Source organism: Actinopolymorpha cephalotaxi (assembly GCF_013408535.1).
Lineage (GTDB): Bacteria > Actinomycetota > Actinomycetes > Propionibacteriales > Actinopolymorphaceae > Actinopolymorpha > Actinopolymorpha cephalotaxi.
This window is the reverse complement of record NZ_JACBZA010000001.1, coordinates 1201052-1431737: the sequence shown is the minus strand read 5'-3', so window position 1 is coordinate 1431737 and position 230686 is coordinate 1201052. Positions and strand designations below refer to the sequence as shown.

The 230686-nt window shown below is 72.2% G+C and carries 192 protein-coding genes and 1 pseudogene (2 of these 193 cut by a window edge); 74 read left to right on the top strand and 119 right to left on the bottom strand.

Features of this window, described 5'->3' with window-relative positions; all coding sequences use genetic code 11:
* Both FHR37_RS06440 and nadA read right to left on the bottom strand, forming a co-directional pair.
* A protein-coding gene (locus tag FHR37_RS06440) for an L-aspartate oxidase (protein WP_092883022.1) crosses the window boundary here: on the bottom strand, window positions 1-832 show its 5' portion. Its footprint begins 827 nt before the window's first position; the window shows 832 of its 1659 coding nt (coding positions 1-832); the start codon lies at window positions 830-832; its stop codon lies off the left edge, out of view.
* The gene (gene nadA, locus FHR37_RS06435) at window positions 829-1845 is read right to left on the bottom strand and encodes a quinolinate synthase NadA (RefSeq protein ID WP_092883023.1); all 1017 of its coding nucleotides are present in this window, start codon (window positions 1843-1845) and stop codon (window positions 829-831) included. Before nadA ends, FHR37_RS06440 begins: the two co-directional genes overlap by 4 nt.
* Window positions 1846-1961: 116 nt before the next feature.
* On the opposite strand from nadA, the gene FHR37_RS06430 reads away from it, so the two are divergent.
* The 3 genes from FHR37_RS06430 to pepE all read left to right on the top strand — a co-directional run bounded on the left by FHR37_RS06430 (window position 1962) and on the right by pepE (window position 4378).
* A complete protein-coding gene (locus FHR37_RS06430; RefSeq protein ID WP_092883024.1) occupies window positions 1962-2642 on the top strand; it encodes an NUDIX hydrolase in 681 nt (226 codons plus the stop codon).
* A gap of 16 nt (window positions 2643-2658) precedes the next feature.
* A complete protein-coding gene (locus FHR37_RS06425) occupies window positions 2659-3525 on the top strand; it encodes an SDR family oxidoreductase (RefSeq protein WP_092883025.1) in 867 nt (288 codons plus the stop codon).
* 124 nt (window positions 3526-3649) lie between these two features.
* On the top strand, window positions 3650-4378 hold the full coding sequence (gene pepE / locus FHR37_RS06420; protein ID WP_092883026.1) for a dipeptidase PepE: 729 nt from the start codon (window positions 3650-3652) through the stop codon (window positions 4376-4378).
* Window positions 4379-4475: 97 nt separating this feature from the next.
* On the opposite strand, the gene FHR37_RS06415 is transcribed toward pepE, so the two are convergent.
* A complete protein-coding gene (locus FHR37_RS06415; protein WP_179770984.1) occupies window positions 4476-6926 on the bottom strand; it encodes a DUF222 domain-containing protein in 2451 nt (816 codons plus the stop codon).
* Between the two features lie 95 nt (window positions 6927-7021).
* The gene (locus tag FHR37_RS06410) at window positions 7022-8305 is read right to left on the bottom strand and encodes an alpha/beta fold hydrolase (protein WP_092883027.1); all 1284 of its coding nucleotides are present in this window, start codon (window positions 8303-8305) and stop codon (window positions 7022-7024) included.
* Between the two features lie 216 nt (window positions 8306-8521).
* On the opposite strand from FHR37_RS06410, the gene FHR37_RS06405 reads away from it, so the two are divergent.
* Window positions 8522-9313, top strand: a complete 792-nt coding sequence (locus tag FHR37_RS06405; protein WP_092883028.1) for an alpha/beta fold hydrolase — start codon at window positions 8522-8524, stop codon at window positions 9311-9313.
* A gap of 69 nt (window positions 9314-9382) precedes the next feature.
* On the opposite strand, the gene FHR37_RS06400 is transcribed toward FHR37_RS06405, so the two are convergent.
* The gene (locus tag FHR37_RS06400) at window positions 9383-10900 is read right to left on the bottom strand and encodes a hypothetical protein (protein WP_092883029.1); all 1518 of its coding nucleotides are present in this window, start codon (window positions 10898-10900) and stop codon (window positions 9383-9385) included.
* A gap of 115 nt (window positions 10901-11015) precedes the next feature.
* Here FHR37_RS06400 and FHR37_RS06395 point away from each other — a divergent pair, with 115 nt between their 5' ends.
* The 4 genes from FHR37_RS06395 to FHR37_RS06380 all read left to right on the top strand — a co-directional run bounded on the left by FHR37_RS06395 (window position 11016) and on the right by FHR37_RS06380 (window position 14157).
* The gene (locus FHR37_RS06395) at window positions 11016-11867 is read left to right on the top strand and encodes a GntR family transcriptional regulator (RefSeq protein ID WP_092883030.1); all 852 of its coding nucleotides are present in this window, start codon (window positions 11016-11018) and stop codon (window positions 11865-11867) included.
* A 58-nt stretch (window positions 11868-11925) separates the two neighbouring features.
* Complete coding sequence (locus FHR37_RS06390; protein ID WP_092883031.1) at window positions 11926-12372, top strand: hypothetical protein; 447 nt, start codon at window positions 11926-11928, stop codon at window positions 12370-12372.
* 109 nt (window positions 12373-12481) lie between these two features.
* On the top strand, window positions 12482-13336 hold the full coding sequence (locus tag FHR37_RS06385) for a hypothetical protein (protein ID WP_139238908.1): 855 nt from the start codon (window positions 12482-12484) through the stop codon (window positions 13334-13336).
* Window positions 13333-14157 carry a GNAT family N-acetyltransferase gene (locus FHR37_RS06380; protein WP_092883033.1) on the top strand — a complete coding sequence of 275 codons (825 nt, stop codon included), beginning with the start codon at window positions 13333-13335 and terminating at the stop codon, window positions 14155-14157. Before FHR37_RS06385 ends, FHR37_RS06380 begins: the two co-directional genes overlap by 4 nt.
* Before the next feature lie 30 nt (window positions 14158-14187).
* Here FHR37_RS06380 and FHR37_RS06375 read toward each other — a convergent pair whose 3' ends face one another.
* From FHR37_RS06375 to FHR37_RS06345, 7 genes are all read right to left on the bottom strand, one after another.
* Window positions 14188-15255 (bottom strand): DNA polymerase IV, encoded by a 1068-nt coding sequence (locus FHR37_RS06375; RefSeq protein WP_092883034.1) that lies wholly within the window; start codon window positions 15253-15255, stop codon window positions 14188-14190.
* A 29-nt stretch (window positions 15256-15284) separates the two neighbouring features.
* Window positions 15285-16556, bottom strand: a complete 1272-nt coding sequence (locus tag FHR37_RS06370) for a multidrug effflux MFS transporter (protein ID WP_202884720.1) — start codon at window positions 16554-16556, stop codon at window positions 15285-15287.
* A 386-nt stretch (window positions 16557-16942) separates the two neighbouring features.
* Window positions 16943-17617: an SDR family oxidoreductase gene (locus tag FHR37_RS06365; RefSeq protein WP_092883036.1), complete on the bottom strand. Its 675-nt coding sequence runs from the start codon at window positions 17615-17617 to the stop codon at window positions 16943-16945.
* A gap of 125 nt (window positions 17618-17742) precedes the next feature.
* Window positions 17743-18138, bottom strand: coding sequence for an SRPBCC family protein (locus FHR37_RS06360; RefSeq protein WP_139238909.1), 396 nt, complete (start codon window positions 18136-18138; stop codon window positions 17743-17745).
* Between the two features lie 101 nt (window positions 18139-18239).
* Complete coding sequence (locus tag FHR37_RS06355) at window positions 18240-21086, bottom strand: vitamin B12-dependent ribonucleotide reductase (protein ID WP_092883038.1); 2847 nt, start codon at window positions 21084-21086, stop codon at window positions 18240-18242.
* Window positions 21087-21305: 219 nt separating this feature from the next.
* Window positions 21306-21800, bottom strand: a complete 495-nt coding sequence (nrdR, locus tag FHR37_RS06350; protein WP_092883219.1) for a transcriptional regulator NrdR — start codon at window positions 21798-21800, stop codon at window positions 21306-21308.
* A gap of 497 nt (window positions 21801-22297) precedes the next feature.
* Window positions 22298-22993, bottom strand: coding sequence for a LysM peptidoglycan-binding domain-containing protein (locus tag FHR37_RS06345; RefSeq protein WP_092883039.1), 696 nt, complete (start codon window positions 22991-22993; stop codon window positions 22298-22300).
* A gap of 359 nt (window positions 22994-23352) precedes the next feature.
* Here FHR37_RS06345 and lexA point away from each other — a divergent pair, with 359 nt between their 5' ends.
* Window positions 23353-24090 (top strand): transcriptional repressor LexA, encoded by a 738-nt coding sequence (gene lexA / locus FHR37_RS06340; RefSeq protein WP_092883040.1) that lies wholly within the window; start codon window positions 23353-23355, stop codon window positions 24088-24090.
* Between the two features lie 43 nt (window positions 24091-24133).
* Window positions 24134-25000: a hypothetical protein gene (locus FHR37_RS06335; RefSeq protein WP_092883041.1), complete on the top strand. Its 867-nt coding sequence runs from the start codon at window positions 24134-24136 to the stop codon at window positions 24998-25000.
* A 54-nt stretch (window positions 25001-25054) separates the two neighbouring features.
* Here FHR37_RS06335 and FHR37_RS06330 read toward each other — a convergent pair whose 3' ends face one another.
* On the bottom strand, window positions 25055-27172 hold the full coding sequence (locus FHR37_RS06330; protein WP_092883042.1) for an ATP-dependent DNA helicase: 2118 nt from the start codon (window positions 27170-27172) through the stop codon (window positions 25055-25057).
* Window positions 27173-27346: 174 nt separating this feature from the next.
* On the opposite strand from FHR37_RS06330, the gene FHR37_RS06325 reads away from it, so the two are divergent.
* Window positions 27347-29275: a S9 family peptidase gene (locus FHR37_RS06325; protein WP_092883043.1), complete on the top strand. Its 1929-nt coding sequence runs from the start codon at window positions 27347-27349 to the stop codon at window positions 29273-29275.
* Between the two features lie 77 nt (window positions 29276-29352).
* On the opposite strand, the gene FHR37_RS06320 is transcribed toward FHR37_RS06325, so the two are convergent.
* Window positions 29353-30132, bottom strand: a complete 780-nt coding sequence (locus FHR37_RS06320; RefSeq protein ID WP_092883044.1) for a GIDE domain-containing protein — start codon at window positions 30130-30132, stop codon at window positions 29353-29355.
* A gap of 167 nt (window positions 30133-30299) precedes the next feature.
* Here FHR37_RS06320 and FHR37_RS06315 point away from each other — a divergent pair, with 167 nt between their 5' ends.
* A complete protein-coding gene (locus tag FHR37_RS06315; protein ID WP_092883045.1) occupies window positions 30300-30932 on the top strand; it encodes a rhomboid family intramembrane serine protease in 633 nt (210 codons plus the stop codon).
* Window positions 30933-30938: 6 nt separating this feature from the next.
* Here FHR37_RS06315 and hflX read toward each other — a convergent pair whose 3' ends face one another.
* The gene (gene hflX, locus FHR37_RS06310; RefSeq protein ID WP_092883046.1) at window positions 30939-32408 is read right to left on the bottom strand and encodes a GTPase HflX; all 1470 of its coding nucleotides are present in this window, start codon (window positions 32406-32408) and stop codon (window positions 30939-30941) included.
* A gap of 374 nt (window positions 32409-32782) precedes the next feature.
* Between hflX and FHR37_RS06305 the strand changes: the two genes are divergently transcribed.
* Window positions 32783-34099, top strand: coding sequence for an enolase C-terminal domain-like protein (locus FHR37_RS06305; protein ID WP_092883047.1), 1317 nt, complete (start codon window positions 32783-32785; stop codon window positions 34097-34099).
* Window positions 34100-34174: 75 nt separating this feature from the next.
* Here the strand turns inward: FHR37_RS06305 and FHR37_RS06300 are convergent, their stop codons facing one another.
* The 11 genes from FHR37_RS06300 to FHR37_RS06250 all read right to left on the bottom strand — a co-directional run bounded on the left by FHR37_RS06300 (window position 34175) and on the right by FHR37_RS06250 (window position 48334).
* Window positions 34175-34339 (bottom strand): hypothetical protein, encoded by a 165-nt coding sequence (locus FHR37_RS06300; RefSeq protein ID WP_175542466.1) that lies wholly within the window; start codon window positions 34337-34339, stop codon window positions 34175-34177.
* A 218-nt stretch (window positions 34340-34557) separates the two neighbouring features.
* Window positions 34558-35412: a diaminopimelate epimerase gene (dapF, locus tag FHR37_RS06295; protein ID WP_092883048.1), complete on the bottom strand. Its 855-nt coding sequence runs from the start codon at window positions 35410-35412 to the stop codon at window positions 34558-34560.
* A gap of 136 nt (window positions 35413-35548) precedes the next feature.
* Window positions 35549-37399, bottom strand: a complete 1851-nt coding sequence (gene ggt, locus FHR37_RS06290) for a gamma-glutamyltransferase (RefSeq protein ID WP_092883049.1) — start codon at window positions 37397-37399, stop codon at window positions 35549-35551.
* A gap of 171 nt (window positions 37400-37570) precedes the next feature.
* Window positions 37571-38533 (bottom strand): tRNA (adenosine(37)-N6)-dimethylallyltransferase MiaA, encoded by a 963-nt coding sequence (gene miaA, locus FHR37_RS06285; protein WP_092883050.1) that lies wholly within the window; start codon window positions 38531-38533, stop codon window positions 37571-37573.
* A gap of 235 nt (window positions 38534-38768) precedes the next feature.
* Window positions 38769-39647, bottom strand: a complete 879-nt coding sequence (locus FHR37_RS06280; RefSeq protein ID WP_237768725.1) for a class III extradiol ring-cleavage dioxygenase family protein — start codon at window positions 39645-39647, stop codon at window positions 38769-38771.
* Window position 39648: 1 nt separating this feature from the next.
* A complete protein-coding gene (locus tag FHR37_RS06275) occupies window positions 39649-40221 on the bottom strand; it encodes a hypothetical protein (protein WP_092883051.1) in 573 nt (190 codons plus the stop codon).
* 240 nt (window positions 40222-40461) lie between these two features.
* A complete protein-coding gene (locus FHR37_RS06270; protein ID WP_092883052.1) occupies window positions 40462-41688 on the bottom strand; it encodes an alpha-hydroxy acid oxidase in 1227 nt (408 codons plus the stop codon).
* Window positions 41685-42506: a GntR family transcriptional regulator gene (locus FHR37_RS06265; protein WP_092883053.1), complete on the bottom strand. Its 822-nt coding sequence runs from the start codon at window positions 42504-42506 to the stop codon at window positions 41685-41687. Before FHR37_RS06265 ends, FHR37_RS06270 begins: the two co-directional genes overlap by 4 nt.
* 144 nt (window positions 42507-42650) lie before the next feature.
* Window positions 42651-45701, bottom strand: a complete 3051-nt coding sequence (locus tag FHR37_RS06260; protein WP_092883054.1) for a glycoside hydrolase family 38 N-terminal domain-containing protein — start codon at window positions 45699-45701, stop codon at window positions 42651-42653.
* A gap of 198 nt (window positions 45702-45899) precedes the next feature.
* Window positions 45900-47030, bottom strand: coding sequence for a LacI family DNA-binding transcriptional regulator (locus tag FHR37_RS06255; RefSeq protein ID WP_092883055.1), 1131 nt, complete (start codon window positions 47028-47030; stop codon window positions 45900-45902).
* 86 nt (window positions 47031-47116) lie between these two features.
* Window positions 47117-48334: a glycosyltransferase family 4 protein gene (locus FHR37_RS06250; RefSeq protein WP_237768726.1), complete on the bottom strand. Its 1218-nt coding sequence runs from the start codon at window positions 48332-48334 to the stop codon at window positions 47117-47119.
* 268 nt (window positions 48335-48602) lie between these two features.
* On the opposite strand from FHR37_RS06250, the gene FHR37_RS06245 reads away from it, so the two are divergent.
* The 4 genes from FHR37_RS06245 (at window position 48603) to FHR37_RS06230 (ending at window position 54367) form a co-directional block, all read left to right on the top strand.
* Window positions 48603-49541, top strand: coding sequence for a PIG-L family deacetylase (locus FHR37_RS06245; RefSeq protein ID WP_237768727.1), 939 nt, complete (start codon window positions 48603-48605; stop codon window positions 49539-49541).
* Window positions 49538-50770, top strand: a complete 1233-nt coding sequence (locus tag FHR37_RS06240) for a lysylphosphatidylglycerol synthase transmembrane domain-containing protein (protein ID WP_237768728.1) — start codon at window positions 49538-49540, stop codon at window positions 50768-50770. Before FHR37_RS06245 ends, FHR37_RS06240 begins: the two co-directional genes overlap by 4 nt.
* Before the next feature lie 133 nt (window positions 50771-50903).
* Window positions 50904-52307, top strand: a complete 1404-nt coding sequence (locus tag FHR37_RS06235) for a Gfo/Idh/MocA family protein (protein WP_175542467.1) — start codon at window positions 50904-50906, stop codon at window positions 52305-52307.
* Window positions 52301-54367: a hypothetical protein gene (locus FHR37_RS06230; RefSeq protein ID WP_092883059.1), complete on the top strand. Its 2067-nt coding sequence runs from the start codon at window positions 52301-52303 to the stop codon at window positions 54365-54367. Before FHR37_RS06235 ends, FHR37_RS06230 begins: the two co-directional genes overlap by 7 nt.
* A 21-nt stretch (window positions 54368-54388) precedes the next feature.
* On the opposite strand, the gene miaB is transcribed toward FHR37_RS06230, so the two are convergent.
* Window positions 54389-55912, bottom strand: a complete 1524-nt coding sequence (miaB, locus tag FHR37_RS06225; RefSeq protein ID WP_092883060.1) for a tRNA (N6-isopentenyl adenosine(37)-C2)-methylthiotransferase MiaB — start codon at window positions 55910-55912, stop codon at window positions 54389-54391.
* 294 nt (window positions 55913-56206) lie between these two features.
* Between miaB and FHR37_RS06220 the strand changes: the two genes are divergently transcribed.
* The 4 genes from FHR37_RS06220 (at window position 56207) to FHR37_RS06205 (ending at window position 59591) form a co-directional block, all read left to right on the top strand.
* The gene (locus FHR37_RS06220; RefSeq protein WP_092883223.1) at window positions 56207-56989 is read left to right on the top strand and encodes an amino acid ABC transporter ATP-binding protein; all 783 of its coding nucleotides are present in this window, start codon (window positions 56207-56209) and stop codon (window positions 56987-56989) included.
* A 94-nt stretch (window positions 56990-57083) separates the two neighbouring features.
* The gene (locus tag FHR37_RS06215) at window positions 57084-57962 is read left to right on the top strand and encodes a glutamate ABC transporter substrate-binding protein (protein ID WP_092883061.1); all 879 of its coding nucleotides are present in this window, start codon (window positions 57084-57086) and stop codon (window positions 57960-57962) included.
* Between the two features lie 103 nt (window positions 57963-58065).
* The gene (locus tag FHR37_RS06210; RefSeq protein WP_092883062.1) at window positions 58066-58713 is read left to right on the top strand and encodes an amino acid ABC transporter permease; all 648 of its coding nucleotides are present in this window, start codon (window positions 58066-58068) and stop codon (window positions 58711-58713) included.
* The gene (locus FHR37_RS06205) at window positions 58710-59591 is read left to right on the top strand and encodes an amino acid ABC transporter permease (protein ID WP_092883063.1); all 882 of its coding nucleotides are present in this window, start codon (window positions 58710-58712) and stop codon (window positions 59589-59591) included. The genes FHR37_RS06210 and FHR37_RS06205 overlap by 4 nt, the downstream gene beginning before the upstream one ends.
* A 72-nt stretch (window positions 59592-59663) precedes the next feature.
* On the opposite strand, the gene rny is transcribed toward FHR37_RS06205, so the two are convergent.
* The 10 genes from rny to ispD form a co-directional block, all read right to left on the bottom strand.
* Complete coding sequence (gene rny / locus FHR37_RS06200; protein ID WP_092883064.1) at window positions 59664-61181, bottom strand: ribonuclease Y; 1518 nt, start codon at window positions 61179-61181, stop codon at window positions 59664-59666.
* Between the two features lie 476 nt (window positions 61182-61657).
* Entirely contained in the window at window positions 61658-62854 is a 1197-nt protein-coding gene (locus FHR37_RS06195; RefSeq protein ID WP_092883065.1) for a GNAT family N-acetyltransferase, read from the bottom strand.
* 89 nt (window positions 62855-62943) lie between these two features.
* Window positions 62944-63555, bottom strand: a complete 612-nt coding sequence (locus tag FHR37_RS06190; RefSeq protein ID WP_092883066.1) for a regulatory protein RecX — start codon at window positions 63553-63555, stop codon at window positions 62944-62946.
* Window positions 63556-63575: 20 nt separating this feature from the next.
* Complete coding sequence (gene recA / locus FHR37_RS06185) at window positions 63576-64619, bottom strand: recombinase RecA (protein ID WP_092883224.1); 1044 nt, start codon at window positions 64617-64619, stop codon at window positions 63576-63578.
* 297 nt (window positions 64620-64916) lie between these two features.
* Window positions 64917-65111: a DUF3046 domain-containing protein gene (locus FHR37_RS31310; protein ID WP_092883067.1), complete on the bottom strand. Its 195-nt coding sequence runs from the start codon at window positions 65109-65111 to the stop codon at window positions 64917-64919.
* Between the two features lie 130 nt (window positions 65112-65241).
* Complete coding sequence (locus FHR37_RS06175; protein WP_202818033.1) at window positions 65242-66207, bottom strand: rubrerythrin family protein; 966 nt, start codon at window positions 66205-66207, stop codon at window positions 65242-65244.
* A 306-nt stretch (window positions 66208-66513) separates the two neighbouring features.
* On the bottom strand, window positions 66514-68547 hold the full coding sequence (locus FHR37_RS06170; RefSeq protein WP_092883069.1) for a glycosyltransferase family A protein: 2034 nt from the start codon (window positions 68545-68547) through the stop codon (window positions 66514-66516).
* 152 nt (window positions 68548-68699) lie between these two features.
* Window positions 68700-70700 carry a hypothetical protein gene (locus FHR37_RS06165; RefSeq protein WP_092883070.1) on the bottom strand — a complete coding sequence of 667 codons (2001 nt, stop codon included), beginning with the start codon at window positions 70698-70700 and terminating at the stop codon, window positions 68700-68702.
* A gap of 53 nt (window positions 70701-70753) precedes the next feature.
* On the bottom strand, window positions 70754-72703 hold the full coding sequence (locus FHR37_RS06160) for a hypothetical protein (RefSeq protein WP_092883071.1): 1950 nt from the start codon (window positions 72701-72703) through the stop codon (window positions 70754-70756).
* On the bottom strand, window positions 72700-74340 hold the full coding sequence (ispD, locus tag FHR37_RS06155; protein ID WP_092883072.1) for a 2-C-methyl-D-erythritol 4-phosphate cytidylyltransferase: 1641 nt from the start codon (window positions 74338-74340) through the stop codon (window positions 72700-72702). The genes FHR37_RS06160 and ispD overlap by 4 nt, the downstream gene beginning before the upstream one ends.
* 373 nt (window positions 74341-74713) lie before the next feature.
* Here ispD and FHR37_RS06150 point away from each other — a divergent pair, with 373 nt between their 5' ends.
* Window positions 74714-76825 (top strand): glycosyltransferase family 2 protein, encoded by a 2112-nt coding sequence (locus FHR37_RS06150; protein WP_092883073.1) that lies wholly within the window; start codon window positions 74714-74716, stop codon window positions 76823-76825.
* Between the two features lie 67 nt (window positions 76826-76892).
* Window positions 76893-77495 (top strand): dTDP-4-dehydrorhamnose 3,5-epimerase family protein, encoded by a 603-nt coding sequence (locus tag FHR37_RS06145; RefSeq protein ID WP_092883225.1) that lies wholly within the window; start codon window positions 76893-76895, stop codon window positions 77493-77495.
* A gap of 67 nt (window positions 77496-77562) precedes the next feature.
* Here the strand turns inward: FHR37_RS06145 and FHR37_RS06140 are convergent, their stop codons facing one another.
* Window positions 77563-78051: a nuclear transport factor 2 family protein gene (locus tag FHR37_RS06140; protein ID WP_202818034.1), complete on the bottom strand. Its 489-nt coding sequence runs from the start codon at window positions 78049-78051 to the stop codon at window positions 77563-77565.
* 175 nt (window positions 78052-78226) lie between these two features.
* Between FHR37_RS06140 and FHR37_RS06135 the strand changes: the two genes are divergently transcribed.
* Window positions 78227-79102 carry a helix-turn-helix domain-containing protein gene (locus FHR37_RS06135; protein WP_092883227.1) on the top strand — a complete coding sequence of 292 codons (876 nt, stop codon included), beginning with the start codon at window positions 78227-78229 and terminating at the stop codon, window positions 79100-79102.
* A gap of 75 nt (window positions 79103-79177) precedes the next feature.
* Here the strand turns inward: FHR37_RS06135 and FHR37_RS30830 are convergent, their stop codons facing one another.
* The 4 genes from FHR37_RS30830 to FHR37_RS06115 form a co-directional block, all read right to left on the bottom strand.
* Window positions 79178-80194 (bottom strand): class I SAM-dependent methyltransferase, encoded by a 1017-nt coding sequence (locus tag FHR37_RS30830; RefSeq protein ID WP_139238912.1) that lies wholly within the window; start codon window positions 80192-80194, stop codon window positions 79178-79180.
* Between the two features lie 157 nt (window positions 80195-80351).
* Window positions 80352-81221 (bottom strand): dTDP-4-dehydrorhamnose reductase, encoded by an 870-nt coding sequence (rfbD, locus tag FHR37_RS06125; RefSeq protein WP_092883074.1) that lies wholly within the window; start codon window positions 81219-81221, stop codon window positions 80352-80354.
* Window positions 81218-82225: a dTDP-glucose 4,6-dehydratase gene (gene rfbB / locus FHR37_RS06120; RefSeq protein WP_092883075.1), complete on the bottom strand. Its 1008-nt coding sequence runs from the start codon at window positions 82223-82225 to the stop codon at window positions 81218-81220. The genes rfbD and rfbB overlap by 4 nt, the downstream gene beginning before the upstream one ends.
* 61 nt (window positions 82226-82286) lie before the next feature.
* Complete coding sequence (locus FHR37_RS06115) at window positions 82287-83354, bottom strand: glucose-1-phosphate thymidylyltransferase (protein ID WP_092883076.1); 1068 nt, start codon at window positions 83352-83354, stop codon at window positions 82287-82289.
* A 167-nt stretch (window positions 83355-83521) separates the two neighbouring features.
* On the opposite strand from FHR37_RS06115, the gene FHR37_RS06110 reads away from it, so the two are divergent.
* From FHR37_RS06110 to FHR37_RS06100, 3 genes are all read left to right on the top strand, one after another.
* Window positions 83522-84169 (top strand): SigE family RNA polymerase sigma factor, encoded by a 648-nt coding sequence (locus FHR37_RS06110; RefSeq protein WP_092883077.1) that lies wholly within the window; start codon window positions 83522-83524, stop codon window positions 84167-84169.
* Window positions 84157-85506: a sialidase family protein gene (locus FHR37_RS06105; protein WP_092883078.1), complete on the top strand. Its 1350-nt coding sequence runs from the start codon at window positions 84157-84159 to the stop codon at window positions 85504-85506. The genes FHR37_RS06110 and FHR37_RS06105 overlap by 13 nt, the downstream gene beginning before the upstream one ends.
* Window positions 85507-85700: 194 nt before the next feature.
* Window positions 85701-90680, top strand: a complete 4980-nt coding sequence (locus tag FHR37_RS06100; RefSeq protein WP_092883079.1) for an Lhr family helicase — start codon at window positions 85701-85703, stop codon at window positions 90678-90680.
* Between the two features lie 115 nt (window positions 90681-90795).
* Here FHR37_RS06100 and FHR37_RS06095 read toward each other — a convergent pair whose 3' ends face one another.
* Window positions 90796-92514 (bottom strand): glycerol-3-phosphate dehydrogenase/oxidase, encoded by a 1719-nt coding sequence (locus tag FHR37_RS06095; RefSeq protein ID WP_092883080.1) that lies wholly within the window; start codon window positions 92512-92514, stop codon window positions 90796-90798.
* Between the two features lie 215 nt (window positions 92515-92729).
* On the opposite strand from FHR37_RS06095, the gene FHR37_RS06090 reads away from it, so the two are divergent.
* Both FHR37_RS06090 and glpK read left to right on the top strand, forming a co-directional pair.
* On the top strand, window positions 92730-93452 hold the full coding sequence (locus FHR37_RS06090) for an MIP/aquaporin family protein (RefSeq protein WP_092883081.1): 723 nt from the start codon (window positions 92730-92732) through the stop codon (window positions 93450-93452).
* A gap of 103 nt (window positions 93453-93555) precedes the next feature.
* Window positions 93556-95070, top strand: a complete 1515-nt coding sequence (gene glpK / locus FHR37_RS06085) for a glycerol kinase GlpK (protein ID WP_092883082.1) — start codon at window positions 93556-93558, stop codon at window positions 95068-95070.
* A gap of 89 nt (window positions 95071-95159) precedes the next feature.
* On the opposite strand, the gene FHR37_RS06080 is transcribed toward glpK, so the two are convergent.
* Window positions 95160-95756: a nitroreductase family protein gene (locus FHR37_RS06080; protein ID WP_092883228.1), complete on the bottom strand. Its 597-nt coding sequence runs from the start codon at window positions 95754-95756 to the stop codon at window positions 95160-95162.
* Between the two features lie 114 nt (window positions 95757-95870).
* Between FHR37_RS06080 and FHR37_RS06075 the strand changes: the two genes are divergently transcribed.
* Together FHR37_RS06075 and FHR37_RS06070 are read left to right on the top strand one after the other, a co-directional pair.
* Complete coding sequence (locus FHR37_RS06075) at window positions 95871-96569, top strand: DUF459 domain-containing protein (RefSeq protein WP_175542468.1); 699 nt, start codon at window positions 95871-95873, stop codon at window positions 96567-96569.
* The gene (locus FHR37_RS06070; protein WP_092883084.1) at window positions 96562-97365 is read left to right on the top strand and encodes a DNA-formamidopyrimidine glycosylase family protein; all 804 of its coding nucleotides are present in this window, start codon (window positions 96562-96564) and stop codon (window positions 97363-97365) included. The genes FHR37_RS06075 and FHR37_RS06070 overlap by 8 nt, the downstream gene beginning before the upstream one ends.
* Window positions 97366-97446: 81 nt before the next feature.
* Here the strand turns inward: FHR37_RS06070 and FHR37_RS06065 are convergent, their stop codons facing one another.
* The 5 genes and pseudogenes from FHR37_RS06065 to rimO all read right to left on the bottom strand — a co-directional run bounded on the left by FHR37_RS06065 (window position 97447) and on the right by rimO (window position 101352).
* Window positions 97447-97989 (bottom strand): DinB family protein, encoded by a 543-nt coding sequence (locus tag FHR37_RS06065; RefSeq protein ID WP_092883085.1) that lies wholly within the window; start codon window positions 97987-97989, stop codon window positions 97447-97449.
* Window positions 97990-98138: 149 nt separating this feature from the next.
* Window positions 98139-98372 (bottom strand): annotated as a pseudogene (locus tag FHR37_RS33585) (helix-turn-helix domain-containing protein); the annotation flags it as partial.
* A gap of 144 nt (window positions 98373-98516) precedes the next feature.
* Window positions 98517-99116, bottom strand: coding sequence for a CinA family protein (locus FHR37_RS06055; protein ID WP_092883087.1), 600 nt, complete (start codon window positions 99114-99116; stop codon window positions 98517-98519).
* A 24-nt stretch (window positions 99117-99140) separates the two neighbouring features.
* Window positions 99141-99716 carry a CDP-diacylglycerol--glycerol-3-phosphate 3-phosphatidyltransferase gene (gene pgsA / locus FHR37_RS06050; RefSeq protein ID WP_092883229.1) on the bottom strand — a complete coding sequence of 192 codons (576 nt, stop codon included), beginning with the start codon at window positions 99714-99716 and terminating at the stop codon, window positions 99141-99143.
* Between the two features lie 19 nt (window positions 99717-99735).
* Window positions 99736-101352 carry a 30S ribosomal protein S12 methylthiotransferase RimO gene (gene rimO / locus FHR37_RS06045; protein WP_092883088.1) on the bottom strand — a complete coding sequence of 539 codons (1617 nt, stop codon included), beginning with the start codon at window positions 101350-101352 and terminating at the stop codon, window positions 99736-99738.
* Between the two features lie 143 nt (window positions 101353-101495).
* On the opposite strand from rimO, the gene FHR37_RS06040 reads away from it, so the two are divergent.
* Entirely contained in the window at window positions 101496-102164 is a 669-nt protein-coding gene (locus FHR37_RS06040) for a DUF2975 domain-containing protein (RefSeq protein ID WP_092883089.1), read from the top strand.
* Entirely contained in the window at window positions 102161-102484 is a 324-nt protein-coding gene (locus FHR37_RS06035; protein WP_378079725.1) for a helix-turn-helix domain-containing protein, read from the top strand. The genes FHR37_RS06040 and FHR37_RS06035 overlap by 4 nt, the downstream gene beginning before the upstream one ends.
* Here the strand turns inward: FHR37_RS06035 and FHR37_RS06030 are convergent.
* The 4 genes from FHR37_RS06030 to FHR37_RS06015 all read right to left on the bottom strand — a co-directional run bounded on the left by FHR37_RS06030 (window position 102451) and on the right by FHR37_RS06015 (window position 108952).
* Window positions 102451-103455 (bottom strand): mannonate dehydratase, encoded by a 1005-nt coding sequence (locus tag FHR37_RS06030; protein WP_092883090.1) that lies wholly within the window; start codon window positions 103453-103455, stop codon window positions 102451-102453. The two genes, FHR37_RS06035 and FHR37_RS06030, sit on opposite strands and share 34 nt — an antisense overlap.
* Window positions 103456-103535: 80 nt before the next feature.
* Window positions 103536-104393: an NAD-dependent epimerase/dehydratase family protein gene (locus tag FHR37_RS06025; RefSeq protein WP_175542469.1), complete on the bottom strand. Its 858-nt coding sequence runs from the start codon at window positions 104391-104393 to the stop codon at window positions 103536-103538.
* Between the two features lie 549 nt (window positions 104394-104942).
* A complete protein-coding gene (locus FHR37_RS06020) occupies window positions 104943-107666 on the bottom strand; it encodes an FtsK/SpoIIIE family DNA translocase (RefSeq protein ID WP_175542470.1) in 2724 nt (907 codons plus the stop codon).
* An 11-nt stretch (window positions 107667-107677) separates the two neighbouring features.
* Window positions 107678-108952, bottom strand: a complete 1275-nt coding sequence (locus tag FHR37_RS06015) for an MFS transporter (RefSeq protein WP_092883092.1) — start codon at window positions 108950-108952, stop codon at window positions 107678-107680.
* A 555-nt stretch (window positions 108953-109507) separates the two neighbouring features.
* Here FHR37_RS06015 and FHR37_RS06010 point away from each other — a divergent pair.
* The 3 genes from FHR37_RS06010 to FHR37_RS06000 all read left to right on the top strand — a co-directional run bounded on the left by FHR37_RS06010 (window position 109508) and on the right by FHR37_RS06000 (window position 113175).
* On the top strand, window positions 109508-110782 hold the full coding sequence (locus tag FHR37_RS06010; RefSeq protein WP_092883093.1) for a cytochrome P450 family protein: 1275 nt from the start codon (window positions 109508-109510) through the stop codon (window positions 110780-110782).
* A gap of 109 nt (window positions 110783-110891) precedes the next feature.
* Complete coding sequence (locus FHR37_RS06005; RefSeq protein WP_092883094.1) at window positions 110892-112022, top strand: mandelate racemase/muconate lactonizing enzyme family protein; 1131 nt, start codon at window positions 110892-110894, stop codon at window positions 112020-112022.
* Between the two features lie 76 nt (window positions 112023-112098).
* Window positions 112099-113175, top strand: a complete 1077-nt coding sequence (locus FHR37_RS06000) for a serine hydrolase domain-containing protein (protein ID WP_237768729.1) — start codon at window positions 112099-112101, stop codon at window positions 113173-113175.
* 4 nt (window positions 113176-113179) lie between these two features.
* On the opposite strand, the gene FHR37_RS05995 is transcribed toward FHR37_RS06000, so the two are convergent.
* From FHR37_RS05995 to FHR37_RS05985, 3 genes are read right to left on the bottom strand one after another with little or no spacing between them, the layout of a single operon-like run.
* Window positions 113180-113893, bottom strand: a complete 714-nt coding sequence (locus tag FHR37_RS05995; RefSeq protein ID WP_175542471.1) for a permease prefix domain 1-containing protein — start codon at window positions 113891-113893, stop codon at window positions 113180-113182.
* Window positions 113890-114564, bottom strand: a complete 675-nt coding sequence (locus tag FHR37_RS05990) for a hypothetical protein (protein ID WP_092883095.1) — start codon at window positions 114562-114564, stop codon at window positions 113890-113892. Before FHR37_RS05990 ends, FHR37_RS05995 begins: the two co-directional genes overlap by 4 nt.
* Complete coding sequence (locus FHR37_RS05985) at window positions 114561-114884, bottom strand: helix-turn-helix transcriptional regulator (protein WP_092883096.1); 324 nt, start codon at window positions 114882-114884, stop codon at window positions 114561-114563. Before FHR37_RS05985 ends, FHR37_RS05990 begins: the two co-directional genes overlap by 4 nt.
* Window positions 114885-115076: 192 nt before the next feature.
* On the opposite strand from FHR37_RS05985, the gene FHR37_RS05980 reads away from it, so the two are divergent.
* The 3 genes from FHR37_RS05980 to FHR37_RS05970 are packed head-to-tail and all read left to right on the top strand — an operon-like array spanning window position 115077 to window position 117588.
* On the top strand, window positions 115077-115553 hold the full coding sequence (locus tag FHR37_RS05980) for a hypothetical protein (RefSeq protein WP_092883097.1): 477 nt from the start codon (window positions 115077-115079) through the stop codon (window positions 115551-115553).
* Window positions 115550-115990 (top strand): hypothetical protein, encoded by a 441-nt coding sequence (locus FHR37_RS05975; RefSeq protein WP_092883098.1) that lies wholly within the window; start codon window positions 115550-115552, stop codon window positions 115988-115990. The genes FHR37_RS05980 and FHR37_RS05975 overlap by 4 nt, the downstream gene beginning before the upstream one ends.
* Complete coding sequence (locus FHR37_RS05970; RefSeq protein ID WP_092883099.1) at window positions 115987-117588, top strand: multicopper oxidase family protein; 1602 nt, start codon at window positions 115987-115989, stop codon at window positions 117586-117588. The genes FHR37_RS05975 and FHR37_RS05970 overlap by 4 nt, the downstream gene beginning before the upstream one ends.
* Window positions 117589-117613: 25 nt before the next feature.
* Here FHR37_RS05970 and FHR37_RS05965 read toward each other — a convergent pair whose 3' ends face one another.
* Window positions 117614-118876: a DegT/DnrJ/EryC1/StrS family aminotransferase gene (locus FHR37_RS05965; protein WP_092883100.1), complete on the bottom strand. Its 1263-nt coding sequence runs from the start codon at window positions 118874-118876 to the stop codon at window positions 117614-117616.
* Window positions 118877-119072: 196 nt separating this feature from the next.
* Here FHR37_RS05965 and FHR37_RS05960 point away from each other — a divergent pair, with 196 nt between their 5' ends.
* From FHR37_RS05960 to FHR37_RS05950, 3 genes are all read left to right on the top strand, one after another.
* Window positions 119073-122333: a heparinase II/III domain-containing protein gene (locus tag FHR37_RS05960; RefSeq protein WP_092883101.1), complete on the top strand. Its 3261-nt coding sequence runs from the start codon at window positions 119073-119075 to the stop codon at window positions 122331-122333.
* Window positions 122334-122430: 97 nt separating this feature from the next.
* Window positions 122431-123642 (top strand): DegT/DnrJ/EryC1/StrS family aminotransferase, encoded by a 1212-nt coding sequence (locus FHR37_RS05955; RefSeq protein ID WP_092883233.1) that lies wholly within the window; start codon window positions 122431-122433, stop codon window positions 123640-123642.
* Between the two features lie 437 nt (window positions 123643-124079).
* Window positions 124080-124586 carry a nuclear transport factor 2 family protein gene (locus FHR37_RS05950; protein WP_092883102.1) on the top strand — a complete coding sequence of 169 codons (507 nt, stop codon included), beginning with the start codon at window positions 124080-124082 and terminating at the stop codon, window positions 124584-124586.
* A 9-nt stretch (window positions 124587-124595) separates the two neighbouring features.
* Here the strand turns inward: FHR37_RS05950 and FHR37_RS05945 are convergent, their stop codons facing one another.
* From FHR37_RS05945 to FHR37_RS05910, 8 genes are read right to left on the bottom strand one after another with little or no spacing between them, the layout of a single operon-like run.
* Window positions 124596-126200 (bottom strand): hypothetical protein, encoded by a 1605-nt coding sequence (locus FHR37_RS05945; protein WP_092883103.1) that lies wholly within the window; start codon window positions 126198-126200, stop codon window positions 124596-124598.
* A gap of 38 nt (window positions 126201-126238) precedes the next feature.
* Window positions 126239-127783, bottom strand: a complete 1545-nt coding sequence (locus FHR37_RS05940; protein WP_139238914.1) for a polysaccharide deacetylase family protein — start codon at window positions 127781-127783, stop codon at window positions 126239-126241.
* A 57-nt stretch (window positions 127784-127840) separates the two neighbouring features.
* A complete protein-coding gene (locus FHR37_RS05935) occupies window positions 127841-128617 on the bottom strand; it encodes an ATP-binding cassette domain-containing protein (RefSeq protein ID WP_092883105.1) in 777 nt (258 codons plus the stop codon).
* The gene (locus tag FHR37_RS05930; RefSeq protein ID WP_092883106.1) at window positions 128610-129776 is read right to left on the bottom strand and encodes an ABC transporter ATP-binding protein; all 1167 of its coding nucleotides are present in this window, start codon (window positions 129774-129776) and stop codon (window positions 128610-128612) included. Before FHR37_RS05930 ends, FHR37_RS05935 begins: the two co-directional genes overlap by 8 nt.
* Window positions 129773-130639: an ABC transporter permease gene (locus tag FHR37_RS32935; protein WP_237768730.1), complete on the bottom strand. Its 867-nt coding sequence runs from the start codon at window positions 130637-130639 to the stop codon at window positions 129773-129775. The genes FHR37_RS05930 and FHR37_RS32935 overlap by 4 nt, the downstream gene beginning before the upstream one ends.
* Window positions 130636-131655, bottom strand: coding sequence for an ABC transporter permease (locus FHR37_RS05920; protein ID WP_092883108.1), 1020 nt, complete (start codon window positions 131653-131655; stop codon window positions 130636-130638). The genes FHR37_RS32935 and FHR37_RS05920 overlap by 4 nt, the downstream gene beginning before the upstream one ends.
* Window positions 131656-131657: 2 nt before the next feature.
* Complete coding sequence (locus FHR37_RS05915; protein ID WP_092883109.1) at window positions 131658-132545, bottom strand: Gfo/Idh/MocA family protein; 888 nt, start codon at window positions 132543-132545, stop codon at window positions 131658-131660.
* On the bottom strand, window positions 132542-134383 hold the full coding sequence (locus FHR37_RS05910; protein WP_092883110.1) for a peptide ABC transporter substrate-binding protein: 1842 nt from the start codon (window positions 134381-134383) through the stop codon (window positions 132542-132544). Before FHR37_RS05910 ends, FHR37_RS05915 begins: the two co-directional genes overlap by 4 nt.
* Before the next feature lie 333 nt (window positions 134384-134716).
* On the opposite strand from FHR37_RS05910, the gene FHR37_RS05905 reads away from it, so the two are divergent.
* Together FHR37_RS05905 and FHR37_RS05900 are read left to right on the top strand one after the other, a co-directional pair.
* The gene (locus tag FHR37_RS05905) at window positions 134717-135757 is read left to right on the top strand and encodes an NAD-dependent epimerase/dehydratase family protein (RefSeq protein ID WP_092883111.1); all 1041 of its coding nucleotides are present in this window, start codon (window positions 134717-134719) and stop codon (window positions 135755-135757) included.
* A complete protein-coding gene (locus FHR37_RS05900) occupies window positions 135757-136812 on the top strand; it encodes a dihydrodipicolinate synthase family protein (protein WP_092883112.1) in 1056 nt (351 codons plus the stop codon). The genes FHR37_RS05905 and FHR37_RS05900 overlap by 1 nt, the downstream gene beginning before the upstream one ends.
* A 70-nt stretch (window positions 136813-136882) precedes the next feature.
* On the opposite strand, the gene FHR37_RS05895 is transcribed toward FHR37_RS05900, so the two are convergent.
* Window positions 136883-138187 carry a hypothetical protein gene (locus tag FHR37_RS05895; protein WP_202818035.1) on the bottom strand — a complete coding sequence of 435 codons (1305 nt, stop codon included), beginning with the start codon at window positions 138185-138187 and terminating at the stop codon, window positions 136883-136885.
* Between the two features lie 122 nt (window positions 138188-138309).
* Here FHR37_RS05895 and FHR37_RS05890 point away from each other — a divergent pair, with 122 nt between their 5' ends.
* Window positions 138310-139356, top strand: coding sequence for a dihydrodipicolinate synthase family protein (locus tag FHR37_RS05890; protein ID WP_092883113.1), 1047 nt, complete (start codon window positions 138310-138312; stop codon window positions 139354-139356).
* Window positions 139357-139369: 13 nt separating this feature from the next.
* Here the strand turns inward: FHR37_RS05890 and FHR37_RS05885 are convergent, their stop codons facing one another.
* Both FHR37_RS05885 and dapA read right to left on the bottom strand, forming a co-directional pair.
* Window positions 139370-141061, bottom strand: a complete 1692-nt coding sequence (locus FHR37_RS05885; protein ID WP_092883114.1) for a ribonuclease J — start codon at window positions 141059-141061, stop codon at window positions 139370-139372.
* Entirely contained in the window at window positions 141058-141975 is a 918-nt protein-coding gene (gene dapA / locus FHR37_RS05880) for a 4-hydroxy-tetrahydrodipicolinate synthase (RefSeq protein ID WP_092883115.1), read from the bottom strand. Before dapA ends, FHR37_RS05885 begins: the two co-directional genes overlap by 4 nt.
* 293 nt (window positions 141976-142268) lie before the next feature.
* On the opposite strand from dapA, the gene thrS reads away from it, so the two are divergent.
* The gene (thrS, locus tag FHR37_RS05875) at window positions 142269-143621 is read left to right on the top strand and encodes a threonine--tRNA ligase (protein WP_092883116.1); all 1353 of its coding nucleotides are present in this window, start codon (window positions 142269-142271) and stop codon (window positions 143619-143621) included.
* Window positions 143622-143634: 13 nt separating this feature from the next.
* Here thrS and thyX read toward each other — a convergent pair whose 3' ends face one another.
* On the bottom strand, window positions 143635-144480 hold the full coding sequence (gene thyX / locus FHR37_RS05870; RefSeq protein WP_237768731.1) for an FAD-dependent thymidylate synthase: 846 nt from the start codon (window positions 144478-144480) through the stop codon (window positions 143635-143637).
* 502 nt (window positions 144481-144982) lie between these two features.
* Here thyX and FHR37_RS05865 point away from each other — a divergent pair.
* Both FHR37_RS05865 and FHR37_RS05860 read left to right on the top strand, forming a co-directional pair.
* Complete coding sequence (locus FHR37_RS05865) at window positions 144983-146164, top strand: C1 family peptidase (RefSeq protein WP_092883117.1); 1182 nt, start codon at window positions 144983-144985, stop codon at window positions 146162-146164.
* A gap of 11 nt (window positions 146165-146175) precedes the next feature.
* Window positions 146176-146601, top strand: coding sequence for a hypothetical protein (locus tag FHR37_RS05860; RefSeq protein WP_139238915.1), 426 nt, complete (start codon window positions 146176-146178; stop codon window positions 146599-146601).
* Window positions 146602-146715: 114 nt separating this feature from the next.
* Here FHR37_RS05860 and FHR37_RS05855 read toward each other — a convergent pair whose 3' ends face one another.
* The 7 genes from FHR37_RS05855 to paaA form a co-directional block, all read right to left on the bottom strand.
* Window positions 146716-147060 (bottom strand): protease inhibitor I42 family protein, encoded by a 345-nt coding sequence (locus tag FHR37_RS05855; protein ID WP_175542472.1) that lies wholly within the window; start codon window positions 147058-147060, stop codon window positions 146716-146718.
* 244 nt (window positions 147061-147304) lie between these two features.
* Window positions 147305-148576: a cysteine desulfurase-like protein gene (locus tag FHR37_RS05850; RefSeq protein WP_202818036.1), complete on the bottom strand. Its 1272-nt coding sequence runs from the start codon at window positions 148574-148576 to the stop codon at window positions 147305-147307.
* A 69-nt stretch (window positions 148577-148645) separates the two neighbouring features.
* Window positions 148646-149779, bottom strand: a complete 1134-nt coding sequence (gene paaE / locus FHR37_RS05845; RefSeq protein WP_092883119.1) for a 1,2-phenylacetyl-CoA epoxidase subunit PaaE — start codon at window positions 149777-149779, stop codon at window positions 148646-148648.
* Window positions 149780-149802: 23 nt separating this feature from the next.
* Window positions 149803-150360 (bottom strand): 1,2-phenylacetyl-CoA epoxidase subunit PaaD, encoded by a 558-nt coding sequence (gene paaD / locus FHR37_RS05840; protein ID WP_092883120.1) that lies wholly within the window; start codon window positions 150358-150360, stop codon window positions 149803-149805.
* A complete protein-coding gene (paaC, locus tag FHR37_RS05835; protein WP_092883121.1) occupies window positions 150354-151160 on the bottom strand; it encodes a 1,2-phenylacetyl-CoA epoxidase subunit PaaC in 807 nt (268 codons plus the stop codon). Before paaC ends, paaD begins: the two co-directional genes overlap by 7 nt.
* Window positions 151157-151495 (bottom strand): 1,2-phenylacetyl-CoA epoxidase subunit PaaB, encoded by a 339-nt coding sequence (paaB, locus tag FHR37_RS05830; RefSeq protein WP_092883122.1) that lies wholly within the window; start codon window positions 151493-151495, stop codon window positions 151157-151159. The genes paaC and paaB overlap by 4 nt, the downstream gene beginning before the upstream one ends.
* The gene (paaA, locus tag FHR37_RS05825; RefSeq protein WP_092883123.1) at window positions 151492-152541 is read right to left on the bottom strand and encodes a 1,2-phenylacetyl-CoA epoxidase subunit PaaA; all 1050 of its coding nucleotides are present in this window, start codon (window positions 152539-152541) and stop codon (window positions 151492-151494) included. The genes paaB and paaA overlap by 4 nt, the downstream gene beginning before the upstream one ends.
* Before the next feature lie 201 nt (window positions 152542-152742).
* Between paaA and FHR37_RS05820 the strand changes: the two genes are divergently transcribed.
* The 5 genes from FHR37_RS05820 to FHR37_RS05800 all read left to right on the top strand — a co-directional run bounded on the left by FHR37_RS05820 (window position 152743) and on the right by FHR37_RS05800 (window position 156023).
* A complete protein-coding gene (locus FHR37_RS05820; protein ID WP_092883124.1) occupies window positions 152743-153357 on the top strand; it encodes a CGNR zinc finger domain-containing protein in 615 nt (204 codons plus the stop codon).
* Window positions 153354-153908: a GNAT family N-acetyltransferase gene (locus FHR37_RS05815; RefSeq protein ID WP_092883125.1), complete on the top strand. Its 555-nt coding sequence runs from the start codon at window positions 153354-153356 to the stop codon at window positions 153906-153908. The genes FHR37_RS05820 and FHR37_RS05815 overlap by 4 nt, the downstream gene beginning before the upstream one ends.
* Before the next feature lie 2 nt (window positions 153909-153910).
* Entirely contained in the window at window positions 153911-154672 is a 762-nt protein-coding gene (locus FHR37_RS05810; protein WP_092883126.1) for an AzlC family ABC transporter permease, read from the top strand.
* Window positions 154669-154974: an AzlD domain-containing protein gene (locus FHR37_RS05805; protein WP_092883127.1), complete on the top strand. Its 306-nt coding sequence runs from the start codon at window positions 154669-154671 to the stop codon at window positions 154972-154974. Before FHR37_RS05810 ends, FHR37_RS05805 begins: the two co-directional genes overlap by 4 nt.
* 155 nt (window positions 154975-155129) lie before the next feature.
* The gene (locus FHR37_RS05800) at window positions 155130-156023 is read left to right on the top strand and encodes a phytanoyl-CoA dioxygenase family protein (protein ID WP_092883128.1); all 894 of its coding nucleotides are present in this window, start codon (window positions 155130-155132) and stop codon (window positions 156021-156023) included.
* Window positions 156024-156079: 56 nt separating this feature from the next.
* On the opposite strand, the gene dapB is transcribed toward FHR37_RS05800, so the two are convergent.
* From dapB to rimP, 12 genes are all read right to left on the bottom strand, one after another.
* Window positions 156080-156826, bottom strand: a complete 747-nt coding sequence (dapB, locus tag FHR37_RS05795) for a 4-hydroxy-tetrahydrodipicolinate reductase (RefSeq protein ID WP_202818037.1) — start codon at window positions 156824-156826, stop codon at window positions 156080-156082.
* Between the two features lie 55 nt (window positions 156827-156881).
* Window positions 156882-158186, bottom strand: coding sequence for a M16 family metallopeptidase (locus tag FHR37_RS05790; protein ID WP_237768732.1), 1305 nt, complete (start codon window positions 158184-158186; stop codon window positions 156882-156884).
* A gap of 80 nt (window positions 158187-158266) precedes the next feature.
* Complete coding sequence (locus FHR37_RS05785) at window positions 158267-160474, bottom strand: polyribonucleotide nucleotidyltransferase (RefSeq protein WP_175542473.1); 2208 nt, start codon at window positions 160472-160474, stop codon at window positions 158267-158269.
* Window positions 160475-160727: 253 nt separating this feature from the next.
* Window positions 160728-160997 (bottom strand): 30S ribosomal protein S15, encoded by a 270-nt coding sequence (gene rpsO, locus FHR37_RS05780; RefSeq protein WP_092883130.1) that lies wholly within the window; start codon window positions 160995-160997, stop codon window positions 160728-160730.
* Window positions 160998-161113: 116 nt separating this feature from the next.
* Entirely contained in the window at window positions 161114-162160 is a 1047-nt protein-coding gene (locus tag FHR37_RS05775) for a bifunctional riboflavin kinase/FAD synthetase (RefSeq protein WP_092883131.1), read from the bottom strand.
* Between the two features lie 125 nt (window positions 162161-162285).
* Window positions 162286-163203, bottom strand: coding sequence for a tRNA pseudouridine(55) synthase TruB (gene truB / locus FHR37_RS05770; RefSeq protein ID WP_237768733.1), 918 nt, complete (start codon window positions 163201-163203; stop codon window positions 162286-162288).
* Window position 163204: 1 nt separating this feature from the next.
* On the bottom strand, window positions 163205-163744 hold the full coding sequence (gene rbfA, locus FHR37_RS05765) for a 30S ribosome-binding factor RbfA (RefSeq protein ID WP_092883240.1): 540 nt from the start codon (window positions 163742-163744) through the stop codon (window positions 163205-163207).
* Between the two features lie 151 nt (window positions 163745-163895).
* A complete protein-coding gene (locus FHR37_RS05760) occupies window positions 163896-164192 on the bottom strand; it encodes a DUF503 domain-containing protein (protein WP_092883133.1) in 297 nt (98 codons plus the stop codon).
* A 284-nt stretch (window positions 164193-164476) separates the two neighbouring features.
* Window positions 164477-167629 (bottom strand): translation initiation factor IF-2, encoded by a 3153-nt coding sequence (gene infB, locus FHR37_RS05755; RefSeq protein ID WP_092883134.1) that lies wholly within the window; start codon window positions 167627-167629, stop codon window positions 164477-164479.
* An 84-nt stretch (window positions 167630-167713) separates the two neighbouring features.
* Window positions 167714-168073, bottom strand: coding sequence for a YlxR family protein (locus FHR37_RS05750; protein WP_092883135.1), 360 nt, complete (start codon window positions 168071-168073; stop codon window positions 167714-167716).
* Between the two features lie 255 nt (window positions 168074-168328).
* Entirely contained in the window at window positions 168329-169399 is a 1071-nt protein-coding gene (gene nusA, locus FHR37_RS05745) for a transcription termination factor NusA (RefSeq protein WP_092883136.1), read from the bottom strand.
* A 4-nt stretch (window positions 169400-169403) separates the two neighbouring features.
* Window positions 169404-169970: a ribosome maturation factor RimP gene (gene rimP, locus FHR37_RS05740; protein ID WP_092883137.1), complete on the bottom strand. Its 567-nt coding sequence runs from the start codon at window positions 169968-169970 to the stop codon at window positions 169404-169406.
* Window positions 169971-170334: 364 nt separating this feature from the next.
* Here rimP and FHR37_RS05735 point away from each other — a divergent pair, with 364 nt between their 5' ends.
* A complete protein-coding gene (locus FHR37_RS05735; protein ID WP_092883138.1) occupies window positions 170335-170952 on the top strand; it encodes a ferritin-like domain-containing protein in 618 nt (205 codons plus the stop codon).
* Between the two features lie 57 nt (window positions 170953-171009).
* Entirely contained in the window at window positions 171010-171510 is a 501-nt protein-coding gene (locus FHR37_RS05730; RefSeq protein WP_092883139.1) for a ferritin-like domain-containing protein, read from the top strand.
* A 105-nt stretch (window positions 171511-171615) separates the two neighbouring features.
* On the opposite strand, the gene FHR37_RS05725 is transcribed toward FHR37_RS05730, so the two are convergent.
* Window positions 171616-172380, bottom strand: a complete 765-nt coding sequence (locus FHR37_RS05725; RefSeq protein ID WP_237768734.1) for an HAD family hydrolase — start codon at window positions 172378-172380, stop codon at window positions 171616-171618.
* Between the two features lie 223 nt (window positions 172381-172603).
* Here FHR37_RS05725 and FHR37_RS05720 point away from each other — a divergent pair, with 223 nt between their 5' ends.
* The 3 genes from FHR37_RS05720 (at window position 172604) to FHR37_RS05710 (ending at window position 176621) form a co-directional block, all read left to right on the top strand.
* Window positions 172604-174424 (top strand): gamma-glutamyltransferase family protein, encoded by a 1821-nt coding sequence (locus FHR37_RS05720; RefSeq protein WP_092883141.1) that lies wholly within the window; start codon window positions 172604-172606, stop codon window positions 174422-174424.
* Window positions 174425-174616: 192 nt separating this feature from the next.
* Window positions 174617-175744 carry a hypothetical protein gene (locus FHR37_RS05715; protein ID WP_202818038.1) on the top strand — a complete coding sequence of 376 codons (1128 nt, stop codon included), beginning with the start codon at window positions 174617-174619 and terminating at the stop codon, window positions 175742-175744.
* Between the two features lie 64 nt (window positions 175745-175808).
* Window positions 175809-176621 (top strand): helix-turn-helix transcriptional regulator, encoded by an 813-nt coding sequence (locus FHR37_RS05710; RefSeq protein ID WP_092883142.1) that lies wholly within the window; start codon window positions 175809-175811, stop codon window positions 176619-176621.
* Between the two features lie 70 nt (window positions 176622-176691).
* Here FHR37_RS05710 and FHR37_RS05705 read toward each other — a convergent pair whose 3' ends face one another.
* A complete protein-coding gene (locus tag FHR37_RS05705) occupies window positions 176692-178461 on the bottom strand; it encodes a proline--tRNA ligase (RefSeq protein ID WP_092883143.1) in 1770 nt (589 codons plus the stop codon).
* A gap of 154 nt (window positions 178462-178615) precedes the next feature.
* On the opposite strand from FHR37_RS05705, the gene FHR37_RS05700 reads away from it, so the two are divergent.
* Entirely contained in the window at window positions 178616-179248 is a 633-nt protein-coding gene (locus FHR37_RS05700; RefSeq protein ID WP_175542475.1) for a TetR/AcrR family transcriptional regulator C-terminal domain-containing protein, read from the top strand.
* A gap of 43 nt (window positions 179249-179291) precedes the next feature.
* On the opposite strand, the gene FHR37_RS05695 is transcribed toward FHR37_RS05700, so the two are convergent.
* From FHR37_RS05695 to dxr, 6 genes are all read right to left on the bottom strand, one after another.
* On the bottom strand, window positions 179292-180269 hold the full coding sequence (locus FHR37_RS05695) for a DUF389 domain-containing protein (protein WP_202884487.1): 978 nt from the start codon (window positions 180267-180269) through the stop codon (window positions 179292-179294).
* Between the two features lie 101 nt (window positions 180270-180370).
* The gene (locus FHR37_RS05690; RefSeq protein WP_202884486.1) at window positions 180371-184012 is read right to left on the bottom strand and encodes a hydantoinase B/oxoprolinase family protein; all 3642 of its coding nucleotides are present in this window, start codon (window positions 184010-184012) and stop codon (window positions 180371-180373) included.
* Window positions 184013-184030: 18 nt separating this feature from the next.
* Window positions 184031-184876: a GNAT family N-acetyltransferase gene (locus FHR37_RS05685; protein WP_092883145.1), complete on the bottom strand. Its 846-nt coding sequence runs from the start codon at window positions 184874-184876 to the stop codon at window positions 184031-184033.
* Between the two features lie 76 nt (window positions 184877-184952).
* Window positions 184953-186089, bottom strand: coding sequence for a flavodoxin-dependent (E)-4-hydroxy-3-methylbut-2-enyl-diphosphate synthase (ispG, locus tag FHR37_RS05680; protein WP_092883244.1), 1137 nt, complete (start codon window positions 186087-186089; stop codon window positions 184953-184955).
* A gap of 99 nt (window positions 186090-186188) precedes the next feature.
* Window positions 186189-187478, bottom strand: a complete 1290-nt coding sequence (locus tag FHR37_RS05675) for a M50 family metallopeptidase (protein WP_092883146.1) — start codon at window positions 187476-187478, stop codon at window positions 186189-186191.
* A gap of 40 nt (window positions 187479-187518) precedes the next feature.
* On the bottom strand, window positions 187519-188757 hold the full coding sequence (dxr, locus tag FHR37_RS05670) for a 1-deoxy-D-xylulose-5-phosphate reductoisomerase (RefSeq protein WP_202818039.1): 1239 nt from the start codon (window positions 188755-188757) through the stop codon (window positions 187519-187521).
* An 88-nt stretch (window positions 188758-188845) separates the two neighbouring features.
* Here dxr and FHR37_RS05665 point away from each other — a divergent pair, with 88 nt between their 5' ends.
* Window positions 188846-189571 carry a TetR/AcrR family transcriptional regulator gene (locus tag FHR37_RS05665; protein ID WP_092883147.1) on the top strand — a complete coding sequence of 242 codons (726 nt, stop codon included), beginning with the start codon at window positions 188846-188848 and terminating at the stop codon, window positions 189569-189571.
* Between the two features lie 37 nt (window positions 189572-189608).
* Window positions 189609-190535: a TIGR03620 family F420-dependent LLM class oxidoreductase gene (locus FHR37_RS05660; RefSeq protein WP_092883148.1), complete on the top strand. Its 927-nt coding sequence runs from the start codon at window positions 189609-189611 to the stop codon at window positions 190533-190535.
* 25 nt (window positions 190536-190560) lie between these two features.
* Here the strand turns inward: FHR37_RS05660 and FHR37_RS05655 are convergent, their stop codons facing one another.
* Both FHR37_RS05655 and purU read right to left on the bottom strand, forming a co-directional pair.
* Complete coding sequence (locus FHR37_RS05655; RefSeq protein ID WP_092883149.1) at window positions 190561-191418, bottom strand: bifunctional methylenetetrahydrofolate dehydrogenase/methenyltetrahydrofolate cyclohydrolase; 858 nt, start codon at window positions 191416-191418, stop codon at window positions 190561-190563.
* A 114-nt stretch (window positions 191419-191532) separates the two neighbouring features.
* Window positions 191533-192402 carry a formyltetrahydrofolate deformylase gene (gene purU / locus FHR37_RS05650; RefSeq protein ID WP_092883150.1) on the bottom strand — a complete coding sequence of 290 codons (870 nt, stop codon included), beginning with the start codon at window positions 192400-192402 and terminating at the stop codon, window positions 191533-191535.
* A gap of 153 nt (window positions 192403-192555) precedes the next feature.
* On the opposite strand from purU, the gene FHR37_RS05645 reads away from it, so the two are divergent.
* Window positions 192556-193890 (top strand): MFS transporter, encoded by a 1335-nt coding sequence (locus FHR37_RS05645; protein WP_202818040.1) that lies wholly within the window; start codon window positions 192556-192558, stop codon window positions 193888-193890.
* A gap of 40 nt (window positions 193891-193930) precedes the next feature.
* Here FHR37_RS05645 and FHR37_RS05640 read toward each other — a convergent pair whose 3' ends face one another.
* Complete coding sequence (locus FHR37_RS05640) at window positions 193931-194863, bottom strand: C1 family peptidase (protein WP_092883151.1); 933 nt, start codon at window positions 194861-194863, stop codon at window positions 193931-193933.
* 173 nt (window positions 194864-195036) lie between these two features.
* Between FHR37_RS05640 and FHR37_RS05635 the strand changes: the two genes are divergently transcribed.
* The 4 genes from FHR37_RS05635 to FHR37_RS05620 all read left to right on the top strand — a co-directional run bounded on the left by FHR37_RS05635 (window position 195037) and on the right by FHR37_RS05620 (window position 200412).
* On the top strand, window positions 195037-195609 hold the full coding sequence (locus FHR37_RS05635) for a DUF6328 family protein (protein WP_237768735.1): 573 nt from the start codon (window positions 195037-195039) through the stop codon (window positions 195607-195609).
* Entirely contained in the window at window positions 195599-196984 is a 1386-nt protein-coding gene (locus FHR37_RS32930; protein WP_175542476.1) for a four-carbon acid sugar kinase family protein, read from the top strand. The genes FHR37_RS05635 and FHR37_RS32930 overlap by 11 nt, the downstream gene beginning before the upstream one ends.
* Window positions 196981-197982, top strand: a complete 1002-nt coding sequence (pdxA, locus tag FHR37_RS05625; RefSeq protein ID WP_092883153.1) for a 4-hydroxythreonine-4-phosphate dehydrogenase PdxA — start codon at window positions 196981-196983, stop codon at window positions 197980-197982. Before FHR37_RS32930 ends, pdxA begins: the two co-directional genes overlap by 4 nt.
* Before the next feature lie 171 nt (window positions 197983-198153).
* Window positions 198154-200412: an outer membrane protein assembly factor BamB family protein gene (locus FHR37_RS05620; RefSeq protein ID WP_175542477.1), complete on the top strand. Its 2259-nt coding sequence runs from the start codon at window positions 198154-198156 to the stop codon at window positions 200410-200412.
* A gap of 158 nt (window positions 200413-200570) precedes the next feature.
* On the opposite strand, the gene FHR37_RS05615 is transcribed toward FHR37_RS05620, so the two are convergent.
* Together FHR37_RS05615 and FHR37_RS05610 are read right to left on the bottom strand one after the other, a co-directional pair.
* Window positions 200571-201143, bottom strand: coding sequence for a YdeI/OmpD-associated family protein (locus FHR37_RS05615; protein WP_092883155.1), 573 nt, complete (start codon window positions 201141-201143; stop codon window positions 200571-200573).
* 9 nt (window positions 201144-201152) lie between these two features.
* Window positions 201153-201542 carry a VOC family protein gene (locus FHR37_RS05610; protein WP_092883156.1) on the bottom strand — a complete coding sequence of 130 codons (390 nt, stop codon included), beginning with the start codon at window positions 201540-201542 and terminating at the stop codon, window positions 201153-201155.
* A gap of 35 nt (window positions 201543-201577) precedes the next feature.
* On the opposite strand from FHR37_RS05610, the gene FHR37_RS05605 reads away from it, so the two are divergent.
* Window positions 201578-202153 (top strand): MarR family winged helix-turn-helix transcriptional regulator, encoded by a 576-nt coding sequence (locus FHR37_RS05605; RefSeq protein ID WP_092883157.1) that lies wholly within the window; start codon window positions 201578-201580, stop codon window positions 202151-202153.
* Between the two features lie 139 nt (window positions 202154-202292).
* Here the strand turns inward: FHR37_RS05605 and FHR37_RS05600 are convergent, their stop codons facing one another.
* The 4 genes from FHR37_RS05600 to FHR37_RS05585 form a co-directional block, all read right to left on the bottom strand.
* Window positions 202293-203177, bottom strand: coding sequence for an aminoglycoside phosphotransferase family protein (locus FHR37_RS05600; protein ID WP_092883158.1), 885 nt, complete (start codon window positions 203175-203177; stop codon window positions 202293-202295).
* Window positions 203178-203188: 11 nt separating this feature from the next.
* Window positions 203189-203830, bottom strand: a complete 642-nt coding sequence (locus FHR37_RS05595) for a TetR/AcrR family transcriptional regulator (RefSeq protein WP_092883159.1) — start codon at window positions 203828-203830, stop codon at window positions 203189-203191.
* Window positions 203831-203906: 76 nt separating this feature from the next.
* Window positions 203907-205010, bottom strand: a complete 1104-nt coding sequence (rlmN, locus tag FHR37_RS05590; protein WP_092883160.1) for a 23S rRNA (adenine(2503)-C(2))-methyltransferase RlmN — start codon at window positions 205008-205010, stop codon at window positions 203907-203909.
* Window positions 205011-205055: 45 nt separating this feature from the next.
* Window positions 205056-205658: a MarR family winged helix-turn-helix transcriptional regulator gene (locus FHR37_RS05585; RefSeq protein ID WP_092883161.1), complete on the bottom strand. Its 603-nt coding sequence runs from the start codon at window positions 205656-205658 to the stop codon at window positions 205056-205058.
* Window positions 205659-205762: 104 nt separating this feature from the next.
* Between FHR37_RS05585 and FHR37_RS05580 the strand changes: the two genes are divergently transcribed.
* The 4 genes from FHR37_RS05580 (at window position 205763) to FHR37_RS05565 (ending at window position 212803) form a co-directional block, all read left to right on the top strand.
* Window positions 205763-207973 carry an MMPL family transporter gene (locus FHR37_RS05580; protein ID WP_202818041.1) on the top strand — a complete coding sequence of 737 codons (2211 nt, stop codon included), beginning with the start codon at window positions 205763-205765 and terminating at the stop codon, window positions 207971-207973.
* 351 nt (window positions 207974-208324) lie between these two features.
* Entirely contained in the window at window positions 208325-208747 is a 423-nt protein-coding gene (locus FHR37_RS05575) for a TIGR03668 family PPOX class F420-dependent oxidoreductase (protein ID WP_092883162.1), read from the top strand.
* A gap of 318 nt (window positions 208748-209065) precedes the next feature.
* The gene (locus FHR37_RS05570; RefSeq protein ID WP_092883163.1) at window positions 209066-210982 is read left to right on the top strand and encodes an ABC transporter ATP-binding protein; all 1917 of its coding nucleotides are present in this window, start codon (window positions 209066-209068) and stop codon (window positions 210980-210982) included.
* Window positions 210983-212803, top strand: coding sequence for an ABC transporter ATP-binding protein (locus FHR37_RS05565; protein ID WP_092883164.1), 1821 nt, complete (start codon window positions 210983-210985; stop codon window positions 212801-212803). It abuts the gene before it with no gap.
* A gap of 15 nt (window positions 212804-212818) precedes the next feature.
* Here FHR37_RS05565 and FHR37_RS05560 read toward each other — a convergent pair whose 3' ends face one another.
* The 7 genes from FHR37_RS05560 to FHR37_RS32925 all read right to left on the bottom strand — a co-directional run bounded on the left by FHR37_RS05560 (window position 212819) and on the right by FHR37_RS32925 (window position 218569).
* On the bottom strand, window positions 212819-213409 hold the full coding sequence (locus tag FHR37_RS05560; RefSeq protein WP_175542478.1) for a histidine phosphatase family protein: 591 nt from the start codon (window positions 213407-213409) through the stop codon (window positions 212819-212821).
* Window positions 213410-213411: 2 nt separating this feature from the next.
* A complete protein-coding gene (locus tag FHR37_RS05555; protein WP_237768736.1) occupies window positions 213412-214311 on the bottom strand; it encodes a phosphatidate cytidylyltransferase in 900 nt (299 codons plus the stop codon).
* Window positions 214312-214351: 40 nt separating this feature from the next.
* Window positions 214352-214906, bottom strand: coding sequence for a ribosome recycling factor (frr, locus tag FHR37_RS05550; RefSeq protein WP_202818061.1), 555 nt, complete (start codon window positions 214904-214906; stop codon window positions 214352-214354).
* A gap of 191 nt (window positions 214907-215097) precedes the next feature.
* Window positions 215098-215847, bottom strand: a complete 750-nt coding sequence (gene pyrH / locus FHR37_RS05545) for a UMP kinase (RefSeq protein ID WP_092883166.1) — start codon at window positions 215845-215847, stop codon at window positions 215098-215100.
* A 115-nt stretch (window positions 215848-215962) separates the two neighbouring features.
* A complete protein-coding gene (gene tsf / locus FHR37_RS05540; protein ID WP_092883167.1) occupies window positions 215963-216784 on the bottom strand; it encodes a translation elongation factor Ts in 822 nt (273 codons plus the stop codon).
* Window positions 216785-216859: 75 nt separating this feature from the next.
* Window positions 216860-217873 carry a 30S ribosomal protein S2 gene (gene rpsB, locus FHR37_RS05535; RefSeq protein ID WP_092883168.1) on the bottom strand — a complete coding sequence of 338 codons (1014 nt, stop codon included), beginning with the start codon at window positions 217871-217873 and terminating at the stop codon, window positions 216860-216862.
* A gap of 468 nt (window positions 217874-218341) precedes the next feature.
* Entirely contained in the window at window positions 218342-218569 is a 228-nt protein-coding gene (locus tag FHR37_RS32925) for a hypothetical protein (protein WP_237768737.1), read from the bottom strand.
* 10 nt (window positions 218570-218579) lie between these two features.
* On the opposite strand from FHR37_RS32925, the gene FHR37_RS05530 reads away from it, so the two are divergent.
* Window positions 218580-219671: a murein hydrolase activator EnvC family protein gene (locus FHR37_RS05530; protein ID WP_237768738.1), complete on the top strand. Its 1092-nt coding sequence runs from the start codon at window positions 218580-218582 to the stop codon at window positions 219669-219671.
* Between the two features lie 21 nt (window positions 219672-219692).
* Here the strand turns inward: FHR37_RS05530 and FHR37_RS05525 are convergent, their stop codons facing one another.
* The 5 genes from FHR37_RS05525 to FHR37_RS05505 form a co-directional block, all read right to left on the bottom strand.
* Entirely contained in the window at window positions 219693-220904 is a 1212-nt protein-coding gene (locus FHR37_RS05525; RefSeq protein WP_202818042.1) for an aminotransferase class V-fold PLP-dependent enzyme, read from the bottom strand.
* 102 nt (window positions 220905-221006) lie between these two features.
* Window positions 221007-222143 (bottom strand): tyrosine-type recombinase/integrase, encoded by a 1137-nt coding sequence (locus FHR37_RS32920; protein ID WP_092883169.1) that lies wholly within the window; start codon window positions 222141-222143, stop codon window positions 221007-221009.
* A 215-nt stretch (window positions 222144-222358) separates the two neighbouring features.
* Window positions 222359-223672: a DNA-processing protein DprA gene (gene dprA, locus FHR37_RS05515; RefSeq protein ID WP_092883170.1), complete on the bottom strand. Its 1314-nt coding sequence runs from the start codon at window positions 223670-223672 to the stop codon at window positions 222359-222361.
* Between the two features lies 1 nt (window position 223673).
* Window positions 223674-225329: a YifB family Mg chelatase-like AAA ATPase gene (locus FHR37_RS05510; protein WP_092883171.1), complete on the bottom strand. Its 1656-nt coding sequence runs from the start codon at window positions 225327-225329 to the stop codon at window positions 223674-223676.
* Window positions 225326-225685, bottom strand: coding sequence for a YraN family protein (locus tag FHR37_RS05505; protein WP_092883172.1), 360 nt, complete (start codon window positions 225683-225685; stop codon window positions 225326-225328). Before FHR37_RS05505 ends, FHR37_RS05510 begins: the two co-directional genes overlap by 4 nt.
* A gap of 182 nt (window positions 225686-225867) precedes the next feature.
* Between FHR37_RS05505 and FHR37_RS05500 the strand changes: the two genes are divergently transcribed.
* Both FHR37_RS05500 and araD read left to right on the top strand, forming a co-directional pair.
* The gene (locus FHR37_RS05500) at window positions 225868-227637 is read left to right on the top strand and encodes a thiamine pyrophosphate-dependent enzyme (RefSeq protein WP_202818043.1); all 1770 of its coding nucleotides are present in this window, start codon (window positions 225868-225870) and stop codon (window positions 227635-227637) included.
* Window positions 227634-229358, top strand: a complete 1725-nt coding sequence (gene araD / locus FHR37_RS05495; RefSeq protein ID WP_092883174.1) for an L-arabinonate dehydratase — start codon at window positions 227634-227636, stop codon at window positions 229356-229358. Before FHR37_RS05500 ends, araD begins: the two co-directional genes overlap by 4 nt.
* Before the next feature lie 38 nt (window positions 229359-229396).
* On the opposite strand, the gene FHR37_RS05490 is transcribed toward araD, so the two are convergent.
* Window positions 229397-230152: a ribonuclease activity regulator RraA gene (locus FHR37_RS05490; RefSeq protein ID WP_092883175.1), complete on the bottom strand. Its 756-nt coding sequence runs from the start codon at window positions 230150-230152 to the stop codon at window positions 229397-229399.
* 3 nt (window positions 230153-230155) lie between these two features.
* On the bottom strand, window positions 230156-230686 hold the 3' portion of the coding sequence (locus FHR37_RS05485; protein ID WP_092883176.1) for an LURP-one-related/scramblase family protein. It continues 45 nt past the right edge of the window; the window shows 531 of its 576 coding nt (coding positions 46-576); the start codon falls outside the window, past its right edge — the gene reads right to left on this strand; its stop codon occupies window positions 230156-230158.

Here is a 230686-nt window from a genome sequence, read left to right as displayed (position 1 = left end):
CGCCCGCCGCGTCGACCAGCACCGCACCCTCGCCACGCACAGCCTCGGTGACCAACGGCCGCGAACCGGTGGCACCGCGCCCGGGGTAGAGCACGGTCGGGTGGAACTGCACGAACTCCAGGTCTGCCACGGACGCGCCCGCACGCAGGGCCAGCGCGATCCCGTCGGCGGTGGCGACGTCGGGGTTGGTGGTGGTCTCGTAGAGCTGGCCGAGCCCGCCGGTGGCGAGCAGCACGGCGGGTGCCCGGAGGACCCCCGCCACGCCGTCGTCGGCGAGCACCAGCAACCCGGCCACCGTGCCGGCCTCGGTCCGCAGCACCCGGGCGGCGACGTGGCGTTCGAGCAGTGTCAACCGCTGGTTGCGTACGCCGGCCAGCAGGGCGCGTTCGACCTCGGCGCCGGTGGCGTCACCGCCGGCGTGCACCACCCGGAACGCGGTGTGCCCGCCTTCCCTGGCCAGCGCCAGCAGGCCGTGGCGACCGGGCTGGTCGTCACCTGCGGGGTCGAACACGGCCCCGTCGGTGCGCAGCCCCGCCACCGCCTCCGGACCGTCGGCCAGAATCGTCGCCACCGCGGCCGGGTCACACAGACCGGCGCCGGCCACCAGGGTGTCGTCGACATGCCTGCGCACACTGTCGCCGGGCTCGTGCTGGCCGGGGAGCACGACCGCAACCCCGCCTTGCGCCCAGCGGGTGTTGCCGGCGTCGGCCTCGGCCTTGGTCACGACGACGACCCGCAGCCCGGCGCGCGTCGCCTCCAGCGCGGCACTGAGCCCGGCCACGCCCGTACCCACCACGACCAGATCGGCGGTCGCCTCCCAGCGGCTGCTCATTCGCCGCCTCCGGGGTTGCCGACCTCGATCATCCGCTGCACCGCTCCGCGCGCCCGTGCGGCGATCTCCGGCGCCACGTGCACCTCGTCGGTGCCCTCGCGGAGACTGCGCAGCAACGCGCCCGGCGTGATCATCTTCATGTAGCGGCAGGACGCACGGTCGTTCACCGCACGGAAGTCCACGCCCGGCGCGGCCTTGCGGAGCTGGTGCAGCATGCCGATCTCGGTGGCGACGAGCACCGACTTCGCCTTGGTCTCCTTCGCCTGGTCGAGCATCCCGCCGGTGGACAGGATCTTCACCCGGTCCGCGGCCACCGCGCCCTCACCGGCGAGGTAGAGCGCGGACGTCGCGCAGCCGCACTCGGGGTGGATGAACAGCTCCGCGTCGGGCTGGGCGGCGGCGCGGTCGGCCAGCTCGGCACCGTTGATGCCGGCGTGGACGTGGCACTCCCCCGCCCAGATGTGCAGGTTCTCCCGGCCGGTCTCCCGCTTGACGTGGGCGCCGAGGAACATGTCCGGCAGGAACAGCACCTCCCGGTCGGCCGGGACCGAGGCCACCACCTCGACCGCGTTCGCGGAGGTGCAGCAGATGTCGGTCTCGGCCTTCACCTCGGCGGTGGTGTTGACGTACGACACGACCACCGCTCCCGGGTGCTCGGCCTTCCAGGCCCGCAGCTGGTCGGCGGTGATCGAGTCGGCCAGGGAGCAGCCGGCCCGGGCGTCGGGGATGAGGACGGTCTTGTCCGGGCTGAGGATCTTCGCCGACTCCGCCATGAAGTGCACGCCGCAGAAGACGATGGTGGAAGCCTCGCTGGCCGCGGCGATGCGGCTGAGCGCGAGGGAGTCGCCGGTGTGGTCGGCGATGTCCTGGATCTCGGGGATCTGGTAGTTGTGTGCGAGCAGCACCGCACCGCGCTCGGCGGCGAGCCGGCGTACCTCTTCTCGCCACGCGTCGTCCGGCACCACCTCGTCGTAGGCCGTGTTCGCGCGGACAGCTTCAGTGACAGGGGTCATGTGACCCTCCCGGCAGGGTTCCTCACCCGGAGTGGATTCCCCGGGTCTTCGTCCAGGCTTCCGGCGCCTGGGGTTTTCGACTTACGAGCGAAAACTCCCCGAGATAGTATCACCGCGTGAGTCGACTGGGGCATGAGGTGCTGGCAGCAGTTCTCCAGGTCCGGTCCCGGTCACTGCAGGTCCTGCTCTGGCAGCGCGCCCGCGAACCCCAGGTAGGCAGGTGGGCACTCCCCGGTGGCCGGCTCGGTGCCGTCGAGGACGTCGAGAGTTCCGTACGACGACAGCTCGCCGAGAAGGTCGACGTACGCCAGCTGTCCCACGTCGAGCAGCTCGCGGTGTTCAGCGCACCCGACCGGATGCCCGGGCCGCGGGTGCTCGCCACCGCGTTCCTCGGCCTGGTGCCGAGCGACAACGACCCGGAGCTCCCCGAGGACACCCGGTGGTTCCCGATCGACGACCTGCCGAAGACCGCGTTCGACCACGAGGCCATCGTGCTGCGTGCCCGCGACCGGCTGCGGTCCAAGCTGTCGTACACCAATCTCGGGTTCGCCCTCGCTCCCCCGACCTTCACCGTCTCCGAGCTCCGCGGGGTCTACTCCGCGGCACTCGGGCACCGGGTGTCGGCGACCAACCTGCAGCGGGTGCTCACCCGGCGCGGGCAGCTGGAGGCGACCGGCCAGACCGCGGGCTCCGGGCCGACCGGCGGCCGCCCCGCCGCGTTGTTCCGGTTCACCTGCCGGGACATGTTCATCACCGACCCGTTCGCGGTGCTCCGTCCGCCGACCGTGCGCAGCTGAAGCGCGAGGACTCCTGATGCCGAACCCCCGTACCGCACACCCGATCGGCGTCACCGGCGCCACCGGCCGGCTCGGTGGACGGGTCGCGCGGCGGCTGGCCGCCGCGGGCGCCGGTCAGCGACTCGTCGTCCGGGACCCGGCGCGGGCACCGCACCTGCCGGGTGCGTCGGTCGTGAGTGCGGCGTTCGGTGACCGTTCGGCTGTCCACACCGCTCTGGAGGGAGTGCCAGCCGTCCTCATGGTGTCGGCGTCGGAAACCCCGGACCGGGTGACACAGCACCAGGCGTTCGTCGACGCGTCCGCGGCCGCGGGCGTCGAACACCTGGTGTACATCTCCTTCCACGGAGCCGCACCGGACTGCACGTTCACCCTCGGCCGCGACCACTGGGCGACCGAGCAGCACATCCGCGCCTCCGGTCTCCGGTTCACCTTCCTGCGCGACAACCTCTACGCCGACTTCCTGCCGGCCATGGTCGGTGACGACGACGTGATCCGGGGCCCGGCCGGTGAGGGACGCGTCGCGGCGGTGGCCCAGGACGACATCGCCGACGCCGCCTCCGCCGTCCTGCTCGACCCGGGAGCACACGTCGGAGCGACCTACTCCCTGACCGGGCCGCGGGCCCTGTCCATGGACGATGTCGCGCGCACGATGACCGCCGAGCTGGGACGCCCGGTGCGCTACCGGAACGAGACGATCGAGGAGGCGTACGCGTCCCGCGCGGGCTACGGAGCACCGCGGTGGCAGGTCGACGCCTGGGTGTCGACGTACACCGCCATCGCCAACGGCGAGGTCGCCGGCGTGACCGGCGACATCCCCCAGCTGACCGGGCATCCCGCGACCGAGTTCTCCGCACTCCTTCGCCGTGGCGGGTCCGCCTACTAGGACAGGGCCGGTCACCCCGCCTCATCGCGCAGTGTCCCCCTCCGGACAGCCTCTGTACGCCTGCTCGCGCCTGCCACGGGGCTCCGCACTCATGCCCCTCGGGCCGGCCTGGGACTCTGTGCCCATGGACCTGCTGCTGCTCTCCAACTCCCGCGCCCCCGGCCAGGAGTTTCTCGCCCACGCGCTGGACGAGATCGACGACTTCCTCGGCGCCAACCGCCGGTTGACGTTCGTGCCGTACGCGTCGTCGGACCATGACGGTTACACGGCGGTCATGGCCGCGGCCCTCGCGGCCCGCGGGATCACCGTCGTCGGGGTGCACACCGTGGCCGACCCGAGACAGGAGGCGGCCCGAGCCGAGGCCGTCTTCGTCGGCGGCGGCAACTCCTTCCGGCTGTTGAAGGCGTTGTACGCGACCGGGCTGCTGGAGACGATCGGTGACCGGGTGCGTGCCGGCGAACTGCGGTACCTGGGTGCGAGTGCGGGCAGCAACATGGCCGCTCCGACGCTTCGTACGACCAACGACATGCCGATCGTCTCGCCGCCGTCCTTCGAGACGTTCGGGTTCGTTCCGTTCCAGATCAACCCCCACTACCTCGACCCAGCTCCGGCGAGCACCCACATGGGCGAGACGCGGGAGGAGCGGATCCTGGAGTTCCTGGAGGAGAACGACGTGCCGGTGCTGGGACTCCGGGAAGGCGCCTGGCTGCGGGTCGACGGGGCGGTGGCCCGCCTCGGCGGCGTCAACGGCGCGCGGTTGTTCGGCCGCGGCTCCGAGCCGGCCGAACTCGTCCCCGGCGAGGATGCGTCCCACCTGTTGTCCACCACGCCGCGGTACGACCTGACCGGCTGAGCCAGCGACGGGACCCGTGGTTGTACTGGCCGTCCACGACAGCCGACCCACAGATCCGCTTACACCGCAGGGGTTCGGGTCACCGCTGACTCTCCTGTCATGGCCGGAGTACGTTCTGGTGCAGGTCCACCCACTCGGGCGGGATGTACTCAGGGTGGCCGTGGGCACCCATCCGCACGGTCCAGCCTTTGTGGTGAACGAAGGTGTGGTGCGTCCGGCACAACAGCACCCCGTTCGCGAGATCGGTGGGTCCGAGGTCGTCCCAGGCGGTCATGTGATGAGCGATGCAGCGGCGTTCGGGGACCTGGCATTCGGGGAAGTGGCAGTGGGATCCGTCGCGGACGGCGATGGCTCGGCGTTGGGCTTCGGTGAAGAACCTGTCAGCCATGCCGACGTCGAGGACCTCTCCGTTGCCGCCGAGTACGACGGGGATGATGTTCGCGTCGCACGCCAGCCTCCGGATCGTGGCGACGGAGAGCGGCTCCCCACGTAGGCCGGCGATGCGGGCCGACCCGCCACCACCACACTTCTGACACCCGTCGCGGGAGTCGATGTAGCCGTCGGGGTCGTCGCGGTCGTAGGGGTTGTCGCGGTCGTAGGGGTTGTCGCGGTCGTAGGGGTTGTCGCGGTCGTAGGGGTTGTCGCGGTCGTAGGGGTTGTCGCGGTCGTAGGGGTTGTCGCGGTCGTAGGGGTTGTCGCGGTCGTAGGGGTTGTCGCGGTCGTAGGGGTTGTCGCGGTCGTAGGGGTTGTCGCGGTCGTGTGGGGCGCTCGTGTCGTCGGGGCCGAGGGCAGCCTCGGGCTCCGCCGCGCCCTCTTCGGGTTCGGCGTCCTCGTCTTCGGTCCCGAGGTTGTCGTCCTCGGGTCCGGTATATGTTTCCGTATCCCCGGTGGCTGGTTCGGGTTGCGGATCCCATCGGGGTCCCGGCTCAGTTTCGGGGCCGGTACCGGTGGCGGTGTTCGGTTGTGGGGGCTGGCCGGGTTCTCGCGGTGCGGGTATTCGCTCCGCGACCCCGGCCGGCGGGTCCGGCTGACCGGGTGGTGGTTTCTCATTGCCTGGTTGACCTTTCGAGGCGGTCGCTGTGGTCTCCGCGCCGACCGGAGCCGCCACCGGGTCGCCGGTACCGGCCTGGCTGTTGGGCTGGACGGGGTCGCTGTTCACGTCCGGGTCGTCGAGGTCGGCAGGCTCGGCGGTTTCGCCGGGGCCGCTCGTCGCGTCCAGGTCACCGGCATCGGCCGGGTCGCCGGACTGGACGGGGTCACTTGTCATATCCGGCTCACCGGCGTCGCCGAGGTCACCGGTCTCGCCGGCGTCAGCAAGCTCGGCGGTGGGGCCGCTCGTGTCGTCGGGTTCGGTGACTCCTTGGCCCGGACGGGGTTCCAGCCTGAGGTCATTGGCGTTCTCGCCGGGCTCGGCGTTCCTGGGTTCGCCGGTGCTGGGTTCGCCGGTGCTGGGCGCAGCGTTCTTGGGCTTGCCGGCCGCGCCGGTGCTGGGCGCGGCTTTCGCGGGCTTGCTGTCCTCGGTGCCGTCGGCGTTCTTGCTGGGCTTGCGGGCCTTGCGCTTGGTGGCCTGGCGCTGGGCTTGGCGTTTGGCGTCGGGGGTTTGGCATCCGCAGGGCATGGGGCGGACGGGGTTGAGGTCGTCGATGGTGCCGAACCCGATGCCGTTCACGAGTTGCTGCAGGTGGATCAGCACGGTGACGCAGTCTCTGCCACGTCCGCGGTTGGGGGAGGCTTCCCACTCGGCCATCGCGGCGACGAGTTCGGCGAACGCGTCCCCACGCCGCTGGTCCAGCGGCCGGTCATCGGGTGCTTGGGCGTTGTCGCGGGCGATGAGCATCTCGATGATCTTGCGGAGTTGTTCCATCTCCAGCACCGGTAACTTGATCACCACTGTCTCCGACCCGGGGATGCCGTTCGGGATGTATTTCAGGGACCGTGCACACTGCGCGGCCTGTTCCTCGTCGCCGAGTTCCTTACCGAGCCGTCTCTCCCACTCCTCGGGTGCGAGGTACTGCAGCAGCGCCCGCCCCAACACCCGCACGTCGTCGGGATTACGCCGCCTGGCTTCGTCGATCAGATACTCCTCAGCCTTCACCCGTTGTTCGAGACTGATCCACTTGGGCAGGTCGGTGATCGCGGCGGCGATCACCTGGGCGTGCCGAAAGGAGACCTCCCCGCGTGCCATGGCGCGGGCCGTCAGGGTGATGGTGCGGTCCAGGTCGCGGGCCAGGTTGACGGTGGCGTAGGAGTCCTTCGTGCCCATCCGCTGCGTGGTGCGCAGCCACGCCGCCGTGGTCGCCGCACCGGTGGTCTTGCCGATGTCGCAGGCCTCGGCCTGACGTACCCACCCGAGCTTCAGCGCGTCGAACCGGGACTCCTCCACGGTCAGTTCGCCGATCAGGTCACCGAGGGCGCGGGCGTCGACGTAGGTGGTGGGGGTGGACAGGGCGTCGTCGAGTCCGGCGCGGAACATACCGACCGCAGCCTTCAACCGGGCGACGGTGCCATGGCCGCCGCTGCCGGGAAGGTCCTGCGTCGTCGAATGCATGTTCGAACTCTACCGGCTGCCACCGACCTCTAACTCGTCGTCCACAAGGGAAAGCCGATCCGCCACCTGTGGACAAGAACCTGGCACGCAGTCGGTCAGGGCGTCTCGCGCGCGAGGTCGAGCAGCCGCCCGAATACACCCCCCAGCCGCAGACCGTCGTGCTCGTGCTCGTTGGTGATCCACGGGGTGAGTCGGGCGACGGCGTTCGCGGTCGCCAGCGAGTGTTCGCGAGCGACGTACATGTCCTCGTAGTAGACCGCGGCGTACGTCGGAACCTCGTTGCGGGCAAGGCGATCCGGGTCGTACAGCGCAGTCCAGTCGTCCTTGGCCGCCAGCAGGTCCGCGGCCTCCCGCAGCGGCATCAGCGCGGGGTCGACGTCGAAGACGAACGGGTAGATCATCTCGCCGGTGAACAGGAACGGCGTGTCCGGCCCGAGGGCGAACTCCGGGCGCTGCGCGTACAGGCGTTCGGCCGACCAGTCCGAGGCCTCGCCCTGGCAGTAGATGGACTCGTGCACCACCGCGTACAACGGGTTGGTCGCGAAACTCACCCCGCCCGCGACGCCGGCCAGGAACGTGTCGGACAACTCCGGCCCGTCCACCCCGTCGACGAACGCCTCCTCCAGCAGGTAGTGCAGGCCGTCGAAGTTGCCCCGCATGCCCAGCCCCATGCCCGCCGTCTGGAACCGCCGGGCGGTGAGGCGTTCACCCGTCGGCAGGTGAACCTCGTTGTGGCGCAGGTGTTCCACGATCCGTGCACACAGGTCGCGATCACCGGGATGGCGGCCGAAGTACCGTGCGTTCTTCTCCGCCGTGCGCTCGTAGGTGAGCGCGTACACCTCGTCCGCGCCGGCGCGCAGGGGCGGCAGCCCACCGGTGACGAACACCTCCCTGAGTCCCTCCGGCGCGAAGGAGAGGTAGGTGAGGGCGCAGAAGCCGCCGTAACTCTGGCCGAGCGCGCTCCACGGCTGGTCTGCCTGGAGCTCGCGGCGCAGGAGTTCGGCGTCGGCGACGATCGAGTCGGCGCGGAAGTGGGTGAGGTAGTCCGCCTGGGCCCGGGCGTCGCCGCGTCGCGGCAGGGTCTGCCGGTTGGCCGGGGTGGACAGGCCGGTCCCGCGCTGGTCGAGGAGGACCACGCGGTAGTCACGCAGGGCCCGGTCGAGCCAACCGCTCCGGCTGGTCGGGCGGTGACCCTTGCCACCGGGCCCACCCTGCAGGTAGACCAGCCGCGGCAGGTCGGCGTCGGCCTTGGCCGCGTCCACCACCTCGCGCGCGTAGACCTCGATCCGCTCGCCGCCGGGTCGGGCGTGGTCGAGGGGTACGTCGAGGAAGTACTCGGTGCACGCAAGGTCTCGTTGACGGTAGGTCCGCGACCGCACGGACGCCTCCTTCGCTCGGTGGCCGGCGGCACCCGGCCGCCGGCGGTCCTCGACCGGGCCGGACCGGGCGCTGGCCCGCCGACGTCGATCGCTCCCCCGTCAAGATAGGGGGATGCCGCGTCTCCGCGTCCCGGCGCCGTTCCTGCCAGTGGCCAAAAGCGGTGGTCGGGTGGGGAAGACGTGGCGAAAGATCGCCGGTCCGCTTACATATGCGGCATGACCATTCGGTGGGAGCGCCCCGGACCTGTGCGCGGCCGGATTCTGTTGGTACACGGCGAGCTGTCCCAGTCCTCCACGTGGTGGTGGGCGGGCCCCGCGCTGGCCGACCAGGGATGGCAGGTGAGTACGGTCGACCTGCCCGGCCACGGCGACAGACCGCACGACGGGCACCCGCTGGACCTGCCGACCCTCGTGCAGGGCGTCGCCGAACGCCTGCCCGGCCGGGTCGACGTCATCGCGGGCCACGGCCTGGGCGCGGTCGTCGCCCTGGCCTTGGCGAACCGGTTCGTCGACCTCGCCCAGGCCGTCGTTCTGGAGGAGCCGCTCAGCTCCCGGGAGGAGGACCGCAGCGCCCTGGTCGAGGCGGTCGTCGCGGCGACCACGGTCGCGCGTTCGGACCTCGAACACCTCGAACTCCAACTCCGCGGCAACCATCCGCAGTGGCGTCCGGAGGACATCTCACACGCGACCGAGGCGATCGCCGCCACCGACGCCGAGCAGCTCCTGGCCGGTCTGCGCCTGCCGCGCCCGTGGGACCTGCCCGCCCTGGTCGGCACTCTGCGCGTCCCCGCGTTGTTCCTCGTCGCTCCCGACGAACCCCACCCGTCCGGAACCGGCCGGCTGAGCACGTTGCGCGGGCTGGACCGGCTGGCCGCGGAGCGGTGCGTTCCCGCCGATCGGTTCGTCGTGCTGCCCGGCGGCCACCACCTGCACCGCGACGTTCCCGAGCAGTGGCTGCGGGCGGTGACGAGCTTCGCCGACGAGGTGTGCCCGCCCCGGGAGGACTGACGTCGCCCAGCCGTACGGACCGGTCGGTCGTACGGGCTGGTCAGTCGTACGGTCCGTCGTGCGGGTCGGTCAGTCGTGCGGGTCGTTGGCGCGCAGCCGGAGCGCCGTCACCGCCGCCGACCGCCCGGTGTCGCTCAACAGGTGAACGCCCTTGTACGCGGCGACCACGAGGGGCAGCCGGCCCGCGGCGATCTCCGCCGCGTCGCCGGCCCCGACGGGGCGTGCGGTCACCTCGAAGCCGCCGGCGTCACCAGCACCGGCGTGATCGCGGTCATCGGCGTCACAGGCGTCGGCGCCATCGGCGTCATCGGCCTCGGATCCGCTCTGGACGGTCCCCCCGCAGTCCGGGCAGATCTCGTCCTCGGTGACGTCCTCGTCCAGCTCGCCTCCCCAGCCCTCCGGGTCGTACGTCACGAAACCGAACATCGCCCCGCGCCGCAGCCAGATCCAGATCGCCGCCTGGGTCAGCCGCCAGTGGACCGGCTCGCCCTCGGGCGTGCGGAACATCGGCGACACCATCTCGTGGGCGGCCGCCGCCATCTGCACCCAGTACGTCGGCTTGGTCAGCAGCATCGCCGCCGCGACCTCGTTCACCGCCTGGTCGTACGGCGAGTCGCCGAGCCAGGCCCGTGCCGCGAGCTCCCACAGCTTGACCGGCTCCTCCAGTGCGGCCCGCCCCCGCGCCGACAGGCGGAGCATCCCCTGCCGCTTCGCGACCAGCTTGTGATGGCGGACCAGAACGTGCAGGTCCCGCAGCTGCGGGAGGTCCAGCTCACGGGTCACCCGGCCGGGCGCCGGCTTCCAGCCGAACAGCTCGTCGGCCTCGCGGGCGATCTCCGGCGGTAGGTAGCCGCGCTGGGTGAGCCGCACGCCGTCGCCGATCCGGGCGAGCAGCCACACCAGCGGCTCGGGCTCGGCGGAGGGCACCGTCACCGGGCGGTGGATCAGCGGCTCGACCAGGCCGAGGACGCGGCCGCGGATCTGCGGACCCGCGTCGATCCAGGTCTCCCGGCGGTCCTTGTGGATGACGTCGAGGGGGCGCTCGTTGTGGAAGTACCGCGACGGCGTGGTGAGCCAGCGTTCGGTCAGCGCCTGCTGCTTGCGCCGCCAGCCAGGCCGGCCGGGTTCGTACTCCCCGGCGATGATCGCCGTCTCCAGCACCCGCTGCAGTTCGTCGTAGGCGCTTGCCTCGGCGCTGCTGACGCTCCGGCGCCAGGTGAGCAGTTCGGTGTCGGGTGGGTTGGTGCCGGTGCGTTCGATCGCGGCGTTGGCCGCCTCGATTCCCTCCTCGCGCGAGCGGGCGTACGCACCGAACACCTCCGCGGTCTCCGGCGAGCGGGCGAGCCCGGCGAGGGTGGGCCGGCTGGCGAGCTCCAGCAGTTGGGCGGACGCCTCCGCGACCCGCGGCCACTCCTGCGACGGCATCCCCCAGGTGACCGGCAGCAGGATCCAGAGGAAGCGCTGGATCTCGATCTGGCCGACCTCGCTGAAGTCCCGGAGGTCGCCCACCAGGAGGTCGACGACGTTGCGGGCGTCGTCGACGAGTTCCTCGGGCATCCGCGCCAGCAGCATGTCGTGGCGACCCATCCGGCAACATCCTCTCCAGCTGGTGATCACTGGCGTCTCCAGGATCACACAAGGCGCCGATCGAGGACGAGACGATCTCGGGCGAGTTCCAGGTCGACGCAGTCGATACTGGACCATGTCGCGGACCCGTCACGAGATCGACCCGAGCACGCTGACGACCGGCGCCCTGTCGGCCGGCCGACCCAAGGGCCACCAGTTGCGCAAGATACTGGAGGACCTGGCCGGACGCTTGCCGCCAGGCGCGCTGCTGCCGTCCGAACGCGTCCTCGCCGACCACTTCGAGATCTCCCGAACGACCGTACGCCAGGAAATCCAACGACTGGTCACCGACGGTGTCCTCTTCCGGCGACATGGGCACGGGACCGTCGTCGCCGAACCCCGTCCCGCGCACACCGACCTGCTCACGTCGTTCAGCAGGGACATGCGGGCCCGCGGCCTGTCCCCCGGCTCCCGGGTGCTGTCCTCGTCGGTGGAGCCTGCCGGCCCCCGGCTGGCGACGCGGCTGGAGGTCGAGCCGGGCTCACCCGTGCTGCACCTCGTACGCCTGCGCACCGCCGACGGGGATCCGATGGCGCGGGAGAGTACGGACGTGTCCCTGGCCAGGTTTCCGGGCCTGGACGAGCTCGCGTGGGAGCGGCACTCGTTGTTCGACACGCTGGAGGAACGCTTCGGTGTACGACCCGCGACCAGCGAGGCCCGCATCCTCGCGGTGCTGCCGGAGGCGCACGACGCCGAACTCCTGGAGGTCGCCCTCGACCAGCCCTGCCTGCTGATCGAGGCGGTGACCCGGGACGGCGGCGGCCGGGTGCTGGAGGCCGAACGCTCTCTCTACCGCGGCGACAGGTACGACGTCCTGGCCCGGGCGAGGCGCGGCGCCGGCCACCACGGAGACCCGGCGGACGGGAACGGCAGCGGGAACGGCGGCGGGAACGGCAACGGCCGAGACGTACGACAGAAAGCAACATGAGGGGATCCACCTGTGGAAAACAACTCACTCAGGTGGCGAAAATGGCGCACTATCAGGTATGGCCACTTCCAGGTCGGACCTTCGCGATCCGGCCGCGGCTCTCGCCGGGATCGCCCGGCGTCACCAGCTGCGGCCCGGCATGGTCATCATCGGGCTCCTCGAGCACCCCAGCACCATCCAGCACCTGCTCGACACGACCGTTCTCTACGACGCCGCCCAGGCGCCGGAGCAGGCCCGCCACTGCGGCGTCCTGATCCAGCGGGCGGCGGAGCGGTTGTTCGGGCCGCGGCTGATCCTCGGCCAGCCGCGACATACCTTCCTGACCGTCGTCGTACGCCGGGGTCCGCTGGTCGTCACCAGCGAGGACCAGCGGTGGTTCGACGGCTGGCGGGAGGCCGAACACCGGCTGCCGGTGCTGGACGGGACGCTGGTCCTGTTGACCGACCAGGGCTGGATGTGCGCCGGTAACAAGCGGATCGGGTTCCTGCCCGCGTTGGTGGCGTGAGCTCCGTACGCCGGGAGATCCGAGCCGGGTATCCATCATGTGACCGATGACCTGCGGCCGACCGCGCGAGGCCTTATGCTCGCGATCGGTTTGGTCGGAGGAGTACGTCATGCCCGCACGGTTCAACGCGCCGCCCAACTGGCCGGTCCCGTCAGGCTGGACTCCGCCTCCCCACTGGAAGCCGGACCCCGCGTGGGGCCCACCGCCCTACGGCTGGCAGGTGTGGGTAGAGGAGTCGCCGTCGCGCTCGGCCTGCCGACGCCGCCAGATGCTCGTCGCGGTCGGGGTCGTCGCCGGTCTGGGCAGCGTGGTCGGCTACGTCCAGGCCTTCTCCGCGCCCGAGCCCGAGCCCGCGACGACGTTCACCACCAACACCGAGGACGCGGGTGACCCGGCCGCCGAGCGCCCGGCGCGGGCACGTCGGGAAGGTGTCGGTCCCGCCGCTCCCAGCGCCGAGGTCGACGTCTCCCGGCGAGACCCCGCGCCCTACACCGTCTCACCGCCGGACGTGGAGTCGCCGCCGCCGACCTCGAAACCGCGGTCGCCGGCCTCGCAGGGAGGGCGTCCCGGCGGAGCGGACGAGCGGCCGGCGTCCCCGAACGCGACGCCTCCGCCCGACGCGCTGGACGGCCCGGGCACGGACGCACCCGGAGAGCGGCCGCCCCACGCGCCCGGCCCGCGCACCCGGCCCGGCCACGATGCCGACGGGCGCCCGGACCGCCTTGGCGACGGCCGGGATCCGGGCCGGGACCGCCCGCACCGGCGTCCCCGCTTCGAGCACCCCGTGGAAACCCTCCGCACCACCCGGCCGGCGACCCCGGCCACCCCGGCACCCACCACGCCGGCACCCACCACGCCTGCTCCCGCCACCCCCACACCGGAGCCCACCCCGTCCGCGACGCCCACCCCGCCGTCGGTTCCGGGCTCCGCCGCCGGCGGCCGCGGCCGGGGCCACGCCTCATGAAGGCCGGCGCCGGCGCACCGGCGTCCGCGAGCGACCTCGCGGGTGAGTGGACCCGGGACCGGATCCTGGCCGCCGCGGCGGACTGGGTCTGGGTGCCCGACGGCGCCTCGGAGGTACGTACCGACGACTACCACCTGATCGCCTACCCGGAATGGTTCTCCTCCGGCACCCAGGTCGCCTGGTGCCGGTCCGAGCGTCCCGCGGACGCGCTCGTCCAGGAGGTCGCCGGTCAGGTACGCCGGTGGGGCCGGGACCAGGTGAGCTGGTGGCTGTCCGCCGCGAGCCGCCCCGCGGACCTCGAACCCTGGTTGCGCACCGCGGGTGCGGCGCTCAGTGAAACCGTGGACGTCCTCGCGTACGACCTGACCGGCCCGCTCCCCGACGTCGGCGCGGTCGACGTCCGGTGCGTGCCCGTGGACGACGCCCAGACCCTGGCCGACGCGCACCTGGTGTCGCGGGAGGTGTGGGGGGGAGAGCCGCCCCCGGCGGAGCAACTGGACCGCGAACTCGCCGAGTGCGCGCGGCCGATCGGTGAGCGCGAGGAGTTCCGGGTGGTGGCGTACGCCGGAAACGAGCCCGCCTCCATGGGCGGCTGCACCCTCGCCGGCGGGGTGGCCAGGTTGTGGGGTGCCGCGACCCGTCCCGCGTTGCGCGGCGGCGGCGCCTACCGCGCCGTTCTGCTGACCAGGCTGGCCATCGCCCGCGACCACGGCGCGACCCTGGGCCTGGTGAAGGGCCGGGTGGCGACGTCGGGTCCCATCCTGCGCCGGGCCGGCTTCTCGGCGTACGGTCGCGAACGCAGGTATCTCCTGCCGGTGTGACCCGGGGACCACCGCCCCGTCGCCGCCCCGTCAGGTCTCCGCCTGCTCGGCGAACTCCGCGCGCACCCCCAGCAGCCGGACCGCCCGGTCGCCGCCGTGCCGGTCCGTTCGCTCCTGTGCGGAGAACTTCTCCAGCGCCGCCAGCGCGCCCGCCTCGATCGCGGCCGGGTCACTGGTCGGTGCGGGCAGCCGCACGCTGCGGGTCAGCGTCACGAACGGCGCGAAGCGCACCTTGATCCCCACCCGCGCCGCCGGCCGGCCCTCCGCCCGTACGTCCTCGGCCACCCGGGCGGCGAGCAGGACGACCTGCGCCCGAACGGCGGTCCAGTCGGTGAGGTTCTCCTGGAACGTCGTCTCCCGGCTGCGTGAGCGCGGGACGTACGGCGTGCCGACCACCGGGGAGGTGTCCGCGCCACGGGCGAGCCGGCGGTACCACGGGCCCATCGTCGGGCCCAGCCGGTCCGCGAGCAGGTGCGGGTCCGCGGCCGCGAGCCCGCGCACGCTGTCGATCCCGAGGTCGGCGAGCTTGCGGGCGGTCTTCGTCCCGATCCCCCACAGCGCGTCGGTGCGCAGGTCGCCCATCACCGTCCACCAGTTGTCCTCGGTGAGCCGGAACACCCCGGCGGGCTTGCCGAAACCGGTGGCCAGCTTCGCGCGGAGCTTGTTGTCCCCGATGCCGACCGAGCAGTTCAGCCGGGTCCGTTCCCGCACCGCGTGCCGGATGTCGTGGGCCAGCGACTCGGGGTCGTCGGTGTGCACCTCCAGGAACGCCTCGTCCCAGCCCATCACCTCGACCACGGCGGGGAACTCCCGCAGGGTGTCCATCACCCGCGCCGACGCCTCTTCGTAGACCGGATGATCGGCGGCCAGGAACACCGCGTCCGGGCACCGCTTGGCGGCGGTCCACAGCGGCATCCCCGACCGCACCCCGAACTCGCGGGCCTCGTACGACGCGGTGGCCACCACCCCACGCTGGGTCGGGTCGCCGGAACCCCCGACCACCACCGGCCGGCCGGCGAGCTCGGGGCGGCGGAGCACCTCGACGGCGGCGATGAACTGGTCGAGGTCGACGTGCAGGACCCAGCGCCGGATGACCACGTACCCAGTCTGCCCGCAGGCGGGGCCTGTCAGTGCGGGAGCGGCGCCGCCTGCTCGCGCTCCACCGTCGTGGCGATCCCCTCGTCCACGACCGTCGCACCGTCGGTGCGTGCCCCGCCGGACCCGCGGGTGCGGGGCTCCGACGGCGCGAGAACGAGCGCGATCGCGAGGACGCCGAGCACTCCGGCCGCGATCACCCCGGCCATCGGGACGGCCGTGTGCGAGCCGAGCGAGCCGATGAACGGGCCGGCGGCTGCGCCCACCATGAACTGCGTCATCCCGACCATGGCCGCGGCCGTGCCCGCCGACTCCGGGTGCCGGTTCAGCGCCAGCGCGCCGGCGTTCGGCAGCACCAGGCCGATGCTCGTCATCAGCGCGAACAGCGGCACCGCCAGCCCCGCCAGCCCGAACGCGCCGGTCGTGGCGGTGAACACCAGGGCCACCGCCGCGGTGACGCTGAGCCACAGCGCCCGCCGCAGGATCTGGAACGGCGGGACCCGCAGCACGAGGCGCGCGTTCCACTGGCTGGCGGCGACCAGGCCGACGGAGTTCATGCCGAACAGCAGGCCGTACGTCTGCGGGGACACCCCGTGCACCACCTGGTAGGCGAACGGCGAGCCGGAGACGTAGCCGAAGATGGCGAGGAAGCCGAACGCCGACATCCCGGCGTACCCCACGTAGCGCCGGTCGCGCACCAGCATGCGGTAGGTGCGCAGCGTGCCCACGACCCCACCCGTCCGGCGGCGTTCGGCGGTCAGCGTCTCCCGGACGAAGACCGCGACGACACCGGTCATCACCAGCCCGAACGCCGCGAGCAGCCAGAACAGCCCGCGCCAGCCGGTGAGGCCGAGCAGCTGGCCGCCCAGGGTCGGCGCGATCACGGGCGCCACCCCCATCACCAGCAGCAGCCGGCTCAGGATGCTGGCGACCATCGGGCCGTCCACGAGGTCGCGTACCAGGGCCTGGGCGAGTACCGCTCCGGCGGAGCCGGCCAGCCCCTGCAGGAAGCGGCCGGCGGCCAGCGCCTCCACCGTGGGCGCGAGCGCGCAGAGCACCGAGGCGACGGCGTACCCCGCCATGCCGACCAGCAACGGGCGGCGGCGGCCGATCGCGTCGGACAGCGGGCCGATCAGCGCCTGGCCGACCGCCAGGCCCACCAGGCACGCGGTGAGAGTGAGCTGCACCAGCGGCTCGGTGGTGTGTAGCGAGCGGGCGAGCTCTGGGAACGCGGGGAGGTACAGGTCGATCGACATCGGGCCGATCGCGGTGATCGAGCCGAGGAGCAGGACCAGCAGAGGCATCCGGGGCACGCCGGCATTGCCGGCGGAGGTACGCACAGTGGACTCCGAAGCAGTTCGTTGGTGGTACGGGCGAGCGGGTGTACGCAGGCCGAGCGCCGGGTCACGGCACGCCATCCGAAAGGAGCGCGGGGCGTGGTCGACGACGGGACGATCAGCGCAGGTGTTGGAAGGCGAGGCGGATCGGCCGGGCGACGCTGCCCACATCGTGCCTCAGCGACATCGATACCCCGAGCATTCCACGGCGCCGAAGTGACTCACATCACAACCGGGCCGGTCAGGCGTGGAGGGCCGGAACATTTCACACAGCGTTTACCGGGCCGGACATCGGACATCCGGAGCGACCTTCCGGGGACGGCGTCGGCTTTCCCGGGTCCAGCCTCTCGGGTTCAGCCTTCCCGGGCCACCCTGGCCACCGCGGCCTCGATCGATTCCTCGCCACCGACGAGTTCGAGGACCATCCCGGCGGTCGCCGGAGTGTCCAGCAACGCGGCGAGGACGGTGGCCACGTCGTCGCGGCTGACCGACCCGCGGTCGACCCGAGGCGCGAGCCGGACCCGGCCGGTGCCCGGGTCGTCGGTGAGGCCGCCGGGACGCAGGATCGTCCAGTCCAGGTCGCGCTGGCGCAGGTCCTCCTCGGCGGCGAGTTTGGCCCGCAGATAGGCGACGAACACCTCGTCCACGCCCTCGGGGGTGACCCCGCCACGGACGGACTCCACTCCCATGGACGAGACCTGGAGGAGCCGCCGCACCCTGGCCTGCTCGGCCGCGGCGGCGAGCAGGACCGCCGCGCCCCGGTCGACGGTGTCCTTGCGGGCGACCCCGCTGCCGGGCCCGGCGCCCGCGCTGAAGATCGCGGCGTCGGAGTCGGCCAGGAGGTCCGACACCTCGTCGGCGTCGGCGTGCTCGAGGTCGAGGACGGCCGGCTGAATGCCCGCGGCCTCCAGCTCGGTGGCGTGGTCGGGGTTGCGGATGATCCCCACCACCTCGTCCCGGCGCCGCGCCAGCAGGGTCCCGAGCCGAATCCCGATCTTTCCGTGGGCACCAGCCAGTACGACGCGCATCGTCGCCGCCTCCTCGTGTGTCGCCGTACCTGCGGGTCGCGGTACTCGTCGGTCGCCGTGCTCTGGGTCGCCGCGCTCTGGGGCACCGTGCGTCAGTGCCGCGGTGAACCTGGTTGCCGTACTCGTCACTTCTCCTGCGCGCGCACCTCGGTGGCGATGTTGCTCAACGTCTCGGCCAGCCCGGCGTCGATCGCCGGGTCGTCGGTGCGCTCGGTGTGCAGGGTGACAGTGACGACGCTGGTCCGGTTGTCGGCCTCGGCGACGCTGAGCTCGCCGTGGTAGTCGCTGGGGCCGGGGCTTCCCCAGCGCAGCGTGCGCTGGTCGCGGTCGGCCTCCAGCCAGGCCTCACCGGTCACTTCCTTGCCGTCGAGGTCCGCCTCCACCTCGACCTTGTTGCCGCCCTCGGCCTGCGCGCGGGTCATCGAGTGGAAGTACCGCGGCAGGTGCGAGACGTCGGAGAGATAGTCGAACACCACGTCGGGGTCGGCGTAGACGGTGGTGCTGGCCTGGCGGGTTCCCATGTCGACCACCTGACCACGGCCCGGATGTACCCGCAACCGGCTGTCCCCCGAAACCGGAGTTTCGGGGGACAGCCGGTGCTACCGACGGGTGGTACGCGGACTCAGCTGCAGCCGCTGGTGCTGCCGCAGCCCTCGCAGACGAAGCAGCTCCCGGCCGGGCGCATCTTCGTACCGCAGGTGAAGCACAGCGGCGCGTCGGCGGTCGTGCCCTGGATCGCCTCCAGCAGCTCCGTCGAGGTGTGTGCCTCGACCGGTGCCGGCTTGGCGGCAGGGGCGGACACCGCGGCCTCAGCTGCCTCCTCCACCTGGCGGAGCGAGGATGCGTCACCGGTGTCGGAGGGCACCTCGGCCGGCTCGTAGGACCCCGTCTCGAGCTGGCGCTGGCGCTCGTCCGCGGAGTAGATCCCGAGTGCCGAGCGGTTCTCGAACGGCAGGTAGTCCAGGGCCAGCCGCCGGAAGATGTAGTCCATCATCGACTGCGCCATCCGGACGTCGGGGTCGTCGGTCATCCCGGCCGGCTCGAACCGCAGGTTGGTGAACTTCTGGACGAACGTCTCCAGCGGAACGCCGTACTGCAGTGCGATCGAGATCGCGATCGAGAACGCGTCCATCACCCCGGCCAGGGTCGACCCCTGCTTGCCGAGCTTCAGGAACACCTCGCCCAGCCCGTCGTCGGGGTAGGAGCCGGCGGTCATGTAGCCCTCGGCACCGCCCACGGTGAACGACGTGGTGCGCGACGGCCGCGACTTCGGCAGCCGCCTGCGGGTGGGCCGGTACTCCACCACCACCTGGGGAGAGGTCTCCTCCTTCTTCGCCTCGGCCTTCTTGGCCCGGGCGTCGGACAGCGGCTGGCCGACCTTGCAGTTGTCGCGGTAGATCGCGAGGGCCTTCAGACCCAGCTTCCAGCCCTGGAAGTAGATCTCCTCGACTTCCTCGACGCTCGCCGTCTCCGGCATGTTGACCGTCTTGGAGATCGCCCCGGACACGAACGGCTGCACCGCGGCCATCATGTTGACGTGGCCCATCGGGCGGATCGCCCTGGTGCCCATCGCGCAGTCGAACACCTCGTAGTGCTCGGGCTTCAGGCCCGGTGCGTCGATGACGTGGCCGTGCTCGGCGATGTACTCGACGATCGCCTCGACCTGCTCCTGCTGGTAGCCGAGGCTCGCCAGCGCGCGCGGAACGGTGTTGTTGACGATCTGCATCGACCCGCCGCCGACCAGCTTCTTGAACTTGACCAGCGCGAGGTCGGGCTCGATGCCGGTGGTGTCGCAGTCCATCGCCAGGCCGATGGTGCCGGTGGGCGCGATCACCGAGGCCTGGGCGTTGCGGTAGCCGTGCTTGCCGCCGGCCTCCAGCGCGCCCTGCCAGGCCTGCCCGGCAGCGGACAGGACCGACCGGTCGAGCTCGCCGACCGAGCGCACGGCGTCGTTGGCCGCGGCATGCTTGCGGATCACCCGCTGGTGCGGCACCGCGTTGCGGGCGTAACCGGCGTACGGGCCGACGATGCCGGCCAGCTCGGCCGAACGCTTGTAGGCGGTGCCGGTCATCAGCGAGGAGATCGCGGCCGCCATCGCCCGGCCGCCGTCGGAGTCGTAGCCGTGGCCGGTGGCCATCAGCAGCGCGCCGAGGTTGGCGTAGCCGATGCCGAGCTGGCGGTAGTCGCGGGTCGTCTGCCCGATCGCCTCGGTGGGGAAGTCGGCGAAGCAGATCGAGATGTCCATCGCGGTGATGACCAGCTCGACGGCCTTGGCGAAGTTCTGCACGTCGAACTGCCCGTCGTCCCGCAGGAACTTCAGCAGGTTGAGCGAGGCGAGGTTGCACGAGGAGTTGTCCAGGTGCATGTACTCCGAGCACGGGTTGGACGCGGTGATCCGCCCCGTCTCGGGGCAGGTGTGCCAGTCGTTGATGGTGTCGTCGTACTGCAGACCGGGGTCGGCGCAGCCCCACGCGGCCTCGGAGATCCGGCGGAACAGCTTCTTCGCGTCGACCTCGTCGATCACCTCGCCGTCCTGCCGGCCGCGCAGGCCGAACGACGTGCCGCCCTCCACCGCGCGCATGAACTCGTCGGAGACCCGCACCGAGTTGTTGGCGTTCTGGTACTGCACGGAGTGGATGTCGGCGCCGCCGAGGTCCATGTCGAACCCGGCGTCGCGCAGCGCGCGGATCTTGTTCTCCTCGCGCGCCTTTGTCTCGATGAACTCCTCGACGTCGGGGTGGTCCACGTCGAGGATGACCATCTTCGCCGCCCGGCGGGTGGCACCACCGGACTTGATCGTGCCGGCGGACGCGTCGGCGCCACGCATGAACGACACCGGACCGGAGGCGGTGCCACCGGAGGAGAGCAGCTCCCGGCTGGCCCGGATGCGGGAGAGGTTGACGCCCGCGCCGGAGCCGCCCTTGAAGATCAGCCCCTCCTCCTTGTACCAGTTCAGGATGGAGTCCATCGAATCGTCGACGGCGAGGATGAAGCACGCCGAGACCTGCTGGGGCGAGGGCGTGCCGACGTTGAACCACACCGGGCTGTTGAAGCTGAAGTACTGGTGCAGCAGCATCCAGACCAGCTCGTGCTCGAACACCTCGGCGTCGCCCGGAGTGGCGAAGTAGCCGTGCTCCTCACCGGCCGCGCGGTAGGTCTTCACCACCCGGTCGATGAGCTGCTTCAGGCTCCACTCGCGCTCGGGGGTGCCGACGGCCCCACGGAAGTACTTCGTGGTGACGATGGTGGACGCGTTGACCGACCAGAAGTCGGGGTACTCCACACCGCGCTGTTCGAAGACGGTCTCGCCGGTCTTCCAGTTCTGCTGAACGACGTCCCGGCGCTCCCAGGTCACCTCGTCGTACGGATGGGTGCCGGGGGTGGTGAAGATCCGGTTGACCTTCAGTCCCTTCGCCGCGCGACCCTTCGCGCCCCCGCGAGTGCTGGGACTGCTGACCGTCTCCGTCATGCTGGTTCTCCTTGTCCTGCTGGTCGTCTGCGCCGACCAGCTTCGTGGCCCGGGTGGGCGGCTTCCCCTCGTCCGCCCGGGCAGGTCGTGGACTTCTTTCGGGTCCTGCTTCGTGTTGGCTACGTCGTGGGCGACCACGGGGCCCGGGTGCGTCCGGGGCCCGCGGCCGGTGTCCGGCCGCTCGTCAAGAGCGGCTTGTCGTTGTCAAGGGCCGCTTGTCTAGGGCCTGGTGGGTTGCCCGCCCGGGCGTGGCTCGGGCACCGTCTCGTCGTGCTCGGCGCGTAGCACCGCGATCTCGGTCTCGAAGTCGGCCAGGGTGTCGAAGCTGCGGTAGACGCTGGCGAAGCGCATGTAGGCCACCTCGTCCAACTCCCGGAGCGGACCGAGAATGGCGAGCCCCACCTCGTGGGAGGGGATCTCCGCCGAACCGGTGGACCGGATCGCCTCCTCCACCCGCTGCGCCAACTGCGCGAGGGAGTCCTCGGTGACGGGCCGACCCTTGCACGCCTTGCGTACCCCGGTGATGACCTTCTCGCGGCTGAACGGCTCGGTGACGGCGCTGCGCTTGACCACGGCGAGCGTGACCTGCTCGACGGTGGTGAACCGGCGCTCGCAGTCCAGGCACTGGCGCCGGCGCCGGATGGCGGCGCCGTCGTCGGCGGTGCGGCTGTCGACCACCCGACTGTCAGGATGCCGGCAGAACGGGCAGTGCATCGCCTCGTGACTCCCCTCGCCGCCGGCGGGCACGACGCCCGGCCGATCTTCGTCCGACCCTCGCCGGCACCGTCTCCCCTGGGGACGAACCTGTGGATGACCTGGGGAGAACCTGTGCCTTGCGAATCACAACCTGTGGATGACTTACAGGTCTGTAACTACCACATCTAGGGGTACGCTACGTCGCTCCCGCCGGGCATGCAAGGCGCTCCGCGTGTCGCCGCACACACGTCTCGGCGTCCTTGCAGGTCAGGCTCCCGGCGCGATTCGAATACAAGCTCCCGGCTCGGCGTGTCGGCCCGGAGATGTCGCGAATGCGAGGCATGGCGGCCGGCCGCCGGAGGGCGCACGACGTACGTACCGGCGGGACGCATGGACGTACCGACGCGCGCGGGGATACCGACGCACACGGCATAACAGGCGCACACGGGGATCCAGGCGCGCATGCGGGTCCCGCCGCACACAGAGTTCGCGCGGTGGGGTTGGGGCAGGCAGGTTCAGCGCGCCTGGACGGGGACGACCAGCCGCTGGCCGACGCGCAGGTCACCTGCGCGGGACACGTCGTTGAGCCGGGCGATCTCGTCCACCGTCGCCCGCGGGTCGGCACCGGGGGTGAGCTGGGTGGCGATCCCCCACATCGTCTCCCCCGGCTCCACCGTGATCGTGGTCGTGGCCGTCGAGTCAGCGGCACCACGGGCCGCGGCGCCGAACGCACCCTGCGCCAGAAGCCCGAGAACGCCGACGAGCGCCAGCGTCGCCATGGCCGTCAGCGTGGTCAGCACCAGCCGGCCACGCCTGGTCAGGCGGAGAGTCGACGGGTCGGACCGCCCGCGGGCGGCCGGAAGCACGCACGACCGCACGCCCCGCGGTCGCGGGGGGCGTCGACGAGCCCCCGGTGCGGGGCGCACCCGCCCGGGCGCCACCTCGCTCGCACCGCCCCGAGCCGTGCACGGCGCCTCCACTCGGGCGGCCGCCTCCGTCTCCTCGTGCGGCACCCGCAGGAACGGACGGACGCCGCGCGGTCGGAGCTCTCGCGGCCGAAACTCTCGCGGCCGGGCGTCGCGGGACCGGACGTCGCCCGGGCCCACCGGCGGCGCGACCGGGCTGAGGTGCCTTTGGCCGCGGTCCGGAGCACCGCCGGCCCGACGGGACACGAAGTCCTCGAGATAGACCACCGACGCGCTGTTGCTCATCGTCCGACCTCCCACGAACACCGATTCACTTCTGTCACGCCTTCGCCGTCCACCACGCCGCCGGCGGCGGCTTCCGCTGCACACATCCGCGCCACCACTTCCGCTTCGGCGCTCGAACGACTGTTCGACCTTCTTACTGATGGATTTCTACACCAGCCCACCGACAAGCACCAGAGTTCGCTCGAAAACACGTTCGACGCAGACGCCCGGAAGCTCCGTTACCCGGCATTTCGGGACTCCGGTAAATCAATCGCGACACGCGTCGAACAGATGTTTGAAAGTGCTCTGACCAGGCTCTAGGCTCACTTCCGAGGGCCGGCAGAGTCGCGGCCCGACATCTGTGGAAGGAGACAGCCGCTATGCCCAAGCGGAAAAACACGGCGACGGAGTCCCCTACGGCGAACGTCCGGGAGCTGCCCGACGGGCCGCCCGACGCGACCGGACTCACTCCACGCCAGCGACGCATCCTCGAAGTCATCCGAGATTCGGTGGAGACCCGCGGATATCCCCCGGCGATGCGTGAGATCGGTGAGCTGGTGGGCCTCACGTCCTCCTCGTCGGTGGCACACCAGCTCAGAGTCCTGGAGAGCAAGGGCTTCATCCGCCGCGACCCCAACCGGCCCCGGGCGCTCGAGGTGCTCGCACCGTCCGCGTCCACCCGGCGGGCGTCCCTGTCGGGGGTGCCGGCCTACGACGAGACCGACAGCGGTGAGGACCGCCCGGCGCCGGCATTCGTGCCCGTGGTGGGCCGGATCGCGGCCGGTGGCCCGATCCTGGCCGAGCAGTCGGTCGAGGAGATCATGCCGCTGCCGCGCCAGCTCGTCGGCGAGGGTGAGCTCTTCCTGCTTCGCGTCCGGGGTGACTCCATGGTGGAGGCGGCCATCTGCGACGGCGACTGGGTGGTCGTCCGTCAGCAGCCCGAGGCGGAGTCGGGCGAGATCGTCTCGGCGATGATCGACGGCGAGGCGACCGTCAAGACGTATCGGCCCCGTGACGGAAAGGTGTGGCTGGTGCCGCACAATCCCGCGTACGAGCCCATCCCTGGAGACGACGCCGTCATCCTCGGTAAGGTCGTCGCGGTCCTACGTCGGGTCTGAGCAGGCTGCGACGCTCGTCACAGGAGTTATCACCGGGAGCGACATGTCCGACCCAGCGGCGGAGACCGGCACCACGACCGGATCCAATCAGGCACCCGTCAACGCGAGTGTCGCGGAATCCGGACGGCCCGGACCCCCGCCGAAGGAGCCGCTGGACCCCAATGCCGGGAAGAGTCTCACCATCGAGGTGGACGGGACGCGATGGGCACGCGTCCCGATCCAGACCGCTCTGTTCGGTCGAGGTGACCCGGTGGCGGACAAGCTCAGCGACTACGTCGTCAAGACGGTCCGGCTGGCCGAGGACGACAGCAGGTTCGAGGGCGCCTTCGACGAGCCGTGGTACGTCGTGGTGAGCGAGAAGATCGTGGCGATCTCCCAGGGCCGGTCCTACTTCACCTGGGAGATCAACCCGACCCCGGCGGCCCGGGTGCTGTCGAAGTGGGTGCAGCGCACACCGCACGGCATCGGACTCGGCAGCCCGTGGACCATGCAGCTGGCCATCAAGGAGGCCGGCCTGCCACGCATCGTGGTCGCGGCCGGGGCGAGCGTCGTGGGCAAGGCGCTGGGCCGGCGAGGCTGGTTCTACCGGGTCGCCGGTCACCGGGTCAACGCGATCGACGGGCCCACGCCCTACTCCGCGTTCCCGTCGAACGTCTCCGCGAAGCTGCCGCCGAAGGCCCCCGACAAGATGGCCGCCGAGATCACCGCGACGCTTCGCAAGGTGCTCCCGTCCGGTCCGGCCGGCACGCTCGGCGGCACCGTGGTGATCGACTCCAACGACCTGGGGCGGGACGTCCTGGGACACGACACCAGCCGGCCGATCGAGTTCTTCGCCGAACTCTTCCGCGACAACCCGTTCGGCCAGGGCCGGCAGCAGACACCTGTCGCGGTGTGCGTCCACCGTCCCTGACCGGGCCGTGACTCGGCGACACCAGGTCGACACCCATCCGGCCCGGCCGCTGTCTCACTCCTCGCGGGCCGACCGCAGTCGGCGCAGCGCACCGAGCGCGACGTCGCGGTCTCCGGTGAACCACATCGGCGGCAGCGACGCGCGCAGGTAGTTGCCGTATCGCGCGGTGACCAGCCGCGGGTCGAGCACCGCCACCACGCCACGGTCGGTCGACCTGCGGATGAGCCGGCCGACCCCCTGCGCGAGCAGGAGTGCGGCGTGAGTGGCGGCCACGGACATGAAGCCGTTTCCTCCCGCCTCGTCGACCGCGCGCTGACGCGCCGAGGTCAGCGGGTCGTCCGGGCGCGGGAACGGAATCCTGTCGATGATCACGAGCTGACAGGCGTCACCCGGCACATCGAGGCCCTGCCACAGCGACAGCGTCCCGAACAACGACGTGTCCGGCTCGGCCGCGAACCTCCGGTGCAGCTCACTCAGCTGCCCCTCGCCCTGACAGAGCACCTCGACTCCCAGCCGGTCCCGCACCGCCGCGGCCGCCTCCTCCGCCGCCCGGCGGGACGAGAACAACCCCAACGTCGCGCCGCCGGCCGCCTCGACCAGCTCGCTCACCTCGTCCAGGACCCGCGGGGAGATCCCGCCCCGGCCGGGTGGAGCCAACCTGCGGGCGACGTAGAGGATCGCCTGCCGCTCGTAGTCGAACGGCGAACCGACATCCAGACCCCGCCATGGCAGCGGCTCAACGATGTCCTTGCCGCCCTCGCTCGCCGATCCGCCGTCCTGGTCGCCGGTCCGATCGGTCGCCGGCTCCCCGCCCGTCTCACTCCCGCCACGTCCCTTCCGGCCGGCCCCGTCCTCACCGTCCGGGATCCGGTCGACCGGACGCAGACCCACCGACCGGGCGGCGGAGTCGAAGTCCCCGCCCAGCTTCAGCGTCGCCGAGGTGAGGACGCAGGTCCGCTCGGAGAGCAACTTCTCCCGCAGCAGCCCCGCCACCGACAGCGGCGCGACCCGTAGCTCCGGACCACCCCGCTCACGTTCGGCCACCCACACCACGTCGTACGGCGACAACCCGCTGACGCGCTCGGCGACGTCGCGGATCTGCTCGACGTAGGAACGCGCCTGCCGGCGACCCGACTCGGCGTCGGAGTCCTTCTTCTCGCTGGGAAAGGCCGACCAGGCCGCGCGCGCGGAGTCACGGACCAGCGCGACCGCGGCGGTGAGCTCGGAGCTGGGGGTCTCCACCCTGCCCAGCGGGGCGGACGCCAGCGCCGAGCGCAGCGCCTCCCCCGCGTCCTCCAGCGGATCGGCCTCACCGCCCTCACAGAACGGCGTCGCCCGCCGGGCAGCGCGTTCGATCATGCCCGGGGAGAGCTCGGCCGAGGCGGTCCCGGTCACCCGGGCCGCGAGTTCGTGCGCCTCGTCGATGATCACCACGTCGTAGTCCGGCAGCACCGAGATGTTCTCCAGCGCGTCGATCGCGAGGAGCGCGTGGTTGGTGACGATGACGTCGGCCCCGTGAGCGCGCTCACGGGCGCGCTCGGCGAAGCACTCGGCGCCGTACGGGCACCGCTGCGCGCCCAGGCACTCCCGGGAGGACACCGCGACCTGTGCCCAGGCGCGGTCCTGGTGGGTGGGCGCGGCGTCCCGGTCCCCGTCGCCGCCGGTCTGCGCCTGCTTCGCCGCCCACGACCGAAGCTCCAGCACCTGCCGGCCGAGCGGACCGCTCGGCACGCGTTCCAGCAGTGCGCCCTGCTCGTCGGGCACACCGTCGCGGACGCGGTGCAGGCAGGCGTAGTTGTGACGTCCCTTGAGGATGGCGTACGACGGATGGCGTTCGAGCCGCTTCTCGATCGCCTCCGCGAGCTGCGGAAGGTCGCGCCCGACCAGCTGGGACTGCAATGCGAGAGTGGCGGTGGCCACCACGACGGGACGCCTGCCGCCCCCGGGGTTCAGGAACGCCGGTATGAGGTAGGCGAGGGACTTCCCGGTGCCGGTACCCGCCTGAACCACCAGGTGCTCGCCGGTGGAGATCGCCCGGGCGACCGCATCGGCCATCACCAGCTGGCCGGGACGCTCCATGCCGGCGAGCGCGTCGACGGCGTCGTGGAGCAACTCTCGCACGCGGTGGTCGGGACGTTGCTGGTCGGCGGAACCCCGCGCTGCGTCGGCCATCCCGCGAGGCTATACCGGCATGGTCCGGACCGAACCGACGGCACCGCACGGCCGGGACCAGGCCCGACATGCCACCGTCCGGCCCAACATGTCGCCGCCCGGCCCACAATGCCACGGCCCGGGCACGCGCCTACCGGTCTGCCGGATGTCCCCAGGATGTGGTGGGATCGCAGCATGACCTACGACGCCGTACCGCTCATCCCCCGCGCGGTCCTGTTCGGGAACCCGACCTACGCGAGCCCCACGGTCTCCCCCGACGGCACGCTGCTCGGCTTCCTCGCTCCCGAGGACGGCGTACTGAACGTCTGGGTCGGCCCGGTCGACCGTCCGCAGGAGGCGACGCCGCTCACCCACGACCGCGGCCAGGGCATCCGGGTCTTCGGCTTCTGCCACGACGACCGGACCTTGTTCTACCTCCAGGACGCCGACGGCGACGAGAACTGGCGGCTGCACCTGCTCGACCTCACCGACGGCCGCGAGCGGTGCGTCACGCCGTACGACAACGTCCAGGTCCGGGTGCTCGGCCACAACCGCTGGCATCCGACGACGATGCTGCTCGGCATCAACAAGGACCGGCCCGAACTGCACGACGTCTACGAGCTCGACCTGGAAAGCGGCGAGCTGCACAAGCGGATCGAGAACCCCGGCTTCGTGGGCTGGCTGGCCGACACCGATCTGGAGGTACGTGGCGCGGCCTCGGTCACCGAGGACGGCGGCGCGATCTACTACCTCACGGACGAGGCCAGCGACTTCCACCCCTGGCTGGAAGTGTCCGCCGAGGACAGCAACACCACCAGCCCGCTGGGCTTCTCCCGCGACGGCCGCACTCTCTACCTCGTGTCGTCGGTGGGGGTCAACGCCGCCCGGCTGGTCGAGGTCGACCTGGCCGCGGCCGAGCGGGAGGCTGTGCAGGGCGACGGACAGGGCGACGGACAGGGCGACGGGCAAGGGAACGGACAGTCGGCGGGGGGCAGCACGCAGAAGGTGCTCGCCGGCGACGACGCCTACGACGTCGGCGGGGTCGAGTTCGACCCGCGGACCAGGGCGCCGCAGGCGGTGATCTTCGACAAGGACCGCGAGGTCTGGGAGTACATCGACAAGGACTTCGGCCAGGCGGTGGAAGAGGTGCGCTCCGCGCTGGGGCTGGACGGCGAGCTCGGGATCACCCGCTCCGAACGCACCGAACGCACCTGGCTGGTGTCGTTGATGCCCTCCGACGGCCCGGTGCGCTACTACCTGTACGACCGGCCGACGAAGAGCCTGAAGTTCCTGTTCTCCCACAAGCCGGACCTCGCCGGCTACCCGCTGGCCCCGATGGAGCCGTTCGCGTTCACCGCCCGGGACGGGCTGGAGATCCACGGCTACCTGACGTTCCCACCCGAGGTCCCCCACCGCGACCTTCCGGCGCTGCTCAACGTCCACGGCGGGCCGTGGGCCCGCGACAGCTGGGGCTACAACGCCGAGGCGCAGTGGCTGGCCAACCGCGGCTACGTCAGCGTGGAGATCAACTACCGGGGCTCCACCGGCTACGGCAAGGCGTTCGGCAACGCCGGTGACAAGCAGTGGGGCCGGTCGATGCACACCGACCTGCTGGACGCCGTCGAGCACCTCGTGGGCCAGGGCCTCGTCGACCGCGACCGGGTGGGCATCATGGGCGGCTCCTACGGCGGCTACGCCGCACTTGCCGGCGCGGCGTTCACCCCGGAGGCGTTCCGCTGCGCGGTCGACCTGTGCGGGCCGTCCAACCTGCTCACCCTACTCAGCTCCATCCCGCCGTACTGGAAACCGCTGGTGGCGATGATGTACGCCAAGGTGGGTGACCCGGAGACCGAGAAGGACATGCTCTGGGAACGCTCCCCGCTGTCCCGCGTCGACGACATCGCCATCCCGGTCCTGGTCGCGCAGGGCGCCAACGACCCGCGGGTGAAGCAGGCCGAGGCCGAGCAGATCGTGGAGGCGCTGAAGGCGAAGGGGCTTCCGCACGAGTACCTCCTGTTCCCCGACGAGGGGCATGGCCTCGCCCGGCCGGAGAACCGCGAGATCTACTACGCCACGGCCGAGCGCTTCCTGGCCGAGCACCTCGGCGGGCGCACGGAGTCCTGACAGGGGCCGCGGCACACGCAACCCGGCAGCCGGGGTCGGCCGGTTACCCGACCGGCAACCTGGGCCTGGGACAGGCCCTAGCCGAGCGTCTGGACCAGGCCGACCACGATCGACACGACCCCGCCTGCCGCCGCGACCAGCGCCGCGATCGTGAACGCCCGTTGCCGGGAGTGCGACCTGGCGAGCAGCTCGGCCTCGGTCCGCGTACTGACGATCGAGGGGTCGGTGACCGCGAGCTCGCCGCTCTCGTCGTTGGCCTCGCCGAGAACGTAGACCAGGCGGCCCGGGCGCAGGACCCACTCCTCGTACTGATATCCGTCGGTGCCCGAGTCACCGGTCGGGATGCTCATGCGGAACTTCCCGAGTTGGAGGGTGGCCGTCTCGTTCCCGCCGGTGTCCCGCTCGAAGCGGTCGAGCACCTTCTGTGCTCCGTCGACCAGGACGTCGGCCGGGTACACGGTGACCACCCCGCTCGGGTCCCGCACGAGGAAGGACTGGCCGGAGGAGTGCTTGGACATGACCTCGGTACGGGTGACCCGCCGGGTGCCCCCCTTGCTGTCCCGCCGGGTCTCCCAGTACTTCCTGGTCACCACGTGCCGGTGCCACACGCAGTCGACGTTCGCGAGCTCGGACTTCAGCGGCCCGGCCTCACCGGCGCACAGCTGCCCGGTCACCTCGACCCGGTGGCGGAAGACGCCCGGACCGGCGGCCTGCACGGCGGCCTGCTGCAGGGCACCCAGCTCCTGTGCGCTCAGCGTCTCGGTGGTGATCATGGCGTGCTGCCTGGCCCGCGCGGCTCGCGCGAAGTACGCGCACACGATCCCGACGACCAGGACGACGACGCCCACGACGATCATTCGACTCCCCCGTGCGTTCCGCGAAACCCGGCTGATCCTAGTGTCCGACCGGATCACAGGGATACCGCTGGACGCGCGGGCATGCAGGCGGGGCGCGGGGATGAGAAGCTGCTGAGAATCAGGGACGTCCACCTGGCGCCCTTGCGGCGATCAGGCATGGTGGGGATATGGCCTTCGAGACCTCCCGGTGGTCCGACCGGCGCGGATCCGGTCGGACGCCCGACCCTGGTGTCACGGGTCTGAAGGCGCTCATCGGGCTGATCGCCCTGATGTGGGTGAGCGAGATCGCCGACCTGCTGCTCGGCCATCACCTGGACGCCTACGGCATCCAGGCGCGCGAGTCGGAGGGGCTGCTCGGCATCGCGTTCGCACCGTTCCTGCACGCGGGCTTCGGCCACCTGATCTCCAACACCATCCCGCTGCTGATGCTGGGAGCGATCATCGCGGTCGCCGGCGCCGCCCGGCTCCTTCTGGTCACCGGCCTGATCGCGCTGGTCAGCGGCTTGGGGACCTGGCTGACGTCGCCGCCGGGCTCGGTGACGATCGGCGCGAGCGGGGTGGTGTTCGGCTACGCGTCCTACCTCATCGCCCGCGGCGTGTTCAGCCGCAGCCTCGGGCAGCTGCTGATCGGCCTCGTGGTCATCCTGGTGTGGGGCGGTGCGTTGCTGGGCGGCCTGCTGCCCCAGGCCGGCATCTCCTGGCAGGGGCATCTCTTCGGCGCCATCGGCGGTGTGCTCACCGCCGGCCTGCTCAGCGACGGCCGGCGTGGGCCGCCGACCGTCGCGAGCTACCGCGGCTGAGGAGAGTCAGGCGGTGGCGAAGCCGTCCAGAGACGCCGCCAGTCCCGGGTCGACCCGGGCGCGCAACCGGGTGCCGTCGGCGGTGTGCTCGACCTCGATCACCTCGCCGTGCTCGTGCACCTTCGCCACCAGGTCACCTCGGGCGTAGGGGACGAGCGCACTCACCTCGACCTCCGGATGGGGCAGCGCGGCACCGATCATGTCCAGCAGCTCGGGCACGCCCGCCCCGGTACGGGCGGAGACCACCACGGACCGAGGCACCAGCGTCTGCAACCTGGCCAGCTCGATCGGGTCGGCCAGGTCGGCCTTGTTGATCGCCACGATCTCCGGCAGATCACCCGCCCCGGCCTCCGCCAGCACCTCGCGTACGGCGCTGATCTGGCCCTCGGGGTCGGCGTGCGCCCCGTCCACGACGTGCACGACGAGGTCGGACTCGGCGACCTCCTCCAGCGTCGACCGGAACGCCTCCACCAGCTGGTGCGGCAGGTGCCGGACGAAGCCGACCGTGTCGGTCAGGGTGAACAACCGCCCGTCGGGCGAGGTGGCCCGCCGGGTCGTCGGGTCCAGCGTGGCGAACAACGCGTCCTCGACCAGTACGCCAGCACCGGTGAGCCGGTTGAGCAGCGAGGACTTGCCGGCGTTGGTGTAACCGGCGATCGCGACGGAGGGTACGGCGTTGCGGCGCCGCTGCTGCCGCTTGGTGCTGCGGCCGGTCTTCATGCCCTCGATGTCGCGCCGGAGCTTGGCCATCCGGGTGCGGATACGGCGCCGGTCGAGCTCGATCTTCGTCTCACCGGGACCGCGTACACCGACACCGCCGCTGGCGCCGCCGGCACGACCACCGGCCTGGCGGGAGAGGTTGCCACCCCAGCCACGCAGGCGGGGAAGGAAGTAGGACAGCTGGGCCAGCTCGACCTGCGCCTTGCCCTCACGGCTCTTCGCGTGCTGGGCGAAGATGTCGAGGATCAGCGCGGTGCGGTCGATGACCTTGACCTTGACCCGCTCCTCCAGGTTGCGCAGCTGGGCGGGGCTCAGCTCACCGTCGCAGATCACGGTGTCCGCGCCGGTGGCGATCACCTCCTCGCGCAGCTCCTCGACCTTTCCGCGCCCGATGTAGGTCGCCTGGTCGGGTCGGCTGCGCCGCTGGATCAGCCCTTCCAGCACCTCCGCGCCCGCCGTCTCCGACAGGAGCTTCAGCTCGAGCAGGGAGTTTTCCGCGTCGGCGATGCTGCCACCGGTCCACACCCCGACGAGGACCACGCGCTCCAGCTGGAGGCGGCGGTACTCGACCTCGGTGATGTCGGTGAGCTGGGTGGAGAATCCGGCCACCCGCCGGAGGGCCTGCCGGTCTGCCAGGTCCATGTCGCCTGTCGCGGGGTCGTCCACCGGGAACTCCCGGTCGACCACGGTGAGGCGCAGTTCGGCGTCGTCTGCCGAGTCGTCCGCCGGTGCCGTCTGTGCCGTCGATGACGTCATGGCCGGACGGTCGGCGTCGGTGTGATCTTCGCGTCGTAGTGTCATACAACTCCAGTCAACGCCACGGGTCGGCCGTAGCTTCCCCAATCGTGGCACCTCGTAGGCCGTCGTGCATCCGGATATGTCGCGGCTGTGTCGATTCCGGTCTCACGGATCCGCCCGGATCGAGAAGTCCACGCCCAGCTGCTCCAGCGCGAGGTGACCGAAACCAGCCCAACCGGGCCGACCCGGGCCGCTTCGGTGGCACCGACGCGGACGTGCTCCCTAGAGTCCGGACGAGACACCGCCGGACAGGTCGCGGACATCGCAGACACTACCGGCAGTTCGCCGACCGTCGCCGACAGTGCGAACGGAACGAACCGGAAGGAAGCCTGGTGACCTCGCCCGAGCACAGCCCCGAACCCCTCGCCGCCCCGCCCTGGCAGGCCCCCGGAAGCGGGGGAACTCGGATCACCAGGGTTCGGACCATTCTCACCGCCCCGGAGAACATCACCCTCGTCGTGGTGAAGATCGAGACCTCCGACCCCGGGCTCTACGGCCTGGGCTGCGCGACGTTCACCCAGCGTGCCCGCGCGGTCGCCGAAGCGGTCGACTCCTACCTCGCTCCCCAGCTGGTCGGCCGCGATCCCGCCGACGTCACCGACATCGCCAACTCGCTGTTCCTGAGTTCGTACTGGCGGTCGGGCCCGGTCCTCAACAACGCGCTGTCCGGCGTCGACATGGCGCTGTGGGACCTGAAGGGCAAGCAGGCCGGGCTGCCCGTCTGGCAGCTGCTGGGCGGCCGGTGCCGCAGCGCCGTTCCCGTCTACGGGCACGCCTCGGGCCGGGACGCGGAGGAGGTGGAGGACGGCGTACATGCGTTCGCGGAGGACGGCTACAGGTACGTCCGCTGCCAGGTCGCGGTGCCCGGCGCGCTCACCTACGGCGTGTCCGGGGCGCCCGGCGCTCCCGACCGCGGACCGGTCGGCTCGGGCACCGGATCGACCAGGGCCGCACTGGTGCCGGACGCCTGGGATCCGGACTCCTACCTGCGGGTCGTACCGGAGCTGTTCGCCCACCTGCGCGACAAGCTGGGCGAGAGCGTCCACCTGCTGCACGACGTGCACGAACGGCTGAACCCGACGCAGGCGGTCCGGCTCGCCAAGGCGCTGGAGCCGTACGGGTTGTTCTTCCTGGAGGACCTGCTGGCGCCGGAGGACCTCGGCTGGCTGCCGACGGTGCGCGCCCAGGCCGCCACGCCCCTGGCGATCGGTGAGTTGTTCACCAATCCGGCGGAGTACGTGCCGTTGGTACGGGACCGGCTGATCGACTTCGTGCGCTGCCACATCTCCGCGATCGGCGGGCTGACGCCGGCCTGGCGCCTCGCCAACGCCGCGGAGCTGTTCGGGATCCGGACGGCCTGGCACGGACCGGGCGACGTCTCCCCCGTGGGGCACGCGGCCAACCTCGCCCTCGACCTCGCCGCGCCGAACTTCGGCATCCAGGAACAGCACGTGTTCAGTGAGACCGCGGCGGAGGTGTTCCCCGGTTGCCCGCAGGTGCGGGACGGTCACCTGTGGCCGAGCGACACACCGGGGCTCGGCGTCGACCTGGACGAGGAGCTCGCGGCGAAGTTCCCGCCGGTGGAGCCGCTGGTCAGGGACGCCTGGACGCGGACCCGGCTGCCCGACGGCACCGTGCAGCGTCCGTGACGGCCGAACTCACGGCCGAAACCGTGACCGGCCACTGACGACCGAACGCTGGGGAAGAAGCCGCGGAGCTCTTCCTCAGCGTTCGTGGTAGCTGGCGGAGCGGAGGAGGACGGCCGTCCGGGCGATCGCGGACCTCCGGGCGAAGGCAGACGCCTGGCGGGCCCGCACCTGCCGCAGGACGGCCCGACGCCGCTGCGCACGCAGCAGGTCCTCGCCGTCTGGGGGGCTGGTGGTGTCCATGCCCCGACCGTATCCCGGACCACCGACACACCGCCTGAGTCACAGGTCGGGCGTCGACTCCGTCTTCGGGAGGAGAAGAAGCCCGCGGATACTCAGGGGATGACCCAGGCCGACCCTGGCGCCGGCACTCAGGGCCGCTGCCGAAACCCTGCACTCGGGCAGGAACTCGGGCGGCCGTTCCGGCATCGATCGGGGGCGGGCCACTCCGGTGGCACCGCTCAGCCGAGCGCGAGGTCCAGCTCGCCGCGGGCAGTGAGAACGGCCGGGCCGGTCATCTCCACCGAGCCGTCGGGAAGCAGAGCGATCGAGAGAGTACCGCCGGGAACGTCCACGCGGTACGAGGCGGGGGCGGTCACGCCGTCAGCACGGGCCATGCTTGCCGCCACCGCACACGCACCGGTGCCGCAGGATCGGGTCTCGCCCACGCCGCGTTCGTGCACGCGCATCGCCGCGTGCCGGTCGCCCAGGCGTACGGCGAACTCCGCGTTCACTCCCTTGGGGAACACCTCGGCCGGGGTCCACACCGGCGGGTCCAGCAGGGCGCCCGGGTCGGCGAGGTCGTCGACCATCGCCACCGCGTGCGGGTTGCCCATGTCGACCGCCACCGCGTCCCACGTACGCCCGCCGGCCGACATCACCAGGCCGGTGGACTCGGGGAAGCCGGGCACACCCATCCCGACCGTGAGCTGTCCGTCGGCCTCGAACCGGACCGGCCGCAGGCCGGCCCTGGTCGCGACCGGCACCTCGCCGGCGCCGTCGACCAGGCCGCGGGTGCGCAGGAAGTGGGCGAACACGCGGACGCCGTTCCCGCACATCTCGCCCACCGAGCCGTCGGCGTTGCGGAAGTCCATGAACCAGTCGGCCGTGCCGGCGAAGGCCCGGCCGTCCTCGATCGCGTCGGTGCGCACGACCCGCAGGACACCGTCGGCGCCGACCCCGCGCCGCCGGTCACACAGCTGACGGATCGCCGCGGCGTCCAGGTCGGGGTGGAGGGTGCCGTCGGGGTCGAGGACGAGCAGGAAGTCGTTCTCCGTGCCGTGCCCCTTGACCCAGGCCACCGTGGACGTGCTCACCCGCGGACGTTCCTTCCTCTGCACCTGTGACTGTGCGCCTGTGACGGCGTACCGACTGCGCCTGCCGTCTGCCCGGCCCAACCCCTCGGCGGGCCGGGCAGACGTACGTCGGTCCCAGGCTACGGGGTCGTCCGGGTCACCGTGGCGCCGGAACGTGTCCGTGGTGGTGTCCGCCCGTGGGCAGGACGACCATCGCCGAGCCGCCGCCGCGGCGGGTGGGCTCGGCCACAGCCTCGACCGCGCCCCGCTGCCCGAACTGCAGGGCCGTCTCGGCGCCGATCTCCGGCACGGACTTGAACGTGTGCCCCTTGGCGGTCAGGGCCTTCCCCTCCGCGGAGGCGAGGAATGCCGGTTCGGCCTCGAGTGCGGTGTTTCGTGACGACGCGCGCGGTGCGGCCACCGCGTCCGGCAGGCTCATCCCCAGCTCGTAGCGGTTGACCAGGGTCTGCAGGACGGTGGTGATGATCGTCGCGCCGCCCGGGCTGCCCAGCGCGAGTACCGGCTGCCCGTTCTCGATCACGATGGTGGGCGACATCGACGAGCGGGGGCGCTTGCCCGGGCCGGGCAGGTTGGGGTCGGGCGCGTCGCCCTGGGTGGGCTCGAAGTTGAAGTCGGTCAGCTCGTTGTTCAGCAGGAAGCCGCGACCGGGCACGACCATGCCCGAGCCGCCGGTCTGCTCGATGGTGAGCGTGTACGACACGACGTTGCCCCACCGGTCGGACGCGGTGAGGTGGGTTGTGGACGGCCCCTCGTGCTGGTCGGCCGGCGCCACCGCGGCCTTCGCGCCGCAGCCCGCGGCGTATTCGCCGTCGGGCACGCCCGGTGCGACCGGCTTCTTCAGTACGGCGTCGGGCCTGATCTCGCAGGCGCGCTCGTCGGCGAAGCCCTGGGACAGCAGCGCCGGCAGCGGCACGTCGACCTGGTCGCGGTCGCCGACGTAGCGGTTGCGGTCGGCGAAGGCGAGCGCGGACGCCTCGAGGTAGGTGTGCAGCACTCCCACCTTGTCCTGGTGGCCGGGGTTCGCGGCCTCGATGATGTTCAGCGCCTCACCGACGGTCGAGCCGCCCGAGGACGGCGGGCCCATGCCGAACACGTCCATGCCGCGGTAGCCGACCTTGGTCGGTGCGCGCAGGGGCGCGTCGTAGGCGGCCAGGTCGCCGGTGGTCATGGCGCCGGGACGCACGACCCGGTCGGCGTCGGCGGTGACCGGCGGGTGCTGCACGGTCCGCGCGATGTCGGCGCCGAGCTCACCGTCGTACAACGGCTTCATGCCCTCGTGGGCCAGCATGCGGTAGGTGTGCGCGAGGTCGCGGTTGCGGAACACCGAGCCGACCACGGGCGGCGCGCCGTCGGGGAGGTAGAGCTTCCGGGTGGAGGTGAAGTCGTCGAAGACGTCGGCGTTCTCCTGGATCTGGGAGCGGAACGTGCCGTCGACCACGAACCCCCGCGAGGCCACCCTCGTGGCCGGCGCCAGCGCCTGCCGCAGCGACCAGGTGCCCCACTTGTCCAGGGCGCGGTCCCACGTCGCGGGCGTGCCCGGCACCCCGACCGACAGGCCGCTCACCCGGGCGTCCTGGAACGACAACGGCTTGCCCGTCTCCGGGTCGACGAACAGCTTGTCGGTGGCACTTGCCGGCGCGGTCTCGCGGCCGTCGATGGTGTGCACCTTGCCCGACTTCGCGTCGTAGAAGACGAAGAATCCACCGCCGCCGAGACCCGCGGAGAAGGGTTCGGTGACGCCGAGGGTGGCGGCCGCGGCGACAGCGGCGTCGACCGCGTTGCCGCCCCGGCGGAGGACGTCGATGCCCGCCCGCGTCGCGTCCGGGTCGACGGTCGCGACACCACCGCCGTAACCACGGGCAACCGGCGTCTTGGCCGGTTCGTTCCTCGGCTGGTGACCACGCGGCGGATCGGCGGCCGCGACCGGCCCCAGCGCCGCGGTGGCGACGAGCGCCCCCACCGCGGTGACGACGACGGATCGACGCATCGACTGCTCCCTTCTCGGCGACTCGGCGCCCCGGACCGTCCATGCGAACGGTCGGCACCGAACCACGGTGGCGAAGGTGGTTGATCATGCCAAAGATCGCGAGACTCGCACATCCGCCGCCGTGACGGCCGCCTCGTCCGAGGCTGTCACACCAGCCGTGCCGGCAGGGCGTCAGCCCAGGTCGGAGCAGTCGTCGGCAGCGCTGCCGGCAGCGGGGCCACCGGCCCGGCCGACGGCATGATCGGCAGCACGATTGACCAGATCCGGCGCGTCGTACGGCAGCCAGTGGATCCGCGGGTCGCGACGGAACCACGAGTCCTGCCGGCGCGCGAACCGCCGGGTCGCGCGTACTGTCGACTCCTTCGCCTCCTCTTCGGTGCACTCACCGGCGAGGTACGCCAGCACCTGGGAGTAGCCGAGCGCCCGGGCGGCGGTCAGGCCGGTACGCAACCCGGCCGCGTCCAGCCGGCGTACCTCCGCGACGAAACCGGCGGCCCACATCCGGTCCACCCGCTCGCGGATGCGTTCGTCCAGCACGTCCCGGTGCACGTCAAGGCCAACTTGACACACGTGCGGGAAGGCGTACTCGTAGGCGGGCAGGCTGGCGGTGAACGGCCGCCCGGTGAGCTCGACCACCTCCAGCGCGCGCACGATCCGCCGGGTGTTCGTGGGCAGGATCCCCGCGGCCGCGGCCGGGTCGACTTCGGCCAGCCGGGCATGCAGGTGTTCGGCGCCGACCCGCGCGAGCTCGTCCTCCAGCCGGGCCCGGATCGCCGGATCGGTGCCGGGGAACTCGAACCTGTCCAGGATGGCCCGGATGTACAACGCCGATCCGCCCACCACGACGGGCAGCACACCGCGGTCGTGGCAGTCGGCGATGGCCGACCGGGCCCGCCGCTGGAACTCCGCCACGGTCGCGGTCTCACCGATGTCGAGGACGTCCACCACGTGGTGGGGTACGCCGGCCCGCTCGGCGAGCGGCAGCTTGGCGGTGCCGATGTCCATCCCGCGGTAGACCTGCATCGAGTCGGCGTTGACCACCTCACCGTGCAGCCGCTGCGCGAGCGCGACGGCGAGGTCGGACTTGCCGGCCGCGGTCGGTCCGACGACGGCGAGCACCGAGGGCCTGGTCACGCGTTCGCTCTCCTTCTCCGGACGGCACGGCTTCTCCGGACAGCACGGCTTCTCCGGCGGGCTTCTCCGGTGGGCACGGCACGCTGACGGCGTGGTGTGCGGCCGGTTCGCCTCGGGTAGAACTCGCACCAGCGAGCACCACCCCGGACCACCACCGGACCCACCGGCCGGGGAACCCAAGTCCACCACTTCGGGGACCGCTCGCGAGCACCCGGGCCACCGGCGTCCCGGGCCGTCAGTCCAGCAGTCGCCAGTACGCGACGAAGTAGCCGACCCCACAGGGAGCCTCGTCCGCCAGAAGTCGGGGTTCGAGCCGGCGGCCGGCCGTCACCGCGGCGTCCGCCGCACCCGCCAGCACCTGCCAGGCCGCCCGGCCGGCAACCAGCAGCTCACGCGCCAGGTCGGGTCGAAGCCCCCGGAGTCCGTCGAGGTCACCTGTTCCCAGCGAGGTGGCCACCAGCGCGTCCAGCTTCGGTGCGCGCGGGTCGGCGGCTCCGGGGGCGTGCTGGTCGCGGCGCGCGGAGCCGTCGCCCATCACCAGCAGGCCGACGCGGCCCGTCCGCCCGGTGCCGGTGGTGGTGCTGCGGGTGGCGGTGCGGGTGGTGCTTGTCGAGGTGCTTGTACGGGTGGTGGTGGCGGCGAGGGTGGCGCCGAGGTCCGCGGCTCCGGCCGAGTCGTAGCAGTCGGGTACGCCGACGTAGCGGCGCTCCCCCGTGTATCCGCAGCTGTCCAGCAACCAGGCGCCGACGGTGTGCGCGAGCGGCAGCTCCGGCTTCGCCTCCTCACCGGGCCGTTCCGCGCCGCCGGCGGCGCTGGAAGCGCCTACCCGTACGTCGACGCCGTACGGGGCGAGCGATCCGGTCGCGGTGGTTCCCCAGGTGAGCACGGTGTCCGCGGCCGGCGCGGCACCCACACAGACCACCAGGTCCGGGCCGGCGGCGAGCAGTTGGCGTACCGCGGATCGGGCGGCCGACCGCACGCCGGCAAGCTCGTCGGCGTTCGCGCCGGCGAGTTCCGGGACCAGCAGCGGCGGGTGGGGGCACACGGCGGCGCCGACCACCTCAGGCAGATCGGGCACGGCGTTGGCCGGGATGTGGTGGACCGGGCGCCCCACGTCAGCTGATGCCGCGGCGCTTGAGGATCTCGTCGATGTCCTCGAACTCCGCGAGCGGGTCCTCTTCCTTCCCCTTGCCCCCCTTGGTGCCCTGCCGCTTGGCCGGCCCCTTGCCCTGCTCCACCTGCTTGGGCTTGCCGGCATCCTTCGCTGTGCCCGTCCGGCCGCTCCCGGCAGTACCGGCGGTACCGGCGGCGCTCGAACCGACGGCGCCCGAACCCGCGCGCGTGCCCGTCGAGGCACGGCCGGTCTCGACCTCGCCCGCTCGGGCGGCCTGGCGCCGGCGCATGGCCGCGGCCACCGGCAGGCAGATCGCCGCGACACCGAACAACGCGAGCCCGGACCAGACGTACGGACTGAACACGAACCCGCTCACCCACTTGACCAGCGCCGCGCCGACGGTCCAGAGCAGCCGGACCATGCCGGTGAGGTAGATCGCCATCGGCAGCACGGCCCAGCCGAACAGCCGGATGCCGGCGGCCGCGCCCCGGCGGCGGAACGCGAAGAACGCCGCGACCACACCCAAGGCGCTCAGTCCGGCGCAGACCGGGAACCAGGTCGCGTCGTCGTACATCGCATCCACCTTCCGTCGGGTCGGCCCACAGAGCAGATCACAGGGCGGACCGCAGGTCGGCCATGGTCGCAGACCGTGGGCCGCGGCACGAGTGCGGACGGGGAGAGTGGTCCCCGCCGGCCCTCCGTCCATCCTGCACCGAAGCCCCCCGGGAAGCACGGGGGATATCCCCAGGCTGACCCGGAAAGTCCGCCGACGGTGCGGAACTCCCCCGGCCGGCCTGGGGCGAACGTCACCGGGTCAGAACGGGACCGCGGGCAGGGTGACGTGCTCGGGCCGCAGCTCACCGACGTCGGCGGCGCCGAGCAGTTGCATGGTGCGGGTGATCTCGCTGCCGAGGATCTCCACGGCCCGCTGCACGCCGCGTTCGCCGCCGGCCATCAGGCCGTAGAGGTACGCCCGTCCGACCAGCACCGCGCGGGCGCCGAGCGCGCAGGCGGCCACGATGTCGGCGCCGGTCATCACGCCGGTGTCGATGTAGACCTCGGCCCGGTCGCCCACCACGTCCACCACCTGGGGCAGCAGCTGCAGCGGCACCGGTGCGCGGTCCAGCTGACGGCCGCCGTGGTTGGAGATCACCAGGCCGTCGACGCCGAGGTCGACCACCTTGCGGGCGTCGTCGACGTTCTGGATGCCCTTGACGACCAGCGATCCGGGCCACGCCTCCCGCATCCAGGCCAGGTCGTCGAAGGTCACCGTGGGGTCGAACATGTGGTTGATCAGCTCGGCCACCGTGCCCGGCCAGTCCGACAGGGAGGCGAACGTCAGCGGCTCGGTGGTGAGCAGGTTCAGCCACCACGCCGGGTGCATGCCCATGTCGAGGATGGTCTTCGGCGTGAGGCTGGGCGGGATCGTCATGCCGTTGCGTACGTCGCGCAGCCGGGCGCCCGCGACCGGCACGTCGACGGTGAGCACGAGCGTGGTGTAGCCGGCGGCCAGCGAGCGGTCCATCAGGTCCTTGCCGGCGGCGCGGTCGGTCCAGACGTACAGCTGGAACCACTTGTCGGCCTCGGGCGCGGCCGCGGCGACGTCCTCGATCGAGGTGGTGCCCATGGTCGACAGCGCGTACGGGATGCCGGCGCGCTGGGCGACGCGGGCCACGGCGGGCTCGCCCTCGTGCTGCATCATCCGGGTGAAGCCGGTGGGCGCGAACGCGAAGGGGTACGCCGACGGCCGGCCCAGGATGGTCGTACTCGGGTCGACCCTGGACACGTCCCGCAGGATGCTCGGGTTGAACTGCAGCCGGTGGAACAACGACCGTGCGCGGTTGAGCGTGACCTCGCCCTCGGCCGCACCGTCGGTGTAGTCGAACGGCGCCTTCGGCGTGCGCCGCCTGGCAGCCGTCCGCAGGTCGGCGATGGTCAGAGCGCGGTCCAGGCGCCGCTTGGTGGCGTCCAGCTCCGGCCGGCGGGTACGCACCAGCGGACGGAGCTCGGACCAGCGGGGCAGTCGGCGTTGCGTGGTCATCGGGGGGTTCTCCCTTGTCCGGCGGGACTCTTCGGTCGGGGCGGGTCAGCAGGTGAGGCAGCAGGTGGACCGGCTGGTGAGTCGGCTGCTGGGGCTGCCCGCGAGTCGGTGGGCAGGGCGAGCGCGCGGACCAGGCCCTGCCGGCCGACCTCCAGGTCGTCGGCGAGAGCACGCTGGGCCTTCTCGACGCCCCGGCCGAAGTTGGTCAGCAGCTCCTGGTGCAGCCGGGCGAGGCGGCCGGGGGTGAACTCCGGCCGGGCGAAGGCGAGCAGGAACTGCAGCTCGTCCTCGCAGGCGGAGTACGCGGTGAGCAGGCGGGGGTTGCCGGCCGCGGCGACCAGCGCGTGGTGCACGGCGCGGTGGGCGGCGGTGACGTCGTGCCAGGCGGCGGGCGGGCCGCCACGCCGATCACGAGGCTGATCACTGGGCTGATCACGGGGCTGATCACTGGGCTGATCACTGGGCCGGTCGACGGCTTCCAGGTCGGCGACGGCGGACTCCACCGGCGCCAGGTCGCGGCCGCCGGCGAGGGCGAGCCGGAGCGCCCCGAGCTCGATGACGGCGCGGTAGCCGAACAGCTCGTCCACCCGGTCGATGGTGAGGTCGGGTACGAACGCGCCGCGATGGCGTACGTGGGTGAGCAGGCCGGCGGTCGCGAGGGTTCGCAGCGCCGCCCGCACGGTGTAGCGGCCGGCGCCGAACTCCGCGGCCAGCTGCTCCTCCGACAGGTGCGCGCCCGGGGGCAGCGCTCCGTCGAGCAGCCGGGCACGCAGCACCTCCGCCACCTGCTCGGCGGCCGCCCGGCCGGCCTCGTTCATGGGCGGGATTGTGTCACAACGCGGAAGGGTCCGGAAACGCGAGATGGCCGGCCCCGGGCGAACCCGGGCCGGCCACCTACCGGCTCTGCTGTCGTACCGCCCTTTCGCCGCGACCGGCGACCAGGCGATCACGCGACCACCCGATCAGGCGCGGGCGAACCTCAGGGTGAGGATCTGGAACGGCCGCAGCGCCACCTCGACCGCACCGTCGGCGACCTCGCGGTCGGCCAGCGGACGCTCGAGCAGGTCGGTCTCGGTGACCGACGCGACACCGAACGACGTGGACACCCGAGCGGCCGCGCGGCCACCGTGCGCCTCGTACAGCCGGACGACCACGTCGCCGGACTGGTCCTCGGCCAGCTTGACCGCCTCGACCACCACGGCCGGGTTGTCCACCCGCACCAGCGGGGCGACACCCTCGGCACCGGTCACCGTGCGCGCCGGGAGGTTGATGCGGTAGCCCTCCTCGACCGCCTCGGCGATGCCGGCGCCGGGAACCAGCGCGTACGACAGGTTGTGCACGCCCTGGTCGGTCACCGGGTCGGGCACCCGCGGGGCCCGCAGCAGCGACAGCCGCACCGTGGTGGTGGTGCCGCCGTCCTCCTCGCGGACGTCACGGGTCACGTCGTGGCCGTACGTGGAGTTGTTGACCACCGCGTGGCCGTACCCCGGCTCACCCACCTGGATCCACCGGTGCGCGCAGATCTCGAACTTCGCGTTCTCCCACGAGGTGTTGGTGTGGGTGGCCCGGAACACGTGCCCGAACTGCGTCTCCGACGCGGACTGGTCGGCCCGCACGTCCAGCGGGAACGCGACCTTGAGGAACTTCTCCTTCTCGTGCCAGTCGATCTCGTTGTCGACGTTGACCTGGCACTCACCGACCCCGATCCGGATCGTCTGGCGGATCGTGGAGCCGCCGAACGAACGGGTCACGGCCACCGCGGCCTCGGTCCCCGACTCCGACACGACCTCGATCGAGTCGACGTCGGTGAGGTCGCGCACCTTGTTGCGGTAGAAGGGGTCGACGTCCCAGGCGTCCCAGAGGTTCGGGGTGTCGACGTGCAGCTGCAGCAGGTTGCCCGCCGCACCCGGCGCGATCGCCTCCCGGCCGGACTCCAGCTCCACGACGGAGCTGAGCAGGCCGCGCTCGTCGACGGTCACCCGGACCAGGCCGTTGTCCAGGACGACGGTGCCGCCCTCACGGCGTACGGACACCTCCGGCGCGTGCGAGGGGGCCCGCACGTCCGCGCCCATGGCGGGCACGCCGAGCCGGTCGTGCGGTGCGGCGTTGAAGACGACGGTGGCGTCGCCCTCGCCGGCCAGCGCCCGCTGGGCGCGCTCGATGATCGCCTCCAGCTCGACCCCCAGCCGGGCGTAGGTCTCCTCCGCCTCGCGGTGCACCCAGTGGATCGAGCTGCCCGGCAGGATGTCGTGGAACTGGTTGAGCAGGACGCCCTTCCAGATCCGGTCCAGGTCCTCGTACGGGTAGTCCGCCCGGCCGGCCACCGCCGCCGCCGCCGACCACAGCTCGGCCTCGCGCAGCAGGTGCTCGCTGCGGCGGTTGCCCTGCTTGGTTTTGGCCTGGGAGGTGAACGTGGCCCGGTGCAGCTCGAGGTAGAGCTCACCGACCCACACCGGCGCGTTGGAGTACTCGTCGTGGGCGCGCTGGAAGAACTCCGCCGGGTGCTCGATGGTCACCTTCGGCGAGGCCTCCAGGTCGGCCAGCCGCTCGGCCCGGCCGAGCATCTCCCGGGTGGGGCCGCCGCCGCCGTCGCCGTGGCCGAACGGCAGCAGCGACCAGGTGCCGCCGCCCTGGTCCTGGTAGTTGCGCTGGGCGCGGGCGAGCTCCTCGCCGGTGAGCTGGCCGTTGTAGGTGTCGGCCGGCGGGAAGTGGGTGAACACCCGCGTGCCGTCGATGCCCTCCCACCAGAACGTGTGGTGCGGGAACTTGTTGGTCTGGTTCCAGGAGATCTTCTGGGTCAGGAACCACTTGTTGCCGGCGAGCTTCACCAGCTGCGGCATCGCCGCGGAGTAGCCGAAGGAGTCCGGCAGCCAGACCGTGTCGGTCTCGATGCCGTACTCGTCCATGAAGAACTTCTTGCCGTGCACGAACTGGCGGGCCATCGCCTCGCCACCGGGCATGTTGGAGTCGGACTCGACCCACATCCCGCCGATGGGGATGATCTGGCCGGCCTCGACCGCGGCCTTCAGCCGGTCCCAGACCTTCGGGTGGTGCTCCTTCATCCAGGCGTGCTGCTGGGACTGGGAGAACGCGAACCTGAAGTCGGGGTGGTCGGCGGCCAGCGTGGTGACGTTGGAGACCGTACGGGCGACCTTGCGCACCGTCTCACGCAGCGGCCACAGCCAGGCCGAGTCGATGTGCGCGTGGCCGACGGCGGAGATCTGGTGTGCGCTGGCGTACGCCGGCTTGGCCAGCACCGGGGCGAGCTGCTCGCGGGCGAGCGCGGCCGAACCCGCGATGTCGTCGTAGTCGAGGGCGTCCAGCGCGCGTTCGAGGGCGCGCAGGATCTCCGGGCGGCGCGGCAGGTCGGTGGGCAGCTCGTGCATCAGCTGCGCCAGCACCTCGATGTCGCGCAGCAGGTGGTAGACGTCGGCGTTGAACACCGCGAGCTCGGCCCGGCGGATCTCGTACATCGGCTCGGTGCCGGCGGTGGACTTGTCGCCCAGGTCGGTCGGCAGGAAGCCGGACTGGATCACCGCGGGGTTGGCGGCCGCCTCGAGGTAGACCTGGAACGCCGCACCGCCCTTGGCCTTGGCATGCTCCGACGGCGAGACGCCACCGGCCGCGAGCCCGCTGATCGGGAGGTAGATGTTGTCGGGGTTGAGACCCTTGATCGGTTCGCCGTCGGGGGTGTAGGCGAGCCCCTCGGCGGAGAAGCCGGGACCGCCGCCGAAGCCGAGGTCGACGACCGCCTCCACCCGGAGGCCGTCCCACTCCTGCGGAACCTGCGCGGTCAGCCGGAACCAGCTGGTGCCCCACGGCGGGCCCCACTTGTCGCCGAGGGTGGCCGGCTTGAAGTCGGCCGCGAACGCTTCGGTGACCGGGACCGGCTCACCGGGGGCGTGCCACACCTCGATGTCGAGCGGAACGGTGTCGCCGTACAGAGCGGGGCGGAGCCGTTGCTGGAGAGCGCGTTCCAGCCGGGCTTCCACCAGCTTCTGGTCATCGTGCATGGGTCCTCCGAAGGAACCGGGAACGGTCACCCGGGGCCGACATATGGGAGCGTTCCCACATTCGGGCCGCCGGGCCAGGAATGTCTGGGGAGAGACGCTAGCCCAGCCGGGCCGAGCGGCCGCGCGGCGTCCACCGGCGGCAACCTCGGCGAACTTTCAGCGACCCGACGGCCACGGAGCGTGTCGGACCGGCGGGGTTCAGGGCGCGGTCGGCGGGACCGGTGAGACCGACGACACCGACGGCGCTGACGACACCGACACCGACGCCGAGAACCCGGCCGGGAGCGACGGAACCGGCGGGACGGACGCGCCGGTGCTCTCCCGCGCGATCAGGCGGTAGTCGGCGTACACCTCCTGCGGGCCGCCGTCGGCGTCGGCGTGCCCGGCCGCGCCGGTCAGCAGCTGCCGGTGCAGCAGGTCGACCGCGCACCCGGCGATCCGGCGCTTGTCCGGGGAGATGGTGGACAGCGTCGGCACACTGAACCGGCCGTCCTCGATGTCGTCGAACCCGATCACCGCTACGTCGTCGGGCACCCGCAGGCCGCGCTCGGCGAGCGTACGCAGGGCACCGAGGGCGAGCAGGTCGCTGAAGCAGAACACCGCGTCCGGCCGGGCGCCGGAATCCAGCAGCTCGGCCATCGCGGCGGCACCGTCCGCGCGGTGGAAGTGCGGCGTCGAGGCGACCAGCCGCTCGTCGTAGCCGACCCCGCCGGCGGCCAGCGCCGCGCGGTAGCCGCGCAGCCGCATCCGGGCCGTCACCCCGGCGGCGCTGCGCTGGGCGCCGATCGCCGCGACGCGGGTACGGCCCAGCTCGAGCAGGTGAGCGGTGGCCTCCCGGGCGGCGGCCACGTTGTCGATGAGTACGTGGTCGGCCGGCCCGTGGTGGATCCGCTCTCCCAGCAGCACCATCGGTGTGGCGTCGGTCCGCTCGGCCAGGTCGGCCGCGGTGAGGGCCAGCGGGCTGAGCACCAGACCGTCGATGAGCTGGTCGCGAATGCCGCCGATCACCTGGCGTTCGCGTTCGCGTACGCCGTCGGTCTGGTCCACCAGCACCGTCCAGCCGTGCGCGTCGGCGGCGGCGACCAGGTGGCGGGCCAGCTCGGCGAAGTACGGCACGTCCAGCTCGGGGACGGCCAGCGCGATCACCCCGGTGCGGCCGCGGCGGAGGTTGCGGGCGGACAGGTTGGGCCGGTAGTTGAGGGTGACGATCGCCTCCTCCACCCGGACGCGGGTCTCCGCCCGGACGTGGAGGTAGCCGTTGACGACGTTGGAGACCGTCTTCGGCGACACCCCGGCCAGCCGGGCGACGTCGCGCAACGTCGTACGCATCGCGTTCCTCCCGCCTGCTCCGCCTGCTGGTCCGCCGTTCGTGGGGACCCCATTGTGCGGGAACGCGAGCGTGTGGGGAACCCGGCCTAAGGGCCTGAGCGTCCTGCCCGGTCCCGGGCGAGGGCGTACAGCTCGTCGAAGTCGGCCAGCACCACCGGCCAGGTGCAGCGCACCGGCTCCGTCGACCGGTTGTACGTCGCGATGGCGCCGCGCAGGGTGTCGTCACCGGCCAGCCGGGCCACCGCGGCGGCGAGCTCGGCCGGCGAACCGCCGAGCAGGCCCTCCTTCTCCGAGACGACGAAGTCGGCCACGCCGCCGCGGTCGTACGCCACGACGGGTACGCCGGCCAGCCGCGCCTCCAGCGCGGCGATGCCGAACGACTCCCGGATCGCGGGGGCGAGGAACACGTCCGCCGACCCCAGCACCGCTCGCACCCGGTCGCGGTCCAGCCGGCCGGCGAGCTCCACCCAGTCCGTCATCGCGTGCCGGCGGAGGTAGCGGTCCATCAGCGGACGTGCCGGCCCGTCGCCGACGACGGTGGCGTACAGCGGCACCCGCCCGCCCAGCCCATCCAACTCCGCCCGGGCGGCGCGCAGGATCGCCAGCAACGTCAACGGCTGCTTGCGGGGGGCCAGCCGGCCGACGGCGACCACGTGCACGCCGGGCCGCCGCCCCGAGTCTCCCGAGTCCGCCGAGTCCCCCGGGTCCCCTCGGTCTCCCGGATCCGGCGGGGTACCCGGGCCGGCCGGCCGCCACTGCGCGGTGTCGATGCCGTTCGCGACCACCCGCACCGGCACCCGGTCGCCGACGACCCGGCGGATCGGGGCCGCCGCCGCCTCGCTCACCGTGGACGCCACCGCGGGCCAGCCCGTCCAGCCGGCGCCGGCGTCCAGGGCGCGGTACATGGCGCAGGTCGCGGGATCCCACATGCTGTGCACGGTCACCACGGTGGGCAGCCGGCGGCGGGCCGCCGCGCGTACGGCCGCCCAGCCGAAGGGCGAGACCGCGCCGACGTGCACGTGCACGACGTCCGGGCGCAGGTCGGCGTACAACCGGCCGACGTGCCGCCCGGTGCGCGGATGGACCGGCAGCTCCCACGGCAACGGCGCCACCACGCGGTGGACCGGCACGCCCGGGCTGCCGGACCGGTCCCCCGCGGCCGCCGCCCAGGCCGCGTCCCCGCCGGCGCCGCCGGGCGTGGCGGTGACCACCTCGACCCGGTGGCCGGCGCGGTGCTGCATCCGGGCCAGCTCGGCGAGCTGGATCTCGATCCCCCCGAGCCGAGGCAGGAAGCAGTCACTCACGTGTACGACTTTCACCACACGTCCCCCGTGTCGACGTTCGTCAGGGCGATCCTGGCCACCCTCGTTCCGGCTCGGACATGGACCCGGGCCGGCGGGTGTACCGTGACGGGCCCCGCACCGGCGTGCGCCGTTTCCGCCCCGCGTTTCCCGTCGGCCATGTCGTCTGCGTCATCCACTTCGTCCACGTCGTCCAGCCCTGTGCGCCGATCCGACCCGTCCATGAGTATCAGCACTGGCCCGCTCCGTCGCCACTGGAGGATTCCCGGAGATGTCCCTGAGGACACGGCGGTTCCGTACCCGCTCGTGCGAGGGTGGAGGGATGGGCCGCACCTGCGTGTTCTTCCACGCTCATCCCGACGACGAGGCGCTGTTCACCTCGGGCACCATGGCCCGGCTCGCGGCGGAGGGGCACCGGGTCGTCCTGGTGGTCGCCACGGCCGGTGACCAGGGGCTGGCCGCGCCGGAGTCGATCACCGCGGGTACGCCCGACGGCGGGAGCGTCGGCACGGAAAGCAGCAGCGTCGCCGCTCCGCGCCTCGGCGACGTGCGCCTCGCCGAACTCCGCGCGTCCGCGGCCGCACTCGGCGTCGCGCGGGTGGAGCACCTCGGCTACGCCGACTCGGGTTTGGACGGGCTGGCCGAACCCACGTGGGCACCGCCCTTCGTCCGCGCCGACGCCGACGAGGCGGCCGGGCGGCTGGCCGCGGTGCTGGCCGAGGAACACGCCGACCTGGTGACGACCTATGACCCGGCCGGCGGCTACGGCCACCCCGACCACGTGCGCGTGCACCAGGTGGGCGCCCGGGCCGCCGAACTCGCCGGCACGCCGACGGTGCTGGAGGCGACCGTCGACCGGGAACTGCTGCTGCGCGCGCTGCGCCTGGTCGGGCGGGTCTACCGCTTCCCGCCGGAGTTCGACGTGAGCGCCTTCGAGCGCGCGTTCGCGCCGCGGGCGGAGATCACCCACCGGATCGACGTACGCCGGTACGCCCGGGCCAAGCGGGCGAGCCTGGCCGCGCACGCGACCCAGGCCACCGGCGGCGACTCCGTGCGTACCGTCGCGGCGCTGCGCCGGCTGCCCGGGCCGTTGTTCCGGCTGGTGCTCGGCACCGAGTGGTACGTCCGGCGTGACCTCGCGCCGGGCACCCGGCTGACGCATCCGCTCGCCGACCTCCCCACGTTCCGCATCCCCGGTGGCGCGCGATGAAGGTGACCGGGTCGGCGTTCCACCGCCCGTGGGTACGCACCACGCTGTCGGTGGTCTCGATCCTGATCGCCGTCGGACTGGTGGCTGCCCTGCCCTACCTCGTGGGCATCGACTGGGGTGTCATCTGGGCGCAGTTCGCCCGGCTGAACGGCTGGGTCGTGGCCGGCCTGTTCGCGTTGTGGGGCCTCGGCCTGTGGGCGTACACCTGGGTGCTCACCGCCTCGCTGCCCGGGCTCAACCACCGCCAGGCGCTGACCCTGAACGCCGTCGGCAGCGCGGTGAGCAACCTGATGCCGTTCGGCGGGGCCGCCGGGGTCGCGGTCAACTTCGCGATGGCCCGGTCGTGGGGGTTCCGCAGCCACGCGATCGCGGTGTCCACGGTGGCCTCCGGCATCTGCAACGTGCTGGCCCGGTTCCTCCTGCCGGCGGTGGGGCTGCTCGCGCTGCTGGCGGCCGGGCACGTCCCCGACTCCTGGCTCGCCGTCCCCGTCGGAACCGCCTCGCTCGGGCTGTTCGGGCTGGTCGCCGCGCTGGTGGTCGCGCTGCGCTGGGACCGCGCCGCCGAGGTCGTGGGCCGGGCGGCCGACCGGGTGCTGCGCGTGCTCCCCCGCCGGATCCGGCCCGCCGACCACCAGGCCAGCGCCGCACTCGCCCGGCTGCGGGTGACGACCTCGGGGCTGCTGCGGACCTCGTGGCTGCCGATGACCCTCGGGATGAGCACCTACCTCGCGCTGCAGGCCGCGTTGTTCTGCGCCTGTCTGCTGGCCACCGGCGCCTACCTCGGCGTCGGCGAGGCCATCGCCGCGTTCGCGCTCGGGCGACTGCTCACCACCGTGGTGGTCACGCCCGGCGGGTTCGGGATCGCCGAGGCCGGCACAGCGGCGGTGATGATCCACCTGGGCGGGCCGGCCGGGCCGGTCACCGCCGCGGTGCTGTTGTTCTCGATGTTCACGTTCGTACTGGAGGTGCCGCTCGGGGCGGTGTTCTGGCTGCTGCGGTCGGTGTCCGGATCCCCCGCGAGGGGCGGGCGGCTGCGGCTGGTGCCGGCGCTCACGGTGCCCTCGACCGGTGCCGGCCGCCGTACCGAGAACGCCGAGAGCGTCGAGGGCGTGGAGGGAGCCGAGAACGCCGAGGATGTGGACGGTTCCGGCCACCCGGACGACACCGACCACGCCGACCACGCCGACCACGCGGGCCGGGCTCCGCGACGATCCGCCGCCGAACACTGACCGGCGCGCCGTCATCCGGCTGCTGCCTTCCTGCCCAGGGACGGCTCGGCTGCGAACGCGGGCGGGAAAGCGCTTTCGTACGATGGCTTCCGAACCTGTGCGCACACCTCGAACGCCGGTACGAGGAGGCAACGTGACCACCACCCCGCCGAGCACATCACCGGGCACATCCCCGGGGACGTCGCCGGCCGGCCACCGGCCGGTCCCACGCGTCGGACTGGTCGGCGTCAACGGCTACGGCCGCACCCACCTGCGCAACGCCGTCCGGCTGCAGGAGCAGGGGCTGCTGCGGCTGACGGGGTACGCCGACGTCGCACCGGACGCCGCCACCGTGGTCGCCGAGCACCTCCCCGCCCGGGGGTACGCCGGCCCGCCCCCGCGCGGCCATCGCACCCTCACCGACCTGCTGGCCGCCGGCCGTCCCGACATCGTGGTGCTCGGCACGCCGATCCCGCTGCACGCGCAGATGATCGAGGAGGCGTTCGCCGCCGGCGCGTCGGTCCTGGTGGAGAAGCCGCCGGTGGTGACCGTGCAGGACATCGACCGGTTGCTGGCCCGGCAGGGCTCCGGCGACGCTACCGACTCTGCCGACCCCGGCGACTCCGGCGACCCACAGGACTCCGCCGGTCCGCTGTGCCAGGTGGGCTTCCAGAACGCCCGGGCACCGGTCGTCCGCGCCCTGGCCCGGCTCGCCCGCGACGGCGCGCTCGGCGAGGTGGAGCACGTGGGCCTGGTCGGCCGCTGGTCGCGGGCCGACTCCTACTACGCGCGCACCGACTGGGCCGGCCGGCTCGTCCACCACGGCAGGTACGTCCTGGACGGCACGCTCACCAACCCGTTCGCGCACGGCCTGATGAACGCCCTGATCGTGGCCGGCGACCACGACGACGCCCCGGCCACACCGACCACGGTGCGGGCGGAGCTGTACCGCTGCCGGGACAGCATCGACGGCGACGACACCGCGAGTGTCCGCATCGACACCGCCGAGGGGCGCACCGTCGTCGCGGCGGTCACGCTGTGCGCACCGGCGCAGGTTCCGCCGTACGTGTTCGTGAAAGGCAGCCGGGCCACCGCCCGGGCGTACTACACGACCGGAGAACTCACCCTGGACTCCGCGCGGACCGTACGGCCGCCGGCGGCGGCTGTACGGGCGGTCGAGGCGCTGGCCGCCGACACCGCACGCGCCGGCCGTGCGCCGGGTGACGCCGGGTCGCCCGATCTGCTCGCGAATCTGGTCAATGTCGTCCGCGGTTACGAGGATCGGCTGCTGTGCCCCCTTAGGATGACCCGAGGCTTCGTCCTCGCCCTCAACGGCATGTACGAGTCCGCAGGCAGACCCGGCCCCGTCTCGCCACGCTGCACCACCGTCCATGACGAGAACGGCGAGCGCTGGGTTCACCTGGTGGGCGTCGACGACCTCATCGAGCGCTGCGCCCGCGACGGGCTGCTGTTCTCCGAGGCCGGCGCCGGCTGGGCCTCGCCCACCCGCGCGTTCTCTCTCGCGAACTACCGGGACTTCACTTCCTTCTCATGCTGATGGACCGCTATCGCATCGTCGCGCGCCACACCGTCCGGCGGACCTCCGCCGACCCGCTGGAGCCGCTCACCGTCGGCAACGGCGAGTTCGCCTTCACCGCCGACGTGACCGGGCTGCAGACGTTCCCCTCGTTCCACACCGACGGCATGCGCCTCGGCACCCAGGCGCAGTGGGCCTGGCACACCGCGCCCAACCCGGAAAGCTACGCGCTGGAGGAGTCCTTCGAGGACTACTCCACCGCGGCCGGCCGGTCGGTGCCGTACTCCACCACCGGCCCGGACTTCGGCGACCCGTCGGCGCACTCCCGCGCCAAGCTGGCCCGCCAGTGGCTGCGGGAGAACCCGCACCGGATCGACCTCGGCCGGATCGGGTTCGTGCGCCCGGACGGGCAACCGCTGCGGCTGTCGGAGCTGGGCGCGATCAGCCAGCGGCTGGACCTGTGGCGTGGCCGGATCGAGAGCCGGTTCGAACTGGACGGCACACCGGTGGAGGTGACGACGGTCTGCGACCCCGAGCTCGACCTGCTCGCCGTACGCGTCGAGTCGCCGTTGCTGGCCCGCGGCGAGCTCGCGGTGGGCACCCGCTTCCCGTACGCCGTGGGCGACTGGAGCGAGCCGTGCGACTGGGACTCGCCCACCAGCCATCTGTCCGAGGTGCAGGTGCGCGGCAACCGCGCCGACATCCGCCGGGTGCTCGACGACGACGTGCACCACGTGGCGCTCGCCTGGTCGGCCGGCGCGGCGCTGAAACAGCTGGGCCCGCACGAGTTCGTCGTGCACGCCGACGGCGTGGGCGTCCTCGAGCTCACCGTCGGCTTCTCCCCCGCGCCGGTCGAGCAGGCCCCGACGGTGGCCGCCGTACTCGCCGCGGCCGAGGTGTCCTGGACGGAGTTCTGGTCGACCGGCGGGATCGTCGACCTGTCCGGCTCCACCGACCCGCGGGCGGAGGAGCTCGAACGCCGGGTCGTTCTGTCGCAGTACCTCACCGCCGTCAACTGCGCGGGCTCCACCCCGCCGCAGGAGACCGGCCTGGTCACCAACAGCTGGCGGGGAAAGTTCCACCTGGAGATGCACTGGTGGCACTCGGCCCACTTCGCGCTCTGGAACCATCCGGCGCTGCTCGAACGCAGCCTCGGGTGGTACGACAGGGCCCTCGCCGCCGCCCAGGAGACCGCCCGGTTGCAGGGCTACTCCGGCGCCCGCTGGCCCAAGCAGGTCGGGCCGGAGGCGAGGGAGAGCCCGAGCGACATCGGCGCCCTGCTGGTGTGGCAGCAGCCGCACCCGATCTACTTCGCCGAGCTGGTCTGGCGGCGCCGGCCGTCCCGGCGTACGGCCGAGCGGTTCGCCCGGCTGGTGTTCGAGTCGGCGGCGTTCATGGCGTCGTACGCCACCTGGGATCCGCGGCGGGAACGCTTCGACCTCGGGCCGCCGGTGGCGTCGGCGCAGGAGAAGGCATACCCGCTGCGCCGGGAGGCCCGCAACCCCGCGTTCGAGCTGGCGTACTGGCGATGGGGACTGCAGACCGCACAGGTGTGGCGCGAACGCCTCGGCCTGGCCCGCGTACCCGCGTGGGACGCGGTGGCCAAGCACCTCGGGCCGCTGCCCGAACGCGACGGCCGCTACGTCGAGCTCGAACACCCGGTGACCGAACGCGAGGGGCACCCGACGATGGTGGGTGCGCTGGGATTCGTGCCCGACGTGGGCCTGGCCGACGCCGACCGGATGCGGGCCACGCTGCGCGACGTGCTCGACCGCTGGGAGTGGTCGGACACATGGGGCTGGGACTACCCCCTGCTGGCGATGACCGCCTGCCGGGTCGGCGAACCCGACCTCGCCGTGGAGGCGCTGCTGCTGGACACGCCGAAGAACCACTACCTCGGCAACGGCCACAACTTCCAGCGTCCCGGGACGCTGCCGCTGTACCTCCCCGGCAACGGCGGTCTGCTGTACGCCGTGGCGATGATGGCGGCCGGCTGGGACGGCGGCCCCGAGGGCCCGGCACCCGGATTCCCCGGCACCGGCTGGCAGGTGCGCTCGGACAACCTCGCGCCCGCGCCCTGAGGTGGTGGCGGGAAGCCCGCGTCAGCGACGGACGCTCGGCATCCCCAGCAACACTCCGGACGGAGTAACCGACGGGTCCGCGGCGCCGGTGGCGCCCGACTGCCGCGCCGACCACAGGTCACCGGCCCGGGTGGGCCGGACGTCCAGCAACGGGCCGTCGGCGACCAGGTGGTGCGGCGCGGCGTAGGTCACCTCGACCTTCACCAGGTCACCGGGGCGTACGCCGGTCAGGGCGGCGCCACCGGGACGGCCGCCGGAGAAGTGCACCAGCCGGTTGTCCCGCGCGCGCCCGCTCATCCGGTCCGTGGCGGCGTCCTTGCGGCCCTCGCCCTCGGAGACGAGCACCTCGACCTGGCGTCCGACGAGCGCGCGGTTCTCCGCCCAGGCGATCTCCTCGACCACCTCGACCAGGCGTTCGTACCGCGCCTGGACGACCTTCTTCGGCACCTGGTCGGGCAGCGTCGCCGCGGGCGTGCCCGGCCGCTTGGAGTACTGGAACGTGAACGCCGCCGAGAACCTCGCCTCCCGCACGACGTGCAGCGTCTCCTCGAAGTCCTCCTCGGTCTCGCCCGGGAAGCCGACGATGATGTCGGTGGTGATCGCGGCGTCCGGCATCGCCTGCCGCACCTTCGCCACGATGTCGAGGTAGCGCGCCTGACGGTAGGAACGCCGCATCGCCTTCAGCACCCGGTCCGAACCCGACTGCAGGGGCATGTGCAACTGGTGCATGACGTTGGGTGTCTGCGCCATCGCGGCGATCACGTCGTCGGTGAAGTCGCGCGGGTGCGGGGAGGTGAACCGCACCCGCTCCAGGCCGTCGATGTCCCCGCACGAGCGCAGCAGCTTGCCGAACGCGAACCGGTCGCCGAACTCCACGCCGTAGGCGTTGACGTTCTGGCCGAGCAGGGTGACCTCGAGGACACCCTCGGCGACCAGCGCCTGAACCTCGGCGAGGATGTCGCCGGGCCGCCGGTCCTTCTCCCGGCCGCGCAGGGCCGGCACGATGCAGAACGTGCACGTGTTGTTGCAGCCGACGCTCACCGCGACCCAGGCGGCGTGCTGGGACTCCCGGCGCGAGGGCAGGGTGGACGGGAACGTCTCCAGGTAGTCCCTGATCTCCACCTGCGCCTCGCCGAGCACCCGCGACCGCTCCAGCAGGGCCGGCAGCGAGCCGATGTTGTGGGTGCCGAACACGACGTCGACCCACGGCGCCCGGCGGACGATCTCGCCCTTGTCCTTCTGTGCCAGGCAGCCGCCGACGGCGATCTGCATGCCGGGGCGTTCGGCCTTCGACGGCGCGAGGTGGCCGAGGTTGCCGTACAGCTTGTTGTCGGCGTTCTCGCGTACGGCACAGGTGTTGAGGACGACGACGTCGGCCGGGTCGCCGGTGGCCGCGCGGACGTACCCCGCGTCCTCCAGCAGTCCGGACAACCGCTCGGAGTCGTGGACGTTCATCTGGCACCCGAAGGTGCGCAGCTCGTACGTGCGCGTGCCGGAGGCGTCGACGGCAGCGTCGGGTGCCGGGGATTCGATACGGTGCGTCATGACCGTCCAAGGGTACGGCGCACCGTGCGCGCGGGCGCGGGGGCAGGCGTCCCCCGCCGGCGGTACTGCTCCGGACCCGCGGCGATCGGCTGTCGAATTGCCCGGGTTCGACGGCCGAACAGCCGTTAGGCCCACTACGTCCGGTGCGTCGGGGCCCGGCCGGAGCCACCGGAGGACACCGGCGGCGGGCCCGCGGACGATCATGGGCGGCCACTGATGATCGTCATGTTCCAGTCGGGCTACAGACCGGCGGGCGGTCTCGCGCCAGAACTCGAAGGAAGGTACCTTCCCCGCATGACAGACACGAGCGAGCGACCGCCCTCGCCCGGCGCGGCCTCCGCACGCCCGCTGGTCACCATCGAGCACGTCGACAAGCACTTCGGTGACCTGCACGTGCTCCAGGACATCAACCTCACCGTGCACGCCGGTGAGGTCGTGGTGATCATCGGGCCGTCGGGGTCGGGCAAGTCGACGCTGTGCCGGACGATCAACCGCCTGGAGCCGATCGACTCCGGAGAGATCCGGCTCGACGGCCAGCCGCTGCCGGAGGAGGGCAAGAAGCTCGCCCAGCTTCGCGCCGACGTCGGCATGGTGTTCCAGTCGTTCAACCTCTTCCAGCACAAGACCGTGCTGGACAACGTCACCCTCGGCCCGATCCGGGTCCGCAAGGTCGCGAAGGCGGAGGCCGAGACCAGGGCCCGGGCGCTCCTGGACCGGGTGGGCGTCGGCAACCAGGCCGAGAAGTACCCCGCACAACTGTCCGGCGGACAGCAGCAGCGGGTGGCGATCGCCCGCGCCCTGGCGATGGAGCCGAAGGTCATCCTCTTCGACGAGCCCACGTCCGCGCTCGACCCGGAGATGATCAAGGAAGTCCTCGACGTGATGGTCGACCTCGCCAAGGGCGGCATGACGATGGTCGTCGTCACCCACGAGATGGGTTTCGCCCGCAGCGCGGCCGACCGGGTCGCGTTCATGGCCGACGGGCGGATCGTCGAGGAGCGCACACCCGAGGAGTTCTTCAACAACCCCCAGTCGGCACGGGCGAAGGACTTCCTCTCCAAGATCCTCCAGCACTGAATGCCCAACCCGCACACGCAGAACGCCGCGCCCACCGGACCTGCCGGGACCATACGCAAGCTGGGGTTGCGGGCCACCATCAGAAAGGGACGTCATGCGTAAGAGCAGTCTGCGGTTGCTCGGAGCCGGCCTGGTAGCCGCGCTGGCCCTCACCGCCTGTGGAAGCAGTGGCGGCGGCCAGACGGACGTCAAGGTCGCCGAGAACCCGAAGTTCCCCGCCGGTTCGTCGATGGAGAAGTTCGCCAAGGCGAAGAAGATCAAGATCGGCATCAAGTTCGACCAGCCGGGCATCGGCTACAAGAAGCCGGGCACCGACACTCCCACCGGCTTCGACGTGGCGATGGCCGAGATCATCGCCGGCGGCATGGGCATCGAGCCCAAGAACATCGAGTGGGTCGAGACCGTCTCGAAGAACCGCGAACCCTTCCTGCAGAAGGGCACCGTCGACCTCGTGCTCGCGTCGTACTCCATCACGCCCGAGCGTCGCCAGGTCGTCGGCCAGGCCGGCCCGTACTTCGTCACCGGCCAGGGCCTGCTGATCCGCAAGGACGACAAGTCGATCAAGTCCGGCGCCGACCTGAAGGGCAAGAAGGTCTGCTCGGTCACCGGCTCGACGTCGCTGAAGCAGGTCGAGGAGAAGTACGGCGCCAACCCGGCTCCGTTCGGCTCCTACTCCGAGTGCGTGACCCAGCTGAAGAACAAGTCCGTGGACGCGGTCACCACCGACGAGGCGATCCTGCAGGGCTACGCCGCCGAGGACAAGGACCTGGTAACGGTTGGCAAGCCGTTCACCGAGGAGCGTTACGGGATCGGCTTCAAGAAGGGCGACACCGGAATGTGCAAGTACCTCACCGACAGCATCAACAAGTCGGTGTCGGACGGCGACTGGAAGAAGGCGTTCGACGCCACGCTCGGCAAGGCCACCGACGTGAAGGCGCCGGCCGCGCCCAAGCCGGACCCCTCCTGCCAGTGAGCATCGGTCTGCCCGGCGCGCGGCCCGAGTGCCCGCGCCGGGCAGACCTGTGTCGCCCACCCGTCCGCTTCTCCGGGCGCCAACCAAGGGAGACCAGCCCGACGTGAACGTGCTGATCGACAACCTGCCGAAGATCATCTCCGGCTTCTGGCTCACGGTCCAGCTGCTCGTCGTCTCCGGGATCGTCGCGACCCTGCTCGGCACTTTGCTGGCAGGGATGCGGGTCTCCCCGGTGCCGGTGCTGCAGCGCGCGGGCACGGCGTACGTCACGGTCTTCCGCAACACCCCGCTGCTGATCGTCTTCCTGATCATCGTGACCGGGCTGCCGGCGGTCGGGCTGCAGTACAGCTTCTTCGTCCGGGCGATCATCTCGCTCTCGCTCTACACCTCGGCGTTCGTATGTGAGGCGCTGCGTTCGGGCATCAACGCCATCCAGGCCGGGCAGGCCGAAGCGGCCCGGGCCATCGGCATGACGTTCGGGCAGAGCCTGCGGCTGATCGTGTTGCCGCAGGCGTTCCGTGCCGTCGTGCCGCCGCTGGCGAGCATCCTCATCGCCCTGACCAAGAACACCGCGATCGCCGAGGTGTTCGGCGTCACCGAGGCGAGCTACCAGCTCGACTCGCTGGTACGCGACTTCCCGACCGCCCTGTGGTGGCTGTTCGCCGGCATCGCGTTCGGCTACATGATCATCGTCTTCCTGATCGCCGGCGGCGCCTCCCTGCTCGAACGACGTTGGACGGTGACCCGATGAGTACAGTCCTCTTCGACGTACCCGGCCCGGTCGCCCGGCGCCGGCACCGCATCGGCGGGGTGATCGGTTCGATCGTCCTGCTCGCCCTGCTCGGGCTGGTGCTGTGGAAGCTGTGGGCGGCCGACCAGATCACCCCCAAGGCGTTCGAGCCGTTCACCGACCCCGACATCCTGCGCGGGCTCGGCGAGGCGATCCTCACCACGCTGACCGCGGCCGCGGTCGCCATCGTGCTGGCCCTGGTCTTCGGTGCGGTCTTCGCGGCCGGGCGGCTGTCCGACCACGCGATCCTGCGCTGGCCGTCGATCGCGGTGATCGAGTTCTTCCGCGCCATCCCGCTGGTGCTGCTGATCCTGGCCATGTTCCTCGGCTTCGGCGACGTGACGGGCCGCTTCTGGGCGCTGGTGCTGGCCCTGATGCTCTACAACGGGTCGGTGCTCGCGGAGGTGTTCCGCGCCGGGATCAAGGCGGTGCCGCGCGGGCAGTCGGAGGCGGCGTACGCGCTCGGCCTGCGCAAGAGCAGCGTGATGCTGCTGATCCTCGTACCCCAGGCGATCACCACGATGCTCCCGGCCATCATCAGCCAGTGCGTGGTGGCGCTGAAGGACACCGCGCTCGGCTACATCATCAGCTCCCAGGAGCTGGCGTCGTTCACCAAGCAGGTCATCTCCGGCTACAACAACCCGATCGCGGCCGGCGCCATCGCGGCCGCGGTCTACATCGTCATCAACTACACGCTGTCCCGGATCGCGCAGTGGCTGGAGGCGCGGCAGCGCCGGAGGGGACGCGCCGTCGTCCCGCTGGCCAGCACCCCGGCCGGCGATCCCAGCGGCGGCGTGTCCGGCGGTGTGTCCGGCGACGGCTCCGGCCCCACGCGCTGACCCTGGTCGTCGCTGAACCCGGTCGTCGCTGAACCCGGTCCGGCCCGCTGAGCCTGGCGGGCCGGTCGCCGGTCAGAGCGCGGTCTCGGTGGCCCGGGTCTCCCGGATCACGGTGACCCGGATCTGCCCGGGGTAGGTCAGCTCGGTCTCCACCCGCTTGGCGATGTCCCGGGCGAGCACCTGCGCCTGCAGGTCGTCGATCTCGGTCGGGACCACCATGACGCGGACGTCCCGCCCGGACCGCATGGCGTGCACGGAGGCCACGCCGGGGTAGGACCGGGCGATCTCCTCCAGCCGCTCCAGTCGCTGGACGTACGCCGCGAGCGACTCCCGGCGGGCACCGGGCCGGCCGCCGGAGATCGCGTCCGCGGCCTGGGTCAGCACCGCCTCGACCGTACGCGGCTCCACCTCGTCGTGGTGGGCCTCGATCGCGTGCACCACCTCCGGGTTCTCCCCGTGGGTTCGGGCGAGCTCGGCGCCCACGATGGCGTGACTGCCCTCGACCTGGTGGGTGAGCGCCTTGCCGATGTCGTGCAGCAACCCGCAGCGCCTGGCCAGGGCCGGGTCCAGCCCGAGCTCGGCAGCCAGCATGGCCGCGATGGACGCCGACTCGACCAGGTGCCGCAGCACGTTCTGGCCGTACGAGGTACGGAAGCGCAACGTGCCGAGCAGCCGGACCAGCTCGGGGTGCAGGTCGGTCAGCCCGGTCTGCGCCACCGCGTCCTCCCCCGCCCGCAGGCAGGTCTGCTCGACCTCGCCGAGGCTTCGGACGTACAGCTCCTCGATCCGGCGGGGATGAATCCGCCCGTCGAGCACGAGGTGCTCCAGCGTCATCCGCCCGACCTCGCGGCGGACCGGGTCGAAGCAGGACAGCATGACCGATGCCGGGGTCTCGTCCACGATCACGTTCACGCCGGTGATCTGCTCGAAGGCGCGGATGTTGCGCCCGTCCCGGCCGATGATGCGGCCCTTCAGCTCGTCGCTGGGCAGCTGCAGCGTCGTCACCACCGCCTCGGTGGTCTGTTCGGTCGCCAGCCGCTGCACGACCGTGGTGATGATGGCCCGGGCACGCCGGTCGCCCTCGTCGCGCGCCCGGCGCTCCAGGTCGCGGACCGTCAGCGCCGCCTCGCGCTTGGCCTCGTTCTCGATGGAGCTCACCAGCTGGGCCCTGGCCTGGACGGCGGTCAGCCCGGCGGTGCGTTCCAGTACCAGCCGGCGCTCGGTCTCCAGGTCGGTGAGCGCGGCCCGGCGAGCGGTCAGGGACTCCTCGGCAGCGGACACCGTACGGGCTCGGGCCTCCAGCTCGCGTTCGGCCAGGTCGAGCCTGGACTCGCGTTCGGTGAGCCGGCGGTCGCGGCGGTCGAGGTCGTCGGAGCGGGCCCGTAGTTCCTCCGGCGGTGGAGTCGCCGCCGGACCGGCGGCGACGGCGGACGGCGTTCCCGGCTGCGTTCCGGGCCGGATTCCCGGCTGCGTTCCCGATTGGGCACGGGTGGTGGCCCACCAGGACCACGCGGGACGGAGGAGGGCACCGAGGAGCACGAGGACGGCGAGCCCGACGAGCAGCAGGGCGACCTGGACGAGGGACCACATCAGGGCAGCTCTCCCTTCCCCGACCGCCACCTCGGGCGGAACCCGCCGGTGGAGGTCTGGCGTGGAAGGGATCGGTCCGCGCGGCCGGGCCGGCGGCCGGGCGGCGACCTTGCCGCGGGCCCCGGAGCCGACGGGTCAGGTCGTCATCCCCGGCCGACCTCACCTGACACGAGAATCGGTGACGCGGAGTTGTCACTGGTCCGGCTTTCGAGCCGGTCGACGGTGATGGTCTCGGTGGTCTCGAGGAAGTTGCAGGTGAGGCTCGGTCCGGCGGATGCGAGTGGCGGCGACGACGACTGACGCAGAGTGATCTCTTCCTGCTCTGGAGGCTAAGTCGCCGTACCGGGCCGGTCAAGGACGGTGGACAAGGGCGGCCGTCCGGCCCGTGCAGGGGCGGGCGAGAACCGGTCGTCCCGAAGTCGTCCCAGGGTGTGTCGCGAAGTGACCGCCTGACTCGTGGCCCACTTCGCAACACCCTAGAAGAAGTCGCGGGACCAGGGCAGGCGGCCGGCGAACACCCGGTCGAGCGCGGCGAGGTCGGCTGCCTCCCCACCGGCGACCAGTCCGAGCCGGGCGAGCCGGTGTGCGGACGCCCAGCCGGTGTAGAGCGAGGCCAGCCGGCCGATGCCGAGGCGTACGTCACCTCGTCCGCCGGGCTCGAGGCGGCCGGCGCCGTCCTTGACCCGCAGCACGTGCGGGCCGGTGTTCCACCTGGCGATCGGGTCGTCGAGGTGGAGATGAACCTCGGCGGTGACGTCCGGGGCGTAGCCGCGGGCAGCGACCGCGCCGGCGGCGTCCACCAGCCGGGTCATCCAGCACCAGCCGCGGTCGACCGGGCGCAGATCGCGTTCGCCGACCAGCATCGGCAGCGCGGACTGGGGCGGCGTCACCAACGTCACCGTGCCGGCCACGGGGTACTGCGCGGCGAGAACGCGCAGCAGTGCGAGCTCACTGGCCAGGTCGGCGGCCAGCGACTGGAGCACGGTGATGGTGTAGAAGCCGCGGTTGTCGTCCGGGTCCGTACGACTGGTGACGAGCAGGCCGGTGATCCGGCCATCGGTCTCCGCGACGTATCCCTCCTGGATTCCGGGATGGCCGAGGAGCCTGCGGAAGCCGAACTCCGGGCCGTGGGACAGGTTGCCCGGCTCCTCCCGCGACACCTCCTCGTGGAGTTCGCGGATCGCGGGCAGGTCCGCCCCGGTGGTGGGCCGCACCTCGACCTCGCGGTCGGGTCTGGGGAGGGAGGTGAGTGCCCGCAGGTCGATCCGCTGCTCGGGATAGCTGCCGGCGACCTCCCAGCCGTTGCGGCGGTAGAGGGTGTGGTTCATCGGATAGAGCGAGGACACCACTTCGCCGCAGTCGCGCATCGACCGGATCGCCTCGTGGACGAGGGTGCTCGCGACTCCCCTGCCGCGGGCGTCGGGCGCGACGGCCACGCCGGACACTCCACCCATCGGCACCCGGCGTCCGCCGAACCACTGGCCGAGCTCCCACACCGCCAGCCGTCCCACGATCCGCTCGCCCTCGGTGGCCAGCAGCCGGCGGTCGAGAGGATTCGCGGCCCGGTCGTTCGTGTCGTCGTAGGGAGCCGGACGTGCCGCGAACGCCAGTTGACTGAGGTCGTGAAGGGCCTGCCGGTCGTCGTCGCGGGCGGTCCGCACCTGAAGCGCCATGGCTCGCACGCTAGCGCCGACCTCGCGGCGGCGGTGACCCGGGCGGATCACCGGCCGGTTCAGGCCGTGGGTACGCCTAGGGACGAGTCCTACGGACCCGCGGTCTCCATCGAGTCGGCGGCACCGCTGAACTCGGCGACGGCAGCGCGGTGTTCCTCGTCGGACTCCCCCTCCAGTGCCTCCCGGACGACCCGCGCGGCGAGCCCCGGCGAGTAGCCCTTGCGGGCCAGCATCGCGGCCAGCCGGCGGACTCTGGTGCGCCCGTCGAGCCCCCGGGTCGCGGCGAGCTTGCGGGTCACCAGAGACCGGGCGGTTTCCAGCTCCGTCTCCGGGGACAGCTGGTCGAGCGCTTCGCCGACCTCGGAGTCACCGACCCCCCGGCGGCGCAGTTCGTGGGCAAGCGCCCGCCGGGCCAGCCCACGCCCGGTGTGCCGGGAGTCGACCCACGCCCGAGCGAAGGCCCCGTCGTCGATCAGACCGACGTCGGTGAACCGCCCGAGGACGGACTCGATGACGTCCTCGGGCACTTCCTTACGTCGCAGCGCCTGTTCCAGCTCGGCGCGCGAGCGGGGTTGGCCGGTGAGCTGGCGAAGGACGATGGCGCGGGCTGTCTGCTCGGGATCGGTCGCGGCGGGTTCCTGGTCGTCGTCCGACCGCGACCTCGATCTCGACTTCGAGGACCTCGATGACTTCTGCCTCACCTGTCGTCTGCTCCTCGGTGCTAGAAGTCCTCGGGCTCAGGCTCGGACTCGTCCGCGGGCTGGTCCACCCGCGGGCCGATGCCGACCTTCTCCTTGATCTTCTTCTCCAGCTCCTCGGCGAGGTCCGGGTTGTCACGGAGGAACTTCCGCGCGTTTTCCTTGCCCTGGCCGAGCTGGTCGCCCTCGTAGGTGTACCAGGCGCCGGCCTTGCGGACGATGCCGTGCTCGACCCCGAGGTCGATCAGGCTGCCCTCGCGGCTGACCCCTTCACCGAAGAGCATGTCGAACTCGGCCTGCCGGAACGGCGGTGCCATCTTGTTCTTCACGACCTTCACCCGGACCCGGCTGCCCACGGGGTCCTGGCCGTCCTTCAACGTCTCGATCCGCCGCACGTCGAGGCGGACGGACGCGTAGAACTTCAGCGCCTTGCCACCGGTCGTGGTCTCCGGCGACCCGAACATCACGCCGACCTTCTCGCGGAGCTGGTTGATGAAGATGGCGGTGGTCTTGGAGGAACTGATGACGCCGGTCAGCTTGCGCAGCGCCTGGCTCATCAGCCGGGCCTGCAGGCCGACGTGGCTGTCGCCCATCTCGCCCTCGATCTCGGCCCGGGGGACCAGGGCCGCCACCGAGTCGATCACCACGACGTCGAGCGCACCGGAACGGATCAGCATGTCGGCGATCTCCAGCGCCTGCTCACCGTTGTCCGGCTGGGACACCAGCAGCGCGTCGGTGTCGACGCCCAGCTTCTTGGCGTATTCGGGGTCGAGGGCGTGCTCGGCGTCGATGAAGCCGGCGACCCCGCCGGACTTCTGCGCGTTGGCCACCGCATGCAGCGCAAGGGTGGACTTACCCGAACTCTCCGGCCCGTAGATCTCCACGACCCGCCCGCGGGGCAGGCCGCCGATCCCGAGCGCCACGTCGAGGGCGATCGCTCCGGTCGGGATCACCTCGGTCGGAGCGCGGCCCTCCTGGCCCAGACGCATCACTGCGCCCTTGCCGAACTGCCGCTCGATCTGCGCTATCGCGGTGTCCAGCGACTTGTCGCGGTCTTGAGCTGCCATGCTCGCCATCCCGGTCAGGTCGGGGGCTCGGCGTGAGCCCCGGGACTTCTTCTGCGTGGTCTTTTCGTTCATCACACCCGAGACGTTAGAGGTGACCACCGACATACCTGGATCCGGGCGGTGAAACCTGTGGACGCCACGGCCGTGAGCCGCATTGTGGACAAAACCCGCCGGCGGCGAGTGCGGCCCACCAGTGACACTCTACGACGATATGACGAACACGCGTTCGAAGAGGTGCGCCACGCCGAGTCGGCTCGCCCGAACCCCGGGCTCGCTCTGCGACCGGCCGGGCAGCGGTCAGCGTTCCGAGGCGGGAAGCTCCAGCGCCTGCCACACCGCGCGCCAGACGGTCTTCGCGTCGACGCCGGAGTCCAGCGCCTGCTGGGGAGTGCGACCGTCCAGCTCCGCGAGGACCTGGTCGCGCGCCCACGAGCGCGCGTAGCCCGAGCCGAGGTGGTGTTCCATTCGTTGCCAGAATTCCGTCAGTCGCACCGGCCCAGTATGACCGTCACCCGGCGCCGTACCCGCGGGCGGTCGCCGGCCCCGCGGCGGCGAAGGGCCCGGCCGCGCCAGGCGACCGGGCCCTTCCAGCATGGCGCCCACGAGCGCCGACGAGCAACGGCTAGCTGCGCATGCCGGCGTGGTCGGAAGGCGTCGACGGGACGACGATCTCCAGCGACGCCAGCAGGAAGTCGCACGCGTGGTGGGCCTCGTCGACGGCGATCTCGAAGAACAGGTCCGCCGCCTCGTCGTCACCGGCCTGCTCCGCACGCTGCGCGTACGTCGGGTACATGACCGTCGCCTCGTGCAGCTCACCCTTCATCGACTTCAGGAGGTTGGCCTTGTTGTCGCGCACCAGCCCGTACAGCTCGGCCGCCTCGGCGAAGTGCTCCCCCAGCTCCTGGCTCGCGGTGTTCTCCCACAGCCGGGCGAGCCGCGGCTGGCCTGTCTGCCGGGCCTTCTCGGCGTAGGAGGTGTAGGAGGCGTTGGCGAAGGCCTCGCCGCGGATCGTGGCCAGGAGGTTCTCCCGGGTCCGGCCCCTGCACGCGGGCAGGCTGGCGAAGATCGGCTTGGGCCGGAAGTACTCACCCACCGGGACCACGACACCCGAGTGCGGGTGGGTGATGGCGTACAGCGCCCTGCGGAACCGCTTGGCGTGCACCGCCTCGTCGGCCGCCAGCTCCCGGAACAGCTTTGCCGCCGGCTCGCATCGGTCCTGCTCGGCCTGGTAGGCGAAGTACGGATAGATGACGGTGGCCTCGCGGGTCTCACCCGCGATCGACGTCCGCAGGTTGTCGGCATTGCCGCGGACGAAGTGGATCAGGCGCGCCTCGGCGGCGAAGTGGTCGTACCGCTCGGTGTGTGCGGTCTTCCGGAACAACTTGGCGAGGGCGTCGATGCCGGTCCGGGCCGCCTCCTGCGCGTACGCGTTGTAGGAGGCGTACGCGAACGCCTCCCCGTGCATCGCGGACAGGGTGTCCTCCCTCGTCTGCGGGGAGACGCTGGTCGACGCCTGCGCGGTCCCGACCAGGCCGAGCCCGAGCAGTGCCCCCATCGCCACGATGGAGAGCCTCCTGGCTGTGCGCATTGGGTTCCCCTCCTCGAAGTGCCCGCCCGGCGAGCTCGTTCTCACCGAACGTGGCCGGTCATGAGGGGAGCGTAACCAGCGCCCGCTGCCTGTCCTCGGCTTCGGCCGACCGGCCCGACCGGGGTGCGCGAGTCGCTACCAAGGACCCGGACCCACGCCGACGTTCGCCGGAGCGGACGTGCCCGTGCAGGACGTTCGCGTCCGGGTCCGACCGCGCACTCCGGTCGTGCGAAAGGTCGCGGCACAAGGTCCCCGGGAGGTCGCACAGAAGGGTCGTACGAGAAGGTCGTACAAAGGTTCCCGGCGTCAGCCGGTGCGGGACCAGCGGGCCACCCGCCGGATCACCTTCTTCGCCAGCTCCGCCTGCTCGTCGGGCAGTTTCCCCACCAGCTGGTACACCGGGCGGCGCAACCGCCGGTCCCCGGCCACCCGGGCCAGCAGCCGCCGCGGCAGGGCGCGGTGGCCGACGCCGTGCACGGCCACGATCCGGCCCTCGCGCACGACCGCCACACCGATCGGGACGGCCGGCCGCCGGCCGGAGGATTCGGTCCGCAGGGCGATCGGGTGCCGTCCCGCCGGCAGCGCGGGCACGTCCTCCAGCGCCAGCACCGCCGCCCCCGCGGGCTCGATCCGGCCCGGCAGGGTGCGCGCCCTGCCGGCCCGGCCGACCACCACCTCGACCTCGTGCGCGCCCGCGCCCGGGCCGGTGCGTATCGGCAGCGACAGCCGCAGGTGCGACCCACCGAGGTGCGATGGACCCACGCCCAGTGCGGCGACGGCGACGGCGAGCGCCTGGTCACGGTCACCCACCTCGATGGTCAGCCGGCCGGTGGGAATCGTCCGCCTGGGTACGACGATCCTGGCGGGTTGACCGACCAGTGCGGGCACCAGCGACTGCTCCCAGTGCGGGCTACCGTCAAGGGCGACCGGCACCGAGCGCCCGAGGCCGAGGATCTGGACCGAGACCGACAGCTCGCACCGACCGGCGGAAAGCGGCCCACCGCCGGCCAGCCGGTCCGGATCGAAGGAGAACTCACCGGAGGCGACCACCTGGTAGCGCGGCTGCGGACCGTCGTGCTCGACGCGCTCCAGCGAGCCGCGCAGGGGCTCGGGTGCGAACCACCACGTGCCGGTGTCCCGGTGGAGGACCCGGAGTTCGCCCTGCACGTCCCGGCACGGGTCACCGACGTCCCACCCGTCGGGCAGGGTGGGCAGGCCGGCGGTCAGCACGTCGTCGAGGTGGTACCTGCCGGCGCGTTCGGTGACCACGACCGGACGACCGTCGGAGTGGACGAGGACGGCACGCACGCGGATCCGGAGCGCACCCTCACGCCAGCCCACCTCCTCGACCGAGAGCTCGGCGCGCACCTTCTCGCACCGACTGGCGATCTCGCGCAGACCGTCCAGCCGGTCGCGCAGGAGCAACGTCGCGCGCAGCCGCATGAGCGGCGCCAGGCCCCCGACCACCCCGTCGTCCTCGCGGAAGCGTTCCAGGGCGAGCTTGCGTACCTCCTGGTAGCCCGCGTCGCGGTAGCCGTCGGAGTAGCGGTTGAGTTTCGGCTCCCGCAGCCGGCCCATCATCTCCACCCGGAGGAAGCGGCGGAGCAGCAGGTCGCGTACCTCGCCCGGCTCGGTGCCCTCCACGACGGCATCCATCACCTGCCGGAGGTTCTGGTAGTAGGCCCTCAGGTTGAGGGCGTTGCCACTGTTGTTCCCGCCGTCGTCGCGGCGGATCCAGCGGTAGCAGACGTAGTCGCCGACGATGGAGACCGACTTCGCGCGGGTGTACGCGCGGGCCATGAACAGCTGGTCCTCCAGGCGGACCCGGCCCTCGGGGAACCGGATGCCGTTGTCCAGCAGGAAGGAGCGCCGGAACATCTTGTGCGGCGTGACGCTCTCGATCAGCGGTGCGTCCGCGACTGTGCACGAGGCCACCGTCCGCGCGAACACGTTGCTGGGAGCGGTCATCGTGCCGCCGACCTTGCCGAGGACGATGTCGGCGTCGTTGTCCGATCCCAGGGTGTACATGCGTTCCAGCGCTTCCGGTGCGAGCTCGTCGTCCTGGTCGACGAACTGGACGTACTCACCGCGCGCGAGCTCGACACCGACGTTGCGGGGCCTGCCGGGCCAGCCGGAGTTCTCCTGGTGGTGCACCCGCACCTGCGGGTGGGCGGCCGCGAGCGCGTCGAGCCGCTCGGGAGAGTCGTCGGTGGACCCGTCGTCCACGAAGACGATTTCGTACTCGTCGGGAGGGAGACTCTGGCCCAGCAGTGACTCGGCGCAGTGCCGGAGATACCGTCCGGGGTTGTAGACGGGTACGACGACACTGGCCTTGATCATTGATTCCCCCGCGCTGGTTCGTCCCCGTGGCTGCAGCAGAGCAGCCGTTCCGATGAGGTTCCCGGTTACTCATCTGGACAAACCGTCGGAAACAGCGACGGGTTGCGCGCGAAGTTGATCTTTGACTCTGGTTTTACGGTCGACTGCTCCGGTCAGCCGGGGCGGGACTCCCCCATCGCCTCCGGCGTCGTGCTGGGCTCGACGAACGCGGTGACCTGTTCCAGCTGTGGCCCGGCGCCGTGCTGGCCGTCCCACTCCAGGTCGGCCGCCGCCATCAGCGCGTCCGCGGCGGCGTTCCAGCGTTCCTGCGCGGGCGGCTCGTCGGGCCCGAGGAGGTAGGCGCGGGCCTGCACGCGGGCGTCCGCCTGCGGGTCGGTGCGCACGATCGTGTCCACGAGCTCGGTGATGTCCGCGCCGGGGTTCAGCAGGTAGGAGGAGTACGCGCTCGGGAACGCCGCGCGGAAGTCGTCCTCGGACAGGCCCTTGGGGTTGGCGACCACGCAGGGTTTGCCGGTGGCCAGGAAGTCCGACACGACGCTGGAGATGTCGGCGACCAGGACGTCGGCCTGGTTGTACGCGTCGAACAGGTTGGGCAGCGCGCCCTCGACCAGGACGTGCCGTGCGCCCTGGGCGGCCCAGAACACCTCGTGCCAGCGCGCCTGCAGGCGTTCGGCCTCCGCGACGGGCACGTCGTCGGCGGCCAGCCCGGCCTCCAGCTCGGCCAGCTCGGCGGCGGCGCGCTCGGGCAGCGGCGGCATGTCCCTGGTGGCCGCGGTGATCGCCGCCTGGATCCGCCGGTCGGCCTCGGCCGCGCGGGGGTCGCGGGTGCCGGTCAGCGGGTGCGGCTTGTAGATGATGCGGACGGGCAACGGCGAGGCCAGCAGCCGGTTGACGACCTCCAGCCCCATCACCGTCAGCGAGGTCTGGAAGTCGTCGTCGGTCCAGCCCTCCCAGGTGGGGAGGTAGAGAACGGTCAGCGGCCGCTCCGCGGTGATCGGCGGCAGCGCGCCGGTCCGGCGTTCGATCACGTCCAGCTGGGGACGCCCGACCTCGACGATCTCGTCGTCGCGGACGCCGACCTGGGCACGGGCGTAGCGTTCCCGTCCGGCCGGGCCGGCCACCCAGATCTCGTCGTAGACCTTGCTGAACGGGTTGAAGCTCGCCACCTTGTCGCTGTCGCCGTGGCCGATGAAGACGTGCTTGACCCGGGGCTCGCGCAGCAGGTGGATGTTGTTGCCGACGTTGGCGACGAACAACGCGATCCGGGCGTCGGCCAGGGTGAAGTTCATCAGGTCGACCTGGTTCGGGATGCACACGATCGGCAGCGTGGTGCGCCCGAGGTTGCGGATCGCGTGCCGCTGGCGTACGACGACGACACCCTGGTGCGGCATGCGTTCGACCGTCCGCAGCCACATCTCGGCCTGGTACAGCGAGGTGGCCGAGCCGCTGAAGTACAGCACGACCTCGGGGTGGTGCTGATCACGGACCGCGGCGCTCACTCCGTCCAGGAGGGTCTGGCGGCCCAGCCTGGCACCGAGCGCGAACAGCTGCCGCAGCAGCAGCAGGCTGGCCACCCCGACGACCAGCACGTAGAGGACCATCATGACGCCGAACGGCCGGAAGTCGCTGAGCCGGACGCTGACCGCGCCGGCGAGCACCGGCAACAGCCCCAGGCTGAGCAGCCGGAACGTGAGGTTGTCCACCAGGATCCCCGGCGGCGAGGTCGGCCGCAGCTCCGGCGGCAGGTCGACGTTGCGCACCTCGACCGGCGGCTGGGTCCGCCGGCGCACCAGGGTGAGCAGGCCGAGGTAGCCGATCCGGCCCACCGGCACCAGCATCGCCACCAGGCTGACCACCAGGAGCTCCGTACGGCTCATGTCCCGGTTGGCGTCGGTGATCGCCATCAGCAGCAGCAGCAGGAAGATCTGCACGAACGCGCGGTGGGAGATGCCGAACTGCGCCCGGCGCAGCAGGATCACCACCGGCCGGAACCTGCGTTCGACCACGATGTCCATCCCCGCGGCGACCAGCAGGAAGAACGCGAAGATCAGCGGGGTGGCCAGGACCGCGGTCACGACCAGCGCGGCGTAGCTCGCGACGAGCGCGAAGAGGACGCCGATCAGCGGTCCTCGGCGGACGAGCGTCTGCAGCACGGGTGGTTCTCCCAGGTGGTCGTGGACGGGCGGCGGTCAACGGCGGACGGTGGTCAGGACCCGGCCACCGCCTTTCGCATGCGTTCCAGAGCCGGGGGCTCCGCCGGGCCGAGGAGCTCCGCCCGCAGCGTCGCTCGTTCGGCCGCGGCCGGGTCGGCCTGCCCACGTCCGGCTGCCAGCAACCGGTCCAGGCCGGCACCACCGGCACCACCGGCACCGTCGGCACCGTCGGCACCGTCGGCACCGTCGGCACCGAGCACGTAGCCGCCGCGGCAGGAAGGGTACCGAACGCCGAACTCCTCCTCGGGGAGACCGGCCGGGTTGGTGACGGCGTACGGCCGCCCGCCGGCCAGGAAGTCGGTGATCACGCTGGACACGTCGCTGACCAGGACGTCGGCCGCGGCGAAGCAGGCGTACAGGTTGAAGTCCGGGCCCGGGACCACGAGGTGGACCGGCGGACCCGGCCGGTCGGCGAGCCGGGCACCGGCCCAGGCCGCCTGGGCGGTGACCTCCTCCACCCGCGAGGTGGTGGCCGGCGCCGTCACGACGTCCAGGTCGTCACGCGGGACGGCCAGCCGCGCGGGGGACGCGGGCCGGCGTACCCGGCGGTCGCCCAGCAGCGTGACGATCTCCCGGTGCGCCCGGGCGACGGCCGGATCACGGGTGCCGGCCAGCGGGTGTGGGCGGTACAGAACGCGGACGTCACCCTCGGCCAGCAGGCGTTCGAGGAGTTCCCGGCCGCCGGCGCCGAGCGAGGTCTGGCCGGGCTCGTCGCCGTACCCCTCCCAGGTCGGGGTGTACAGCACGGTCAGCCGGCCGGGCACCCGGTGCCCCGCCGCGCTCACGTCGCGGCGGCCGGCCACCTCGTCGAGCTGGGGCCGGCCGATCTCCACCACCCGGGCGGGGTCGACGCCGATCCCGGCGGCCGCGAACCGCTCCCGCGCGGCCGGGCCGGAGACCCACACCTCGTCGTACGCCTTGAGAAAGGGATTGGTGGTCACCGGCTTGTCGCTGTCGCCGTGCCCGACGAACACGTGCCGGACACCGCGACGGCGGAGCAGGTGGAGGTTGCTCACCGCGTGCGAGACGTACATCGCCACCCGAAGATGCGGCAGCGGAAGCTCCATCAGCACGGTGCTGTGCTCCACGCACAGCACCGGGAGGGTGGTCGGGCCGAGGTGGCGGAAGGTCTCCCGGTCCCGCAGGATCAGCAGGACCGACACGTCCAGGCGTTCGAGCGTCTCGACCCACATCTCCAGCTGGTAGAGCGTGTCCGGGCCGGAGCCGAAGTGCACCGCGACCTCCGGCGCGGCGGTGGCCAGCGCCTTGCCGATCGCCGCGCGCAGCCTCGCCCGGCTCAGCCGGCGCATCGCCACCGCGGCGTAGGCGAGCGCACCGACGCCGGCCAGCACCAGCGCCGCGGCGACCACCGCACCTGCCACCAGCGGACCCGGCGAGCCGGCCAGCACGGCGACCGCCGCACCTGCCGACAGGGCGACGTCCGGGCACCCCAGCGTGGTGTCGGTGTGCCTGCCCAGCGCCGGCGGCAGCGCCCTGGGCACCCGGAGCCTGCCCAGGTCGAGCCCGCGGCTGAGCACCGGCATCTTCCGTGCCCGGTGCACCACCTCGGCGAGCGCGGCGCCGGCCGCCCGCAGCGCGGCCAGGGCGAGCAGCCCGGCCACGGCGATCACGAACCAGCTCCGTGGCGCGTCGGTACGGACGAGGAACGTCAGGACGGCCACCGCGCGCAGCAGCCCGCGCCACTGGGCGCCCAGACCGATCCGGCCCGCGGCCCAGCCGACGAACGGCGCCCGCAGGGTGCCGGCCACCTCCAGGGCGGCCACCGCCACCGCCGCGACGAGCAGGCCGGCCGCGGTAGGGACCAGCGCGGCCGCCAGCAGGCCGGCGTAGGCGAGGAGCAGACCGCCGGCCAGGCCGAGCGCGAGGCGCCCGGTGTCCGGCGCGGGCGCCCGCTCGGTGACCTGGACCAGACGGGTGGTCATCCGCGGTGCCGGTCGTTCCCGTCGCCCGTGCGGGTGCTCCGCCCGCCGTCCGCCGGGTTCACGTCCAGAGCATCCACGGCGTCCACGGAGTCCACGGCGTCCACCTCGTCGTCGGCCGCGTGCTCCTCCACCTGTTCGAGCGCGGTCGAGATGTCCCGGGCGTGGTCGTGGTCACCGGGCGGCGTGGTCACCGGCGCCGGGGCGGGGTCCCGCCTGACGTCGACGACGTTGCCCGTCTGCTCCGACAGCAGGACGTCGAGCGAGGCCAGGCCGACGTCGCGCGCGGGCAGCAGCGTGCCCGGCGGCTCCTCGCCGAACGCACGGGTGCGCATCGGCGTCTGGGTGCGTTCGGGATTGACGCAGTTGACCTGGATCCCGTCGGCGGCCCACTCGTCGGCCAGTGCCTGGGTGAGGTTGACCACGGCCGCCTTGGTCGAGGAGTAGAGGCTGTAGCCCGCCCGGCCCCGGGTGTAGGAGCTGGACGTGAACAACAACAGGTGCCCGCCGGTCTCGGCGAGGTAGCGGTGCGCCGCCCGCGCGACGTAGACCGGGCCGAGCAGGTTGACCTGCAGGCTCTGGGCGATGAGGTCGTCGGGGGCCTCGGCCAGCGGCACGGTGTGCAGCACCCCGGCCGTCACCGCGACGTAGTCGATCCGGCCGGACTCGTCGTACGCCTGCTTCAGCGCCGCGGCCACGTGCTCGGGGTCCTCCACGTGCGTGCCCGTCGCGGATCGGCTGAAGCTGAAGACCCTGGCCCCGAACTCCCGCGCGGCGTCGCCGATCTCCGCCCCGATGCCGTAACTGCCGCCGAAGACGACCAGCGTCCTGCCCGCCAGGAGCTCACCGGCCTGGTCCGTCGACACCGGGCTTGGCGGGGTGTGCGAGCCGAGCCGGAAGAGCTGGTCGGCGAGGAAGACGTCGATCGGGTACGTCACCTTCATGTTGCGCTCGGAGCCCTCCACCACCGTGATCGGCACCTCGGGGAGGTAGCGCAGCACCACCGCGCAGTCGTCGGTGGCGGCGAAGTTCGGGTCGTCCGCGGCCACCTCGTAGGCGCGGCGGATCGTCGACAGCCGGAACGCCTGCGGGGTCTGCCCGCGCCGCAGTCGCGCCCGGCTGGGAATGTCGGTGATGAGCCCGTCGTCGACGACCACGATCGTGTCCGCGGAGGGGATCGCCACGTCGACCGCCTCGAACGTGTCCAGCGCCTTCACACAGTCGGCGATGATGCGGTGGTCCAGCAGCGGGCGTACGGCGTCGTGGAACAACACCTTGGCCTCCCCCGGCCCGACCGCCTCCAGCGCCCGCCGGGTGGTGTCGTTGCGGGTCTCGCCGCCCTCCAGGACGCGGGTGACCTTCCGGAAGCCGGCGTTCTGGATGATCTTCTCGGCGTCCTCGGTCCAGCCCGGCGCCATCAGGACGACGATCTCGTCGATCTCCGGCGAGGTCTCGAACACCTCGAGGGTGTGCTCGAGGAGCGGCTTGCCGGCCACCTTGAGTAGCTGCTTGGGGAGGCGAAGGCCCACCCGGGTGCCCTGGCCACCGGCCAGCACCACCCCCACCGAGCGCAGTGGTTCGCCTGCCGCCGGCGTCGTGGGCGCCGCCGCTGGCGTGGTCTCGGGCCTCGTGTCGGCCACGGTCGGGTCACATCCCCTCTGGTCGTCACTTTTCGTACCCGTCGACACACGCAGTGCGTCCTGGTGTCCGGGTCTGCCAGAGCCGGGCGGGGTCTCCGCCCGCTTCCGGCGCCCGGGAACCGTCGGTGGAGGCTCCCAGGTCCGGTAGGTACGGTTCCAGGGATGGTAGACGGCCGGTGCGCCAGGCGTCCGGTCGCCCGCCGTCCACCTGTCGTCTGCCCTTCACCGGGCTGACGGCCACCCGGTCGGTCGTGACCCCCACGGCGCGGCCCGGACGCCGTGGCGAGCGCACTCGGCTACCCTCTCACTGCGCATCGACAGGCGACGACCAACGCATTCGAGGCCCCTGGAAAAGGGGCGGAGGACGGGGCTGATGGCGGAGCAACTCAAGGTCAGCGTGGTCGTTCCGGTCTACAACCCCGGGCGCTACGTCGAGGACTGCATCGCGTCCCTGCTGCGGCAGAGCCTGCCGGCGGAGGAGTTCGAGGCGATCTTCGTCGACGACGGGTCGACCGACGAGACACCGGCCCGGCTGGACGCGCTGGCCGCCGAGCACCCGCACATGCGGGTGATCCACCAGGAGAACTCCGGCTGGCCCGGCAAGCCGCGCAACGTCGGTGTCGACGCGGCTCGGGGCGAGTACGTCTACTTCGTCGACAACGACGACTGGCTCGGCGACCAGGCCCTGGAGCGGATGTACGCCTTCGCCCGGGAGAACGACTCCGACGTCGTGATCGGCAAGATGGCCGGCAAGGGCCGCGGGGTCCCCCGCGAGCTGTTCCGGCGTACGTACCCCAAGGCGACCCTGGCCACCGCGCCGCTGATCGACAGCCTGACCCCGCACAAGATGTTCCGGAAGGCGTTCCTCGACAAGAACGGCCTGCGTTTCCCCGAGGGCCGGCGGCGGCTGGAGGACCACGTCTTCGTCACCGCGGCGTTCTTCGCCGCCGAGACGATCTCGGTGCTCAGCGACTACGTCTGCTACTACCACGTACGCCGGGACGACTCCTCCAACGCGGGCTTCCAGCGGATGGACCCGGTGGGCTACTTCGCCAACCTCAACGAGGCCCTGGACGTCGTCGAGGCCAACACCGAGCCCGGTCGGCTGCGGGACAGCCTGTACCGCCGCTGGCTGCGGGTGGAGATGGTGGAGCGTCTGCGCGGCAACAAGCTCCTGGCGGCTCCGGACGACTACCGCCGTGAACTCTTCGACCAGATCGCGAACACCTGCGAACGCTTCGGGCCCGGGGTGGCGGCCGGCCTGCCCCCCAGCCAGCGGGTGGTCGCGGCCCTGATCCGCGCGCGAGGGCTCGACGACCTGGTGCGGCTGGCCAACTGGGAGGCCGGCATCAGCCACCACGCCGAGCTGGAGGACCTCGCCTGGCACGGCGGTTCGCTGCGGATGTCGCTGACCTCGCAGCTGTGGGCCGGCCGGGAGCCGATGACCTTCCGGCACACCGGCGGCCGCGACGTCCTCGACCCGCCCCTGTCGGCCGAGGCCGCCGAGCGGGTTTCCGCGGCCGACCTGGACGCCACCGACAGGCTGACACAGAGCAAGGTGGACATCATCCTCCGCTCCCGCGACAACGGCGCGGAGCACTACCTCCCGGTGACCTTCGCCGCCGACCGGCACACGGTCGGCGCGAGCAACTCCACGTTCAGGCTGGAGCTGCGCGCGGAGGCCACCCTGGACGCCGACACGGCGGCCGGCGGAGCACCGCTGGAGCGGGGCATCTGGGACGTCGTCGCCCGGATCGGCTCCTGCGGCTGGCGAAAGGACACCCGGCTGGGATCGGTCCGCACCGCACGGGCCGGCGCGCACCGGGTCGCCGCGGTGGCGGGCACACCGCCCCGGGTGATCACGCCGTACTGGACCGACAAGGGCAACCTGTCCGTCGACGTCGCCCAGCGGACCTCCAGCGTCGGCAACGATCTGCTGATTCCCGACGCGTCCGCGCTGGGCCCCGCCACCGACGACCCTTCGGGGGGGTCCGAACTCCTGCTGGCGCTCCCGCTGCGCACCGTCGTGGCGACCGAGATCGACGTGGCCGCCGTCCAGCTGCTGCACGAGGGCAGCGGCGTGGCGGTGCAGGTGCCCGGCCGGCTCACCCCCTACGTCCACGACGGCATCGGCTGCTCGCGGCTGTCGGCGCAGTTCTCCCCGGACGCCCTCAGCGCCGGCCGCTGGTCGGTGCGGGTGCGGCTCGTCGCCCCCGAACAGGGCACGTTCGTCCCGCTGCCGGTGACCCTGACGGTCCCGGCCGGCGCCGGCCTGCCCGCGTTGAACCAGTTCGGCCGGCGGTCCGGGGACAACACTCCCTTCCGGGACGCCGACGACGGCGCGGCCCAGGGCCTGCGACCGGAAGTGCTCGCCTGGCTGCGCACCGGAGGGCGGCTCGGCCGCCGCGCCGGAAAGGGCCTCGGACGCCGGGCCGGCAGGTTGGTCGCCACCCGGCTCAGGCGTGCCCGGTCCGGCGGCCGGTGAACCCGAACCCCCACAGTCCGACGACGATCCGTTGCGCGGACGGCCACACGGAACGAGGAGTGGAACGTTGCAGCCCCTGAGCATCGACGGCGCCTGGCTCGCCCAGCCCCCGGTCTTCCCCGACAGCCGGGGCCTGTTCTCGCCGTGGTTCTCCGGTGAGGATTTCCGCAAGGCCACCGGACACGACCTGGACCTTCGCCAGGCCAACCTCTCGGTGTCCGCCCGGGGGGTGCTGCGCGGTGTCCACTTCGCCGACGTGCCGCCGAGCCAGGCGAAGTACGTCACCTGCGTCCGCGGCGCCCTCCTGGACGTGGTCGTGGACATCCGGGTCGGCTCGCCGACCTACCGCCAGTGGGAGGCGGTACGCCTGGACGACCAGACCCGGCACGCGGTCTACCTCAGCGAGGGGCTCGGGCACGCGGTGATGGCGCTCACCGACGACGCGACCCTGCTGTACCTCTGCTCGGAAGGTTTCGCGCCCAGCCGCGAACACGGCGTCCACCCGCTCGACCCGGCGCTCGGGATCGACTGGCCGGCCGACCTCGAACCGCTGCTGTCGGACAAGGACGCCGCCGCGCCCACGCTGGCCGAGGCGGAGAACCAGGGTCTGTTGCCGTCGTACGCGGACTGCCAGGCCTACCGCGAGCAGCTGCGCTCCCGGGCCGGCTGACACCCGCGCCGGCTCACCGGTGGCCGGGTGGATTCCTCTGCGGGGGAATCCACCCGGCCAGGGTCGGTCAGTCGTGCTCGTGGTGGCCGAACCCCTCCGGCGGCCGGTCGAGGAAGCCGGTGATCTCGGTGATCAGGCCCGCGTCGTCGAGCCGGAGTACGTCCGTCCCGGTGGCGAACGACGTGCCGCCGACGACGAGCTCCCACCGCAGGCGAGCCCGTTCGTGGTGGGCCTCCGGCTCCGCACGCGCCCGGAACCGGTAGTCCGGGAAGTTCTGCGCGAACTGGTTCCGGAACGCGACCAGCTCCTCGACGCTCCGCATGAACGCGATGGGCGTACGTGAGCTCACCCCGTCGGCGAACGTCCGCGCGGCCAGCCGCTGCTGGTCCTCCGGCGCCGCCGCGTTCCAGAACTCGACGTACCGGTCGACCGCCGGTACGCCGGACACGGTGGGGCCGGGCTCGGTGGACGGCGGCCGGTCGGCACGGGTGGTGTCGGTGGCGCCAGTGGTTTCGGTGGCGCCAGTGGTTTCGGTGGTTCCAGTGGTGTCGGTCATCTGCAGGGTCCTCCGCTTCGCGACGACGTGGCGACGTGGCGACGTGTGGGTCGCCGCCCGCGGCTCGGGCGGCGACGGTTGCGCAACGCCCACACGGTGACGCGGCCGGCGGCGGCCGGGCAATAACCTCAGACGTCATTGCCCGGCCGGACGGAAGGACGTCATCGTGGCGAACATGACTGCCACAGCCGCGCCGGAGGAGACCATCGGGATGCTGGTGAAACGGTGGCGTGAACGCCGGCGCCGTTCCCAGCTGGAGCTCTCCCTGGCCGCGGAGATGTCGGCCCGGCACCTGAGCTACATCGAGACCGGGAGGTCCAACCCCAGCCCGGCGATGATCGAGCGGATCTGCGGCGAGCTGGACGTGCCGCTGCGCGAACGCAACCGCTTCCACCTCGCCGCGGGCTTCGCGCCGGCGTACCGCGAGCGGCCGCTCACCGACCTCGGCGCCGCCCAGGACGCGGTACGCGCGGTGCTCGCGGGCATGGAACCCAACCCGGCGGTCGCCGTGAACGTGCACTGGGACCTGCTGGCGGCCAACGAGGCGATGGGGGCGTTCCTTCGCGACCTGCCCGGTGAGCTCGGCCGCGCCCCGGTCAACATGATGCGGGCGACCCTGCACCCGGACGGCCTGGCGGCGCAGATCGTGAACCTCCGCCAGTGGCGGGCGCATGTCGTGCGGAGGGTACGCCGGCAGCTCGAACGCACCGCCGCCGACGGGCTCGCGGCGCTCCTCGCCGACCTCGAGAGCTACGGCCCACCATCCCCACCGAGCCCTCCTGTCGCACCGGCCGCACCGAGCGCACCAAGCGCACCAAGCGCACCGGCAGACCGGACCACCGCCGACGACCTGGTGGTCCCGTTGCGGATGACCACGCCGTACGGCGAGCTCGCGCTGCTCTACACGGCCACGGTGTTCGGGTCGCCGCGTGACGTCACCCTGGACGAGATCGCGATCGAGACGTTCTTCCCCGCCGACCGGGCCACCGCAATGCTGCTCCGCTCGCTGGCGGACCTGCGGAACGACACGGGAGGCGGAACCCCCACCTGACCCCGCCCGACGCGAAACAGCGAGAAGCCCTCACCCGCGCGGGTGAGGGCCTCTCGATGCTTCGGGCGTCGCCGGTCAGCGACCGGCGCGCAGGCTGCGGCGGACGCGGTTGCGGACGAGCTGGCGTACGTCGTCCGGCAGCCGGTCGACGACCTTCTTGCCCGCCGCGCGGACCGCCGGCTGCCCTGCGGCGCCGCGGATCAGCCGCTGGGAGACGGTGGCCTTGCCGTTCGCACCGGCCGGAGCCGCCGAGGCGGCCGGGGCGGACTTGGGCGCCGCTTTGGGCTTGGGCGTCGGCTTCGGCGCGGCCGGGCGCGGCTCGGGCTGCCAGCCGGCGAGGGAGAGCGGGACGTCCGGCGCCTCGCCGAGCACCTTCTCGATCTCGGTGCGTACGGCGGTCAGGTCCGCGGCGGCACCGTTGTCGCGGGCGGCGATGAAGCGGGGCCAGAAGTCCGCCTTGAGCACGGTCTCCGGGGGCATCGCGACGCGCCGGTCGATCAGCACGTCGGGGACCTGCTGCGGGTCGGGCTGGATGTAGGCCTCGACGATCTCGTCGTACTTGTCGGCGAGCACGGTGTTGGCCGGGTCGAGCCCGAGGACGACGAGCACTCCGGTCGGCCCGGTGTCCATCAGCGCGAGGATCAGGTCCGGACGGTAGCGCTGCAGAACCGGGACGATCTTGTAGACGTCCCCGGTCCAGCCGCCGGTGTGCCGGTCGCGGGCCGCCTCGTCGATGTTGCGCGGCAGCATGTCGTCGAACACCACCACGGTGCCCGCGTGGGCGTGCCGCTCGGTGTTGATGAAGTCGCGGAGCGCGAACTCGAACAGGTGCATCCCGTCGATGAACGCCAGGTCGATGTCAGCGCCGTTCAGGTGCTCGAACGGCTGCTCGCGGGCGAAGAAGTCGTCGCTGGTGGCCCGCACCATGTGCAGGTCGCAGCGGACCTCCTTCACGACCTTGAACGCCGGGTCGACGGCGACGGTGGGTACGCGGGACAGGGCGAGGCTTCGGCCGTCGTTGATGCCCACCTCGAAATAGGCACGCGGCCGGGAGACCTCGTGCAGCGTGCGGAGGAACTCGTGGCGAAGCACAGGAACACACTCCTCTTACGGACGGACGGTCGAACTGCGGGCCGGTCTCTGTCTCAAGCGAGCGACCGTAGCCTGAAACCGACAGTGACGTACAGGGCCATGGCTGTGACCGCGTACTCGTCCTGCCGCTACTTTCCGGCGTCGCACCCAGGTGGCCTCACCTTAGCGACGAAAACGCCGCTCGCAAGGCATCCCGCCACTCTCGTAGCGGCGGAATTCCCACCTGGGCCCAGCGGTCGTGGCCGAGCACGCTGTAGGCCGGCCGCGGCGCGGGCCGCGGAAACTTGTCGGTGGTCGTCGGCCGGACCCGCTCCGGGTCGGCGCCGAGCAGCCGGAACACCTCCCGGGCGAGGTCGCACCAGGTCGCCTCCCCCGCGCTGGTGGCGTGGAACACCCCGTGCGCGTCCGGGCGCCTACCGAGCGCGACCAGTGCCCCCGCGACGTCGGCCGTCCAGGTCGGCTGGCCGCGCTGGTCGTCCACGACGTCGAGGGTGTCCCGTTCGCCTTCCAGCCGGATCATCGTCCGGACGAAGTTGGCGCCGTGCTCGCCGTACAGCCAGGCGGTGCGGACCACGGTCCCGGTCTCGGGCAGCGCGGTGAGGACCGCCTGCTCGCCGGCGAGCTTGGTACGGCCGTACGCCGTCCGCGGCGCGGTCGGGTCGTCCTCGGCGTAGGGCCGGGTGCCGTCACCGGCGAACACGTAGTCGGTGGACACGTGCAGCAGCCGGCCACCGCGCTCGGCGCAGGCCTGGGCCAGCACCCGCGGCCCGTCGGCGTTGATCGCGTGGGCCGCGTCCTCGTGCTCCTCGGCGTCGTCGACCGCGGTGTAGGCGGCGCAGTTGACCACGACGTCAGGGGCGTGCTCGGCCATCGCCTTGGCCACCGCGGCGGCGTCGGTGACGTCGAGGTCGGTTCGGGTCAGCCCGAGCACAGCGTCGCCGTCGGCGTCGTCAACGCCGTCGGCGCGCAGCCGGGCAACGACGTCGTGGCCGAGCATCCCGCCCGCGCCGGTGACCAGCCACCTCACGCGAGACCGGCCCGCTGCTTCAGCGGCTCCCACCAGGCACGGTTGTCGCGGTACCACGCGACCGTCTCGGCCAGCCCGGACCCGAAGTCGTGCCGCGGCTCGTAGCCCAGCTCGGCGTTGATCTTGCGCCAGTCGACGGAGTAGCGGCGGTCGTGGCCCTTGCGGTCCTCGACGTAGTCGACGCTGTCCCAGGTGGCGCCGCACGCGGACAGCAGCCGGTCGGTGAGCTCCTTGTTGGTGATCTCCGTACCGCCGCCGATGTTGTAGACCTCGCCGGCCCGGCCCTTCTCCAGGACCAGCGCGATGCCCTGGCAGTGGTCGTCGACGTGCAGCCAGTCGCGGATGTTCAGGCCGTCGCCGTACAGCGGCACCTTCCCGCCGTCGAGCAGGTTGGTGATGAACAGCGGGATGACCTTCTCCGGGAACTGGTACGGCCCGTAGTTGTTGGAGCAGCGGGTGACGCGTACGTCCAGGCCGTGGGTGCGGTGATAGGCCAGCGCGATCAGGTCGCTGGACGCCTTCGACGCGGAGTACGGCGAGTTGGGCGCGAGCGGGTCGGTCTCCGGCCAGGAGCCCTCGGGGATCGAGCCGTACACCTCGTCGGTCGACACGTGCACGAACGGCCCGATGTCGCGGCGGTGCGCGGCGTCCAGCAGGGTCTGGGTGCCCACGACGTTGGTGACCACGAAGTCGGCGGCGCCGGTGATGGACCGGTCGACGTGCGACTCGGCGGCGAAGTGCACCACCGCGTCGTGGTCGGCCAGCAGGCTGTCGACCAGCCCGGCGTCGGTGATGTCACCCTCGACGAACGCGAAGCCCGGCTGGTCCCGCACCGGGTCGAGGTTGGCCGGGTTGCCGGCGTACGTCAGCTTGTCGAGCACCGTGACGCGCGAGCCGGTCAGGCCCGGGTAGGCGCCCGAGAACAGTGCGCGGACGAAGTGGGAGCCGATGAATCCGGCGCCGCCGGTGACGAGGATGCGCGAGGTCGCGCCGGGTTGAGGCACGGTGTAACACTCCCTGATGCTCGCTCGGCCATGACGTCGGTCACGCCGTCATGGGATGCGGTCATGAACTGATCTGGATCCGGCTGTGGTCGCCGAGGACCAGCCGGTGGGCCTTGGGTACGCGTGGCGCCGGGGTGACCTCCACGTGGTGGCCGACCAGCGACGCCTCGATCCGGCGTACGCCCTCGATCGAGGAGTCGTGCAGCACGATCGAGAACTCGATCTCGGAGTCGACCACGCGGCAGTCGTGCTGGACGGACGTGAACGGCCCGACGTAGGAGTCGACGACCTTCGTGCCCGCACCGATGATGACAGGCCCGACGATGCGCGATCCGGAGATCTCCGCGCCTTCCTCGATCACCACCCGGCCGATGATCTCCGACGCCTCGTCCACGGTCCCCTCGACGCGGGGCTCCAGCGTCTCCAGCACCGAGCGGTTGACCTCGAGCATGTCGTCGACGTTCCCGGTGTCCTTCCAGTACCCCGAGATCACCGTGGAACGTACGTCGTGGTCGTTGTCGATCAGCCACTGGATGGCGTGGGTGATCTCCAGCTCGCCCCGCCAGGACGGCTCGATCCCGTCGACCGCCTCGTGGATGGCCTTGGTGAAGAGGTAGACGCCGACGAGGGCGAGGTCGCTCTTGGGGTGCTGCGGCTTCTCCTCCAGTGCCACCACGGCGCCGGAGGCGTCCAGATCGGCGACCCCGAACGCGGTCGGGTTGGGCACCTTGGTGAGCAGGATCTGCGCCTCGGGCCGGTCGGCGCGGAACGCCTCCACCAGGGAGGAGATGCCGCCGACGATGAAGTTGTCCCCGAGGTACATCACGAAGTCCTCGTCGCCGAGGAAGTCCCGGGCGATCAGGACCGCGTGCGCCAGCCCGAGCGGCGCCTCCTGCGGGATGTAGGTGACCGAGATCCCGAACTGCGCCCCGTCGCCCACCGCCTCCTTGATCTCCTGGGCGGTGTCCCCCACCACGATGCCGACCTCGGTGATGCCGGCCTCGGCGATCGCCTCCAGCCCGTAGAAGAGGACAGGCTTGTTGGCGACCGGCACCAACTGCTTGGCGGACGTGTGGGTGATAGGTCGAAGGCGTGTTCCTGCTCCACCCGAGAGCACCAGTGCTCGCATGGGTCGACACCATAGCCGTCCGGACTGGGCAGTGCGCCGCTCGCCTCGGCGAGGATGGGTAGCAACGTGAGTATCGAGACGGATGCGAAGATTTCGGGAAGCCGGGCAACCTACGGTGAACGGTCCTGCGTCAGAAGCACGGACCGCCAGAGGCGAAGGGGAGCCGAGTGCGGCGCGAAGAGGAGGATGCGTTCGATGCGTTCGTTCGTGGGCGTATGTCCGACTTGTTGCGGTTCGGCCACATGCTGACCGGCAACGCCGACGCGGCCGCCGACCTCGTCCAGGACGCACTGGAGCGCACTCTGGCGGCCTGGCCGCGGGTGCGCAACCGCGACGACCCCGAGGGCTACGTACGCCGGACGATGGTCAACCGCAACGTCAGCGTCTGGCGCCGGCGTCGCCGTGAATACCTCACCGACGAGGTTCCCGAGAGCGGCCAGCACCTCGACCCCCCGCTTCCCGACCAGGAGCTCCAGGCCGCGATGGACTCCCTTCCCCGCCGCCAGCGGGCCGTCCTCGTGCTGAGGTTCGCCGAGGACCTCTCCGAACGCCAGACCGCCGACATGCTGGGCTGCTCCGTCGGCACGGTGAAGAGCCAGACCTCCAAGGCGCTTGCGAAGCTTCGGCTCCGGTTGCCCGAGGCCGCCGGCACCCTCACCCGCGCCAGTACGCCGCCCCCGGTTCGGCCCGTCGCCGAACCCTCGCTCGATTCGACCGTCGTCATGGAAACTCCGGCCCAACACCCCGCCGCCGTGGACCATCCGGCCAAGCGTCCCGCCGCCGGCGAGGGAGAGAACACACGATGGACCCGTTAGAGGGCCGGCTGCGCGAGGCGCTGCGCGACGACGCGTGGCGGTTGCCGGCCGATTCGGACCTGCTCGCCCGTGTGCGCGTCAACGCCGCCGCCCGGCGCAGGCGCCACCGCACTGCCGCGGTGACCGCGGTCGCGGTGTTCCTGCTCGTGGCCGGCATGGGCGGGGTGGGGTACATCTTCCGCCAGCCCGTCCTGACGGTGGCCGGCAAGAGCGCGTCCACCACCGTCGAACGCGCGCGGGGCACCGCCCCGGACCCGACCCAGGACGACACCGCCGGCGTGCCGGCGCCCACCCGGCGCCCGAGTTCGACGCGGGCCCCGAGCCCCACCGCCGCCTCCCGCACCCCGTCACCGACGCCGCCGGGTAAGTCCGCGACGCCCGACGTCGCGGTGGGCGTGGTGCCGGCGAAGTTCTCGCCGGTGTCCCTCACCGCCGCGAGTGACCAGAACTTCTGGGTCCTCGGGGAGTCCGCCGCCGGGCCCGGCCGCGCCACGGTCGTGGTCACCCGGGACGGCGGGGAACGCTTCACCGCCCTGCCGGAGTTCGCCGCTCCGGTCGTACGCGCCACCAACAAGGTCACCGCCGACACCGTCCACGACGTGCGGTTCGCCGCTGACACCAAGGACGGCTGGGCGTACGGCGGTGCGTTGTGGAGCACCCACGACGGCGGCCAGGGCTGGCAGCAGGTGCGGACCGTGCCCGGCCTGGTGCAGCAGTTGGAGACCGCGAACGGCACGGCGTACGCGCTGGTGCGCGACGGCTCCACCTGGACGCTGTGGCGCTCACCCCGTGGCGAGGACACCTGGAGCCGGGCCGGCGTCGAGCTGCACTCGCCCGCGAGCCTCGCCGTGACCAGCCAGGTGGTGGCCGTCACCGACCGGTCCGGCAACGACGCCTACGTGCTCACCTCCGCCGACGGCGGCGACACCTTCGACCAGCATCCGACGCCGTGCAAGGCCGACCTCGATGCCGGCCGGCTGTCCGCGACCACCGACTCGATGTGGCTGACCTGCCCCACGGGAACCGCCGCGGAGGTGCACGTCTCCCGCGACGAGGGCGCCTCCTGGACGGCGGTGTCCTCGGGCACCCCCGCGATCTCGGGCACCGCGGCCGCGCTCGGCGCCCGGAGTGGCCGGCAGGCGGTGGTGGCCGTTCCCGGGAAGGCGCTCGTGGTGAGCGAGTCCGGCCAGCCTGCGCAGGCGAAGGTGGAGGGCCTCGGCACCCCGACGTACGCCGGGTTCACCAGCGACCGGGTGGGCTACATCCTCGACGTGGACGGCGGGTTGTTCCGCACCGCCGACGGCGGCGGCACCTGGCAGCCGGTCACGGTCAGATGATCCTGGAGGCCCGGCTGGTCCCGAACCGGAGCTGACCTCGACCTCGACCCGACCGGACCTGTCCGCAGCACGGCCCCGCAGCCGGCGACTGCGCGATGTCCGCGTGATCGCGATCCGTCCGGTTCGTACCCCGCTGACCTGGGCCGGCCGCGCCCGAGGGCGGGGTTGTCGGTGGGCAGGGGCACGATGGAGCGGTGCCCGACGTTCTCGACCGTTTCTCCCCGGCCACCCAGGAGTGGTTCCGGTCCTCCTTCGCCGCGCCCACCGCGGCCCAGGAGGGCGCCTGGGACGCCATCAGCCGCGGCCACCACAGCCTGGTGGTCGCACCGACCGGTTCGGGCAAGACGCTCGCGGCCTTCCTGTGGGCGCTGGACCGGCTGGCCCGCGAGCCGGTCCCGGCCGAGCGCACCCGCCGGTGCCGGGTTCTCTACGTCTCCCCGCTGAAGGCGCTCGCGGTCGACATCGAGCGCAACCTCCGCGCACCGCTGACCGGTCTGCGGCACACCGCCGCCAGGCTCGGCCTGCCCGAGCCGCACATCGACGTGGCCGTCCGGTCCGGTGACACCCCGGCCGACGAGCGGCGGCGGTTCGCCCGTACCCCCGCCGACGTGCTGATCACCACGCCGGAGTCGCTGTTCCTGCTGCTCACCTCCCAGGCCCGGGAGTCGCTGCGCGGTGTGGAGACGGTGATCGTGGACGAGGTGCACGCGGTCGCGGGCACCAAGCGGGGCGCACACCTGGCGCTGTCGCTGGAGCGGCTGGACGCGTTGCTCACCGAGCCCGGGACGGCCCCCGAGGAGACCGAAGAGACCGGGGCGAACGCCGACAAGGGCGCGGAGGCGGCCGGCGCCGTGACCGCGACCGCGCCGACGTCGTCCGGTCGCCGGGCGCAGCGGATCGGGCTGTCCGCGACCGTGCGCCCGCCCGAGGAGGTGGCGCGGTTCCTGGGCGGGGCCGACCCGGTGACGGTGGTCAACCCGCCGTACGCCAAGGAGTTCGACCTGCGGGTGGTCGTCCCGGTGGAGGACATGAGCGAGCTCGGGCGGCCGCTGCCGGCGGAGGAGCAGCTGGGCGCGGCCGCGGGCGCCGACCGCCGGGTGTCCATCTGGCCGCACGTGGAGGAGCGGGTCACCGACCTGGTGGCGGCGCAGCGGTCCACGCTGGTGTTCGCCAACTCCCGGCGGCTGGCCGAGCGGCTCACCGCGCGGCTGAACGAGATCGCCGAGGAGCGCGCCGCGGAGAGCGCGGAGCAGGAGGCGGAGGAACGCTCGACCGTCGACTTCCCCGGCGACCTCGTGCGCCCGCGGGTGGTCGGGCGGCCCGCGGAGCTGATGGGCCAGGCGGGTGCGAGCGGAGGTGCCGCTCCCGTTCTGGCCCGGGCTCACCACGGCTCGGTGAGCAAGGAGCAGCGGGCCCTGATCGAGGACGACCTGAAGTCGGGCCGGCTGCCCTGCGTGGTCGCCACCAGCAGCCTGGAGCTGGGCATCGACATGGGCGCGGTCGACCTGGTGGTGCAGGTGGAGGCGCCGCCCTCGGTGGCCAGTGGCCTGCAGCGGGTCGGTCGCGCCGGCCACCAGGTCGGCGCGGTGTCCCGGGGCGTGATCTTCCCGAAGTACCGCGGCGACCTCATCGCCACCGCGGTGGTGACCGAGCGGATGCGCACCGGCTCGATCGAGGCCACGAAGGTGCCCGCCAACCCGCTCGACGTGCTCGCCCAGCAGGTCGTCTCCGCCGTGTGTGTGGACGCCTGGCCGGTGGACGAGCTGTACGACCTCGTTCGCCGGGCCGCGCCCTTCCACACCCTGCCCCGGTCGGCGTTCGACGCGGTGCTGGACATGCTGGCCGGCCGTTACCCCTCCGACGAGTTCGCCGAGCTGCGCCCCCGGCTGGTGTGGGACCGCGTGGCGGGCACCCTCACCGCCCGGCCGGGTGCCCAGCGGCTCGCGGTGACCAGTGGCGGCACCATCCCCGACCGGGGCATGTTCGGCGTGTTCCTGGTCGGTGAGAAGGCCAGCCGGGTGGGCGAGCTGGACGAGGAGATGGTGTACGAGTCGCGCACCGGCGACGTGTTCACCCTGGGCGCCTCGTCCTGGCGGATCGAGGACATCACCCACGACCGGGTGCTGGTGTCGCCGGCGCCCGGGCAGCCCGGGCGGCTGCCGTTCTGGAAGGGCGACGCACTGGGCCGCCCGGCCGAGCTGGGCCAGGCGATCGGCGCGTTCGTCCGCAAGCTCGGCCGCCAGGCACCCGACGACGCGCGGGCACAGGTACGCGCATCGGGTCTGGACGAGTGGGCGGCCGACAACCTCGTCTCCTACCTCGAGGAGCAGAAACAGGCCACCCGGCACGTGCCCGACGACCGGACCATCGTGGTCGAGCGTTTCCGGGACGAGCTCGGCGACTGGCGGGTCTGTGTGCACACGCCGTTCGGCGGCGGGCTGCACGCGCCGTGGGCGCTGGCCATCGGGGCCCGGCTGCGCGAACGCTACGGCGTCGACGTCCAGGCCGCGCACGCCGACGACGGCATCGTGCTCCGCATCCCCGACACCGACGAGGACCCGCCCGGCGCCGACGTGGTGCTGTTCGAGCCGGAGGAGATCGAGCGGATCGTCACCGACGAGCTCGGCGGGTCGGCGCTCTTCGCGTCCCGGTTCCGCGAGTGCGCCGCCCGTGCCCTGCTGCTCCCCCGCCGCGACCCGCGCCGCCGCACCCCGCTGTGGCAGCAGCGGCAGCGCTCCGCGCAACTGCTCGCCGTCGCCGGCAAGTACGCCTCGTTCCCGATCGTGCTGGAGACCGTGCGCGAGTGCCTTCAGGACGTCTACGACCTGCCCGGGCTGGTCGAGCTGCTGCGCGGAGTGGCCGCTCGCCGGATCCGGGTGGTCGAGGTGGAGACGCAGGAGCCGTCGCCGTTCGCGAAGTCGCTGACCTTCGGCTACATCGCCGCGTTCATGTACGAAGGGGACGCCCCGCTGGCCGAACGCAAGGCCGCGGCGCTGGCCCTGGACAAGTCGCTGCTGGCGGAGCTGCTCGGCACCACCGAGCTGCGCGACCTGCTCGACGCGGAGGTGATCGAGCGGACCGAGGCCGAGCTGCAACGGCTCGTGCCCGACCGCCGGTGCCGGGACGCCGAGGGAGTCGCCGACCTGCTGCGCCTGCTGGGCCCGATGTCCGCGGCGGAGGTCGGGCGACGCTGCACCGAACCCGCCCAGGCGGCCGGCTGGCTCGCCGAGCTGGCCCAGGCCCGCCGGGTGATCGCGTTCCGCGGACCGGGCCTTGCCGGTGACGAACGCTGGGCCGCGGTCGAGGACGCCGCACGGCTGCGGGACGCGCTCGGCATCCCGCTTCCGGTGGGCGTGCCGGAGGCGTTCACCGAGCCGGTCGCGGACCCGATGGGTGACCTGGTGGCCCGGTACGCCCGCACCCATGGCCCGTTCCACGCCGGGGAGGTGGCGGCCCGGTTCGGGCTCGGTGTCGTCGTGGTCGCCGACACCCTGCGCCGGCTGGCCGGTGAGGGGCGCGTGGTCGAGGGCGCCTTCCGCCCGGCCGGTGACGCGTCGGCGCCCGGTGGAGGAACGCCTGGGGCCGGGGATGCGGACGACGCGGCACGTGCGGACGGCGCGGCAGGGACCGACGGCGCGGACGGCGCGGCGGGTCCGGTCGTCCCAGCTGCCCGGTCGGTGGGCGCCGGGCACGGCACCGAATGGTGCGACGCCGGGGTGCTGCGCACCCTGCGCCGCCGTTCGCTCGCCGTCCTGCGCAGCGAGGTCGAGCCGGTCGAGCCCGCCGTCCTCGCCAGGTTCCTGCCCACCTGGCAACAGGTCGGCGGCCGGCAGCGCGGCCCGGACGGAGTGCTGTCGGTGGTCGAGCAGTTGGCCGGCTGCGCGGTGCCGGCGTCCGCACTCGAACGCCTGGTGCTGGCCACCCGGGTGCCCGACTACTCCCCCGCGATGCTGGACGAGCTGACCGCCTCCGGTGACGTCGTCTGGTCCGGCCACGGCACGCTGCCGGGCACCGACGGCTGGGTGTCGCTGCACCTCGCCGACACCGCCGACCTGACGTTGCCCGACCCCGATCCGGAGTTCGAGCCGAGTCCGGTGCACACGGCGATCCTGGAGGTGCTCGGGTCCGGCGGAGGGTTCTTCTTCCGGCCGCTGGCCGGGGCGGTCCAGTCCCGGATCGGCGAGAGTCCGGTGCTCGACGACCAGACGTTGGTGACCGCGCTGTGGGACCTGGTGTGGGCGGGGCACGTCACCGGCGACACGCTGGCCCCGCTGCGGACGCTGGTGGGCAGCGGCTCCTCGGCGCACCGGAGCCGGCGCAGCACGCCCCGGGCGCGGTTCGCCGCCGGACGCTCGGGTCTACGCGGGCGCGGGCGACCGGCGATGCCGTCGAGGACCGGTCCGCCCACCGCCGCCGGCCGCTGGTCGCTGTTACCCGAACGCGATCCCGACGCCACCCGGCGCGCGCACGCCGCCGCCGAGGCGCTGCTGGACCGGCACGGCGTGGTGACCCGCGGCGCCGTGGTCGCCGAACGCATCCCCGGCGGATTCGCAGCCGTCTACCAGGTGCTGTCGGCGTTCGAGGAGTCCGGCCGCTGCCGGCGGGGCTACTTCGTCGCCGGCCTGGGCGCCGCGCAGTTCGGCGCGCCCGGCGCCGTCGACCGGTTACGCGGCATGGGCGACCCGAACGCCGACTCCACCACGGATCCTGGTGGGCAGTACGGGCAGGGTGGCCGGGGATCGGGCCGCCGGTCCGCGGACACCTCCGGCAGGACGTTGGTGCTCGCCGCCACCGACCCGGGCAACCCCTACGGCGCCGCGCTGGCCTGGCCCCCCCGGCCCGACCGGGCACCGGAGGACCAGCACGGCCACCGCCCCGGCCGCAAGGCAGGCGCGCTCGTCGTGCTGGTCGGCGGGGAGCTGGTGCTGTACGTCGAACGCGGCGGCCGCACCCTCCTCACCTGGTCGGAGGACCTCCAGGTGCTGCAGCCCGCGGTCGACGCGCTAGCCCTCGCCGTCCGCGACGGGGTGCTCGGCAAGCTGACCGTCGAACGCGTCGACGGCGAGGCGATCCTGCGACCGGCCAACCATCCCGGCGGCACCACGCCACTGGCCACCGCGCTGGCCGCGGCCGGGTTCCACGTCACACCGCGCGGGCTGCGGATGCGCGGCTGACTGCTGGCCCGGACCCGCAGTGTCGAACGAGGCACTCCGCTGGTCGGCAGTCCGCCAGCAGACCCCCACAAGCAGGCCGTCAACCAGCCCCGACCGCCAACCAGGAGGCCGTCGGTCAGCCCAGGGCGCGGCCGACCGCGAGCTTGCGGGTGTCCGGCGCGAGCAGCCGCTCCGCGTCGGCGCCCAGGTCGTCGGGCTTGCGCTGCGACTCGCGCTCGGCGGCCACCCGGGCCTGGTAGACCTCCACCTCGTTGCGGGTGCGTGCCTCGTCCCAGCCGAGCACGTCCGCGACGAGTTCGGCCGCGGGCCGCGCCGAGTCGGTGCCCCGGTGCGGCGTCTCGATGGAGATCCGCGTCCGCCGGGCGAGGACGTCGTCCAGGTGCACCGCCGCCTCGTGCGTGGCGGCGTACCTCCCCTCCACCCGGAGGTACTCCCCCGCACCCGGCATCGGCTCCAGCAGCGTCGGGTCGTCCTGGGCCAGCGCCATCAGTTCGTCGACCATCGAGCCGTACCGGTCCAGCAGCCGCTGCATCCGCCACACCGGGAGCCCGCGGTCCTCGGCCAGCCGGTCCACCTGGTTGATCAGCGCGTGGTACCCCTCGGCCCCGACCAGCGGGACGTGCTCGGTCACCGACGGCGGCAGCGAGTGCCCGAGGTCGGGCCGGGCCGCGTCGATCGCGTCCTTGGCCATCACGCGGTACGTCGTGTACTTCCCGCCGGCGATCGACACCAGGCCCGGCAGCGGCCGGGCCACCGCGTGTTCGCGGGACAGCTGGCTGGTCTGCTCGGACTCCCCGGCCAGCAGCGGCCGGAGTCCGGCGTACACGCCCTCGATGTCGTCGTGGGTGAGCGGCACCGACAGGACCTCGTTGACGTGCGCCAGGAGGTAGTCGATGTCGGCCCGGCTGGCCGCGGGGTGGGCGCGGTCGAGGTTCCAGTCGGTGTCGGTGGTGCCGATGATCCAGTGGTTGCCCCACGGGATGACGAACAGCACCGAGCGTTCGGTCCGCAGGATCAGCCCGACCTCGGAGGCGATCCGGTCCCGCGGCACCAGCACGTGCACGCCCTTGGAGGCCCGTACGCGGAACCGTCCCCGCCCGCCGGTGAGGCGCTGCAGGTCGTCGGTCCACACGCCGGTCGCGTTGATGACGGCCTTCGCCCGGATCGTCGTAGTGGCGCCGGAGTCGACGTCGCGCACCTCCGCGCCAACCACCCGGCCGCCCTCGTGCAGGAAACCGGTCACCTCACTGGAGTTGCGGACCGCGGCGCCGTAGCGGGCGGCGGTGCGCACCACCGTCAGCGTGTGCCGGGCGTCGTCGGCCTGCGCGTCGTAGTAGCGCACCGCGCCGACGAGTGAGTCCTGGCGGAGTCCGGGGCTGAGCCTCAGTGCGCCCGTCCGGCTGAGGTGCCGGTGAGCGGGCACCGACCGGCCGCGGCCCATCGTGTCGTACAGGATCAGGCCGGCGCCGACGTAAGGGCGCTCCCACAGCCGGTGCTGCAGCGGGTAGAGGAACTGAACCGGCTTGACGAGGTGCGGCGCGATCCGGGTGAGCATCAGCTCGCGTTCGCGCAACGCCTCGGCGACCAGTCCGAAGTTCAGCTGCTCGAGGTAGCGCAGGCCGCCGTGGAAGAGCTTGCTGGACCGGCTGGACGTGCCGCTGGCGAAGTCGCGCGCCTCGACCAGTGCGGTGTTCAGTCCGCGCGTCACGGCGTCCAGCGCGGAACCCGCACCGGTCACGCCGCCGCCCACCACGAGGACGTCGAACTGCTCGGCACCGAACCGGTCCCAGGCCTCGGCGCGTTCCTGCGGGCCCAACTTCCCGGAACTACTCACAACCAACTCCTCAGCCGATACGTGGACAGCGGACTCGGGCGAAGACCTGCCGGCCCCGATATCCGGGAATCACGCAGGATCGCAGAAGTCGTGGACTTTGGCGACAGCCGGTGCGGCGGCGGGCAGGATCGGGCAGGGACGGTCGGCCGGCCCGTGGTCCCCGGCCACTGCTCGGTCGCCGCCACCCCTCGGGTGCCGCCCGGAAGGGTCCTTCGATGTGGTCGATCGTCGTCTCGGAGACGCTGGGGACGATGATGCTGACCCTGCTGGGCTGCTCGGTGGGTGCGAACGTGCTGCTGAAGAACACCTTCGGCCATCGCGGCGGCTGGTTGCTGGTCAGCCTCGGCTGGGGCCTCGGCATCTTCGTCGGCGTGTACGTCGCGTACGCCAGCGGCGCGCACCTCAACCCCGCGGTGACGCTGGGCATCGTCGTCGACGGCGCGCCGAGCTTCGCGCCGGGCATCGCGGTGACGCCCCTGAACACCCTCGCCTACCTGGCCGGGGAGTTCGCCGGCGCGTTCCTCGGCGCGGTCCTGTGCTTCCTGGCGTACCGGCTGCACTTCGAACACAGCGAGACCGAAGCCGACAAGCTGGCGGTCTTCGCCACCGCGCCCCGTTATCGTGCGTACGCATGGAACGTCGTGACCGAGGCGATCGCGACCTTCGTCCTGGTCTATGTCGTTCTGGTGTTCGGGCGCACGCCGTCCGGGCTCGGCCCGCTGGCCGTGGCGCTGGTGGTCGTGGGCATCGGCGCGTGCCTGGGCGGCCCGACCGGGTTTGCGATCAACCCCGCCCGCGACCTCGGCCCACGGTTCGCCCATGCCGTTCTTCCTATCAAAGGCAAGGGCGAGAGCGACTGGCCGTACGCCTGGGTGCCGGTGGTGGCGCCGCTGGCCGGAGGTGTCGTCGCGGGTCTGCTCGCCCGGGTCGCGTCCTGACATGCCACCTCCCCACCCGGCACAGGCTTGGGCCGGCCCCGGCACATCGACGCCGGTTCTACGTACGCTACCCCCGCACCCTTCCAACCCAGTGGGAGCTCACATGACCGACTACGTCGCAGCCATCGACCAGGGAACGACCAGCACCCGGTGCATGATCTTCGACCATGCGGGTCAGGTCGTGAGCGTGCACCAACTGGAGCACGAACAGATCTTCCCGCGCGCGGGTTGGGTCGAACACAACGCGGAGGAGATCTGGCGCAACACCCGGCAGACGGTGGCCGGTGCGCTGGCCGGCGCCGACCTCACCGCCACCAACGTGGCCGCGGTCGGCATCACCAACCAGCGGGAGACGGCGCTGGTGTGGGACCGGGCGACGGGCAAGCCGGTCTACAACGCGATCGTGTGGCAGGACACCCGTACCGACCGGATCTGTGAACAGCTCGGCGCGCTCGGCGGCGGCGCCGAGCGCTACCGCGACCGCACCGGCCTCCCGCTGGCGACGTACTTCTCCGGACCGAAGGTGCGCTGGATCCTGGACAACGTGGAGGGCGTCCGCGAACGCGCCGAGCGCGGTGAGCTGATGTTCGGCACGATGGACAGCTGGCTGCTGTGGAACATGACCGGCGGCACCGACGGCGGCCTGCACATCACCGACGTGACGAACGCGTCCCGGACGATGCTGATGGACATCGCGAGCCTGCGGTGGGACGAGAACATCGCCGAGGAGATGGGCATCCCGATGTCGATGCTGCCGGAGATCCGGCCGTCGTCGCAGGTGTACGCCGAGGGCCGGCGCGGCGGCTCGCTGCCCGGTGTGCCGATCGCCGGCATCCTCGGTGACCAGCAGGCGGCCACGTTCGGCCAGGTCTGTTTCGAGGTGGGCACGGCGAAGAACACCTACGGCACCGGCAACTTCCTGCTCCTCAACACCGGCACCGAACGCGTGATGAGCGAGAACGGCCTGATCACCACCGCCTGCTACCAGATCGGCGACAACGCGCCCGTCTACGCGCTGGAGGGTTCGATCGCGGTCACCGGCTCGCTGGTGCAGTGGATCCGGGACAACCTCGGCCTGATCGGCAAGGCGGAGGAGATCGAGACGCTGGCCCGCTCGGTGGACGACAACGGCGGCGCGTACTTCGTCCCGGCGTTCTCCGGTCTGTTCGCGCCGTACTGGCGCTCCGACGCCCGGGGCGCCCTGGTCGGCCTGACCCGCTACGTCAACAAGGGGCACATCGCCCGGGCGGTGCTGGAGGCCACGGCGTACCAGACCCGCGAGGTCGTCGACGCGATGAACGCCGACTCCGGCGTCGCCCTGACCGAGCTCAAGGTCGACGGCGGCATGGTGGTCAACGAGCTGCTGATGCAGTTCCAGTCCGACATCCTCGACGTGCCGGTGGTCCGCCCGCAGGTGGCCGAGACCACCGCGCTCGGTGCGGCGTACGCGGCCGGACTGGCCGTCGGGTACTGGTCCGGCGAGGACGACCTGCGCCGCAACTGGCAGGAGGGCAAGCGCTGGACGCCGAAGCTGGACGAGAAGGTGCGCGAGCGCGACTACGCCCGCTGGAAGAAGGCGGTCACCCGGACGTTCGACTGGGTGGACGACGAGGACTGAGCGGAGTCAACCCGAGGTTGGCGCGGGCAAGACGGAATTGACATCCGGCAAGGCGGGGTTGGCGCGGGTAAGGCGGGGTTGCGCCGCGGTCACCACCGGCCGCGGTGCACCACCTCGTCCGTGCCGCGACGGCCGCGCCGCAGCGACGGCGAACGCCGGTCCGGCGCCCGGTGCCCGAGCGCGACCACGCCGATCGGGAGGTGGTCCTCCGGTACGCCGAACTCACGGCGGAACGCCGGGATGCGCTCGGGCGGGATACCGAAGAAGCAGGCGCCGAGCCCCTCGTCGGTGACGGTGAGAAGCATCAGCAGCGCCGCCATGCCGGTGTCGATGTCCCAGTACGGCACGGGCCACCGCGACTCGTCCCGGTCGGTCCAGCCCTTGTCGGGTTCGGCGTACCGGTCGAGATAGGCACGCTTGCACGACAGCGGCACGATCAGCACCGGGGCCCGGCGCAGGCCCCGCGACCAGGAGTCGGCGCCGGCCCCCTCCGGCGTGGTCGCTGCCCAGAAGCGCTGGACGTCGGCCGGCTGGTCCAGCACCAGGAACCCCCAGCCCTGGCTGAAGCCGGCGGACGGGGCGTGCAGCGCGTTGTCCAGGACGCGTTCGACCACGACCGGGTCCACGGGGCGGGGGTCGAAGTTGCGCACCATCCGGCGGCGGCGTACGACGTCTGCGAAGTCCATGCCCGTCAGCATGGCCCACGTACCGGTGCCGGCCGGACCCAGCCTCGACCCGGCTCGGACCCGCCCGGAGCGCCGTGGGGAGCCGTCGGAGAGCTGTCGGGAAGAATGCGGCCCATGACCGACCTGCGCATCTGTTTCGTCGGCGACTCCTACACCGCCGGCGTGGGCGATCCCGAGGGCCTCGGCTGGGTGGGACGGGTCGCCCGGGAGACGCTGCGCAGGGGCCGGGACCTCACGTTCTACAACCTCGGCGTACGCCGGGACACCTCCCGCAACATCCAGGCGAGGTTCGCGGGCGAGATCGTCGCGCGAAGGGCCGCCGGCTGCGACAACCGTGTCGTGCTGTCCTTCGGGACCAACGACACCGCGCCGGCCGAAGGCGTCGGCGGCGAGCGGGTGCCGGACGTCGGCACCCTCGCCGTGCTGGCCGACCTGCTCGAGTGGACCCGGCGGCAGGGCCTGCCCACGCTCGTGGTCGGCCCGCCCGCGCTGACCGACGACTCCCGGAACGCCCGACTGCTGGCGCTGACCGCCCTGATGCGGGAGCTCACCGCCCGGCGCGGGGTGCCGTTCGTACCCCTCGCGCCGTCGCTCGCCGAGGACACCCGGTGGCGGGCCGAGCTGTCCACCGGCGACGGAGCCCACCCACGTGCCGTGGGCTACGAGCTCCTCGCCCGGCGGGTCCTCGACTCGGGCTGGTGGGACTGGCTGGACTCCCCCGCGGCGGTGCCCGAGGAGCCCAGGGAGCCCGAGGAGCCCAGGGAGCCCGAGGAGCCCAGGGAGCCCGAGGCGGGCGGGGTGCCCGGTGCCTGAGGGCGACACCGTCTGGCTGACGGCCCGGCGGCTGGCGGTGGCGCTGGCCGGGCAGCAGCTGACCCACGCCGACCTGCGCGTGCCCCAGCACGCCACCGCCGACCTCACCGGCCGGACGGTGACCGAGGTGCTCGCCCGCGGCAAGCACCTGCTGATCCGGATCGAGCCGGACCTGACGTTGCACACCCACCTGGGCATGGATGGTTCCTGGCGGTTGCTCCCGGCCGGTACGGCGTTCCCGGGGCCCCGCGAGCCGGTCCGGGTGGTGCTGGCCAACGCCCGCGCGGTCGCCGTCGGCCGGAGCCTGGCCCGGGTCGACCTGGTGACCACCGACCGGGAGGACACGCTGGTCGGCCACCTCGGCCCGGACCTGCTCGGCCCGGACTGGGACCAGGCCGAGGCGGTCCGCCGGATCGCCGAGGAACCCGACCGCACCATCGGCGAGGCACTGCTGGACCAGCGCAACCTCGCCGGGATCGGCAACATGTACCGCGCCGAGGTGCTGTTCCTGCGCGGGGTGCCGCCGACCGCGCCGGTGTCGGCGGCCGGTGATCTCACCCGGATGGTCAGGCTGGCCCGGCAGATGCTCTGGGTCAATCGCGAGCATCCCGAACAGGCCACCACCGGCGACCTGCGCAGAGGCCGCGAACACTGGGTGTACGGCCGGGCCGGCGAACCCTGCCGGCGGTGCCGGACCAGGATCAAGCGGGGCGAGCTCGGCCCGCCCGGACAGGAGCGGGTGACGTTCTGGTGCCCGCACTGCCAACCGGATCCCGCGGGCACCGAACCCGGCTGACGCCCGTACGACATCCCCGGCACGAGACGCCGGCCGGCACCGTCCCCGCCGGCACGCCACCGGCCGGTACGGCTTCCGCCGCTACTCCCCCGTCACCCCGTCGGTGAGCTCGCGGATGATGTCGAGGTGGCCGTTGTGCCGGCTCGTCTCCTCGATCAGGTGGTGCAGGATCCAGCGAAGCGTGACGCCCTCCTCGCCAGGACGGCGCGGGGCGGCGCGGTGGTCCAGGGAGAACACGGCGGCGATCTCCCGCGACCTCGCGGTCTGCTTGTCGTACGCGGCGAGCAGGTCGGCGAGCGGCACGTCGTAGGGCGGGCGCCACTCGGCGTCGGGATCGCCGGGATCGACCGGCGCCGCGTCGGGCTCGCCGAGGAGCACCCGCTCGAACCAGTAGCTCTCCACCCACCGAAGGTGGGACACCAGGCCGGCCGCGGTCATCAGCGGTGACGTCGGCACCGGGGCGTTGTGGGCGCCGGCCTGGGTCAGCCCGGCGCACTTCACCGCGACGGTCGCGCGGTGGAAGGAGAGCCAGGCCTCGAGCATGGCGTGTTCGTCCGCGGCGTGGGGAGGGTCCTCGCGCGGAGGGTCCTGGTCGCTGGGTGGCCCGTCGGGACCGGCTGCCATCAGGCGGCTACGACGACGTCACGGTGGGCGTCGGTCGGCTCGATCCTCGAGGTGTCCAGTCGGGGCCCGTCGATCCGCTTGGCGACGATCCGCTTGGAGGTGACCTTGCGGATCACCTGCTGGCGGGGCGCGGCGGTGAGGACGCGGGTCTGCGCCTTGTCGATCTCGTCGCTGACCTCACGCAACACGTCGGACAGCGGAACGTCCAGGGCAGTACAGATCGCGGCCAGCAGCTCGCTGGAGGCTTCCTTCTGGCCGCGTTCGATCTCGGAGATGTAGCCCAGACTCACCCGGGCGTCGAGGGAGACCTCGCGGAGGGTGAGCCCGCGGCGTAGGCGCTGGCGGCGGAGTACGCCACCCAGCAGGTGACGAACCAGGACCATTGGTGGCTCCCCTCGGTGTCCCCTCGTTGTGGCATCCGGCGTCGAACGGTCTGACACCGGACATCCGGCAGTGGGCTGAACCCACCGTACCCGCCTTCGTACCCCGGTGACGACTCCGCACGCCCAGGACACGGAACGGATTGATCAGCTGGTACGCGGCGTGGCCCGGAGTACGTCCAGGAGGAGCTCCAGAGCGGCGGTCACCGTGGACCGGCGGATCTGCTCCCGGTCACCGCGGAGCCGCAGCCGTTCACCCCGCGTACCCCCAGGTCCGGCGCAGGCCACGTCGACCGTGCCGACCGGCTGGTCGCCGTGCGGCTCGGGCCCGGCGACCCCGGTGGTGGACAGGCCGTAGGTGGCGCCGAGCCGGTCGCGGACCCCCTCGGCCATCGCCCGGGCGGTGCTCGGGTGCACCGGTCCGTGTTCGGCCAGCCGGTCCGCGTCCACGCCGAGCAGCGTGGTCTTCAGATCCACGGCGTACGACACCACGCCGCCGCGGTAGGTGGCTGAGGATCCGGCCTGGTGGGTGAACGCGGCGCCCAGAAGTCCGCCGGTCAGCGACTCGGCGGTGGCGGCGGTGGCGTGCTGCCGGCGCAGGAGTTCGTGACACCGGCCGGCCAGGTCCTCGGCCGACGCCGTGTTCGCCCCGTTCGCCCCGGCCTCACCCGACCTGGCCTCACCCGACCTGGCCTCACCCGACCTGGCAGCACTCGTTCCGGTGCCGGCACCGCTGTCCGACCCCACCGGACACCCCCTTCGACGTCGACGTCAGGCGGACCGCGACCGGCGCGACCGCAGCACCTTCCACAGGTAGTCCACCCCGGTGACCACCGTGACCACCACGGCCGCGGCCATCACCACCACCGCCGCGACGTGCACCGGACCGCCGTACGGAAGCAGGTACAACGCGATCGCCACGGTCTGCAGCACGGTCTTGGCCTTGCCGCCCCGGCTGGCCGCGATCACCTGCGACCGGATCACCAGGAACCGCAGCAGGGTGATACCCACCTCGCGGACGAGCACCACGACCGTCACCCACCAGGGCAGCTCGCCGAGGATGGACAGCCCGACCAGGGCCATGCCCATCAGCGCCTTGTCGGCGAGCGGGTCGGCGATCTTCCCGAAGTCGGTGACGAGGTTGTAACGCCGGGCGAGCTCGCCGTCGAACCGGTCGGTCAGGGCGGCGAGCAGGAAGACCGCGAGCGCGGCGAACCGGTAGGTCGTATTGGCGCCGTCCTCGTGCAGCAGCAGCCAGCCGAACACCGGGACCATCACCACGCGGAGCGCGGTCAGGACGTTGGGGCCGTTCCACACGCTGGGCGAGGCCTTCGGAACTTCGGTCACCGTACGCCTCCCCGAGATCTCAACGACCCGCACCCGGGAGGGCCTCCGCCACGAGGTCCACGCCTTCGGTGTCCACCACCAGGGCACGGACGAAATCTCCCACACGGGCGCCGGTCGCGCCGAACACCCGGACTGTGCCGTCGACCTCGGGCCCCTGGTGCGCGCCCCGGCCCTCGACCGTCCCGGCCGGCTCGACGGACCCGGCGGACCCGGCGGAGCCGTTCGACCCGACGGACTCGACGGACTCGGCCGGCTCGACGGACTCGACCAGGACGTCGACGACCTCCCCGATCCGGTCCTCGGCCCGCTGCGCGGTGAGTTCCTCGGCGAGCTCACCGACCCGGGCGGCCCGCGCGGCGATCTCGTCCTCGTCCAGCTTGCCGTCGTAGCCCAGTGCCTCCGTACCGTCCTCGTCGGAGTAGCCGAACACACCCACCACGTCCAGCCGGGCCGCCTCGAGGAACCCGCACAGCTCCTCGACGTCGTCCTCGGTCTCGCCGGGGAAGCCGACGATGACGTTGCTGCGGATGCCGGCCTCGGGCGCGACGGAGCGGATCTGCTCGATCAGGCCGAGGAAGCGTTCGGTGTCGCCGAACCGCCGCATCCGTCGCAGGACGGTGGCGCTGGAGTGCTGGAACGACAGGTCGAAGTACGCCGCGACGCCCGGCAGGGTGGCCATCGCCTCGGCCAGGCCGGGACGCATCTCGGCGGGCTGGAGGTAGGACACCCGGACCCGCTCGATCCCGTCGACGGCGGCCAGGGCGGGCAGCAGGCCGGTCTCCAGCAGCCGCAGGTCACCGAGGTCCTTGCCGTACGAAGTGGAGTTCTCGCTGACCAGGAACAGCTCGCGGACGCCGTGCCCGGCGAGCCACTCCGCCTCGGCGATGACGTCCTCGGGGGGCCGGGAGATGAACGCGCCGCGGAACCGCGGGATCGCGCAGAACGCACAGCGCCGGTCGCAACCGGACGCGAGCTTCAGCGGCGCGACCGGTCCCCCGCCGAGCCGCCGCCGGTGTACGCGGGGACCCGACGCCGGCGCGATCCCGGCCGGCAGGTCCGGCGTCAGGTCGGCCGCCGCCACCGGCGAGCCCGACGTCACCACCCGGTGGCCGGGAACGACCGCGCCGCCGGCGCCGGTCGCGTCCGCCGCGGCCGAACCGCGCGCGGAGGGTGAGATGGGCAGCAGCTTGCGCCGGTCGCGCGGGGCGTGCGGCACGTGCGGGGCGCCGGTCAGGATCGTGCGTACGCGGTCGGCGATGTCGGGGTAGTCGTCGAAGCTCAGCACCGCGTCGGCCTCGGGCAGCTCCCGGGCCAGCTCCTCGCCGTAGCGTTCGGCCAGGCAGCCCACGGCGACCACCGCCTGCGTACGGCCGCCGTCGGACTTCAGGTCGGCGGCACCGAGCAGCTGGTCCACCGAGTCCTTCTTCGCGGTCTCGATGAAGCCGCAGGTGTTGACCAGAACGGCATCGGCGGACTCGGCGTCCTCGACGAGGGTGAAGCCGCCCTCGGCCAGCCGGCCGGCGAGCTCCTCGGAGTCGACCTCGTTGCGGGCGCAGCCGAGCGTGACGACGGCCACGGTGGTGGTCGCTTCGGGGGCCACGTCGGCGGTCGGGTGGGCATGGGAAGGCGCAGTCATCGCGGCCCATCCTCGCGTACGGGAGCTCGACCGGCGATCCCGGCGTCCCCCGGGTGCCCGTCCCGCCTCCCCCGCAGGGGCTGGCAGCGGGCTCGCTCCCGGCGTACCTTATCGATTATCGATGCGTCCGACGGGGGATCAGCATGACCGAGCGCGTTCGCGACATCCGTGCCAGAAGCACCGAGCCGGACCAACGTCCCACCGCCCGCCGGACGATCTCCGTCCTCGCCTACCTCGCCAGGGTCGCGTCGATCCCCGCGCTCATCGCCGGCGTCGCCATCCCGATCAACCAGGGCACCCACACCGGCGCCACCGTCACGGTCCTGGTGGAAGGGGCCGCCGCCGCTCCGCGACTGCCGCACCTGCCGGCCGGCACCTGGCTGCGGGCGCACGAGCAGTACGGCGCCTTCACCCTGGAGCTGGGGTCGGTGCCGTGGTGGTGGATCCGGGTGCTCAGCGACAGCCGGGCGGGACTCACGTGGCTCTGCCTGGGGATCGGCGCGCTCTACCTGTGGGCGTTCCTGGACAGCGTCCAGAAGGACCACCCCTTCGACTCGCGTAACCCGCGGCGGTTCCGGATCCTCGCCCTGCTCGTTCTGGTCTGCGGAATCGGGGGCCCGTGGCTGGAGAGCGCCGCCTCCGCCGCGCTGCTCTCCTACGCGGACCTGAACCTGCCGCCCGGACTGGTCGTCAGCGCACCCGGAATCGGCATCGCGGTGAGCCCGCTGCTCGTGGCTGCCGGGTTGCTCGTGCTCGCCGAGGTGTTCCGGCGAGGCCGGCAGATGAGCCGGGACGTGGAGGGGCTGGTGTGAGGGCGGCCCGCGGCGGTGACGGACCCGGCGGCGGTCCCGGAGACGGCGACGGAGTCGGCGACGCGGGCGAGGGTCATCGGGTCGAGTGCCGGCTGGACGAACTCCTCGCCCGGCGTGGCATGACGGTCACCCAACTCGCCCGGCGGGTCGGCGTCACCGTCGTCAACCTGTCCGTACTGAAGAACAACCGGGCCAGGGCGGTGCGCTTCTCCACGCTCACCGCCCTGTGCGACGCGCTCGAGTGCCAGCCCGGCGACCTGTTCCGGGTCGTACCCGACAAGCCCGGTCAGCGCACCGGCGCGGCTCGGCCGTCTCGCTGAACGCCCTCCATCAGCCCGCGGATGTAGCCGAGCGCGAACAGCCGTCCGTACAACGAGTAGCCGGGGTTGACGTTGCTGTCCCCCTCCACCGTCGGCACGTGGTCGGGCCGCATCGGACCGTCGAACCCCACCTCGCGGTAGGTGCGCAGGCATTCGTACAGATCGGTCGGTCCGTCGTCGTGCCAGGTCTCCACGAAGCTCTCGACGGTGCCGCGGACGTCGCGGAAGTGGACGAAGAAGATCTTCCCCTGCTCACCGAACTTCCGGATCGCGGCCGGGATGTCGTCGGTCATCAGCCGGAAGTTGCCCTGGCACAGCGTGATGCCGTTCACCGGGCTCGGCACCAGGTCGAGCAGCCGCTGGAAGTTGTCCACGCTGCGCATGATCCGGCCCACCCCGCGCACCGGTGAGATCGGCGGGTCGTCGGGGTGCATGGCCAGCTTGACGCCGGCCTCCTCGGCAACCGGGACGACCCGGCGCAGGAAGTACTCGAGGTTCTCCCAGAGCTCGTCCTCGCTGATCGGCCCGGCCTCCACCGGCGGCGCCTGCTGCATCAGCGCGTGGTCGTACCCGCTCACCAGCGAGCCGCCGCGGGAGGGTACGGCGGTGTCGGTACGCAGCCAGTTGAAGTCGCTCATCCACTCGTAGCACCACACCGGGATGCCGAGCCGGCCCATGTTCGTCAGCAGCGTGCACACCGCGTCGATCTCGGCGTCGCGGCCGTCCAGCCCGCGCTTGGCCCGGTCCAGCGGCGGGCGGGCCTCGATGACGGCCAGCCGCAGGCCGGCGTTCTCGTACCTCTTCTTCATCGACAGCAGCGGGAGGTAGTCCCACGGCGCGTCGGTGCCGCGCCGGTCCGCGCCGATGGTCTGCGGCAGTCCGCCGACCGCCCACCCGACACCGGCCTGGACCACGAGCCGGGCCAGCGGTGCGGCCTCGGGCGCGGACGGAACCATTTCTGCGAGCTTCATGCCAACCCTTCCGGTCGTACGCCGGCGTCCTGGCAGATCGTGCGATTCGTGATGGGTGCTGGTCCCCGCGCGCCGGCGAGCTACCCGTCGTGGGACCAGCCGAGCACCCTCGCGGCCTTGCCACAGTCGTAGAAACCCTGCTGCCCGGACAGCTCCGTCCGGACCTCCGCGTCGGGGTAGAAGCGGCGCCGAAGCTCGCCGGAGTCCAGCGGGCTGGTGGTGGTCGGTGCGACCACGAAGAACGCCTCGTGTCCGGTGAAGTCGGCGGTCAGCCCGAGCAGGCAGGCCCGGGACGCCGCCTCCAGCCCCACCCAGCCCCACAGGTGCTTGGCCTCGAAGGCGAGCCGCTCCTCGTCGCGCGGCTCCAGCGCCGGCGGCTGCGGGGTGATGCCGTGGAAGCGGAGGCTGGCGACGGTGAGGCCGGGCTCTCGGCGTACGAACGCGTCCGCCTGCTGCTCGCCCAGCCACTTCGACAGGCTGTAGGCGTCCTCGGCGTACGTCGGGTGCGCCTCGTCGACCGGCAGGTAGTCGTAGCGGACGTGCCTGCTGTAGATGCCGCCGATCGCGTTGATGCTGGAGGCGCACACGACGCGGCGGATGCCGAGCTCGACCGCCGCGCGGAGCGCGTGGTAGTTGCCGAGAACGTTCGTGGCGTGGACGAGGTGGTCCGGCGTGCCGCCCGGTCCGGGGATCGCGGCGAGGTGCACCAGGGTGTCGGCCCCCGCGGCGGTCAGGCGTTCGAGCAGGTTGTCGTAGTGGGTGACGTCGACCTCCTGCACGGGCACCGCCAGCGTCCCGAACGGCGCCCGGACGTCCGGCTCGCCCGCCGGTTGCCCGGTGACGCGGTCCAGCGCGACGACCTCGTGGCCCTCCTTGAGCGCGGCGGCCACCACTCCCCTGCCCAGCCGGCCGTTCGCCCCGGTCACCGCAATGCGCACGCCACCACTCCTCGCGATCTCGCTGCCTGACCGACTCTCGTCGGTCGTCCTGGCGACATGATCGCGGGCCCAGGCGCCGCGGGGTACGCCGGGGCCCCACGCCGGTCGGCCGGGATCGGCACGTCGTGCGAGCAGGGACGCGGGCCGGCGGAGGAACCCGCGAGATTTTCCGCGGAGGAATCCGGCGACGCGCGAGACAGCCGGACTGCCGCTCCCTGCCGAGTTGCCTGGGTCTCTGGGTGCGACCCCTGGATTCTTCCGCGGAAGAATCGGCCGGCCTGGCGACCGCTTGGGCGCGGCCCGCGGGGCCGGCGGAAGCGTGAAATCCCACGGTGGTCAGAGCAACCCGAGGTCTTCACACTGCAGCCCCCGACAGACCGGCCCGACCGGAGCGTGAAGACTTCCGGTGGCTGGAGCCACCCGAGGTCTTCACACTTCCGTACGACGAGGGTGCGACTCCGTACGACGAACCGGCGACCGGGCCTGCGGCGCGCCCTCAGACCACGGCATTCTTCCGCGGAAGAATCCGTGGGGCTGCGCGACCGGGGCCTACTCGGACTCGGCGTCGCCGCGCAGGATGATCAGGAAGCCCTCGAGGTCGTCCGGCTTCACCAGGACGTCCCGCGCCTTCGAACCCTCGCTGGGCCCGACCACGCCGCGGCTTTCCAGGATGTCCATCAGCCGGCCGGCCTTGGCGAACCCGACCCGCAGCTTGCGCTGCAGCATCGACGTGGAGCCGAACTGCGTCGACACGATCAGCTCGGCGGCCTGCACCACGAGGTCCATGTCGTCGCCGATGTCGTCGTCGAGTTCCTTCTTGGCGCCCGGCGCGGCGGTGACGTCCTCGCGGTACGTCGGCTGCAGCTGGGTCTTGCAGTGCTCGACGACCTTGTGGATCTCGCTCTCGGTGACCCACGCGCCCTGGATCCTTATCGGCTTGCTGGCACCCATCGGCAGGAACAGCCCGTCACCCTGCCCGACCAGCTTCTCCGCGCCGGGCTGGTCGAGGATGACCCGGCTGTCGGCCATGCTGGACGTCGCGAAGGCGAGCCGGGACGGCACGTTGGCCTTGATCAGCCCGGTCACCACGTCGACCGACGGCCGCTGGGTGGCCAGCACCAGGTGGATCCCGGCGGCCCGGGCCAGCTGGGTGATGCGGACGACCGAGTCCTCGACGTCGCGCGGGGCGACCATCATCAGGTCGGCCAGCTCGTCGACGATGACGAGGAGATAGGGGTACGGCGCGAGGACGCGTTCGCTGCCCGGCGGCGGGGTGACCTTGCCGGTGCGGACGGCCTTGTTGAAGTCGTCCAGGTGCCGGAACCCGAAGGCCGCCAGGTCGTCGTACCGGCGGTCCATCTCCGACACCACCCACTGCAGGGCCTCGGCGGCCTTCTTCGGGTTGGTGATGATCGGGGTGATGAGGTGCGGGATGCCCTCGTAGACGCTGAGCTCCACCCGCTTCGGGTCGACCAGGATCGCGCGTACCTCGTCGGGGGTGGACCGCATCAGGATCGAGGTGATCATCGAGTTGATGAAGACCGACTTGCCGGATCCGGTGGCGCCCGCGACGAGCAGGTGCGGCATCTTCGCCAGGTTGGCGACGACGAAGCCGCCCTCGACGTCCTTGCCGAGCCCGGCCACCATCGGGTGGTGGTCGCCGCGCGCGACGTTGGACCGGAGCACGTCGCCGAGGCTGACGATCTCCTTGTCGGTGTTGGGGATCTCCACCCCGATCGCGGACTTGCCCGGGATGGGCGACAGGATCCGCACGTCGGTGCTGGCCACGGCATAGGCGATGTTCTTGCTGAGCGCGGTGACCTTCTCCACCTTGACGGCGGGGCCGAGCTCGACCTCGTACCTCGTCACCGTCGGCCCGCGCGTGTAGCCGGTCACCTGGGCGTCGATCTCGAACTGCTCCAGCACCTCGGTCAGGCGGTCGACGATGCCGTCGGAGGCCTTGGTGCGCGCCTTGTGGGCGGAACCCGGCGCGAGCGTTTCGTTGGCCGGCAGGGTGTACGTCACGTCGCCGGACAGGGCGAGCTGCTCCACCCGCTGCGGCAGCGGGCTGTGCGGCGGCGGCTCAGCGGGCTTGCCGTCGGCGTCGTCCTTCGCCGCCGCGGCACCGGCAGCCGCGGCGACCGCGGCCGCCGCGCCGGCTCCCGCAGTTGCGGCCCCGTCGGCACCGGCGGACTTGCCGTCGCCGGCGGACTTGCCCTTGCCGCCCTTGCCGCGCCTGCCGAGCTCGCGGCCCTCGAGCACCGGGCTGTCGTACGGCGACTCGCCGGCGAACTCGGAGTCCTCGCCGTCCTCGCCCTTGGCGGACGCACCGACCCGCCGGCGGGACCGCGACCTGCGCAGCGGCTGGGTCGGCGGGTCCCCCTTCGCGCCGGTCTCGCCGTCGGACTCGTCGGCGTCCTCGCCGGTGTCCTTACGGAGGATGTGGTGGTTCCAGAGGTCCCGGAACCGCTCGGGCAGCGCGTGCAACGGCGTGCCGCCCACCACGACCACGCCGAACAGCGTCAGCAGGATCAGCAGCGGAACGGCGACGTACACGGTGAGCAGGTCGGCCGGCACCGACGACATCACGAACCCGATGGCGCCGCCGGCGTCCTCCAGGCTCCTGATGCCGTTGGTGGGGCGGGGCAGGTCGTCCTTGATGTGGATCAGGCCGAGAACGCCGCCCAGGATCGCCGCCCACCCGATCGCCTGCCGCCCGCCGGGACCGTTGCGGTCGGGGTGGCGCAGCGTCCGCCAGGCCACCAGTGCGAGCAGGATCGGGATGAACCAGTCGAGGACGCCGACGGTGCCGGAGACCACACCGCGGACCGCCCGCCCGACGTCGTTGGGCATCCGCCACCAGACCGCGGCCGCGACCACGATCGCCAGCCCCACGAACGCCAGGCCGACGCCGTCGCGGCGAAGCTCGGGATCCAGCTCGCGCGCGCTCGACCCCATCCGCCGGACGATGCCGCCGAAGAGGTGGGCGATGCCGAGCCAGATGCCGGCGACCAGCCGGACGATCCCGCTCAGCAGGGAACCGAGGACGCTGCCGACCGACCCCGAACTCTTCCCCTTCGCGGGGCGTCTGGCCTGGGCCTTCTTCGCCGGAGCCTTCTTGGCCGGGGGCTTCTTCCCGGACCCGCCGGACCTGTTCGACCGCGCCGGCGCCGGGGACGCCGAACGCGTGCGGGTGCCGGTGCGGGTGTCCGAACGTGCCGGGCCCGCCGTGCGGGATTGTCCCCGGCGTACGGGGGAAGACGTCCGGGCCATGGTCAGCGAGCCTACGGGATCACGTCGGCTCCCTCACGTCTCACACGCCGCGACCGGCCCGCCGACCCGCCGCCCGACCCGCCCCGCGACCGGCCCAGCGCCACCGCACGGGCGTACAACCCGACCGCGGGAAGTACGAGCAGACCGGTGAGCGCCAGCGCGGCGCGGATGCCGAGGCGCTCGCCGACCATCCCGACCGGCGGGCCGCCGAGGATCTGCCCGGCCGCGTCCACCTGACCCGACATGGAGAACACCGTCGCCCTCGTGCGCTGCTCGGTGTTCGCCACCAGCCAGCTCGCGACCAGCGGGTGGCACACCGACCGCAGCAGGCCCACCAGCACGCTCGCCGCCGCGGCGAGCCAGAACTCACCGGCCGCCGCGAACACCAGCACCCCCGCGACCACGCCGAGCTGGGCGACCACGAGCATCGTCCCGAGGCGCCCGGGCCGCGCCGGGTCGAGCCGGCGCCGGACGACCTCGGTGACGGCGACCGAGCCGAGCATGCCGACCACACTGAACACGCCGAACCACACCACCGGCGTACCGAACGACGGGAACCGCAGGCTCTGCAGGAAGTGCGCCTGCTGCAGCCGGTCCCAGCCCTCACTGCCGAGGCCGAGGAACAGCCCGGCCGCCAGCAGGCACACCAGGACCGGGCGGCCGCGCACCACCCGGGCGCCGGCCACGAACTGCCCGCGCATCGCCGCGAACGACCCCCGCTCGGCGGGGGCCGCCGGCTCGAAGGAGCGTTCGGGCATCACGAACACCAGCACCACACCCAGCAGCAGCCACACCGCGGCGCCGGCGACGATCGGGAGGTTCAGGCCGGCGCCGGCGAGCAGGACGCCGGCGCCGATGCCCGCGACGGTGGCCACCTGACCGACCTGGGCACCCCGGGTGAACACGCCCGGCGCCCGTTCCTCACCGACCTCGCCGCTCACCCATGCCTCCTCGGCGCCGTCGACGCAGGTGGAGCCGATGCCCCACACGACGTTGCCGACGACGATGGCGAGGAAGGCGGGGACGAGCCCCTCGAGGAGGGTGCCCGCCCCGATCAGCAGGTAGCCGGCGATCACCGAGAGGCGGCGGCTGTAGAGGTCGGCGATCACCCCGGTCGGCACCTGCGCGAGGAAGCAGGTGACCTCCAGCACGGTGCCCACGAGGACGAGTTCGAGCGGACCGAGGCCGACGGTCTGAATCTGGTAGACGAGGTTGAGGGTGAACGCGCAGGCACCGGCGAAGGAGCCGAGCCCGCGGATCAGGAGGTAGACGGGGTACGCGCGCATACGTGGAACTCCGGACGCGAGGAGGGGAAGGGCGAACAGCCCTCCGGCGTCGAGTGGGTCGACGGGGCGCGGGCGCGCGCGAACGCGGATGGCGTACGCGGAGCGCGGGAACGCGGTCGGGCGCCGGCCGGCGAGTCGGCTCGCCGCCGGTCAGGACGGAGCCGGTAGGTCAGCGAACGGGCGCCGACGTACCCCTCGCCACGGCACCGGAGGTCGGAGACGGGGTGCTGGCTCGCATCTGCGGGTCCTCTCGTTCGGCCGGGCTTCCGCGGGTGTCCACGGGGTTCATGGGATCTCCGCGCGGACGGAACCGCCCGGGCAGGCCGAGGATAGCGGCCGGACCGGCGGGCCGCATCCGGATTGCCGCCCCCGGCGGACCCCGGCGGACCCCGGCGGACCAGCCCTTCGAGGGCATACCCAAGCACCCCACCCCGGGAGATTTCCTCCTCCCGCAGGATCACGGGCCGGTGCCCGGACGTTCATCCTGTGCGGGGGCCAGGCAGACGTCCCGGGGGCACGTCCCGGCGATGCCGGGCACACGAGGGAGGACGACAGATGACGAAGCCAGGAGTGGTCGGTACGACGGGCACGGAGTCCACCAGGTTCACCACGGCGGGGGCCAACGGTGTGCCGGCTCTGGACACCGACTACTTCCAGGATCCGGAGGCGGTGCATGCGGCGCTGCGCGAGGAGGGGCCGGCCCGCAAGGTCGTGCTCCCCCACGGCTGGGAGACCTGGATCGTGACGAGGTACGACGAGGCCAGGGCCGCGCTCGCCGATCCGCGGCTGCTGAAGAACGGCCGGGTGCTCGACCAGTACATGGACCCCGAGCAGCTCGGGGACGAGATGGTGTTCGCCGAGGCGCTGCGGGCGCACATGCTGAGCTCGGACCCGCCCGACCACACCCGGCTGCGCAAGCTGGTCAACAAGGCGTTCACCTCCCGCCGGGTCGAGGCGCTCCGGCCCCGGATCGAGGCGATCACCGAGGAGCTGCTGGACGCCATGGCCGCGCGCGGGGCGGACGGCGAGCCGGTCGACCTGATCGACGCGTTCGCGTTCCCCCTGCCGATGACGGTGATCTGCGAGCTGCTCGGCGTCCCCTTCGAGGACCGCGAGGACTTCCGCGCCTGGTCCGCGGTGGTGCTGGCCGACGACCCGACCGACGACGAGGTTCGCACCGCGTCGTACGCCATGGCCGGCTACCTCAGCCAGCTGATCGCGGCCAAGCGCGCCCAGCCCGGTGAGGACCTGCTGACCGGCCTGGTGCAGGCCCGCGACGACAACGACCGGCTGGACGAGAACGAGCTGATCGCGATGGCGTTCCTGCTCCTCGTCGCCGGGCACGAGACGACCGTCAACCTGATCGGCAACGGCGTCCTCGCCCTGCTGCGCAACCCCGGCCAGCTCGACCGGCTGCGCGCCGACCCGTCCCTGGTGGGCGGTGCGGTCGAGGAGTTCCTGCGCTACGACGGGCCGATCAACCTCGCCACCATGAGGTTCACCTCCGAGCCGGTGCGGTTCGGCGACGTGGAGATCCCGCGCGGGCAGTTCGTCCTGGTGTCACTGGCCTCGGCCAACCACGACGAGAGCCGGTTCCCCGGTGCCGGGCAGCTCGACGTCACCCGCCGCGGCGGCGGGCACCTGGCGTTCGGCCACGGGATCCACTACTGCGTGGGCGCGCCGCTGGCCCGGCTGGAGGCGGAGGTGGCGTTCCGCCGGATGCTCGACCGCTTCCCCGAGCTGTCCCTGGCGGTCGACTCCGACGAGGTGCGGTGGCGGCACAGCAGCCTGATCCATGGCGTGGAACGCCTTCCCGTACGCCTGTCCTGACGTCGGCGATCTTCGGTAGGGTCGGCGCGCGGCACCCCTGCCGTTCGCCGGCCGCACCGTCCAGCGGTGGGCACGGCTTCCTCTCGGTGCAACCCCAGGACGGAGATTCATGCGCGTCGCCGACATCGACGTCTGGGTTGTCAACGTCCCCTTGACAACCACGTTCGCCAGCAGCTTCGAGGCCAAGGCCGGCACCACCCGCACGGTGATCCGCGTCCGCGACGACGACGGGCGCGAGGGCTGGGGCGAGACCATGCACGGCCGGCCCACAGCGGCGCTGGTCGAACGCATCCGGGACCAGTTCGTCGGTGTCGACCCGCGGGCGAGCGCGACCATCCGGCGTACGTGCGCGATGGTGCCGTTCTTCTACGGCTACCTCGGCTACTGCGCGCTGGCCGGGCTGGAGATGGCGTTCCTCGACCTTGCCGGCAAGGCGTCGGGGGTGCCGCTGCATCTGCAGCTCGGCGGCGCGGTCCGCGACACGATTCCCCTCACCGGCCTGCTCACCCGGGGCGCGGCCGGCGACGTGCCCCGCGCCGACCAGCCGGCCGTGCTGGCCGACAAGGCCGCCGAGATCGTGGCGGAGCACGGGTTCACCGCGGTGAAGTTCAAGGGCTCCACCGACGCGCGGTTCGACGTGTCGGTGATGGAGGCGCTGCGCGCGAAACTGCCCGGCACCGCGCTGCGGGTGGACCCCAACGCCGTCTGGTCGGTGCCGGAGTCGGTGTGGGCCGGCCGCCGGCTGGACGCCCTGGACCTTGAGTACCTCGAGGACCCGTGCGCCGGCCTGGAGGGGATGGCGCAGGTGCGCGCGCAGATCGCCACTCCCCTGTGCACCAACATGTGTGTCGTACGCGAGGAGGACCTCGCCCCCGCGGTGCGGATGGGTGCGGTCGACATCATCCACGCCGACGTGCACAAATGGGGCGGCGTCGGTCCGACGATGAACCTCGCCGCCACCTGCCGGGCGTTCGGTCTCGGCCTGAACTTCCACAGCGGCGGCGAACTGGGTATCAGCACCGCATGCCATCTCCAGGTCGCCGCGGCACTCGACCGGCTCGACCATGCCGTGGACGCGATGTACTACCTCGCCGACGGCGACGTGCTGACCGAGCGCATCGAACTGTCCCACGGAAGCCTGCCGGTACCCCAGGGTGCCGGCCTCGGCGTCGACGTCGACCTCGACCGGGTCCTCCACTACGCCCGCCGCAACGAGAAGGAGGGCGACCACACTCCGTAAGGTCGCACACTCCACCGTCTTGTCGTACGTACTCGACCCACGATCCGCTTTCCCCCCACGATCCGGAGCCGACGCCGTGACCCCGCCGCCGACCGACCCGCTGACCACCCTGCTGGAACAGGCCCGCACCGACCGGGTGTTCTCCGGGGCGGCCTGGTCGGCCGGCACCGCCGACGGCCCCGTCCGCCGCGGCCACCTCGGCACCCTCGCCTGGGGCGGCGACCCGGTGACCGAGGACACCGGCTGGGACCTCGCCTCGCTCACCAAACCCGTCGCCGGACTGGTGGTGATGGCACTGGCCGAACGCGGGCTGCTCGCGCTCACCGACCCGGTGGCCATGCACCTGCCCGAGTACGCCGGCACCGACAAGGCCGACCTCACCGTCTGGCACCTGCTGACCCACACCTCCGGCATTCCGGGCGGGCAGCGCCTCTACCGCGACCACCCCGACCGGGACAGCCTTCTGGCCGCCGTGCGCGACCTCCCGCTGCGCGAGGGCCGGCCGGGCACCCGGGTGGAGTACAGCTCGCAGGGCTTCATCGTGCTCGGTCTGGTCGCCGAGGCCGCCGCCGGCCGGCCGCTGGATGAGTTGGTACGCGAGTACGTCGCGGAGCCGCTCGGCGCCGGCGGCCTCACCTACAACCCGCCGCGGGAACGCTGGAGCAGCACCGCGGCCACCGAGGAGTGCGCCTGGCGCGGCCGGCTGATCCAGGGCACCGTGCACGACGAGAACGCCGAGGTGCTCGGCGGGGTGTCCGCACACGCCGGGCTGTTCGCCACCCTCGCCGACGTCGAACGGCTCGGGCTGGCACTCGTCCGCGGCGGTCGCGGCGAGCGCGGCCGGCTGCTGGCGCCGCGTACGCTCGCGGTGATGACCAGGCCGGCCACCGACCACCTGAACCTCCGCAGATCCCTTGCCTGGCAGGGAAACGACCTGCTGTCGACACTTGCCGGCGACCTGATGAGCGGGTCGGCGTACGGGCACGCGGGTTTCACCGGCACCAGCCTGTGGGTCGATCCCGAGCTGGGTCTCTACGTCACCCTGCTCACCAACCGCGTCCACCCAGAACGCGACGCCACCACGATGCCCTGGCTGCGGCCGCGGTTCACCAACCTCGCGGTGACGGCCGTCCTCGCCGAACTCGCCGCGTGAGGCGTCAGCCGCGGCGGAACGCGAAATCGGCGGTACGGAACAGCGAGACCAGCTGCCAGGCGGACATCGCCCCGGTGGCAAGGGAGAGCACCACAGCCGGGGTGGAGCCGGCCAGCATCCACTCGATCAGCTCGGCGTTGGCGACGTTCATCACCGCCGAGCAGACGGTGGAGACCAGCACCGCGCCGCCGCACAGCCCGACCAGCAGGGCGAGGACGAGCCGGACCGGAACCGCCCGGCGCGCCGACACCACCAGCAGGCCGGCCAGGACGCAGCCGGCGCTCCCGCCGGCGATCCCGGCCCAGTCGGTGAGGTCGGACAGAACGCCCAGCCGCCACGGGTGAGTCCCGGCAGGGGTTACCGGCGCCTCGGCACTCGGCACCTCCGCGCGCCACGTGAGGCCCCAGGCGAGCACCGTCGCCGGCATGGACAGCGCGCACACGGCGGCGGTCCGCCGGCCCTGGACCGCCGCGAGTTCGGGCGCGTACGCCGCCGCGACGTCCGCCACCGGCCCGCACTCCCGGACCGCCCTGACCTGTGCCTCCCGCTCCGGGATGCCGGCGTCCACGTAGGCGTCGGCAGCGTCGCGGAGCCCGTCGGCGAGCTCGGCCGTGACGTCCCGCCGGGCACCTCGCGGACCGCGCAGCGCGCGGCCGAGATCGGTGACGTACGCGGTGATCGGTCCGCCGTCGCCGCGGCGGCCGTGGTCCGTCCTCATGGCGTACGGACGCCGGCGAACGCCGACCGCAGCGACCGGACCAGTGACCGCACCAGCAGGCACGCACAGCCGAGGGTGACCGAACCCACCAGCAGTCCGATCCAGGAGGTCGCGAACGCCTGGCTCGGCCCGTCGGCGTTCACGGCCATCATCGCCACCGAGCAGCCGAGGGTGACCGTGAACGCGAGCACGCCGACCACTGCCACCGCGCCGGTGAGCGAGGTGGCCGGCCGGCCACGCCGGGCGGCGAGCACCATGAGGAGGAGCAACACCACGGCGCTGCCGCCGGCCAGCAGGTCCGAACCGGTGACGACGCGGGACAACGCCGACACGACGGGGTTCGGTGGGGCGTTCCACGGACCGGAGATCATCCACGGCACGTCCCACAGCAGGTTGAGGCCGGGCATGAGGACGGCGACCAGCATCGCGGTGTGCCGGCCCTGGACGGCGGTGAGTTCGGGCCGGTACGCGGCCGCGGTGTCCTCGGCCGGCCCGCAGTCGGCGACCGCCCGCGCGCCGGCCTCCTCCGCCGCGACGCCGGCACGGACGTGGGCCCGCGCGGCGTCGTACAGACCGTCGGAAAGCTCGCACATCAGCTCCGACCGGGCCGCCGCCGGACCGGGCAGCAGGTGTCGTACCCGCCGGACGTAACCGTCGATCGGCGCGCTCATCCCGGCTCCCCCAGGACACCGCCGATCGCCGTGGTGAACCGGCTCCAGTCGGCCCGCTCCCGGGCCAGCTCCTGCCGCCCGGCGCGGGTGAGCTGGTAGGTGCGGCGCCGCCGGCCGCCGACGATGCCCCACTGGCCGGAGATGTACCGCGCGCGTTCGAGGCGGCGCAGCGCCGGATAGATGCTGCCGGTGGGCAGGTCGAGGACGCCGCCGCTGCGGGCCTGCAGGGCCTCGATGATCGCGTAGCCGTGCAGGGGCCCGTCGGCGAGGGTGGCGAGCAGCAGTGCGTCCAGGTGCCCGCGGACGATGTCGGCCTTCACGAGTATGCAGCCTACTCATTCACGGCACTGTCGGACACCTCAGCGGGGCGTCCCTCAGGGACGATCTCCGGCATTCCCCTGAGCCGATACCGGGGTGGATGCGGGCGGCGAAGACCAGGGAACAACCTGATTCATGTGTAGGCAGCCAACCTATAGTCTGTGCGGTGTCCGCATCCGAACCCGGGAGGTTCGTTGCCGTCCTCCGTCCTCACCGCCGGCCCGCGGCCCAGTCCGCCGGGCCTCCCCGCAGGCGGCCCACGGGTCACGCTGTGGCTGCTGCGGTTCGTCGCGTTCGTCCATGCCGGCCTGGTGGTCGGCCAGCCGGTGCTCGCCGGGATCTACCTCAGTGGCCGTTTCGACGCGCTCGCCACCCACTCCCTCAACGCCGGCCTGGTGATGCTCGCCTGCATGTGCCAGTTCGGCGCCGCGCTCGTCTACTTCCTGCCCGGCCGGGGACGCGGCTGGCCCCTCCTGGTGACCGCCCTGCTGTTCTTCGGCGAGGGAATCCAGACGGCCATGGGGTACGCCGGTCAACTCGCCGTGCACGTACCCCTCGGCGTCGCCGTCGTCACCGCGCAGGTGGTGTTCGTGGTCTGGCTCTTCCGGGCCGGTGCCCGCCGCCCCCGGCGCACCCTGCGCAGGCAGCCGAAGGCAGGTGAGCGGGCATGACCACAGCCACCGACTCCCGGCCGGCCCCGCCCGGCACCCGCCCGCGCGGATCCCTGCTGGCGTTACGGATCTGCGCGCTGCTCACGGCCATCATCGTGTTTGCCCAACCGGTACTGGCCGGAAGCTATCTCACCGGTGAGGTGGGCGCGCTCGGGATCCACGAGGCCAACGCGCACGCGGTCACCGCGCTGGCGTTCGTGCAGTTCGCGGCGGCAGTGGTCTACGCGTGGCGCGGCCGCGGCCGCTGGTGGCCCGCGACACTGACCGCGGCGCTGCTGGTGGCGGCGGAGACGCAGACGGTCCTCGGCTACGCCCAGAACCTGCTCGTGCACGTCCCCCTCGGTGTGGGCCTGGTCCTCACCCAGATCCTCTTCACCTGTTGGCTGCTGGGCCCGCGAGCACGCCGGGCCCGCGTGCGTAGGGAGAACCGTCGATGAGTACGCCGCTGTCAAGGCGAGGTTTCCTCGGGCTGGTCGGCGCGGCCGGTGCGGCCGGTGTCGCCGGGTCGTTCGGCCTGACCGGCTGCGGGCGGGACACCACCGGGCAGACCGCCCAGCTGCTGCCGAGCCGGCTGCCGACCCCCCGGCCCTACGCCGTGCCGCTGCCGGTGCCCGCTGTCAAGAAGCCCTTGCGCAGCGACGCCACCACCGACTACTACGAGATCGTGCAGCGGGTCGCGGACGCGGAGATCCTGCCGGGCCTGACGACACCGATCCTCGGGTACGACGGCACGTTCCCCGGGCCCACGCTGGTGAGCCGCAGCGGCCGGAGGACCGTCGTACGACATCGCAACACCCTTCCGGTGCCGACGGTGGTGCACCTGCACGGCGGGCACACCCCGCCCGAGCACGACGGCTACCCGATCGACCTGCTGCTGCCGGTCGGCGGCTGGAACCCGGGTGCGGCGCACCGCTCCGGCCACGGTGGGCAGGACATGAGTCCGATGGCCTCCATGCCCGGCGACGTCCGCAAGGGCGTACGCGACTACGCCTATCCGTTCCACCAGCGCGCGGCGACGTTGTGGTACCACGACCACCGGATGGACTTCACCGGCGCGCAGGTCTACCGCGGCCTTGCCGGGTTCCACCTGGTGCACGACGACGAGGAGCAGGCACTGCCGCTGCCGAGCGGCGAGCGCGACGTGCCGCTGATGATCTGCGACCGCTCGTTCGAGGAGAACGGCGCCTTCCGTTATCCCGCGCTCGACCGGGAGCTGCGCTCCACGCCCGGTGTCACCTCCGCCTACATGGAAGGCGTCGTGGGCGACGTCATCCTGGTCAACGGCGCGCCGTGGCCGGTGCTGGAGGTGGCCGCCGCACGCTACCGCTTCCGGATCCTGAACGCCTCCAACGCCCGCCGCTACCGGCTCGCGCTGGACCCGGGGCCCGGCGAGGGCGCGCCGTTCGTGCAGATCGGCGGGGACGGCGGCCTGCTCGAACACCCCGTGGACCAGGACGCCATCGTCGCCGCGCCGGCCGAGCGCTTCGACGTGGTGGTGGACTTCTCGGCGTACAGGCCCGGAACGCTGGTGACGATGGTCAACCAGCTGGGCAGCGGGCCGACCGCGCGGGTGATGCGGTTCCGGGTGACCCACCGGGTCAGGGACGACAGCGCGATCCCTTCCAGGCTGAGCAGGATCGAGAAGCACGACCCCGCCAGGGCGGTGCGGACGCGGGAGTGGCGGTTCGCCAAGGGCGACGTGCACGGCGAGAGGGGCTGGACCATCAACGGCCGGCCGTTCGACCCGCGCCGGATGGACGCCCGGCCCCGGCTCGGCGACATCGAGATCTGGCGGTTCCAGGCCGACCTGCACCACCCGGTGCACGTGCACCTCGACCCGTTCCAGGTGGTCCGGCGCGGCAACCGCGGCCCCGGGCAGTACGACGCCGGCTGGAAGGACACCGTCGACCTGCGGCCCACGGAGTACGTCGACGTCGCGGTGCGCTTCACCGACTACCGCGGGCCGTACCTCCTGCACTGCCACAACCTCGAGCACGAGGACATGGCGATGATGGCCGCGTTCGCCACCACCTGACCCGGTTCGCCGTTTCGACCTCGACCTACTTGGCGGTGAACGCGTTGTGGACCTTGCGGACCGCGCGGGCGATGTCGTTCACGTCGGCCTCGGTGTAGCGCTCGTTCCAGGACACCACCAGCAGGCGTTCGGCGATCAGGCGTTCGGCTTCCGGGCACAGCCCGACGTCGTACGACGGCTCCACCCGCGCGGGCGGTGAGTGCAGCGGGTAGCCGGACCGGCCGTAGGTGCGGCGTTCGGTGAGCACCGGTGTGCGGTAGACCGGCCGGGTCAGGTAGCCGCCGTTGGCGGGGATGCCCTCGGCGGCCAGCGCCTTGCCGTAGTCGTGGCAGCTGCCGCCCGCCTGGCCCGGGTCGACGACGAGGGGGTACTGCCAGTAGCTCACGCCGCCCTCGTCGGGCGGAATCGTCAACCCGGCAAGGCCGGACAGCGCTGCGCCGAGCCGTTGCGCACCCGCCCGGCGGTCGGCCACCACGCCGGCCAGCTTGGGCAACTGGGCGCGGGCCACCGCCGCCTGCAGCTCGGTCATGCGGTAGTTGACGGACAGGAAGAGGTGAGTGCGCTCGTCGGTGTCGCGCGGCCAGCCCTTGTCGGCGAACAGCCGCATCCGCCGGGCCAGGTCGGCGTCGGCGGAGATGCACAGACCGCCGTCGCCGGCGGTGATGTGCTTGGACTGCTGCAGGCTGAAGCAGCCGATCTGACCGACCGTGCCGGCCAGCCTGCCGTCCGAACAGCGGGTGAGGTACGCCTGGGCACAGTCCTCGACCAGGATCAGGCCGTGTTCGTCGGCCAGCGCCCGCAGCTCCACCACCGGCGCCGGCGCGCCGAACAGGTGCACCGCGATGATCGCGCGGGTGCGCGCGGTGATCCGGTCGCGGACCGAGGCCACGTCGAGGTTGCCGGTGTGTGGATCGACGTCGGCGAACACCGGGACGGCGTTCTGCATCAGGATCGGCAGCACCGTGCCCGCGTCGGTGATCGGCGTGGTGATGATCTCGTCGCCCGGGTCGGGGTCGACCGCCGCCACCGCGAGGTGGATCGCCGCGGTGCCCGAACTCGACGCGACCGCGTGCGGGAGCCCGTAGTAGTCGGCGAACTCGCGTTCCAGCTGCCGGGTCTCATCACCCACGGTGCTGTTCAGCCGGCCGGAGGCCACCACCCGGGTGACCGCCTCGATCTCCTCCGCCCCCAGGGTGCGGCCCTCGGCGTTGCCGACGCTCGGGAAGGGCGCGGTGCGGACGGGAGTTCCGCCGTCGAGTGCGAGGGTCTCCTCGGCTGGCTGGCTCATGCGTACCTCACAGGAATCCGTCGCGCGGTGGGTTCTGGCAGACGCCGGACCGGAGTGGCCCCGCCGGCCGAACCACAATCTATACGGTCTTGACCTAAAGTCCAGTACGCGGCAAGCTCCTTGGAACGCTCCCGCGGCACGTCCGCCGCGCGTCCGCCGCATGTCCTCGCATGTCCCCCGCCCGGAGGAGACAGCAATGACCAGTTCCGGCCCCGTCGACAGCTCCGCGTACGGTTCCACGTCCGGCCCCACCCCTGACTCCGCTCCCGGCTCCGCTGCGCACGACACCGCTCCCGGTCGGGGCCCGCGACGGCGCGACGTCCTTCGCCTCGCCGCGTTCGGAGCGGTCGGTGCGGCCGGCGTCCTCTCACCGCTCGCCAGGCCGACCAGGGCCGCCGCCGGGCCGGGCGCGTTCGCCGCCGGCGCGCTGACCACCTCCACGCTGACCGCCTCCACGAAGGCCGGTTCGACGTACTACACCCCGGAGAAGGTGGCCGCGGTCCGGCGCAACATCGCCGCCTACGACTGGGGCGCCCGCCTGCGCGACGGCGCCGTGGCGGCCGCGAAGCCCTACCTCGACAAGGGCGACGAGTGGCTGTGGAGCCTGGTCACCACCCAGCGCCTCCCCCGCAGTTACGCCGTCAACCAGGCGCTCGGATCCCCCGTCACCGGCAAGGACATCTTCCGGTTCGGCAACTACCCGTACACCGCGGACCCGCTGAACCGGCCGTGGAAAATCGTCGACCCCTCCTGCGACTACGTCTTCCCCACCAACGACTTCGGCGCCTTCTACGCCAGCGGCCTGGACGAGCACGGGGAGTTCGACCGGGCCCGCGCCGACCGGTCCCTGCTGGTCAACGAGCTCTACCCGGAGAAGGGCGCGACGTGGGGCGTCGACGACGGCTTCGGCTGGGTCGACAGCAACGGCGACAAGTGGACGTTCGTCGCCTACTACCACCACTGGCACCTGTGGTACGCCGCGGTGGAGACGGCGAAGGGCGTGATCCAGAACGCGCTGCGGTCGCTGCGGGACGCCTACATCTACACCGGGGAAGCGAAGTACGCCCACGCCGGGCTGATCCTGCTGGACCGGATTGCCGACGTCTATCCCGCGATGGACGCCGCGGCCTACAAGCGCGCGGACGGCTACCTGCAGTCCGACGGCCTGTCCGGGCAGGGAAAGATCCTCGGCTGCATCTGGGAGGTGTCACTGGCCAAGGACTTCGTGACCGCCTACGACGCGTTCTTCCCGGCGATCGCGACCGCCGACGACGCCGGCGTGCTGGCCTTCCTGTCCGCCAAGGCGCAGAAGTACGCCCTGCCGGCGAAGGACTCCGTGGCCGCGCTGAAGCAGAACCTCGAGGACGGCCTGGTGCGGCAGGTCTACCCGGCGGTGAAGGCCAGCCAGATCGCCGGCAACTTCGGCACCCACCAGGCCACCCTGGCCGCCGCGGCGGTGATCCTCGACTCCGACACCGAGACGAAGGAGCAGATCGACTTCGTCTTCAAGACCGGCGGCCGGGTCGCCACCCCCAAGCTGCACATCACCGGCGGCAACCTGAGCGCGACCCTGGTCGACGACGTGGACCGCGACGGCATGGGCGACGAGGGCGCGCCGCACTACGACTTCATCTGGCCGGTCGCGATCGCCGGGGTCGTCGACGCGCTCGAGGGCTACCCGAAGTACGCCGCCGCCGACCTGTGGAAGCACCCGAAGTACCTCCGGATGGTCAGGGCCACGCCGATGGTGACGATGCTCAACCGCTACACGCCGAGCATCGGCGACACCGGCACGACCGGCGGGCCGGAGCTCTACAACAGCGCGACGGTCTACACCGGGCAGTTCGAGCGGACCGGCTGGCTGGAGCTCGCGCAGTCGGCGTACCTCCTCAACGGCAACAAGGTCGACGGGCTGTACGGCAGCATCTGGTCCGCCGACGTGGAGGGCACCCGGGACAGGATCGCCGCGCTGATCAAGGAGCACGGGCCGCTGAACCTCGCCTCGGAAAACCACACCGGCTTCGGGTTCGCCGCGCTGCGGGTCGGCCAGGGCGCGACTCGCCGGGAGCTGTGGACGTCGTACGGCCGCACCGGTGGGCACGGTCACGCGGACGCGCTTAACCTCGGACTGTTCGGCTTCGGCGTCGACCTGCTGCCCGACCTGGGCTACCCGGAGTTCGCCGACTCCAACGCCCGCCGGGTGGAGTGGACGTCCAACACCGTCGCGCACAACACCGTCGTGGTCGGCGCGACCCGGCAGGCGGTGGAGTGGGTCGGCCAGCCGTACGGGTTCGCCGCGGGCGAGCGGGTGCGGGTGTTCGACATCGCCGCGCCGAAGGCCTACCCCACGACCAGCCTCTACCGCCGGGTGACCGCGCTGGTCGACATCGACGGCGACAACTCCTACGCCGTGGACGTCTTCCGGGTCAAGGGTGGCAGTCAGCACCACTTCTCCTTCCACGCCGCCGAAGGTCCGGTCACCACGACCGGGCTCACGCTCACCGATCAGGCAGGCGGAAGCTACGCCGGGCCGAACGTCCAACCGCCGGCCGACAACGCCAAGCCGCGCGCGGGTGCGAGCGGTTTCGACTGGCTGTCCAACGTGTCCCGCGACGCCGACCCCGACTCGTCGTACAGCGTGGACTGGGCGGTGAAGGACACCTGGAACGTCCTGAACCCCGACCCGGACCTGCACGTGCGGCTCACCATGCTGGGCGACGTGGACGAGGTGGCGCTGTGCGACGGCGTTCCGCCGCGCAACAAGCCCGGCAACCCGGCGAAGCTGCGGTACCTCATCGCCAAGCGCACGGGCACCGACCTCGCCAGCCAGTTCGTGTCGGTGGTCGAGCCGTACGTCGGCGACCGGCTGGTGAAATCCGTCGAGCCGGTACTCGTGGAGGCCACCGACGGCACCATCGCGGCGCACGAAGCGACCGCTGTCAAGGTGACGTTGACAAACGGCCGGGTCGACTACGTGGTGAGCTCGTTGCGTACCGACGTCGTGCTCCGGGTGGACGGACGCTTCGTCTTCCGCGGCTCGTTCGGCGTCTACTCGCTGTCGGCCGGGCGTCCGGTGTACGCGTTCGGGCACGACGCCTCGATGGTGGCCGCGGTCAACCAGGTGCGCGGGCCGGCCGCGCTCACCGGCACCGTCACCGGCTTCACCCGCGAGCTGAGCACCGACAACTCCCTCACCCTGCGGCTTTCCGGAGCCGCCCCCGCACCGGAGACGGTCGTGGGCAGCTACGTGTACGTCGACAACGACGGCGTACGCAACGCCGTCTACCGCATCGTCGGTGCCACCCGCCCCGACACCCGCACCCTCGTCCTCGACATCGGTGACGTCACCACGATCCGTGAGTACGCCGATCCGGAGGACTTCGACAAGGGGTACACCTACGACGTGGCCGAAGGTGCCGCCGCCCGCATCCCGCTCACCCGGGAGTGGTCGGCGTGACCGTCCGCCACGCCGTTCCGCCTACCGTTCCACCGCCAGCCCACTCGCCGAACCACACGTCGATTCAGACGCCGAACCACACGAGGTGACCGCACTCATGGCCAGCACGCTCGCCCTCCGGGGCGGCACTCCCGTCCGTACCCAACCGTTCCCCGCCTGGCCTCGCGCCGACCAGCAGGTGGGCGCCGAACTGCTCGACGTCCTGGAGTCCGGCAGGTGGGGCAGCACGCACGGCGACCGGGTGGCCGCGTTCGAACGCGACTTCGCGGCGTACCAGCAGGCGGCGCACTGCATCTGCGTGAGCAACGGAACCCTGGCGCTGGTCGCCGCGCTGCGTGCGGCCGGGGTCGGGATCGGCGACGAGGTGGTCGTTCCGCCGTACACCTTCATCGCCAGCGCGGCGGCCGTGGTGCTCGTCGGCGCGGTCCCGGTGTTCGCCGACGTCGACCCGGCCACCCACCTGCTCGACCCGGCGGCGGCCGCGGCCGCGATCACCCCGCGCACCCGGGCGGTGATGCCGGTGCACATCGCCGGCCGGCCGTGCGACCTCGACGCGTTCGCCGCACTCGGCCGCGAGCACGGCGTGGCGATCATCGAGGACGCCGCGCAGGCCCACGGCGCGGAGTGGCGCGGCCGTCGTGTCGGCGCGCTCGGCGACCTCGGGACGTTCAGCTTCCAGACGTCGAAGAACATGAGTGCCGGCGAGGGCGGCGCCGTGGTGACCAACGACGACCGGCTGGCCGAACACCTGTACGCGCTCGTCAACGTCGGCCGGGTTCGCGGCGGCGGGTGGTACCAACACGAGCACCTGGGCTACAACCTGCGGCTGACGGAGTTCCAGGCGGCGATCCTGGCCGGGCAGCTGCGCGACCACCCAGGGACGCAGACGACGCGGGACGTCAACGCGCGGTTGCTCGGGTCGCTGCTGGGTGAGGTGGAGGGCGTGTCGCTTCCCTCGCGGGATCCGAACGTCACCGCACACGGGTGGCACCTGTTCCTGATGCGGCTGCCCGCGCTGGGTGCGGCCGGGAAGCGGGACGCGTTCGTGCAGGCGCTGGCCGCCGAGGGCATCCCCTGCTCGGGCGGTTACGTCGGACTGCACCGCAACAACGCCCTGCGGGAGGAGATCGCCGCGCTCACCAAACGGCTCGACCTCCCGTACGCCGAGCCGCCGCTGGTGCCGGGTGCCGATCTGGTGGCCGCCGACACGGTGTGGCTGCCGCAGCAGGCTTTGCTCGGCACCGAGGACGACGTACGCGACATCGCCTCGGCGGTGCGCAAGGTCCTCGGCGAGGCCGACACGCTCTGACCGGTGGGGCTCGGCCGGTGCCCGGCGTCCGTCCTGCGTGTCGGGGTCGCCGGGCATCCACCCCTCGGACACTCGGGGAAGTGTGGAGACTTACGGGTGCTATAGGCCCCGTAAGTCTCCACACTTCGGCAGAGCGCGGGTCGGAGACGAGCCGTGGGACACACGTCGTAGGCTCGGTAACGCAGTAGGGCCGCCGACCTCCGCGGGGTGGGCCGACGGCCCTACTGTTTCTGCAGCGCCGTGGGCCAACTGCGGTCGGCGGCCCTACTGTTTCCGCCAGCCGTGCGCCAACTGCGGCCGACGGCCCTACTGTCTTTCCAAGCTTCGCGGGCCAACTGCGGCCGACGGCCCTACTGTTTCTGCAGCGCCGTGGGCCAACTGCGGTCGGCGGCCCTACTGTCTTCTACAGCTTCAGAAAGCCCCTGGGAGGGCCGGCCATGGACGATCTCGCCACCCGGGTCCGGCGGCTCGAGGACCGGGCCGCCATCAGTGAGACCGTGGTGAACTACTGCCTGAACGTCGACCGCAGGGACTGGGCGACCTTCACCCGCTGCTTCACCGACCCGGTGCTGACGGAGTACCGCGACGGCCGGCCCGCCAGCTCGACCAGCCGCGCGGAGCTGGTCGCGCTGATCTCGGAGGCGCTCGACGGGTTCACGCTGACCCAACACCTGAGCACCAACCACGTCATCACGTTCGACGCCGCGGATCCCGATCGAGCCACCTGCGTGTCGGCGATGTACGCCCAGCACCTGATCCAGGGCTCCCCGAACGGCGAGTTCTATCTGCTGCGTGCCATCTACACCAACCATCTGCGCCGAACCTCCGACGGATGGCGCATCGAAGGCATCGAGACCGAGCGTCGCTGGGAGGAGGGAAACCTCACGGCGGTCGACGAGGCGATCCAGCGCACCCGACGAGCTCGTTCGGGCCAGGAGGACTGACAGTGCCGCTCAGCCGCGGCGGGCGTACCAGTTGAGGTTGGCGACGTTCAGCAGGCCGGACCCGGACCCGGGCTGGACCTGGTGGTCGTCGTAGATCGCCCGCGAATGGGCGAACACCCGCTCGTCCCACCACGCGACCGCCATCCACCGGGGTGCCTGGAGGTACTGCCCGGACGCGGCGAGCCCGCCGCCGCCGTCGACGCGGGTGTTCGTGGTGGCGATGCCCTCGGCTGTCGTGGTGGCGAGGTTGCGGGTGTACGTCGCGGCCAGCGCCGCCAGGTCGGCACCGCGGAAGACGACCCCGGACCGGAACGCCCGGACCGCGAAGTCCACCTCGATCGCGCCGTGGCTCACGTCCTCGTACTGCTGGGCGCCGCGGCCGGCCGACCCGTACGCCGGGGTGTAGATCGACACGTCCGTGGCGGGATCACCGGTCTTGGCGTAGCCGTCGTACATCCGGCTGGTGGTCGGCCAGTAGTGCCAGGTCGCCGCGCCGCCGCTGTCAACCTCAAGTTGCGCGGCGAACATCCTGGCCAGCCGGCTCGCCCGATCGCGGTAGGTCCCGTCCCGGGACACCTCCGCGAGCGCGAGGTAGGTGCGGCCGAGCGCGACACTCTGGTTGATGGGTGCGATGGTGCCGTCGTACGGGAGCGGCATGCCCTTGGGCCACTGGAACCATCCGGTGCCGTCGGGCCCGTCCCGCCACTCCTCGTCGTGCACAGCGGCCGCGTCCCGAGCGGCCGCGGCGTACTCCTCCGCCTTGCGGCGGTACCGCGGATCGCTGCGCAGGCGCGCGTCGGTGAGCACGGTGGCGGCGAACCACGCCAGCGGATAGCTGATCATCCCGGTGTGCACGGCGAACACGACCGGCGCGGAGGCGAGGGCGGTGTCGCCCGGCGCCGGCGGGTCACCCGCCGCGGGCGCAGGACGCAGGTCCCGCACGGTCACCATCGTGCCGGTGGGGTACGCGTCGTACACCCTGGTGACAACGTAGTCGGGACTGGCCGGGTCCATGGTCACGTCGGTGAACGTGTCGGTCCGGGCGTACTGCGCGTTCGTCACCGCGAGGGTGAACCGTCCGCCCTCACCGGCCCGCACGGTCGCGGTCGCCCGGTCGGCGTTGGCCAGCGCACTGCGTACCTCCAGCACCGGCACACCACCGGCCCCGGAGAGCCGGGCGATCCCCACCGTGTAGGGGTTCGCCGCCCGCCACGCCGGCCGGGACCGTCCGGCGTAGTCGGTGACGCCGCGCTCGCTGTCGCGGTTGGCGAGCACCAGGTCCGCGTTGTGCACGAACCGGTCGAGGTAGTAGGTGTCGCGGTAGGCGTCGTACATCCGCAGGAAACTCGCCAGCACGTACGACTGACCCCACGCCAGGCCGCCGGCGTCGTTCGGCTGGTCCGGCTGCCCGGCTCCTCCGCTCTCGTGGAAGGTGCGGTCGAAGACGTCGTACGTCTCCCGGGCCGTGTAGTCGTACGTCGTCGCCGCAAAGGCGCGGCGGCCCGGCGCGAGGGCCGGCACGCCGACCCCGCCCATTCCCGCCGCGCCGAGCACCAACGCGGAGGTGCCGCACCTGCGCAGGAAGGTCCGGCGTCCGAGTTGCCCACTGCTCATGGTTCCTCCTCAGTCGGGCCGGCCGGAGCGGCCGGCGTTCAGCCGGGCAGGCCCGCGGTGGTGACGGTGAACACCGACGTGCCGGCCGGCAGGTCGGCGGAAAGCTCGAGCAGCCGGCGGCCGTGCCGGGTCACCACGGCGCAGGTCGCGTCGCCGGTGAGGACCCGAGCCGGGGCGCCGGAACCGCCCAGTCCCGGGACGGCGAGCAGTACGCCCGCACCCTTCACCGCGGTGGTCGCGGTGACCTCGACCCGCAGCTCACCGCTGCCGGCCCCGGGTTCGACGGCGACGCGTACCTCGCGCCGGGCACGCTCCCAGTCGTTGAGCTGTTCGGCGGTCCACCACTGCATGCCGAGCCGCCGGGCCTCCGCCGCCACCTCGCGGCAGGCCTGCGCCACGTCGGGCTTGGTGTGCAGGTGCGCGGCGTGGAACAGGAAGTGCGCGACGCCGTGCACCTCCAGCGCCTCGGCCAGGATGACGTCCCGGATGGCGGTGTGGCCTGCCCAGGCGAGGTCCTGGGTGTGCAGCGGGAGTTCGAGGACGTCGATCCGGCGGTTGTGCTCGCGTACGCCGGCGATCGGGAAGCTCAGGTGGCAGGACCCGAACGGGAATCCGACGTTGCCCTGCTTGCTCGGCCCGCGCGACTCGTCGATCCGGATGCCGATCCGCTCACACCACAGGAAGAACTCGTCCCAGCCCTCCCACCGGGTGTAGTGGTTCTTGTTCGAGACGATGTCCTCGCGGCCGGTCAGCGCCTGCGCCCAGGCGTACTGCGCGCGCAACTGCGGCCAGCCCCAGGAGGCGATGTCGGCGTCACCCATCGCGTTGTAGTGCAGCGCCTGCTCGTGGCCACGGGCACCGATCTCCGCGACCACGTCCGGCCGGTAGCCGCCCGGGAAGCAGTGGCACCAGGTCACGTGCACGCCGGCCTCGTCGAACACGTCCAGCGCGCTCAGCGCGGCCTCGGAGTCGTTGCCGTCGGAGTCGTGCGACATGTGTGCCACCGCGGGGACGCCGGCCGGCCAGTAGTGCAGCCACGGCACGGCGATCCCGGCCGCGTCGGCCGCGTCGAACAGCAGCCCGAGGAAGTCCAGCCGCAACCGGTCCGCCTTGGCCTGGTGGAACATCGGCGCGGCGGCAGGCGGGGGGTACGTGTGGGAGAACGCACCTCGCAGGGCGGGCTCTCCCGGCGGCACGATCCGGTCCTCGTCGTAGGACAGCGCGAGGCCGTCGTCGCACTTGAGCACCCCGTCGTCGACCGGGCACGAGCCGTCCGGCGCGGGCGGCCCGTCCTCGTGCACCGGGGTGCCCTGCTGGATGGTGACGATGCGTTCCCACAGGTCGGCCGGGAACGCCGTCTCCCCCGCCGGCCCGACGATCCGGCCCTGCGCCGGGTGCACCAGCACGGTGCCGCCGGCCGCCAGCCGGGCGTCCGCCTCGTCGGGCCGGATGACGTCGTACGGCACCCGCAGGTGGTCCAGGACCTCGGTGGAGTAGAGCCACCACGCGTTCTCGTTCCGGGCATGCGCGGCGGCCCGAAGCTCCGGGTCGAGCACTACCGCGACGGGACTGGTGCCACTCACGTGACTTCCTCCTTCGCCGGTACGCGAGGAGTTTCCTCGGCGACCGGACAGTGCGGGTTATCCGCGGACGGGCAGGACCGCGCCCAGCAGGGCACGGGTGTAGGGGTCTTGCGGCGTACGGAAGAGTTCCTCGGTCGGCGCGAGCTCGACGATGTGTCCCTGCCGCATCACCGCGACCCGGTTGGCGAGGCGTTCCACCACCGCGAGGTTGTGCGAGATGAACAGGCAGGTCAGGCCGAGGCGTTCGCGCAGATCGTCGAGCAGGTTGAGGATCTGCGCCTGGATGGAGACGTCGAGTGCGGACGTGGGTTCGTCGCAGACCAGCAGCTCGGGTTCGAGCGCCAGGGCGCGGGCGATCGCGATGCGCTGCTGCTGGCCGCCGGAGAACTGCCGGGGATACAGGTCCGCAAAGCGCGGGTTGACACCCACCAGGTCCAGCAGTTCCTTCGCCCGTGCACGCCGGCTGTCCTTGTCGCCGATGCGGTGCAGGCGCAGCGGCTCGGCGACGTTGCCGGCCGCGGTGTAGTGCGGGAGCAGTGAACCGTAGGGGTTCTGGAACACCATCTGCATCCGCCGCCGGACGGTGTGCAGGTCCCGGCCGGGGACCGCCGCCAGGTCGGTGCCGTCGAACACCACCCGGCCCGACGTCGGCTCCTGCAGCCACATCAGCAACCTGGCCACGGTCGACTTGCCGCTGCCGCTCTCCCCCACCAGGCCGAGCGTCTCACCGCGTACGACGTCGAAGGACACGTCGTCGACGGCGACCACGTCGCCGGCCGGGGTGGAGAACGTCTTGCCGAGGTTCTCCGCCCGCACCAGTACGTTCTCAGGCATCCGGCACCACCTTCCAGCACGCGGCCTCCCGGCCACCCGTACCACCGGAACCGCTGCTGACGAGCGGAAGCAACGGCTGGTCGGTGAGGCATCGCGGTGCCTCGGCCTGCGCACACCGCGGATGGAACGCGCAGCCCTGCGGCCGGCGGGCCAGGTCGGGCGGGGCGCCCTGAATCGGTGTCAGCGGCCGGCCGCGGTCGCCGATCTCCACGCACGAGCCGAGCAGGCCGACGGAGTACGGATGGCGCGGTGAGTCCAGCAGCTCCGGCGTGCTCGCCCGCTCCACCACCCGCCCGGCGTACATCACCACCACGTCGTCGCAGAAGTACCGCGCGACGCCGAGGTCGTGGGTGATCATCACGATGCCGGTGCCGCGGTTCTTCACCTCCGCCAGCAGGTCGAGGATCTGCCGCTGCACGGTCACGTCGACGGCGGTGGTGGGTTCGTCGGCGATCAGCAGGGCCGGCTGGGTGAGCATCGCCATCGCGATCATCGCCCGCTGGCGCATCCCGCCGGACAGCTGGAAGGGGTACGTACGGATCCGGCGTTCGGGTTCGGGGATGCCGACGTCGCCGAGCGCCCGCACCGCGCGGTCGCGCGCCTCCGCCTTGCCGCAGATCCCGTGCCAGAGCAGGTGTTCGGTCAACTGGCGTTCGAGGGTGAGGGTGGGGTTCATCGCCTCCATGGCGTTCTGGAACACCATGCCGATGTCGCGTCCGCGTACTCTCCGCATCTCCCGCTCGCCGAGGCGCAGCAGGTCGCGCGGGCCGGCCGCACCCCGGTCGCGCCGGCCACGGCCGGCCGGGCGGTCCCCGCCAGGATGCGGATCGGCGTGATCGGCGTCCCGCACGCCGGCGGCGTGGTTGAACCACACCTGCCCGTCCGCGATCCGGGCGTTGCGCGGCAGCAGCCGCAGCAGGCTGCGGGCGGTCACCGTCTTGCCGCTGCCGCTCTCCCCCACGATCGCCAGCGCCCGGCCGGCGTGCAGGTCGAAGCTCACGCCGTCGACCGCGCGCAGGACCTCCTTGCCCCGGCGGAAGTGCACGTGCAGGTCACGGACCGACAGCAGCGGCCCGTCCGGCCCGGGGCCGGGCTCCGTTCCACGGAACTCGGGCCGACGCCGGCGGTCGTCCGCGCGGGACCGGGTGGGAGTGCTCATCGTTGCTCCGCCGTCGGGTCGAAGGCGTCCCGCAGTCCGTCGCCCACCCAGGTGAACGCCAGCAGCGTCAACGCGAACAGGGTTGCCGGGAAGACCATCACGTGCGGTGCGGCCAGGAGGTAGCGCATCCCGTCAGTGATCATCGCGCCCCACGAGGGCGTCGGTGGCTGGACGCCCAGGCCGAGCAGGGCCAGGCCCGCCTCGGCCGAGATCGCCGCCGGGATCGCGAAGCTGGTGGTGACGAGGATCGGCCCGATCGCGTTCGGCAGGATGTACTTCACCGCGATCGTGGTGCCGCGCGCACCCATCGCCCTGGCCGCCTCGACGTACTCCCGCTGTTTCAGCGTCAGCACCTGCGCCCGGACCAGGCGGGCCTGGGTCACCCACGAGGCGATGCCGATGGCCAGGATCAGCGCGAACAGGCTGCGGCCCAGCACGGTCACCAGCACCACCGCGAAGAGGTAGCTGGGGAACGCGTACATCACGTCGGTCAGGCCCATCAGGCCCTGCTCGACCCGCCCGCCGCGATAACCCGCGACCAGGCCGACCAGCAACGCCAGCACGAGTGCGGTGACCTCCGCGCCGAACGCCACGATCAGCGCCGTCCGCAGGCCGTAGACGAGCCGGCTGGCGATGTCGCGGCCGAGCAGGTCGGTGCCCAGCGGGTGGCCGGGTGCGCCGATCGGGGCCAGCCGGGCGGTGTAGTCGATCTCGGCGTAGTGGTGCGGCGCGACCAGTGGTGCGGCCAGCGCGGCCAGCACCAGCAGGGCGCAGAACACCAGGCTGCCGAGAGCCAGCCGGTTGGCCCGGAACCGGTCCCACGCCCGGGCCCACTGCCCCCTGGGGCGCTCCTGCTCGGTCACAGTGCTTCCTGCGGTGAGATCCGCTGCGACGCCTTCCGAGAGCGCGATCGTCCCCACCCCCCTTCGGCCCGAATCCGTGGATCGAGTACGCCGTACACCAGGTCGACCAGGAGATTGGTGACCATCAGGATGACCGCGAAGAACAACGTGCTGCCCATCAGCAGCGGCATGTCCCGGCTGGCGGCGGCGGTGGCGAAGTAGAGCCCCAGCCCGGGGATGCGGAACAGCGCCTCGATGAACACCGTCCCGGTCATCAGCCCCGCCAGCAGCGGGCCGACCACCGTCACCAGCGGGATCAGGGAGTTGCGCAGCGCGTGCCGGACGATGACCGTGCGGCGCGGACCGCCCTTGGCGTATGCCGCGGTGACGTACTCCTCCCGCAGCGTCTCCAGCATGCTCGACCGGACGTAACGCGCGAGCACCGCGGCCGGCCCGATCGCCAGCGCGAGCACCGGCATGATCAGGTTGCGCGGCCCGGAGAACCCACTGGAGGGCAGCACGTGCAGGGTTGCGGTGAACAACAGCACGAGGAACGCCGCGCTGAGGAAGCCCGGCAGCGCGTGCCCCAACGTGACCAGGAACATCGTCCCGTGGTCGGCCGGGGAGTTCTGCCGGAGTGCGGCGAAAACCCCGACGGGCACGGCGATCAGCAACGCCAGCAGCACCGACAGCAACGCCAGCGTGGCCGACACCGGGAACGCCTTGGCGATGATCTCCTGGACGTCCAGCGTGGGGTACTTGTACGACGGGCCGAAGTCCCAGGTGACCGCGCCCTTCATGAAGATGAGGTACTGCTTCCACACCGGGACGTCGGCGCCGTAGCGGGCCTTGAACGCGTTCGCGACGTCCTCGGTGCCGGCCGACCCGATGGTGCTGGCGCCGCTGCTGATCCGCTGGATGTCGGCGAAGTTGCCCGGCGCCAGCTGCAGCAGGACGAAGGTGATCAGCGACACCGCGACCAGCGACGCCACCAGCCGCAGCACCCGCCGGCCGAGGTACGCCACGAACCCGAACACGCTCAGCCCCCGGCGAGGACGGACGCCACGCTCACCCGGGCGCCGTCGCGTTCGGCCGACAGCACACCGGCCCGCAGCACCGCGAGGAGCTCGAGGGTCTCCTCCGGCCGGACCGGCGGCGTGCCGGTGCGGGCCATCTCCACCGCGGCCCGCGCCTGTCCGGCGTAGAACCCGTCGAAGTCGGCGATCCGGACGGCGTGCATGTCCTGCGCGCCGTACATCGTGAGGTGGAAGCGGTATGCCGCGTCGCGCAGCGTCTGCACCACCGCGGTCGGCCCGCCGCCGGCGTAGGACAGCACCGCGACGTCCCGGTCCGGCCAGGTGAACCGCTGCACCCACTCGACCCCGGAGCCGACGGCGGCGAACAGCTGCTCGACCGCGTGGACGCCGTAGTAGTACCACTCACCCGGGCCGACGCTCACCACCGACGACAGCGCGCCCAGCTCGGCGATCCGGTCCTTCTCGGCGGCGAGCTCGACGGCGTACCGCAGCGCCGACGAGCTGGTCACCGGCGTCCCCTTCGCGGCGGCCAGGTCGAACAGCTCCTTGGCCGCACCGAGGTCGACCGCCATCGGCTTGTCCAGGAAGGCCGGAACGCCCGCCTCGACGAACGGCCGGGCCAGGGGCACGTGGTTGGCGCCGCCGCCGGTGTCGTCGACGACGAGCACCAGGTCGGTGTCGGCGATCCGGTCGGTCGGCTCGGCGACCACCTCGGGGATGTCGTACTTCGCGGCCAGGGTCGGCGCGTCCGGCTGGTCCGCACGCAGCTCACCGCCCCAGACCCAGGTCACCCTGGCGCCCGGTGCGACCTCGCGCTCGTTCAGCAGCCGCGCGAACGCGCCCGCATGGGAGGTGTTGACGCCGACCAGACCAACTCGCAGCTCACTCATGCACTGCCCTTCCCGATGCTGATTCCCTTGAAGTAGAAGAAGTCCGGCGCCGCCCGCAGGTGCAGGTCACGCACCTTCGGCGCGACGGCGAACATCGCGGAGTTCCACAACAAGGGAACGTAGAGGAACTGCTGGTCGCGCAGCTTCGCGGCCTCCTTGAACAGCTTCAGCTGTTCGTTCTCGTCCCGGGTCGCCGAGGCCTGCTCGACGAGCTGGGCGAGCCGCCTGGACTCGGGGCTGGACTTGTCCGCCAGCATCGCGTCGAGCTCGGCGTTGCGCTTGGCCGGGCTGAGCTTGGTGTCGCTTTCCACCTGCTGGTACGCAGCCCAGTCGGCGGCGGGCAGGCTGAGCTTCTGCACGTCCTTGGGTCCCCACAGCACGCCGACCATCACCGGCCAGGTGTGCAGGCCCGCGAACGTGCCGAAGTAGAAGCCGATGTAGTCATCGGCCTGCACCGCCCAGCGGCGCTCGACGTAGACGCCCGCCTCCACGATGTCGGCCTTGGCCTTGATGCCGAGGTTCTTCTGCCACGCCTGGACCAGCGCGTCGATGATCGGTGACTGGACACCGGCGAGGATGCGGACCGTCGGCAGGCCCTTGCCGCCGGGGAAGCCCGCGTCGGCGAGCAGCTTCTTCGCCTGCGCCACGTCGTCCTTGATGGCCAGGCTCGCGTCCCAGCCGGGCACGTTGTCGACGACCAGCGAGGTGCCTTGCGCCATGCCCGGGCCGATCTTGGTCAGGTCGGCCCGCCCGGCCGCCAGCGACAGCGCCTTGCGTACGCGCACGTCGTCCAGGGCGGGGTTCTTGCTGCGCAGCTTGGCGAGGTAGACGATGGAGTACTTCTCCACCGCGTGCACCTGCTTGGCGAGCGTGGGGTCCTTCTGGAACCGGATCGCGTCGGCGTCGGCGATGCCCACCATGTCGACCTCGCCGTTCTCGTACGGCACGGTCGCGGTGCCGGTGGCCACCGCCTCCTGCAGGTTGATGTCGATCCGGGACAGGAACACCTTGCCCTTGTCCCAGTAGTGCTCGTTGGGCACCAGGGTCATCGAGGCGTTCGGTGTCCACTTGGACAGCTTGAACGGACCGTTGGAGACCAGGTTGCCGGCGTTCTGCCAGCCCTTGGGGTCCTTCTCCACGCTGTCCATGTGCAGCGGGAGCATCGACGGGTGGGTGAGCCCGAGCAGGAAGCCCGCGTTGGGGTTCTCCAGGGTGACGGTGAGCTCGTGGTCACCGCTCGCCTTCACCCCCACCTTCGACCAGTCGGTCAGGGTGCCGGCGAGGAAGTCCGCGGCGCCCTTGATGCCGGTGGCGGCCTGGTAGGAGTTGGCGCCCATCGTGGTGCCGCCGGCCGAGGCCTGGCTCGGGGTGAACAACCGCTTCAGGGTGCGCTCGAAGTCCGAGGCGACCACCGGGTCGCCGTTGGACCACTTGGCGTTCGTCCGCAGGGTGAAGGTGTAGGTGAGGCCGTCGGCGGACGTCGACCACTTCTCCGCGACGCCCGGGACCACGTCGGTGCCCTCGTCGTTCTGGGAGACCAGGCCCTCGAAGATGCCGCGCAGGGACAGCCACATGCCGTCGGTGATGACCTGCGGGTCGAGGACGGCGAAGTTGTTGAAGGCCAGCCGCAGCACCTGCTTGGGCTTGCCGCCACCGGCGTCACCGGCGTTGCCGGCGTCGGCGGGTCCGGGGTCGGAGTCGGAGCTTTCCGAGAAGACCGAGCAGCCGGTCAGGGCACCCGCACCGGCGGCGAGGGTGAGGAAGCTGGCGCCGCGCAGCAGGTCGCGCCGGGTGGGTCCGGACACCGGCGTGCCGGGGGAGCGAAGACGCTCGAACATGGGTGCCCCCAGGGGGAAGTGATCAGCGGGCTGGGAATTCCGGTCCTGACCGTAGGACCCCCTCTCCGCCGCTGTCAATGGTGGATCTGTGCCCGTAACGCAACTGTCGCGAGCGGGTTGAGGAAGGAGCACCGAAGAGAACGCGGCGCCTTCCGGTCCGGGCGGCACCGCGACGACACTGCGACGGCACCGCGACGACACGCGAGCAGAGCCGGACGGGAGACGGGGTGACCGGCGCGCCGTCCCGGTCCGGACGTTGACGCGGGAACCCCTGCTAGATACGGTCTCGACCGTAATGCCGGTGCGGCCGGCGGCGAGGAAAGGAAGACAACGGTGACCGAGTCGTTCGAGCCGTTCGAAACAGACGACGACCTGGAACGGCGGTTGGCCGAACCCCCACCGCGGTTGGTCACCGACCTCGCCGAGCTGACCGGCGACCTGGTGGTGCTCGGCGCCGGCGGCAAGATGGGCCCCAGCCTGTGCCACCTCGCCCGACGCGGCCTGGACGCCGCCGGGCGCACCGACGTCGACGTGATCGCGGTGTCCCGCTGGAGCGATCGCGAGGTGGAGAAGCGGCTGCGCGACCGCGGTGTCCGTACCGTCTCCTTCGACCTGTCCCCCGACGCCGACCTCGCCGGCCTGCCCGACGCGGGCAACGTCGTCTACATGGTGGGCGCGAAGTTCGGCTCGGCCGCCGACCCCGCGCAGACGTGGGCGGTCAACGCGTTCCTGCCGGTGGCAGTGGCCCGCCGCTACGCGGACGCGCGGATCGCGGCGTTCTCCACCGGCAACGTCTACCCTCTGGTCCCGGTCACCGCCGGCGGGTGCACCGAGTCCGACCAGCCCGACCCGGTGGGCGAGTACGCCATGTCGTGCCTGGGCCGCGAGCGCGCGTTCGCCTACGCCGCCTCCCGGCACGGCACCCCGGTGGCGCTGCTCCGGCTCAACTACGCGGTCGACCTGCGCTACGGCGTCCTCGCCGACATCGCCCGCTCGGTGCGCGCCGGTGAGCCGGTCGACGTCACCACCGGGCACGTCAACGTCGTCTGGCAGGCGTACGCCAACGAGGTCGCCCTCCGGTCGCTGCTGCACGCGTCGAGTCCGGCGCTCACCCTCAACCTCACCGGACCGGAAACCCTGTCCGTACGCCGGGTCGCGGCCAGGTTCGGCGAGCTGTTCGGCGTCGAGCCGCGCTGCTCCGGCACCGAGGCGCCGACCGCGCTGCTGTCGGACGCGTCCCGCTGCCACGCGCTGTTCGGCTACCCCGAGCTCTCCGCCGGGGCGCTGGTCGAGGCGCAGGCGGCGTGGGTCGCCGCCGGCGGCACCCTGTGGGACAAGCCGACGAAGTTCCAGCGACGGGACGGACGGTTCTGATGGCGGCCACTCTCCCGGCCGCCCAGGCGCGGCTGCTCGCCGAGGGCTGCGTGATTCCGGCGCACCCGCTGGCGCTCACCGCCGACCGGACCTTCGACGAACGCCGCCAGCGCGCCCTCACCCGCTACTACGCCGCGGCCGGCGCGGGCGGGGTGGCGGTCGGCGTCCACACGACGCAGTTCACCATCCGGTCCGCCGGACTGCTCGAACCCGTCCTCGACCTGGCCCGGGAGACGCTGGACGAGGCGGTCGCCGACCGGCCGTTCCTGCGCGTCGCCGGCGCCGTCGGCGACGTACGCCAGGCGGTCCGCGAGGCCGAGCTCGCCGCCCGGCTCGGCTACCACGCCGTCCTCCTCGGGCCGTCCGCGCCCGACTCCGACGAGCAGGACCTGCTGCTGCGGGCCAAGGCGGTCGGCGAGGTGCTGCCGGTGTTCGGGTTCTACCTGCAGGAAGCCGTCGGTGGGAGGTACCTCTCCCGGCAGTTCTGGCGCGAGCTCGCCGACCTGCCGTGCGTGGTGGCCGCCAAGCTCGCGCCGTTCGACCGCTACCGCACGATGGAGGCGGTACGCGGGATCGCCGAGGCCGACCGGGGCGACGAGGTCGCCCTCTACACCGGCAACGACGACACCATCGTCACCGACCTGCTGGCGCCGATCTCGGCACAGGTGGGCGGCCGGGTGGTGCAGCGCCGCATCGTCGGCGGCCTGCTCGGCCAGTGGGCGGTGTGGACCCAGCGGGCGGTGCGGATGCTGGAGCGGGTACGCCACGCCTGGGCCGGCGACGACGCCGAGCTGCGGTCGCTGCTGGCGGAGAGCACCCGGCTGACCGAGGCCAACGCCGCGGTGTTCGACTCCACCGGCGGCTTCGCCGGCTGCATCGCGGGCGTGCACGAGGTGCTGCGGCGGCAGGGCCTGCTGGCCGGCACCTGGTGCCTCGACCCGCACGAACGCCTCTCCCCCGGCCAGGCCGAGGAGATCGCCCGGGTGTGCGCGGCCTACCCCGAGCTCACCGACGACGAGTTCGTCGCCGAGCACCTGGACGACTGGCTGCGCTGACTCGGCCGTCCTGGGTTTCGGCCTTCCGGGGGCTTCGCCCGTCGGGGCTCCGGCTTTCCGGGGCTGCGGCTCAGCCCAGCTCGACGTGGTAGACGACCGGCGGGCGGCCCATCTGGCCCTCGTTCAGGGTGCCGATCGGGACCGCCGCGCCGGCGCGTTCCAGCCGCTTGAGCAGCCGGCGCGCGCTGCGTTCCTGGATCTCGAACGCGAGGGCGAGCTCGGTCGCGGTGACCCGGCCCTCCTCGGCACCCTCCAGGAACTGCCGCAGCGACGAAAGCGTCGCCCGGCTCATGCCCAGCCGCTGGGCGAGCCGGCCCAGGTCGGTCGGCCCTGCGGGACCGGCGGCCCGTGCCGGTTCGCCGACGGCGAGGATGATGTCGGCGTCGTGTGGCGCGGCGAGCACCGCGGCGACATCGCCCTGCGCCCGGGCGCGGGCCAGGGCGCGGGAGGCGTGCGCGGCGGCCTCACCGGCCGAACGCCCGATGCCGAGCCCGACGTGCACGTGGTCGTGCCGCTCGGCCAGCCGGCCGAGGAACGGCGCGGTCCGGAACCCGTCGGTGACCCGCTCCAGCGGGCCGCGCGTGGTCACCAGCAGGTAGCGTTCGGCGTCGATCCGGACCACCGCGCCACCGAGTTCACCGAGGTCGCGTTCGAGCGCGGGGTCGGGCTCGGCCAGCTCCACGAACCCCAGCGCCACCTGCGCGTCGGAGTGGTGCGCGTTCCGCGTCTGCAGGACGAGGTCGTCCACCGCGTCGCGGATGTCGCGCGGTGAGGGCGCGAGCCGCACCACGGGCATCTCCTTGCGGAGCACGTCGTACGCCGAGCGCAGGCAGGTCACCGCGACCGTCGCGCCCTCCTCCTCCCGCGCCTTCCGGTGGAACGCCACCACGTCGCGGGACCGCACCTCCGGTGCGTAGACCATCGTGCGGGCTGCGTCCGCGACCAGGCCCGCCTCGGCGAGCGTCTCGCGTACTTCCAGCGGGTCGAGGGTGTCGATGCTGATCCTGGTCAGGTCGCGTCCCTCCCGGCCGAGCCGGAACAACGCCGCCAGCAGGGTGAGTCCGCTGTAGGACACGTGCCCGGCCGGCGCGCCGACCGCGTGCTCGGCGTCGGCGATCGCGTGCGGCACCACGCCGGTGAACAGCCAGGCGTCCACCTCGTCGGCGTGCTCGCGCAGGATCCGGGCGGTCTCCTGTTCCTGCCGGTAGGGCAGCCGCACCGCCCGCAGAGCCGGCGCCGCCTCCGCCACCGCGGCGACCCGGGGCACCAGGTCGGCCGGGCCCACGACACCGAAGACCAGGGTCCGGTCCGGGCGCGGTGCCGCCCTCCGGCTCTGGTCGGGGCGGGCCGTGGACGGCCGCTGGGTTGTCTTCATGGCGCGTACGTTACGGCCTGCGCCGTAACCCCGCCCGCACTCTCGGCCGGTGAGGACGGACGGCTTCACGAAAACGGCGTGCCCATCGGCATCCGGCCCCGGACAGGGCAGACTCGGGGACCATGACCGCCAGTCCAGGATCGCCCGGAAACTCACCGACCGACCCAGCCGGCGCCGCCACCGGCGCGGCGCCCGGCGCAGCGCCGGAGGCGTCGTCCGGCCCGGCGCCCGGCACGACTCCGGCCGTCGCGCAGGTGCGCGACCTGCTGCGGGGTGGGCTCGTGGCCGCCACGCTCACGCCGTTCCACCCCGACGGCACCGTGGCGCGCTCGGCCGTGGCGCCGTACGCCGCGGCGCTCGTCGAGGCCGGTTCTCGTGGCCTGGCGGTCGGCGCGCACACCGGGCGCGGCGTCCACCTCACCGCCCGCGACCTGACCTTCCTGGTCCGCGAGTGCGGTGACGCGACCGGGGCGCCGGTCGTGGCCGGGCTGTCGCTGCCCGCCGACGCCGGCACGCCGGACGAGCTCGTCGCACTCGGAGCGAGGCTGCGCGACGCCGGTGCCCGGGCTCTGCTGGTGTCCCCCGTGCCGTATGCCGACCGGGCCGCGACGGTCGACCTGCACGTCCGGCTCGGCGAGGAGGTCGGGCTTCCGCTGGTGGCGTTCGTGTTGTACGAGCGGGCGAGCCGGCTGCAGTACGACGCGGCCACGGTCGCCGAGCTCCTCACGCTGCCCTGGGTGTGCGGTGTCAAGCTGGCCTTGCTGGACGACGCGATGGCCTGTCAGGACCTGCTCGAGACGGCCACCGCCACGGCACCGGACGCGCTGGTGTTCACCGGCGAGGACCGGATGTACGGGCCGTCGCTGATGTGGGGCGCCCAGGCGGCGCTGCTCGGGATCGCCGCCGCGCTGCCCGCGTGGTCGGCAGCCGTCCTGGACACCTGGACGCGCGGCGACCTCGCGGGGTTCGTCCGCGCCTCCGGGCGGCTGGACGCCCTTGCCCGGTTGACGTTCCGCGAACCGATGGAGGGCTACGTCCAGCGGATGGCCTGGGTGGCGGCCTGGCAGGGCCTGCTGCCCGCCGAGGTCGCGTTCGACCCGTACGCCCCGGCGCTGCCCGCCGGCGAACGCGCTGCCCTGCTCAAGCAACTGGACGCCCTCGCCGGCTGAGCGCGCCGAAGGATCAGACCTCCACGACCACCGGAATGATCATCGGCCGGCGGCGGTGGGTGTCGCTCACCCACTTGCCGATGGTGCGCCGGATCAGCTGCTGCAGCTGGTAGGTGTCGTCCACGCCGTCGCGGCCGGCCCGGTCCAGCGCGTCGGAGATCTTCTCGCGTACCGGATCGAAGACCGAGTCGTCCTCGGCGAAGCCGCGGGCCTTGATCTCCGGCCCACCGGTGACCTTCCCGGTCACCGAGTCGACCACCACGATGACGGTGATGAAGCCTTCTTCGCCGAGGATGCGCCGGTCCTTCAGCGACGTCTCGGTGATGTCGCCTACCGTCGAGCCGTCGACGTAGACGTAACCGCAGTCGACCTTGCCGGCGATCCTGGCGACACCGTCGATCAGGTCGACCACCACGCCGTCCTCGGCGAGGACGACGCGTTCGCGGGCCACACCGGTGGACACCGCGAGGTCGGCGTTGGCACGCATGTGCCGGATCTCGCCGTGCACCGGCATGACGTTGCGCGGCCGGATGATGTTGTAGCAGTAGAGCAGTTCACCGGCGGAGGCGTGGCCGGACACGTGCACGAGCGCGTTGCCCTTGTGCACGACGTTGGCGCCCCACCGGGACAGGCCGTTGATCACGCGGTAGACGGCGTTCTCGTTGCCGGGGATCAGCGACGACGCCAGCACGACCGTGTCGCCGACCTCGATCCGGATCTGCGGGTGGTCACGGGCGGCGATGCGGGACAGCGCCGACAGCGGCTCGCCCTGCGAACCGGTGGAGATCAGCACCACCTCGTTGGGCTCGTACTTGTCCACCTCGCGTACGTCGATCACGGTGTTCGGCGGCACCCGCAGGAACCCCAGGTCGCTGGCGATGCCCATGTTGCGGACCATCGACCGGCCGACGTAGGCGACCTTGCGGCCGTGCTCGACCGCGGCGTCCATCACCTGCTGGACGCGGTGCACGTGCGAGGCGAAGCAGGCGACGATGATCCGGCGGTCGGCCCGGGCGAAGACCCGGTCGATCGTCGGGGTGATGTCGCGCTCGGAGACGGTGAAGCCGGGCATCTCGGCGTTCGTCGAGTCGACCAGGAACAGGTCGACGCCCTCCTCCCCCAGCCGGGCGAACGCCCGCAGGTCGGTGAGCCTGCGGTCCAGCGGAAGCTGGTCCATCTTGAAGTCGCCGGTGTGCAGGACGGTCCCCGCGCCGGTGCGGATGGCCACCGCCAGCGCGTCCGGGATCGAGTGGTTGACCGACACGAACTCCAGGTCGAACGGGCCGAACTGGATGCGCTGACGTTCGCGGACGACGTGGTGCGGAACGTCGCGCAGCCGGTGCTCGCGCAGCTTCCCGTCCAGCAGCGCCAGGGTGAGCTGGGAACCGACCACCGGGATGTCGCGGCGTTCGCGCAGGAGGTACGGCACGGCGCCGATGTGGTCCTCGTGCCCGTGGGTGAGGACCAGCGCCTCGATGTCGTCCAGGCGGTCCCGGATCGGCTCGAAGTCGGGCAGGATCAGGTCGACGCCGGGGTGCTTGTCCTCGGGGAAGAGCACGCCGCAGTCGACGATCAGCAGTCGGCCGTCGTGCTCGAAGACCGTCATGTTGCGGCCGATCTCACCGAGACCGCCGAGCGGGGTGACGCGGAGCGCGCCGGGAGGAAGCTGTGCGGGGGCGCCGAGTTCGGGGTGCGGGTGGCTCATGAGGTGAGTCCAGCCGCCCGCAGGTCGGCTTCCAGCTCCCTGAGCTGGTCCTCCGTGGCCGGGACCAGCGGAGGTCGGACGGTTCGGCCGGGCAGGACGCCCAGCACTTCGAGCGCGGCCTTGGCCATGATCGCTCCTTGGGTTCGGGTCATGATCGCCTGGAACGCGGGGACCAGGCGGCGGTCGATCGCCCGCGCGGACGCGAGGTCACCCGCGTCGACGGCGGCGACCATGTCGGCGTACTCCCTGGACGCGACGTGCGAGACGACGCTCACCACGCCGACGGCGCCGGTCGCCAGCAGGGCGAGGTTCCACTCGTCGGAGCCGCTGTAGTAGGCGAGGTCGGAGCGCGCCAGCACGGCGGTGGTGCCGGCGATGTCGCCCTTCGCGTCCTTCACGGCGACGATCCGGTCGTGCTCGGCGAGCCGGACCAGCGTCTCGGTCGCGATCGCGGTGCCGGTGCGGCCGGGGATGTCGTACAGCATCACCGGCAGGCCGGTGGAGTCGGCGATGGTGCGGAAGTGCGCCAGCAGGCCTTCCTGCGGGGGCTTGTTGTAGTAGGGCGTCACCACGAGCAGGCCGTGCGCGCCGGCCTTCTCCGCCTGGACCGACAGCTCGACGGCGTGCCGGGTGTCGTTGGTGCCGGTGCCGGCGACCACGGTCGCCCGGTCGCCGACCGCCTCCACGACAGCTCGCAGCAGCGCGTCCTTCTCCGCGTCACTGGTGGTCGGCGACTCACCGGTGGTGCCACTGACCACCAGGCCGTCGTTGCCGGAGTCGACCAGGTGGGTGGCCAGGCGCTGCGCGGCGGGCAGGTCGAGGTCGCCACCGGCGGTGAGCGGGGTGACCATCGCGGTGAGGACGCGGCCGAGGGGGGCGCGGGGCGCCTCGGCAGGCGTTGAGCTGGGAGCCATGGGACCTCACGCTACCGGTCCGTGGTTGGGCGGCGGAGCCGGTGGCGGCACGAACGGCCGCGATCTCCGCTACGCTCGGCGTGTGAACTTCGCGTCGGTCCTGTTCAGCACGACGACGCCGCAGTCGCTTCCGGCGACGCGGCGGCCTCGTCCCGACGATCTTTCCTGAGACTTTCCAGAAACGATCAGTCGACAACGGCGACGAACAGCCCACGCGAACGGCCCGGGAGCACCTCCCGGGCCGTTCGAGCTTTCGGGGTGCTCCCTCCCTCACCCGAAGGAGACGAATCCCGATGAACGCACCACACTCCCACTTCGATTCAGTGCGCAACGAACCCGTCGGCCCCGACGAACCCGTCGAACCTCGCGAACCCTGCGAACGTGACAAACCCGGCGAGCGGGCCGGGGACGGGCCGGTCGACCACCGCAGGCTCGGCCGCGAGCTCGACATCTTCACCGGCGACGAACTCGTCGGCGCCGGCTTCCCGCTCTGGCTGCCCGACGGCGCCGCCGTGGTCGCCGAACTCGAGCGCTACGTCCTGGACCTGGAGCGCCGGCAGGGCTACCGGCACGTGCGGACCCCCGCTGTGGGCAAGCGCGCGCTGTACGAACGCTCCGGTCACTGGCAGCACTTCGGGCCGGACATGTTCCCGCCGTTCCGGGTGGGCGGTGAGGACCTCGTCCTGCGGCCTGTGCTGTGCCCGCACCATGCCCTGGTCTACCGCTCCCGGCTGCGCAGCCACCGGGAGCTGCCGCTGCGGATCGGTGAGGTCGGGTCGATGTACCGGATGGAGCGGTCGGGGGTGGTGGGCGGCCTCACCAGGGTGCGCGGCATCACCCTGAACGACGCGCACATCTTCTGCCCGCCCGAGCAGGCCGCGCGGGAGGCGGTCCGCGCGCTGGCGATGATCGACGAGGCGTACGACGTGCTCGGTATCCGCGCCGCGTACCACCGGCTGTCGCTGCCCGGCCCGGCGGAGGAGGGCAAGTCCTACGCCGGTGACGCGTCGATGTGGGAGCGGGCCGAGGCGATCCTGCGGGACGCGCTGGATCAGCACGGCGTGCAGGTGCGCGAGGTGCGGGGCGAGGCGGCGTTCTACGGCCCGAAGATCGACGTTCAGGTGTACGACGCGCACGGGCGGGAGTTCACCCTGTCGACCGTGCAGGTGGATCTGTACCAGCCGGAGCGGTTCGGCCTGGAGTACGTCGCGCCCGACGGCAGCCGGCAGCGGCCGGCGATGGTGCACCGGAGCGTACTGGCGTCGATGGAACGCATGATGGCCTACCTGCTGGAGGCCTACGCCGGCGCGCTGCCGCCGTGGCTTGCTCCGGTCCAGGTGCTCGTGCTCCCGGTGAGCCCGGCACAGGCCGAGGCGGCCCGTGCGGTCGCGCTACGGGCCGAGGAGTCCGGCCTGCGGGTGGACGTGGACGCCCGCGACGAGAGCCTGGGCGCGCGGGTGCGGGCTGCCCGCCCACGCCGGGTGCCTTACCTCGCGGTGGTCGGCGGGCGGGAGGCCGAGGACGGCAGCGTGGCGGTCCGGCTGCGCGACGACCGACGGCTACCGGTGATGCCGGCCGGCGCCTTCGTCGACGCCGTGGCTTCGGTCGTCGCCGACCGCCGCCGCGACCTCGGGTTCGTCGACTGAGCGGAGCTCTCGCTCAGGGGGAGACGCGGCCGTTGCGGACGAAGGCGGCGTGGCTGAGCGGCATCAGCCGCGCCCACTCCTCCTCCATCCGCTCGGCCACCATCTCGATCTCGCGCTGGGGATAGGACGGGACCGCCGACTCCTCCCGGCTGGTGCGCAGCGACAGGATGTTCATCAGCGAGCGGGCGTTGACGGTGACGTAGGCCGAGGAGTAGATCGTGAGCGGCAACACGATCCGGGCCACCTCGCGGGCGACGCCCGCGGCAAGCATGCGCTGGTAGGACGCGTAGGCCCGGGTGCACTGCTCTCGGGTCTCGCGTTCGACCAGCGCGTGCTGCTCCGGCGTACCCGACACGAACCGGTAGTGGCCGGGCTTGCCCTCCTGCACCAGCCTGCGCTCGGGGCCGGGAACGTAGAACACCGGTCCCAGCTCGCGGTAGCGCCCGGACTCCTCGTTGTAGGAGGCGATCCGGTGCCGCATCAGCTCGCGGAAGACGAAGATCGGCGCGTGCACGTAGAAGGTCATCGAGTTGTGCTCGAACGGGCTGCCGTGCCGGGACCGCATGAGGTAGTTGATCAGGCCGGCGGACCGCTCGGCGTCGGCCTCCACGTCGTCCAGGGACTGTTCGCCCTTGGTCGAGACCCGGGCGGCGAAGAGCACGTCGGCGTCCCGGGCGGCGGACCGGACCAGCTCGACCGAGACGTCGTCGCGGAACTCCGCCGCCACGCCGTCGACCTCGGCGGCCATGTCGCCCTCGGCGGCCTTGTCCGTCGGCTCCACCGGCTCGCTCCCCTCGCCCCTCACGGCCTGGTCCTCCGTCCGTGCGTCCACGCCGGTCGCCGCCGTCGCACCACCCATGCCTGCTCCTCCTCGGAAAGTCGCTGCGTGCCGGATGTCGTGAAGTGTCCCGTTCATCCGACCCGCGTCAGCCTAGACCGCCGCGCCGACAGGCCGGGGACCCGCGCCGGGGTGCCGACCGGTGCCCGGCAGACCTCCCGATCTCACCCAAACCCACGCTGACCAGGCCTTTCAGGGCGTCTGAACTTTCACCGAACCGCAACGACTACTTTCCGGTTAACACTTGTCACTCTTCTCACATAGGAGTACCCAGAACGCAAGGCCCCGGAAGTCAATACCCCGGGACCCCTTGGAGGGCGTCCATGGAGACGTCGCAGAGCACCGGGCCCGCACGCTTCGGCGGCCCACCGAAAGGCGCCGTCGACCCGCGCCACGGCCTCTCGTGCTCGTCCCGTCAGATCGTTCCACCAGACCGTCTCATCAGACCGGCCGCCGGGCCCGCACCGGCGTACCCGCAGGCGACCGGAGTCCCCGATCCACCGGAACCGCCCACGGGGGAACCATGCCTGTTCACCAGCCCCTCGATCTGGTCGACCTCGGCCGGACGCTGACCGGCGCCGGCACGCCCTGGGAGATGGCGCGCAACCCGATGACGGCGCTGTCGGAGAGCGAACGCGCCGGCCGGGTCCGCGTCCCGCTGCCGAGGCCCCGCGCGGCCGAGGCCGACCCGCGCGGGCCCCGGGTCACCGTCCCGGCGACGCCGGCCCCTCCGGATCCCCGCTCCGGGGACCGGTCGAGGGGAACCGACGGCGACGGCGGCGACGCGGGCCACTTCGACCTGCGCGACGTGGCCGGCGTCGACTACACCACCCCGGTCAAGGACCAGGGGCCCTGCGGAAGCTGTGTGGCGTTCGCGACGCTGGCGGCCGTCGAGCACGTCGCTCGGTTCACCCGGCAGATGCCCGACCTGCCGCTGGACCTGTCCGAAGCACACGCGTTCCATGGATACGGCCGGTCAGACGGTGCGGGCGCGGGCACCGGGTGGTGGCCTGGCCGGCTGCTGCCGTCGGTCGCCGAGAACGGCGTGGCGTTCGAGGACTGCTTCGAGTACTCCCCGGACGACGCCGACGACGCCGGCCTGGACCCCGGCTGGCTCGACCGGCGGGTGCGGGTCACCGGCTTCACCCGGATCGGCGCCGACCCGGGCGCGATCAAGGAACACCTGCGCACCTACGGCGCGGTCGTCGCGTGCCTCGTGGTGTACCAGGACTTCTTCAGCTACCGGTCGGGTGTCTACCGGCACCTGTCCGGTGCGGCGACCGGCGGTCACTGCGTCGTACTGGTCGGATACGACGACGCCCAACAGTGCTGGATCGCCAAGAACAGCTGGGGAACCGGCTGGGGCGAGCGGGGTTTCTTCCGGATCGGCTACGGCGAGTGCGACATCGAGTCCTACCCCGGTCCGGGTGGTGTCGAGGTCTACGGCATCACCGGCGTCACCCTGCGCGCCCTGCTGCCGGAGATGACGGTTCTCGCCCTGTGGGCGGGCGAGGACGACACCCACGTGTGGGTGTACGGCGCCGTTCGCGGCTGGCTCAGCCTCGACGGCGACCCCCTGACGTCGGAGCACCCGATGCTGACGGAACACCCGATGCTGACGGAGCTCGCGGCGTCTCAGGCCCTCGCACGGCCGGTCCGGTTGTTCGAGGACGACGGACGCATCATCTCCCTCCATCCTTCGTGAGGATCCACACCATGGCGACCACGTTCACCGAAGGAAGCTCCGCACGGGCTCCCGTTCCACGGACTACGGCAACCTCGGCGGGCGGTGCCGCCGCCCGCCCCGAACCGTCGTTCGCTCCCCCGCTGGTGCCGCCGTCGCGGCGCCGGCCGGGCGACCTCACCGAAGCCGGCCTCACCGCCGCGACCTGGGTCGCCCAGGCCGGCGGACGGCTCGGTCACTGGCACGCGAACGTCCACGTCGAGGCGTACCGGCCGGCGGAGGGGCCGGGCACGCCGTGGCTGTTCCTGCGCGGACCTGGCTGGCGGCGGCTCCCCCGCGCACACGAGCACGCCGGCACCGCGCTGGCGTTCCTGGGTGCGCAGGCATTCCGCACCGGCCGGCCGGTCAGCGTCTGCGAGGACGGGGAGGGAGTGATCCGGCAGATCTACCTGTGGTGACCTGGCTGTGAGCACCTGCCGCGCCGGCCGGTCCCGGTGGTCGGGCCGTACGGCGGGGCGGGTGCACAGGGCTTGTCGCCGGCCGTCGCCGACCGCGGGACGGAATCGGCAGCGTCACGAACCCGTGGGCTCGGCGCGTACCTCGACCTCGAAGCGTTCCAGCGAACTCGTCTCCCACGAACGGCTGAGGACGAGCTCGGCCGCGCCCAGACCGGGCGCGACGACGGCGAGCCGGACCAGCCGCTGCCCGCCCGCGCCCGGAACCGGCGCCCTGCCGGTGCCCGCGCCGGGAAGCGTCAGCTCCGACGACACCACCTCCAGCGGCCCGGACACGCGTTCGACGCTCCACTGGTAGCCCGTGGTGGCGTTCTCCGGCAACTGCACGAGGATCTCGTCGCCCACGGCCGCGGCGGTCGACGTTCCGGTCTTCGTGACCACGATCTCGGCGATGGCGCCCACCCCCTGACTGCGAGGTCGGATGAGTCAGCTCGGCAGGTGCTGGCCCACGCCACGGATCGGCCGGTGCCGTCGAACTGGACACGTCAATGGTTCCTTTGGCCGCTCACCATAGTGCTTGGCCAGGCGTGCGCGGCGGTTATCGACAGGTCCGTTCGGCCAGATCCCGATCAGGTCCGGATCAGCTCCCGATCAGCTCCGGATCAGGTCCGAATCAGGTCCGAATCAGACCGAAATCAGACCCGGATCAGGCCCGGTGGTCGGCTCCCGGCCGGGCGAGGTCGGCCACACCCTCCAGCAGCCGGTCGACATCGGACCGGTCGGTGTAGTGCGCGAGGCTCGCCCGGACGGCGCCGCCACTGTCGCGCAGCCCGAGCACTCCGGCGAGCTCCCAGGCGTAGTTGGAGCCGTTGGAGACGTTGACCCGCCGGTCGGCCAGGTGTTCGGCGACCTCGCGCGGAGTGTGGCCCGCGACGGTGAAGTAGGCGGTGGGAGTACGCCGGGCCGCCTTGCCGTAGGTGGTCACGTGCGCCATCGCGTCGAGGGAGCCGAGGAGGTAGCCGAACAGCTCCGTCTCGTACGCCTCGACCGCGGCCATCGAGGCGAGCACCCGCGCCCGGCGCGAACCCGCGGCCCCGGCGTCCAGGCCGGCCAGGTGGTCGACGGCGGCGACGGCGCCGGCCAGGTCGGCGAACGGCAGCGTTCCTCGCTCGAAGCGTCCGGGCGCCTCCTCCGGCGCGGGCAGCAGCCGGTCCGGGCGTACGCCGTCCAGCGCCACCGGGTCGGCGACCACCGCGGCCAGGTGCGGCCCGGACCACTTGTAGGCGCTGGTGGCGTAGAAGTCGGCGCCGAGCGCGCGGACGTCGGCGCCGACGTGCGGTGTGGAGTGCACGCCGTCGACGTGGACCAGTGCGCCGACCGCGTGCGCGCGGGCGGCGATCGCGGCGACGTCGGGCCGGGTGCCGACGAGGTTGCTCGCACCGGTGACCGCCACCAGGCGGGTGCGGGCACCGAGCAGGTCGTCGTACTGCTCGACCGGCAGCTCACCCGTCGCGGCGTCCACCTCCGCCCAGCGCACGGTGGCCCCGGCGCGTTCGGCGGCCTGGACCCACGGCCGGACGTTGGCGTCGTGGTCCAGCCGGGACACCACCACCTCCTCGCCCGGCCCCCACTGCCGGGCGAGCGCGTCGGCCAGCCGGTAGGTCAGCGCGGTCATGCTGGGGCCGAGGACGACGCCCTCGGGTTCACCGCCCACGAGGTCGGCCACCGCACGCCGGCACTCGGCGACGATGCCGTCCGAACGCCGGCTGGTGGCCGACGCCCCGCCGACGTTGCTGATTCCCTGGCGGTAGGCGTCCGCGATCGCCTCGATCACCGGCTGCGGGACCTGGGTGCCGCCCGCCCCGTCGAGGTAGGCGTGCCCGTCCGCGAGTGCGGGATAGGCGGCGCGGATGCCGTCGATGTCGTAGGCGGGTTCAGCGTTGTGATCGCCGTGAGCGGTGGGAGCGTCGTAAGCCACCTACCCACCGTAGCGGCGTGTTGACGGATCGACCCCGGATGCTCCCGGATTTCCGCACCGCTCGCCGGGTCAGGCGTCGTAGTCGACCACCAGTCGGTCGCTGGTCGGATGGGCCTGGCAGGTGAGGACGTAACCGCGGGCGACCTCCTCCGGCTCGAGCGCGTAGCAGTGGTCCATCCGTACGCCGCCCTCGAGCACGCGGGCACGGCAGGTGCCGCACACGCCGCCCCGGCACGCGAACGGCGCGTCCCGCCGTACCCCGAGAACACCTTCCAGCACAGGCGGTCCGGGCGTCGGCAGCCGGAACGACGACCGCCGGCCGTCCATCACCACCTCGACCTCGCAGCCGGCCGCCGGCCCGGACTCCGCGGCCACCGGCTCGGCCGCCACGGGCGCGCCGACGTGGAACAGCTCGGTGTGCACCCGCGTGCGAGGCACGCCGCGTTCGCGCAACAACGCGCGGATCTCCTCCACCATGGCCAGCGGGCCGCAGAGGTACCACTGCTCCACCGACTCCACCGGCAGCAACGTGTCCAGGAAACCGCCCAGCTTCACCGCGTCCAGCCGCCCGCCCAGCAGGGCGATCTCGGGCAGCTCGCGGGACAGCACGTGCACCAGATGGAACCGGTCGGGATAGCGGTCCTTGAGGTCGGCGAGCTCCTCCACGAACATCACCGAGGCGCTGGTCCGGTTGCCGTAGAGCAGCGTCACCCGGCTGGCCGGCTCGGCCGCCAGTACGCCTTCCACCATGGACAGGATCGGCGTGATGCCGCTGCCGGCGGCCACGAACGCCAGGTGCCGGGCCGCCGACGGATCGGGCACGACGGTGAACCGGCCGGTCGGGGTCATCACGCCCACCTCGTCGCCTGCTGCCAGGCCGGTCAGCGCGTACGACGAGAAGCCACCGCCGGCGACCCGCTTCACCCCGATCCGCAGCCGGGTCGGGGCCTTGTGGCTCCACGGAGAGCAGATCGAGTAGCTGCGGCGCAGGTCGTCCCCGGCGCGTGGCGTCGCGACGTTCAGGTGCTGGCCCGGCACGAACCGGTAGTCCTCGGCGAGTTCGGGCGGCACCTCGAACGTCACCGCCACCGCGTCGTCGGTCAGCGGGTCCACCCGCGCGACCCGCAACTGGTGGACGACCGCGTGCCGCCGGACGCCACCGCGCCGGGTCCGCGGCTCGGCCGGATCCGTGGCCGGATCCATCGCCGGATCCGTGGGCGGGGCGCTCACAACGCCTTCACGTGTTCGAACGGTTCCCGGCAGGACGCGCACGTACGCAACGCCGTGCACGCGGTCGGCCCGAACCGGCTGAGCTCGCGGGTGTCCGCCGAACCGCACCGCGGGCACCGGACCGTGAGCGTCAGGTCGACCGGTGCGGAACCCGCCACGCCGCCGGACCTCGTCGAGCCGCCGGAACGGGTCGGGGACGGGGGCGCGATGCCGGCCGCGGCGAGCTTGGCCCGGCCGGCCTCGGTGATCCAGTCGGTCGTCCAGGCCGGCGCCAGCACCCGGCGTACCCGGACGTCGGTGGCACCGGCCGCATGCAAGGCGGCCTTGACATCGGACTCGATCGCTTCCAGTGCGGGGCATCCGGCGTACGTCGGGGTGAGGTCCACCTCAACCACACGGTCCACCCCAACCACACCGTCCACACCGTCCACACCGTCGACCCGCACCGCGCGCAGGATGCCGAGTTCGGCGATGGTCAACACCGGCAGCTCGGGGTCGGTGACGGCGGCGGCAGCAGCGCGGGCCGCCTCGGGGGTGAGCGCCGGCCTCACCATGTCGCCCCGGGATGCGAACGCACCAGGTGCTGCATTTCCGCCAGCAGGTACCCCATCGCCTCGGTGTGCACGCCGGCGCGGCCGCCGGTGGCAGGTGCGGCCGCGGGCTCCGGCACGGTGAGCGTCGCGCGGGTCAGCACGTCGCGCACGTATGTCTCCCACTCGTCCCGCAGTGCCGGCCGGTCGACCGCGACGCCCTCCGCCACCAGCGCGCGTTCGAGGTCGTCGGTCCCGAACAGCTCGTCCACGTGCGGCCACACGCTGTCAACCCCGGCTTGCATCCGGCGGTGGCTCTCCGCCGTCCCGTCGCCGAGCCGTAGTACCCACTGGGTGGCGTGGTCGCGGTGGTAGGCGACCTCCTTGACCGCCTTGGCCGCAATCGCCGCCAGCGTGGGGTCGGCGGACCCGGAAAGCCTTTCGTACAACGGAAGTTGGTACGCCGAGAACACCAGCAACCGCGCCATCGCCTCACCGAAGTCGGCGTCGGCGCGCTCCACCAGCGTGACGTTGCAGAAGCCGCGCTCGTCCCGGGAGTAGGCCAGCGCGTCCTCGTCGCGGCCGAGACCCTCCCGCTCCCCCGCGTACGTCAGCAGCATCCGCGCCTGGCCCAGCAGGTCCAGCCCGAGGTTGGCCAGCGCGACGTCCTCCTCCAGTTGCGGCGCGTTGGTGATCCAGCCGCCGAGGCGCTGGGCGAGGATCAGCGCGTCGTCGCCAAGCCGAGTGGCGTACACGGCGACCGGCGGGTCCACCACCGCGCCGGCGAGGCCGGGCGTTGCGGGCGCTCTCTCCTGTGCCGTCACAGGTGCGGCGCCCCTTCCGGAACGTCGTAGAACGTCGGGTGGCGGTACGCCTTGTCCGCGGCCGGGTCGAAGAACGCGTCCTTCTCGTCCGGGCTGCTCGCGCTGATCGCAGCCGCCGGCACGACCCAGATCGACACGCCTTCCTGCCGGCGGGTGTAGAGGTCGCGGGCGTTGCGCAGTGCCATCACCGCGTCGGGCGCGTGCAGGCTGCCGGCGTGTACGTGGGACAGCCCGCGCCGGGCCCGGACGAACACCTCCCACAGCGGCCAGTCGGCACGGGCTCCGCGCCGGTCGGTGCCGCGGTCGGTGCCGCGGCCGGGTTCGTGGTCGGTCATGCCGCCGGCCCGCCGATCGAGTCGTCCGTACGCCCGGCGCCGGCTCCGTCAGCGGCCCTGTGCTTGTCGGCGTGCTTTTCCGCGTACGCGCTCGCCGCCTCGCGCACCCACGCACCCTCCTCGTGCGCCCGGCGGCGATGTGCCATCCGCTGGGCGTTGCAGGGACCGGCGCCCTTGATGACCCGGAGGAGTTCGGCGTAGTCGGGCTGGGTGAAGTCGTGGTGGCCGCGCTCGGCGTTCCACCGCAAATCGGGGTCGGGGATCCGCACGCCGAGGACCTCCGCCTGCGGCACCGTCATGTCGACGAACCGCTGCCGCAGTTCGTCGTTGGAGAACCGCTTGATCCCCCAGGCCGCCGACTGCGCGCCGTGGGTGGACTCCGCGTCCGGCGGACCGAACATCGCCAGGCTGGGATACCACCACCGGTCCACGGCGTCCTGCGCCATCGCCCGCTGCCGGTCGGTCCCCCGCGTCAACGCCAGCAGCAGGTCGAACCCCTGCCGCTGGTGGAACGACTCCTCCTTGCAGATCCGCACCATCGCCCGCGCGTACGGCCCGTAGGAGCAGCGACACAACGGCACCTGGTTGGTGATCGCCGCGCCGTCCACGAGCCAGCCGATGGCGCCGACGTCGGCCCAGGTGAGGGTGGGGTAGTTGAAGATCGAGGAGTACTTCTGCCGGCCGGAGTGCAGCTGGTCGAGCAGGTCGGCCCGGTCGACGCCGAGCGTCTCGGCGGCGGCGTAGAGGTAGAGCCCGTGGCCGGCCTCGTCCTGCACCTTGGCCATCAGGATCGCCTTGCGGCGCAGGCTCGGCGCCCGGGAGATCCAGTTGGCCTCCGGCTGCATGCCGATGATCTCCGAGTGCGCGTGCTGGGCGATCTGCCGGACGAGGGTACGGCGGTAGCCGTCGGGCATCGCGTCGCGCGGCTCGACGCGTTCGTCGGCGGCGAGCAGTGCCTCGAACGCGGCCGCGCCGTCGGAGCGCTCCGCCGCGTCGGCACCCGTGTCTGTGCTGATCTCCGGATTGGTCCGGACCCTGGCGGCCATGCGCCCCAGCGTACCGCCGGATGTGACGGGTTCCCACAGATTCGGCGGGAAGGTGTCATATCGCTGTGACCGCCGGAGCGAGCGGCTGGTGATCATTCCACCGCTCCGGAATGCCTGAACCGGCGTGCGGATTATGGTGGTGTCGAGGTGTCCGGCAGCCGGACCGGATATCGGCTTTGAGTGCGCTGAGGGGGTGGAACGGTGAGCGAGACATCCGTCCCATCGGCCACACCCAGCGTCCCGCCGCCCACCGAGCTGCTGCCCGCGTTCGTCAACACCTACGACGTCGACCTCGCCGAGCCCGAGCAGCTGCCCGACCCGGCGGCGCTCACCGCCTGGCTGCGTACCCAGGGCCTGCTCGCCGAGCGCACACCACTCCCCGCAGCCGCCACGGACGCCACGGACGCGGACCTCGCCCTCGCCCACGAGCTCCGCGCGGGACTGCGACAGGCGATGCGCCAGCACCACGACGGGGACCTCGCCACCCGCGTACCCGAACTCGACCGGGCCGCCGCCCGCCTTCCGCTGCGGGTGACCTTCACCGGCACCGCACCGGCCCTCGTCCCCGCCGGTGACGGCGTCTCCCCTGCCCTGGCCGCGTTGGTCGCCGCGGTCGCCACCGCCCAGGCCGAGGGCAGCTGGCAGCGGCTGAAGCTGTGCGCCGCGGAGGACTGTGAGTGGGCGTTCCTGGACGCCTCCAAGAACCGCTCCCGCCACTGGTGCTCGATGGGCTCCTGCGGCAACCGGCAGAAGACCCGGGCCTACCGCGCCCGGCAGAAGGCGGCCGACAGGGCGGCTGACAGGATGGGCGGATGAGCCAGCCCAGCGCCGACACCAGCGTCCGCATCGCGTGGGCCGCCGACGCCCCCGAGGTCGCCCGGGTCCAGGTCGCGGCCTGGCGGCAGGCGTACGCCGACCTCCTCCCGGCCGAGGTCCTCGACCAGCTCGACGAGAACGCCTTCGCCGAGCAGTGGCAGCGGTCACTGGCCCAGCCGCCGGACGCCCGGCACCGGCTACTGGTCGCGCTCGACCACCAGCAGGTCGTCGGGTTCGCCGCGACCGGGCCCGCCGAGGACCCCGACGCCGACCCGATCGCCGACGGGACGATCGCGGCGTTCCACATCGATCCCACCCAGACCCGGCACGGGCACGGATCCCGGCTGCTGCAGGCCTGCGTCGACACCCTGGTCGCCGACAACTTCCGCCGGGCGGTCATCTGGCTGCTGGCCACCGACGACGTACTCCGGAAGTTCCTCACCGAGGCCGGCTGGGGGCCCGATCGGGCGCACCGCGAGCTCGACCTGTACGGCGACGGGAGCGTCCGCGCGAAGCAGATCCGCCTGCACACCGCCCTCGTCGACGACTGAGCATGAGCGCGTCCCGTCCCGCTTCGGCGGTCCTGGAGACCCGGCGCGCGGTGATCCGGGACGCGGCCGCCATCGGCATCGCCACCGGCGCGTACGGCATCTCCTTCGGCGCCCTCGGCGTCGCCGGCGGCCTGTCCGTCGCGCAGACCTGCGCGCTGTCCCTGCTCGCGTTCACCGGGGCGTCGCAGTTCGCGTTCGTCGGGATCGTCGGGGCCGGCGGGGCGGGCCTGTCCGCGGTGCTGGCGGCGTTGCTGCTCGGCACCCGGAACACGTTCTACGGTCTTCGGCTGACCGACCTGCTCCGGCTGCGCGGCCTTCGCCGGCTGGCCGGTGCGCACTTCGTCATCGACGAAACCACCGCGATGGCGGTCGGGCGGCGCTCGCCGGAACTCGGCAGGGCCGGCTTCTGGTACACCGCGCTCATTCTCTTCACGCTGTGGAATCTCGGGACGCTGCTCGGTGCGGTGGCCGGGGCCTCCCTCGGCGACCCTCGGACGTACGGACTGGACGCCGCCGCCCCGGCCGCGTTCGTCGCCCTGCTGTGGCCGCAGCTGACCACGGCGCGGACCCGCGCGGTCGCCGCGATCGGCGCGCTGGTCGCCGTGGCGCTGGTGCCGGTGGTGCCCGCGGGGGTTCCGGTCCTCGCCGCGGGCGCGGTGGCGGTCGCCTTCGGGCTGCGGTCCGCCTCGCCCACCCCGGCTGCCGGTTCCCCGGCCGAGCCGGAGCCCTCGTCGGCGCAGGCGGCACGGGAGGAGAGCCCGTGACGCTCTGGATCGCCGTACTGGCCACCGCCCTCGGCTGTTACCTGCTCAAGCTGGCCGGGGTGTCCGTGCCCCGCCAGGTGCTCGACCGTCCGGCCGTACGACGGTCCGCGGCACTGCTCCCGGTCGCCCTGCTGGCCGCGCTCGTCGGCGTGCAGACCCTGAGCTCGGGCACCGATCTGGTCGTGGACGCCCGGCTGGCCGGCGTCGCGGTCGCCGTGGTCGCGCTGCTGCTGCGGGCGCCGTTCATCGTGGTCGTCGCCCTCGCCGCCCTCACCGCCGCGCTGGTGCGGCTGGCGTTCTGACCGGGCCCGCACTCGCCCGTACGACCCACTGACCAGGCGCGGACAACCGTCTCGCGAACCGAGACCAGCGGACGAACGCACGCGCCGACCGGCGCGCACCCGCCTAGCGTCGAAGTGGACCCAGATCAACGAACCACCGCGACGGACGGACTCTCATGGCTTCGGGCTATCAGGTACTCACCGACGAACAGGCGCAGACTTTTCTCGACCAGGGCTTCGTGGTCGTCCACGACTGCTTCACCCCCGAGGCCGCCGCGGAGTACACCGACCAGGTGTGGACCCGGCTCGGGTACGACCCGGACGACCAGTCCACCTGGGAACAGTCCTCGATCCACATGCCGACACACCGCCGGATCGACGTACGCGAGTTCGCGCCGAAGGCATGGCAGGCCGCCTGCGACCTGCTGGGCGGGGAGGACCGGGTGGCCCGGCCGTACTCCTGGGGCGACGGGTTCATCGTCAACCTGTGGGAGGGCGAGGACCGGCCCTGGACGCCCGCCTCGGCCGCGGCTCCCGGCTGGCACAAGGACGGCGACTTCTTCCGGCACTTCCTCGACTCGCCGGAGCAGGGCCTGCTGACGCTGGTGTTGTGGTCGGACGTACGGCACCAGGGCGGTGCGACGTTCGTGGCCGCGGACTCGGTGGGACCGGTGGCGCGCTACCTCGCCGAGCGGCCGGGCGGCGTGCTGCCCACGGAGTTCGACATCCCGAGCCTGGTCGGGCAGTGCGGCAACTTCGTGGAGGCCACCGGCCGGGTCGGCGACGTCTTCCTGCTGCATCCGTACGTCCTGCACGCGAAGGCGCAGAACCTGCTGCGCGTCCCCCGGCTGATCACCAACCCGCCGGTGCACCTGGCCGAGCCGATGCGCTTCGACCGCGAAGATCCGGCCGACTTCTCCCTGGTGGAGCGGGCGGTGCTGCGCGGCCTCGGAGTGGAGCGGTACGACTTCGCACCCACCGCGCCGCGGGAGGCCGTCGTCCCCGAGCGGGTGCGCCGGCAGGAACGGATGAAGGCCGAGGAGGAACGCCGCCTCAGCGCGCGGCGGTGACGCCCGCGAAGCTGACAACGCCGCGTTGACACCGCGGGAACGCGGCGGGGAGTGGGTCAGCCCAGGTCGAGGTAGTGCTCGAGCCCGACCGTGAGGCCGGGCCGCTCCCCCACCGTCCGGGCGCCGAGCACGACACCCGGCATGAACGACGTCCGGGCCATCGAGTCGTGCCGCAGGGTCAGCGTCTCGTCCTCGCCGCCGAACAGCACCTCCTGGTGCGCGACCAGGCCGGACAGCCGGACGCTGTGCACGGGTACGTCGGCCACCCTCGCGCCGCGGGCACCGGCCACCTCCTGGGTGGTGGCGTCCGGCACCTCGCCCAGGCCCGCCTTCTGCCGGGCGGCGCCGATCAGCTCGGCCGTCCGCGAGGCCGTGCCCGACGGTGCGTCCGCCTTGCGCGGGTGGTGCAGCTCGATCACCTCGACGGAGGGGAAGAACCGTGCGGCCTGCTCGGCGAACCGCATCATCAGCACCGCGCCGACGGAGAAGTTGGGGGCGACCAGCACGCCGACCTTGGGCGCGTCGGCCAGCCAGCCGCGTACCTGCTCCAGCCGCTCCGGCGTGAAGCCGGTGGTGCCGACCACGGCGTGGATGCCGTTCTCCACACAGAAGCGGAGGTTGTCGAGCACCGCGTCGGGATGGGTGAAGTCGATCACCACCTCCGCACCGGCGGCGCGCAGGTCGGTCAGCTGGTCGTCCACGTCCAGCCCGGCCACCAGGTCGAGCCCGTCGGCGGCCTCGACCGCACGGCAGACCTCCGCGCCCATCCGGCCGCGGGCTCCGAGTACGGCAACCTTCACCACGTACGACTCCTCCCCTGCTACGCCGGCGGCGAACCGCCGGCGGCATCCAACGCCGTCAGCGAACCGCGCCGGCGAACCGGTCGGCGTCCTCGAACGGCCCGACCACGGCCAGCGTCGGCGCCGCTTCCAGCAGTTCCTTCGCGATCTGGCGAACGTCGTCCAGCGTCACCGCGTCGATCCGGCGCAGGATCTCGTCCACGCTGAGCAACTCGCCGTACACCAAGTCGGCCTTGGCCAGCCGGCCCATCCGGGAACCCGTGTCCTCCAGGCCCAGCACCAGCGAGCCGCGCAACTGCCCCTTGCCCCGCTCGAGCTCCTCGTCGGTGAGCCCCGAGGAGACGACCTTCGCCAGCTCGTCGCGGCAGATGTCCAGCACCTCGTCGATCTTGCTCGGCAGGCAGCCGGCGTAGATGCCGACCATGCCGGAGTCGGCGTAGTGGGACGCGAACGAGTAGACGGCGTAGGCCAGCCCGCGCTTCTCGCGTACCTCCTGGAACAGCCGGCTGGACATGCCGCCGCCGAACGCGGCGTTGAGGACGCCGAGCACGAACCGCCGGTCGTCCGAGCGCGGCACGCCCGGAACGCCCAGCACGAGGTTGGCCTGTTCGGTGGGCCGGTGCGCCAGCCGGACCGAGCCGCGGGCAGCCGTGGCGGCCGCGGCCGCGGAGGCCAGCGCCCTGCTCGGGTTGCCCGACCGCGGCGGCGTCGGCTCACTGACCTGGCCGTTGAGCCGGCCCGCACGCTCGAACGCCTGCGTCACCAGGCGCACCACGGCACGGTGCTCGACGTTGCCGGCGACCGACACCACCAGGGACTCCGGGCGGTAGCGGCGGCGGTAGTAGCCGTGCACCTGGCGCCGGGTCAGCGCCTCGATCGACTCGGTGGTGCCGAGGATCGGCCGGCCGAGCGGTGAGTCGCCCCACAGCTCCTCGGCGAACAGGTCGTGCACCGCATCGGAGGGGTCGTCGTCGTGCATGGCGATCTCCTCCAGGATCACGCCACGCTCGCTGTCCACGTCGGCGGCGCTGATCAGGGACGAGGTCACCATGTCGCAGATGACGTCCACCGCCAGCGGCAGGTCGGCGTCCAGCACCCGCGCGTAGTAGCAGGTGTACTCCTTGGTGGTGAACGCGTTCATCTCACCACCGACCGCGTCCAGGGCGGAGGAGATCTCCATCGCGTCCCGGCGCCGGGTGCCCTTGAACAGCAGGTGTTCGAGGTAGTGACTGGCGCCGGCGAGCGCCGGGGTCTCATCGCGCGAGCCGACGCTCGCCCAGACCCCGAAGCTCACCGAACGCACCTGCGGCATGGCCTCGGTGATGATGCGCAGTCCGCCCGGCAGGACCGTACGCCGGACCACTCCACCGTCGCCCTCCTTCAGGAGGGTCCGAGTCGAGCCAGACGGCTGGCTCCCCGCAGCCAGCCGTGCCAGTCGTGGGCTCACTGCTCGGGCGACTTCTCGGCGTCCTCGACCACGGGCACCAGGGACAGCTTGCCCCGGTCGTCGATCTCGCCGATCTCCACCTGCAGCTTGTCGCCGACCTTCACGACGTCCTCGACGTTCTCGACCCGCTTGCCGCCGGACAGTGCCCGCAGCTTGGAGATGTGCAGCAGGCCGTCCTTGCCGGGAACCAGCGAGATGAACGCACCGAAGTTGGTGGTCTTGACCACCGTGCCGAGGTAGCGCTCGCCGACCTCGGGCATCGTCGGCGTGGCGATCCCGGCGATGACCGCGCGAGCGGCCTCCGCGGAGGGACCGTCGGCGGCACCGATGAAGATCGTGCCGTCGTCCTCGATGGCGATGTCGGCGCCGGTGTCGTCCTGGATCTGGTTGATGACCTTGCCCTTCGGCCCGATCACCTCGCCGATCTTGTCGACCGGGATCTTCATGGTGATGATCCGCGGGGCGTACGGCGACATGTCGCCGGGCTCACCGATGGTCTTCTCCATCAGGGTGAGGATCGCGAACCGCGCCTCCCGCGCCTGCTGCAGGGCGGACGCGAGCACCGACGCGGGGATACCGGTCAGCTTGGTGTCCAACTGCAGGGCGGTGACGAACTCACGGGTGCCGGCGACCTTGAAGTCCATGTCGCCGAACGCGTCCTCGGCGCCGAGGATGTCGGTCAGCGTGACGAACTCCGTCCGGCCGTCCACCTCGTCGCTGATCAGGCCCATCGCGATGCCGGCCACCTGCGCGCGCAGCGGGACGCCGGCGCTGAGCAGTGCCAGCGACGACGCACACACCGAGCCCATCGAGGTGGAGCCGTTGGAGCCGACCGCCTCCGACACCTGACGGATGGCGTACGGGAAGTCCTCGCGGCTGGGGAGGATCGGGTGGATCGCCCGCTCGGCGAGCGCGCCGTGCCCGATCTCGCGTCGCTTCGGGGAGCCGACGCGGCCGGTCTCGCCGGTGGAGTACGGCGGCATGTTGTAGTTGTGCATGTAGCGCTTGGTCGTGTCCTCGGCGAGGGTCAGACCGATGCGCCGCTCCAGCGACAGCATGTTCAGCGTGGTGACGCCGAGGATCTGCGTCTCGCCGCGCTCGAACAGCGCCGAGCCGTGCACGCGCGGCACGACCCCGATCTCCGCGGCCAGCGGCCGGATGTCGGCGAGGCCGCGGCCGTCCATGCGGACCTTGTCGCGGAGCACCCGCTCGCGCACCAGGGTCTTGGTCAGCGACCGGAACGCCGCGCCGATCTCCTTCTCGCGGCCCTCGAAGTCGGCGCCGATCCGCTCCAGCCCGAGCGCCTTCACCTCGTCCAGGCGGGACTCGCGGCTGGCCTTGTCGGCGATGGTGAGGGCCTCGGCCAGCTCACCGCGCACCGCGCTGGTCAGCGCCTCGAGCACGTCCTCCTGGTAGTCACGGAAGACCGGGAACTCGGTGGTCGGCTTGGCAGACTTGGCGGCCAGCTCGGTCTGGGCGTCGCACAGGGTGCGGATGAAGCCCTTGGCCGCGTCCAGCCCCTCGGCGACGACCTCCTCGGTCGGCGCCTGGACGCCACCGCGTACGAGGTCCCAGGTGTGGTCGGTGGACTCGGCCTCGACCATCATGATCGCCACGTCACCGTCCTCGAGCGCACGGCCGGCGACCACCATGTCGAACACGGCGTTCTCCAGCTCGGCGCGCCGCGGGAACGCGACCCACTGGCCGTCGATCAGCGCGACGCGAACGCCGCCGATCGGGCCGGTGAAGGGCAGGCCGGCGATCTGCGTCGACGAGGCCGCGGCGTTGATCGCGAGCACGTCGTACAGCACGTCGGGGTTGAGCGACAGAACGGTGACGACGACCTGGACCTCGTTGCGCAGGCCCTTGACGAACGACGGGCGCAGCGGGCGGTCGATCAGCCGGCAGGTGAGGATCGCGTCCTCGCTGGGCCGGCCCTCGCGGCGGAACACCGAGCCGGGGATCTTGCCGGCGGCGTATCCCCGCTCCTCGACGTCGACCGTCAGCGGGAAGAAGTCGAACTGTTCCTTGGGGTGCTTGCCGGCCGTCGTTGTCGACAGGACCATCGTGTCCTCGTCGAGATAGGCGACGACGGCTCCGTTGGCCTGGCGGGCAAGGCGTCCGGTCTCGAACCGGACCGTTCGGGTGCCGAAGCGGCCGTTGTCGATGACGGCTTCGGCGGTGTGAATTCCGGGACCCTCCACGGGGCTCCCTCCTCATGACATCGGGGAGCGATCTGCCGCGGGGTGCGTGGGGTACAGGATGTGCCGGTCTTCGATCGAGGCTCTCGGGTACGTCTCGGGGTGATCGCGTCTGTGGTGATCTCGCCCGGAGGACTCCCGGAAGCCACTACCGAGGACCGGCGGCCTGGCTACCGCCTCACGCGGGGACCGCTCCGGTCCTTGTTGTGTACCGGGAGCGGCGCCACGAAGGCGACCGCTCCCGGAGCTTTTCCAGCTATCGGCGCAGGCCGAGCCGCTCGATCAGCGAGCGGTAACGCTGGATGTCTTCCTTCATGACGTAGTTGAGCAGCCGGCGGCGCTGACCCACGAGGAGCAGCAGACCGCGACGGCTGTGGTGGTCGTGCTTGTGGGCCTTCTGGTGCTCGGTCAGGTGAGTGATCCGATGCGTGAGCAGCGCCACCTGGACCTCGGGCGAACCGGTGTCGCCCTCTTTGGTCGCGTACTCGGTGATGATCTGCTTCTTGGTCGCAGCGTCTAGCGACACGAGGCTCCTTTCGGGATCCGTTGCGCGGCGCGCCAGGGCGGGTTCACCTGGGCACTCTTTGTCCGCGGCCGGCGTACGGCAGTGGTCAGGCTACCAGCCCGCCGGTGGGCCACCGGTCAGCCGGGGTCGGCGGCGAGGACACGGCGTACGTGTTCCACGTCGGCACGAATCTGGACGACCAGGGCGTCCACCGAGTCGTAGGTGTCCTGCCCGCGCACCCGGTCGACGAACTCCACCGCGACCGGCCGGCCGTACAGGTCCAGATCGTCGCGATCCAGGACATACGACTCGACCCGGCGCGGCTCGTGGCCGAACTGCGGGTTGGTGCCCACCGAGATTGCCGCGGGCAGCACCTGCGGGCCGGGCGCGTCCACGTCGGCTACTCGCAGCCACCCGGCGTACACGCCGTCGGCGGGCAGCGCCAGGGCGGTCGACGCCGGCACGTTGGCGGTCGGGAAACCCAGCTCGCGTCCCCGGTGGGCGCCCTCGACGACCAGGCCGTCCACCCGGAAGGTGTGCCCGAGCAGGGCCCGGGCGCCGGCCACGTCGCCGGCCGCGAGCCGGTCCCGGACCGCGGTGGAGGACACGGCGTCGACGGGGACGCCGGCGGGGTCGGCGGGATCGAGGGCGGCGGGATCGAGGGCGGCGGGATCGCCGGGGTCCGCGGCGGCCGGTTCGGCGGTCGAGGGGACCTTCGCCGCGCGGGTCAGGCCCTCGACGGCGAACCCGAGCTCGGCGCCCAGCGTGCGCAGCAGGTCGACGTTGCCGGCCGCCTTGTGCCCGAACCGGAAGTCGTCGCCGACCACCACCGCCACCGGACGCAGCGCGCGGACGAGTTCGCGGACGAACTCCTCGGCGGGCTCGCGGGAACGCTCCTTGTCGAACGGCACGACGACCACGCCGTCCATGCCGTACGCCTCGAACAGCTCCAGCCGGCGCTCCACGGTCGCCAGCAGCGGCGGTACCGCCTCCGGGCGGACCACCGAGGCAGGATGCGGGTCGAACGTCACCACGACGGAGCGGGCGCCGTGCTCGCGGGCCAGCTCACGGGTGCGGGCGAGCACCCGCTGGTGACCGCGGTGCACGCCGTCGAAGACGCCGATCGTGACGACCGTCGGCCCGAACCGCGGATCCACCCCGGTCAGGTCTGTCCAGCGTTGCATCGTGTCCTCGTCGCCCTTCCGTCCTGATACGCCTGCCTCACAGAGTGCCAGACGGTCGCCCGCGGACCCTCGCTCCGGTCCCGGCATCCGGCAACCCGGGCGTCACGGGTCGTCCCAACCCGCCGTCAGCTCGCGAACACCGCGACCGGCCGGGCGCCCTCCTCGACGTCCTCGTACAGCGCGAGGAACGCGCCGTCGGGGCCGAACACGCCCACCGGGCCGCCGCCCACCCGCACGCCGGGCAGCTTCTGCCCGAAGGAGACCAGCCGCGCCGTGTGCTCGTCCACGTCGTACCGGGCGAACGTCCGGGCCGCCACGTCGGCGATCGGGACCACCTCGAAGCCGCCCTCGAGCTGCTCGATCGTACGGGCCTGATCCAGTGCGTACGGTCCGACGCGGGTACGCCGCAGCGCGGTGAGGTGGCCGCCGACGCCCAGTCCGGCGCCCAGGTCACGGGCCAGCGCCCGGACGTACGTCCCGCTCGAACACTCGACCACCACATCGACGTCCACGACCTCGCCCACCGGCCGGACGTCGGTCACCTCGAACCTGCGCACCACCACCTGGCGCGGTGCCAGCTCGACGTCCTCGCCCTTGTGCACCTTGCGGTAGGCGCGTTCGCCGGCCACCTTCACCGCCGACACCGCCGACGGCACCTGGGAGATCTCGCCGGTCAGCGCGGCGACCCCCGCCTGGATGTCCTCCCGGCGTACGTCCCGGGCGGACGCCTGGGCGATCGCCTCCCCCTCGGCGTCGTCGGTACGGGTGGACACCCCGAGCCGGATCGTCGCGTCATAGGCCTTCTCGGTGAGGGTGAGATAGCCGAGCAACCGGGTGGCGCGTTCGATGCCGAGGACGAGCACGCCGGTCGCCATCGGGTCGAGGGTGCCGGCGTGGCCCACCCGCCGGGTGTGTGCCAGCCGGCGGACCTTGCCCACCACGTCGTGGGAGGTCCAGCCGGAGGGCTTGTCCACGACGACGATGCCGCTCCGGGTCTCAGCAGGTCGGGGCACATCAGGTCGGGTCACGTCGGGTGGGGTCACGTCAGCTCCCGCCGTGACCGCCGGGGCCGGACCGGTTGTCGCCACCCTTGCTGCCGTCGCTGCCGTCGCTGCCGTCCTCGTCGCCGGGGGCATCGAGCTCGTCGAGGTCGTCGAGGTCTTCGTCGGTGCGGGGCACGCGGTACGGGTCGGCCTCGCCGGCCGGGCTCGCCTGCGCGGCCCGGCGGGCCACCTCGGCGTCGGAGTCGCGGGCGAGGCGCAGGAGGTCCTCGATGTGCTGGGCGTTCTCGGGTACGGCGTCGGGGACGAAGGCCAGGCTCGGCGTGTGCCGGAGCCCGAGCCGGCGGCCGACCTCGGAGCGGATCAGGCCCTTCGCGCTCTCCAGCGCCACGGCGGTCCCGGTGTGGTCCTGGTCGCCCCCGAGCACGGTGTAGAACACGGTGGCTTCGCGCAGGTCACCGGTCAGGCGGGCCTCGGTGACCGTCACGAAGCCGAGCCTGGGGTCCTTCACCCGGCGCTCCAGCATCTCCGCGACGATCACCTGGATCCGGTCCGCGAGCTGGTTCACCCGTGTCTGGTTCATCGCCATCCTCTCCTCGGCCGGCGGGCGACCCGACCGGGGTCGTCCCCGCCGGTCCGGGTTCGTACCTCGTGCCGGCTCACTGTCCTACTCGTCCTGCTCGTCCTGCTCGGTCCTGCTCGTCGTGCCTCGGTCCTACGCGTCCTGCTCGGTCCTACTCGTCGTCGACGGAGAACAACTGCCGGCGTACCTGCAGCAACTCCACGCCCGGGCGCTCGGCGAGCAGCCGCTCCACCGCGTCCAGAACGTCGCGACAGTGCACGCTCTCACCACTCACCACGGCAACACCGATCTCCGCCCGACGGTAGAGGTCATGGTGCCCTGTCTCGGCGACGGACACGGCGTGGCGGCGCGCGATCTCCGCCACGATCGGCCGGACCACCGAACGCTTCTCCTTCAGCGAATGCACGTCGCCGAGCCTCAGGTCGGCGCAGAGTGCTCCGGTGAACATCGGCTCGCATCCTCCGGCGGGTAGGACATCGACGGCTCTACCGGTCCGGGCCCGCCGGCGTCGCCGGCACCGGACCCGCAGCACACAGCCAACCACTCCCGCGCCGACCCGGTGGCTACCGGGTGGCCCGGGCCGAAACGAAGCCCCGGAGCTTCCCGGCGAGGATCCACACAGGCGTCCTGTGCGGTCCCTCTCCGGAGTCGCTCCGGGGCTTCGTCCAACGATCGGTCCCGACCTGCCGGCCGACCTGGGGTTCCAGGCCAGCCGGCCGAGCGGGGTCGGGATCAGCCGCGCGGCTTCTCCCGCATCTCGTACGTCTCGACCACGTCACCGACCCGCACGTCGTTGTAGTTGTGCAGGGTGAGGCCGCACTCGTAACCCTCGCGAACCTCGGTGGCGTCGTCCTTGAACCGGCGCAGCGACGCGATGTCGCTGCTCTCCACGACGACCGCGCCGTCGCGGAGCAGCCGCGCCTTGGAGTTGCGGCGGATGGTCCCGCTGGTGACCAGACAGCCGGCGATGGTGCCGAACTTGCTGGAACGGAACACGTCCCGCACCTCCGCGGTACCGAGCCGCGCCTCTTCGTACTCCGGCTTCAGCATGCCCTTCAGGGCCGCCTCCACCTCGTCGATGGCCTGGTAGATCACCGAGTAGAACCGGATCTCCACGCCTTCGCGGTCGGCCAACCGCTCCACCGACCGGCCCTGGGCCCGGACGTTGAAGCCGATGATGATCGCGTTGTCGATCGTCGCGAGGTTGACGTCGTTCTCGGTGACCGCACCCACACCGCGGTGCAGGATCCGCAGGTCGACCTCGTCGCCCACGTCGATCTTGGCGAGCGCGTCCTCCAAGGCCTCGACCGACCCGGACACGTCGCCCTTGATGACGAGGTTGAGCGACTGGCGCTCCTCGAGCAGCTTCGACAGGTCGTCGAGGCTGACCCGCTTGGTGCGCTGTGCGAACGACGCGTTGCGCTCGCGCGCCTCGCGCTTCTCCGCGATCTGCCGGGCCATCCGGTCGTCGGCGACCACCATGAAGGTGTCACCGGCGCGCGGAACGGCCGACAGACCGAGTACGAGCACCGGACGCGCCGGCGGAGCCTCGTCCACCGACTGGCCGTTCTCGTCGAGCATCGCGCGCACCCGGCCGTACGCCGGACCCGCGATGATCGAGTCGCCGACCCGCAGCGTGCCGCGCTGCACCAGCACGGTCACCACCGGGCCGCGGCCCTTGTCCAGGTGCGCCTCGATCGCGAGACCCTGCGCGTCCTGGTGGGGGTTGGCCCGCAGGTCCAGCGAGGCGTCCGCGGTGAGCACGATCGCCTCGAGCAGCCCGTCGAGGTTGGTCCGGGCCCGGGCGGAGATGTCGACGAACATCGTGTCGCCGCCGTACTCCTCGGGGACCAGGCCGTACTCGCTGAGCTGACCGCGCACCTTCGTCGGGTCGGCGTCGGGCACGTCGATCTTGTTGACCGCCACCACGATCGGCAGGTTGGCCGCCTTGGCGTGGTTGAGCGCCTCGACGGTCTGCGGCATCACGCCGTCGTCGGCCGCCACCACGAGCACCGCGATGTCGGTCGACTGCGCACCACGGGCACGCATGGCGGTGAACGCCTCGTGGCCCGGGGTGTCGATGAACGTGATCTTGCGATCATTTCCGTCCACCTGGGTGGCGACCTGGTAGGCACCGATGTGCTGGGTGATGCCGCCCGCCTCGCCGGCCACGACGTCGGCGTTGCGGATCGCGTCCAGCAGCTTGGTCTTTCCGTGGTCGACGTGACCCATCACCGAAACGACCGGCGGCCGGGCGATGATCTCGGCGTCCTCGCCCTCGTCCTCACCGAACTCGATGGAGAACGACTCCAGCAGCTCGCGGTCCTCGTCCTCGGGCGAGACCACCTGGATGTCGTACTCGAGCTCGGCACCCAGCAGCTGCAGCGTCTCGTCGCTGACCGACTGCGTGGCGGTCACCATCTCGCCCAGGTGGAACATCACCTGGACCAGCGACGCCGCGTCCGCACCGATCCGCTCGGCGAAGTCGGTCAGGCTGGCGCCTCGCGGCAACCGGACCGTCTGGCCGCCACCACGGGGAACGCGCACACCGCCGACCGACGGCGCCTGCATGTTGTCGAGCTCCTGGCGCTTCTGCCGCTTCGACTTGCGGCCACGGCGCACCGGTCCACCCGGACGCCCGAAGGCACCGGCTGTACCACCACGACCGCGCGCCCCACCGGGACGGCCGCCGAAGCCACCACGCGGCGGAGCGCCGGCGGGAGCACCGCCACCGCCACCACCGGGACGACCTCCGCCGCCACCGGGACGACCTCCGCCGCCACCGGGACCGCCACGGCCGGGTGCGCCGGTGCGGCCACCGGGACCACCCGTACGGGCGCCGGGACCACCGGTGCGGCCACCGGGACCGCCGGTACGGCCGCCGGGTCCGCCACCCGCACGCGGGGCCGGACGCGACGGCATCATGCCGGGGTTGGGACGGGGGCCACCCGGACGGTCGCCGGAGCGCTCCGGCCGGGTCGGCATCGTGCCGGGGTTGGGACGGGGAACGCCGGGGACGCCGCCGCCCTGCCGGCCGGCGCCGTCGCCTTCGCCGTCACGACGGGGAGCACCCTGTCCGGGCCGCTCCGAGCGCGGGCCGCGCATGCCGGTGGTGGAGGTGAAGGGGTTGTTGCCCGGACGCGGAGCCCCACCCTGACGCGGGCCGGACGGACGCTGCCGGGAGTCGCCACCCTGGCCACCGCGTCCACCCGGAGCGGCACCGGGACCACCGGGACCACTGGGGCCGCCGGGACCGGACTGGCGCGTGGGGCGCTGCCCGGGAGGAGCCGGCCTGGCACCGGACGCGGCCGGACGCTCGGGACGGTCGGCGCGCTCGGGGCGGTCGCCGCGTTCCGGACGGTCGGTGCGTTCCGGACGGTCGGCGCGTTCGGGACGGTCGGTACGACGTCCGCCGTCCGGCCGCGGCCCCGGACGGGGCCCCTGCGGCTGGGGTGCGGACCGCTCGGGTGCCGGTGCGCTCGGCTGGGCCGTGGCCGCCGGGCGCTCGGTCACCTCCGGTACAGCCTCGCGAACCACCTCGACGGGCTCGGGGGAAGGCTTCGCCGGAGCCGGTCGCGGCGGCGCGGGCTTCGCGCCGGGGACCGGAGTCGGTTTGGGTGTCGTGGGGGCCGAAGCGCCCGATGCGGCCTGCGCCGGGGATGCCGGTGCGGCCTGCTTGCTCGCGGACTTGCGCGCCGATCCCCGTCCGCCGGCCTTGCCGCCGGACTCGGTCGCGAACGACTCCTTGAGCTTGCGAACTACGGGTGCCTCGACGGTTGACGAAGCGGAGCGAACGAATTCACCCAGCTCCTGAAGCCTGGCCATGACGGCCTTGCTTTCGATGCCGAACTCCTTGGCGAGTTCGTAGACCCGGACCTTTGCCACTGCTCTCCTTTGCCGGCCCGGGCCCCCTGTGGGTCCAGGCCGCTAGTAACTAGGCGTGCTCATTGCTCGGTTCTCATCGAGTGCTCATGAGCCGCTCGACCCACTTTCTTTGCCTGGGCGGCGCCCCTGGTCGCGCTGGGCGTCGCCGGTGTTCGGTGCGTTGCTGGCCGAAGCGGTGGCATCCGCCTGGCCGGTGTCGACTGGATCCTGCTGCTCGACATGACGCCGGAGCGGGCCGACGTCGATCGGTGCCCGCGCACGCAAGGCGCGCGCGAACGCTCGTCGGCGTTCGGCGAGTCCGAGGCATTCTCTCGTGGGATGCAGATGCGCCCCACGACCCGGCGCGTGGCCGGAGACGTCCGCGACCAACCGCATGGCGGTCTCGTCACGTGCGAGGACGACCCGGAGCAGGTCAGACTTTGCCGTACGTTGCCGACACCCCACACACGTGCGCACCACGTGCGGACGTGTGTTTGGTTCCAGACCTGTACGACCCACCTCGTGAGAGTGTACCCAGACCGCCGGACTCGGCGGGCGCTGGATCTCTTCATCCGGATCGGAGGAGGGTCCGTTTCCGGCCGGATCGGCCGGATTCGCCTGGTCAGGGCGGGTCGGACCGGTCTGGTGCCGGTCGGTCCGATGCCGGTCGGCCACCGGCCGGGGCCGGTCGAGTTCCGACCGGCGTCCCGGGCGGCCTGTCTACTGCTGGTCGCCGGCCGCGCCTGCCTCGGCCGGGTTGGACGCCTCGACCGAGTCGTCGTCCCCGCCGGCGGTGTCCGGTGCGGCGTCCCGTGCCGGCTCGGCCTCGGCGGTGTCGGACCGGATGTCGATCCGCCAGCCGGTCAGCCTGGCGGCGAGCCGGGCGTTCTGGCCCTCCCGGCCGATGGCGAGGCTGAGCTGGTAGTCGGGTACGACCACCCGAGCCGACCGGGCCGCGAGGTCGACGATCTCGACACTGCGCACCCGGGCCGGCGACAGGGCCTGCTTGACGTACTCCGCCGGATCGTCCGACCAGTCGACGATGTCGATCTTCTCGCCGTGCAGCTCGTTCATGACGTTGCGTACGCGCGAACCCACCGGGCCGATGCACGCGCCCTTGGCGTTGACCGACGGGTTGCGCGAGTGCACCGCGACCTTCGTGCGGTGCCCGGCCTCGCGGGCGATCCCGCTGATCTCGACGGTGCCGTCGGCGATCTCGGGGACCTCCAGCGCGAACAGCTTCCGGACGAGGTTGGGGTGGGTGCGCGACAGGGTGATCTGCGGGCCGCGGAAGCCCTTGCGGACGGCCACCACGAAGCACTTGATCCGGTCGCCGTGGCTGTACCGCTCGCCCGGCACCTGCTCCTGCGGCGGGAGCATACCCTCCACCCGGCCGAGGTTGACGTAGACCAGCCGTGGGTCCTTGCCCTGCTGGATCACGCCGGAGATGATGTCGCCTTCTCTGCCGACGAACTCGCCGAACATGTGGTCTTCCTCGGCGTCACGCAGCCGCTGCAGGATGACCTGTTTCGCCGTGGTCGTGGCGATCCGGCCGAACCCGGTCGGGGTGTCGTCCCACTCCCGCGCCGGCTTGCCGTCCTCGTCGAGCTCGGTGGCGTAGACCATCACGTGCCCGCTCTTGCGGTCCAGCTCGACCCGGGCGTGCGTCTGGGCTCCCTCGGTCCGCTGGTAGGCGATCAGCAGGGCCTGCTCGATCGCCTCGCAGACGGCCTCCAGAGGGACGTCCTTCTCACGCTCCAGAGCGCGCAGGACCGCCATGTCGATGTCCATGTGCCTATCCCTCCTTGTCTGTGTCGTCGTACGTCTTGTCGTCGTCGCCGTGGCCGTCGTACGTGTCGTCGTCGAGGTCCTCGCCCGGCTCGGCGTCGTCGGCCGGCGCCATCTTGGCGAACTCGACCTGCACCCGCGCCTTGGCCACCCGGGCGAACTCGACCTGGTGGGGCGTTCCGTCGACGTCCAGGTCGGCGCTCTCCTCGCCGGCCGCGGTGACCCGCCCGACGAGCTGGCTGCCGTCGGCGTGCACCACCTTGACCAGCCGGCCGACGTTGCGACGCCAGTGGCGGGGCTCGGTGAGCGGCCGGTCGACGCCCCGGGAGGTCACCTCGAGGGTGTAGGCGCCCGCGCCCATCACGTCGCCGGAGTCGAGCAGCTTCGCGACGGTGCGCGAGGTGTCGGCGAGCTGGTCCAGAGTGACGCCGCCGTCGGCGTCCACCACGATGCGCAGGACGGTGCGGCGGCCGGCAGGAGTGAGGTCGACGGACTCGAGGTCGAGTCCGGACTGGGCGAGCACCGGCGCGAGAAGGTCGGCCACCTGGTCACGAGCAGCAGCGCCGCTTGCCACGGTTGCCTCCCTCTCTAGTTGTGCGGACGGTGCGGGCACGACGCCAACCGGGTGTCGGGTGCCGCGATGAGCGGCGACGTCGCGACCACCCGGGTGCCGGCCCGGCCGCCCCGCTGACTGACGCGAAGCTGGTACGAACTGGTGCGAACCGAGGGCCGGCCGGGGTGTCCTGTGGCCACCGTCACCCGGCCTCGGCGTGGTCAGCGTACCCGTCCCCGGAATTGCCCTTCAAACGGCGGCACGCCCCGGCCCGGGTGCCGTTCGATCTCCCTCGCGACGGCCCCCCATCGGCCGGAATTCCCCAGGACGGAGAAGGGGGACGTAACGTGCCGAGGCCCGAATTCGCTCCGGTAACGTCACGCTCGTGAACGCGCCCACCAACGCTCCGTCCCCGGCGTCCCCGGCGTACGACGAGACGTCGCCGACCCGGCGTGGAGTGCTGCGCACGACCCTGGGGGCCGGTGTCCTCGGCCTGACCGGAGGGCTGCTCGCGGCGTGCACCACCGGCCGCGGCAACGGTCCCGGGGCGTCCGGGCGCGGCGGCCACGGCGCGTCCGCGGCACCCACGCCCGACCCGGACCTTCCGGTGCTCACCTCGGCACTGACCGAGGAGCGGGCGTTGCTGACCGCCTACGCCGCGACCGCGGCCAAGAACCCCGATCTGCGCAAGCAGCTCTCGGAGTACGTCGCCCGGCACGAGGAGCACCTCGCCGCGCTGATCGCGCTGACCCGGCGTGCCGGCGGGTCGACGGCCAGCCCCTCCCCCACGCCCGGCCGGACCGCGAGTCCCGGGCCGAGCAGCACGGTCGTTCCCGACGCGGGCGCGGACTCGGTCGCTGGCCTGCTCGGGCTGGAGAAGGCCGCTACCGCCGCCCGCCGGACCAACGTCAGGGTCGTCCGCGATCCCGACCACGCCCGGATCCTGGCCTCGATCGGCGCCTGCGAGTCCACCCACGTGCGGACGTTGGGGTCGATGGCGTGAGGTTCCACACCGATCTTCCACGCCGATGTTGTCCGCCGCCGCGGGGGAGGCTGACCGATGAGTGACCGCGAGGTCGCCGGCCTGCAGGAGGCGCTGGCCGGTGTGCACGCCGCGATCTGGGGTTATCAGGTGCTGACGCCCCAGTTGGGTTCGGACGACCGCAGTCGGGGTGAGAGCTCGATCGAGCTGTATCGCGGGTTGCGGGAACGCCTGCGGACTCTGCTGCGCTCACGTGAGGCGACCCCGGTGGCCGCCGACCCGGGCTACCGGCTGCCGTTCCAGGTGACCGGTGACCGCAGCGCCCGGCGGCTCGCGGCGTACCTCGAGGACGGATGTGCCGGGGTGTTCGCGGACCTGGTGTCCGCCGCGACGAGTTCCAGTGTGCGCATCATGGGCGCCGACCTGCTCGTCGACTGCGCCCGCCGGCGCCTGGAGTGGGGCGCGGACCCGGTGGCCTTCCCCGGCGTCGCCGATCCACCCGGTGCGGCGCCCGCACCCACGCGTCCGGCGTCACCGTCCGCCTCCCGCCGCGCCTCCGGCGCCGGGAGTTCTCGCTAGGACTGGTTCCCGGCGGTGCCACTGCCGACCGAAGACATACGTCGTCCGCCCACCGCCGCGGGGTCGTCGCGTGCTCATGGGCATGGGTCCTCCCCCATACGACGGTCATCGGTGGCGGGGCGAACCCGATCGCCACGCGTCCACGAGCGGGAGCACGTCGGCCAGTCGCCGGACCACCGCGTCGGGTTCGCCGTCGGTGTGCCCGCGCTGGACGGCGGGGATGTCGCTGTGCGGCACGTGGACCGCCCGCATCCCCACCGAGCGGGCGCCGTGGATGTCGTCGAAGAGCCGGTCGCCGACGAAGACGCAGTGCTCGGGCCGGTCGACACCCACCGCGGCCATGGCGGCGCGGAACGCTTCCGGATGTGGCTTGGTGTGCGCGATCTCGCTGGTGTAGACGGCGCCGTCGATGAGGTCGAGCAGGCCGTCGCGGGCGAAGACGAGCTCGTGGTCGTCGCGCGGCCAGACGGTGTTGGACAACACCCCGACCCGGATCCCCCGCTCGCGCAGCGCACGGAACAGCGGTGCGACGTCCGGGTCGGACAGCGTGTGCGGCTCCCACCAGGCGCGGTAGGCCTCGACCCCGCGCTGGTGTGCCGGCCCGGACGGCTCCAGTCCGGCCGCCCGGACGATCGCGTCGAAGGCGGTCGCGCGGTGCTCCTCCCTGGCCCGCCGCCAGGCCTCGTCCTCGGCCGCCCGCAGCGCCGCCGACACCTCCTCACCGTGCGCCGGATCGTAGGCCCGGGCGTAGTGCCGCCACTGGTCGTGCAGGTCGACCGTGTGCCAGGGCGTGAGCGTGCCGCCCCAGTCGAAGATCACCGCACTCACCGTTGTCTCTGTCATCGCGGTCGTCCCAGTCGTCGCTGTCATGCCGGGATGGTGCCAGCGGCCACCGACAGGCGGTTTCGGGCGTACTCCCCGCCAGTGGTCTCCTGGCCGGTCGGCGATCAGCGGGTGCCGGGATCGGCATCGCGGCCTGTCGGTGGTCCCGGGCACGCTAGCCTCGGCGACACCCACCGGTCGCGCCCGCACGTCGCCGCCGCCGTGTCCGAGACCGCCGGCCGGCTCGCTCCTTCGACGACGAGGACGGTTCATGACGTTCACCACCCGCCCGACCCTCCGGGGCACCTTCGGCATGGTCGCGTCCACGCACTGGCTGGCGTCGCAGAGCGCCATGGGTGTGCTCGAACGCGGCGGCAACGCCTTCGACGCGGCCGCCTGCGCCGGCTTCGTCCTGCACGTGGTCGAGCCGCACCTGAACGGCCCGGGTGGCGAGGTGCCGGCCGTGGTGGCCACCGCCGGCGACCCCACGCCGAAGGTGCTGAACGGGCAGGGACCCGCACCGGCGGGTGCCACCATCGGGCACTTCCGCGACCTCGGCCTGGACCTGGTACCCGGCTCCGGCCCGTTGGCGGCGACCATCCCCGGCGCGGTGGACGCCTGGCTGCTGCTGCTCCGCGACCACGGCACCTGGCCGCTGCGCGACGTGCTCGAGCCCGCGATCGGGTACGCCCGAGCCGGTCATCCGCTGGTGTCCGGCGCGGTGACGACGGTCGCCACCGTCGAGCGGATGTTCGCCGAACACTGGCCCACCTCGGCGGCTCTGTGGCTGCGCGACGGGAAGCCGCCGGCGCCGAACGCGATGTTCGCCAACCCCGCGTACGCCGACACCCTGGAACGCCTGGCCGCCGAGGGCGAGGCCGCGGGCACCGGCCGGGAGGCCCAGCTCGACGCCGCCCGCCGGGCCTGGCGGGAGGGTTTCGTCGCCGAGGAGATCGCCGCGTTCTCCCGGCAGCCGCACCGGGACTCAAGCGGTGAGGCCCACGCCGGCCTGCTCACCGGTGACGACCTCGCGTCCTGGTGCGCGTCCTGGGAGGAGCCCGCGACCCTGGAGTGGAACGGCCTGACGGTGGCCAAGACCCAGGCATGGGGCCAGGGCCCGGTCCTGCTGCAGTCGCTGGCCCTGCTGGACGCGCTGGGCGCCCCGGCCGACCTCGACAACGCAGCCGGCGCAGACCGCGGCGGCGAACTCGGCGTCCACCTGACCGCCGAGGTGCTCAAGCTCGCCCTCGCCGATCGGGAGGCGTGGTACGGCGACCTGCCCGACTCCCCGCTGCCCGCGCTGCTGGCCAAGGAGTACGCCGCCGAGCGCGCCGCCTTGGTGGGCGACCGGGCGTCCGGCGACCTGCGCCCGGGCGCACCGGACGGTCGTACGCCGAGACTGCCCGCGCGGCACGCCGACCCGGACGGGAACGCGCCGGCCGGCGGACCCGGACGCGGGGCCGGCGACACCGGCGAACCCACCGTCGACCTCACCGGCCGTACCCGCGGCGACACCTGCCACGTGGACGTCGTCGACCGCTGGGGCAACATGATCTCCGCGACGCCGAGCGGCGGCTGGCTGCAGAGTTCGCCGACCATCCCCTCGCTCGGGTTCTGCCTGGGCAGCCGGGCGCAGATGTTCTGGCTGGAGGAGGGGTTGTCCTCCTCGCTCGTGCCCGGGCGCCGTCCCCGTACGACCCTGTCGCCGACGCTGGTGCTCGCGGACGAGCGTCCGGTCCTCGCCTGCGGCTCCCCCGGCGGCGACCAGCAGGACCAGTGGCAGCTGCTGTTCCTGCTGCGGCACCTCGGCGCGGGGCAGGATCTCCAGCAGGCGATCGACGCGCCGGCGTGGCACACGACGAGCTTCCCCGGGTCGTTCTACCCCCGGACCATGGAGCCGCGCGGCCTGGTGGTCGAGGACCGGCTCGGCGAGGAGGTGATCGGCGCGCTGGAACGCCGCGGCCACGTCGTCAGCCGGTCCGGACCCTGGAGCCTGGGCCGGCTGTGCGCGGTCGCCCGCGATCCGCGGACCGGCGTCCTGTCGGCAGGCGCCAACCCGCGCGGGATGCAGAACTACGCCGTCGGCCGGTGACAGGAGCGCGGACGCTCGCCTAGTCTGGGCCCCGGCGCCCTGCCGCGCCCAACCTCCGCGATCCACCCCAGCGGGATCTGCCAGGGAGGCAAAGGGGAACCGACCTCGGCAGCGGGCATGATCACCTGTCACCGCTGTCGTGCTCGGCTCCGCTGGGGGGGCGCCGGCACGGCGCGAAGGGACAGGTTCGACATGACCCGAGACGCCGCGTTCAAACGCCGTGTCCGTGCCCGGATGGCAAGGACGGGTGAGCGGTACGCCGCCGCCCGGGCCCAGGTGGACGACCGGACCACCGACGAGCCGGCCGCGCAGGCCGGCGACACCACTCACGTACAGCACCTGCTGCACGTCACCAACGGCGACTGCGCCGCGGAGGTGATGCGGGCGGCCGGCCTCACCGAGCCGATCCTGCCGTGGCGGGACGTCCTGCACGACGGCCCGGTGCCCGTCGGGCTCACCGACGCCGAACTGCGCGCCGTACGCGCGGACTTCATCGCCGGCGGGGGGCTGGATCCGGCCGCGGTACGCGCCGACTTCGACGCCCGGGACGCGACGCTGGCTGCCGTGGCCGCCCGGCACGAGGGTCGCGTCGTGCTGTGGTTCGAGGCCGATCTGTACGACCAACTGCAGGTGGTGCAGGTGCTCGACCGACTGCACCGGGCCGGGGTCCCGCCGGAGTCGGTGTCGCTGGTGTCGGCAGGCGAGTTCCCCGGCGTCGCGCACTTCGGTGGGCTGGGCGAGCTCGCACCCGCCGACCTGCTGCGGCTGCGCGGGGACGAACTGCCGCTGACCGCGGAGGCGTACGAGCTCGCGGTCGCCGCCTGGGCGGCCTTCACCGCCCCCGACCCAGCCGGGCTGGCCGGGATCGCACAATCCTCCTCCCCCGTCCTGCGTCACCTCGCGGAGGCGTTCGGGCGGCTGGCGCAGGAGTACCCCGCGCGCTCGGACGGACTCTCCCTGACCCAGCGCCGGATCCTGCTCGCCGTCGAGGGCGGCGCGGGCACGGCGGGCGCTGTCTTCGCGGAGGTGCGTCGCCGGGAACGCCGGCCGTACCTCGGCGACACCTCCTGCCACGACCGCATCGCCGAACTCGCCGGCGCCCGTCAACCGCTGCTTGCGGTGAGCCCGGGCGCCACGGACGACGGACCGTACGCCGACCGCGAGGTGGTGCTCACCGCGACGGGGCGGGAGGTGCTCGCGGGCCGGGCCGACCATGCCGAGCTCAACGGCGTGGACCGCTGGATCGGCGGTGTCCACCTGACCGGCACGCGTCCCGCGTGGCGATACGACGAGCGGCTGGAGGCGCTCCAGCCCGGCTGACGTACCGCACTCCTGGCGTACGGCACTCCTGACCTACCGCATGCGCCGGGCCTAGGCTCGGCGCATGCAGTACGTCAGCCGGACGCCGCAGGCGGCGCTCGCGCCGTTCGTCCGTCACCTCGGGTACGCCGAGGGGAACGCGGGCAGCGGCCGCGAGCGCGCGTTGCCGACCGGGGTCCCGCAGCTGCTGGTCAACCTGGCCGAGGACAGGTTCCGGGTGTACGACGGAGCCGGCGATGCGCGGCCGGCGACGTTCGTCGGCGGGGCCGCGCTGTCCGGACCTCGGTCCCACGTACAGGTGATCGACACCGCCGACCAGCGGGAAACGGTGTGGGTGGCGTTCCGCCCCGGCGGCGCGGCCGCGTTCTTCGCCGGCCCGGCCGGCCGGGCCGGTGAGCAACTGCTCGGCCTCGACGTGCTCTGGGGTGCGAACGCGGGCGCCGACCTCCGCGAACGACTGGCGGCGGCGCCGACGCCGGGGGCGAAGCTGGACCTGGTGGAACAGGTCCTGCTGCGCCGTGCGGTTCGTCCGCTGCGGGCCGATCCGGGACTCGCGTTCGCGGTGGGCGAACTCCACCGGGGCCGGCCGGTCGCGCAGGTGGCCGAGCACTGCGGGCTGACCGGCCGGGCGTTCACCCGGCGGTTCACCGACAACGTGGGGTTGACACCGAAACGCTTCGCCCGGGTACGCCGTTTCCAGCGGGCGCTGGCAGCGATCCCCCACGACCGGCCGGTCGACTGGGCCGAGATCGCCCACCGCACCGGCTACTTCGACCAGGCGCACTTCGTCAAGGAGTTCCGGGCGTTCACCGGCCTGGTGCCCTCGGCCTACCGGCCACGCTCGGCGACCACCCGCAACCACGTACCCCTCGGCTGAACCAACGGCAGGCCGGGAGCCGACGGCACGGGCGCCCCACTGGTCAGGCGCCCACTCAGGCGCCCACGGGTCAGGAGGCGCAGACCTCCACGAGGTGGTCGACGACCTCGGCGATCGGCAGGTCGATGCGCTCGCTGGTACGCCGGTCCTTGATCTCCACCTTGCCGTCCACGATCCGCCGGCCGCAGGTCACGATCGTGGGGATGCCCACCAGGTCGGCGTCGTTGAACTTCTCCCCCGGGCTCGCCCCACGCCGGTCGTCCAGCAGCACCCGGATGCCCCGGGCGTCCAGCTCGGCCGCGAGCTGCTCGGCGGTCTCGAACGGCGCGTCGTTCTTGCCCGTGGCGATGACGTGCACGTCGGCCGGGCTGATCTCGCGGGGCCAGATCAGCCCCTTGGCGTCGTGGTTCTTCTCCGCGATCGCGGCGACAGCTCGGCTCACCCCGATGCCGTAGGAACCCATCGTCACCACGACCTGCCTGCCGTTCTCGTCCAGCACCGTGAGCCCGAGCGCCTGCGCGAACTTGCGGCCCAGCGCGAAGACGTGCCCCATCTCCATGCCCTTGGCCGACGCCAGCTCGCTGCCACAGCGCGGGCAGGGGTCGCCGTCGCGCACCTCGGCGGCGTGGATGGTGCCGTCCGCGGTGAAGTCGCGGCCGGCGACCAGATCGACCACGTGCCGGCCGGGTTCGTTGGCGCCGGTCACCCAGCGGGTGCCCGAGGCGACCCGCGGGTCCACGAGGTAGCGAACCTTTGCCGGCTTGTCCGCGCCCAGCGCGTCGGGTCCGATGTAACCGCGCACCAGCTCCGGCCGGGCGTCGAAGTCCTCCTCGGTCGCCGCCTGCACGGTGGCCGGGTAGACCTGCGCCTCCAGCCGCTTCACGTCCACCTCCCGGTCGCCGGGCACGCCAACGGCGAGAAGCTCGGCGTCGCCGCCGGGGTGGACGACCTTCACGACGACGTTCTTCAACGTGTCGGACGCCTGCCAGGGACGGTCGTCGCGGCGGAGTTTCTCCCGGTCGTTCAGCAGGGCGACCAGCGACTCGATGGTCGGGGTGTCCGGGGTGTCCTCCACGTGCGCGGCGGGCAGGCCGGCGTGGGGCACCGGGTCGGTGGCGGGCACCTCCACCGCCTCGGTGTTGCTCGCGTAGTCGCAGGAGGTGCAGCGTACGTAGGTGTCCTCGCCCACCTCGGTGGGAGTCAGGAACTCCTCGCTGAGAGAGCCACCCATCGCCCCGGCCATCGCCTTCACGATCACGTGGTCCAGCCCGAGCCGGTCGAACGTACGGACGTAGGCCTCACGGTGCCGGTGGTAGGAGCGTTCCAGCCCGGCGTCGTCGACGTCGAAGGAGTAGGAGTCCTTCATCGCGAACTCCCGGCCCCGCAGGATGCCCGCCCGCGGACGCGGCTCGTCGCGGTACTTCCACTGGATCTGGTAGATCGACAGCGGGAGGTCCTTGTAGGAGGAGAAGAGGTCCTTCACCAGCAGGGTGAACATCTCCTCGTGGGTGGGGCCGAGGAGGTAGTCGTTGCCCTTGCGGTCCTTGAGCCGGAAGATGTCGTCGCCGTAGTCGGTCCACCGGCCGGTGCGTTCGTACGGCTCACGGGGCAGCAGGGCCGGGAAGTGGACCTCCTGGAACCCCGCGGCGTCCATCTCCTCCCGGACGATCCGCTCGACGTTGAGGTAGGTGCGCCAGCCCAGCGGCAGCCAGGAGTAGATGCCCGGGGCGACCCGGCGGATGTAGCCCGCGCGGACGAGAAGCCGGTGGCTCGGGACCTCCGCGTCGGCCGGATCCTCGCGCAGCGTACGCAGGAACAACGTCGACATGCGCAGGATCACGGGGATCTCCTCCGATGGCGGGGGACGGGGCGGCGTCGTCACACCGCCGGGACCGGGCCGAGAATACCGGCTGGACGCGGCCGGACCCGCCCTCGGTCCGGGCTCCCGCCGCGCAGGAGCGTCCGGCCTCGCGGGGTGTGGGTACCGTCTCACCATGCCGCACCCCAAGCGCATCGACCGCGCCGCGATCGTGTCGGCAGCGATCGAGGTGCTCGACGAGCGAGGCCTCGACGCCCTGTCCCTGCGGACGATCGCGGCGCGTCTCGGAGTGCGCCAACCGGCCCTCTATCGCCACGTGGACAGCAAGGTCGACCTGCTCGCGGACGTCGCGGCGGAGGTGCTCGACCGCTGGCACACCGACCGCCTTCCCCGCGACCAGGAGCCCTGGCAGGACTTCCTGGTCAGGAACGCTCGCAGCCTGCGCCGTGCCATGCTCTCGGTCCGCGACGGTGCCCGCCTGATCGCGACGGGCGGCCCCCGAAGTCCGAACGTCGACAACTCGATCGCCCAGGTCGCCCTGCTCGAACGCAGCGGTTTCGCGGGCCCGGACGCGATCCTGGTCTTCATCGCCGTCTCCCGCTACACCATCGGCGCCGCCCTCGAACAACAGACGGCCCGCGACGGCACCTCGATCAACCTCCCCGCCGAACGGACCGACAAGGACGCCCTGCACCTGGCGAAACTCGCGGCCGACGTTGCCGTCCTCGGCCCGGACCACGAGTTCGAGGCCGGTCTCGACGCCCTCGTCCGCGGCTTCGGCCAGTCGCTGGACACCCCGACCGCCTGACCACGCGGGTGATCGTTTCCGATCCGGACGACGATCGGCGAGATCATCGGCTGGACGTACGCCGCGCGTCCCTCAGCCGTCGGATCCGATCCTGTCCGCCCGGTCTGCCCACCGCCTTCTGCAGCATCAGGGTCGCCACCCCGGCCAGCACGATGGCACCCATGTTGATTCCGAGCTGGGCCGCCGAGCCGGCCATCTCGGCCAGGTCACCGAGCGCCAGCGCCGCGGCGAGGTTGCCGGCCGCGGGCACGGTGGTGACCGAGATGAACACCCCGACGAGGGTGCCGGACTTCGAGGCGGTCAGAGACAGCACGCCGGCGATCCCGGCGATGAACGCCACCACGAACGACCACCTGTCCGGGGTCCAGATGAACCCGGTCAGCGGTCTCGGCCGATCGATCTGCGCGAGGGTGATCCAGCCCGCGGCCCGCGCGACCAGGCACAGCACCGTGGTGCCCGCGATCGCCACCGCGAAGCCGGCGCCCAGCGTGAACAAACCCCGGCGCAGCAGGCCCGCCCGCTGGTGCACGATGCCGACCGCGATCGCGGCCAGCGCGACGAACTCCGGCCCCACCACCATCGCGCCGATCACCAGGATCGAGGAGTCGAGCACGACCGCGATCGCGGCGAGAGCGGTGGCGAGGAAGAGGAACGACAGGAACGTCCACGACAGCGCGGCGTCGTCGGAGGTACGGCGTACGACCTCCTCCCAGATGACCGCGTCCGCGCCCTCGCCCGGCGCGGCGCGCTCGGCGCGTTCGGCAGCTTCGGAGATCGCGGTGTCGACGACCTCCATCGCGATCGTCCCGTCGGCCTCCAGGCCGAGGTCGCGCAGGCCACCGAGCACCCCCTCGACGGACTCGCGGGCGATGTCGGCGAACACCAGGTCGCCGGGGGGCCGGATCGACGCGCCCGGCACCACCGCGAGGTTGGCGACGCCGACGCAGTCCTCGAGGAGCGCGACGGCCTTCTCGGTTCGCTCCGACGGTGAGGTCACCCGCAGATGCAGCACGCCGGACATGGTAGGTCGCACACCTTCCGTGTGCGGGCCGGGCCGATCAGCCGGAACGAACCGGACCAGCCGGACCCGCGCCACCAACCGGGCCAACCGGACCAGACAGGTCAGGCGGGACCAACCGGCCCGTACCCCCCGCCGCCCGGTGTCTCCACGACCAGCACGTCGCCGGTACCCACCTCGGCGGAGTCGGCGCCGGCCAGCTCCACGACCGTGCCGTCGGCGCGTTCGATCCGGTTGTGGCCGAGCGCGCCGGGCTGCCCACCGGCCATGCCGTACGGCGGAACGCGGCGGTGGCCGGACAGTGTGCTCACCGTCGCCGGCTCCAGGAACCGCAGCCGGCGCACCGCACCGTCACCGCCGCGCCAGCGGCCCGCACCGCCGCTCCCCCGCCGGATCGTGAAGCTCTCCAGCAGCACCGGCAGCCGCCACTCCAGCACCTCGGGGTCGGTCAGCCGGGAGTTGGTCATGTGCGTCTGCACCACGGCCGCACCGTCGAAGCCGTCGCCCGCTCCCGACCCGGACGCCACCGTCTCGTAGTACTGGTGCCGCTCGTTGCCGAACGTCACGTTGTTCATCGTCCCCGAGCCCTCCGCCTGCACGCCGAGCGCGGCGTACAGCGCACCGGTCACCGCCTGCGAGGTCTCCACGTTGCCCGCGACCACCGCCGCCGGGAACCTCGGCGCGAGCATGCTGCCCTCGGGTACGACGATGCGCAGCGGGCGCAGGCACCCGTCGTTGAGCGGGATGTCGTCGTCGACCAGGGTGCGGAAGACGTACAGCACGGCCGCGGTCGCCACCGACGCCGGCGCGTTGAAGTTCGTGTCGAGCTGGGCCGAGGTGCCGGTGAAGTCGATGGTGGCGGTACGCGCGGCGCGGTCCACCTCGACCCGCACCTCGATCCGGGCGCCGGAGTCCAGCTCGTAGCTGTACGACCCGCCCTCCAGGGTGGCGACGACCCGGCGGACCGCCTCCTCGGCGTTGTCCTGCACGTGCCGCATGTACGCCTGTACGACGTCCAGCCCGAAGTGGTCGATCATCTTCCCGACCTCCTCCACGCCCTTCTCACTGGCGGCGATCTGGGCGCGGAGGTCGGCGAGGTTGGTGTCGGGGTTGCGGGACGGGTACGCCGCCTCGGCGAGCAGCCGCCGTGTCTCCTCCTCGCGCAGCCGGGAGTTCTCCACCAGCAGCCAGTTGTCGAACAGCACGCCCTCCTCCTCGACCGATCGGCTGGTGGCCGGCATCGATCCGGGGGTGAGGCCGCCGATCTCGGCGTGGTGACCGCGGGAGGCGACGAAGAACAGCAGCTTCTCCCCTGCCTCGTCGTACACCGGCGTCACCACGGTCACGTCCGGCAGGTGGGTGCCGCCGTGGTAAGGGTCGTTGACCGCGTAGACGTCGCCGCGCTTCATCGCCGAACCCCGCCGGCGGATCACCTCCTGCACGCTCGCGCCCATCGAGCCGAGGTGCACCGGCATGTGCGGCGCGTTGGCGATTAGGTTGCCGTCGGGGTCGAACAACGCGCAGGAGAAGTCCAGCCGCTCCTTGATGTTCACCGACTGCGCGGTCGAGGACAGCCGGGCGCCCATCTGCTCCGCGATCGACATGAAGAGGTTGTTGAAGATCTCCAGCAGCACCGGGTCCACGTCGGTGCCGACGTTCTCCACGTCGGCACGGGCGCTGACCCGCTCGATCCGCAGGTGGCCGGTGGGGGCGACGGTCGCCGCCCAGCCGGGCTCGACCACCGTGGTGGAGTTGGCCTCGGTGACGATCGCCGGTCCGGTGACGGTGGCGCCGGCGGGGAGCCGGTCGCGGCGGAGGAGGGGTACGTCGTGCCAGCCGTCACCGGCGTACATGCGTACGGTCGGCTCCCCGGCCGCCGCGTCCGCGCCCGGGCCGGCGGGAGCGAGCGCGTCCAGGTCGGGCGGAACGGTGGCGCCGACCGCCTCGACCGACACCGCCTCCACGACCAGCGGCCGGTCCATCAGGAAGGAGTACGTACGCCGGTAGGCCTCCTCGTACTCCGCCACCATCGCGGCCGGGTCGGCCGGCTCGGCCAGCGTCACCGGCACGGCGGTGTCGGTTCCGTCGTAACGCAGGTGCGCCCGGCGGACCACGTCGATACGTTCGGCCGGCACCTCCTCGGCGAGGAGTTCCTCGCGCGCGGTGCGGGCGAGGTCGTCGGCCACCGCCTCGACCCGCTTCAGGCCGTCCGCGTCCAGCCCGCACTCCACGGACTGCTCGCGCATGGTGGTGGTGTCGGCCAGGCCGATGCCGAGCGCGGAGAGTACGCCGGCCATCGGCGGCACCAGCACCGTGCGGATGCCGAGGGCGTCGGCCACCGCGCAGGCGTGCTGGCCGCCCGCGCCGCCGAACGTGGTGAGGGCGTACTCGGTGACGTCGTGCCCCTTCTGCACCGAGATCTTCTTCACCGCGTTGGCCATGTTGGCGACCGCGATCGCCACGAAGCCGGCGGCGACCTGCTCCGGTGTCCGGTCGTCACCGGTGTCGGCGGCGATCCGCTCGGCCAGGTCGGCGAACCCGGATCGCACCACCGAGACGTCCAGCGGCTGGTCGCCGCCGGCGCCGAAGACGTGCGGGAAGTACGCCGGCTGCACCCGGCCGAGCATCACGTTGGCGTCGGTGACGGTGAGCGGGCCGCCACCCCGGTAACAGGCCGGCCCGGGGTCGGCGCCCGCGGAGCCGGGCCCGACGCGGTAACGGCTGCCGTCGAAGTGCAGGATCGACCCGCCGCCGGCCGCGACGGTGTGGATGTCGAGCATCGGCGCGCGCAGCCGCACCCCCGCCACCTGGGTGTCGAAGACGCGTTCGTACGCACCGGCGTAGTGCGAGACGTCGGTGGAAGTCCCGCCCATGTCGAAGCCGATCACCTTGTCGAACCCGGCCAGCCGCGACATCCGCACCATGCCGACGATCCCGCCCGCCGGTCCGGACAGGATGGCGTCCTTGCCGCGGAAGTGCCCCGCCTCGGCCAGCCCGCCGTTGGACTGCATGAACATCAGGCGTACGCCGGACAGCTCGTCGGCCACGTGCTCGACGTAGCGCCGCAGCACCGGCGACAGGTAGGCGTCCACCACCGTGGTGTCACCGCGCGGCACCACCCGCATCAACGGGCTGGCCTCGCTGGACAGCGACACCTGCGGGAAGCCGATCCGCTCGGCCAGCTCGCCGATCTGTCGCTCGTGGGCGGGGTGGAGGTAGCTGTGCAGACAGACCACCGCGACGGCGCGGATGCCGTCGGCGTACACCTCGCGCAGCTGCTCCTCCAGCGTGTCAAGGTCGGGTTGACGCAGGACGGTGCCGTCGGCGGCGACGCGTTCGGCGACCTCGACGACCCGCTCGAACAGCATGTCCGGCAGCACGATGTGCCGGTCGAAGATGCGCGGGCGGTTCTGGTAGCCGATCCGCAGCGCATCGGCGAACCCCTGCGTGATCACCAGCGCGGTGCGCTCGCCGCGGCGTTCGAGCAGCGCGTTGGTGGCGACGGTGGTGCCCATGCGTACCGACTCGATCGCCTCGCCGGTCGGCCGCGCACCCGCTGCCTCACCGGCCCGGTCAAGCAGTGCTCTGACGCCGGCCACCGCGGCGTCGGCGTAGCGGGCGGGATCGTCGGAGAGCAGCTTGTGCGTGACCAGCGCACCGGTGGGGGTGCGGGCCACCACGTCGGTGAACGTGCCGCCCCGGTCGATCCAGAACTGCCAACCCGCGCCCACTGTCCCGCGTGCCAAACCGCTCCCTACCGCTGTTCAGAACAGCACGGTCATGAACGTGTCGGCATGGGTGAAGCCGACGCGTTCGTAGGTGCGCCGTGCCGCGTGGTTGAAGTCGTTGACGTACAACGTAGCCACCGGCGCCACGTCACGCAGCCCGGCCGCGGTCACCGCCGCGACCCCGGGTGCGGACAGTCCCTCGCCCCGCCGGTCCGGCCGCACCCACACGCCCTGGATCTGGAACGCCCGCGGGGTGGCCACACCGATCTCGGCCTTGAAGACGACCTCGCCGTCCTCGAACCGCGCGAACGCGTGCCCCCGGGCGATGAGCTCCGCGACCCGGGCACGGTAGTAGGCCCCGCCGTCGCGATCCTCGGGGCTCACCCCGAGCTCCTCGTGGAAGAACGCCACGCTGGCGCGGTAGAGCGGGTCGAGCTCGTCGATGCGGACCCGGCGCACGGCCGGGTCGGCGGGCACCGCGGGCTGGTCGCGGGTGGTGAGGAACGGCTGGTCGCCGCGCACCCCGCGGGCCGGTCCCCAGGTCGGCGCGAGCGCGTCCCACAGCGGCGCCACCGCGTCGCGCGGGCCCCACACCGACGAGCAGTTACGGCCGTACCGCAGGGCCAGCTCGGCGAACGCCGTGACGGCGGCCGGCGTGGCCGCGACGGGTACGAGGTTGGCGCCGGCGAAGCACAACGACGTGAGCCGACCGCCGTCGCCGTACCCCCACAGCTGCCCGCCCATCCGGCGCAGATCGCTGCCGGCGGCGCGCACCCGGGCGTCGATGAACACGTTGGTCACCGGATCGGCGTCCAGCAGCCGCCGGACCGCGCGAAGGTCGGACGTGCGCAGGAGCCGGACCCGCTCGGTGGTGTCGAGCATCCCCCGCCTCCTCGTGATCGTCACCGACCGGCCGCCCGGAGAGAACTGACCGGTCCCGACGATCCTCGTCCCTGGCCTAGCGCACCTCGACCTCGGGTGCCCCGGATGCTACTCCGGCGTCCTTCATCTCCTCACCGATCCGCATGGCCTCGTCGATGAGGGTCTCCACGATCTCGCTCTCGGGTACGGTGCGCACGACCTCGCCCCGGACGAAGATCTGGCCCTTGCCGTTGCCGGACGCCACGCCGAGGTCTGCCTCGCGCGCCTCGCCCGGGCCGTTCACCACGCAGCCCATCACGGCGACGCGCAGCGGTACCTCCATGCCCTCCAGGCCCGCGGTCACCTCGTCGGCGAGCTTGTAGACGTCGACCTGCGCGCGCCCACACGACGGGCAGGACACGATCTCCAGCTTGCGCGGGCGGAGGTTCAGCGACTCGAGGATCTTGATGCCGACCTTGACCTCCTCCGCCGGCGGGGCCGACAGCGACACCCGGATGGTGTCGCCGATCCCCTTCGCCAGCAGGGCGCCGAACGCCACCGAGGACTTGATCGTGCCCTGGAACGCCGGGCCGGCCTCGGTCACGCCGAGGTGCAGGGGGTAGTCGCACTGCTCCGACAGCAGTTCGTACGCCCGCACCATCACCACCGGGTCGTGGTGCTTCACCGAGATCTTGAAGTCGTGGAAGCCGTGCTCCTCGAACAGGCTCGCCTCCCACAGCGCCGACTCGACCAGCGCCTCGGGGCTGGGCTTGCCGTACTTCTGTAGCAACCTGGGGTCCAGCGAGCCGGCGTTGACGCCGATCCGGAGGGACACGCCCGCGTCGGCGGCGGTACGGGCGATCTCCTTCACCTGGTCGTCGAACTTGCGGATGTTGCCCGGGTTGACGCGCACCGCGGCGCACCCGGCCTCGATCGCGGCGAAGACGTACTTCGGCTGGAAGTGGATGTCGGCGATCACCGGGATCTGCGACTTCGCGGCGATCGCCGGCAGCGCGTCGGCGTCGTCCTGGCTCGGGACCGCGACCCGCACGATGTCGCACCCGGTCGCCGTCAGCTCCGCGATCTGCTGCAGCGTCGCGTTGATGTCGGTAGTCGGCGTCGTGGTCATCGACTGCACCGAGACCGGCGCGTCACCACCCACGAGCACCTTGCCGACCCGGATCTGCCGGGTCCGGCGGCGTTCGGCGAGAACGGGCGGAGGTGCTGCGGGCATGCCGAGGTCGATGCTGGTCACGAGTTGCCCTTCGCTGCTCGTCGCACGCCTTCGCGCGCGTACTGCTGGGTCACTGGCTGGGTCACGGGGTACGGCACCTCAGTTCGATATCCGTACCGGATTGACGATGTCGGCGTACAGCAGCAGGACGCCCATCACGATGAGCACGCTCGCCACCGCGTACGCCACCGGCAGGGCCCGCGCGACGTCGACGTAGCCGGGGTCGGGCCGGCGCCGCAGCCGGGCCACACCGCGCCGCACCGCTTCGTACAGCGCGCCGGCGATGTGCCCGCCGTCCATCGGCAGCAGCGGCACGAGGTTGAACAACGCGACGAAGAGGTTCAGCGCACCGAGCCACTGCAGGAAGGTGGCGATCCGGTCGCCGACCGACACCTGGGACGCGGAGGCGATCTCGCCCGCGACCCGGCTGGCGCCGATCACGCTCATCGGGCTGTCCATCGCCCGCTTCTGACCGAACGCCGCCTTGGCCACCCCGACCATGCGTTCGGGGATGTGCAGCATCGCCTGGGCGGTCGCCGCAGTGAGGCGGCCCATCTCACCGACCACCGCGACCGGCCCCTGGCGTTCGCGGACCACGGTCGGGCTGACGCCGAGGAAGCCGACGCGTTCCAGCTGCGCGGGGTTGTTCGGGTCCGGCCGGTCGGCCGCGATCAGGGTGGCGTGCAGGGTGCGCCGCACGCCGTCCCGCTCCACCCCGATGGTGACCGGGCCGGCGCCGGCCTCGCGGATCAGCCCGGACGCCTGGTCCCAGGAGCCGACCGGGGTGCCGTCGAAGGCCACGATCTGGTCGCCGGGCCGCAGGCCGGCCTTCTTCGCCGGGGACAGCGGGTCCGCGGCCGTGCACTTGCGGGCGCCGTCGGCGGCGGGAACCACGCAGTCGGGGACGGCGCTGACCGTCGGCTTGGGCACGTCGGTGCCGAAGCCCATCAGCACGATCCCGAACAGCAGCACCGCCAGGATGATGTTCATGAGCGGGCCGCCGCTCATGATGATCAGCTTCTGCCACCACTTCTTGGTGTAGAAGAGGCGGTGCTCCTCACCGGGCGGCGTCTCCTCCGCCGAGGAGTTGCGGGCCTCCTCGATCAACGTCTGGAACGGCCCGGTGCTGGCCTTGCGCATCCGCCCGTCGGGGGCCGGCGGGAACATCCCGATCATCCGGACGTAGCCGCCGAACGGGATGAGCTTCAGGCCGTACTCCGTCTCACCGCGCGGGCGCGACCAGACCGTGCGGCCGAAGCCGACCATGTACTGCGTGACGCGGACGTCGAACAACTTCGCCGGGACGAAGTGGCCGATCTCGTGCAGGGCGACCGAGGCAAGGACGCCGACGAAGAAGACGACGGCACCGATGATCGCGATCAGGTCCATTTCACGTCCAGCTCAGGTCCGTGGCAGGTGAGTTCCAGGTTCATGCGGAGGAGCCCTCCCGGTCAGGCGATGCGGCGTGGCCCTCGATGAGTTCGGCGGCGCGGGCGCGTGCCCAGGTCTCCGCCTCCAGAACCTCCGGGAGCGTACGGGGGTTCCCGCCGGCTCCGGGGCCCGCCTGGTGAGCGTACTCCCCGACGATCGCGGCCACGGTGTCCACGATGCCGAGGAACGGCAGCCGACCCGCCGTGAACGCCGCGACGCACTCCTCGTTGGCGGCGTTGTAGACGGCCGGCGCGAGGCCGCCCCGCTCCCCCGCCTCGCGGGCGAGGCGCACGGCCGGGAACGCCTCGTCGTCCAGCGGCTCGAACTCCCAGCTGGCGGCCCTGGTCCAGTCGCAGGCGGGCGCGGCGTCGGGCACCCGGTCCGGCCAGCCCAGCGCGAGCGCGATCGGCAGCCGCATGTCGGGCGGGCTGGCCTGGGCGATCGTGGACCCGTCGGCGAACTCGACCATCGAGTGCACGACCGACTGCGGGTGGACCACCACCTCGATGTCGGCGTACGGGACGTCGAACAGCTCGTGCGCCTCGATCACCTCCAGCCCCTTGTTGACCAGGGTGGCGGAGTTGATCGTGACCACGGGGCCCATGTTCCAGGTGGGGTGGGCGAGGGCCTGCTCGAGCGTGACGTCGGCGAGAGAGGCCCGGCTCCGGCCGCGGAACGGGCCGCCGCTGGCGGTGACCACCAGCTTGCGCACCTCGGCCCGGCTGCCGGAGCGCAGGCACTGCGCGAGGGCGGTGTGCTCGGAGTCGACGGGGACGATCTGGCCGGGCTTCGCGGCGGCCCGCACGAGGGGGCCGCCCGCGATCAGCGACTCCTTGTTGGCCAGCGCGAGCGTGCGGCCGGCGTTGAGGGCGGCGAGAGTAGGCGCCAGCCCCACGGAGCCGGTCATGCCGTTGAGAACGGTGTCGCAGGGCCAGGTGGCGATCTCGGCGGCCGCGTCCGGGCCGGCGAGGATCTTCGGCACGCTGAAGTCCCCGCGGGAGTAGCCCTGCCGCTGGGCCTCGGCGTAGAACGCCAGCTGGAGATCCTGGACGACGGTCGAGCGGGACACCGCCACCACGTCCACCCCGAGGTCGAGCGCCTGCCGGGCGAGCAGGTCGACCTGCCCGCCACCGGCGGCGAGGCCGGCGACGCGGAACCTGTCCGGGTTGCGGCGTACGACGTCGATCGCCTGGGTTCCGATCGAGCCGGTCGAGCCGAGGAGCACCACCTCACGCATGAGCACCAGTGTCCCCTATCGGAGTGGCCGGGTGGCGTACGGTCGCGTCTCGGTGGGTTTTTGACCGATCGGTCATATACTCCACCCCATGTCGGACATCGCCCCGGTACCCACCCGCACGCGGGGCAGGCCACCCGGCCGGCCGCGGTGCTTCGATCCCGGAGCGGCCCTGGACGCGGCCGTCGAGGCGTTCCTCGCCCGGGGCTACCACGCGACCTCGCTGACCGACCTCACCACCGCCACCGGGCTGCACCGGGGCAGTCTGTACGCCGCGTTCGGCGACAAGCACGCCCTGTTCCTGGCGGCACTGCGCCGGCACGCCGAGCGCAGCCTGGCCGCGCTCGACGCCACGGTCACCGGAGCACCCTCGCCGCTTGAGGGCGTCGCGCGGTTCGTCCGCGACCAGGCCGAACGCGCCGCCGGACAACTGGCTGGGCAACCGGGTGGGCAACCAGACGGGCAGCGGGGCGGGCGCGGCTGCCTGGTCGCCAACACCACGCTCGAGCTGCTGCCCGGGGACCACGAGGTGGCGCGGGAGATCGAGGAGTACCAGCGGCGGATGGCGGCCCGGGTCGCGCGGGCGCTGGACGAGGCGCGCGCGGCCGGCGAGCTCACCGGCCCGGGCCCGACGGCGGCGCTGGCCCGCTACCTCTTCGTGGTGGTCGAGGGGATGTGGCAGCTCGGGCGTACGACGAACGACACCGGCACGCTGCTCGGCGTCGCGGACGTCGCCCTCACCACTCTCACCGCCCGGACCTGTACGGCACCGTCCGATGCGAACCCGGAATCCGGGTATACGGACCCGACGACCTGACCACGTACGCACCACCCACCGACGAAAGGTCACCCCCATGACACCCCTCTCCGGCAACGCCCCCAAGCCCGGCACCTGGAAGGAGCGGCTGGGCGCCGTCGGCGTCTGGAGCAGCTCCCTGAACTGGGCGTCCGCGGCCTCGGCCCGCGAGGCGGCCGCCGAGATCGAGGAGCTCGGCTACGGCTCGCTCTGGGTCTCGGAGACCCCGCTATCGAAGGAGCCGTTCACCAACACCGCGGTCCTGCTGGCGGCGACGGCGCGGATCCCGATGGGCACCGGCATCGCCAACGTGTGGGCCCGGGACGCGACCGCGGCCAGGGCGGCCACGCTGACGCTGTCGGAGGCGTTCCCCGGCCGGTTCCTGCTCGGCCTCGGTGTGAGCCACCTGCCCGCCGTGGAGGCGAGGGGCGGACAGTACGCACGCCCGCTGGCCAAGATGCGCGACTACCTCGACCAGCTGGAGGGCGGCGCGCCCTACGAGGCGAACCGCGGTACGGAGGACCCGCCGGTGGTGCTCGCCGCGCTGCGGCAGAAGATGCTGGAGCTCGCCCGCGACCGCACGCAGGGCGCGCACCCCTACTTTGTCCCGCCCGAGCACACCGCCCGGGCGCGGGAGGTGCTGGGTGCCGGGCCGCTGCTGATCCCCGAGCAGGCGGTGCTGGTCGAGACCGACCCCGACAAGGCGCGTGCGCTGGGCCGGGAGCACACGTCGTACTACCTCAGGCTGCCCAACTACACGAACAACCTGCGCACCCTCGGCTTCACCGACGAGGACTTCGGCGACGGCGGCAGCGACCGGCTGGTGGACGCGATCGTGGCGTGGGGCGACGTCGACGCCGTACGCACGAGGGTGCGCGCGCACCTCGACGCCGGCGCCGACCACGTGCTCCTGCAGGCGGTCGCCCCCGAACACGGGCTCGGGCTGGACCAGCTGCGCGAACTCGCGCCGGCCCTGCTCGGCTGATCAGCCAACCCGGCTGATCAGTCACTCAGCCGGCCGAAGCTGCCTCGGCGGCTTCCACCACGTTGGTCAGCAGCATCGCCCGCGTCATCGGGCCCACCCCGCCGGGCATCGGCGCCAGCCAGCCGGCCACCTCGCGCACACCCGGGTCGACGTCGCCCACCAGGCCGGCGTCGGTCCGGGTGATGCCGACGTCGAGCACGGCGGCGCCCGGCCGCACCATGTCGGCCCGGATCAGCCCGGGCACCCCGGCGGCCGCGACCACGATGTCGGCGTTGCGCACGTGCGCGGCCAGGTCCTTGGTACGGGTGTGGCACAGAGTCACGGTGGCGTTCTCCGAGCGCCTCGTGAGGATCAGCCCGAGCGGCCGGCCGACCGTGATGCCGCGGCCGATCACGCAGACCTCGGCACCGGCCAGCTCCACGTCGTACCGCCGCAGCAGCTCGACGATGCCGCGCGGCGTGCACGGCAGCGGCGCCGGGTTTCCGTGCACCAGCCAGCCGAGGTTGGCCGGGTGCAGCCCGTCGGCGTCCTTGGCCGGGTCCATCAGGGCGAGCACGCGGTTGGCGTCCAGCCCCTTCGGCAACGGCAGCTGGACGATGAACCCGGTGCAGGCCGGGTCGGCGTTCAGCCGGCGTACCTCCGCCTCGACCTCCTCCTGGGTGGCGTCGGCGGGCAGCTCGACCTGGATGCTCTCGATGCCGACCTGCGCACAGTCGCGGTGCTTACCGCGGACGTACGCGTGGCTGCCGGGGTCGTCGCCGACGATCACCGTGCCCAGTCCGGGCACGACCCCCTGCGCGCGCAGCCGGGCCACGCGTTCGGTCAGCTCGGCGCGGATGGCCGCCGCCGTCGCCTTGCCGTCCAGGATCCGTGCGCTGCTCATCGCTCTCCTCGTTCGGGGCCAGGTGTCGGTCGACGTAGGTTCGTCACGTCCGTACGTCGTTCCTACCAGGGCGGGTGTGGCGGACCTCGCGGTGGGCGGACGGCGTGGGGCGGCTCACCGGAAGATGACCGTCCGCATGCCGTTCAGGATGACCCGGTGCTCCAGGTGCCAGGTGACCGCCCGGGCCAGGGCGAGGCTTTCCAGGTCGCGGCCCACCGCGGCGAGCTTGGCCGGGGTCAGCGTGTGGTCGACCCGGGCCACCTCCTGCTCGATGATCGGCCCCTCGTCCAGCACCTCGGTGACGTAGTGGGCGGTCGCGCCGATCAGCTTGACGCCGCGTTCGTACGCCTGGTGGTACGGCTTCGCGCCCTTGAAGCTCGGCAGGAAGGAGTGGTGGATGTTGATCGCCCGGCCGACAAGCTTCTCGCAGAGGTCGTGGGAGAGCACCTGCATGTAGCGGGCCAGCACCACCAGGTCGACCCGTTGCGCGGACACCAGGTCGAGGATCGCCTGTTCCTGCGCGCCCTTGGAGTCCGCCGTCACCGGCAGGTGGTGGAACGGCAGCCCGGTCTTCTCCACCATCGGTCCCACGTCGGGGTGGTTGGACACCACGGCCGCGATGTCGGCCGGGACGGCGCCGACCCGGCAGCGGTACAGCAGGTCGTTGAGGCAGTGGTCCTGCTTGGAGACCAGCACCAGCAGTCGCTGGCGGGCGCCGAGGTCGCGTAGCTGCCAGTCCATCCCGAAGGTGGCGCCGATCGGGGCGAAGCCGACCTGCAGGTCGTCCAGCGTCGTCTGGGCGGACTCCGCCTGGACGTGCACCCGCATGAAGAAGCCGCCGTCCAGCCGGTCGCTGAACTGCTGGCTGTCGACGATGTTGCAGCCCCGCTCGGCCAGGAACCCGGCCACGGCGTGCACGATGCCGAGCCGGTCGGCACAGGAGAGGGTGAGGACGTACTCCGGCCGGTCGCTGGTGTTACTCATGGGTTCGATTGTCCCGGGCACCGGCCTCCGGCACGGCACGACCCCGTCAGCCGCCCGGTGTCAGCGTCCGTGGCGGTGACCGAAACCTGCCCGATCCGCCCCGGGGATGTGGACGAACGGGATTTTCCCACCCGCCGGGTCTAGCGTGCGCCGATGGCCTCGGCCCCCGCGAAGACCTCGACACGCCCACCGGGCCGGCTGCGCGGCTGGCTCCCCCGCGCCCACCCGGTCTCCTGGTGGATGCTCGGCGTGTCGTCGCTGGCGATCCTGATCACCTCGATCGACCGGGTGATCCTGCCCACCGTTCTGCCGGACATCCTGAAGGAGTTCGGGCTGTCCAACACCCAGGGCGGGGTGCTGGTGTCGCTGTCCTTCGTGGGCACGTTCGTGGGTGCCGTCGTGCTCGGCGTGGTCGGCGACCTGTTCGGCCGGGGGCACCTGCGGGCGCGGACCTGGATCGTCACGGTCGCGGTCACCGTGGTGGCCGCCGTCGCCACCGCGCTGTCCCACGGCATCGCGGCGCTGCGCGCCTGGCGGGTGGTGATGGGCATCGGGACCGGCGGGATGGAGCCGGTGAACGTCGCCCTGGTGAGCGAGTGGTGGCAGAAGGAGAACCGCGGCTTCGCGGTCGGCGTCCACCACACCGGCTTCCCGATCGGCCAGCTGCTCGGCCCGGTCCTGATCGGCTGGGTGCTGCTGGTCGGCACCTGGCGGGACGCGTTCCTGTGGCTGCCGCTGATCGCAGTACCGATCATGGTCGCCCAGCTCGTCCTCGGCCGCCGGCACAACCTCGAACGCGTGAACGCCTGGATCGAGCGCCACCGGATGACCCCGGCAGTCCCCCTGCCCGACGACCAGCCGACCGGCAACCCGCTGGCCAAGCTGCGGATCGCGTTCGGCCACCGCAACGTGTGGTGCGGCCTCGGGCTGGCGTTCTGCCTGCTGTGGGCGGAGACCGGGGTCACCGCGTTCCTCACCGTCCAGCTCACCAAGCACGCCGGGCTCACCCTGGCCATGGCGGCCGTGGTGTCCGGCGCGTCCGGCATCACCGGATGGATCGGGCAGATCGTGTGGGGCACGCTGTCGGACCACCTGGGACGGAAGTTCTCCCTGGCGATCATCTGCGCCGGCTGGACCGCGACCGTGCTGGCGATGATCTGGATCAGTTCACCGGCGTCGGCCTGGGCGGTGCTGATCGCCTGGGGGCTGTTCCGCAACTCGCCGTTCCCGGTGGCGTACGCGCTGGTCGTCGACTCCACGCCGCGGGCCGCTTCGTCGGGGATGGGCCTGGTGGTCGGGATCGCCCTCGGCGTCTCCGGCATCATCGTGCCCACGGTGTCCGGCTGGATCATCGACCACTACGGCTTCACCTGGGACTACGTGATGCTGGCGGCCGCGTGCCTGCTGGCGTTGCTGCCGATCGCGGCGATGCGGGAGACGGTACGCCGGAGGACGGCGGAGCCGGCCGGGCAACCGGTGGCCGGCTGACGGCCCCGCCGTCCTCTCGCGGGTCGCCCCGCGCGCGTGCCTACTCGTCGAACGCCGTGGTGTCGAACATCTCCGCCTGGGTCATCGACCACCAGTCGGTGGCGAGCTCGCGCCGGACGTACTCGTACGGCAGCCAGCCGTAGCCGCCGTCGCCCCAGGAGTCCCCCCACGAGTTGCGGATGAGGAACGCGCCCGTCTGCGTGGTGTTGTCGCCCGGGTTGGTCACCTTGCGCTTGTCGTCGTACCCGACCGCGGCGATCGCGTGCCCGCCCAGGACGTTCTCCTTGGCGCTCGGGAACGGAATGTCGCCGGGGCTGGCCGGCTTCTGGATCGACTCGTAGACGGTGAAGCCGAACATCGCCGGGATGCCGGCGGCGAGGTGGCTGCGCACCTCCGCGAGGGTGTCCTCGCCGTTCGTGCCGGCCGGGTCGAGCCGGAAGTACTGCAGGGCCTGGTAGTTCTGCGCGAAGGCGAACGCGAACGCGGGCGGGTCGTCGTCGAACTTCGCCACGTCGTAGGGCCAGTACTTCTCCGGCGGTGAGCCGAACGCCGCGAGCGCGCCCATCACCGAACGCAGGTAGGCGCCGGTGTCCCCCTTCACCCCGAGGAAGTCGCGGGTGACCTTGTAGAGGAACAGCCGGGACAGGTCGATGTACTTCCCGCTGGCCCGGCGCTGGTAGTACTCCATGATCCCGCAGGCGGCGTTCGCCGTGCACGAACCGAGCTCGCCCTGGTCCTCGACCGAGGAGCACCACTGGCGCAGGTCGGCCTTGGGCGGGAGCTTGTTGGTCGCCCGGCCACCCCCCGCGGTCGTCATCCGGTCAGCCAGTCCACGCAGGCTGGCCGAGGAGGAGTTCTTCAGCTTGTCCAGGACCGGCGTGGACCGGCTGGTGAGGTCGCGGACGTCGGGGCGGTCGGGCAGCCAGCCCGTGCCCACCGGCCGGGTCCGGCCGGGCAGGACGATCGTCTCCATGGGGTCTCCAGGCGTTGCTCCGGCGGTGCGGATGGAGCGGGTTCACGTGGTGTTTTCCCAGGTCGGGCCCGACATATGTCCGGCAGTGGTCCGGTCGGTGGTCCGGCAGTGGTCCGTTCGGTGGCGTCGCCCGGTGCTGCGCATCGATCGCGGTCCCGGGCATGATGCGTGGCATGGGCAGCAGGGGCAGCACAGGTGGCGAGGACAGATCCGGAGCGTCCGGGCCGCGACGTCCCCTGCGGCCGGGTGAGACCCGGGTCCAGCGGGCCGACCGGAACTTCGCCGAGATCCTCGGCGAGCTGCGGGTCCTGCAGACCGGCGTGCAGATCCTGTTCGGTTTCCTGCTGATCCTCGCGGTGCAGCCGAGGTTCGCCGAGACGTCGACCTTCGGCCGGATCACCTACGTCGTCACGTTGCTCCTGTGCTGCCTGGCGACCGCGCTGCTGATGGGGCCGGTCGCCTACCACCGCGCGCTGTTCGCGAAGGGCCTGAAGCCGGAGATCGTACGGGTGTCCAACCGGTTCGCGCGGGCAGGCATGCTCGTGTTGCTGCTCGCCATCGACGGAGCCGTGCTGCTGGTGATGGACTTCGTGTTCGGCCTGCCCGTCGCACTGGCGCCGGCGGCGTTCGTGCTGTTGTTGTTCGCGGCGGCGTGGTACGTCCTGCCGACCAGGCGGCTGGCGGCCCTGGACCGCGAGCTCCGTGCGGGGCGCGACGAGCCCGGGGACAACGACCGTGAGTCCTGAGCCCGGCGCCGACCGCCCCTTCACGCCGCGGGTGGCCGTCGTCGCCGACGACCTCACCGGTGCGGCCGACAGCGGCGCCGGTTTCCTGCGGGCCCGGTTGAGCACCACCGTCACCTGGGCCGAGGAAGTCCTCGCCGGCGGCGTGACCGGCTCCTCCCATGGCCACACCGACGTACTCGCCGTCGACGCCGGCACGCGCCGGGCTACCGCCGAGCAGGCCGCGGCCACGACGGGGCGGCTGCTCCGGGCGCTTCGCCTTGCCGGCACAGGCGTCCTCTACCAGAAGGTCGACTCGATGGCCCGGGGTAATCTCGGGGCCGAACTCGACGCCGCGTTGCGGGCCTGGCGTCCCGGTGCGGTGGCGGTGGTCGCCCCGGCGTTCCCGGCCGCGGGACGCACCACGGTCGGCGGCATCCAGCGGGTGCACGGCGTACCCGCCGAACGCGGCGACCTCGCGGCCCGGCTGGACGGGGCCGGGTTACGCCCGGCACTGGTCGACCTGACGGGCGTACGAAGTGCAGACCCGCGGGCTGTTCTCCTGCGTTCGCTGCGGCCCGGCATCAGGGCCCTGCTGTGCGACGCCGAGACCGACGCCGACCTGGCCGCGATCGCCGGGGCCGCCGCCGCGCTGTCGGGCCCCGTGGTGTGGGTGGGCTCGGCCGGTCTGGCCCACGTACTCCCCGCGGCGCTGGGGCTCACCGGCGACGCCGGCCAGTACGACAAGGTCGGGTTGACAGCAGCGGGCAAGGCCGGGTTGACAGGGGATGGCACGGCCAGGTTGACGGTCGATCCCGAGGCGGACCTGAACGGACACGACGTCGTCCCGGGCGGACCGGTCCTGGTCGCCGTGGGCAGCGTGCACGCCTCCGCCCGCGAACAGGCCCGCCACCTGCTGGCCGACGGCGCGGGTCACGTCGAGGTGCCGGTCGCCGGCCTCGACCAGCACGTCGACGTGACCCTCGCGGCGATCCGGCGACACCTGCGGGCGGGTACCGACGTCGTACTCACCCTCTCCGACGACCTCGGCACCGCCGGCCCGGACGACCACCGGCTGACGGCCCGGCTCGGCGAGCTCACCAGGCCGTGCGCCGACCTGGTGGCCGGGCTCGTCCTGACCGGCGGGGACACCGCCACCGGCCTGCTGCGGGCCTGGGGTGTGCCCGGGCTGCGGCTGTGCGCCGAGGTCGAGCCCGGCGTGCCCCTGTCGGTGACGACCGGTCCCCGGCGAATCCCGGTCGTCACCAAGGCCGGCGCGTTCGGGGACGCCGCGACGCTCCGCCGTGCCCGGGCTCGGCTCGCCGCCTTCACCAACTCGTCCGCCCCCTCGGGCACCGACTCGTCCGCCCATTCGCCATCCGCCGAAGGAGAACGATGAACCGTCCTGTCATCGCGATCACCATGGGAGACGCCGCGGGTGTCGGTCCGGAGGTGGTGGTCAAGGCCCTCGCCCACCGGGAGACGTACGACCTGCTCCGGCCGGTCGTCGTCGGGGACGCCGGCCGGCTGCGGCGCGCGGTGGAGCTCACCGGCACCGGCCTGGACGTCCGCGAGGTCGACTCTCCAGCCGGCGCGGCGTACACCGCGGGCACTGTCGACTGCATCGACCTCGGGCTGATCCCGGCCGACCTGGAGTTCGGCAAGCTGTCCGAGGTCGCCGGCAACGCCGCGTTCCGCTACATCGAGCGCGCGGTCGAGCTGGCCACCGCCGGCGACGTGGACGCCATCTGCACCGCGCCGCTGAACAAGGAGGCGCTGCACGCCGCGGGGCACCGCTACCCCGGGCACACCGAGATCCTGGCCGCGCTGACCGGCACTCCCGAGGTGTCGATGATGCTGAGCGCGCCGCAGCTGCGCGTCGTCCACTGCACCACCCACATCGGGCTGGTGGACGCGGTGGCGCGGATCGAGCCCGGCCTGGTCGAGCGCACGATCCGGCGCGGTCACGAGACGCTCGTGCGGTCGGGAATCGACGCGCCGCGGATCGCCGTCTGCGGCATCAACCCGCACGCGGGCGAGAACGGCCTGTTCGGCAACGGCGAGGAGGAGACGAAGGTCGCCCCCGGCATCGCCGCCGCGCGGGCCGACGGGATCGACGCGCGCGGTCCGCTGCCCGCCGACACGGTGTTCTTCCGGGCCGTACGCGGCGACTTCGACCTGGTGGTCGCGATGTACCACGACCAGGGACACTGCCCGGTCAAGGTGCTCGGCCTGGATTCAGGCGTCAACATCACCGTCGGACTGCCCGTGGTGCGGACCTCGGTCGACCACGGTACGGCGTTCGACATCGCCGGCACCGGTGACGCGGACGAACGCAGCATGCTGGAGGCGCTGCGGCAGGCGGCCGAGCTCGCACCCGAACGCGACGTGGCCTGAGGTTCGGCGTTCGGCCACGTCACGTACGTGGGGGGGCACCGGGCGCATCTTCGTCCGGTCACCGGCCGGTTGAGGTCTGTTCACGACCGTTCACCGGCTTACCCGCGCGCGATGTCGGCGGTTGCCGCTAGCGTTCCGGCGAAGATCATTCTCGGCCGGAAGGACGCCCCGATGTCGCCTCGCCCTGACCCGGTTGTGCCCTCCTCCCCGCTCGGCCGGCGGCGGTTCCTCACCCTGGCAGGTGCCTTCGGCGGCGCGGCCGCCGCGTGGGGCGGGATGGGCGCGGCCGGCACCGCCTGGGCGGCGCCCCGCGCGGGGGTGACCGGTCCGGCGGCTTCGGCAGCCGGTGTCGCCGGTGCGGCCGCCGGGTCGGGCGCGCCGCTGTCGTTCGCGGTTCTCACCGACACCCACGCCAACGTCGGCGCGACGGCGGGGCTGGACACCCTGCGGCGCACCTTCGCCTCCGTGCAGGCCGCCGACCCGACGTTCGTCCTCAACTGCGGCGACATCACCGACTACGGCGCCGACGACGAGTTCGAGGCCTACCTGTCCACGATCCCGGCGGGCCTGCGCGACCGGCTCCACCACGTGCCCGGCAACCACGAGGTGCGCTGGGACCTGCACGCCAAGGAGCTCTACCACCGGTTGTTCGGCCCGGCGCCGTACTCCTTCGACGTGGGCGGACTGCACGTCGTCGGCCTGGACCCGACGCAGCTGCTGCAGGAGCCGGGCCACTTCGGCCGGGACGGCCTACGCTGGCTGGCCGACGACCTCGCCGCGGCCGGGCCGAGCGTGCTCTTCCTGCACTTCCCGATGGGCGCCGAGCACTACTACGTCAACGACCAGGACGCCTTCTTCGAGACGGTGGCCGACCTGCCGGTGCGGGCGATCTTCGCCGGGCACATCCACCGCGAGCAGGTCGTACGCACCAACGGCCTGACCCAGGTCTCTGCGAACGCGGTGAAGAACGGCGCCTTCTACTACTGGGTCGACCGGGTGTCCGACGCCGGGCACAGCGTGCTGCGGGTCTCCGCCGTCGCGGTCGCCGCCGACGGCACCGAGACCCGGCGCGACCTCACCACGATCCCGCTGGAGGAGGACCGCACCACCCGACAGCTCCGGCCGGTACGCATCGACGTCGGGGCGCCGTCGGGCGGCCGGGTGCGGGTCGACGTCCAGGTCCCCTCGACCGGCTCCACCGGCACGCAGGCGCAGGTCTATCCGCAGCAGATCTTCGGCGGTGGCTCGGCCGGCACCTGGGCCGACCTGACCCGGACCAGCCGCGGCTGGTCCGGTTCGGTCGAGGTGGCCGCGCTGGCGGCCGGCGCGCATCGGCTGCAGGTGCGGGTGCTCGGCGCCGGCGGCGCCCGCTGGGACGCGACCCGGCCGTTCACCGTCCCGGCCTCCGGTGGCGCACCCCGCGACCGGTGGCAGGCGCGGCTGCCCGGCAGCATCCAGGGCGCCCTGGCCGAGCACGACGGGCTGGTGGTGGCCGCGACCACCAGCGGCGCGGTCGAGGCGTTCCGTCCCACGCGAGCCGGGCGTGAGGTGGCCTGGCGGACAACTCTCGGCCCGGTCCATCGCGGCCCGGCGTTCACCGCGGACGGCACGACCGTCCTGGTCCCCTCCGCCGACCATCACCTGTACGCCCTCGACGCGGCGGACGGCCACGAGCGCTGGGTGTTCGGCGTACCCGACCCGGTGCTCAGCTCACCCCTGGTGACGTCGGTGGGCGGCGACGCAACCGCGGTCTTCACCGCCGGAACGACCTTGTACGCCGTGCACGCCGAGACGGGTGAGCAACGCTGGAAGGCCGACCTGCACGGCTTCTTCGCCGGCCGCGCGGCCTGCGACGGCGACCGGGTCTACGTCGGCGGCGGTGACGGACGGGCGTACGCCTTCGACGCCGCGACCGGTGCGCAGGCGTGGTCCTACGACGCCACCACCCGGCAGGACTCCTACGGCCGGCTGCTCTACGGGCCGTGGGACGACACGGTCGAACTGCTTCCCGGCGGCGGGGTTCTGGTGTCCACCGTGTCCTCGGCCGCCGCACTCGACCGCGCGTCGGGCGAACGCCGGTGGAGCGTGGCGGGCAGTTACGTCTACTCCCCTTCGCCGGTCACCGACCGCGGTGTGGTGCTGATCGACGAGTGGGGCCGGGTGCAGCTGGTCGACCCGGCGACCGGAGTCGCCACCTGGAAGGCCGAGATCGGTGCTCGCGCGCTCAACTCCGGACCGGTCGTGGTCGGCGACCTGATGTGGAACGTCGCGGTGACCGGGTTGCTGGCCTGCGTCGACCTCACCGACGGGACCGTGCGGCACCGCCGCCAGCTCGGGCCGGCCAACACGTTCAGCACGCCCGTGCTCGTGGACGGCCTGCTCGTCACCGGCGACCAGGACGGTACCCTGCGCGGCATCGAGCTCCCGTAGACCTTCGAGACAGGTCGAGAACGGACGCGTCAGCTGCCCCGCGGCTCGGTCCAGAAGGTGACCTCCGGGCTGTACTGCCCCGTCGGCTTCACCCTGGACCCTGACGGTGACCTCGTGGTCGGGGTATACCGCCGGCCGAGCACGCCTCAACCCGCCAGTCAGCGGTGCAAACGCTCTCCGCGACGGAGCATGGCCAGATAGCCGGCGATCCGGCGTTGGCGTGTCTCCGGACGCTTGGCGTCGTTGATGCGCCAGATGATCGAGTAACGGTTGCGGGCGTCCAGTTCGGCGAATGCCGCGGCTGCCGCCGGGGCGTTGTCAAGCTCGCGTTGCAGATCCTCGGGGATCGAGGCTGTCCGTTGCCCTTCGTAGGCGGCGTTCCAGCGTCCATCAGCCTTGGCGCGTTCGACCTCGCCGAGGCCGGCTGGTCGCATCCTCCCTGCTTGGGTGAGCCGGGCGACGTGCTCGACGTTCCTGACGGACCAGCGGCTGTTCGGCCGGCGCGGGGTGAAGCGCTGTCGATAGCTGCCGTCGTCATGTCGTGCGATCTGCCCGTCGATCCAGCCGAAGCACAGCGCCTCGTCAAGCGCTTGCGCGTAGGTCAGGGCTGTCGTCTCTCCGCCCTTCTTGTGCAGCACCAGCCAGACCCCGGGGTGGTCGGCATGGTGGTTTTCGAGCCAGGCGCGCCATGCCTCGGCGTCCTGGACAAGCAGATCTGCCAGATCGGTCAAGGCGCGGCGCTACTGTGTCACCGCGGAACGGGGACTGAGGCAGAACGGTTGGCCGTCTGGATCGAGCAGCACCCGCCAACGGCCGGCGCCCGGTTGGAACTCGGGTTGGCTGGCGCCGATCGCGCACAGGCTGTTGGTCGCCTCGTCCAGGTCGTCGACCTGCAGATCGAGGTGGAATCGCTTGGCGCCAGCCTCGTCTGGCCACTGTGCGGCCCGGAATCCCTCGACCTTGCCGAAGCCGATCTTGATGCCGTTGCCTTCGACCATCCCGTAGCTGTCGTCGCTGTAGGTGACTACCCAGCCGAGCGCGGCTGCGTAGAACCGAGCCATCCTCGCCGGCTCTGCGCTGTCGATGTTGAACATCGACAGAGCTGCCATCGACTCGTCTTGCTTTTCCATGGACTGTGTGTGAGTCATGCATATAAATTAGAGACATGACGCCAACCCAGTCAAGCCGTCAGCATGCAGCCAACGTCCTGGGCGCGTTGAGCCTCGTGGTCGCTGACCGGATGAACAGCGCCGTCGAGGCGGTCACACGGCTCGGCCCGTCGGCCCCTGCCGCACTTGCCGCGTTGCACGAGTTCCTCGACGGCGGGTCGGTCACCCAGCTGAGTTCCGTTCTGGGCTTGACTCACTCGGGCACCGTTCGTCTCGTCGATCGCCTTGCCGTCGAGGGCCTCGTCGAGCGGGGCCGAGCGCAGGACGGACGGGCCGTGTCTGTCGTCTTGACGCGCACCGGCCACCGCACGGCAGCGCGGATACTTCAGGCGCGCCAGGAGTCACTGGCCCGCGCGCTGTCCGGGTTGTCCGCCGATGATGTCGAGACTCTTGCGGCAGCGCTGGATGCGATGCTGACCACAGTCACCCTCACCAGAGTCGAGGAACGTTCCGCCCGCACCAACGAGCGTTCACAGCCTTGGCTGTGCCGCCTCTGCGACTTCGCCGCGTGTGGCCGTGACGAGGGCGACTGCCCGGTCAACAACGTCGTTACGAACAGCACGGGGACTTGAGATTGCCGCACGTCCCTCGGTGGCGGCTGCCAGAGCTCCTGACGCGCGCGTGCTGGACACGATCTGGGCCAGGTCACCGGCTGGTGCGGGCGAAGGCGCGCACCAGCCCAGCCGTCAACGACGGCTTGCCCCACAACGCCTAGTAGTCCGCGCGGGTGCGGGCGAAGTCGAGCATGAGGTCGACCTCGGCGGCGGAGTAGTGCCGGATCATCCAGTCGACCATCCGCAGGCTCATCGCCGCCCAGTACAGCCGCAGGGTCTCCGGCTCGATGGTCCGGTCGAGCACGTCGTCCAGCCACCGCGCGGTGTCCGGGTCACCGTTGCGGGAGGCGACGTCGAACCGCAGCGTCACCAGTCCGAACCTCCGGTCACCCCGCCCGATGCCGTCCCAGTCGACGATGCCGCTGATCCCACCGGCGCCGTCGACCAGCACGTTGCCCACGTTGAAGTCCAGGTGCACCAGATCGTCGCCGGTCATCCGTGCGCCGTCGCCGACGCCGACCTCGCGGATCCACGCCAGCAGTCGCCGGGTCCGGTCGTCGTAACGCGCCAGAGGTTCGTGCAGGCAGAAGCCGGGCCCGCTGTGCCGCAGGTACAGATCGGGCGGCTCCACGTCGGGACGGTCGGCCAGTAGGCCCGCGAATCGTTCGTTGAGCTCGACCATCGCCTCGACGACCGCCCGGTCGACCCGGGCCGGCGGCGAACCCGGCAGCCGTTCCTGCACGATCGCCACCGCATCGGGCACTTCCGCGATCAGGTCGTACGCCGGGACGGGCAGGCCCTGCGCCCGCGCGGTCGCCAGGATCTCGGCAGTGGTGCGGAGAACGTCGGCCGAGGACCCCGGGCCCATGGTCAGCACGCCGTCCCGGCCGTCCGGCCAGCGGACGAAGGCGGCCCCGACCTCTCCACCGGGCGCGGGCCCGAGCAGGGTCAGCCCGGCGTCGGTGTGCTCGTTGACCAGGGCGACGAGGTGGGCGGGGTCGAGCCGGCGTACGGGTGCCAGCTCGGGATGATCATCGGGCATGACCGCAGACGCTACTCCGCGGCCGTGCGGATGCCGAGCAGTGCGACGTCGATGCCGCGCCGGGCGGCTGCCCGTACCTCCGCCAGCGACTCACCCTGAGCGATCGCGGTCAGCGCGGCCGCCTGCGCACCGCCGGTGAGCGCGCCCACGAACGCCGCGGCGCTCACCCGGTCGAGCCGGTCGGGGTACGCCCGGCACAACGCGTCGGTCAGCTGCCGCTGGGCGTCGAAGATCACGTGCAGCGCCCGGGCCTGCAGGGCCGGCACCGACAGCACCAGCCGCGCCCGCACGGTGTAGATCAGCTCGGCGTGCGCCTCCTCGGCCTCGTCACCCGAGCCTTCGGCGGCGCCCATCAGGGCCAGCACCCCCTCGGCGACCCGGGCGAGCAGGTCGCCGACGTCCTCCTGGTCGGCATGGTCGGTGATGAGCCGGACGGCGAGGTCGATCCGCTCGCCGGTGTCGGCGAACAGCACGGCTTCCTTGCTCGGGAAGTAGTTGAAGAACGTCTTGGTGGAGACGTCGGCGGCCGCGGCGACGGCGGCGACCGTGGTCTGGTCGTACCCCTGCTCGTCGAACAGCCTGATCGCGGTCTGGATCAGGATCTGGCGGGTTCGCCGCTTCTTGCGCTCGCGGAGTCCGGTGCCGTCCGACATGCGGACACGTTACCCCAGCTGTATTCCTACACTCGCTGTAATCCTGCACTGGTTGGGCCGGTCCCCAGGGCCGCCGTCAGGACTCCTTCGCCGCCAGCTGCCCGCAGGCGCCGTCGATCTCCTGGCCGCGGGTGTCTCGGACGGTGACGGGCACGCCGTGCGCCTCCAGCCGGCGGACGAACTCCCGCTCGTCCTCGGGCCGGGAGGCGGTCCACTTCGACCCGGGCGTGGGATTGAGCGGAATGAGGTTGACGTGCACCAGATGTCCGCTCAGCAGCCGGCCCAGCAGGTCGGCACGGAACGCCTGGTCGTTGACGTCCTTGATCAAGGCGTACTCGATGGAGACCCGGCGCTTGGTGCGGTCGGCGTACTCCCACGCGGCGTCCAGCACCTCGCCGACCTTCCACCGGGTGTTGACCGGCACCAGCTCGTCGCGCAGCTCGTCGTCGGGCGCGTGCAGCGACAGGGCCAGCGTCACCGCGAGCCCCTCCTCGGTGAGCTGCCGGATCCGGGGGACCAGCCCCACGGTGGAGACGGTGACGCCGCGCTGGGACATCCCGAGGCCGTCCGGAGCCGGGTCGGTGAGCCGGCGTACGGCCGAGATCACCGTCTTGTAGTTGGCCATCGGCTCGCCCATGCCCATGAACACGACGTTGGAGACCCGGCCAGGACCGCCGGCCACGGCACCGTCGGCGAGCAGCCGCGCGCCGGCGACCACCTGCCCGACGATCTCGGCGGCGGACAGGTTGCGGGTCAGGCCCGCCTGGCCGGTGGCGCAGAACGGGCAGGCCATCCCGCACCCGGCCTGGCTGGACACGCACATCGTCACCCGGCCGGGATAGCGCATCAGGACGCTCTCCACCAGAGCGCCGTCGAACAGCCGCCACACGGTCTTGACCGTCGCTCCGCCGTCGCAGGTCAGCGTGCGTACGGGGGTCAGCAGGTCCGGGAGCAGGCCGGCGGCGATGCGTTCGCGGCTGGCCAGCGGCAGGTCGGTCATCTCCTCCGCGGAGTCGACGAACCGGCTGAAGTAGTGGGTGGACAGCTGGCGCGCGCGGTAGGCGGGCTCGCCGAGCTCGACCAGCGCATCCCGGCGTTCGGCCGGAGTGAGGTCGGCGAGGTGGCGGGGCGGCCGGCCGCGGCGCGGCGGGGCGAAGACGAGATCAACAGGAGCAGCCATGACGGATCCCAGTGTCACACAGCACGCCAACCGGGCCCGAGTCCCTCACTCCCCCGCCGGTGGCCCCTCCTGGTGGAGATAGGCCTGGAACGCCGTCGCCACGTCCCGCAGATAGCTCAGGATGATCTCGCGTTCCTCCGGGGAGCGCTCCGCGGTGACCGCGGACACCAGGTCCAGCAGCGGAAGCAGTTCCCGCATCACGTCGCGCATCCCGGACTCGGTGACCGAGAGCACCTGCCGGCGCCGGTCGCCAGGATGAGGGGTACGCCGGACGTGCCCGTCGGCGACCAGGCGGTTGACGGTCTGGGTGGCCGCGGCGGAGGTGATCCCGAGCCGGCGGGACAGCTCGACCGGGCCGAGGCCGGCGCCGCCGGTCTCCTTCGCCCGCAGGTGCGTCTGGCCCTGCGCGGCGATCACGTGCTCGACCGCCTCCACGTCGGTGAGGGGCATCCCGAGGCGCCGCGCCAGCGCGCCCCGGACGAGGAGGTTCAGGTCGAGCACGTCCCGGAGGGCCAGCGAGAGGTCGTCGCGGGGCCGGTCGGGGCGCGACTGGTCCTCGGCGTCACCCGAGCGGCCGGGCGCGTCAGGCCGATCGGGCGCTCCGGGCGCGTCAGGCCGGCCGGCCTGGCCGGTGTGCGGTTGCCCCATGGAGCCAAGTCTGACATGGTTGAGCGGTCGCTAAGTAACTTAGCGATCAATGGGAGCCGGCCCACCTCCAGGGGTGACCGGGCGAGCACGACCGTGAGGGCACCTTGTCTCGAACCGACCGTGGATCCGGCGCGCACCAGGACACCGCTGCCGCTGCCGCCGCCACCAGCCGACAGCGCACCACCCGCGACGGGCACGGCGAGCGTGACAACCACGAGAACCGGCACGGCCACCACGGCGAGCACTCGCGGACGCCGGCCCGACGGCGCGCACCGCTCCCCGTCCTGGTTCTCCTGCTCACCCTCGCCGGGCTCGGGGCGGCGTTCACCCTCGGCCCGTCCGACGCCACCACCACCGACACCGCGGGATCGGGGCTGCCCGAGGACTCCCAGTCGGCGAAGGTCGCCAAGATCGTCGACGGCCTGCCGTCCGGCGCGGTGGCACCGGCGATCGTCGTCTACAGCCACTCCGACGGCACTTCGCTCACCGGTCAGGACCGCACCCGGATCCAGCGGGCCGCCCAGGACCTGGGCAAGCTCGGCCTGGGCGGCCGGCCGGCCAAGCCGCAGTTCGACCCCAAGGGGAAGCTCGCCACCGTCGCCGTACCCCTCTCCACCGAGCTCGGGACCGAGCAGACGTCGGCGAAGATCACCGCGATCCGCAGCACCGCGTCGGAGGACCTGACCGAGCCGCTGCGCGCTCAGGTGACCGGCGCGCCCGCGTTCACCACCGACCTGGCCAAGGTCTTCGACGGCGCCGACACCAGGCTGCTGCTGGTCACCGCCGCCGTGGTGGCGGTCCTGCTGCTGATCACCTACCGCAGTCCGGTGCTGTGGCTGGTGCCGCTGATGGTGGTCGGCGCCGGCGACCGGCTGGCGACCGTCCTGGTCGGGATCCTCGCCCCCATCGCGAACGTGCAGGTCGACGCGTCCACCGGCGGCATCCTGTCGGTGCTGGTGTTCGGCGCGGGCACCAACTACGCCCTGCTGCTGGTCTCCCGCTACCGCGACGAACTCCACCGGCACGAGGACCGGTTCGCCGCCATGGGCCGCGCACTGCGGGCCACCGCGCCCGCCGTCCTGGCCAGCGGCACCACCGTCACGCTCAGCCTGCTCACCCTCCTGGCCGCCGAGCTCACCGGCAACCGCGGCCTCGGGTTCGCCGGTGCGGTCGGCATCGTGACGGCGATGTTCTTCGGCCTGGTCGTCCTGCCGGCCGCGCTGGTGCTGCCCGGCCGCTGGCTGTTCTGGCCGCTGGTCCCCCGCGCCGGTTCCCCGGCGGCCGCGGAACGCGACGGCGGCTGGGCCAGGCTGGGCCGGCTGGTCGCGCGCCGGCCGAGCATGGTGGCGGTCGGGGGCGTACTCGTCCTGGTCGCGCTGGCCTCCGGCGTTCTCGGCGTACAGACCGGGCTCTCCCAGGCGGAGTCGTTCCGCAAGACCCCTGAGGCGGTGCTCGGCCAGCGAACGCTGCAGTCGGTGCTGCCCGCCGGCGCCGTCGAACCCCTCACCGTGATCTCCCGCGCCGGGACCGGGCCGCAGGTCCGCGACGCCGCCGCGGGCGTTCCGGGGGTCGCCGACGCCACCGAGGCCGACCGGACCGCGAAGTACGCCAGTACGACCGTCGTCCTGAAGGCGGGCGCCGGCACCGCGGAGTCCGACGCCACCATCGAACGGCTGCGGGACCGGCTGGCCGGGATCGACGGCGCGAACGCGCTGGTCGGCGGGCAGACCGCGGGCACCTACGACGTCGCCCAGGCCACCGCGCGCGACACCCGGGTGGTGGTGCCGCTCGTCCTGGCCATCGTGTTCACCGTGCTGGTGATCCTGCTCCGCGCCCTGGTCGCGCCGATCCTGCTGGTGCTCACCGTGGTCGCGTCGTACTTCGCCTCGCTGGGAGCGAGCTGGTACATCTTCCGCACGGTGTACGACTTCCCGGCGCTGGACGTCGGCGTACCCCTGCTGTCGTTCCTCTTCCTGGTGGCGCTGGGCGTGGACTACAACATCTTCCTCATCGCCCGGACCCGGGAGGAGACCGTCGGCGGGCACGACACCCGCCGGGCCGTCCTGCGGGCACTCGCCGTCACCGGCGGTGTGATCACCAGCGCGGGCATCCTGCTGGCCGCGGTCTTCGCGGTGCTCGGGGTACTGCCGCTGATCACGCTCACCCAGATCGGCGTGGTGGTCGGCGTCGGCGTACTCCTCGACACCCTGCTGGTGCGGACGGTGCTCGTACCTGCCCTGGTGCTGCTGACCGGGCGGCGATTCTGGTGGCCGGGGCGTCCCGAGGTCGCCCACCGCGAGGCGCACCGGGCCTGAGGTGCGGAAAGGCCGGGCAAGGAGCGTCCGGCTGAATTCCGGGCCCGATACCAGCCGAGAATTCGGGCCGGGCCATTCCAGCGAATTCAATAACGGAACTGAATTTCGGAAATGAGTTCTCGGACGAGAGCTCCCGACCGATCCGCCCTGACGTCTGCGGACGTTGCGGGAATTCGCAGGCGGCACCCTCCACGGTCACCGGGTGTCATTTCGTACGGCGGTACGGAGTTTCGGCTCGGCGCCGTGACGGGTGGACGAATCCGTGCGGGCCCCCCGCCGCGCCGACCGCGCGGGATACGCTCCGGCGGAGGACCTGGCGGCAGGAGCGGGCGGCAGGAGGAGGCGGCGCCGATGCGGCTGACCGGTGAGGAGGCGCGACGGCGGTTCGCGGCGAGCCGTACCGCCGCACTGGCCATGGTGGACGGGGACAACCGGCCCCACGTGGTGGTGGTGACGTTCGCCGTGGCCGGCGACCTGGTTCTCACAGCCGTCGACCACAAGCCGAAGACGACGCAGCGCCTGCACCGACTTCGCCTGGTGACGGAGAATCCGCACGTGTCACTGCTCGCCGACCATTACGACGACGGCGACTGGAGCCGGCTGTGGTGGGCACGGGCCGAGGGCCGGGCCGAGGTGGTGACCGAAGCGGCCGAACGCGCCGAGCCGGTCCGGCTGCTGAGCGGGAAGTACGCGCAGTACGCCGAGACGCCGCCGGCCGGCCCGGTGATCAGAGTCCACGTCGAGCGCTGGACCGGCTGGGCGTACACCGAATGAGCCGGCGCCGACTTCCGCAGCGGTGATATCAGTGATATCGGTGCTATCGGTGTCGCTGCGGGATTTCCGGTCCACGTTCGAATTGCCGTGAACGGACCGCCGGAATTCGTTCTTTCCGCCGGACGCAGAATTCGTGTTACGCCGGGCAGAGAATTCGTGTGGCGCACCTTACCAGCGACCACCGACAGCCTGATTTTCCCAAGAATCCCCTTGGCGGACAGCCCAGGTTTCGTGCTAGAAAGTCCTGGTCTCACGCGCGGCGCCGGCACCGGACACGATCGTGCGACCCCCCACCCCGTTGTTCGTCGGAGGAAGCTCGTGGCCACGCCCAGATCGGAGTTCACCGTCGCCGACCAGCGCCGGTCCGACCTACGCGGTCCGGTTCGCTGGATCCTGTCCCATCCACTGCGGCACCGCCGCTACGCCGCCGGATTCCTGCTCGGCTCACTGATCATGGTCGTGCTCAACTCCGCGATCCCGGGGCTGACCGGTACGGCCTTCGACGCGGTGGTGACCGGCGGCGACGAGGGGCGGCGCAAGCTCGCCGGCGTCGTGGTCGCTCTCGTGGGCCTCGTTCTGCTGCGCGGCGTCTTCGACCTGATCGCCCGGCTCTGCACCGAGGTGCTCGCCAAGCGGATGGAGCGCGACGCGCGCGAGGAGCTCTACACCAGCCTGCTCGGCAAGAGCCAGACGTTCCACAACCGGCAGCGGGTCGGCGACCTGATGGCACGCGCCGCCAACGACGTCCGCCAGCTCAGCACGATGATCTCTCCCGGCTTCGACCTGATCGTCGACTCGATGTTGCAGGGGCTCGTTCCGATCGTCTTCATCGCGCTCATCGACCCCCGGCTGCTGCTGGCGCCGGTGCTGTTCGCGGTGTCGTTCTACTTCGCGATCCGGCACTACATGCACCGGCTCAGCCCTGTCTCCACCGCGATGCGCGACCAGTTCGGCAACCTCAACGCCGGCCTGAGCGAGGCCGTACGCGGCATCGAGGTGGTCAAGGTCACCGCGCAGGAGGAGCAGGAGGCCCGGCGGTTCGAGACCAACGCCCGCAGCTACCGCGACTCCTTCGTCAAGCAGGGCATGATCCAGGCGCGCTATCTCCCGACCCTGCTGCTCGCGGTCGCCACCGGCGGCGCGCTCCTGCACGGCCTGGTGCTCTATCGCGCGGGCGACCTCTCCCTGGGTGACCTGGTCGCCTACCTCGGCCTGATGGGCCTGCTCGGGTTCCCGACCGGCATCTCCATCTTCTCGTTCTCCCTGGTCCAGATCGGGATCGTCAGCGCGCGCCGCATCCTCACCCTGATCCAGGAGGAGACCGAGCTCGACCAGAACACCGCCGGTCACCAGGGCAGGATGCGGGGCGAGATCGTCTTCGAGAACGTCTCCTTCGGCTACGGCGGCGAGCCGGTCGTACGCGACCTCAGCTTCCGCGCCGAGCCCGGCCAGACGGTGGCGATCGTCGGGGAGACCGGCTCGGGCAAGAGCACCCTCACCAAGCTGGTCAACCGGATCTACGACGCCGACCAGGGCCGGGTGCTGATCGACGGGGTGGACCTGCACGACTGGAACCTCGACTCGTTGCGGTCCCAGATCTCCACCATCGAGCAGGACATCGTGCTGTTCTCCCGGCCCATCGCGGAGAACATCGCGTTCAGCCTCGGCCAGCGCGCGCACCGCGACGACGTGGTTCGGGCGGCCAAGGACGCCCAGGCGCACTCGTTCATCGAGGAACTCGAGGACGGCTACGACACGGTGATCGGCGAGCGCGGCGTCACCCTCTCCGGCGGTCAGCGCCAGCGGCTGGCCATCGCCCGGGCCCTGCTCACCGACCCCGCCGTCCTCATCCTGGACGACTCGACCAGCGCCATCGACAGCGCCACCGAGGACGAGATCCAGCAGGCGATCCGGCGGATCCTGCAGGGCCGCACCACCCTGCTCATCACCCATCGGCTGTCCCAGATCCGCTGGGCCGACAAGGTGCTGCTGATCCAGCGCGGCGCCCTCGTCGACCAGGGAACCCACGAGGAGCTCCTCGAGCGGTGCGCGCTGTATCGCCGGATCTTCGCCCACTACGACGAGGTGGCCCACCCCGAGGCGGTGCCCGCGGAGGTCGGAGCCGACAGGATCGCGGAGCCCGGCGAGGCGTTCACGGACGGAGTCCTGCAGCCGGCCCCCGCGGGCGGCCCCGGGCGCACGGCCGGCCCGGACCACGATGACGAGGAACTGTAAATGGGCTTCCTGATGGACGGCCTCTCGGCCGAGGACTACGACCGCACCTACTCCGATGGCGACCTCGTCCGCCGCATCCTCGGCTACTTCCGGCCCAAGCTGCCGGCCATGTCGGTGGTCGCGGCGATGCTGGTGCTGACCTCGCTGCTGCAGGCGGTGCTTCCGCTGGTGATCAGCTGGGGCCTGGACCGGGTGGTCAAGGACGACTCGGCCAACTTCATCGCGGTCCTCGTGGGCCTCATCCTGCTCTCCGGCGTCTTCGCCTGGGTCACCAACTTCGTCCGCCAGGCGTTCAGCGCCAGGGTCGTCGGTGACGTGGTGCTGCGGCTGCGGGAGGACGCGTTCGCCGCGATCCTCAAGCGCGACCTGTCCTTCTACGACGAGAACCCCTCCGGCAAGATCGTCAGCCGGGTCACCTCCGACACCGACGACTTCGCCAACGTCGTGACCCTGACGATGAACCTCCTCAGCCAGCTGCTGCTGGTCGGCGTCATCACCGGCCTGCTGTTCTCCCGCGACGTCAACCTCGCCTTGCTCACCCTCGCGCTCACCCCCGTGGTCATCGTGCTCGCGCTCGCCTTCCGGCGGATCGCCCGCGACACCACGCGCCGGGCCCAGCGCTCACTCGCTCGGGTCAACTCCAACGTCCAGGAGACGATGGGCGGCATCGCGGTTGCCAAGAACTTCCGCCAGGAACAAACCATCTACGACGAGTTCAGGCCGATCAACGACCAGAACTACCGAGTGACCCTGCGCCAGGGAATGGTCTTCGGGGCGATCTTCCCGCTGCTGTTCCTGGTCGCCGGGCTGGGCACGGCCATGCTCGTGCACGTCGGTGGGCACAGCGTGCTCGACGGCACGGTGTCGGCCGGTGACTGGTACCTCTTCCTGCAGGCCGTGGCGCTGTTCTGGTTCCCGCTGACCAGCATCGCGTCGTTCTGGTCGCAGTTCCAGCAGGGCCTGGCCGCCGCCGAGCGCGTCTTCGCCCTGATCGACGCCACCCCTCGGGTGCTGCAGACCAACCCCGCGCCGGTGGGCCGGCTCAGCGGACAGATCGAGTTCGCGGACGTGACGTTCGGCTACGAGCCCACCCACCCGGTGCTCGACCACTTCTCACTGAACATCCGCGCCGGGGAGATGATCGCGCTCGTCGGGCACACCGGCGCGGGCAAGTCCACGCTCGGCAAGCTGATCACCCGCTTCTACGAGTTCCAGGGCGGCCACATCTACCTCGACGGCCGCGACATCCGGTCGCTCGACCTGCACGACTACCGCCGTCAGTTGGGCGTCGTCCCGCAGTCGCCGTTCCTGTTCGCCGGCACCGTGGCCGACAACATCCGCTACCCCCGCCCGGAGGCGAACGACGAGGAGGTCCGTCAGGCGGCACGGCACATCGGCAACGGCGACTGGCTGGCCGCGCTGCCGGATGGTCTGGCCACCGAGGTCGGCGAACACGGACAGGCACTGTCCATGGGGCAACGGCAGCTCGTCGCGCTTGCCCGGCTGCTGATCCAGGATCCGGCCATCGTCATCCTCGACGAGGCCACCGCGAGCGTCGACCCGCTCACCGAGGCGCAGATCCAGGAAGGGCTCGACGTCGTGCTGGAAGGACGTACGTCGATCGTGATCGCCCACCGCCTGTCCACGATCCAGCACGCCGACCGGATCGTCGTGCTCCGTGACGGCGGGATCGTCGAGGAAGGCGACCACCTGTCGCTGATGCGCCGGGGCGGTCAGTACTGCGAGGTCTACAACACCTACTTCCGCCACCAGTCGCCGAACTACCGGCCGGGCACCGGGTTCGTACCCGTCGGCACCTGACCTGAGCCCAGCCGGTCAGGAGGAACGGGAGGCGGGCTCGCCGGCTCCCCAGGGTGAGACGATCTCGGCGACCTCGCCGTCGACCCGGAGGGCGCAGTGGTCCGGCATCCGCAGCCGGTCCCACGCCTGCAGGTCGGGCGGGCAACCAGTCAGGGCGGCGACCACCAGAGTCCAGGCCGTCCCGTGACCGACGAGCACCACGTCGTCGTCCGGGCAACTCTCGGCGATCCGCCGAACGGCACCCACCACCCGGTCGGTGGTGTCGACGGCGGCCTCCCAGCCGGGAGCCGCCGGAACATCCGGCTCGGTCATGCATCGCCGGACCAGCGCCGACCACGCCGACTCCCCCAGCCACGGCCCCGCCGGCCGGGTCATCTCCCGCAGGCCGTCGACGAAGCCCACGGCGGTGCCGGTCAGCGTCCGGGCGGTGGCGCGTGCCTTTGGTTCCGGGGAGGAGAACCACCGCGCGCGGACCGGAAGCCTTCCGGAGTCGCGCAGCGCGGTCAGGGCCGCACCGGCGTCGGGATGAAGCGGCCACTCCTCCGCCGGGCGGGTCTCGTCCGGCGCGGACCGGCCGTGGCGTACGAGATGGATCGTCTGGGCCACGGTCAGCTCACCACCGGCACCAGCAGGCTCAGCACCAGCCAGCTCACCAACGCGGTCGGCAGCAGCGAGTCGAGGCGGTCCATCACCCCGCCGTGCCCGGGCAGCAGGCTGCCCATGTCCTTGATCCCCACATCCCGTTTCAGCATCGACTCCACCAGGTCGCCCAGGGTGGCGGTGATCGTCGCCGCCGCTCCCAGGATCAGCCCGGCCCACCAGGGACCATCCAGCAGAACCATCACGCTGGCGACGCCGATGGCCAGGCAGAAGACCGCCGAGCCGACCAGTCCCTCGTAGGTCTTCGCCGGACTGATCGAGGGCGCCAGCGGGTGGCGGCCGAAGAGCACGCCCGCGGTGTAGCCGCCGATGTCACTGGCGACGGTGACGGCGACGAAGGCGACGACCCGGAGCGGGCCGTCCTCCGGCCGGAGCATCAACATCGCGAAGCCGGCGAGGAACGGAACGTACATCGCCACGAACACACCGGCGGTGACGTCGCGGACGAAGCCGTCACGTCCGCCGGCCAACCGGCCCATGCAGAGCGCGAGCGCGGTCAGCCCGAACGCACCGACGAGGGCCGGGGTCTGCCCGACGTACGCACCGACCAGCATCCCGACCACCCCGGCCAGGAGTGGCACCAAAGGAAGGCGCACCCCGGCGGGCCGGAGTGCGCGGGAAAGCTCGATGACGGCGATGCAGACGGCGACCACGACGAAGCCGACGAACACGGCCTTGACGATGAACAGCGAGGCGAGCACCACGACGCCCAGCAACAGCCCGACACCGATCGCCGCCACCAGGTTGCGGCCCGGACGGGGACGAGGGGTCGCCGGAAGGACGTCCGGCCCGGAGTCGGAGTGGGACGCGTCGCAGCCGGAATTGGGATGGGTCACGATGTCCTGCACCGGCAACTTCCTCGCAGGTCGTGCGGTTGTGGAGCCACGCCTAGACCTCGAGGATCTCTTCTTCCTTGTGCTTGAGAACGACGTCGACCTGCTCGACGTACTTGCGCGTCAGCGAGTCGAGGTGCTTCTCCGCGCGAGCCACGTCGTCCTCGCCGGCCTCGCCGTCCCGGGAGAGGCGGTCCAGCGTCTCCTTCGCGTGCCGGCGGACGCCGCGGACCGAGACCCGCGCCTCCTCAGCCTTCTGCTTGGCGAGCTTGACGTACTCCTTGCGGCGTTCCTGGGTCAGCTCCGGCAGCGCGATCCGGATCACGCTGCCGTCGTTGGCGGGGTTGACGCCGAGGTCGGAGTCGCGGATCGACTTCTCGATCGCGGACATGGAGTTCTTGTCGTACGGAGAGATCACAACGAGCCGGGCCTCGGGGATCTGGAAGGAGGCAAGCTGCTGGATCGGCGTGGGCGTGCCGTAGTACTCCGCCTGGATCTTCGCGAACATGGCCGGATGTGCACGGCCGGTCCGAATCGCGGCGAACTCGTCCTTGGCAAAGTCAACGGCCTTGCCCATCTTCTGTTCCGCGTCGCGGAGAGTCTGGTCGATGGTCACGGTCGCGGTCTCCTTCGTCCTCGGTTGCCCGGCCTGCGGCCCCGGGGGTGCTCTGGCAGGGGTTTGGCGTACACGAGTGCTTCGTGCGTCAGGTGGCGCGTTCGGCACGTCGTTCGCTTCGTGGACGGAACCGCGCACGCGCCGCGAGGCCGACCACGTTGCTCACTGCGTCCCGAGCCGCTCCGTCAGGAGTCGGTCGAGACGAGCGTTCCGATCCTCTCACCCCGAACGACCCGAGCGATGTTGCCGTCCTCGAGCAGGTTGAAGACGATGATCGGCAGCCGGTGCTCCATGCACAGGCTGAACGCGGTCGCGTCCGCGACCCGCAGTCGCCTGCGCAGGCACTCGCCGAAGGTGATCCGCTCGAACTTCGTCGCCTCCGGCACCTTCTTGGGGTCGGCGTCGTAGACGCCGTCGACGGAGGTGGCCTTCAGCAGCACCTCGGCACCGACCTCGAGCGCACGCTGCGCGGCCACGGTGTCGGTGGAGAAGTACGGCATGCCGGATCCGGCGCCGAAGATGACGACCCGGCCCTTCTCCAGGTGGCGGATCGCCCGCCGCGGGATGTAGGGCTCGGCGATCTGTCCCATCGTGATCGCGGTCTGCACGCGGGTGTCGACGTGCTCCTTCTCCAGGAAGTCCTGGAGCGCGAGGCAGTTCATCACCGTGCCCAGCATGCCCATGTAGTCGGCGCGGACCCGGTCCATGCCGCCCTGCTGGAGCTCGGCACCACGGAAGAAGTTGCCGCCGCCGACCACGACCGCGACCTGGACGCCACTGCGTACGACGTCGGCGAGCTGCTTGGCGATGCTCGCCACGACGTTCGGGTCGACGCCGAGCCGCCCGCCGCCGAAGACCTCGCCGGACAACTTGAGGAGTACGCGGTCGAACGGACGTTCCTGCGGCGCGGAGGGTGGGATCGCTGCGGCCGTCATCGGCACGCGTCCTCTGGTACGGCCTTCACGATCCCGCCTCCTGTCCAGCTGAGGGTTGGCTGTCCGTCGCGCCGGCGGAGTGCGGGCTGCGCACTCCGCCGGCGGGCGGATCAGCTCAGGACTGGCCGACCTCGAAGCGCACGAAGCGCTTCACGGTCACCCCGGCGTCGCTGAGGACCTGGCCGACCGTCTTGTGCTGGTCGTGCACGGAGGGCTGCTCCACCAGAACGGCGTCCTTGTAGAAGCCGTTGACCCGGCCCTCGACGATGCGCGGGAGCGCCTGCTCGGGCTTGCCCTCGGAGCGGGCGGTCTCCTCGGCGATCCGCCGCTCGCTGTCGACGACCTCGGCGGGCACCTCGTCGCGGGAGGCGTACTGCGGGCGCATCGCGGCGACCTGCATCGCCGCGCTCTTGGCGGCCTCCTCGTCGGGACCTTCGTAGGAGACGAGGACGCCGACCTGCGGCGGCAGGTCGGTGGCGCGCCGGTGGAGGTAGACGGCGGTCGGCCCGTCGAAGAACGCGACGCGGCCGATCGCGAGCTTCTCACCGATCACCGCGGCGAGCGCGTCGACGGCCTCGCCGACGGTCTTGCCGTCGGGAAGCGTCGCCGCGGCCAGCGCCGGGGCGGAGTCGACCTTCGCCCCGGCCGCCGCGGCGGCGAGGTCGGCTCCGAGTGCCTGGAACTGCTCGTTCTTGGCCACGAAGTCGGTCTCGCAGTTGAGCTCGACCAGAGCGCCGTCCTTGGCGACGACGATGCCGTTGGCGGCGGTGCGCTCGGCTCCGCGCTTGGCCGCCTTGGCCGCACCCTTGACCCGGAGGATCTCGACGGCACGCTCGAAGTCGGCGTCGGCCTCCTGGAGGGCGTTCTTGCAGTCCATCATCCCGGCTCCGGTGGCTTCCCGGAGCCGCTTCACGTCGGCTGCTGTGACGTTGCTCATCTGAAGTGGATCGCTCTCTTGCTCAGTGGGCGTCAGTGGAAATGCCTCGAACTGAAGGCGCTTGCGCTGCCTGGCTCAGGCGTTGCCGTCGGACTCGCCGGCCGGAGCGTCAGCGGTGGCCGTGGCCTGCGCCGGAGCGGCCTGCTCGGTGCTCGCGGCCTCGGGGCTCGCCGACTCCTCGGTCGCCGACTCGGAAGTCGCATCCTCGGGGGTCGCCGACTCGGAAGTCGCAGCCTCGGGGGTCGCCGACTCGGTGCTCGCGGCCTCGGGGGTCGCGGCAGCCTGCTCGCCGTTGGCGGCCTGCTCGGCCTCCGAGCGCGCCAGCAACTCCCGCTCCCACTCGGGCAGCGGCTCCTCGGCGCCGAGCTCGGCGCCCACCTGGGTCTCTTCGCCGCCACCGGCACGGGCCATCAGGCCGTCGGCGACCGCGTCGGAGATGATCCGCGTGAGCAGCGAGACCGAACGGATCGCGTCGTCGTTGCCCGGAATCGGGAAGTCGACCTCGTCCGGGTCGCAGTTGGTGTCCAGGATCGCGATGACCGGGATGCCGAGCTTCTTGGCCTCGTCGACGGCGAGGTGCTCCTTCTTGGTGTCGACGATCCACACCGCGCTGGGCAGCCGCTGCATCCGGCGGATACCGCCGAGCGTGCGGTCGAGCTTGTCCCGCTCACGGCGAAGCTGCAGGAGTTCCTTCTTCGTCATGCCCGAGCCGGCCACGTCGTCGAAGTCGAGCTCCTCGAGCTCCTTGAGGCGCTGCAGCCGCTTGTAGACGGTCTGGAAGTTGGTGAGCATGCCGCCGAGCCAGCGCTGGTTGACGTAGGGCATTCCGACCCTCGTCGCCTGCTCGGCGATGGCTTCCTGGGCCTGCTTCTTCGTACCGACGAAGAGGACCGAACCGCCGTGCTCCACGGTGTCCTTGACGTACTGGTACGCACGATCGATGTACGACAGCGACTGCTGCAGGTCGATGATGTAGATACCGTTGCGCTCGGTGAAGATGTAGCGCTTCATCTTCGGGTTCCAGCGCCGGGTCTGGTGTCCGAAGTGAACGCCGCTCTCGAGCAGCTGCCTCATCGTGACGACGGCCATGGCCGTATGTCCTCCTCTGCGCTCCGTGGGAGCGCGCTCTCGGTTCGGTGGCCTCGACCCGGTTGGTCGTTGCCCCTGACGCCCGCGCACACCCAAGCCCCGCCTGGCTTCATGCCCGCAGGGACCGAGAGGTGTGCCCGCGTCGTCGAAACGACTTGGAAAGCGGGCGTGCGTAATGTGGTGCTCTGATATCGGTGGTATCGCTGATATCGAATTGTGGTGCTTCGTCGTGCTTGCTGTGCCGACAAGCCGCCTCCGGACCGGCAGGCCCGAGCGCCGGCCCGGACCACGCGGTGGCGTACTCCGAGACGGCGGGTAGACGGATTGCCCGGTGAAGTGTACTCGATCGCCGGAGTTGGCCCCGGCCCCGCGTCCCGGTGGCCGATTTCCGTCCACAGCACCCTCACCGGCTGCCCCGTCCACAGCGGCCGCCGTCCTCCGGGCAGGGCCTGCCGCCGCCCGAAACGATCAGCCCATGACTCCCTCCCACCCCTGCTCAGCGCGTTTGGCGGTCCCCCGCGGCATCGCCTTGTTGATCACGGCCGGCCTCGCGCTGGCGGCACTACTGACGGACGCGACAACCGCGTTCGCGGTGTCGTCCACTGTGGCGTCGACCACCACGGCGGCGTCCGCTACGGCGTCGTCCGCTACGGCGTCGTCCTCCGTGGCGGCGGCGCCGTCCGCGCCATCGTCCACCGCGCCGCCTGTGGCGACCACGGCCGTGGCGCCGTCACGGTGGGTGTGGCCACTGTCACCGCGCCCGGAGATCGTTCACCGCTTCGATCCCCCCGACGTTCCGTGGGGCCCGGGCCACCGCGGCGTCGACCTGCTCGGTTCGGAGGGCCAGCCGGTCCGAGCCGCGGGCGCGGGGGTGGTCACCTATGCGGGACTCCTCGCCGGACGCGGTGTGGTCACCGTCCGGCACGGAGATCTCCGTACGACCTACCAACCGGTGCGGCCGGAGGTCTCGGTCGGCGCCCATGTCGACGCGGGTACGGAGCTCGGCCTGCTGCGTGCGGCCGGCGGTCACTGCGCGCCGCGAACGTGCCTGCACTGGGGGTTGCTCCGCGGCGACGACTACCTCGACCCGCTGTCCCTGCTCGGTACCGGACCGCCGCGCCTGCTCCCCCTCGACGGTCACCGGTCCACCGATTCGGACGCGCCGGTGGTGCCGGAACTGCCACCTCGCCGATCCGGCAGCGGGGACAGCCGAGGTCCTGGCGGCCAGACGTCAGCGCGGGTCACTCCAGCAGGTCTGGTGGCGGCCCCGCCCGCGGTGTCGGCCGCGTCGTTGCTGACCGGCGCGCGGTGGACCCCGTTCAGCGGCCTCTCGCCTTCGGCGGCGCCCCCTGACCTGGCGGCGAACCCGCCGGGCGCGCCCTCCCTACCGGCAGGGACAGTCCGGCGTGCCGAGTCCACCCGAACGACCGAGCCCTCCCGAGGGGCTGAGTTCTCTCCGGCGGGGACGTCGATGGCGGTGTCCCCGCTCTCCACGCCGTCCCCGAGTGTCGGCGACACGGATGGCCAGGAGCGCCGGCTCGGCGCCTCGGCTACCGAGATGCCCGCGCTGCTCACCACCGTCATGGCTCCCGCGGCGGGCGCCCTCGCCGGCGCGGTCGCGGCGGGTCTGCTGGTCCGTCGCAGCGGCGCCCCGATGGGCCGACCACCGCTGCCGCCCTCTCCGCCGCCCATCCCGGCGTTCGGATCGGCGCGCCGGCTGTCCCGGCCGAGAAGGCGGCGACCGGCACCGGTCGTGGACCTCGCCTCGATGCGCAGCCGATCCCGGCGAGCCGCCTGACAGGCGAAGTCCGGCGGGTGCTCAGCCCAGGATCCGGGCGAGGCCGGTCGCGAGCCGCTCATACTCCTCGGCCGCGTTGTACGCCTGGGCGGAAACCCGCACGAACCCACGGTCACGCCAGCAGGTGACGGCCACCTCGATGCGCAGGTCCTGCGCGATGCGGGCGGACAGTGCGTGCGCGCCCTCTTGGTCGGCGGCCACCCCCGCCGGCAACGGAATGATCCGCATGGACAGCTCGGCCGCGCCTCCACCGGCCTCCGGGGCGATGCCGAGGGCGGCGCCCACCACCTGCTGCCCGTACGCCGCGAGCGCGTTGTTGTGGTCGCGCAGCCGCTGCGGCTTCCAGGCCGCGTAGAAGTCGAGCGCGTCGGGAACGGCCAGCCAGGCGGAGTCGTCGGCGGTGCCCTGCTGGTCGAACGCGGCCGGAAACTCCTGTTCCTCGCTCCAGGACGCGACCAGCGGACGGATCCGGTCGCGCCAGGGCTGGGCGATCCACAAGCCCGCGATCCCGCGGGGGGCGAACGCCCACTTGTGGAAGTTGCCCACCCAGAAGTCGGCACCGAGCGCGTCGACCTGGACCGGCAGCATCCCGGGTACGTGCGCGCCGTCGACCAGAGTCGCGACACCTCGTTCCCTCGCAGCGGCGGCCACGGCCGCGACCGGGAACAGCCGGGCGGTCTGGGAGGTGATGTGGTCGATGATCAGGAGGCGTGTCCGGCTGGTGAACGCACCCACGACGGCGCTGGTCACCTCCTCGTCGGAGGCGAGCAGGCCGACCGGGGCAGTCACCACCCGTGCCCCCGCCGAGCGCGCCCAGCGGTGGGCGGCGAGGGTCACCGCTCCATAGCTGTGGTCGGTCAGGACCACCTCGTCGTCCGATTGCAGCGGGAACGACGCCAGCACGGTGCTCACGCCCGCGGTCGCGTTGCCGACCAGACCGAGGGAGTCCGGTGCGGCTCCGAGGAAGGCCGCCGCGCGCCCCCGGGCGTGCTGAACGGCGGGGATGCGTACCTCGCGGTAGTAGTTCATCGGGTTCGCGTCCGACAGGTCCCGCCACCGGGTCTGGGCGGACCGAACCACCCGCGGGACGGCACCGAAGGATCCGTGGTTCAGATGCGCGCGGCCGGGGTCGAGGTCCCATGCCGCCCGGGCGTCTCCCCAGTCGGGCGAGCCTGCCGAATCCGACTTCGCCGTCGGCGCCTCACCGGTCATCGCCGTCACGTCACAGGTCACGACCGGCGATTGTGCCACGCTCACCAGGCCGGACGTACGTCCCACGCTCGGTCGCCTGCCCGACAGCGCCGGGTACGCGCGGACTGGTACACGTCTCGGGCGTCAGGCGCGCGGATGCGCCTGTTGGTACACCTTGCGCAGCCGCTCCGCGGAGACATGGGTGTAGATCTGCGTTGTTGCCATCGAGGCGTGCCCGAGGAGCTCCTGCACGCTGCGCAGGTCGGCGCCGCCCTCGAGCAGATGGGTCGCGACGGAGTGGCGCAGGCCGTGTGGCGCGAGGTCGGGTGCGTCGGGGACGTCGCCGAGCCGGGCGTGCACCAGCCTGCGGACCGCGCGCTGGTCGAGCCGGCCACCACGCACCCCGAGGAACAGCGCGGGACCGCTTCTTTCGGTGCGCAGTTCACCTCGGGCAGTTCGCAGGTAGTCGTTCAGCGCCTCTGCCGCCGGGACCCCGAACGGCACCGAACGCTCCTTGCGTCCCTTACCGAGCACTCGCACCAACCTGCGGCCCTGGTCGATGTCGTCCACGTCCAGGGCGACGAGTTCGCCGACGCGTACACCCGTCGCGTAGAGGACTTCGAGGACTGCGCGGTCGCGGCATCCGACGGGTGACCCGTCGTCACTGGCGACGGCGGCGACCCGCAGCAGTTGGCCGGCCTCTTCCTGGCGGAGCACACCGGGCAGCGTGCGGTGCGGTTTGGGCGAGCCGAGCAGCAGCCCGGGGTCCTCGGCCAGGAGTCCGGTCCGGTGCGCCCAGGCGGTGAAGGTCCTGGCCGCCGCCGCGCGGCGGGCGAGGGTGGTTCGAGCCCGCCCGCCTGCCTGGATCCCGGCCAGCCAGTCCCGCAGCAGGTGAATGTCGATCAGCCCGAGCGGTCCGGGCCGAGCGGCCGGGCCGAGCCGGTGGGCCGGGCCGAGCACGCCGGCCGGGCCGGGCTGGCCGAGCGGGCCGGGCTCGGCTTCGGCGTCGTCACTGGCAGCTCCGTCGTGCACGCCACCGGCTTCGTCCTCGGCAGTGGCACCCGCGGACTCGCCGCCGTCCAGGTCCGCGTCGTCGGTGTCGCCCCGAATCGACTGCACGTGGTCGAGCAGACTCCGGATGTCGCCGAGGTACGCGCGAACCGAGTGCTCGGACAGGTCGCGCTCGGACTGGAGGTGGCGGGCGAAGGCGGCGAGTGTGGACTCGGCCCAGTCGGGCCCGGACCGACCGGGACTGCGTTCGGCGTTCACGTCTACGACCATGCCGCATCCGAGGTCTTCTCGGGTGAACGACCGGCCGAGCAGGCGTGAGCGGTTGAGCGACCGGCCAAGCAGGGGGCCCAGCTGAGCGGCCGGCCGAGCAGGTGGCCCCAGCTGAGCAACCCGCCGAGTCGCGAACTCGGATCAGCGGTCGGGCCGGCGGGGATCCTGGAGTGACAGCCGGGGACGATCGGCTCATCCGCGCGTGGTCCCCGATGTCAGGGCCCACTCGACTGGTGCCGACGGGTGTCTCGCTCCCTGGCCGACAGCCGCCAGCCGGTTCCCTGGCGTTCGACGAACCCGAGCAGGAACAGCTCCCCGAGAGCCGCGAGCACCTCGTCGGCGGCCACCCCCGCTGACCGGGCGATGGACGCCACACCTCCTGCCCGCAGTACCGGTACCGCCTCCAGGACCTGGCGTGCCCGTGGGTCGAGTCCGTCCCGCGATCGGCTGATCCCGGTCTTCGGTGGGGCGAGGTCCACGCCCAGCCGCCCGATCTGCTCCACCACCTCCTCGGCATCGGTGACCAGGACGGCACCGCCCTCGCGGACCAGCCGGTGCACTCCGGCAGACGCCACCGAGGTGACCGGGCCCGGCACGCCCATCACGTCCCGATGGCACCGCTCGGCCCAGCTCGCGGTGTTGAGTGCCCCACTGCGCAGCGCCGCCTCCACCACGACCGTGCCGAGGGTCAGTGCCGCGATCAGGCGGTTGCGGATGAGGAACCGGGGACGACGTGGAGTCGACCCGGGTGGCACCTCACTGATCACCAGTCCGGCGTCGGCGATCCAGCCGATGAGCTGTTCGTGCGCCCTGGGATAGGGAACGTCGACGCCGGACGCCAGCACGGCGACCGTGCAGCCACCGGCGGCGAGCGCGCCGCGGTGGGCGGCCGCGTCGATCCCGAACGCCCCGCCAGACACGATCGTGACGTCGTGGTCGGCAGCGCCGGAAGCAAGCTCCGCCGCGACGTACAGGCCGTACTCGGTGGCCGCCCGGGCTCCCACGAACGCGCAGGACCGTGCGGTCACGGCCCGCAGGTCCGCCCGGCCGCGCACCCACAGCGCCAGCGGCGGACCGCCTCGCCCGTCGATGGTGCCGGCCACGTCCAGAACGCCGAGCGACGGCGGCCACTCGGCGTCGCCGGGACAGACCAGCCGGGCGCCGACGGCGGCGGCGGTCTCCAGATCGCGATCGGGGTCGAAGGAGGCGAGCCGGGACTGGTAGTCGCCGAGCCTGCGGCCCGGGAACCGGCTCGTACGGATGGCGTCGTAGGCGGCCTCGGCGCCCTGCTCGGCGACGAAGCGAGCCAGGGTCAGGTCACCGGGTTCGCCGAGGCGGGTCAGAGCGGCCCGGGCCCGGCGTTCGGCCGGGGAGACCCCGGCGCCACCTTCTCGTGCCGAATAGCCGGCCGCGCCCAGATCCGGAGAACTCGCGGAGTTCGGGGTGCCCGGAGTAGCTGGACCTGTGCCGAACTCACCTGTGCCGTCCAGACCCCGTTGACCGGCCGCTTCACCAGTGGGATGGGTCATGTCACCGGCTCCATCGTCTCGTCGTGGGCTCCCCCGCCACCGCGGGCGGCGCCGGTGCGGCGGGTGATGCTCCGCGACGGCGTCCGGCGTCCCGGCGGAAGGGCTCCCTGCCCAGCCGAAGGGTCAGCGCCGTGAACACGTCCTGGCGTCCGGGGCGGTCGCGTCCGGCCAGGTCGGCGAGTGTCCAGGCCAGGCGGAGTACGCGGTCGGCACCGCGGGCGGTGATCCAACCGGAGCTGAGCTGACTCTCCACCGCCGGCAACGCGTCCGGCTCGGGTGGCCAGCGCCGCCGCAGCTCGTAACCGGGCACATGGGCGTTCAGCGTCCACGGGTCGTGCGCGTAGCGGTCGGCCTGGCGCTGCCGGGCCGCCCGCACCCGCTCCGCGACGACGGCACTGGGCTCGACCAGGCTCTGGTCGGCGACCATCTCCGCCCGGGCGACCGGCTCGACGAGCTGCATGATGTCGATCCGGTCCTTGATCGGGCCGGACAGCCGATGCTGGTAGCGGCTCCTGGCCTGCGGGGTGCAGGTGCAGTAGAGGCCCTTGCCGTAGGCGCGGCCGCACGGGCACGGGTTGGAGGCGATCACCAGCTGGAAGCGGGCCGGGAACCTGGCCGTCCCGGCCGCACGTGCGATGACCACCTCGCCGTGCTCGAGCGGCTGGCGGAGCGCGTCGAGCACCGTGGGCCTGAACTCGGGAGCCTCGTCCAGGAACAGGATGCCCCGGTGTGCCAGCGACACCGCGCCGGGCCGGGCCATCCGGGCACCTCCACCGACGATCGCCGGCAGTGAGGCGGAGTGGTGGGGATCGCAGAACGGCGGCCGCATCACCAGTGGAGCGTGTGAGGGCAACAGTCCGGCCACGGAGTGGATGGCGGTCACCTCCAGCGCCTCCCGCTGGTCGAGGTCGGGGAGCAACGCGGGCATCCGCTCGGCCAGCATCGTCTTGCCGGCGCCGGGCGGGCCGGACATCGCGAGATGGTGTCCACCGGCGGCGGCCACCTCGACCGCTTTCCGGGCGCCGGCCTGCCCGAGCACCTCGCCGAGGTCGAGGCCGGCCAGCCGGTCCGAACGTGGCAGCACACTGTGCTCGGCGCCCGCGGGATCGTCCTCGACCGGATAGGGCGGCTCGTCGGGCAGCTCGTCCCCGCACAGCAAAGCCAGCGCCTGCCGCAGTGACCGCACACCGAAGACCTCCACCTCGGCCACCAGCCTGGCCTCGTCGACGTTGGGTTCGGGAACGACGAACCGCGTCCGGCCCGCCGTGGCCGCGGCCAGCACGGAGGGCAGGGTGCCCCGGATGGGTTTGAGGCGGCCGTCGAGCCCGAGCTCACCGAGCAGCACCACGTCGTCGAGCCGATCCTGCGGAACTGCCTGGGCAGCACCCAGCACCGCCATCGCGATGGCCAGGTCGAAATGGGCCCCGGCCTTGGGCAACGTGGCCGGCGACAGCGCCACCGTGAGCTTGCGCTGCGGCCAGCCCTGCCCGGAGTTGGCGACGGCGGCGCGCACCCGCGACCGCGCCTCGGCCAGCGCGGCGTCGGGCAGGCCCACCAAGCTGAACCCGGGCAGGCCGTTGCCGATGTGGGCCTCCACGTCGACGACGTGGCCCTCGACCCCGGACAGGGACACCGATCGGGCTCGGGCGAGCGTCATCCGTCGATCCCCCGTACGTGCTCGATCTGCGCGGGTGCGGACCCTCGGCGCAGCACACCGACCACGTCGATGCGGACCGCGCGCGGCCGAAGGTCGTGGTCGGCGAGGAATCGCGCGGCGAGCCGGCGCAGCCGCGCGGCCTTCTCCGCCGTCACCGCCTCCAGCGGGGTCCCGAACATCACGCCCGATCTGGTCTTGACCTCACACACGACCAGGGTCTGCTCGTCACGCGCGACGATGTCGATCTCGCCGATGTCGCAGCGCCAGTTGCGGACCAGGACGACGAACCCGGCGGCTTGCAGATGCCGGACCGCCAGCTCCTCGCCGTGGCGTCCGACCAGGTCTTTCACTCGCATCGGTGCTCACCTCCGCGACCACTGTGGCCGGGTGGGCGGGCTGGTTTCGGGGCGGAGAGGTGGGCTGTGGACAAGGCCGCCGGCGTACCGACTGTGGACAGAAACCGGTCGCCACCCGAGTGTCGTGGGTGACGGCTGATATGACGGGACTCCGTGCCGAAAGGCGCAGGAGGGAGGAGCCCGTGGCCCAGACCGTCGCCGGTACGGCCGTTCGGCAGCTTGTCGAGGCCGGTGTCCGGACCGCCTACACGGTTCCGGGCGAGTCCTTCCTCCCCCTGCTCGACGCCTGGGAGGCCGAGCCCGGTGTCCGCCTGGTCTCCACCCGGCACGAGGCCGGTGCGGCCTTCATGGCGGAGGCGGAGGCCAAGCTGACCGGCCGGCCGGCGCTCGCACTGGCCAGCCGCGGCCCCGGTGCGGCCAACCTCGCCATCGGCGTACACACCGCACGGCAGGACCAGACGCCGCTGATCGCGATCCTCGGCCAGGTGGAGTCCGGGGCGCGGGGCCGGGAGTCGTTCCAGGAAGTCGACCTCGCCGCGATGTACGCCCCGCTCACCGGATGGGCGCAGGAGGCACGTACCGCCGAGGAGGTGCCCTCCCTGCTGGCCGAGGCACACCGCGCGGCGACCGGACCGCGGCCCGGACCGGTGGCACTCGCGGTGCCCGCGGACTTCTGGACAGCGGCGTACGACGGCGCGGTGCCGCTCTCGACCGGACCCGACCGGCGTGACGAGGCAGCCGGCCGCACCGACGAGTCGGCCGGCCGGGCCGCCGCCCACCTCGCGGACCTGCTGGCGTCGGCGCACCGGCCGGTGGCGATCTGCGGGCCCGGCGACCGGGTGGGCCGGGAGACCCTGCGAGCCGCCTGCGAGGTCGCCGGCTTCGGGGTCTACTCGGCGTTCCGTCGGCAGGACTGCTTCGACGAGGACCACCCGCACTTCCTCGGTCACCTCGGCCTCGGCGTACCCGAGGACGTCCGCCTGGCGCTGGAGGACGCCGACCTGGTGGTGGTCCTGGGCACCCGGCTGGACGCGATCACCGCGCAGGACCACCGCTACCCACTGCCCCACCAGCACCTGGTCCTGGTCGGCACCGGCCTGCCCAGGCCGAGGCACCCGGGCCTCACCACCGTCCTGGAAGCGGACCCGCACGACGTCCTGTCCGCCCTCGTCCGCAGCGCCACCGACCGCAACGCCCTCGTCCGAAACGCCACCGACCCGGACCCGACCCCGACCGGCCCACGGGCCACGGTGTGGGAACACCACCACGCCGCCGCCGTCCGGTACGCCCGGCCGACCGGCGAGGCCACCCGGCCCGGCACCGTGCACCCCACCGACGTGGTCACCGCGCTGCGGCGGCTCGCCCCGGACGACGTGATCCTCACCAACGACGCCGGCAACTTCTCCGCGTTCCTCCACCGGCACTGGGGGTTCCGCACCTCCCACCGGCTGCTGGCACCCTGCAACGGCGCCATGGGGTACGCCGTACCAGCCGCCGTCGCGGCCAAGCTGCACCGCCCGCGGAACACCGTCGTCGCGCTGGTCGGGGACGGCGGCGTCCTGATGACCGGGCAGGAGATCGAGACCGCGGTGCGGTACGCCGCGCCGATCGTCGTCCTGGCGTTCCAGAACGGCATGTACGGCACCATCGCCATGCACCAGGCGACCTCGCACGGGCGACTCGCCGGCGTGGACATCGGCCGGCTCGACCTGGCCACCTGGGCCCGCGGCCTGGGTGCTGCGGGGTTCGTCCTCGACGACCCCGCGCGCATCGAGGCCGTGCTGACCGAGGCCCTGGGCTGCGGCCGGCCCTGCGTGGTGGACGTACGCACCGACCCCGACGTCATCGCACCGGGACGGCGGCTCTCCGGCCTGCTCGACCCCGGCACACCCTCCGCAGAGCACACCGCAGAGCACCCAGCAGAGCCCACCGCAGAAAGGGAGACACCGTGACCCGCCTTCGCCCCGAGGACCTGCGCAGCCACGCGTGGTACGGCGACCCCGGCCTGCGCGCCTTCGGCCACCGTTCCCGTACCCGCCAGATGGGCATCAGCGCCGATGAGCACCTGGGCAAGCCGGTGATCGGGGTGATCAACACCTGGAGCGAGATCAACCCCTGCCACACCCACCTGCGCCAGCGGGCCGAGGAGGTCAAGCGCGGCGTGTGGCAGGCGGGCGGCTATCCCGTCGAGATGCCCGCGATCTCGTTGTCGGAGCCGTTCCAGAAGCCGAGCACGATGCTCTACCGCAACCTGCTCGCGATGGAGACCGAGGAGCTGCTGCGGTCCTACCCCATCGACGGTGCGGTCCTGCTCGGCGGCTGCGACAAGACCACCCCGGCGTTGCTGATGGGCGCGGTCAGCATGGACGTCCCCTCGATCTTCGTCCCGGCCGGGCCGATGCTGCGGGGCAACTGGCGCGGCACGGTCCTGGGCAGCGGCAGCGACGTGTGGAAGTACTGGGCGGACAAGCGGGCCGGTGTGATCGGCGACCAGGAGTGGAGCGAGCTCGAGGACGGCATCGCGCGCTCGCCCGGCCACTGCATGACGATGGGTACGGCGTCCACCATGACCTCGGCGGCGGAGGCGCTCGGCATGACGCTGCCGGGCGCGGCGTCGATCCCGGCGGCGGACTCCGCGCACGCCCGGATGGCCGCGGCCAGTGGCCGGCTCGCGGTGGACATGGTGTGGAACGACCGGAAGCCGTCCCGGATCCTGGACCGGCGCGCCTACCTCGACGCGGTGACCACGGTGCTCGCGCTCGGCGGGTCCACCAACGCCGTCATCCACCTGATCGCGATGGCCGGCCGGAGCAAGGCCGAGTTGACGCTGGACGACTTCGACGAGCTGTCGCGCCGGGTGCCCGTGCTGGCCAACATCCGTCCGACCGGCGCCTACCTGATGGAGGACTTCTTCTACGCCGGCGGGTTGCGCGGCCTGCTCGCCCAGCTTCGGGACCTGCTGCACCTGGACCGGATCAACGTGACCGGCCGGACACAGGCCGAGGTGCTGGAAGGCGCCGAGGTGTACGACGCGGACGTGATCCGCCCGCTGGACAAGCCGGTGTGGCCCGAGGGTGGCCTGGCCGTGCTGCGCGGCAACCTCGCCCCGGCCGGCGCGGTGATCAAGCACGCGGCGGCCGACCCGCGCTTCCACCGGCACACCGGCCCCGCCGTGGTCTTCGACGGCTACCAGGACCTGCAGCGCCGGATCAACGACGAGTCCCTGCCGATCACGCCGGACACGGTGCTGGTGCTGCGCGGCGCGGGGCCGCACGGCGGGCCCGGTATGCCGGAGTACGGCATGCTGCCGATCCCCGACCGGCTGCTGAAGCAGGGTGTGCGGGACATGCTGCGGATCTCCGACGCCCGGATGAGCGGGACGAGCTACGGCGCCTGCGTTCTGCACGTCTCGCCCGAGTCGCACGTCGGCGGGCCGCTCGCGCTGGTCCGCGACGGTGACCTGGTGACCCTCGACGTGGCCGGACGCCGGCTGAGCCTGGAGGTCTCCGACACCGAGCTGGCCGAACGCCGGGCCACGTGGACGCCGCCGGCACCGGCGTACGGGCGGGGGTACGGCGCGCTGTACCTCTCCCACATCACCCAGGCCGAGGAGGGCTGCGACTTCGACTTCCTCGCCCGCGAGGGCGAGGTCGCCGCGCCGGAGGCCCACTGAGTGCCGGGCAGGTGGCCAACTGAGTGCGGGGCAGGAGCTCAGACCTGGGGCGGGTGGTCCTTCGCCCAGGCGCGGTAGCGCTCCCGGGTCTGTTCGTTCGGCGGGTAGACCCCGGGCAGCGCCGCCCCGGCCTCGATCTCCGCCTGGACGAACTCCTCCAGGTGCTCCTGCGCGACCGCGTCGCGGGCCACCTCAGCGGCCAGCTCACGCGGGACGCACACCACGCCCTCGCCGTCACCGACCAGTACGTCGCCGGGATACACCGGAACCTCCGCGCAGCCGATCGGCACCTGCAGGTCGACGGCGTGGTGCTGGACGAGGTTGGTGGTGGCCGACACGCCCGCGGAGTACGCCGGAAGACCCAGCGTGGCGAACGTCGGCGAGTCACGGACCGCGCCGTCGGTGACCACGCCGGCCGCGCCGCGGCGCAGCAGCCGGGTGCCGAGGATGCCGCCCAGGGACGCCGCCCGGCCCTGCCCCCGGCAGTCCATCACCAGCACCTGCCCGGGCCCGACCGACTCGACCGCCTTGCGCTGCGGGTGCTCGGGGTCGGCGAAGACGCCGAGGACGTCGAGGTCCTCCCGGGCCGGGATGTAGCGCAGCGTGAACGCGGTGCCGACCATTCGCGGCGCCTGCGGGTTCAGCGGCCGCAGGCCGGCGAGGAACGTGTTGCGCAGGCCGCGCGACATCAGCTGGGTGGTCAGGGTCGCGGTCGACACCTGGCGCAGCGCGGCAAGCGTCTCCGGCGCCAGTGGCTCGGTGCCGGCGGGCCGGGACTCGCGGACGTCGGTCATCGGTCAGCGGTCCTGCAGCGCGTCCAGGGCGACCGCCATCGCGCACGCCAGCCGCCGGTCGAGTGCGGGGTCGCGCACGGTCACGTCGTAGCGGTCGCGCAGCCCGAACCGGCGCTCGACCGACATCACCGGCCGGCCGTCCTCGGCGGCGAAGTCGAAGTGGTACGGCAACGGTAGGGAGTCCTGCACCCGGCGCAGGATCGCGAACAGCTGGCTGCGTTCGCGCCCGACGCACTCCCCCACACCCGGCTGGGACAGGTGCCAGGTGGAGCGGAGCAGCGACCGGCGGAAGTCCTTGCGGAACGACCCGACCGGCGAGCCGTCCGCGGCGGTCACCTCGTAGGTCGCGCCGAGGTCGACGACCGACCGGGCCTTGAAGCCGAACAGCGGCGTGTCCGTCCCGTCGCCGGCGTACAGCGTGACCTGTTCCCGGAACGCCATCCGCTTCTGCTGGGCCACGGCGACCAGGACGTCGTCGGTCCAGATCTCGTAGCGGTTGACGGTCAGCCGCAGCTGCTGGCGTACCTCGAAGTG

What these genes read in the sequence shown, in the direction of transcription:
- nadA (WP_092883023.1), bottom strand. Translation starts at nt 1,845, where the DNA reads ATGACCCCTGTCACTGAAGCTGTCCGCGCGAACACGGCCTACGACGAG.
- FHR37_RS06425 (WP_092883025.1), top strand. Translation starts at nt 2,659, where the DNA reads ATGCCGAACCCCCGTACCGCACACCCGATCGGCGTCACCGGCGCCACC.
- pepE (WP_092883026.1), top strand. Translation starts at nt 3,650, where the DNA reads ATGGACCTGCTGCTGCTCTCCAACTCCCGCGCCCCCGGCCAGGAGTTT.
- FHR37_RS06415 (WP_179770984.1), bottom strand. Translation starts at nt 6,926, where the DNA reads ATGCATTCGACGACGCAGGACCTTCCCGGCAGCGGCGGCCATGGCACC.
- FHR37_RS06405 (WP_092883028.1), top strand. Translation starts at nt 8,522, where the DNA reads ATGACCATTCGGTGGGAGCGCCCCGGACCTGTGCGCGGCCGGATTCTG.
- FHR37_RS06400 (WP_092883029.1), bottom strand. Translation starts at nt 10,900, where the DNA reads ATGGGTCGCCACGACATGCTGCTGGCGCGGATGCCCGAGGAACTCGTC.
- FHR37_RS06395 (WP_092883030.1), top strand. Translation starts at nt 11,016, where the DNA reads ATGTCGCGGACCCGTCACGAGATCGACCCGAGCACGCTGACGACCGGC.
- FHR37_RS06390 (WP_092883031.1), top strand. Translation starts at nt 11,926, where the DNA reads ATGGCCACTTCCAGGTCGGACCTTCGCGATCCGGCCGCGGCTCTCGCC.
- FHR37_RS06385 (WP_139238908.1), top strand. Translation starts at nt 12,482, where the DNA reads ATGCCCGCACGGTTCAACGCGCCGCCCAACTGGCCGGTCCCGTCAGGC.
- FHR37_RS06380 (WP_092883033.1), top strand. Translation starts at nt 13,333, where the DNA reads ATGAAGGCCGGCGCCGGCGCACCGGCGTCCGCGAGCGACCTCGCGGGT.
- FHR37_RS06370 (WP_202884720.1), bottom strand. Translation starts at nt 16,556, where the DNA reads ATGCCTCTGCTGGTCCTGCTCCTCGGCTCGATCACCGCGATCGGCCCG.
- FHR37_RS06365 (WP_092883036.1), bottom strand. Translation starts at nt 17,617, where the DNA reads ATGCGCGTCGTACTGGCTGGTGCCCACGGAAAGATCGGGATTCGGCTC.
- FHR37_RS06360 (WP_139238909.1), bottom strand. Translation starts at nt 18,138, where the DNA reads ATGGGAACCCGCCAGGCCAGCACCACCGTCTACGCCGACCCCGACGTG.
- FHR37_RS06355 (WP_092883038.1), bottom strand. Translation starts at nt 21,086, where the DNA reads ATGACGGAGACGGTCAGCAGTCCCAGCACTCGCGGGGGCGCGAAGGGT.
- nrdR (WP_092883219.1), bottom strand. Translation starts at nt 21,800, where the DNA reads ATGCACTGCCCGTTCTGCCGGCATCCTGACAGTCGGGTGGTCGACAGC.
- FHR37_RS06345 (WP_092883039.1), bottom strand. Translation starts at nt 22,993, where the DNA reads ATGAGCAACAGCGCGTCGGTGGTCTATCTCGAGGACTTCGTGTCCCGT.
- lexA (WP_092883040.1), top strand. Translation starts at nt 23,353, where the DNA reads ATGCCCAAGCGGAAAAACACGGCGACGGAGTCCCCTACGGCGAACGTC.
- FHR37_RS06335 (WP_092883041.1), top strand. Translation starts at nt 24,134, where the DNA reads ATGTCCGACCCAGCGGCGGAGACCGGCACCACGACCGGATCCAATCAG.
- FHR37_RS06330 (WP_092883042.1), bottom strand. Translation starts at nt 27,172, where the DNA reads ATGGCCGACGCAGCGCGGGGTTCCGCCGACCAGCAACGTCCCGACCAC.
- FHR37_RS06325 (WP_092883043.1), top strand. Translation starts at nt 27,347, where the DNA reads ATGACCTACGACGCCGTACCGCTCATCCCCCGCGCGGTCCTGTTCGGG.
- FHR37_RS06320 (WP_092883044.1), bottom strand. Translation starts at nt 30,132, where the DNA reads ATGATCGTCGTGGGCGTCGTCGTCCTGGTCGTCGGGATCGTGTGCGCG.
- FHR37_RS06315 (WP_092883045.1), top strand. Translation starts at nt 30,300, where the DNA reads ATGGCCTTCGAGACCTCCCGGTGGTCCGACCGGCGCGGATCCGGTCGG.
- hflX (WP_092883046.1), bottom strand. Translation starts at nt 32,408, where the DNA reads ATGACGTCATCGACGGCACAGACGGCACCGGCGGACGACTCGGCAGAC.
- FHR37_RS06300 (WP_175542466.1), bottom strand. Translation starts at nt 34,339, where the DNA reads ATGGACACCACCAGCCCCCCAGACGGCGAGGACCTGCTGCGTGCGCAG.
- ggt (WP_092883049.1), bottom strand. Translation starts at nt 37,399, where the DNA reads ATGCGTCGATCCGTCGTCGTCACCGCGGTGGGGGCGCTCGTCGCCACC.
- FHR37_RS06275 (WP_092883051.1), bottom strand. Translation starts at nt 40,221, where the DNA reads ATGTACGACGACGCGACCTGGTTCCCGGTCTGCGCCGGACTGAGCGCC.
- FHR37_RS06270 (WP_092883052.1), bottom strand. Translation starts at nt 41,688, where the DNA reads ATGACCACGCAACGCCGACTGCCCCGCTGGTCCGAGCTCCGTCCGCTG.
- FHR37_RS06265 (WP_092883053.1), bottom strand. Translation starts at nt 42,506, where the DNA reads ATGAACGAGGCCGGCCGGGCGGCCGCCGAGCAGGTGGCGGAGGTGCTG.
- FHR37_RS06260 (WP_092883054.1), bottom strand. Translation starts at nt 45,701, where the DNA reads ATGCACGATGACCAGAAGCTGGTGGAAGCCCGGCTGGAACGCGCTCTC.
- FHR37_RS06255 (WP_092883055.1), bottom strand. Translation starts at nt 47,030, where the DNA reads ATGCGTACGACGTTGCGCGACGTCGCCCGGCTGGCCGGGGTGTCGCCG.
- FHR37_RS06245 (WP_237768727.1), top strand. Translation starts at nt 48,603, where the DNA reads ATGTCCCTGAGGACACGGCGGTTCCGTACCCGCTCGTGCGAGGGTGGA.
- FHR37_RS06240 (WP_237768728.1), top strand. Translation starts at nt 49,538, where the DNA reads ATGAAGGTGACCGGGTCGGCGTTCCACCGCCCGTGGGTACGCACCACG.
- FHR37_RS06230 (WP_092883059.1), top strand. Translation starts at nt 52,301, where the DNA reads ATGCTGATGGACCGCTATCGCATCGTCGCGCGCCACACCGTCCGGCGG.
- miaB (WP_092883060.1), bottom strand. Translation starts at nt 55,912, where the DNA reads ATGACGCACCGTATCGAATCCCCGGCACCCGACGCTGCCGTCGACGCC.
- FHR37_RS06220 (WP_092883223.1), top strand. Translation starts at nt 56,207, where the DNA reads ATGACAGACACGAGCGAGCGACCGCCCTCGCCCGGCGCGGCCTCCGCA.
- FHR37_RS06215 (WP_092883061.1), top strand. Translation starts at nt 57,084, where the DNA reads ATGCGTAAGAGCAGTCTGCGGTTGCTCGGAGCCGGCCTGGTAGCCGCG.
- FHR37_RS06205 (WP_092883063.1), top strand. Translation starts at nt 58,710, where the DNA reads ATGAGTACAGTCCTCTTCGACGTACCCGGCCCGGTCGCCCGGCGCCGG.
- rny (WP_092883064.1), bottom strand. Translation starts at nt 61,181, where the DNA reads ATGTGGTCCCTCGTCCAGGTCGCCCTGCTGCTCGTCGGGCTCGCCGTC.
- FHR37_RS06195 (WP_092883065.1), bottom strand. Translation starts at nt 62,854, where the DNA reads ATGGCGCTTCAGGTGCGGACCGCCCGCGACGACGACCGGCAGGCCCTT.
- recA (WP_092883224.1), bottom strand. Translation starts at nt 64,619, where the DNA reads ATGGCAGCTCAAGACCGCGACAAGTCGCTGGACACCGCGATAGCGCAG.
- FHR37_RS06175 (WP_202818033.1), bottom strand. Translation starts at nt 66,207, where the DNA reads ATGCGCACAGCCAGGAGGCTCTCCATCGTGGCGATGGGGGCACTGCTC.
- FHR37_RS06170 (WP_092883069.1), bottom strand. Translation starts at nt 68,547, where the DNA reads ATGATCAAGGCCAGTGTCGTCGTACCCGTCTACAACCCCGGACGGTAT.
- FHR37_RS06160 (WP_092883071.1), bottom strand. Translation starts at nt 72,703, where the DNA reads ATGACCACCCGTCTGGTCCAGGTCACCGAGCGGGCGCCCGCGCCGGAC.
- FHR37_RS06150 (WP_092883073.1), top strand. Translation starts at nt 74,714, where the DNA reads ATGGCGGAGCAACTCAAGGTCAGCGTGGTCGTTCCGGTCTACAACCCC.
- FHR37_RS06140 (WP_202818034.1), bottom strand. Translation starts at nt 78,051, where the DNA reads ATGACCGACACCACTGGAACCACCGAAACCACTGGCGCCACCGAAACC.
- FHR37_RS06135 (WP_092883227.1), top strand. Translation starts at nt 78,227, where the DNA reads ATGACTGCCACAGCCGCGCCGGAGGAGACCATCGGGATGCTGGTGAAA.
- FHR37_RS06115 (WP_092883076.1), bottom strand. Translation starts at nt 83,354, where the DNA reads ATGCGAGCACTGGTGCTCTCGGGTGGAGCAGGAACACGCCTTCGACCT.
- FHR37_RS06105 (WP_092883078.1), top strand. Translation starts at nt 84,157, where the DNA reads ATGGACCCGTTAGAGGGCCGGCTGCGCGAGGCGCTGCGCGACGACGCG.
- FHR37_RS06090 (WP_092883081.1), top strand. Translation starts at nt 92,730, where the DNA reads ATGTGGTCGATCGTCGTCTCGGAGACGCTGGGGACGATGATGCTGACC.
- glpK (WP_092883082.1), top strand. Translation starts at nt 93,556, where the DNA reads ATGACCGACTACGTCGCAGCCATCGACCAGGGAACGACCAGCACCCGG.
- FHR37_RS06080 (WP_092883228.1), bottom strand. Translation starts at nt 95,756, where the DNA reads ATGGACTTCGCAGACGTCGTACGCCGCCGCCGGATGGTGCGCAACTTC.
- FHR37_RS06075 (WP_175542468.1), top strand. Translation starts at nt 95,871, where the DNA reads ATGACCGACCTGCGCATCTGTTTCGTCGGCGACTCCTACACCGCCGGC.
- FHR37_RS06065 (WP_092883085.1), bottom strand. Translation starts at nt 97,989, where the DNA reads ATGGCAGCCGGTCCCGACGGGCCACCCAGCGACCAGGACCCTCCGCGC.
- rimO (WP_092883088.1), bottom strand. Translation starts at nt 101,352, where the DNA reads ATGACTGCGCCTTCCCATGCCCACCCGACCGCCGACGTGGCCCCCGAA.
- FHR37_RS06040 (WP_092883089.1), top strand. Translation starts at nt 101,496, where the DNA reads ATGACCGAGCGCGTTCGCGACATCCGTGCCAGAAGCACCGAGCCGGAC.
- FHR37_RS06030 (WP_092883090.1), bottom strand. Translation starts at nt 103,455, where the DNA reads ATGAAGCTCGCAGAAATGGTTCCGTCCGCGCCCGAGGCCGCACCGCTG.
- FHR37_RS06020 (WP_175542470.1), bottom strand. Translation starts at nt 107,666, where the DNA reads ATGGCCCGGACGTCTTCCCCCGTACGCCGGGGACAATCCCGCACGGCG.
- FHR37_RS06015 (WP_092883092.1), bottom strand. Translation starts at nt 108,952, where the DNA reads ATGCGCGCGTACCCCGTCTACCTCCTGATCCGCGGGCTCGGCTCCTTC.
- FHR37_RS06010 (WP_092883093.1), top strand. Translation starts at nt 109,508, where the DNA reads ATGACGAAGCCAGGAGTGGTCGGTACGACGGGCACGGAGTCCACCAGG.
- FHR37_RS06005 (WP_092883094.1), top strand. Translation starts at nt 110,892, where the DNA reads ATGCGCGTCGCCGACATCGACGTCTGGGTTGTCAACGTCCCCTTGACA.
- FHR37_RS05995 (WP_175542471.1), bottom strand. Translation starts at nt 113,893, where the DNA reads ATGAGGACGGACCACGGCCGCCGCGGCGACGGCGGACCGATCACCGCG.
- FHR37_RS05990 (WP_092883095.1), bottom strand. Translation starts at nt 114,564, where the DNA reads ATGAGCGCGCCGATCGACGGTTACGTCCGGCGGGTACGACACCTGCTG.
- FHR37_RS05975 (WP_092883098.1), top strand. Translation starts at nt 115,550, where the DNA reads ATGACCACAGCCACCGACTCCCGGCCGGCCCCGCCCGGCACCCGCCCG.
- FHR37_RS05970 (WP_092883099.1), top strand. Translation starts at nt 115,987, where the DNA reads ATGAGTACGCCGCTGTCAAGGCGAGGTTTCCTCGGGCTGGTCGGCGCG.
- FHR37_RS05965 (WP_092883100.1), bottom strand. Translation starts at nt 118,876, where the DNA reads ATGAGCCAGCCAGCCGAGGAGACCCTCGCACTCGACGGCGGAACTCCC.
- FHR37_RS05960 (WP_092883101.1), top strand. Translation starts at nt 119,073, where the DNA reads ATGACCAGTTCCGGCCCCGTCGACAGCTCCGCGTACGGTTCCACGTCC.
- FHR37_RS05955 (WP_092883233.1), top strand. Translation starts at nt 122,431, where the DNA reads ATGGCCAGCACGCTCGCCCTCCGGGGCGGCACTCCCGTCCGTACCCAA.
- FHR37_RS05950 (WP_092883102.1), top strand. Translation starts at nt 124,080, where the DNA reads ATGGACGATCTCGCCACCCGGGTCCGGCGGCTCGAGGACCGGGCCGCC.
- FHR37_RS05945 (WP_092883103.1), bottom strand. Translation starts at nt 126,200, where the DNA reads ATGAGCAGTGGGCAACTCGGACGCCGGACCTTCCTGCGCAGGTGCGGC.
- FHR37_RS05935 (WP_092883105.1), bottom strand. Translation starts at nt 128,617, where the DNA reads ATGCCTGAGAACGTACTGGTGCGGGCGGAGAACCTCGGCAAGACGTTC.
- FHR37_RS05930 (WP_092883106.1), bottom strand. Translation starts at nt 129,776, where the DNA reads ATGAGCACTCCCACCCGGTCCCGCGCGGACGACCGCCGGCGTCGGCCC.
- FHR37_RS05915 (WP_092883109.1), bottom strand. Translation starts at nt 132,545, where the DNA reads ATGAGTGAGCTGCGAGTTGGTCTGGTCGGCGTCAACACCTCCCATGCG.
- FHR37_RS05910 (WP_092883110.1), bottom strand. Translation starts at nt 134,383, where the DNA reads ATGTTCGAGCGTCTTCGCTCCCCCGGCACGCCGGTGTCCGGACCCACC.
- FHR37_RS05900 (WP_092883112.1), top strand. Translation starts at nt 135,757, where the DNA reads ATGGCGGCCACTCTCCCGGCCGCCCAGGCGCGGCTGCTCGCCGAGGGC.
- FHR37_RS05895 (WP_202818035.1), bottom strand. Translation starts at nt 138,187, where the DNA reads ATGAAGACAACCCAGCGGCCGTCCACGGCCCGCCCCGACCAGAGCCGG.
- FHR37_RS05890 (WP_092883113.1), top strand. Translation starts at nt 138,310, where the DNA reads ATGACCGCCAGTCCAGGATCGCCCGGAAACTCACCGACCGACCCAGCC.
- FHR37_RS05885 (WP_092883114.1), bottom strand. Translation starts at nt 141,061, where the DNA reads ATGAGCCACCCGCACCCCGAACTCGGCGCCCCCGCACAGCTTCCTCCC.
- dapA (WP_092883115.1), bottom strand. Translation starts at nt 141,975, where the DNA reads ATGGCTCCCAGCTCAACGCCTGCCGAGGCGCCCCGCGCCCCCCTCGGC.
- thrS (WP_092883116.1), top strand. Translation starts at nt 142,269, where the DNA reads ATGAACGCACCACACTCCCACTTCGATTCAGTGCGCAACGAACCCGTC.
- thyX (WP_237768731.1), bottom strand. Translation starts at nt 144,480, where the DNA reads ATGGGTGGTGCGACGGCGGCGACCGGCGTGGACGCACGGACGGAGGAC.
- FHR37_RS05865 (WP_092883117.1), top strand. Translation starts at nt 144,983, where the DNA reads ATGCCTGTTCACCAGCCCCTCGATCTGGTCGACCTCGGCCGGACGCTG.
- FHR37_RS05860 (WP_139238915.1), top strand. Translation starts at nt 146,176, where the DNA reads ATGGCGACCACGTTCACCGAAGGAAGCTCCGCACGGGCTCCCGTTCCA.
- paaE (WP_092883119.1), bottom strand. Translation starts at nt 149,779, where the DNA reads ATGGATCCGGCCACGGATCCGGCCGAGCCGCGGACCCGGCGCGGTGGC.
- paaD (WP_092883120.1), bottom strand. Translation starts at nt 150,360, where the DNA reads ATGGTGAGGCCGGCGCTCACCCCCGAGGCGGCCCGCGCTGCTGCCGCC.
- paaB (WP_092883122.1), bottom strand. Translation starts at nt 151,495, where the DNA reads ATGACCGACCACGAACCCGGCCGCGGCACCGACCGCGGCACCGACCGG.
- paaA (WP_092883123.1), bottom strand. Translation starts at nt 152,541, where the DNA reads ATGGCCGCCAGGGTCCGGACCAATCCGGAGATCAGCACAGACACGGGT.
- FHR37_RS05815 (WP_092883125.1), top strand. Translation starts at nt 153,354, where the DNA reads ATGAGCCAGCCCAGCGCCGACACCAGCGTCCGCATCGCGTGGGCCGCC.
- FHR37_RS05810 (WP_092883126.1), top strand. Translation starts at nt 153,911, where the DNA reads ATGAGCGCGTCCCGTCCCGCTTCGGCGGTCCTGGAGACCCGGCGCGCG.
- FHR37_RS05800 (WP_092883128.1), top strand. Translation starts at nt 155,130, where the DNA reads ATGGCTTCGGGCTATCAGGTACTCACCGACGAACAGGCGCAGACTTTT.
- FHR37_RS05775 (WP_092883131.1), bottom strand. Translation starts at nt 162,160, where the DNA reads ATGCAACGCTGGACAGACCTGACCGGGGTGGATCCGCGGTTCGGGCCG.
- rbfA (WP_092883240.1), bottom strand. Translation starts at nt 163,744, where the DNA reads ATGAACCAGACACGGGTGAACCAGCTCGCGGACCGGATCCAGGTGATC.
- FHR37_RS05760 (WP_092883133.1), bottom strand. Translation starts at nt 164,192, where the DNA reads ATGTTCACCGGAGCACTCTGCGCCGACCTGAGGCTCGGCGACGTGCAT.
- nusA (WP_092883136.1), bottom strand. Translation starts at nt 169,399, where the DNA reads ATGGACATCGACATGGCGGTCCTGCGCGCTCTGGAGCGTGAGAAGGAC.
- FHR37_RS05730 (WP_092883139.1), top strand. Translation starts at nt 171,010, where the DNA reads ATGAGTGACCGCGAGGTCGCCGGCCTGCAGGAGGCGCTGGCCGGTGTG.
- FHR37_RS05725 (WP_237768734.1), bottom strand. Translation starts at nt 172,380, where the DNA reads ATGACAGCGACGACTGGGACGACCGCGATGACAGAGACAACGGTGAGT.
- FHR37_RS05720 (WP_092883141.1), top strand. Translation starts at nt 172,604, where the DNA reads ATGACGTTCACCACCCGCCCGACCCTCCGGGGCACCTTCGGCATGGTC.
- FHR37_RS05715 (WP_202818038.1), top strand. Translation starts at nt 174,617, where the DNA reads ATGACCCGAGACGCCGCGTTCAAACGCCGTGTCCGTGCCCGGATGGCA.
- FHR37_RS05710 (WP_092883142.1), top strand. Translation starts at nt 175,809, where the DNA reads ATGCAGTACGTCAGCCGGACGCCGCAGGCGGCGCTCGCGCCGTTCGTC.
- FHR37_RS05700 (WP_175542475.1), top strand. Translation starts at nt 178,616, where the DNA reads ATGCCGCACCCCAAGCGCATCGACCGCGCCGCGATCGTGTCGGCAGCG.
- FHR37_RS05695 (WP_202884487.1), bottom strand. Translation starts at nt 180,269, where the DNA reads ATGTCCGGCGTGCTGCATCTGCGGGTGACCTCACCGTCGGAGCGAACC.
- FHR37_RS05685 (WP_092883145.1), bottom strand. Translation starts at nt 184,876, where the DNA reads ATGCTCGACACCACCGAGCGGGTCCGGCTCCTGCGCACGTCCGACCTT.
- ispG (WP_092883244.1), bottom strand. Translation starts at nt 186,089, where the DNA reads ATGCCCGCAGCACCTCCGCCCGTTCTCGCCGAACGCCGCCGGACCCGG.
- FHR37_RS05675 (WP_092883146.1), bottom strand. Translation starts at nt 187,478, where the DNA reads ATGGACCTGATCGCGATCATCGGTGCCGTCGTCTTCTTCGTCGGCGTC.
- dxr (WP_202818039.1), bottom strand. Translation starts at nt 188,757, where the DNA reads ATGCGTGAGGTGGTGCTCCTCGGCTCGACCGGCTCGATCGGAACCCAG.
- FHR37_RS05665 (WP_092883147.1), top strand. Translation starts at nt 188,846, where the DNA reads ATGTCGGACATCGCCCCGGTACCCACCCGCACGCGGGGCAGGCCACCC.
- FHR37_RS05660 (WP_092883148.1), top strand. Translation starts at nt 189,609, where the DNA reads ATGACACCCCTCTCCGGCAACGCCCCCAAGCCCGGCACCTGGAAGGAG.
- FHR37_RS05655 (WP_092883149.1), bottom strand. Translation starts at nt 191,418, where the DNA reads ATGAGCAGCGCACGGATCCTGGACGGCAAGGCGACGGCGGCGGCCATC.
- purU (WP_092883150.1), bottom strand. Translation starts at nt 192,402, where the DNA reads ATGAGTAACACCAGCGACCGGCCGGAGTACGTCCTCACCCTCTCCTGT.
- FHR37_RS05645 (WP_202818040.1), top strand. Translation starts at nt 192,556, where the DNA reads ATGGCCTCGGCCCCCGCGAAGACCTCGACACGCCCACCGGGCCGGCTG.
- FHR37_RS05640 (WP_092883151.1), bottom strand. Translation starts at nt 194,863, where the DNA reads ATGGAGACGATCGTCCTGCCCGGCCGGACCCGGCCGGTGGGCACGGGC.
- FHR37_RS05635 (WP_237768735.1), top strand. Translation starts at nt 195,037, where the DNA reads ATGGGCAGCAGGGGCAGCACAGGTGGCGAGGACAGATCCGGAGCGTCC.
- pdxA (WP_092883153.1), top strand. Translation starts at nt 196,981, where the DNA reads ATGAACCGTCCTGTCATCGCGATCACCATGGGAGACGCCGCGGGTGTC.
- FHR37_RS05620 (WP_175542477.1), top strand. Translation starts at nt 198,154, where the DNA reads ATGTCGCCTCGCCCTGACCCGGTTGTGCCCTCCTCCCCGCTCGGCCGG.
- FHR37_RS05610 (WP_092883156.1), bottom strand. Translation starts at nt 201,542, where the DNA reads ATGGAAAAGCAAGACGAGTCGATGGCAGCTCTGTCGATGTTCAACATC.
- FHR37_RS05605 (WP_092883157.1), top strand. Translation starts at nt 201,578, where the DNA reads ATGACGCCAACCCAGTCAAGCCGTCAGCATGCAGCCAACGTCCTGGGC.
- FHR37_RS05600 (WP_092883158.1), bottom strand. Translation starts at nt 203,177, where the DNA reads ATGCCCGATGATCATCCCGAGCTGGCACCCGTACGCCGGCTCGACCCC.
- FHR37_RS05595 (WP_092883159.1), bottom strand. Translation starts at nt 203,830, where the DNA reads ATGTCGGACGGCACCGGACTCCGCGAGCGCAAGAAGCGGCGAACCCGC.
- rlmN (WP_092883160.1), bottom strand. Translation starts at nt 205,010, where the DNA reads ATGGCTGCTCCTGTTGATCTCGTCTTCGCCCCGCCGCGCCGCGGCCGG.
- FHR37_RS05585 (WP_092883161.1), bottom strand. Translation starts at nt 205,658, where the DNA reads ATGGGGCAACCGCACACCGGCCAGGCCGGCCGGCCTGACGCGCCCGGA.
- FHR37_RS05575 (WP_092883162.1), top strand. Translation starts at nt 208,325, where the DNA reads ATGCGGCTGACCGGTGAGGAGGCGCGACGGCGGTTCGCGGCGAGCCGT.
- FHR37_RS05565 (WP_092883164.1), top strand. Translation starts at nt 210,983, where the DNA reads ATGGGCTTCCTGATGGACGGCCTCTCGGCCGAGGACTACGACCGCACC.
- pyrH (WP_092883166.1), bottom strand. Translation starts at nt 215,847, where the DNA reads ATGACGGCCGCAGCGATCCCACCCTCCGCGCCGCAGGAACGTCCGTTC.
- tsf (WP_092883167.1), bottom strand. Translation starts at nt 216,784, where the DNA reads ATGAGCAACGTCACAGCAGCCGACGTGAAGCGGCTCCGGGAAGCCACC.
- rpsB (WP_092883168.1), bottom strand. Translation starts at nt 217,873, where the DNA reads ATGGCCGTCGTCACGATGAGGCAGCTGCTCGAGAGCGGCGTTCACTTC.
- FHR37_RS32920 (WP_092883169.1), bottom strand. Translation starts at nt 222,143, where the DNA reads ATGGTCGTAGACGTGAACGCCGAACGCAGTCCCGGTCGGTCCGGGCCC.
- dprA (WP_092883170.1), bottom strand. Translation starts at nt 223,672, where the DNA reads ATGACCCATCCCACTGGTGAAGCGGCCGGTCAACGGGGTCTGGACGGC.
- FHR37_RS05510 (WP_092883171.1), bottom strand. Translation starts at nt 225,329, where the DNA reads ATGACGCTCGCCCGAGCCCGATCGGTGTCCCTGTCCGGGGTCGAGGGC.
- FHR37_RS05505 (WP_092883172.1), bottom strand. Translation starts at nt 225,685, where the DNA reads ATGCGAGTGAAAGACCTGGTCGGACGCCACGGCGAGGAGCTGGCGGTC.
- FHR37_RS05490 (WP_092883175.1), bottom strand. Translation starts at nt 230,152, where the DNA reads ATGACCGACGTCCGCGAGTCCCGGCCCGCCGGCACCGAGCCACTGGCG.